This is a genomic window from Halopiger thermotolerans (assembly GCF_054654555.1).
Map to the genome: position 1 here is coordinate 275,864 of NZ_BAAIEU010000004.1, position 223,668 is coordinate 499,531.

Annotated in this window: 219 protein-coding genes, 1 tRNA gene and 1 pseudogene (2 of these 221 only partly in view); 121 read left to right on the forward strand and 100 right to left on the reverse strand. The window is 65.0% G+C overall.

The genetic code is table 11. From position 1 onward, the window contains the following. A protein-coding gene (locus ACYQ26_RS09050; protein WP_459810733.1) for a deoxyribonuclease IV crosses the window boundary here: on the reverse strand, window positions 1-282 show its 5' portion. Its footprint begins 588 nt before the window's first position; only the first 282 of its 870 coding nucleotides appear in the window; its start codon is at window positions 280-282; the stop codon falls past the left edge of the window. Between the two features lie 79 nt (window positions 283-361). Next, entirely contained in the window at window positions 362-1,270 is a 909-nt protein-coding gene (locus tag ACYQ26_RS09055; protein ID WP_459808570.1) for a lipoate--protein ligase family protein, read from the reverse strand. 212 nt (window positions 1,271-1,482) lie between these two features. On the opposite strand from ACYQ26_RS09055, the gene ACYQ26_RS09060 reads away from it, so the two are divergent. After that, window positions 1,483-2,253, forward strand: a complete 771-nt coding sequence (locus ACYQ26_RS09060; RefSeq protein ID WP_459808571.1) for a sugar phosphate isomerase/epimerase family protein — start codon at window positions 1,483-1,485, stop codon at window positions 2,251-2,253. Window positions 2,254-2,295: 42 nt separating this feature from the next. Here the strand turns inward: ACYQ26_RS09060 and ACYQ26_RS09065 are convergent, their stop codons facing one another. The 3 genes from ACYQ26_RS09065 to ACYQ26_RS09075 form a co-directional block, all read right to left on the reverse strand. Then, window positions 2,296-3,357 carry a hypothetical protein gene (locus ACYQ26_RS09065; protein WP_459808572.1) on the reverse strand — a complete coding sequence of 354 codons (1,062 nt, stop codon included), beginning with the start codon at window positions 3,355-3,357 and terminating at the stop codon, window positions 2,296-2,298. Between the two features lie 66 nt (window positions 3,358-3,423). Beyond that, on the reverse strand, window positions 3,424-3,702 hold the full coding sequence (locus ACYQ26_RS09070; RefSeq protein WP_459808573.1) for a hypothetical protein: 279 nt from the start codon (window positions 3,700-3,702) through the stop codon (window positions 3,424-3,426). Continuing rightward, window positions 3,695-4,867, reverse strand: coding sequence for an ABC transporter substrate-binding protein (locus ACYQ26_RS09075; RefSeq protein ID WP_459808574.1), 1,173 nt, complete (start codon window positions 4,865-4,867; stop codon window positions 3,695-3,697). The genes ACYQ26_RS09070 and ACYQ26_RS09075 overlap by 8 nt, the downstream gene beginning before the upstream one ends. 268 nt (window positions 4,868-5,135) lie before the next feature. On the opposite strand from ACYQ26_RS09075, the gene ACYQ26_RS09080 reads away from it, so the two are divergent. From ACYQ26_RS09080 to ACYQ26_RS09090, 3 genes are all read left to right on the forward strand, one after another. Beyond that, on the forward strand, window positions 5,136-6,044 hold the full coding sequence (locus ACYQ26_RS09080) for a serine/threonine-protein kinase RIO2 (RefSeq protein WP_459808575.1): 909 nt from the start codon (window positions 5,136-5,138) through the stop codon (window positions 6,042-6,044). Between the two features lie 616 nt (window positions 6,045-6,660). Beyond that, a complete protein-coding gene (locus ACYQ26_RS09085; RefSeq protein ID WP_459808576.1) occupies window positions 6,661-7,251 on the forward strand; it encodes a 50S ribosomal protein L15e in 591 nt (196 codons plus the stop codon). 131 nt (window positions 7,252-7,382) lie between these two features. Continuing rightward, window positions 7,383-7,817, forward strand: a complete 435-nt coding sequence (locus ACYQ26_RS09090) for a universal stress protein (RefSeq protein ID WP_459808577.1) — start codon at window positions 7,383-7,385, stop codon at window positions 7,815-7,817. 30 nt (window positions 7,818-7,847) lie between these two features. Here the strand turns inward: ACYQ26_RS09090 and ACYQ26_RS09095 are convergent, their stop codons facing one another. Both ACYQ26_RS09095 and ACYQ26_RS09100 read right to left on the reverse strand, forming a co-directional pair. Continuing rightward, window positions 7,848-8,570, reverse strand: a complete 723-nt coding sequence (locus tag ACYQ26_RS09095) for a phosphoribosyltransferase family protein (protein WP_459808578.1) — start codon at window positions 8,568-8,570, stop codon at window positions 7,848-7,850. 86 nt (window positions 8,571-8,656) lie between these two features. After that, window positions 8,657-9,394, reverse strand: a complete 738-nt coding sequence (locus ACYQ26_RS09100) for a helix-turn-helix domain-containing protein (RefSeq protein ID WP_459808579.1) — start codon at window positions 9,392-9,394, stop codon at window positions 8,657-8,659. A gap of 180 nt (window positions 9,395-9,574) precedes the next feature. Here ACYQ26_RS09100 and ACYQ26_RS09105 point away from each other — a divergent pair, with 180 nt between their 5' ends. After that, a complete protein-coding gene (locus ACYQ26_RS09105) occupies window positions 9,575-10,207 on the forward strand; it encodes a methyltransferase family protein (protein WP_459808580.1) in 633 nt (210 codons plus the stop codon). An 11-nt stretch (window positions 10,208-10,218) separates the two neighbouring features. Here ACYQ26_RS09105 and thrS read toward each other — a convergent pair whose 3' ends face one another. Continuing rightward, window positions 10,219-12,168, reverse strand: a complete 1,950-nt coding sequence (gene thrS / locus ACYQ26_RS09110) for a threonine--tRNA ligase (protein ID WP_459808581.1) — start codon at window positions 12,166-12,168, stop codon at window positions 10,219-10,221. 330 nt (window positions 12,169-12,498) lie between these two features. Here thrS and ACYQ26_RS09115 point away from each other — a divergent pair, with 330 nt between their 5' ends. Together ACYQ26_RS09115 and ACYQ26_RS09120 are read left to right on the forward strand one after the other, a co-directional pair. Next, window positions 12,499-13,218 (forward strand): ribulose-1,5-bisphosphate 5-phosphatase, encoded by a 720-nt coding sequence (locus tag ACYQ26_RS09115; RefSeq protein ID WP_459808582.1) that lies wholly within the window; start codon window positions 12,499-12,501, stop codon window positions 13,216-13,218. Next, window positions 13,215-13,874: a ribulose-1-phosphate aldolase gene (locus tag ACYQ26_RS09120; RefSeq protein WP_459808583.1), complete on the forward strand. Its 660-nt coding sequence runs from the start codon at window positions 13,215-13,217 to the stop codon at window positions 13,872-13,874. The genes ACYQ26_RS09115 and ACYQ26_RS09120 overlap by 4 nt, the downstream gene beginning before the upstream one ends. Before the next feature lie 28 nt (window positions 13,875-13,902). On the opposite strand, the gene ACYQ26_RS09125 is transcribed toward ACYQ26_RS09120, so the two are convergent. The 3 genes from ACYQ26_RS09125 to ACYQ26_RS09135 form a co-directional block, all read right to left on the reverse strand. Continuing rightward, the gene (locus ACYQ26_RS09125) at window positions 13,903-14,403 is read right to left on the reverse strand and encodes an NUDIX hydrolase (protein ID WP_459808584.1); all 501 of its coding nucleotides are present in this window, start codon (window positions 14,401-14,403) and stop codon (window positions 13,903-13,905) included. A 40-nt stretch (window positions 14,404-14,443) separates the two neighbouring features. Further along, window positions 14,444-14,977: an orotate phosphoribosyltransferase gene (gene pyrE / locus ACYQ26_RS09130; protein ID WP_459808585.1), complete on the reverse strand. Its 534-nt coding sequence runs from the start codon at window positions 14,975-14,977 to the stop codon at window positions 14,444-14,446. A 73-nt stretch (window positions 14,978-15,050) separates the two neighbouring features. Beyond that, window positions 15,051-15,596: a CDP-2,3-bis-(O-geranylgeranyl)-sn-glycerol synthase gene (locus tag ACYQ26_RS09135; protein WP_459808586.1), complete on the reverse strand. Its 546-nt coding sequence runs from the start codon at window positions 15,594-15,596 to the stop codon at window positions 15,051-15,053. Between the two features lie 193 nt (window positions 15,597-15,789). On the opposite strand from ACYQ26_RS09135, the gene ACYQ26_RS09140 reads away from it, so the two are divergent. Then, on the forward strand, window positions 15,790-16,632 hold the full coding sequence (locus ACYQ26_RS09140; protein ID WP_459808587.1) for a proline dehydrogenase family protein: 843 nt from the start codon (window positions 15,790-15,792) through the stop codon (window positions 16,630-16,632). 39 nt (window positions 16,633-16,671) lie between these two features. Continuing rightward, window positions 16,672-17,367 (forward strand): DUF502 domain-containing protein, encoded by a 696-nt coding sequence (locus tag ACYQ26_RS09145; RefSeq protein ID WP_459808588.1) that lies wholly within the window; start codon window positions 16,672-16,674, stop codon window positions 17,365-17,367. An 8-nt stretch (window positions 17,368-17,375) separates the two neighbouring features. Here ACYQ26_RS09145 and ACYQ26_RS09150 read toward each other — a convergent pair whose 3' ends face one another. The 3 genes from ACYQ26_RS09150 to ACYQ26_RS09160 form a co-directional block, all read right to left on the reverse strand. Beyond that, on the reverse strand, window positions 17,376-17,870 hold the full coding sequence (locus ACYQ26_RS09150; protein ID WP_459808589.1) for a DoxX family protein: 495 nt from the start codon (window positions 17,868-17,870) through the stop codon (window positions 17,376-17,378). Window positions 17,871-18,077: 207 nt separating this feature from the next. Continuing rightward, the gene (locus tag ACYQ26_RS09155; RefSeq protein ID WP_459808590.1) at window positions 18,078-19,007 is read right to left on the reverse strand and encodes a branched-chain amino acid transaminase; all 930 of its coding nucleotides are present in this window, start codon (window positions 19,005-19,007) and stop codon (window positions 18,078-18,080) included. A 168-nt stretch (window positions 19,008-19,175) separates the two neighbouring features. Further along, window positions 19,176-19,709, reverse strand: coding sequence for a winged helix-turn-helix transcriptional regulator (locus tag ACYQ26_RS09160; protein ID WP_459808591.1), 534 nt, complete (start codon window positions 19,707-19,709; stop codon window positions 19,176-19,178). Between the two features lie 260 nt (window positions 19,710-19,969). Here ACYQ26_RS09160 and ACYQ26_RS09165 point away from each other — a divergent pair, with 260 nt between their 5' ends. After that, complete coding sequence (locus tag ACYQ26_RS09165; RefSeq protein ID WP_459808592.1) at window positions 19,970-20,320, forward strand: DUF7471 family protein; 351 nt, start codon at window positions 19,970-19,972, stop codon at window positions 20,318-20,320. A 20-nt stretch (window positions 20,321-20,340) separates the two neighbouring features. Here the strand turns inward: ACYQ26_RS09165 and ribB are convergent, their stop codons facing one another. The 3 genes from ribB to ACYQ26_RS09180 all read right to left on the reverse strand — a co-directional run bounded on the left by ribB (window position 20,341) and on the right by ACYQ26_RS09180 (window position 22,790). Continuing rightward, window positions 20,341-21,090: a 3,4-dihydroxy-2-butanone-4-phosphate synthase gene (ribB, locus tag ACYQ26_RS09170; RefSeq protein WP_459808593.1), complete on the reverse strand. Its 750-nt coding sequence runs from the start codon at window positions 21,088-21,090 to the stop codon at window positions 20,341-20,343. Then, a complete protein-coding gene (locus tag ACYQ26_RS09175; protein WP_459808594.1) occupies window positions 21,087-21,794 on the reverse strand; it encodes a DUF120 domain-containing protein in 708 nt (235 codons plus the stop codon). The genes ribB and ACYQ26_RS09175 overlap by 4 nt, the downstream gene beginning before the upstream one ends. A gap of 180 nt (window positions 21,795-21,974) precedes the next feature. After that, complete coding sequence (locus ACYQ26_RS09180; protein WP_459808595.1) at window positions 21,975-22,790, reverse strand: DICT sensory domain-containing protein; 816 nt, start codon at window positions 22,788-22,790, stop codon at window positions 21,975-21,977. Window positions 22,791-22,917: 127 nt separating this feature from the next. On the opposite strand from ACYQ26_RS09180, the gene ACYQ26_RS09185 reads away from it, so the two are divergent. Together ACYQ26_RS09185 and ACYQ26_RS09190 are read left to right on the forward strand one after the other, a co-directional pair. Beyond that, window positions 22,918-23,736 carry a helix-turn-helix transcriptional regulator gene (locus ACYQ26_RS09185; RefSeq protein ID WP_459808596.1) on the forward strand — a complete coding sequence of 273 codons (819 nt, stop codon included), beginning with the start codon at window positions 22,918-22,920 and terminating at the stop codon, window positions 23,734-23,736. 92 nt (window positions 23,737-23,828) lie between these two features. Then, window positions 23,829-24,185, forward strand: coding sequence for a DUF7344 domain-containing protein (locus ACYQ26_RS09190; RefSeq protein WP_459808597.1), 357 nt, complete (start codon window positions 23,829-23,831; stop codon window positions 24,183-24,185). Between the two features lie 51 nt (window positions 24,186-24,236). On the opposite strand, the gene twy1 is transcribed toward ACYQ26_RS09190, so the two are convergent. Together twy1 and ACYQ26_RS09200 are read right to left on the reverse strand one after the other, a co-directional pair. Next, window positions 24,237-25,292: a 4-demethylwyosine synthase TYW1 gene (twy1, locus tag ACYQ26_RS09195; protein ID WP_459808598.1), complete on the reverse strand. Its 1,056-nt coding sequence runs from the start codon at window positions 25,290-25,292 to the stop codon at window positions 24,237-24,239. A 79-nt stretch (window positions 25,293-25,371) separates the two neighbouring features. Continuing rightward, window positions 25,372-25,764 (reverse strand): hypothetical protein, encoded by a 393-nt coding sequence (locus ACYQ26_RS09200; protein ID WP_459808599.1) that lies wholly within the window; start codon window positions 25,762-25,764, stop codon window positions 25,372-25,374. A gap of 117 nt (window positions 25,765-25,881) precedes the next feature. Here ACYQ26_RS09200 and ACYQ26_RS09205 point away from each other — a divergent pair, with 117 nt between their 5' ends. After that, the gene (locus tag ACYQ26_RS09205) at window positions 25,882-27,075 is read left to right on the forward strand and encodes an iron-containing alcohol dehydrogenase (protein ID WP_459808600.1); all 1,194 of its coding nucleotides are present in this window, start codon (window positions 25,882-25,884) and stop codon (window positions 27,073-27,075) included. A 6-nt stretch (window positions 27,076-27,081) separates the two neighbouring features. Here the strand turns inward: ACYQ26_RS09205 and ACYQ26_RS09210 are convergent, their stop codons facing one another. Further along, window positions 27,082-27,774 (reverse strand): phosphoglycolate phosphatase, encoded by a 693-nt coding sequence (locus tag ACYQ26_RS09210; protein ID WP_459808601.1) that lies wholly within the window; start codon window positions 27,772-27,774, stop codon window positions 27,082-27,084. Between the two features lie 361 nt (window positions 27,775-28,135). On the opposite strand from ACYQ26_RS09210, the gene ACYQ26_RS09215 reads away from it, so the two are divergent. The 5 genes from ACYQ26_RS09215 to ACYQ26_RS09235 are packed head-to-tail and all read left to right on the forward strand — an operon-like array spanning window position 28,136 to window position 33,258. Continuing rightward, window positions 28,136-29,341 carry an ABC transporter substrate-binding protein gene (locus ACYQ26_RS09215; protein WP_459810734.1) on the forward strand — a complete coding sequence of 402 codons (1,206 nt, stop codon included), beginning with the start codon at window positions 28,136-28,138 and terminating at the stop codon, window positions 29,339-29,341. Between the two features lie 2 nt (window positions 29,342-29,343). Further along, window positions 29,344-30,378 carry a carbohydrate ABC transporter permease gene (locus ACYQ26_RS09220; RefSeq protein WP_459808602.1) on the forward strand — a complete coding sequence of 345 codons (1,035 nt, stop codon included), beginning with the start codon at window positions 29,344-29,346 and terminating at the stop codon, window positions 30,376-30,378. Window positions 30,379-30,380: 2 nt separating this feature from the next. Further along, window positions 30,381-31,295, forward strand: coding sequence for a carbohydrate ABC transporter permease (locus ACYQ26_RS09225; protein ID WP_459808603.1), 915 nt, complete (start codon window positions 30,381-30,383; stop codon window positions 31,293-31,295). Beyond that, window positions 31,295-32,491 (forward strand): ABC transporter ATP-binding protein, encoded by a 1,197-nt coding sequence (locus ACYQ26_RS09230; protein ID WP_459808604.1) that lies wholly within the window; start codon window positions 31,295-31,297, stop codon window positions 32,489-32,491. Before ACYQ26_RS09225 ends, ACYQ26_RS09230 begins: the two co-directional genes overlap by 1 nt. Further along, on the forward strand, window positions 32,491-33,258 hold the full coding sequence (locus tag ACYQ26_RS09235) for a glycerophosphodiester phosphodiesterase (protein WP_459808605.1): 768 nt from the start codon (window positions 32,491-32,493) through the stop codon (window positions 33,256-33,258). The genes ACYQ26_RS09230 and ACYQ26_RS09235 overlap by 1 nt, the downstream gene beginning before the upstream one ends. 156 nt (window positions 33,259-33,414) lie before the next feature. Here the strand turns inward: ACYQ26_RS09235 and ACYQ26_RS09240 are convergent, their stop codons facing one another. Then, window positions 33,415-34,488, reverse strand: a complete 1,074-nt coding sequence (locus ACYQ26_RS09240; protein WP_459808606.1) for a DUF7973 family transport facilitator — start codon at window positions 34,486-34,488, stop codon at window positions 33,415-33,417. Then, a complete protein-coding gene (glpK, locus tag ACYQ26_RS09245; RefSeq protein WP_459808607.1) occupies window positions 34,489-36,030 on the reverse strand; it encodes a glycerol kinase GlpK in 1,542 nt (513 codons plus the stop codon). A gap of 298 nt (window positions 36,031-36,328) precedes the next feature. Between glpK and glpA the strand changes: the two genes are divergently transcribed. The 5 genes from glpA to ACYQ26_RS09270 all read left to right on the forward strand — a co-directional run bounded on the left by glpA (window position 36,329) and on the right by ACYQ26_RS09270 (window position 42,488). Further along, a complete protein-coding gene (gene glpA, locus ACYQ26_RS09250; RefSeq protein ID WP_459808608.1) occupies window positions 36,329-38,062 on the forward strand; it encodes an anaerobic glycerol-3-phosphate dehydrogenase subunit GlpA in 1,734 nt (577 codons plus the stop codon). A 1-nt stretch (window position 38,063) separates the two neighbouring features. After that, complete coding sequence (gene glpB / locus ACYQ26_RS09255) at window positions 38,064-39,392, forward strand: glycerol-3-phosphate dehydrogenase subunit GlpB (RefSeq protein ID WP_459808609.1); 1,329 nt, start codon at window positions 38,064-38,066, stop codon at window positions 39,390-39,392. Between the two features lie 124 nt (window positions 39,393-39,516). Then, window positions 39,517-40,863: an anaerobic glycerol-3-phosphate dehydrogenase subunit C gene (locus ACYQ26_RS09260; RefSeq protein ID WP_459808610.1), complete on the forward strand. Its 1,347-nt coding sequence runs from the start codon at window positions 39,517-39,519 to the stop codon at window positions 40,861-40,863. Between the two features lie 4 nt (window positions 40,864-40,867). After that, on the forward strand, window positions 40,868-42,049 hold the full coding sequence (locus ACYQ26_RS09265; protein ID WP_459808611.1) for a Cdc6/Cdc18 family protein: 1,182 nt from the start codon (window positions 40,868-40,870) through the stop codon (window positions 42,047-42,049). A 97-nt stretch (window positions 42,050-42,146) separates the two neighbouring features. Beyond that, window positions 42,147-42,488 carry a hypothetical protein gene (locus ACYQ26_RS09270; RefSeq protein WP_459808612.1) on the forward strand — a complete coding sequence of 114 codons (342 nt, stop codon included), beginning with the start codon at window positions 42,147-42,149 and terminating at the stop codon, window positions 42,486-42,488. A gap of 164 nt (window positions 42,489-42,652) precedes the next feature. Here ACYQ26_RS09270 and ACYQ26_RS09275 read toward each other — a convergent pair whose 3' ends face one another. Next, window positions 42,653-43,825, reverse strand: a complete 1,173-nt coding sequence (locus ACYQ26_RS09275) for an ISH3 family transposase (protein WP_459808613.1) — start codon at window positions 43,823-43,825, stop codon at window positions 42,653-42,655. 129 nt (window positions 43,826-43,954) lie between these two features. Then, window positions 43,955-44,977 (reverse strand): hypothetical protein, encoded by a 1,023-nt coding sequence (locus ACYQ26_RS09280; RefSeq protein WP_459808614.1) that lies wholly within the window; start codon window positions 44,975-44,977, stop codon window positions 43,955-43,957. 261 nt (window positions 44,978-45,238) lie between these two features. On the opposite strand from ACYQ26_RS09280, the gene ACYQ26_RS09285 reads away from it, so the two are divergent. From ACYQ26_RS09285 to ACYQ26_RS09295, 3 genes are all read left to right on the forward strand, one after another. After that, complete coding sequence (locus ACYQ26_RS09285; RefSeq protein WP_459808615.1) at window positions 45,239-45,766, forward strand: hypothetical protein; 528 nt, start codon at window positions 45,239-45,241, stop codon at window positions 45,764-45,766. A gap of 368 nt (window positions 45,767-46,134) precedes the next feature. Then, window positions 46,135-47,262, forward strand: coding sequence for a DUF4330 family protein (locus tag ACYQ26_RS09290; RefSeq protein WP_459808616.1), 1,128 nt, complete (start codon window positions 46,135-46,137; stop codon window positions 47,260-47,262). A gap of 2 nt (window positions 47,263-47,264) precedes the next feature. Then, on the forward strand, window positions 47,265-47,864 hold the full coding sequence (locus tag ACYQ26_RS09295; RefSeq protein WP_459808617.1) for a hypothetical protein: 600 nt from the start codon (window positions 47,265-47,267) through the stop codon (window positions 47,862-47,864). A 504-nt stretch (window positions 47,865-48,368) separates the two neighbouring features. Here the strand turns inward: ACYQ26_RS09295 and ACYQ26_RS09300 are convergent. The 3 genes from ACYQ26_RS09300 to ACYQ26_RS09310 all read right to left on the reverse strand — a co-directional run bounded on the left by ACYQ26_RS09300 (window position 48,369) and on the right by ACYQ26_RS09310 (window position 51,929). After that, window positions 48,369-50,777 (reverse strand): MFS transporter, encoded by a 2,409-nt coding sequence (locus tag ACYQ26_RS09300; RefSeq protein ID WP_459808618.1) that lies wholly within the window; start codon window positions 50,775-50,777, stop codon window positions 48,369-48,371. Window positions 50,778-50,840: 63 nt separating this feature from the next. Beyond that, window positions 50,841-51,680, reverse strand: a complete 840-nt coding sequence (locus ACYQ26_RS09305; protein WP_459808619.1) for an undecaprenyl-diphosphate phosphatase — start codon at window positions 51,678-51,680, stop codon at window positions 50,841-50,843. A 48-nt stretch (window positions 51,681-51,728) separates the two neighbouring features. Further along, window positions 51,729-51,929, reverse strand: coding sequence for a hypothetical protein (locus ACYQ26_RS09310; protein ID WP_459808620.1), 201 nt, complete (start codon window positions 51,927-51,929; stop codon window positions 51,729-51,731). 8 nt (window positions 51,930-51,937) lie between these two features. On the opposite strand from ACYQ26_RS09310, the gene ACYQ26_RS09315 reads away from it, so the two are divergent. Next, window positions 51,938-52,336: a VanZ family protein gene (locus tag ACYQ26_RS09315; protein ID WP_459810735.1), complete on the forward strand. Its 399-nt coding sequence runs from the start codon at window positions 51,938-51,940 to the stop codon at window positions 52,334-52,336. Between the two features lie 439 nt (window positions 52,337-52,775). Here ACYQ26_RS09315 and ACYQ26_RS09320 read toward each other — a convergent pair whose 3' ends face one another. Together ACYQ26_RS09320 and ACYQ26_RS09325 are read right to left on the reverse strand one after the other, a co-directional pair. Further along, complete coding sequence (locus tag ACYQ26_RS09320) at window positions 52,776-55,313, reverse strand: BGTF surface domain-containing protein (RefSeq protein ID WP_459808621.1); 2,538 nt, start codon at window positions 55,311-55,313, stop codon at window positions 52,776-52,778. A gap of 397 nt (window positions 55,314-55,710) precedes the next feature. Beyond that, window positions 55,711-58,641: an oligosaccharyl transferase, archaeosortase A system-associated gene (locus tag ACYQ26_RS09325; RefSeq protein ID WP_459808622.1), complete on the reverse strand. Its 2,931-nt coding sequence runs from the start codon at window positions 58,639-58,641 to the stop codon at window positions 55,711-55,713. A gap of 456 nt (window positions 58,642-59,097) precedes the next feature. Between ACYQ26_RS09325 and ACYQ26_RS09330 the strand changes: the two genes are divergently transcribed. The 8 genes from ACYQ26_RS09330 to aglF (ACYQ26_RS09365) all read left to right on the forward strand — a co-directional run bounded on the left by ACYQ26_RS09330 (window position 59,098) and on the right by aglF (ACYQ26_RS09365) (window position 68,995). Continuing rightward, window positions 59,098-60,111: a glycosyltransferase gene (locus ACYQ26_RS09330; RefSeq protein ID WP_459808623.1), complete on the forward strand. Its 1,014-nt coding sequence runs from the start codon at window positions 59,098-59,100 to the stop codon at window positions 60,109-60,111. A gap of 21 nt (window positions 60,112-60,132) precedes the next feature. Further along, window positions 60,133-61,491: a sulfatase family protein gene (locus ACYQ26_RS09335; RefSeq protein ID WP_459808624.1), complete on the forward strand. Its 1,359-nt coding sequence runs from the start codon at window positions 60,133-60,135 to the stop codon at window positions 61,489-61,491. 7 nt (window positions 61,492-61,498) lie between these two features. Then, a complete protein-coding gene (locus tag ACYQ26_RS09340; RefSeq protein ID WP_459808625.1) occupies window positions 61,499-62,446 on the forward strand; it encodes a glycosyltransferase family 2 protein in 948 nt (315 codons plus the stop codon). 220 nt (window positions 62,447-62,666) lie between these two features. Then, on the forward strand, window positions 62,667-63,746 hold the full coding sequence (locus tag ACYQ26_RS09345; RefSeq protein ID WP_459808626.1) for a PLP-dependent cysteine synthase family protein: 1,080 nt from the start codon (window positions 62,667-62,669) through the stop codon (window positions 63,744-63,746). 96 nt (window positions 63,747-63,842) lie between these two features. Continuing rightward, window positions 63,843-65,726, forward strand: a complete 1,884-nt coding sequence (locus tag ACYQ26_RS09350; RefSeq protein ID WP_459808627.1) for an asparagine synthase-related protein — start codon at window positions 63,843-63,845, stop codon at window positions 65,724-65,726. A 119-nt stretch (window positions 65,727-65,845) separates the two neighbouring features. After that, entirely contained in the window at window positions 65,846-66,712 is an 867-nt protein-coding gene (locus ACYQ26_RS09355) for an FkbM family methyltransferase (protein ID WP_459808628.1), read from the forward strand. A 76-nt stretch (window positions 66,713-66,788) separates the two neighbouring features. After that, a complete protein-coding gene (locus ACYQ26_RS09360) occupies window positions 66,789-68,207 on the forward strand; it encodes an oligosaccharide flippase family protein (protein ID WP_459808629.1) in 1,419 nt (472 codons plus the stop codon). A gap of 56 nt (window positions 68,208-68,263) precedes the next feature. Beyond that, window positions 68,264-68,995 carry a UTP--glucose-1-phosphate uridylyltransferase AglF gene (gene aglF, locus ACYQ26_RS09365; RefSeq protein ID WP_459808630.1) on the forward strand — a complete coding sequence of 244 codons (732 nt, stop codon included), beginning with the start codon at window positions 68,264-68,266 and terminating at the stop codon, window positions 68,993-68,995. A 30-nt stretch (window positions 68,996-69,025) separates the two neighbouring features. On the opposite strand, the gene ACYQ26_RS09370 is transcribed toward aglF (ACYQ26_RS09365), so the two are convergent. Then, entirely contained in the window at window positions 69,026-69,883 is an 858-nt protein-coding gene (locus ACYQ26_RS09370; protein WP_459808631.1) for a TrmB family transcriptional regulator, read from the reverse strand. A gap of 98 nt (window positions 69,884-69,981) precedes the next feature. Between ACYQ26_RS09370 and aglG the strand changes: the two genes are divergently transcribed. The 4 genes from aglG (at window position 69,982) to ACYQ26_RS09390 (ending at window position 74,501) form a co-directional block, all read left to right on the forward strand. Continuing rightward, window positions 69,982-70,902, forward strand: a complete 921-nt coding sequence (gene aglG, locus ACYQ26_RS09375; protein WP_459808632.1) for a glucosyl-dolichyl phosphate glucuronosyltransferase — start codon at window positions 69,982-69,984, stop codon at window positions 70,900-70,902. Between the two features lie 3 nt (window positions 70,903-70,905). After that, the gene (locus ACYQ26_RS09380; RefSeq protein ID WP_459808633.1) at window positions 70,906-72,045 is read left to right on the forward strand and encodes a glycosyltransferase family 4 protein; all 1,140 of its coding nucleotides are present in this window, start codon (window positions 70,906-70,908) and stop codon (window positions 72,043-72,045) included. Window positions 72,046-72,114: 69 nt separating this feature from the next. Then, window positions 72,115-73,092 (forward strand): alkaline phosphatase family protein, encoded by a 978-nt coding sequence (locus tag ACYQ26_RS09385; protein WP_459808634.1) that lies wholly within the window; start codon window positions 72,115-72,117, stop codon window positions 73,090-73,092. Continuing rightward, window positions 73,089-74,501, forward strand: a complete 1,413-nt coding sequence (locus tag ACYQ26_RS09390) for a sulfatase family protein (protein ID WP_459808635.1) — start codon at window positions 73,089-73,091, stop codon at window positions 74,499-74,501. Before ACYQ26_RS09385 ends, ACYQ26_RS09390 begins: the two co-directional genes overlap by 4 nt. A gap of 29 nt (window positions 74,502-74,530) precedes the next feature. On the opposite strand, the gene ACYQ26_RS09395 is transcribed toward ACYQ26_RS09390, so the two are convergent. From ACYQ26_RS09395 to ACYQ26_RS09405, 3 genes are all read right to left on the reverse strand, one after another. After that, window positions 74,531-75,658, reverse strand: a complete 1,128-nt coding sequence (locus ACYQ26_RS09395; protein WP_459808636.1) for a glycosyltransferase family 4 protein — start codon at window positions 75,656-75,658, stop codon at window positions 74,531-74,533. A 47-nt stretch (window positions 75,659-75,705) separates the two neighbouring features. Continuing rightward, a complete protein-coding gene (locus ACYQ26_RS09400; protein WP_459808637.1) occupies window positions 75,706-76,557 on the reverse strand; it encodes a glycosyltransferase in 852 nt (283 codons plus the stop codon). Between the two features lie 302 nt (window positions 76,558-76,859). After that, window positions 76,860-78,332 (reverse strand): sulfatase, encoded by a 1,473-nt coding sequence (locus tag ACYQ26_RS09405; RefSeq protein ID WP_459808638.1) that lies wholly within the window; start codon window positions 78,330-78,332, stop codon window positions 76,860-76,862. A gap of 179 nt (window positions 78,333-78,511) precedes the next feature. Here ACYQ26_RS09405 and ACYQ26_RS09410 point away from each other — a divergent pair, with 179 nt between their 5' ends. Both ACYQ26_RS09410 and ACYQ26_RS09415 read left to right on the forward strand, forming a co-directional pair. Further along, window positions 78,512-79,408, forward strand: coding sequence for an alkaline phosphatase family protein (locus tag ACYQ26_RS09410; protein WP_459808639.1), 897 nt, complete (start codon window positions 78,512-78,514; stop codon window positions 79,406-79,408). 343 nt (window positions 79,409-79,751) lie between these two features. Further along, window positions 79,752-81,185 (forward strand): oligosaccharide flippase family protein, encoded by a 1,434-nt coding sequence (locus ACYQ26_RS09415; protein ID WP_459808640.1) that lies wholly within the window; start codon window positions 79,752-79,754, stop codon window positions 81,183-81,185. A 244-nt stretch (window positions 81,186-81,429) separates the two neighbouring features. Here the strand turns inward: ACYQ26_RS09415 and ACYQ26_RS09420 are convergent, their stop codons facing one another. The 3 genes from ACYQ26_RS09420 to ACYQ26_RS09430 are packed head-to-tail and all read right to left on the reverse strand — an operon-like array spanning window position 81,430 to window position 84,575. Next, window positions 81,430-82,434, reverse strand: coding sequence for an NAD-dependent epimerase/dehydratase family protein (locus tag ACYQ26_RS09420; RefSeq protein WP_459808641.1), 1,005 nt, complete (start codon window positions 82,432-82,434; stop codon window positions 81,430-81,432). 4 nt (window positions 82,435-82,438) lie between these two features. Next, a complete protein-coding gene (locus ACYQ26_RS09425; RefSeq protein WP_459808642.1) occupies window positions 82,439-83,404 on the reverse strand; it encodes an NAD-dependent epimerase/dehydratase family protein in 966 nt (321 codons plus the stop codon). Window position 83,405: 1 nt separating this feature from the next. Further along, window positions 83,406-84,575 (reverse strand): NAD-dependent epimerase/dehydratase family protein, encoded by a 1,170-nt coding sequence (locus ACYQ26_RS09430; protein ID WP_459808643.1) that lies wholly within the window; start codon window positions 84,573-84,575, stop codon window positions 83,406-83,408. A 125-nt stretch (window positions 84,576-84,700) separates the two neighbouring features. Here ACYQ26_RS09430 and ACYQ26_RS09435 point away from each other — a divergent pair, with 125 nt between their 5' ends. Then, complete coding sequence (locus ACYQ26_RS09435) at window positions 84,701-84,829, forward strand: hypothetical protein (protein WP_459808644.1); 129 nt, start codon at window positions 84,701-84,703, stop codon at window positions 84,827-84,829. A 54-nt stretch (window positions 84,830-84,883) separates the two neighbouring features. Here the strand turns inward: ACYQ26_RS09435 and glmS are convergent, their stop codons facing one another. Together glmS and ACYQ26_RS09445 are read right to left on the reverse strand one after the other, a co-directional pair. Next, window positions 84,884-86,689, reverse strand: a complete 1,806-nt coding sequence (gene glmS, locus ACYQ26_RS09440) for a glutamine--fructose-6-phosphate transaminase (isomerizing) (protein ID WP_459808645.1) — start codon at window positions 86,687-86,689, stop codon at window positions 84,884-84,886. A gap of 2 nt (window positions 86,690-86,691) precedes the next feature. Next, complete coding sequence (locus tag ACYQ26_RS09445; RefSeq protein ID WP_459808646.1) at window positions 86,692-87,858, reverse strand: sugar phosphate nucleotidyltransferase; 1,167 nt, start codon at window positions 87,856-87,858, stop codon at window positions 86,692-86,694. Between the two features lie 125 nt (window positions 87,859-87,983). On the opposite strand from ACYQ26_RS09445, the gene aglF (ACYQ26_RS09450) reads away from it, so the two are divergent. Next, window positions 87,984-88,748 (forward strand): UTP--glucose-1-phosphate uridylyltransferase AglF, encoded by a 765-nt coding sequence (gene aglF / locus ACYQ26_RS09450; protein ID WP_459808647.1) that lies wholly within the window; start codon window positions 87,984-87,986, stop codon window positions 88,746-88,748. Between the two features lie 260 nt (window positions 88,749-89,008). Beyond that, the gene (locus ACYQ26_RS09455; RefSeq protein ID WP_459808648.1) at window positions 89,009-89,992 is read left to right on the forward strand and encodes a GDP-mannose 4,6-dehydratase; all 984 of its coding nucleotides are present in this window, start codon (window positions 89,009-89,011) and stop codon (window positions 89,990-89,992) included. Between the two features lie 43 nt (window positions 89,993-90,035). Here ACYQ26_RS09455 and ACYQ26_RS09460 read toward each other — a convergent pair whose 3' ends face one another. Further along, complete coding sequence (locus ACYQ26_RS09460) at window positions 90,036-90,953, reverse strand: NAD-dependent epimerase/dehydratase family protein (protein WP_459808649.1); 918 nt, start codon at window positions 90,951-90,953, stop codon at window positions 90,036-90,038. Window positions 90,954-91,101: 148 nt separating this feature from the next. Here ACYQ26_RS09460 and aglM point away from each other — a divergent pair, with 148 nt between their 5' ends. Continuing rightward, window positions 91,102-92,397 carry a UDP-glucose 6-dehydrogenase AglM gene (aglM, locus tag ACYQ26_RS09465; protein WP_459808650.1) on the forward strand — a complete coding sequence of 432 codons (1,296 nt, stop codon included), beginning with the start codon at window positions 91,102-91,104 and terminating at the stop codon, window positions 92,395-92,397. Between the two features lie 81 nt (window positions 92,398-92,478). Then, on the forward strand, window positions 92,479-93,504 hold the full coding sequence (gene aglJ / locus ACYQ26_RS09470; RefSeq protein WP_459808651.1) for an S-layer glycoprotein N-glycosyltransferase AglJ: 1,026 nt from the start codon (window positions 92,479-92,481) through the stop codon (window positions 93,502-93,504). On the opposite strand, the gene ACYQ26_RS09475 is transcribed toward aglJ, so the two are convergent. Next, window positions 93,505-93,834, reverse strand: a complete 330-nt coding sequence (locus ACYQ26_RS09475) for a DUF5789 family protein (protein ID WP_459808652.1) — start codon at window positions 93,832-93,834, stop codon at window positions 93,505-93,507. 92 nt (window positions 93,835-93,926) lie between these two features. Between ACYQ26_RS09475 and ACYQ26_RS09480 the strand changes: the two genes are divergently transcribed. Continuing rightward, complete coding sequence (locus tag ACYQ26_RS09480; protein ID WP_008894315.1) at window positions 93,927-94,136, forward strand: ribbon-helix-helix domain-containing protein; 210 nt, start codon at window positions 93,927-93,929, stop codon at window positions 94,134-94,136. 306 nt (window positions 94,137-94,442) lie between these two features. On the opposite strand, the gene ACYQ26_RS09485 is transcribed toward ACYQ26_RS09480, so the two are convergent. Both ACYQ26_RS09485 and ACYQ26_RS09490 read right to left on the reverse strand, forming a co-directional pair. Further along, window positions 94,443-94,871 carry a JAB/MPN domain protein-containing protein gene (locus ACYQ26_RS09485; protein WP_459808653.1) on the reverse strand — a complete coding sequence of 143 codons (429 nt, stop codon included), beginning with the start codon at window positions 94,869-94,871 and terminating at the stop codon, window positions 94,443-94,445. A 95-nt stretch (window positions 94,872-94,966) separates the two neighbouring features. Next, the gene (locus ACYQ26_RS09490; protein WP_459808654.1) at window positions 94,967-95,650 is read right to left on the reverse strand and encodes a hypothetical protein; all 684 of its coding nucleotides are present in this window, start codon (window positions 95,648-95,650) and stop codon (window positions 94,967-94,969) included. A gap of 136 nt (window positions 95,651-95,786) precedes the next feature. On the opposite strand from ACYQ26_RS09490, the gene ACYQ26_RS09495 reads away from it, so the two are divergent. Together ACYQ26_RS09495 and ACYQ26_RS09500 are read left to right on the forward strand one after the other, a co-directional pair. Continuing rightward, window positions 95,787-96,515 (forward strand): VOC family protein, encoded by a 729-nt coding sequence (locus tag ACYQ26_RS09495; protein ID WP_459808655.1) that lies wholly within the window; start codon window positions 95,787-95,789, stop codon window positions 96,513-96,515. A gap of 90 nt (window positions 96,516-96,605) precedes the next feature. Then, window positions 96,606-97,103 carry a YciE/YciF ferroxidase family protein gene (locus tag ACYQ26_RS09500; protein ID WP_459808656.1) on the forward strand — a complete coding sequence of 166 codons (498 nt, stop codon included), beginning with the start codon at window positions 96,606-96,608 and terminating at the stop codon, window positions 97,101-97,103. Between the two features lie 87 nt (window positions 97,104-97,190). On the opposite strand, the gene ACYQ26_RS09505 is transcribed toward ACYQ26_RS09500, so the two are convergent. Next, complete coding sequence (locus ACYQ26_RS09505) at window positions 97,191-97,481, reverse strand: DUF5779 family protein (protein WP_459808657.1); 291 nt, start codon at window positions 97,479-97,481, stop codon at window positions 97,191-97,193. Window positions 97,482-97,629: 148 nt separating this feature from the next. After that, the gene (locus tag ACYQ26_RS09510; protein ID WP_459808658.1) at window positions 97,630-98,085 is read right to left on the reverse strand and encodes a ferritin-like domain-containing protein; all 456 of its coding nucleotides are present in this window, start codon (window positions 98,083-98,085) and stop codon (window positions 97,630-97,632) included. Between the two features lie 484 nt (window positions 98,086-98,569). Between ACYQ26_RS09510 and ACYQ26_RS09515 the strand changes: the two genes are divergently transcribed. The 21 genes from ACYQ26_RS09515 (at window position 98,570) to ACYQ26_RS09615 (ending at window position 120,418) form a co-directional block, all read left to right on the forward strand. After that, on the forward strand, window positions 98,570-99,832 hold the full coding sequence (locus ACYQ26_RS09515) for a LeuA family protein (RefSeq protein ID WP_459810736.1): 1,263 nt from the start codon (window positions 98,570-98,572) through the stop codon (window positions 99,830-99,832). Window positions 99,833-100,227: 395 nt separating this feature from the next. Beyond that, window positions 100,228-102,057 carry a biosynthetic-type acetolactate synthase large subunit gene (gene ilvB, locus ACYQ26_RS09520; protein ID WP_459808659.1) on the forward strand — a complete coding sequence of 610 codons (1,830 nt, stop codon included), beginning with the start codon at window positions 100,228-100,230 and terminating at the stop codon, window positions 102,055-102,057. Further along, window positions 102,054-102,740, forward strand: a complete 687-nt coding sequence (gene ilvN / locus ACYQ26_RS09525) for an acetolactate synthase small subunit (protein WP_459808660.1) — start codon at window positions 102,054-102,056, stop codon at window positions 102,738-102,740. The genes ilvB and ilvN overlap by 4 nt, the downstream gene beginning before the upstream one ends. After that, window positions 102,733-103,791 carry a ketol-acid reductoisomerase gene (gene ilvC, locus ACYQ26_RS09530; protein WP_459808661.1) on the forward strand — a complete coding sequence of 353 codons (1,059 nt, stop codon included), beginning with the start codon at window positions 102,733-102,735 and terminating at the stop codon, window positions 103,789-103,791. Before ilvN ends, ilvC begins: the two co-directional genes overlap by 8 nt. Window positions 103,792-103,808: 17 nt before the next feature. Next, complete coding sequence (locus ACYQ26_RS09535; RefSeq protein ID WP_459808662.1) at window positions 103,809-104,096, forward strand: DUF7989 family protein; 288 nt, start codon at window positions 103,809-103,811, stop codon at window positions 104,094-104,096. Further along, window positions 104,093-105,520, forward strand: coding sequence for a 3-isopropylmalate dehydratase large subunit (leuC, locus tag ACYQ26_RS09540; protein ID WP_459808663.1), 1,428 nt, complete (start codon window positions 104,093-104,095; stop codon window positions 105,518-105,520). The genes ACYQ26_RS09535 and leuC overlap by 4 nt, the downstream gene beginning before the upstream one ends. Next, entirely contained in the window at window positions 105,517-106,152 is a 636-nt protein-coding gene (leuD, locus tag ACYQ26_RS09545) for a 3-isopropylmalate dehydratase small subunit (protein WP_459808664.1), read from the forward strand. Before leuC ends, leuD begins: the two co-directional genes overlap by 4 nt. A 163-nt stretch (window positions 106,153-106,315) precedes the next feature. Continuing rightward, window positions 106,316-108,658, forward strand: coding sequence for a S8 family serine peptidase (locus ACYQ26_RS09550; RefSeq protein WP_459808665.1), 2,343 nt, complete (start codon window positions 106,316-106,318; stop codon window positions 108,656-108,658). A gap of 71 nt (window positions 108,659-108,729) precedes the next feature. Then, window positions 108,730-109,710, forward strand: a complete 981-nt coding sequence (locus tag ACYQ26_RS09555) for an isocitrate/isopropylmalate dehydrogenase family protein (RefSeq protein WP_459808666.1) — start codon at window positions 108,730-108,732, stop codon at window positions 109,708-109,710. Between the two features lie 279 nt (window positions 109,711-109,989). After that, window positions 109,990-111,285 (forward strand): ABC transporter substrate-binding protein, encoded by a 1,296-nt coding sequence (locus tag ACYQ26_RS09560; protein ID WP_459808667.1) that lies wholly within the window; start codon window positions 109,990-109,992, stop codon window positions 111,283-111,285. 40 nt (window positions 111,286-111,325) lie between these two features. Beyond that, complete coding sequence (locus ACYQ26_RS09565; protein ID WP_459808668.1) at window positions 111,326-112,255, forward strand: carbohydrate ABC transporter permease; 930 nt, start codon at window positions 111,326-111,328, stop codon at window positions 112,253-112,255. Beyond that, window positions 112,252-113,172, forward strand: a complete 921-nt coding sequence (locus tag ACYQ26_RS09570; protein WP_459808669.1) for a carbohydrate ABC transporter permease — start codon at window positions 112,252-112,254, stop codon at window positions 113,170-113,172. Before ACYQ26_RS09565 ends, ACYQ26_RS09570 begins: the two co-directional genes overlap by 4 nt. Window positions 113,173-113,220: 48 nt before the next feature. Then, the gene (locus ACYQ26_RS09575; RefSeq protein ID WP_459808670.1) at window positions 113,221-114,357 is read left to right on the forward strand and encodes an ABC transporter ATP-binding protein; all 1,137 of its coding nucleotides are present in this window, start codon (window positions 113,221-113,223) and stop codon (window positions 114,355-114,357) included. Next, a complete protein-coding gene (locus ACYQ26_RS09580) occupies window positions 114,354-114,524 on the forward strand; it encodes a hypothetical protein (RefSeq protein WP_459808671.1) in 171 nt (56 codons plus the stop codon). The genes ACYQ26_RS09575 and ACYQ26_RS09580 overlap by 4 nt, the downstream gene beginning before the upstream one ends. Window positions 114,525-114,618: 94 nt before the next feature. After that, window positions 114,619-115,380, forward strand: coding sequence for an HTH-type transcriptional regulator GlpR (gene glpR / locus ACYQ26_RS09585; RefSeq protein ID WP_459808672.1), 762 nt, complete (start codon window positions 114,619-114,621; stop codon window positions 115,378-115,380). Beyond that, a complete protein-coding gene (gene pfkB / locus ACYQ26_RS09590; protein ID WP_459808673.1) occupies window positions 115,377-116,285 on the forward strand; it encodes a 1-phosphofructokinase in 909 nt (302 codons plus the stop codon). Before glpR ends, pfkB begins: the two co-directional genes overlap by 4 nt. 28 nt (window positions 116,286-116,313) lie before the next feature. Beyond that, window positions 116,314-117,423: a PTS fructose transporter subunit IIC gene (locus ACYQ26_RS09595; RefSeq protein ID WP_459808674.1), complete on the forward strand. Its 1,110-nt coding sequence runs from the start codon at window positions 116,314-116,316 to the stop codon at window positions 117,421-117,423. A 25-nt stretch (window positions 117,424-117,448) separates the two neighbouring features. Beyond that, a complete protein-coding gene (locus ACYQ26_RS09600; RefSeq protein WP_459808675.1) occupies window positions 117,449-117,910 on the forward strand; it encodes a PTS sugar transporter subunit IIA in 462 nt (153 codons plus the stop codon). Next, entirely contained in the window at window positions 117,910-118,224 is a 315-nt protein-coding gene (locus ACYQ26_RS09605) for an HPr family phosphocarrier protein (protein WP_459808676.1), read from the forward strand. The genes ACYQ26_RS09600 and ACYQ26_RS09605 overlap by 1 nt, the downstream gene beginning before the upstream one ends. After that, window positions 118,221-119,975: a phosphoenolpyruvate--protein phosphotransferase gene (ptsP, locus tag ACYQ26_RS09610; protein WP_459808677.1), complete on the forward strand. Its 1,755-nt coding sequence runs from the start codon at window positions 118,221-118,223 to the stop codon at window positions 119,973-119,975. Before ACYQ26_RS09605 ends, ptsP begins: the two co-directional genes overlap by 4 nt. After that, window positions 119,972-120,418, forward strand: coding sequence for a PTS fructose transporter subunit IIB (locus tag ACYQ26_RS09615; RefSeq protein ID WP_459808678.1), 447 nt, complete (start codon window positions 119,972-119,974; stop codon window positions 120,416-120,418). Before ptsP ends, ACYQ26_RS09615 begins: the two co-directional genes overlap by 4 nt. A 106-nt stretch (window positions 120,419-120,524) precedes the next feature. Here ACYQ26_RS09615 and dph5 read toward each other — a convergent pair whose 3' ends face one another. The 4 genes from dph5 to ACYQ26_RS09635 all read right to left on the reverse strand — a co-directional run bounded on the left by dph5 (window position 120,525) and on the right by ACYQ26_RS09635 (window position 123,320). Continuing rightward, window positions 120,525-121,298: a diphthine synthase gene (dph5, locus tag ACYQ26_RS09620; protein ID WP_459808679.1), complete on the reverse strand. Its 774-nt coding sequence runs from the start codon at window positions 121,296-121,298 to the stop codon at window positions 120,525-120,527. Between the two features lie 75 nt (window positions 121,299-121,373). After that, entirely contained in the window at window positions 121,374-122,393 is a 1,020-nt protein-coding gene (locus ACYQ26_RS09625; RefSeq protein WP_459808680.1) for a threonine ammonia-lyase, read from the reverse strand. A 60-nt stretch (window positions 122,394-122,453) separates the two neighbouring features. Further along, complete coding sequence (locus ACYQ26_RS09630) at window positions 122,454-122,849, reverse strand: RidA family protein (RefSeq protein ID WP_459808681.1); 396 nt, start codon at window positions 122,847-122,849, stop codon at window positions 122,454-122,456. 48 nt (window positions 122,850-122,897) lie between these two features. Then, window positions 122,898-123,320, reverse strand: coding sequence for a Rieske (2Fe-2S) protein (locus ACYQ26_RS09635; RefSeq protein WP_459808682.1), 423 nt, complete (start codon window positions 123,318-123,320; stop codon window positions 122,898-122,900). A gap of 103 nt (window positions 123,321-123,423) precedes the next feature. Here ACYQ26_RS09635 and ACYQ26_RS09640 point away from each other — a divergent pair, with 103 nt between their 5' ends. Together ACYQ26_RS09640 and ACYQ26_RS09645 are read left to right on the forward strand one after the other, a co-directional pair. Further along, window positions 123,424-124,467 carry a class I SAM-dependent methyltransferase gene (locus ACYQ26_RS09640; RefSeq protein ID WP_459808683.1) on the forward strand — a complete coding sequence of 348 codons (1,044 nt, stop codon included), beginning with the start codon at window positions 123,424-123,426 and terminating at the stop codon, window positions 124,465-124,467. 84 nt (window positions 124,468-124,551) lie between these two features. Next, window positions 124,552-124,625 (forward strand) — tRNA-Thr (locus ACYQ26_RS09645). A gap of 205 nt (window positions 124,626-124,830) precedes the next feature. Here the strand turns inward: ACYQ26_RS09645 and ACYQ26_RS09650 are convergent. The 5 genes from ACYQ26_RS09650 to ACYQ26_RS09670 form a co-directional block, all read right to left on the reverse strand. Continuing rightward, the gene (locus tag ACYQ26_RS09650; RefSeq protein ID WP_459808684.1) at window positions 124,831-127,362 is read right to left on the reverse strand and encodes a BGTF surface domain-containing protein; all 2,532 of its coding nucleotides are present in this window, start codon (window positions 127,360-127,362) and stop codon (window positions 124,831-124,833) included. Window positions 127,363-127,668: 306 nt separating this feature from the next. Next, window positions 127,669-128,295 (reverse strand): hypothetical protein, encoded by a 627-nt coding sequence (locus ACYQ26_RS09655; RefSeq protein WP_459808685.1) that lies wholly within the window; start codon window positions 128,293-128,295, stop codon window positions 127,669-127,671. Window positions 128,296-128,710: 415 nt separating this feature from the next. After that, on the reverse strand, window positions 128,711-129,415 hold the full coding sequence (locus tag ACYQ26_RS09660; protein ID WP_459808686.1) for an energy-coupling factor transporter transmembrane component T family protein: 705 nt from the start codon (window positions 129,413-129,415) through the stop codon (window positions 128,711-128,713). After that, a complete protein-coding gene (locus ACYQ26_RS09665) occupies window positions 129,409-130,137 on the reverse strand; it encodes an energy-coupling factor ABC transporter ATP-binding protein (protein WP_459808687.1) in 729 nt (242 codons plus the stop codon). The genes ACYQ26_RS09660 and ACYQ26_RS09665 overlap by 7 nt, the downstream gene beginning before the upstream one ends. A 52-nt stretch (window positions 130,138-130,189) precedes the next feature. Continuing rightward, window positions 130,190-130,777, reverse strand: coding sequence for a biotin transporter BioY (locus ACYQ26_RS09670; RefSeq protein WP_459808688.1), 588 nt, complete (start codon window positions 130,775-130,777; stop codon window positions 130,190-130,192). 482 nt (window positions 130,778-131,259) lie between these two features. On the opposite strand from ACYQ26_RS09670, the gene ACYQ26_RS09675 reads away from it, so the two are divergent. After that, window positions 131,260-135,855 (forward strand): DUF7282 domain-containing protein, encoded by a 4,596-nt coding sequence (locus tag ACYQ26_RS09675; protein ID WP_459808689.1) that lies wholly within the window; start codon window positions 131,260-131,262, stop codon window positions 135,853-135,855. A gap of 242 nt (window positions 135,856-136,097) precedes the next feature. On the opposite strand, the gene ACYQ26_RS09680 is transcribed toward ACYQ26_RS09675, so the two are convergent. After that, window positions 136,098-136,388, reverse strand: coding sequence for a DUF7545 family protein (locus tag ACYQ26_RS09680; protein ID WP_459808690.1), 291 nt, complete (start codon window positions 136,386-136,388; stop codon window positions 136,098-136,100). A gap of 131 nt (window positions 136,389-136,519) precedes the next feature. Here ACYQ26_RS09680 and ACYQ26_RS09685 point away from each other — a divergent pair, with 131 nt between their 5' ends. Then, window positions 136,520-136,663 carry a DUF7557 family protein gene (locus tag ACYQ26_RS09685; RefSeq protein WP_459808691.1) on the forward strand — a complete coding sequence of 48 codons (144 nt, stop codon included), beginning with the start codon at window positions 136,520-136,522 and terminating at the stop codon, window positions 136,661-136,663. A gap of 68 nt (window positions 136,664-136,731) precedes the next feature. Here the strand turns inward: ACYQ26_RS09685 and ACYQ26_RS09690 are convergent, their stop codons facing one another. The 6 genes from ACYQ26_RS09690 to ACYQ26_RS09715 all read right to left on the reverse strand — a co-directional run bounded on the left by ACYQ26_RS09690 (window position 136,732) and on the right by ACYQ26_RS09715 (window position 141,257). Beyond that, complete coding sequence (locus ACYQ26_RS09690; RefSeq protein WP_459808692.1) at window positions 136,732-137,205, reverse strand: DUF5799 family protein; 474 nt, start codon at window positions 137,203-137,205, stop codon at window positions 136,732-136,734. 174 nt (window positions 137,206-137,379) lie between these two features. After that, the gene (locus ACYQ26_RS09695) at window positions 137,380-137,880 is read right to left on the reverse strand and encodes a gamma carbonic anhydrase family protein (protein ID WP_459808693.1); all 501 of its coding nucleotides are present in this window, start codon (window positions 137,878-137,880) and stop codon (window positions 137,380-137,382) included. A 322-nt stretch (window positions 137,881-138,202) separates the two neighbouring features. Continuing rightward, window positions 138,203-138,496, reverse strand: coding sequence for a DUF3006 family protein (locus ACYQ26_RS09700; protein WP_459810737.1), 294 nt, complete (start codon window positions 138,494-138,496; stop codon window positions 138,203-138,205). Window positions 138,497-138,663: 167 nt separating this feature from the next. Next, window positions 138,664-139,728: a ComEC/Rec2 family competence protein gene (locus ACYQ26_RS09705; RefSeq protein ID WP_459808694.1), complete on the reverse strand. Its 1,065-nt coding sequence runs from the start codon at window positions 139,726-139,728 to the stop codon at window positions 138,664-138,666. A gap of 117 nt (window positions 139,729-139,845) precedes the next feature. After that, window positions 139,846-140,241, reverse strand: coding sequence for an OsmC family protein (locus ACYQ26_RS09710; protein ID WP_459808695.1), 396 nt, complete (start codon window positions 140,239-140,241; stop codon window positions 139,846-139,848). A 287-nt stretch (window positions 140,242-140,528) separates the two neighbouring features. Next, window positions 140,529-141,257, reverse strand: a complete 729-nt coding sequence (locus tag ACYQ26_RS09715; RefSeq protein WP_459808696.1) for a metal-dependent hydrolase — start codon at window positions 141,255-141,257, stop codon at window positions 140,529-140,531. A 448-nt stretch (window positions 141,258-141,705) separates the two neighbouring features. Between ACYQ26_RS09715 and ACYQ26_RS09720 the strand changes: the two genes are divergently transcribed. Both ACYQ26_RS09720 and ACYQ26_RS09725 read left to right on the forward strand, forming a co-directional pair. Next, window positions 141,706-141,969 (forward strand): hypothetical protein, encoded by a 264-nt coding sequence (locus ACYQ26_RS09720; RefSeq protein WP_459808697.1) that lies wholly within the window; start codon window positions 141,706-141,708, stop codon window positions 141,967-141,969. 137 nt (window positions 141,970-142,106) lie between these two features. Next, window positions 142,107-144,284: a DHH family phosphoesterase gene (locus ACYQ26_RS09725; RefSeq protein ID WP_459808698.1), complete on the forward strand. Its 2,178-nt coding sequence runs from the start codon at window positions 142,107-142,109 to the stop codon at window positions 144,282-144,284. Window positions 144,285-144,462: 178 nt separating this feature from the next. Here ACYQ26_RS09725 and mnhG read toward each other — a convergent pair whose 3' ends face one another. The 7 genes from mnhG to mbhE all read right to left on the reverse strand — a co-directional run bounded on the left by mnhG (window position 144,463) and on the right by mbhE (window position 150,880). Next, a complete protein-coding gene (mnhG, locus tag ACYQ26_RS09730; protein WP_459808699.1) occupies window positions 144,463-144,870 on the reverse strand; it encodes a monovalent cation/H(+) antiporter subunit G in 408 nt (135 codons plus the stop codon). Further along, on the reverse strand, window positions 144,867-145,160 hold the full coding sequence (locus ACYQ26_RS09735) for an MrpF/PhaF family protein (protein ID WP_459808700.1): 294 nt from the start codon (window positions 145,158-145,160) through the stop codon (window positions 144,867-144,869). Before ACYQ26_RS09735 ends, mnhG begins: the two co-directional genes overlap by 4 nt. Beyond that, window positions 145,153-145,818, reverse strand: a complete 666-nt coding sequence (locus tag ACYQ26_RS09740) for a Na+/H+ antiporter subunit E (RefSeq protein ID WP_459808701.1) — start codon at window positions 145,816-145,818, stop codon at window positions 145,153-145,155. The genes ACYQ26_RS09735 and ACYQ26_RS09740 overlap by 8 nt, the downstream gene beginning before the upstream one ends. Beyond that, a complete protein-coding gene (locus ACYQ26_RS09745; RefSeq protein ID WP_459810738.1) occupies window positions 145,818-147,422 on the reverse strand; it encodes a complex I subunit 5 family protein in 1,605 nt (534 codons plus the stop codon). Before ACYQ26_RS09745 ends, ACYQ26_RS09740 begins: the two co-directional genes overlap by 1 nt. A gap of 110 nt (window positions 147,423-147,532) precedes the next feature. Beyond that, window positions 147,533-147,895, reverse strand: a complete 363-nt coding sequence (locus ACYQ26_RS09750; RefSeq protein WP_459808702.1) for a sodium:proton antiporter — start codon at window positions 147,893-147,895, stop codon at window positions 147,533-147,535. Then, window positions 147,892-148,356, reverse strand: a complete 465-nt coding sequence (locus ACYQ26_RS09755) for an MnhB domain-containing protein (protein ID WP_459808703.1) — start codon at window positions 148,354-148,356, stop codon at window positions 147,892-147,894. Before ACYQ26_RS09755 ends, ACYQ26_RS09750 begins: the two co-directional genes overlap by 4 nt. Before the next feature lie 85 nt (window positions 148,357-148,441). Continuing rightward, window positions 148,442-150,880 (reverse strand): hydrogen gas-evolving membrane-bound hydrogenase subunit E, encoded by a 2,439-nt coding sequence (gene mbhE / locus ACYQ26_RS09760; protein ID WP_459808704.1) that lies wholly within the window; start codon window positions 150,878-150,880, stop codon window positions 148,442-148,444. A 177-nt stretch (window positions 150,881-151,057) separates the two neighbouring features. Here mbhE and ACYQ26_RS09765 point away from each other — a divergent pair, with 177 nt between their 5' ends. Next, window positions 151,058-152,728: a tRNA uridine(34) 5-carboxymethylaminomethyl modification radical SAM/GNAT enzyme Elp3 gene (locus ACYQ26_RS09765; protein ID WP_459808705.1), complete on the forward strand. Its 1,671-nt coding sequence runs from the start codon at window positions 151,058-151,060 to the stop codon at window positions 152,726-152,728. A gap of 154 nt (window positions 152,729-152,882) precedes the next feature. Here ACYQ26_RS09765 and ACYQ26_RS09770 read toward each other — a convergent pair whose 3' ends face one another. From ACYQ26_RS09770 to ACYQ26_RS09780, 3 genes are all read right to left on the reverse strand, one after another. Continuing rightward, the gene (locus ACYQ26_RS09770; RefSeq protein WP_459808706.1) at window positions 152,883-153,659 is read right to left on the reverse strand and encodes an HpcH/HpaI aldolase family protein; all 777 of its coding nucleotides are present in this window, start codon (window positions 153,657-153,659) and stop codon (window positions 152,883-152,885) included. Between the two features lie 78 nt (window positions 153,660-153,737). After that, window positions 153,738-154,403 (reverse strand): lactate utilization protein, encoded by a 666-nt coding sequence (locus ACYQ26_RS09775; protein ID WP_459808707.1) that lies wholly within the window; start codon window positions 154,401-154,403, stop codon window positions 153,738-153,740. A gap of 68 nt (window positions 154,404-154,471) precedes the next feature. Then, complete coding sequence (locus ACYQ26_RS09780) at window positions 154,472-155,305, reverse strand: ZIP family metal transporter (protein WP_459808708.1); 834 nt, start codon at window positions 155,303-155,305, stop codon at window positions 154,472-154,474. Window positions 155,306-155,432: 127 nt separating this feature from the next. On the opposite strand from ACYQ26_RS09780, the gene ACYQ26_RS09785 reads away from it, so the two are divergent. Beyond that, the gene (locus ACYQ26_RS09785) at window positions 155,433-155,831 is read left to right on the forward strand and encodes a hypothetical protein (protein WP_459808709.1); all 399 of its coding nucleotides are present in this window, start codon (window positions 155,433-155,435) and stop codon (window positions 155,829-155,831) included. Between the two features lie 127 nt (window positions 155,832-155,958). Here ACYQ26_RS09785 and ACYQ26_RS09790 read toward each other — a convergent pair whose 3' ends face one another. After that, a complete protein-coding gene (locus tag ACYQ26_RS09790; RefSeq protein ID WP_459808710.1) occupies window positions 155,959-156,612 on the reverse strand; it encodes a hypothetical protein in 654 nt (217 codons plus the stop codon). Window positions 156,613-156,864: 252 nt separating this feature from the next. Between ACYQ26_RS09790 and rqcH the strand changes: the two genes are divergently transcribed. Further along, window positions 156,865-159,018, forward strand: a complete 2,154-nt coding sequence (gene rqcH / locus ACYQ26_RS09795) for a ribosome rescue protein RqcH (RefSeq protein ID WP_459808711.1) — start codon at window positions 156,865-156,867, stop codon at window positions 159,016-159,018. 129 nt (window positions 159,019-159,147) lie between these two features. Here rqcH and ACYQ26_RS09800 read toward each other — a convergent pair whose 3' ends face one another. Next, window positions 159,148-159,273: a hypothetical protein gene (locus ACYQ26_RS09800; protein WP_459808712.1), complete on the reverse strand. Its 126-nt coding sequence runs from the start codon at window positions 159,271-159,273 to the stop codon at window positions 159,148-159,150. A gap of 336 nt (window positions 159,274-159,609) precedes the next feature. Here ACYQ26_RS09800 and ACYQ26_RS09805 point away from each other — a divergent pair, with 336 nt between their 5' ends. Then, complete coding sequence (locus ACYQ26_RS09805) at window positions 159,610-159,915, forward strand: hypothetical protein (RefSeq protein ID WP_459808713.1); 306 nt, start codon at window positions 159,610-159,612, stop codon at window positions 159,913-159,915. A 107-nt stretch (window positions 159,916-160,022) separates the two neighbouring features. Further along, a complete protein-coding gene (locus ACYQ26_RS09810) occupies window positions 160,023-160,286 on the forward strand; it encodes a hypothetical protein (protein WP_459808714.1) in 264 nt (87 codons plus the stop codon). Between the two features lie 33 nt (window positions 160,287-160,319). On the opposite strand, the gene ACYQ26_RS09815 is transcribed toward ACYQ26_RS09810, so the two are convergent. Both ACYQ26_RS09815 and ACYQ26_RS09820 read right to left on the reverse strand, forming a co-directional pair. Next, window positions 160,320-161,516 carry an MFS transporter gene (locus tag ACYQ26_RS09815; protein ID WP_459808715.1) on the reverse strand — a complete coding sequence of 399 codons (1,197 nt, stop codon included), beginning with the start codon at window positions 161,514-161,516 and terminating at the stop codon, window positions 160,320-160,322. Window positions 161,517-161,751: 235 nt separating this feature from the next. Beyond that, window positions 161,752-162,288, reverse strand: a complete 537-nt coding sequence (locus tag ACYQ26_RS09820) for a hypothetical protein (RefSeq protein WP_459808716.1) — start codon at window positions 162,286-162,288, stop codon at window positions 161,752-161,754. Window positions 162,289-162,427: 139 nt separating this feature from the next. Here ACYQ26_RS09820 and ACYQ26_RS09825 point away from each other — a divergent pair, with 139 nt between their 5' ends. Then, window positions 162,428-163,495 carry an mRNA surveillance protein pelota gene (locus tag ACYQ26_RS09825; RefSeq protein ID WP_459808717.1) on the forward strand — a complete coding sequence of 356 codons (1,068 nt, stop codon included), beginning with the start codon at window positions 162,428-162,430 and terminating at the stop codon, window positions 163,493-163,495. 53 nt (window positions 163,496-163,548) lie between these two features. Next, on the forward strand, window positions 163,549-163,860 hold the full coding sequence (locus ACYQ26_RS09830; RefSeq protein ID WP_459808718.1) for a DUF5658 family protein: 312 nt from the start codon (window positions 163,549-163,551) through the stop codon (window positions 163,858-163,860). Between the two features lie 50 nt (window positions 163,861-163,910). On the opposite strand, the gene ACYQ26_RS09835 is transcribed toward ACYQ26_RS09830, so the two are convergent. The 6 genes from ACYQ26_RS09835 to ACYQ26_RS09860 form a co-directional block, all read right to left on the reverse strand. Further along, a complete protein-coding gene (locus tag ACYQ26_RS09835; protein WP_459808719.1) occupies window positions 163,911-164,678 on the reverse strand; it encodes a TrmB family transcriptional regulator in 768 nt (255 codons plus the stop codon). Continuing rightward, window positions 164,675-167,818 carry an efflux RND transporter permease subunit gene (locus tag ACYQ26_RS09840; RefSeq protein ID WP_459808720.1) on the reverse strand — a complete coding sequence of 1,048 codons (3,144 nt, stop codon included), beginning with the start codon at window positions 167,816-167,818 and terminating at the stop codon, window positions 164,675-164,677. Before ACYQ26_RS09840 ends, ACYQ26_RS09835 begins: the two co-directional genes overlap by 4 nt. A 203-nt stretch (window positions 167,819-168,021) precedes the next feature. Continuing rightward, window positions 168,022-168,756, reverse strand: a complete 735-nt coding sequence (locus tag ACYQ26_RS09845) for an MBL fold metallo-hydrolase (protein WP_459808721.1) — start codon at window positions 168,754-168,756, stop codon at window positions 168,022-168,024. Window positions 168,757-168,849: 93 nt separating this feature from the next. Continuing rightward, a complete protein-coding gene (gene tsaA, locus ACYQ26_RS09850; protein WP_459808722.1) occupies window positions 168,850-169,233 on the reverse strand; it encodes a tRNA (N6-threonylcarbamoyladenosine(37)-N6)-methyltransferase TrmO in 384 nt (127 codons plus the stop codon). Window positions 169,234-169,325: 92 nt separating this feature from the next. Continuing rightward, window positions 169,326-170,081, reverse strand: coding sequence for a bacteriorhodopsin (locus ACYQ26_RS09855; protein ID WP_459808723.1), 756 nt, complete (start codon window positions 170,079-170,081; stop codon window positions 169,326-169,328). Beyond that, window positions 170,078-171,775 carry a methyl-accepting chemotaxis protein gene (locus tag ACYQ26_RS09860; RefSeq protein ID WP_459808724.1) on the reverse strand — a complete coding sequence of 566 codons (1,698 nt, stop codon included), beginning with the start codon at window positions 171,773-171,775 and terminating at the stop codon, window positions 170,078-170,080. Before ACYQ26_RS09860 ends, ACYQ26_RS09855 begins: the two co-directional genes overlap by 4 nt. Window positions 171,776-172,015: 240 nt before the next feature. Between ACYQ26_RS09860 and ACYQ26_RS09865 the strand changes: the two genes are divergently transcribed. Beyond that, complete coding sequence (locus ACYQ26_RS09865) at window positions 172,016-172,279, forward strand: DUF8015 family protein (protein ID WP_459808725.1); 264 nt, start codon at window positions 172,016-172,018, stop codon at window positions 172,277-172,279. 45 nt (window positions 172,280-172,324) lie between these two features. On the opposite strand, the gene ACYQ26_RS09870 is transcribed toward ACYQ26_RS09865, so the two are convergent. Next, window positions 172,325-172,999, reverse strand: a complete 675-nt coding sequence (locus ACYQ26_RS09870; protein ID WP_459808726.1) for a CPBP family intramembrane glutamic endopeptidase — start codon at window positions 172,997-172,999, stop codon at window positions 172,325-172,327. Window positions 173,000-173,159: 160 nt separating this feature from the next. On the opposite strand from ACYQ26_RS09870, the gene ACYQ26_RS09875 reads away from it, so the two are divergent. Then, the gene (locus tag ACYQ26_RS09875; RefSeq protein ID WP_459808727.1) at window positions 173,160-175,937 is read left to right on the forward strand and encodes an ATP-dependent helicase; all 2,778 of its coding nucleotides are present in this window, start codon (window positions 173,160-173,162) and stop codon (window positions 175,935-175,937) included. A gap of 29 nt (window positions 175,938-175,966) precedes the next feature. Here the strand turns inward: ACYQ26_RS09875 and ACYQ26_RS09880 are convergent, their stop codons facing one another. Beyond that, window positions 175,967-176,347, reverse strand: coding sequence for a hypothetical protein (locus ACYQ26_RS09880; RefSeq protein ID WP_459808728.1), 381 nt, complete (start codon window positions 176,345-176,347; stop codon window positions 175,967-175,969). A gap of 215 nt (window positions 176,348-176,562) precedes the next feature. Between ACYQ26_RS09880 and ACYQ26_RS09885 the strand changes: the two genes are divergently transcribed. Next, window positions 176,563-177,549 (forward strand): AIR synthase family protein, encoded by a 987-nt coding sequence (locus ACYQ26_RS09885; RefSeq protein ID WP_459808729.1) that lies wholly within the window; start codon window positions 176,563-176,565, stop codon window positions 177,547-177,549. A gap of 82 nt (window positions 177,550-177,631) precedes the next feature. Next, complete coding sequence (locus ACYQ26_RS09890; RefSeq protein ID WP_459808730.1) at window positions 177,632-177,829, forward strand: hypothetical protein; 198 nt, start codon at window positions 177,632-177,634, stop codon at window positions 177,827-177,829. 289 nt (window positions 177,830-178,118) lie between these two features. Here the strand turns inward: ACYQ26_RS09890 and ACYQ26_RS09895 are convergent, their stop codons facing one another. Further along, on the reverse strand, window positions 178,119-179,015 hold the full coding sequence (locus ACYQ26_RS09895; RefSeq protein WP_459808731.1) for a phosphatase PAP2 family protein: 897 nt from the start codon (window positions 179,013-179,015) through the stop codon (window positions 178,119-178,121). An 86-nt stretch (window positions 179,016-179,101) separates the two neighbouring features. After that, entirely contained in the window at window positions 179,102-181,891 is a 2,790-nt protein-coding gene (locus ACYQ26_RS09900) for an AAA domain-containing protein (RefSeq protein ID WP_459808732.1), read from the reverse strand. Between the two features lie 176 nt (window positions 181,892-182,067). Between ACYQ26_RS09900 and ACYQ26_RS09905 the strand changes: the two genes are divergently transcribed. Then, window positions 182,068-182,619, forward strand: a complete 552-nt coding sequence (locus tag ACYQ26_RS09905) for an SPW repeat protein (protein WP_459808733.1) — start codon at window positions 182,068-182,070, stop codon at window positions 182,617-182,619. A gap of 5 nt (window positions 182,620-182,624) precedes the next feature. Here ACYQ26_RS09905 and ACYQ26_RS09910 read toward each other — a convergent pair whose 3' ends face one another. Continuing rightward, window positions 182,625-182,864 carry a hypothetical protein gene (locus ACYQ26_RS09910; protein WP_459808734.1) on the reverse strand — a complete coding sequence of 80 codons (240 nt, stop codon included), beginning with the start codon at window positions 182,862-182,864 and terminating at the stop codon, window positions 182,625-182,627. A gap of 168 nt (window positions 182,865-183,032) precedes the next feature. Here ACYQ26_RS09910 and ACYQ26_RS09915 point away from each other — a divergent pair, with 168 nt between their 5' ends. The 3 genes and pseudogenes from ACYQ26_RS09915 to ACYQ26_RS09925 all read left to right on the forward strand — a co-directional run. Next, window positions 183,033-183,587, forward strand: coding sequence for a hypothetical protein (locus ACYQ26_RS09915; RefSeq protein WP_459808735.1), 555 nt, complete (start codon window positions 183,033-183,035; stop codon window positions 183,585-183,587). Window positions 183,588-183,736: 149 nt separating this feature from the next. Then, the gene (locus tag ACYQ26_RS09920) at window positions 183,737-184,174 is read left to right on the forward strand and encodes a nuclear transport factor 2 family protein (RefSeq protein ID WP_459808736.1); all 438 of its coding nucleotides are present in this window, start codon (window positions 183,737-183,739) and stop codon (window positions 184,172-184,174) included. 119 nt (window positions 184,175-184,293) lie between these two features. Next, a pseudogene (locus tag ACYQ26_RS09925) lies at window positions 184,294-184,506 on the forward strand (hypothetical protein); the annotation flags it as partial. Window positions 184,507-184,617: 111 nt separating this feature from the next. On the opposite strand, the gene ACYQ26_RS09930 reads toward ACYQ26_RS09925, so the two are convergent. Next, window positions 184,618-185,580 (reverse strand): zinc-dependent metalloprotease, encoded by a 963-nt coding sequence (locus tag ACYQ26_RS09930; RefSeq protein WP_459808737.1) that lies wholly within the window; start codon window positions 185,578-185,580, stop codon window positions 184,618-184,620. Window positions 185,581-185,626: 46 nt separating this feature from the next. Beyond that, window positions 185,627-185,938 (reverse strand): hypothetical protein, encoded by a 312-nt coding sequence (locus tag ACYQ26_RS09935; RefSeq protein ID WP_459808738.1) that lies wholly within the window; start codon window positions 185,936-185,938, stop codon window positions 185,627-185,629. A 114-nt stretch (window positions 185,939-186,052) separates the two neighbouring features. On the opposite strand from ACYQ26_RS09935, the gene ACYQ26_RS09940 reads away from it, so the two are divergent. The 9 genes from ACYQ26_RS09940 to ACYQ26_RS09980 all read left to right on the forward strand — a co-directional run bounded on the left by ACYQ26_RS09940 (window position 186,053) and on the right by ACYQ26_RS09980 (window position 191,744). Continuing rightward, window positions 186,053-186,280 (forward strand): LSM domain-containing protein, encoded by a 228-nt coding sequence (locus tag ACYQ26_RS09940; protein WP_013879980.1) that lies wholly within the window; start codon window positions 186,053-186,055, stop codon window positions 186,278-186,280. Further along, window positions 186,277-186,453 (forward strand): 50S ribosomal protein L37e, encoded by a 177-nt coding sequence (locus tag ACYQ26_RS09945; RefSeq protein ID WP_013879981.1) that lies wholly within the window; start codon window positions 186,277-186,279, stop codon window positions 186,451-186,453. Before ACYQ26_RS09940 ends, ACYQ26_RS09945 begins: the two co-directional genes overlap by 4 nt. Window positions 186,454-186,752: 299 nt before the next feature. After that, the gene (locus tag ACYQ26_RS09950) at window positions 186,753-187,460 is read left to right on the forward strand and encodes a DUF4013 domain-containing protein (protein ID WP_459808739.1); all 708 of its coding nucleotides are present in this window, start codon (window positions 186,753-186,755) and stop codon (window positions 187,458-187,460) included. Between the two features lie 152 nt (window positions 187,461-187,612). Further along, window positions 187,613-188,806, forward strand: coding sequence for a threonine synthase (locus tag ACYQ26_RS09955; protein WP_459810739.1), 1,194 nt, complete (start codon window positions 187,613-187,615; stop codon window positions 188,804-188,806). Window positions 188,807-188,904: 98 nt separating this feature from the next. Continuing rightward, a complete protein-coding gene (locus ACYQ26_RS09960; protein ID WP_459808740.1) occupies window positions 188,905-189,606 on the forward strand; it encodes a phosphoglycerol geranylgeranyltransferase in 702 nt (233 codons plus the stop codon). A gap of 143 nt (window positions 189,607-189,749) precedes the next feature. Continuing rightward, window positions 189,750-190,451, forward strand: coding sequence for a helix-turn-helix domain-containing protein (locus ACYQ26_RS09965; protein WP_459808741.1), 702 nt, complete (start codon window positions 189,750-189,752; stop codon window positions 190,449-190,451). A 78-nt stretch (window positions 190,452-190,529) separates the two neighbouring features. Next, window positions 190,530-191,033 carry an Lrp/AsnC family transcriptional regulator gene (locus tag ACYQ26_RS09970; protein WP_459808742.1) on the forward strand — a complete coding sequence of 168 codons (504 nt, stop codon included), beginning with the start codon at window positions 190,530-190,532 and terminating at the stop codon, window positions 191,031-191,033. A 175-nt stretch (window positions 191,034-191,208) separates the two neighbouring features. Beyond that, window positions 191,209-191,493 carry a HalOD1 output domain-containing protein gene (locus ACYQ26_RS09975; RefSeq protein WP_459808743.1) on the forward strand — a complete coding sequence of 95 codons (285 nt, stop codon included), beginning with the start codon at window positions 191,209-191,211 and terminating at the stop codon, window positions 191,491-191,493. Then, on the forward strand, window positions 191,490-191,744 hold the full coding sequence (locus ACYQ26_RS09980) for a hypothetical protein (protein WP_459808744.1): 255 nt from the start codon (window positions 191,490-191,492) through the stop codon (window positions 191,742-191,744). The genes ACYQ26_RS09975 and ACYQ26_RS09980 overlap by 4 nt, the downstream gene beginning before the upstream one ends. Before the next feature lie 45 nt (window positions 191,745-191,789). Here ACYQ26_RS09980 and ACYQ26_RS09985 read toward each other — a convergent pair whose 3' ends face one another. Together ACYQ26_RS09985 and ACYQ26_RS09990 are read right to left on the reverse strand one after the other, a co-directional pair. Further along, entirely contained in the window at window positions 191,790-192,614 is an 825-nt protein-coding gene (locus tag ACYQ26_RS09985; RefSeq protein WP_459808745.1) for an SIR2 family NAD-dependent protein deacylase, read from the reverse strand. Window positions 192,615-192,689: 75 nt separating this feature from the next. Beyond that, window positions 192,690-193,382, reverse strand: a complete 693-nt coding sequence (locus tag ACYQ26_RS09990; protein WP_459808746.1) for a helix-turn-helix domain-containing protein — start codon at window positions 193,380-193,382, stop codon at window positions 192,690-192,692. Between the two features lie 175 nt (window positions 193,383-193,557). Here ACYQ26_RS09990 and ACYQ26_RS09995 point away from each other — a divergent pair, with 175 nt between their 5' ends. From ACYQ26_RS09995 to ACYQ26_RS10010, 4 genes are all read left to right on the forward strand, one after another. Then, window positions 193,558-194,904 carry a cytochrome P450 gene (locus ACYQ26_RS09995; protein ID WP_459808747.1) on the forward strand — a complete coding sequence of 449 codons (1,347 nt, stop codon included), beginning with the start codon at window positions 193,558-193,560 and terminating at the stop codon, window positions 194,902-194,904. A 98-nt stretch (window positions 194,905-195,002) separates the two neighbouring features. Continuing rightward, window positions 195,003-196,307, forward strand: a complete 1,305-nt coding sequence (gene aspS / locus ACYQ26_RS10000) for an aspartate--tRNA(Asn) ligase (protein WP_459808748.1) — start codon at window positions 195,003-195,005, stop codon at window positions 196,305-196,307. A gap of 185 nt (window positions 196,308-196,492) precedes the next feature. Continuing rightward, the gene (locus ACYQ26_RS10005; protein ID WP_459808749.1) at window positions 196,493-197,728 is read left to right on the forward strand and encodes a cation:proton antiporter; all 1,236 of its coding nucleotides are present in this window, start codon (window positions 196,493-196,495) and stop codon (window positions 197,726-197,728) included. Window positions 197,729-197,800: 72 nt separating this feature from the next. After that, window positions 197,801-198,256, forward strand: a complete 456-nt coding sequence (locus ACYQ26_RS10010) for a universal stress protein (protein WP_459808750.1) — start codon at window positions 197,801-197,803, stop codon at window positions 198,254-198,256. Window positions 198,257-198,302: 46 nt separating this feature from the next. Here ACYQ26_RS10010 and ACYQ26_RS10015 read toward each other — a convergent pair whose 3' ends face one another. Beyond that, entirely contained in the window at window positions 198,303-198,689 is a 387-nt protein-coding gene (locus tag ACYQ26_RS10015; protein ID WP_459808751.1) for a hypothetical protein, read from the reverse strand. Between the two features lie 205 nt (window positions 198,690-198,894). Between ACYQ26_RS10015 and ACYQ26_RS10020 the strand changes: the two genes are divergently transcribed. The 3 genes from ACYQ26_RS10020 (at window position 198,895) to ACYQ26_RS10030 (ending at window position 203,791) form a co-directional block, all read left to right on the forward strand. Then, entirely contained in the window at window positions 198,895-199,728 is an 834-nt protein-coding gene (locus ACYQ26_RS10020) for a pantoate kinase (RefSeq protein ID WP_459808752.1), read from the forward strand. Window positions 199,729-199,985: 257 nt separating this feature from the next. Next, complete coding sequence (locus tag ACYQ26_RS10025) at window positions 199,986-202,943, forward strand: DUF1508 domain-containing protein (RefSeq protein WP_459808753.1); 2,958 nt, start codon at window positions 199,986-199,988, stop codon at window positions 202,941-202,943. A 71-nt stretch (window positions 202,944-203,014) separates the two neighbouring features. Next, window positions 203,015-203,791, forward strand: coding sequence for a 4-phosphopantoate--beta-alanine ligase (locus tag ACYQ26_RS10030; RefSeq protein ID WP_459808754.1), 777 nt, complete (start codon window positions 203,015-203,017; stop codon window positions 203,789-203,791). Window positions 203,792-203,864: 73 nt separating this feature from the next. Here the strand turns inward: ACYQ26_RS10030 and ACYQ26_RS10035 are convergent, their stop codons facing one another. Together ACYQ26_RS10035 and ACYQ26_RS10040 are read right to left on the reverse strand one after the other, a co-directional pair. Next, a complete protein-coding gene (locus ACYQ26_RS10035) occupies window positions 203,865-205,418 on the reverse strand; it encodes a sensor histidine kinase (protein ID WP_459808755.1) in 1,554 nt (517 codons plus the stop codon). Window positions 205,419-205,596: 178 nt separating this feature from the next. Further along, the gene (locus ACYQ26_RS10040) at window positions 205,597-206,241 is read right to left on the reverse strand and encodes a hypothetical protein (RefSeq protein WP_459808756.1); all 645 of its coding nucleotides are present in this window, start codon (window positions 206,239-206,241) and stop codon (window positions 205,597-205,599) included. Window positions 206,242-206,434: 193 nt separating this feature from the next. On the opposite strand from ACYQ26_RS10040, the gene ACYQ26_RS10045 reads away from it, so the two are divergent. After that, window positions 206,435-206,629: a hypothetical protein gene (locus ACYQ26_RS10045; protein ID WP_013880001.1), complete on the forward strand. Its 195-nt coding sequence runs from the start codon at window positions 206,435-206,437 to the stop codon at window positions 206,627-206,629. Window positions 206,630-206,716: 87 nt separating this feature from the next. After that, window positions 206,717-207,712: a tyrosine--tRNA ligase gene (locus ACYQ26_RS10050; protein ID WP_459808757.1), complete on the forward strand. Its 996-nt coding sequence runs from the start codon at window positions 206,717-206,719 to the stop codon at window positions 207,710-207,712. 44 nt (window positions 207,713-207,756) lie between these two features. Here the strand turns inward: ACYQ26_RS10050 and ACYQ26_RS10055 are convergent, their stop codons facing one another. After that, window positions 207,757-207,927 carry a hypothetical protein gene (locus ACYQ26_RS10055; RefSeq protein ID WP_459808758.1) on the reverse strand — a complete coding sequence of 57 codons (171 nt, stop codon included), beginning with the start codon at window positions 207,925-207,927 and terminating at the stop codon, window positions 207,757-207,759. A 194-nt stretch (window positions 207,928-208,121) separates the two neighbouring features. Here ACYQ26_RS10055 and ACYQ26_RS10060 point away from each other — a divergent pair, with 194 nt between their 5' ends. Next, on the forward strand, window positions 208,122-209,063 hold the full coding sequence (locus ACYQ26_RS10060; protein ID WP_459808759.1) for a biotin--[acetyl-CoA-carboxylase] ligase: 942 nt from the start codon (window positions 208,122-208,124) through the stop codon (window positions 209,061-209,063). 82 nt (window positions 209,064-209,145) lie between these two features. Continuing rightward, window positions 209,146-209,355 carry a DUF8066 domain-containing protein gene (locus ACYQ26_RS20470; RefSeq protein WP_487247247.1) on the forward strand — a complete coding sequence of 70 codons (210 nt, stop codon included), beginning with the start codon at window positions 209,146-209,148 and terminating at the stop codon, window positions 209,353-209,355. A 100-nt stretch (window positions 209,356-209,455) separates the two neighbouring features. Here ACYQ26_RS20470 and ACYQ26_RS10065 read toward each other — a convergent pair whose 3' ends face one another. From ACYQ26_RS10065 to ACYQ26_RS10090, 6 genes are all read right to left on the reverse strand, one after another. After that, window positions 209,456-209,932: a universal stress protein gene (locus ACYQ26_RS10065; RefSeq protein ID WP_459808760.1), complete on the reverse strand. Its 477-nt coding sequence runs from the start codon at window positions 209,930-209,932 to the stop codon at window positions 209,456-209,458. A 105-nt stretch (window positions 209,933-210,037) separates the two neighbouring features. Then, entirely contained in the window at window positions 210,038-210,460 is a 423-nt protein-coding gene (locus ACYQ26_RS10070; protein ID WP_459808761.1) for a nucleoside 2-deoxyribosyltransferase, read from the reverse strand. Between the two features lie 26 nt (window positions 210,461-210,486). Continuing rightward, on the reverse strand, window positions 210,487-211,206 hold the full coding sequence (locus ACYQ26_RS10075) for an HD domain-containing protein (RefSeq protein ID WP_459808762.1): 720 nt from the start codon (window positions 211,204-211,206) through the stop codon (window positions 210,487-210,489). A 77-nt stretch (window positions 211,207-211,283) separates the two neighbouring features. Further along, window positions 211,284-212,321, reverse strand: coding sequence for an amidohydrolase family protein (locus tag ACYQ26_RS10080; RefSeq protein ID WP_459808763.1), 1,038 nt, complete (start codon window positions 212,319-212,321; stop codon window positions 211,284-211,286). Between the two features lie 119 nt (window positions 212,322-212,440). Further along, window positions 212,441-213,652, reverse strand: a complete 1,212-nt coding sequence (locus ACYQ26_RS10085; protein ID WP_459808764.1) for an MFS transporter — start codon at window positions 213,650-213,652, stop codon at window positions 212,441-212,443. A gap of 111 nt (window positions 213,653-213,763) precedes the next feature. Continuing rightward, window positions 213,764-216,208 carry a cbb3-type cytochrome c oxidase subunit I gene (locus tag ACYQ26_RS10090; protein ID WP_459808765.1) on the reverse strand — a complete coding sequence of 815 codons (2,445 nt, stop codon included), beginning with the start codon at window positions 216,206-216,208 and terminating at the stop codon, window positions 213,764-213,766. A 260-nt stretch (window positions 216,209-216,468) separates the two neighbouring features. Between ACYQ26_RS10090 and hisC the strand changes: the two genes are divergently transcribed. The 7 genes from hisC to ACYQ26_RS10125 all read left to right on the forward strand — a co-directional run bounded on the left by hisC (window position 216,469) and on the right by ACYQ26_RS10125 (window position 221,443). After that, window positions 216,469-217,638 (forward strand): histidinol-phosphate transaminase, encoded by a 1,170-nt coding sequence (hisC, locus tag ACYQ26_RS10095; protein WP_459808766.1) that lies wholly within the window; start codon window positions 216,469-216,471, stop codon window positions 217,636-217,638. Continuing rightward, window positions 217,635-218,171 carry an adenylate kinase family protein gene (locus ACYQ26_RS10100; RefSeq protein ID WP_459808767.1) on the forward strand — a complete coding sequence of 179 codons (537 nt, stop codon included), beginning with the start codon at window positions 217,635-217,637 and terminating at the stop codon, window positions 218,169-218,171. Before hisC ends, ACYQ26_RS10100 begins: the two co-directional genes overlap by 4 nt. Then, a complete protein-coding gene (locus ACYQ26_RS10105; protein WP_459808768.1) occupies window positions 218,168-218,782 on the forward strand; it encodes a CDP-alcohol phosphatidyltransferase family protein in 615 nt (204 codons plus the stop codon). The genes ACYQ26_RS10100 and ACYQ26_RS10105 overlap by 4 nt, the downstream gene beginning before the upstream one ends. Before the next feature lie 105 nt (window positions 218,783-218,887). Next, on the forward strand, window positions 218,888-219,445 hold the full coding sequence (locus tag ACYQ26_RS10110; protein ID WP_459808769.1) for a multiprotein bridging factor aMBF1: 558 nt from the start codon (window positions 218,888-218,890) through the stop codon (window positions 219,443-219,445). Window positions 219,446-219,566: 121 nt separating this feature from the next. Then, complete coding sequence (tpiA, locus tag ACYQ26_RS10115; RefSeq protein ID WP_459808770.1) at window positions 219,567-220,211, forward strand: triose-phosphate isomerase; 645 nt, start codon at window positions 219,567-219,569, stop codon at window positions 220,209-220,211. 85 nt (window positions 220,212-220,296) lie between these two features. Continuing rightward, window positions 220,297-220,734 (forward strand): DUF8159 domain-containing protein, encoded by a 438-nt coding sequence (locus tag ACYQ26_RS10120; RefSeq protein ID WP_459808771.1) that lies wholly within the window; start codon window positions 220,297-220,299, stop codon window positions 220,732-220,734. A gap of 40 nt (window positions 220,735-220,774) precedes the next feature. Then, a complete protein-coding gene (locus ACYQ26_RS10125; protein WP_459808772.1) occupies window positions 220,775-221,443 on the forward strand; it encodes a toll/interleukin-1 receptor domain-containing protein in 669 nt (222 codons plus the stop codon). Window positions 221,444-221,479: 36 nt separating this feature from the next. Here the strand turns inward: ACYQ26_RS10125 and ACYQ26_RS10130 are convergent, their stop codons facing one another. Beyond that, a complete protein-coding gene (locus ACYQ26_RS10130) occupies window positions 221,480-222,235 on the reverse strand; it encodes a J domain-containing protein (protein ID WP_459808773.1) in 756 nt (251 codons plus the stop codon). Window positions 222,236-222,347: 112 nt separating this feature from the next. On the opposite strand from ACYQ26_RS10130, the gene ACYQ26_RS10135 reads away from it, so the two are divergent. The 3 genes from ACYQ26_RS10135 to ACYQ26_RS10145 all read left to right on the forward strand — a co-directional run. After that, on the forward strand, window positions 222,348-222,809 hold the full coding sequence (locus ACYQ26_RS10135; RefSeq protein ID WP_459808774.1) for a DUF3054 domain-containing protein: 462 nt from the start codon (window positions 222,348-222,350) through the stop codon (window positions 222,807-222,809). A gap of 419 nt (window positions 222,810-223,228) precedes the next feature. Next, window positions 223,229-223,444 carry a DUF8015 family protein gene (locus ACYQ26_RS10140; RefSeq protein ID WP_459808775.1) on the forward strand — a complete coding sequence of 72 codons (216 nt, stop codon included), beginning with the start codon at window positions 223,229-223,231 and terminating at the stop codon, window positions 223,442-223,444. A gap of 143 nt (window positions 223,445-223,587) precedes the next feature. Continuing rightward, window positions 223,588-223,668: the 5' end (the start) of an ornithine cyclodeaminase family protein gene (locus tag ACYQ26_RS10145; protein WP_459808776.1), read on the forward strand. Its footprint extends 918 nt past the window's final position; the window shows 81 of its 999 coding nt (coding positions 1-81); it begins with the start codon at window positions 223,588-223,590; the stop codon falls past the right edge of the window.

Below are 223,668 nucleotides of genomic sequence, written 5' to 3' on the forward strand. Positions count from 1 at the left end.
GCGGAGGTCGTCCTTCGGGGTACAGAGGTTGACCAGGTACGCCGAGTGGATCACCCACGGCCCCTCGAGTTTCTCGTCGCTCTCCTCGCGGAAGCCCGCGGCGGCCTCGTCGCTGATCTCGGGCTGGGCCCAGACCTGCGGCGAGGTGGTGAAGATCTGCCCGCAGTTGCCGCCGAAGGCCCGCTGGCGGTGGACGGCGTTGCGGATGTCGTCGTACGGCGGGGTTTCGTCGTCGGAGGAGACGCGCGACCCGGAGATCGAAACGTGTGCGCCGACCTTCATGGTCATGGATTTCCGTCAGTACCGGTTCGTGATAGGTACTTCGGTACTCCGTACGTCGGGCCGTACCGCCGACTGCGCGCTACCGCCCGCTCGCCTCGAGCACCTCGCGCTCGCGAACCCACGCGTCCGATCCGTACTTCCGCTCGGCGAGGTCGCGGGCGGCCTCGAGTTCGCTGTCGCGCCAGTCGTCCTCGTCGGCGTCGCACCAGTCCCGGAGCGCGTCGCCGACCGTCGCGACCGCCTCCTCGCGGTCGATCTCTCCCGCCTGCTCGCGGATGCTCGTCACGCGCTCGGCGAACGTCGCCGGCTCGAGGTCGGCGTCGAAGGCTCCGACGTGGCGCTCGGGCTCGAGGTCGAAGCTGATCGAGCCGTGCTGGATGACGACGTCGCGCTGGCGGTACTGGGCGTTGCCGCTGATCTTCTTCGGTTCCGCATCCCCGCTCGAGTCGTCGGTCTCGTCCGCGTCCGCGGGTGCGGACGCGGGCGCGACGATGTCGTGGGCCGGATGGATATCCCGGAGGTAACACGAGGGCTGGTAGATCGCCTCCTGTTCGGTCGCCGCGAAGTCGGCGTCGACGCCCAATCGGTCGAACGCCTCGAGGACGGGTTCGCAAAACAGCGCGTAACAGTCCATCAGGTCGCCCGGTACCTCGTCGGCCGGCGCGACGATGGTGTAAGAGATGTCCGCATAGCGGTCGTGGTAGATCCCGCCCCCGCCGGTCTGCCTGCGGGTGACGTCGATCCCCTCGCGCTCGCAGTAGTCCCAGTCGACCGTCTCAGCGTCCTGCCGGTAGCCAAGCGAGAGCGTGCTCGGTTCCCAGGAGTAGGTCCGGACCGTCCGGACGCCGTCCTCTATGGCCGTTTCGGCGGCGACCTCCTCGAGGGCCATCTGGGTGGCGCCGTCGCGGGGCTCGTCGCGGATCAGCCGCCACGCTCGATCCGAGAGGTCCGTGTCGTCGGTGTCCGAACGGGCTGTGGCGTCGCTCATACCCGTGCAGTTGCGCTCGAGGCGGTTAGCACTAGGGATCGGACGTCCGCGACCCGCGGTTCTGAACGCGAACCGAGTTCGCCGACCGCAACCGCCGGCTTGGCAGTTCGATCAGAACGTCGACCGCGCATAAACCCGCATACCGGCCTTGCCACCCTCCCGCCGCCGTCCGCCTCCCGAAGGCTTTTGCACCGCTCGGTTCCACTGGGGCCATGTCACAGCCGTTCGAGCCCGGCGTCCAGAGCGTCGTCTTCGGTGACGATCCCGTCGAAATCGCCCTCGAGCGCCTCGCCGCGTCGCCGACCGAGCTCGCGACGCTCGAGCTCTGGGCCGACCACTTCCCCCCGACCGACGACGCCGACGACCTGGCTGCGCTCCAGCGCCACCTCGAGGACGCTGGCCTCGACGTTCGGGGCTACGGCGTCGTCGACCTCGCCGACACCGGCGAAGCCCGCGAGTACGTCGCGTTCGCGGCCCGGCTGGGCGCCGACTACGTGACGGTCAACTACCCGCCGGACCGCGACGACATCACCGAGGAACTGATCGAACTCGGCGCCGAGTTCGAGGTCGACGTCGCGATCCACAACTACTCGTCGATCCACCACGACGACCTCTCGCGGGTGTTCTCCTCGATCGACGACGTCCGCGCGGTGCTCGAGACCTACGACGACTCGCGGCTGGGCGTCTGCGTCGACACCGGCCACTTCCTCGCGGCGGCGGTCGATCCCGCCGCCGTGATCCCGGCGGTCGGCGACCGGATCGTCGCCGTCCACCTCAAGGACACCTCCGACGCGGAACTCGAGGCGCTCCCGGGCGCCGGCGTCCTCGAACTCGAGCGGATCGTCGGCCTACTCGCCGACCACGCCGACTACGCCGGTCCGCTCCCGCTGCTCATCGAGTACGAACTGCCCGCAGAACGAGCGGTCGAAGCGCTCGCGGACGCCGAACGGAACGTGCGCGAGGCGATCAACGCGCTCGAGTAGCACCGCGAGAACGCCGAGTAGCACCGCGACCGCGGCGTGCGGTCAGTACGGCGCGCCACAGCGCGGACAGATCGGCGGCGCGCCGTCGGGCAGGGCGAGTCCGCAGTGGGGACACTCGCCGTCGTCGTCCGGCGACGACACGGTTGCGGCGATCTCGTCGGTCTCGCTGCGAATCGCGTCGATATCGCCGATCTGGGCGGTCTCGCCCGATCCATCACTCGCCGAACCGGCGTCGGGAACGGCGAGCGCGCGGGCCGCGTACCGAGCGCGGTCGGCGAGAAACGCCGTCTCGGCGTCCTCGAGCACCTCGAACTCCGCCTGGAGCACCGACGCCTCGACGTCACTTTCGCTCTCCGAATCGGCGCCGACTCCGTCCGCGCTGGCCACCAGTCCGAGCGCCTCCGCGGCGCGGCCGCGGACGTAGTCGTCTTCGGTTTCGTCCTCGAGTCGCGCCGCGAGTTCGTCGCTCGCCTCGCCCAGCGCGTCGGGTCGCTCGCAGCCGATCGCGACGAGCGCCGTCGCGAGGTGGTACCGGACGAGGTCGCGCTCGTCGTCGAGGTACTCGGCGAGGGTGTCGACGTGGTGGGCAAGCCGCGTCGGCTCGCCGAGGGCCACGCACGCGAGGGCTTTCGCCAGCTTCGGCCGGACGTCAGGCTCGTCGAACGAGAGACCGATCCGCAGATCAGCGAGGATTTCGGGCGAGGCGACCTCGTCGGGGTGTTCGAGTGCGACGTACCCGAGCGCCTCGGCACAGCGCGCGCGGACGTAGTAGAACTCCGCGTCGTCGGCGAGGCGCTCGCCGAGCGCGGGAACCGCCGCGACGACGGCGTCGGGCTCGTTCTCGGCGACGGCGACGAACAGTTTTGCGGTCGTCAGCCGAACCGCCCGGGCGTCGTCCGCGAGAAACCGCTCGAGCGTCGGGACGAGCGGCCGAACCGTCGCTCCCCCCTCGACGAGGGTGCGGAGGTCCCGAAGCGCCGTCTTCCGCGCTTCGGGGTCGGCGTCGACGAGTCGCTCGAGGCACGTCCGCGCGGCCTCGTGCTCGCGCCGCTCGATGAGGGCCGTCAGCCGATCCGCCGCGGGGACTGCTGTCGAATCGTCCATCGATACCGATCGTGTCTGCGACTTCTGTCGACTAACTAATAAATACTCCGCTCGAGGGCGACGCCCCTACCGTCGCACCCGAACCGGCCGTTCGGCCCGGACGAACGGCTCCGAATCCGCGGACTCCGCGAAGGCGAGAGCGCCAGACGGGCCGGTGCGGACGTCCCACGCCGGGAGTTCGGGGATGCCGTACGCGGCCGGCTCGCGGTAGCGGTGCGCGATCGTCCAGCACCGGGCGCGCATCGACGACTTGCTCGTGGTGGCCTCCGCGGCCGTTTCGGCTGCCGATTCGTCCCCGGCCCCGCGCTCGCTGTCGGCGTCCCGCTCACGCTCGCTCTCACTCATCGTCAAACGCCCCCGTGACGATGTCCGCGACCCGCTGGCGGTCGAACAGCTGTTCGTCGCCGAACTCGTCGGGATAGAGCCCCTGGGCGGCCCGCTCGAGCTGGAACAGGTGGATGATCGGCCCCTGGTACGTGAGCCCGCCGTAGACGATCCGATCGTTCTGAACCGCTTGCAACTCGCTGGCGACCTCGTGATCGCGAAGGTGCGAGGCGATCTCCGACTCGAAGTACTCCTCGGTGATCTCCCCTTGCAGCCTGATCGCGAGGACGTCCGGATCGATCTCGAGCAGGGTCTCGTAGTCGATTTCGCCGCCGCCGGCCTGCGCGTCGGTGACGCCGTGATCGGCGAGCGCGTCGCCGACCGCGAGGTCGCGCCAGTGTTTGGACTGGATGCCGTCGCCGATGCGGTACGGGTAGAACGACTCGGGCGGGACCTCGGCCGGGTACAGGACCGCGACGTCGGGCGTCTCCGCGGGCAATCGCGACCGGACGTCCGACACGACCTCGTCGTGCAGTTCCGCGAAGGCCTCGTAGCGGGCCCGCTCCTGGAACACCTCGGCGACCTTCTCGAAAGCCTCGTACAGGCCGTAGTACCGGTAGTCGTGCCAGTCGTAGACGCGCGTGAAACTCGTGTTGCCGACGAACGGGCCGACCTGCGCGGCGATCTCGTCGACGTCGCGTCGGTCCCACTCGAGGCGGTTGATCATGAAGTTCGGATCGATGAGGTGAACGTCCGCGCCGAGTTCGTAGAACCGTTCTTTCCCGGTGCCGTCCTGCCAGAGTTCGGCGAGTTCGCCCTCGTCGACCGAAACGTCCGGGAGCTCCTCGTAGAGGTGCGTTCCAAACCGTGCCCGGACGCCGATCGCGGCGAGCCCGTCGGCCTGGCCGAGCGCGACGCCCATGTCGGCGTAGTCGCCGGTGTAGGGGACCCACGTCTCCGGGACCTCGTCGAACTCCACGGTCCCGACCGGCTCCATCGTCACCGAGTACGAGCCGTCCGATTCTCCGGCCGACTCGTTCGTCAAGGCGGCCTCGTTCGAGTCGCCGGGCGCGTCCGACCCGTTCCCGCCGGTACAGCCAGCGAGGAGGCTCCCGCCCACGGCCGCGCCGCCGTACTTGATCGCCTCCCGTCGCGTCGGTGCGTCGGTCTGTCTCGCGTCGCGCATGCTCTTTAGGCTCGCCTAAATAACTAAATCGCTTTCGAATGTTAGGCGAACCTAAATCGATACCGACGGCGCGTCTCGAGCGGCTCCGCACCGATCGCAGTGAACCGGTTCGGATCGATTTCGTATATCGGAATTCAGTTTATGCCGTGGCGATCGCCGGATACCGGCCGTCCCAATCGCTCGAAAGCCGTCTCGAACCGACGATCGATCCCGATTGCCTCGAGCGCGCGTCACGACGTTTTTACGTACTCGCCGGCTACCCGACGCTATGGTGCGGAACGTCGCCGGGTTACTCCCGGAACTCGAGGAGGAAGACTTCTATCTCCTGTCGGGGGTCGAGCAGGGGATGCGCTTCTCCGAGTGGGTCCAGCGGGAGAAGCTCCCGGAGTTCGCGAACCTGACCGAAGAGGAGGTCGACTACCGCCTCGAGCGCTGTCTCAAGCGCGGGTTGATCGAGAAAAAGACCATCCAGTACGAGGGATACACCCTCCAGTTCGAAGGGTACGATACGCTCGCGCTGCGGGCGCTCGTCCAGCGCGACACCATCTCCGAGTTCGGCTCCCCCCTCGGCGTCGGCAAGGAGAGCGACGTCTACGAGGTCCGGTCGTACAAGCCGCTCGCGCTGAAGTACCACCGCGAGGGGTACACCAACTTCCGGGAGGTCCACAAGGAACGCGACTACGCGTCCGATCGGGAGCACGTCTCCTGGATGTACACCGCCCGGAAGGCAGCCGAGCGCGAGTCCGACATCCTCGAGGAGCTGTACCCGGACGTCTCGGTGCCGCGGCCGATCGACCAGAACCGCCACGCCATCGTCATGGAGAAGATGGACGGCGTCGAGCTCTCGCGGACGAAACTCGACGACGACCAGGTGCTCGGCGTCCTCGATCTCCTGCTGTCCGAGATCGCGCGCGCACACGAGCACGGCTACGTCCACGCGGACATGAGCGAGTACAACGTCTTCGTCAGCGAGGCGGGCGTGACGATCTTCGACTGGCCCCAGGCCGTCCCGACCGATCACGAAAACGCCGCGGACTTCCTCCGGCGGGACCTCTCGAACGCGATCGGCTACTTCCGGCGCAAGTACCCCCAGCACGTCCCGGACGACCTCGAGGCCGAGGAGATCGCCCGCGCGATCGAAGACGAGGCGTTCGACTCGGTGACGTTTATCGACTAGCGGCCCTCTCGTTTCCGAAGCCGCGGCCAGGTCGCTCGTTCTGCGATCGGCGAATCGAACGTGCAGCGGAATCGCCGACGGTTTTCAGCGATATCGCCGTTCCTGTGGGCGTCCGCTCCAGTTCAATGCGGATCGCCAATTTCCGGTGATAAATCTAATATCGATATACGAAATTGGGGGCGATCGAGTAGCGATCCGAGTCGCCGGATCGACGAGCGACGTTCGCATTCGGCCGATCGCTCGAGAAAAAGCAACGCAAACGGCCTCAAACCGCGTCGCGAAGCGCGCAGACCGATCGTCCGCCCCGACGTACAAAGTATCGCCGGCGACCGTTCGGGGACCATTTTCCACATCTACACACCTATTCACATTGTTTATCTGACCACTCCGGTCGTGCAGTCGGTCGACGCGATGGGATGGGGATACGGAACCACACCCCGTTTCGGCGGTTCGAAGCGCTTATACGGGAACGATGGGTACGTTCGGGCAACTCGCTGGGTCGCGGGCGCCAGCGGGCACCTGTCACGCGGCGTCGCGGTCGACGCGGCGCGGCCACAGGTCGGGATGTGATCTCGAGGATCGAGATTGAACCAGGAAACGCCCGCAGGTGATACGCATGGCACGGAGCTTCTACTCCCACATCAAGGACGCATGGAAGGACCCCGACGACGGCAAGCTCGGGGAGCTGCAGTGGCAGCGAAAGCAGGAGTGGCGCAAGCAGGGCGCCATCGAGCGCATCGAGCGCCCGACCCGCCTCGACAAGGCGCGCGAACTCGGCTACAAGGCCAAGCAGGGCATCGTCGTGGCCCGCGTGTCGGTCCGTAAAGGGACCGCCCGCAAGCGACGCTTCAAGGCCGGTCGCCGATCCAAGCGCCAGGGTGTCAACCGCATCGGGCGGCGCAAGAACATCCAGCGCATCGGCGAGGAGCGCGTCTCCCGGAAGTACCCCAACCTGCGGGTGCTCAACAGCTACTGGGTCGGCGAAGACGGCAGCCAGAAGTGGTTCGAAGTGATCCTCGTGGATCCGAACCACCCGGCGATCGAGAACGACGACGACCTCAACTGGATCTGCGACGACGCCCACCAGAACCGCGCGTTCCGCGGACTGACGAACGCCGGCAAGGACAACCGCGGTCTCAACAACCGCGGCAAGGGCGCCGAGAAGGTCCGTCCGTCCAACACCGGCGGACGAGGCCGCGCGAAGTAACCCGCTTCGCATCGCCGAGCAGTCGGTTTTCGACGCCGCAGTTCACTCTCCGATTTTTCGAGTCGCCGTCACGTTCCCGATCAGTGCCAACTGTGGAAGGAACTTAAGTCCCGACCGGCGTACTGTCGGGCATGCCAAACCGCGTGCTCGTTCCGATCGACGACTCGAAGCAATCGACCGAGGCCCTCGAGTTCGCCTCCACCGAGTACCCGGACGCCGAGATCATCGCCTTGCACGTCCTCGATCCGGGCGATTTCTACGCCGCGACGGGCGTCGAGGGCGGGACGGTGGCCAACTACGACCAACTGCAGGAACACCACGAGGAGCGAGCCGAGACCCTGCTCGAGGAGGCCCGCGAGGAGGCGGCCGAGCATGGCGTCGAGATCGAGACGGACCACGTCGTCGGCGGCGTCTCGCGGTCGATCGTCGATTATGCGGACGAACACGACGTCGACCACATCGTGATCGGCAGCCACGGCCGAACGGGAGCGAGCAGAATTCTCCTCGGTAGCGTCGCAGAGACGGTCGCCCGGCGGTCGCCGGTACCGGTGACGATCGTTCGCTAATCCGATCGGCTGTCTCGAGATCGGACGGCGTTACTCGCGATCCTCGACCGTCGTCAGCGCGCCGACCGGCGCGTCCGTGCGCTCTCGAGCGCGTTCGATGCCGTCGTCGCCGGCCGCGATGAGCGCGAAGACGCCGGCGACGTCGGCCCGTGCGGTCGTCACGATATCGAGCAGGAGCTCCTGGGTCTCGCCCGAGCGGATGAGGTCGTCGACGACGAGCACGGATTCGCCGGAATCGATGGCCGACTCCGGCAGATAGTACGTCAGTTCGATCCCCGACTGGAGCCGCTGGCGGGCCTCGATGAACTCCTCGACGGCGGTTTCCTTGCTCTTTTTCGCATAGGCGCAGCGGACGCCGTAGTAGCTCGCCAGCGACGCCGCGAGCGTGATCCCGTCGGTCGCGGCGGTGAGCACGACGTCCGGCCGGTCGAAGTCGAACCCCTCGGCGACGACGGGCGCGACGAGGTCGAGGAACGGCTGATCGAAGACCGCGGCGGAGTTGTCGACGTACCCCTCCTCGTCGACGCGAATACGCGCGTTGAGCTCGGAAGCGAGCGCTTCCCGGCCGAGATCCTCGACGATCTCGCGGGCCCGGTCGGTGCCGGGGAGAACGTGCCCGTTGACGTACCGGTTAAGATCGCCGGCCGGGAGCCCCGTCGTCTCCGCGAGTTCGTCGTAGGTCCGCGTCTCCTTCAGCATTCGCAACACGTCGACGGCCCGCAACTGGAGGGCTGCCTTCTCTGCTCTGTTCATAGTTTATGTGCACGATCCTGCAACTATGGGGGTTTCGATCGGTACCCGCGTGTGAGATGGTCACATCCGTGTCCTCGCCGAACGTGTTAGCCGCGATCGGAGTCGACGGGTTCGCTCGCTGTGGCGGGGACGTCCGACCCGTCCTCGAGCGGGCCTCGTCCGCGTTGCTGGACGAGTCGGCGCATCACCCGCGCCTGCGCCTTCTGGAGCAGCGTCGCGGCCGTACTCGAGGCGCAGTCCAGCCGCTCGGCGACGGCTTCGACGCCCGCCTCGCGGGGCACCTCGTAGTAGCCGACGTCGACGGCGGCCGCGACGGCCTCGAGTTGCCGTTCGGTGAGATCGCCGGTCAACGGCGCGTGATGGCGATCGTACTCCCCGATCGCCCGGACGGTGACGTCGATCTCGTCGGGAAGCCCCTCGAGCATCGCCTGGAGGTCCTCGCCGGCGCCGACGACGGTCATGTAGAACGCGGCCTCGGAATCGTAGATCACGGGCGGGACGATTACGAGATCGAGCGCGGCGAACGATTGCCGCCAGCGAACGTCCTCCTCGCGGGTCTCCTGACAGACGTAGACGTAGAACGAGTCCTCGTCGATCGGCGTCAGGTCGTACCAGCGGACCGACTCGACGGCCTCGATGGCCTCGACGTACGCTTCCCGGTCGGCCTCGGCGTAGAACAGTTCGTACTCGCGGTCGCCCTCCGGGCCGAGGATGTTCCACGTGCGCAGTTCCTCGTAGCGGACGGCGTCTTCCTCGCGGATGAACCGCTGCATGGGGTGGAGCATCCGATCGGGCTGGCGGAGTCGAACGTCGAGGTACTTCATCGGCAGTGAATCGATGACGGACCGGCTCGCACATAAATTCCCTAGTGTGTCCGTGAGAAGCGACAGATCGATCGCCGGCCGACGTGCGCACATGACGCTCGATAGAACACGGCTCCCGTCAGTCGATCCGATACAGTTGCGGACGCTCGAGTTGCCGACGATGGGGACGGTGGTGCACCGATGACCGACGCGCTGACGAGTGCAGTGTTCGTCGCCGGAGTCGGCCTCGCACTCGCGAACCTCACGGGAATCGTCGCCAGCGCGTTAGGCATGGTCTCGTACTGGCCGCCCGGCGAGCGCAACTGGAGCTACTACGTTCACTGGGGCATCTCGCACTCGCTCAACGTCGTCATGCTCGCGCTCACGTATCTCACCTGGAACAGCCTCGGCCTGCCGCGGGGGCCAACGCTTGCCGTCGGCGCCGCGCTGTTCGTCGCCGGCTACGCCGTCGCCATCGCGGCCGGACTGGACCTCGGCGTCGAGGAGACGAAGGGACTGGCCGGCGACCTACGAACCGGCGGCTGGTACCGCTACTCGAGGAATCCCCAGTACGTCGGCTACGTCGTCGCGACGGTCGGGTTCGCGCTGCTGGCGAACTCCGCGCCCGTGGCCGTCGTCTGCGCGATCTACCTGTTCTGGTGGCTCTCGCTGCCGTTCGCCGAGGAGCCGTGGCTGTGCGAGCGGTACGGCGAGGAGTACGAGCGGTACGCCGAGCGCGTGCCGCGGTTCGTCGGCAGCCGAACGGTTCGCGAACTCGTCGACGGTGAAAGCGAAAGCGACGACGAAACAGAAGAACTGTCTGTCAGCGACTGACGGGGCCGCGGTCAGTCCTGCAGGAAGTCAGGCTGGGTCCGCTGCTCCTCGATTTCGCTCTCGAGGTGCTCCCTGAACTCCTCGATCTCGACGTCGTATTCCTGATCCTCGAAGCGGTCCCGAACCGAGATGTTGCCGGCTTCTTCCTCGTTGTCGCCGACGATGATCTGGTAGGGAACGCGGTCGTCGTGGGCCGCGCGGATCTTGCGCTCGAGCGTGCTGTCGCGGTCGTCGACCTCGACGCGGAAGTCGTCGAACTCGTTGGCGACCTGGTGGGCGTAGCCGAGGTTCTCGTCGGAGATCGGCAGCACGCGGACCTGTTCGGGCGCGAGCCACAGCGGGAAGCGGCCCTCGTAGTGCTCGATGAGCATCATGAAGAACCGCTCATAGCTGCCGTACAGCGCGCGGTGGATCATGACCGGGCGGTGTTCCTCGTTGTCCTCGCCTACGTAGGAGAGGTCGAACCGCTCGGGCATGTTGAAGTCGAGTTGGACCGTCGGGCCGTCCCACGAGCGGCCGATGGCGTCCTCGAACGCGAAGTCGATCTTCGGCCCGTAGAAGGCGCCGTCGCCTTCCTCAACCTCGTACTCGTGGCCGTGATCTTCGAGGACGGACTCGAGTTGCGACTCGGCCTTCTCCCAGATCTCGTCGGAGCCGACCGACTTCTCGGGTCGCGTGGCCAGCGCCATCTCGTACTCGAGGTCGAACGTCTCGAGGACGTCCGTGATCATGTCCATGATCTGTTCGACCTCCTGCTCGATCTGGTCGGGGCGGACGAACAAGTGGCCGTCGTCGATGGTGAACGCCCAGACCCGCGAGAGGCCGGAGAGTTCGCCGCGCTGTTCCTTCCGATAGACCTTGCCGTTCTCGGCGTAGCGGATCGGGAGGTCACGATACGACCAGGACTGGTCCTGGAAGATGGCGGCGTGGCCGGGACAGTTCATCGGCTTCAGGCCGAACTCGTCGTCGCCGACGTCGAAGATGAACATGTCGTCCTGGTAGTTCTCGTAGTGGCCCGACCGGTGCCAGAGATCCGTCTTGAAGACGTGGGGCGTCTCGACGTACTCGTAGCCCGCGTCCTTGTTCAGGTCCTCGACGAAGTCCTCGAGTTCCTTGAGGACGGTCTTGCCGGGCGGATGGTAGAGGGGAAGGCCGGGGCCGGTGACGTCCTGGATCGAGAACAGGTTCATCTCGTTGCCGATCCGGCGGTGGTCGCGCTTCTCGGCCTCCCGTTTACGCTCGAGGAAGTCCTCGAGATCGCTCTCGTCCTCGAAGGCCGTCCCGTAGATGCGGGTCTGCATCTCGTTTTCTTCGTCGCCGCGCCAGTAGGCGCCGGCGATCTCGAGCAGTTTCACGGCGCCGATCTCGCCCGTCGAGTCGACGTGCGGCCCGGCACAGAGGTCCTCCCACTCGCCCTGCGAGTAGAAGGTGACCGTGTCGCCCTCCTCGGCGAACTCCTCGAGCAGTTCGAGCTTGTAAGGCTCGTCCTCGAGGCGCTGTTCGGCCTCCTCGATCGAGACCTCCTCGCGCTCGATCTCGTAGTCCTCCTCGACGATGGACTCCATCTCGGCCTCGAGGTCCTCGAGGTCGTCCTCGTCGACGTCCAGGTTGTCGAAGTCGTAGTAGAAGCCCTCGTCGGTCGGCGGCCCGATCGCGAGTTTGACCTCGTCCTCGTCGTACAGGCGCTCGACGGCCTGGGCGAGACAGTGCGCGGCGGAGTGGCGCATGACGTCGAGATACTCCTCGGACCCATCGGTGACGATCTCGAGTTCGGCGCCGTCGTAGACGGGTTCCTCCTTGGCGACGAGGTCGCCGTCTAACTTGCCGGCGACGGTGTCGCTGCCGAGGCCCGGCCCGATCTCGTAGGCGCAGTCCTCGACGGTCGCGCCGGCGTCGACTTCGAGTTCCGATCCGTCCGGCAGTACGACTGCGATCTGCTCCTGTGAATCTGATTCTGACATGTGTGGGTGTAGCTGTGGCTATGGCTGTAACTGATCCGGGAACTTCTGTGAGAAGTTCGGCGGGTGGTCCGCCCGGGCCGCTCGGCTCTGTCGGTCCTTCGACGGCGACACAGCGAGCGGTAGGTGTGGGTATGGATTAGAAGCGGGCAAACGCCCCTGTAAAGCGGACACCTACCATCGTGGATACGGGTAGTCTCGAGCAGGTTAAAAACGTTGTGATGGGCTGCGAACGCGGCGACGTCGGTCGTGGCGCCGCGTCGCTATCTTGCCCTTCGGGCAGTCGGTACCGAGACCGGTACTCGTTTCTCGCTGCCGTGCAACTGGTAGCGCATGGCAGCCGCCGTGCTCTTCGACCTCGACAATACGCTGTACCCGTACCCGCCGTGTAACCGCGCGGGACAAACCGCCGCGCTCGAGCGGGCCCAGGAGTTGGGGTACGACCTCGATCACGAGTCGTTCACCGAGTTCTACCAGGCGGGCCGCCGCGAGGTGAAACTCGACGCCGGCGGGACCGCCGCCTCCCACGAGCGCTACCTCTACTTCAAGCGCGCCCTCGAGCTCCACACCGGCGAACCGCAACCGGGCGACGCGCTGGCGCTCGGCGACGCCTACTGGAGCGCCTACCTCGAGGAGATGAGCCTCGTCCCGGACGCCAAAGCGACCCTCGAGGAACTGCAGGAGCGAGGCATCGATATCGCGATCACGACCAACCTCACGGCGGCGATTCAGCTCGCGAAACTCGAGGCGCTGGGGCTGACCGACGACGTCGACCTCGTGCTCACGTCCGAGGAGACCGGGCAGGAGAAGCCCGCGTCGGTCATGTTCACGCTGCCGCTCGCACGACTCGACTGCCGAGCGTCGGAGGCGGTGATGGTCGGCGACGACCTCGAGGCCGACATCGTCGGCGCGAACGCGGTCGGCCTCGAGACGGTGCTGTTCGATCCGAGCGAGGAGTCGGACGCGAACGAATCGGCGGAACGCGCTGCCGCGGAACGGGAAGCTGATCACAGCATAGATACTCTCGGAGACCTAACCGATCTAGTATCGTGATCCTCGAGACCGAGCGCCGAGCAGTCGTCGAGCACGCGTCCGAGTTGGCCGACCTCACGCCGGGTCGGACGGGGAACCTGAGCGTTCGCGGTCGCGGCGACGGCACCGACGCCGGACCCGGAGACGCCTTCGCGATCACCCCGACCGGCGTCCCCTACGACGGGTTCGACGCCGAAGACGTGCCGGTCGTCGCCACCGACGGCGAGCGACTGGCCGGGGAGATGGCCCCCAGCAGCGAGGTGCCGATGCACAGCGCCATCTACCGGCGCGAGGACGTCGGCGCGATCGTCCACACCCACTCGCCGTGGGCGACGGCGCTCGCCGTTGCAGATCAGCCGCTGCCGCCGATCCACTACATGATCGTCGCGGTCGGCAAACGGGTTCCGGTCGCCGAGTACGCCCCCTATGGGACCGACGAACTCGCCGAAAACATCGTGACCGCGATGACCGAAGCCGACTCGACGGCCGCGCTCATCGAGAACCACGGCCTCGTCGTCACCGCCCCCGATCTGGAGACCGCCCTCGAGAACACTCACCACGTCGAGAGCCTCGCGCGGCTCTACCTCGAGTCCCGGTCGGCGGGACTGGAACCGCAGCCGCTCTCGGACGACCAACTCGAGACGGTGCTCGAGCAGTTCGAGTCGTACGGGCAGTGAGAGCCGGCGGTAGCGCCGTCCAGGATAGTTATTCTCGGAGGTGCGGTCGAAACAGGTCGCCCTCGTGCAGGTTCGGCGGCAGCGTCTCGAACCACCGTGCCGCCCTGATCTCGTCCCGTTCGACGCCTAACTGCTCGGGGTCGGGAATATCTCCGTCTGCACGGGCCTCGAACACGAGGAACTGCGCCGACAGTCGAGTCTCGCCGTCCGCAGTCTCGCAAACGTACGTCTGATCGATCACGAACAGCGGATCGTCGATCGTCGCCTCGAGCCCCGTCTCCTCGCGCACCTCGCGCCGCGCGGCGTCGGCGGGGGCCTCGCCCGGTTCGACCGCGCCGCCGGGGACGATCCAGCCGTTAGACCAGCGGTTCTTGACGAGGGCGATCCGACCGTCGGAATCGGTGACGCGGGCGGCGGCCGTCAGTCCGGTTCCCTCGACGGTCCACTCCCGAAACGCCCCGAGGTTCGACGGCGAGAGGCTGATCGTCTGCTGCTCTCGCGGCACGTGCGACGGAACGTCGACGGTCATCCTGATCGCTCGAGGGTGAGTAGAAACGATGTCGCTGTGATCAGTCCCGCTCAGCGTCCGCCAGCAGCTCCTCCGCAGTCACCAGCGCCTCCATCTCGACGCCAGCGTCCTCGACGTTCTCGCGGCCGCCTTCCTGCCGGTCGACCACGACCAGCGCGCGCTCGACGGTCGCGCCCGCCTCGCGCAGCGCCTCGATCGCGTCCACGAGGCTCGTCCCGGTCGTCACGATGTCCTCTAAGACGACGACCTCCTCGCCCTCCTCGAGGCGGCCCTCGATCAGGTTGGCCGTGCCGTAGTCCTTGCGCTGCTTGCGCGCGATGACGTAGGGGGCGTCGGCCGCGACGCTCGTGGCCGCTGCAAGGGGAACGGCGCCCAGCGCGACGCCCGCGAGTTTGTCGTCGGGTTCGATCCGCTCGGCGAAGGCCTCGGCGATGGCCTCGAGGCAGGTCGGATCGGTCTCGAAGAGGTACTTGTCGACGTAGTACTCGCTGGTGCCGCCGTGGGAGAGTTCGAACTCGCCGAACTTGACGGCCTCCGCGTCTCGGAGCGCATCGATGAGTTCCTGGTTCGTCATTGCTCGAACGCGCGTGCCCCGACGAAATAAGCGGTGTGGAACCGCGCCGCGGATCGACCTGCCCCGGCTCCGACTACCAGGGTTCGCTCTTCAGGCCGAGCTTGTACGCGATCACGTTCGTCGAGACGTGCAGGATCGGCGTGACCACGACGACGACGAGAATGACGTCCCACGTGAACACGTCGCGGAACCAGTCGGTCGCGAGCAGGGCGGTCAGCGGCAGGGAGACGACCACGAAGTCGAGCTGGTCGAGTCCGGGGAACATCGCACCGCGCTGGCGGCCGGTCCGGCGCTTGAGAAAGGACGCGAGGATGTCGCCGAGCATCGCCCCGGCGGCGAGGCCGAGGGCCGCGAGCGGCTCGAACCCGGGCACGTCGAACCCGAGCGCGTCGCTGACGGCCGGCGCGAGAACGGTCAGCGCGGCCGCCAGCGCGAGCCCCGCGAGAATCCCCGTCGCCGTACCGCGCCAGGTCTTCCCGTCCCCGAGGACCCGCCGGTCGCCCCAGGTGCGGCCGCCGTCGATCGGTCGCCCGCCGCCGGCCAGCACCGCGGCGTTGTTGGGGACGTAGGCCGGCAGCATCGCCCAGAAGGCGACGACGACAGTCTCGAGTAGCGTCATATCCGCGGGGACGAACCCCCGCGTCTTAATCGCCGGTGGTTTCCCGTCGCCGCGGCGGGGCCGATAGCAATGTCGAGTCGCCGGCGAGCGATGAGTCCCGCTCGAGCGCACCGCGGCCGTCGCCCGTACCGGTCCGCTGCACGTACTTTCACGGACACCAAACACCTTACGTCCGGCCGTCGATACCTCGGCTATGATTCCGCCGATCGCGGACCGGTTCGTCGCGGGCGAGTCGCCCGCGGAAGCCCTCGAGCACGTCCGCCGGCTCAACGGCCGCAACGTCAAGGCGATCGTCAACCTGCTGGGCGAACACTACGACGAGCGCCCGCCCGTCCGCTCGGACGCGGCGGAGTACCGGGCGCTGGTCGGCGACATCGCGGGCTCGAACCTCGAGGCCTGCATCTCGGTCAAGCCGACCCAGCTGGGGCTGGGCCTCGGCGAGGACGTGTTCCGCGAGGAGCTCGCCGGCGTCGTCGAGGCGGCGGCCGACCGCGACGTCTTCGTCTGGATCGACATGGAGGATCACGCGACCACCGACGCGACGCTCGACGCCTTCGAGGACCTCGCCCGCGAGTATGACGGCGGTGTGGGGGTCTGTGTCCAGGCGAATCTCAAGCGGACCCGCGACGACGTCGAACGGCTCGCCGACGTCCCCGGAAAGGTCCGCTTCGTCAAGGGCGCCTACGACGAGCCGGCCGATATCGCCTACAAGGACGCCGAGCGGGTCAACCGCGAGTACGAGGCGCTGCTCGAGTACGCCTTCGCACACTACGGCGACGGGCCGACGATCGCGGTCGGGAGCCACGATCCGGCGATGATCGAGCGCGCGATCGCGTTACACGACGAGTACGGCACCGACGTGGAGTTTCAGATGCTCATGGGCGTCCGCGAGGACGCGCAGTACGAGCTCGCTACGGAGTATCCGGTCTGGCAGTACGTGCCCTACGGCCCGCGCTGGAAGTCGTACTTCTACCGGCGCGCGATGGAACGGACGGAGAACCTGCGGTTCGCCCTCCGGGCGGTGCTCGGGCGCTAAAGGGAAGGGCTCATTAGCCCATGGTGAGAGTCACACCACATGGCTTCGTGGAAGCGGGACTTCGCGAGCGGGCTCATCGTCCTCGGCCCGATTCTCGTCACTCTCTACGCCCTCTACTGGCTCTACGGCCTCATAGCCGGCGTCACGCCCGGGATTATACTCAAACCCGAAGCGCTCGAGCCGCTCGGCAACGCGCAAACGCGAGAACAGCTCGCCCAGTTCCTGCGGGTCGTCGTCGCGCTGACCGTCTTTACGATCCTCACCTTTTCCGTCGGCTACCTCATGCGGACCACCGTTGGGAGCCTCGTCGAACGGCTCCTCGACAACGTCGCGAACCGCGTTCCCGTCATCCGCGTCGTCTACAACGCGTCGAAGATGGCCGCCGAAACTGCCTTCGGCGAACAGGAATCCCTCCAGAAGCCGGTCAAACTCGAGGTGTGGGAGGGGCTCCGGATGACGGCGTTCAAGACGGGGAAGGTGACCGACGACGGGCGCGAGATCCTGTTCCTGCCGACGTCGCCGAACATCACGACCGGGTACGTCATCGAGGTGAAGCCCGATCGGATCGACGAACTCGACGAGGACGTCGAAGACGCGCTGACGCGGATCCTGAGCGCCGGGTTCGGCGACGCGGACCGAACCCGGGGGATGGACGCCGGCGTTTCGATCGACGTCGTCGACGAGGCGACGGGCTCGACGAAGAAGAACGCAGAGGCGTCGGACGCCGACGATTAACGACCGCGCTACTGCTCGTCTCGCCGTCGTCCCTGGGTCATGAACGCGAGCGCCGCGCCGAACAGCGCGCCGTTCTTGAGGAAGTGGGTGAGCTCCTGCTGTTTCTCCGTCTCGTCGTCCGCGTTCCAGAAGTCGTGCATCACGGGCGTCGTCCCCGCGAGGAAGCCCGCGATCGCGGCCGCGCCCGCGGCCGGCCGGCGCCACAGCGCCACGCCGAGCCCGCCGGCCAGCAGCGCCGTGCTGATCGCGGGGACCGACCGCTCGGGCGCCGGTGCGTCCTTGGCGTCGGCGTACTGGACCCGCTCCTCTAAGTTCCGGAGGTTGTCCGCCGCGGTGAACGCGAGGATGCCGCCGAAGATGGCACGGCCGAGGCGGAACAGCGGATCGTCGGCGATCGAGTCGGTCTCCCCGCCGGCGCTCGTACCCGGCCGGGAGACGGATTCGGTCTCGGATCGTCCTCGAGAACGCGAGCGCGAGCGCGGTAGCTGGAGTAGTGATCGCATCACTCGAGAGACGACGATCCGACCGGTTAGTTTTCGACGTGGCATTTGCGTGGCGCTCTCCTCCCCGCGTTCGGCGGTGTCGATCCTGACGCCTGGACTCCTCGCGACGGACCCGTCGCGGACACCTCGAGCGAAGGGGAAACGGAAAACGGAGCGATCGGTCGCGATACCGGTAGTCGACGGTGCCGGCGAACAGACGCCGTCAGGTCAGACGTACTCGAACCACTCGTCGTACTCGTCGGTCTTGCGCTCGACGACGTCGAAGAATTTCGACTGGATGTCCTCGGTGACCGGCCCGCGGGAGCCGTCGCCGACGACGACGTTGTCGACCTTCCGGATCGGCGTCACCTCGGCCGCGGAGCCGGTGAAGAACAGCTCGTCGGCCGTGTGGAGTTCGCCCCGCGAGATCGAGACGTTGTCATGGACGGTGTAGCCCAGATCCTCCGCGAGTTCGATCACGGTGTCGCGGGTGATGCCGTCGAGGATCGACTCCGAGAGGCCGGGCGTGTAGATCTCGCCGTCGCGCACGAGAAAGAGGTTCTCGCCGGGGCCTTCGGCGACGTGGCCCTCCTTGTTGAGGACGATCGCCTCGGCGAAGCCGTTGCGGCGGGCCTCCTCGCCCGCGAGCATGCTGTTGACGTACAGCCCCGTCGTCTTGGCGTTGGTCGGGATCTGGCTCGAGGCGTGCTTGCGCCACGAGGAGATCATCACCTCGATCCCTTCCTCCAGGGCTTCCTCGCCGAGGTAGGCGCCCCAGGGCCAGACCGCGATGGCGGTTCGGGTGGGGCAGTCCTTCGGGCTCACGCCCAGCGAGTTGTAGCCGTAGAAGGCGATCGGCCGGATGTAACAGGACTCGAGGTCCTGCCGTTGGATGAGCTCCTTGGTCGCCTCGGTGAGCTCCGCTTTGGTGAAGTCGATGTCCATGTCGTAGGGCTTGGCAGAGTGGAAGAGCCGCTCTAAGTGCTCCTCCCAGCGGAAGATCGCCGGCCCGTTTTCGGTGTCGTAGCAGCGCGCGCCCTCGAAGACCCCGCTCCCGTAGTGGAGGCCGTGGGTGAGCACGTGGACCTGCGCCTCGTCCCAGTCGACGAACTCGCCGTCCATCCAGATCGTATCGACGTCCATCTCGTCGAATCCCATTATCTGGTGTGTTGAAATCCACCGTACTAAGTGTTCGCGATTCGTGGAGCCCGATCTCCACCGTCGGGCGCGACTCGAGGGGGGGAGGGGATGCGCGGATTTCGACTCGAGGACGGAGTCGGGGACGGGGACAGTTGGGGACGGTCGCCGACGAGAACGAGAGCGGGACTACGCCGACTCGGATCCGGACGCGTCCTCGAGTAACTCGTCGACGAGTCGGGTAAACCGGTCGACGAGTCGGTCGGGAACGGTCGGTTCCACCGCCGCGAGCAACTCGCCGGTCCGTTCGGGCGCGGCGAGTTCGAGCGTGACTCGGTTCCGATCGTCGTACCGCTTCTCGACGATACCGTGTTCGACGAGCCGGTCGAGGTGATACTCGAGGGTGCTCCGGGCGATGTCGAGGGCGTCGGCGACCGCCTCGGGAGCGGCCGGTTCCTCGTCGATCAGGTGGACGACGATGTCGCGAGTCGTTTCGCGACGGAACAGCGCCAGCGCGGCGCGCTCCCACTCGTCGTACTCGGGGGGATAGTAGTGGGTGCGGCCGTAGAACTCCTCGCGAACGAGGGCGTCCTCGTCGAGCAGCCGGCGGACGTGGTACTGGATCTGGCCCGGCGCGAACTCCGATTCGCGGACGAGCTCGTTGAAGTGAATGCCGGCGTTCGACTGGACGTGCGCTCGGATCGTACGTCGAGTATCGGTCATGGCAGTGATTGCGGCTCCGATCGGTACTCGCGGCTAGCGATGCCGGACTGATAACGGGTCCCGCCCGTTCCCGGTATTTGAGAACGGGTCGTACGACGGGTCTCGATGGCGGGATCGAACTACGGGAACCGCGGTAATCGAGGCGCAGCCTGCAACTGCAGGCAGCGAGCGGATCCGTGCGTTCCGGGCGACGAGCGGCGCGATTCGGCTACCCGACCGAAGCACATACGTGACTCACCCGCCGATGTAGGATAGCGGCGATGGCCTACACGAATCCGTTCGACGTCGGGTGGCTGGACCCGAAGCTCGCGCCGGTATTACTCGCCATCATCATCTTAGCCGTCGCCGGGACGACGATCCTTTTCGCGTGCGGCGTCATCGCGTACTCGCGGCGCCGATCACGCCGGTACCTGCTGATCACGATCGTTCTGGGCCTGCTCGTCGCGCGGTCGATCACCGGCCTCGGGACCGTGTTCGGAGTCGTGCCGATGACGGTCCACCACCTCGTCGAACACAGCTTCGACTTCACGATCGCCGTGCTCGTTCTCTACGCGGTCTACCGGAGCGGCTCCGACGCCGATCCGACCGGCCTCGAGTCCGAGGGCGACTGATGCCGCCTCGTCGCGGTCGATCAGCCGAGCCGCTCGAGGACGTCCCGCCCCTCGAGGTAGACGAAGTCGTGGCGCTGCGCGTAGGAACGGGCGTCGGCCGGCGAGAGCGCCTCGCCGGTCTCGTCGTCCAGCATCTCGCAGACGACGACCGCCGGTGGGAGGTCGGCGGCGTCAGCGAGGGCGACGCCGAGTTCGGTGTGTCCCTCCCGCTGGGCGAGCAGGTCGGGCGCGGCCTTCAGCAGGTGGACATGGCCGGGGACGCGGAACTCCGCGGCGAAGTCGGTGTCCGTGGGCGCAGCGGCGGCCTCGCCGAGCGCCCGGATCGTCGTCGAGCGGTCGTTGTCGGTGATGCCGGTGTAGGTGTCCCGGTGGTTGACCGTCAGCGAGAACGACGAGCGGTCGTCGTACGCGAGGTCGTGGGAGCCGGCCGCGGGGTGGTCGACCTCCTCGGTGTAGAAGGGGAGATCGAACGCCTCCGCGACCGCGTGGCCCAGGGCGACGCAGACGAGGCCGCCGGCGTCGTTGCGCAGGCGCGCGACGGCCGCGGGCGTGACCGCGTCGGCGTGGTAGATCAGGTCCGTCTCGCCCTCGCGGTCGGCCGCGTCGTGGACGAGGATCGGCTCGCCGGCCCGCAGCGCCTCGAGGGCCTCGTCGACGCCGTCGGCGTCGGCCGTGGCCGCGCTAGCGGTGTCGCCGTCGGCGGTGACGTCGGCGTCCGCGTTCGAGTTCGCGTTCGCGTTCGACCGCGGCCCCGCGTGTCGACCCGTCATTCGCGATCACCCACCGAGACGGTGACGTGATCGCCGTCCTCGAGCCCGAGTTCGTCCCGCAGTTTGTCCGGTGCGATGACCTCGAGCTGGTCCTCGTCGTGGTGGGTGCGCTCGGGGGCGATCGTGTGGGCTCCCTCGTAGGTCTCGCCGTCGCTCGTCTCGATCGTCGCGGGGTAGCAGACGGCAGGGCCGTAGGTCCGGTCGTCGTCCTCCCAGCCGTCGATCGGCACCGGCTCGAGCGAGGAGACGGCGCTGCGCCGGCGGACGCTGTCCTCGCGCAGGTCGACGTTCAGCGTGCCGGGGAACGGCTCGTAGCCTAGCCGCTCCTCGAACTGGCGGCTGTAGCCGGGCAGCGAGATGTAGTGGCGACCCTCGCCCATGCCGCTGGTGACGGTCCCCTCGAGTTCGACCTCGGCGTCCGCCTCGAAGATGCGCCGGTAGTCCTCGTACTCGGCGTGGAGGACGCGCTCGCCGTCCTCGGTGATCGCGACCCACTGGCCGTCGCTGACGGTGTCGCGCTCGAGCAGGGCCGCGCTCTCTAACCGTTGGAGGCGCCGCGAGGCGGTCTGGTTCGACGCGTCGAGCCGATCCGCGAGGCGGGAACAGGAAATCTTGACGTCGCCCTCGAGTCCGCCCTCGAGCGCCAGCAGCTTGAGAACGGCGAGTTCGTCGTGGCCGACGGCGGACTCAGTTGTCAGTGACATAGCTGTACGTTAGCGCCGGCCTCCCAAAAGTATACCGAATATGGAATGCGTAACACAACTGTTACGCTGTTGTCGACGGTTCACTCTCCACTCCGAACCCGCAGGTGGAAAAGCCACCGGTTGTCCCGGCGCTTGCCGGTATCGGTCGGACTCGATTGGGGGTCGTCCAGCCACCCGAACCTACAGTTCGGTCGCCGCGTACGCCTCGAGGGCGGCGACGCGCTCCGGATCGAACGTCCAGAAGCCGTCCCAGATCCGCGGCTCGGTCTCGAGACACAGCAGGGCGGCGGGGTCGGGATCGGTCGCCGGATCGGCGGGATCGTAGACGACGAACCACCCGTTCCGGTACTCCTCGCCCGTTCCGGTATGGATCGTCACGTCCAGTTCGTCGGTCACGCCGCTCTCGTCGGGCGTCCCGTACACGTGAACGTCGACGGCCGCCCGCTCGAGTTCCGCGTAGACCTCCAGCGTGCCGATCTCGTCGTCGAGCCGCGAGAGGTGCTGGAACGCCGCCCGGAGCGTGCCGCTGTCGGCCCGCCAGGCGCGCTGTTCGATGTACCGCGAGAGCAACACGAGGACCAGTTTCTCGTTGTGGGCGAGCGGATACCCCCGCAGGCGCAGGCGGGTGTCCGCGAGGTTCGCGAGGACGTCGGGGAGCTCGATCTCGCCGAGGCCGCGCGCGCCGGTCGTAAAGAGATCGGAGTTGATCGCGAGCAGCGAGTCGTAGAGTTCGTCCATGGCGGAGGCCGCGACCGGCGTGCCGTCCTCGAGGAGCACGACGACGGTGTCGTCCGCGGGAGGCGACCCGGACCCGGACTCGAGACCGAGATCGCGATCGAGGTCGAGCGCCGCTGCCGACTCGCTCGACTCGACCTCGACCGGCGTCTCCGCGAACGTCTCCGCGAGCATTCCCTTGAGCGGCTCGGCCGCGTCGCCGACGACGGCCAGCGCGTGATCGGGGGAGCCGACGTCCTCGAGAAACGAGCGGAGGCTCACTCGCGGTTTGTTTTCCCGTTATTTCCTTAAGTGTTCTCGCCGACCGACGGTTCGGCTTCGGACGGACGCCGATCGGTATAACCGGAGCCAAATCGACTATGGTGCTCGTCTCTAAACGCGGTGGTATATGGGGGACTCGACGGCGCCACGCGACCACATCTCGTTTCTCGTTCGATCGGACGCGCGGATCGACATCCTGACGCGGCTCTTCGAGTCGGGACCGGCGACCCAACGCGAACTGCGGACCGAACTGGACATCTCGCGGTCGACGGTCGCCCGGTCGCTCTCCGCGCTGGACCAGCGCCGCTGGCTCGAGCGCCACGGGGACGACTACCGGCTGACGCCCGTCGGAACGCTCGTCGCCGAGGGGTTTCTGGACTTCGCTGGGAACCTCCGCACGGCCGAGGAGCTCTCGCCGTTCCTCGAGTGGTTTCCGCTCTCGGAGTACGACCTCGAGATCGACCAGCTCGAAGGGGCGGAGATTACCCCCTCGACCCCAGGCGATCCGTACAAACCGGGCCGCACGCAGACGGAGTTCATGCGGTCGACGAGCCGATTTCGAGCGTTCCTCCCGTCGACCGAACTCGAGGGGACCAAGCTCCTCCACGAGCGGGTCACGAACGGCGACCTCGAGGCGGAGGTAATCGTCTCCCCGGAGGTCGAACGGACGATCGAGTCGGCGTCGTTCGCCCCGCTGTACCGCGAGCAGCTCCGGACCGATCGGCTGACGGTCTTCGTGTCGGACGAGCCGCTCCCGTTTTACCTCGGCATCGACGACGAGCGGACGGTTCAGCTCGGCGTGGAGGACGACGAGGGGTTCCCGCGGGCCCTGCTGGAAACGACCGAGCCGTCGGTCGCGGCGTGGGCGACCGAACTGTACCGGGAGCACCGGTCGAACGCTCGCCGCAAACCGTACGCGGCGTTCGAGGACCAGTCCGGTCGGTGACCGGTTATTACCGTCCGTCGTGCACGCCCTGCAACAGTCTCACCGGGTAACATGATAAGGCCCTGCTGTAAACATCGGGCTGTCGATCGATCATGGGGGACGCCAACCGGCTGCGCCGGAACGAACTACACCGGATCGCGGCGAACGAACGCCGGCGGACGATCGTCGCGACGCTCCGCGAGAGGGGGACCGTCACGGTCGACGAACTCGTCGCGACGATCGCCGAGGGGGAATCGCCGACGAATTCCGATTCCGGTCCCGATCCCGGGTCGATCGATCGACGAACCGCGATCGAAGTCGAACTGCTGCACGTGCACGTTCCGATGCTTCGTGCGGCCGGGGTGATCGACTTCGATCCCGCTCAGCGGAACGTCACGCCCTGCGAGCGCCTCGAGCGCGTCGCTGAAGCGCTATTGTCGGCGTTTGAGCCGGCGAATCCGCGACGCTGAGGCAGCCGCGGTCGCTGCACGCGGCGGGCAGGCCGGGCCGATCGGGCTCGATCAGTCTCCCGTCACCGGATCCCGCGCCCAGAAGTCACTGTCTTTCTTCAGCTTGGGCACCCACGTGTCCTCGGTCTTCGCGAGCAAGGCGACGCGCGAGGGCGGGACGCCCTTGAGCTCGTCGAACTCGGGCATGTACTCCTGTACGTCCGCCGCGAACTCGACGACCTCCTCGTGGTCGGGCATCGACGACCGGTCGAGCCGGCCCTGCGAGTGGCCGACGTGCATGTACGCCTTCAGTTCGATGAAGTCGGGGTCGGCCTGCTGGTAGAAGCCGGCGTACCAGTCGGGGTGGTGCATGTTCTCGCCCTTGACCAGCGTCGTTCGCAGGACGGTCCGGGTGTCGTCCTTGTCGGCGAGGACGTCCATCGTCTCGAGCAGGCGCTCCCAGGCGTCGTCCTCGACGGCCTTGACGACCTGATCGAAGGTGTGGCGCTCGGGAGCGTCGACGCTGACGTAGAGTTGGGTGGGATCACAGTCGCGGAGGACGTCGGGGTTCGTGCCGTTCGAGACGAGGAAGGTCGTGATGTCGCGGTCGTGGAAGGCCTCGAGCAGTTCCGGTAGATAGGGATAGAGCGTGGGCTCGCCGTCCAGCGAGATGGCGACGTGGCGCGGTTCCATGGCCTCCTCGAAGCGCTCGCGGGGGACCTCGTCGTTGCCCCCGAAGCCCGAGAGGAGCTTCTTCTGGAGTTCGATCGAGGCGTCGGCGACGGCCTCGGGGTCGTCCCACTCGACGTCGTCGAGTTCGTAGGCGTGACCCTTGTGGTCGCGCCAGCAGAAGACGCAGCGCTCGTTGCACTTGACCACGGGCGTCATCTGGATGCAGCGGTGGGACTCGATGCCGTACCAGACGTTCTTGTAGCACCGGCCCTCCCCGCGCAGGGCGTTGGCCGTCCAGCCGCAGGTCTGGGCGGCGGTGTGGTTCTCGCTGTGGTAGTCCGGGCTCGAGACCTGCGCCGGGCCGCCGTCGCGGTCGCCCTCTGCCCGGCTGGCGTCGTCCCGGTCGGCGTCGGTCCCCGCGCCGGAGCCAGCGGGGGTATCGGCGGAGTCGCTCATGGTAGCGCCGATTGGCCCGGCGACGACAAAAGACGTGTGGTATTGAACATCCGGTTTTCGCCGGCGTCGAGACGCGACGTTACTCGTCGGCCGACGCGGATTCGGGCGCCGACCGCGGGTAGCCGGTGCGGGAGGAGTCGGGCGCCTCGTCCGCTTCACGGCCGTCGCGTCTCCGGACCGGTTCGTGGGGGAGCTGCCCCGGTTCGGCGGGCTCGTCGTCCTCGGTCGTTTCCCCCCGTTCGAACTTGTAGAGCACCGACCCGGTGTTGGCGGTCATGATCACGCCGGGCAGCGGCGCGGACGTAAAGAGGTACATCCCGAGTCCGACGGCGACGGTCCCCGCCACGGTCGTCGCCCACAGCAGCGGTCGGCTCATCTCGATCCGCGCCGCGTCCCAGTAGGTGACCGCGAACAGCGCCACGGTCAACGCGAGCCCGAGGCCGGCGATAAGCGGCGAATCCAGGAGGGCCATACGTACCGGTTCGAGGGCGGCCGCAAAAGCGTTCCGCCGTCCCGCTTGCGCCGCGTTCGACTGCGAATCGCTACCGACAAGCAAAGACTTTTGCTACTAATCGCTATCTATTCCGTCATGTTCGACGGCATCGGATCCATCGACGACGTCAACGGCGTCGGGAGTCCGAACGACGTACGGTACGGCATGGGGGCGGCGGCCGAACTCGAGAGCTACGCCGCCGACCGCGACCTCGAGTCCGCGCTGGTCGTGACCGACGAGGGCGTGCTCGAGGCCGGGGCGGCCGACCCGGTCTTCGAGGCGCTGGATGCCGCGGGACTCGAGGTAGCGACCTACGACGGCGTCACGCCGGAGCCGAAACTCGCGCTCGCCGAGGCGGCGGCCGAGGAGGTCGCGGCGATCGACGCGGACGTCGTGATCGGCGTCGGCGGCGGTTCCAGCATGGACACTGCGAAGCTCGCGTCCGTGCTGGTCGAGCACGACGAGCCGGTCCGCGAACTGCTCGGGATGGGCAACGTCCCCGGCCCGGGCCGCCCCACAGTCTTGCTGCCGACCACCGCCGGTACCGGCAGCGAGGTGACCCACATCGGCGTCTTCGCGGACAAGGAGGACGGCGGAAACAAAAAGGTCGTCTACTCCAAGCACCTGTTCGCGGACCTGGCGCTGATCGATCCCGAACTGACCCGGTCGCTCCCGCCGCAGGTGGCGGCCGCGACCGGGATAGACGCGCTCACCCACGCCGTCGAGAGCTACGTCTCGACGCTGCGGACGCCCTACACCGACGCGCTCGCCCGTCGTGCGATCGAGCTGATCGGCGACAACCTCCGCGAGGCGGTCCACCAGGGCGAGCACAACGACGAGGCCCGCTACGCGATGAGCCTCGCCGCCACGCTGGCCGGACAGGCGTTCGTCAACTCCGGGCTCGGCGCCGTCCACGCGCTCACCTACCCGCTGGGCACCGAATGCGGGCTCGGCCACGGGCTGGCAAACGCCGTCCTCCTGCCCCACGTGATGGAGTACAACGTCCCCGCCGAACCCGACCGGTTCGCCGACATTGCGGGCCTGCTGGGCGTTCCCGAACGCGAGGAGGAGACGACGCTCGAGCGCGCACAGCGCGCCGTCGACGCCGTCAAAGAGCTCAACGACGACATCGGGATTCCGAACCGGATTCGGGAGGTCGGCGACGTCGACGAGTCGCGGTTCGACGCCTTCGCCGACATCGCGCTCGAGCACTCCGAGCACAACATCGAGCGGAACCCACGCCAGATGGAGAAGGAGGATATCGTCGACGTATTCGAGGCGGGGTACTGAGTCCGATCAGTCGGCCTCGCGGGCGCCGCGCACACGCTCGAGGACCGCCAGCGTGCCGTCGGCGTGGACGGCCTCGAGCACCTCGTCGGCCGCCCGCTTGGCTGCCTCGTCGGCGTTCGCGACGGCGAAGCTCCGGCCGGCGACCTCGAAGGTCGAGACGTCGTTGATCGAGTCGCCGACGGCGACCGCCTCGGCAGGGTCGAAGCCGACGTGCTCGGCGATCACCTCGACGCCCTCCCCCTTGTTCGGGTCGGCGTCCTTGACGTGGTAAGCGTAGCCGGTGTCGATCACCTCGAGCCCGTAGTCGGCGGCGATCTCGCGCAGCGGCTCGACGGGCTGCTCGAGATTGACCGCGATCTCGGTTTCGCGCCACCGGTTGACGGTGTCTTCCCTGCCCCAGCCGAGGTCGTAGCCGGCGGCGCGGTACTCCTCGGCGACGGCCTGGGCGGCCTCGCGGTCCGCGGTGAAGAAGACGTCGTCGCCGGTGTAGACGACGCCGCCGTTCTCGGCGACGACGAGTTCCGGGACGCCGGCGAAGTGACAGAGCGCGACGGGGTAGGGGAACGCTTTCCCGGTGGCGATCACAACCGGCGCGTCCCACTCGCGGATCGGATCGAAGACGCGCGGGTCGATGCCCCAGCCCTCGGGGCGGGTCAGCGTTCCGTCGATATCGAGCACCAGCGGCGGATCGGCGGTCATACCCCCACGTGGGGGACCTGTCGCCTAAACGGTTACTTGCGGGGATAGCGGTCGACCGCGTCGAGGCCGTAGCTCAGCGGTGTGTCTATGATCGTCACAGTACGCTCGCGTACCGCTCACACCGATACGTCCCTCCTCGAGTGAATATAGTTAGTTCCTAGTAATGTTCATTACCGCGCTGTCGGACCGAACACCCGTGATCCGAAACTCACGCAGATCGGTGCTTCGACGCGGTGCCGCGGCGCTTGCCGCCGGCGCTGCGACGGCCGGCTGTCTCGGCAGCGTCCTGCCCGGCGGGGAGCAAGCGAACGCCGAACTCGAGTCGACGCCCGACGAGGACGTCGTCACCGTCTGGCACGCGATGGGCGGCAGTAACGGCGAGACGATGCAAACGCTGGGAAGCCAGTTCACCGACGAGACTGGAATCGAAGTCGAGATGGTCTATCAGGGGAGCTACGAGGACACCCTGAACCAGTCGTTCGCGGCGATCGAGGCCGGGACGATGCCGGAGGTCGTCCAGATCGACAGCCTCCACGCCAAGCAGATCCTCGACACCGACGCCTTCCAGTCGGTCGAGGGAATCCTCCCCAACGACTACCCGGTCGACGACTTCCTCGATCCCGTGGCGGACTTCTTCACGATCGACGGCGAGCTCTACTCGCTGCCTTTCAACAACTCGAACGCGATCCTCTACTACAACAAGGACGTCTTCGAGGAGGCCGGCCTCGATCCCGAGTCGCCGCCCGAGACGCTCGAGGAGGTCACGGAGTACTCCCGCGAGATCGTCGACTCGGGCGCGGCCGAGTACGGCATCACCTGGCCGAACCACGTCTGGTTTATCGAGCACTGGTACGCGCTGGCTGGCCAGACGCTCGTCGACAACGAGAACGGCTGGGCGGACGATCCGACCACCGTCCACACAGAGACCGACGTCGGCAAGACCCTCTGGTCGTGGTGGCGTGACATGGCCCGGGAGGACCTCTACACGAACCCCGGGATGGAGGCCTGGGGCGAGGCGACCGACCTCTTCTACGGCCAGAACGTCGGCATGCTCCTTACCTCGACGGCCTCCGTCGCCGGCGCCATCGCCCAGAGCGAGGAGCAGGGCTTCGAACTCGGAACTGGCTTCTACCCGGCCATCGACGGCCGCGAGGGCGTCGTCATCGGCGGCGCATCGCTGTGGGTTCCCGAGGACATGTCCGACCAGCGCGCCGAGGAGGTCGGCCAGTTCCTCGAGTTCATGAGCCGCCCCGAGAACCAGATCACCTGGCACAAGGAGACCGGCTACTACCCGGTCCGGGGCGAGGCCGTCGACCAACTCGAGAGCGACGGCTGGTTCGAGGAGAGCCCTCACCACGGAACGGCCTTCGACCAACTGCTGGCCAGCGAACAGACGACCGCCACCAGGCGCATGCTCGTCGGGCCCGCGCGGCAGGTGGCCGTCCAACTGCAGGAGGGCTCCGTCGAGATCTTCCAGGAACGGACCGGCCTCGAGGAGGGACTCGCGAGCATGAAGGCGTCCATCGAGGACGAGATGGAACGATACGTCCAGACCCGCGACTCGTAACGATGGGGACGCGAGACACGAGAGAAATCTACGGCGGCTCCCTCGGCGTCGGCCGGTTCCTGCGGGAGCGAGGCGTCCGCGGAACGGTCGCGTACCTGCGCGAGCACGGCGTTCGCGGCGCCCTCGCGAACGCCCGCGAGGGCGACCGCTCGCTGCTGGGCGAGCTGTGGGGCATCTCCGTCGCGTACCTCCTGCTGGCGCCGACGCTCGTGGTCTCGGCGGTGTTCCTCTACTACCCGGCGCTCGAGGCGCTGGTGCTGAGCTTCCACCAGACGCTGTTTTTCGGCGGCGAGCGGACGTGGGTCGGCCTCGGCAACTACGAGACGCTGCTGTCCTCCTCGTCGTACCACCGGAGCGTCGCGATCACGGTCGCGTTCGCGGCGGCGGTCGTCGTCGGCGTGATGACGATCTCGCTGATCGTCTCGTTCCTGTTGTACGAGGTCGACTGGGGCCAGTCGGCCTACCTGGTCGCCGCGATCTGGCCCTACGCGCTGCCGCCCGCGGTGGCTGGCATCGTCTTCCTGTTCCTGATCCACCCCTCGATCGGGACGCTGACGGCAGTGCTCGAGGGGACGACCGGGATCGAGGTCGACTGGTTCAGCGACGGTCGGCAGGCGTTCGTCGTCGTCGCGGTCGCAGCGATCTGGAAGCAACTCGGCTACAACGTCATCTTCACCGTCGCGGCGCTGAACAACGTGCCGGAGGCGCTCCGAGAGGCCGCCGAACTCGACGGAATCGGGCGCTGGACCCGGCTGATTCGGGTTTACGTCCCGCTGATCTCGCCGACCCTCATCTTTCTGGTCGTGATGAACACGATCTACGCGTTCTTCGGGACCTTCGCCTTCATCGACCTGATGACCCAGGGCGGCCCCGGCAGCGCGACCAACGTCATGATCTTCGACCTCTACCGCAACGCCTTCGAGTTCAACAACCACGGCCTCGCGTCGGCCCAGTCGGTCGTCCTGTTCGTCGTCGTGAGCGCCCTGATGTACGCGCAGCTTCGCTTCTCGGACGAACGCGTGCACTACGGAGCCTAACCATGTCACGACACTCGAACACGAACGCGAACGCGAGCCCGAGCACGAACGCGTCCACCGGCGGCGAGTCCCGCCGACTCCCGATCGATCTTGAGCGCGGGCTGCCCGCCGTCGACGGCGCAACGTTGCGAGCCCACGCCGGCTTGCTGGTCGCGGTCTCCCTGATGGCGCTGCCGCTGGTGATCGCGGCGCTGATCAGCTTCGGCACGCGGGCGACGTTCACCAGCTTCTCGGAGCTGTCGCTCGAGACGGCGGCGCAGAACTACCGCGACGTGCTGTTCCGGTACGACATGGGCCAGTACATGTTGAACTCGCTGCTCATGTCGGTCATCGTCGTGGTCGGCAAACTGGCCGTTTCATTGCTGGCGGCGCTGGCGATCGTCTACTACCGATTCCCGTTCAAGAACGCGGTCTTCGCGGTCGTCCTGCTGACGCTCATGTTGCCGGTTCCGGTCCGGATCGTCCCGCTGTTCCAGCTTGCGGCCGATCTGGGCTGGGCGAACTCCTTCGCGGCGCTGACGATCCCCTATCTGGCGAGCGCGACGACCGTCTTCCTGCTGCGCCAGCACTTCCTGTCGATTCCGGCCTCGCTCGTCGAGTCGGCGAAACTCGATGGCGTCGGTCCCCTGCGATTCCTCACGTTCGTTCTGATTCCGATGTCGAAGGGCATGATCGCGGGGGTCTCCGTGATCATGTTCATCTACTCGTGGAACCAGTACCTCTGGCCGCTGCTGATCGTCGACGATCAGTCGATGCAGGTCGCACAGGTCGGCATCCGCCTCCTGCAGGGGGTCGTCGAATCCGGCGAGATCGCCTGGCCGCTGCTGATGGCCGGTTCGATCGTCACGCTGGTGCCGCCGCTGGCCGTTCTGATCGTGTTCCGAAAACCGCTGCTCGAGACCTTTGGCGTTCAATAATGGCATCGATCGAACTCACGAACCTGACGAAGCGCTTCGACGACGTCACCGCCGTCGACGGGATCGACCTCGAGGTACGCGACGGGGAGTTCCTCGTCGTCGTCGGTCCCTCCGGCTGCGGCAAGTCGACGACGCTGCGGTGTATCGCTGGCCTCGAGTCGCCGACCGCGGGAACCGTCCGCATCGGCAACGAGGACGTGACTGCCCGCGAACCCCACCACCGGGACATCGCGATGGTGTTCCAGAACTACGCACTGTACCCACACATGACCGCCGAGCGGAACATGACATTCGGGATGCGGTCGGCGACCGACTTCTCGAGCGAGGAGATCGACGAGCGCGTCGCCGAGGCGGCCGCGACGCTCGGCATCGCGGACCTGCTGGACCGGAAGCCGTCGGCGCTGTCCGGCGGGGAACAACAGCGGGTCGCACTCGGTCGCGCCATCGTCCGCGATCCGGCCGTCTTCCTGATGGATGAACCGCTCAGCAATCTCGACGCGAAGCTGCGCGTCGAGATGCGGACCGAACTCTCGCGACTCCACGAGGAACTGGGGACGACGACCGTCTACGTCACCCACGACCAGACCGAGGCCATGACGCTCGGCGACCGCGTCGTCGTCATGAACGACGGCCGGATCCAGCAGGTCGATACGCCCCAACGACTCTACGACTACCCCGAAAACCGGTTCGTCGCCGAGTTCATCGGCGACCCCGCGATGAACATGCTCGAGGTGACCCTCGAGGCGGGACCGTCCGGTCCGATCGTCCGCCACGACGCGTTTACGATCGAGGTTCCGGACGCGCCGGCACTCGAGGGGTTCGAGGGCGACGCTGCGGTCCTCGGTTTCCGGCCGGAGGACGCCTCGGTTGCGGATCGCGGTGCGTCGTCGGCCGGCGGTGCTGGTACTCCGGACCGACGGCAGACGGGACGCGGCGATCCCGAGCGGACGACCGGACCGATCGAGGCGACGATCCGGGTAACCGAACCGCTCGGGGACACGCTGCTGTGTTACTGTCGGGCCGGCGACGACGAGTTCAAGGTCCAGACCGCACCCCGCACCGGCCGCGCTGCGGGCGACACCGTCACGCTGACCCTCGACGCCGATCGGCTCCACCTGTTCGATCCCGAGAGCGGCGACGCGATCTACCACTTCGACTCCGACCGCGAGCGCCGCGCGGCGCCCCCCGAGCCGTAATGGTGCACCGCTCGTACCTGTCTCGCCGGCGGCTGTTGGCCGGCGGTGCCCTCGGAAGCGCGTCGCTGCTGCTCGGCGCCGCCGCTCGCGTCCGCTCGGTCGAGGTCATCGCCCACCGCGGCTTCGCCGCCGAGCGCCCCGAGAACACCCTCGAGGCCGTCCGCTACGCCGCCTCGCAGGCCGACGGAATCGAGGTCGACGTCCGCCGCTGCGGGTCGGGCGAACTCGTCTGCGTCCACGACGAGACGCTCGAGCGGGTCACCGACGGCGCGGTAACCGATGCGGTCGGACGGCTCGACTGGGAGACGCTGCGCAGCGTGTCGATCGGTCCGTCGAGTGCTCGCGTCCCGCGTCTTGCCGAGGTTCTCGAGGCGGTCCCGCCCGACGTACGGCTGAATATCGAACTGAAAGAGCGCGGGCTCGCGCCGGACCTGCTGGGACTCCTCGAGGGCTTCGACGGGACGGCGCTGGTCTCGTCGTTCGACCCGACCGCGTTGTGGCAGGTGCAGTCGCTGACTGATGACGTCGCGCTCGCGTACGTCTTCGGCGACGACCCCGACCGTGGACTCGAGACGGCTGCGGATCTCGAGTGTGCTGCCGTCCACCCCTCCGCAGGACTGTGCCGCGAGACGGATATCGTCGACCGCGCACACGAACGGGGGTTCGCGGTGAACGCGTGGACGGTCGAGTCGGAGCTCGAGGCGACGCGGCTAGCGCTTGCCGGCGTCGACGGCGTTTTCTCGGACGTGTCGCTGCCGGAGCTGTAACGCCGTCACCGTCGCAGCAGTACGATCGATGAGCCGGCGTAAGGTGGGGGCCATGTACCCTCCTTCAGGAGTGTCACTGCGGTTTCTTGTGGAGTTGCACGACCCGCCGCGAGCGTGATCAAAAATGAGTGAATCGGAATGCGGTACCGACGGGGCTTAGAGCCCGAGGTAGCCCGCGTTCGGCAGGAGGCCGATCAGGTACAGCACCCCGATCACGAACATGAACGCCGCGATGGCCATCGCCGGCGGGTCGACGTGGGTCCCGGAGTGGGAGTAGAACACCCGCTGGGAGAGTTCGGCGAGGAGCGCGCTGATCGCGCCGAACACGCCGGCGATGAGCAGGATGATCGGATCGCTGCCGATGACCGACGCCGCGATCACCGCGCCCGTCGAGCCCAGCAGCGTGATGTGGTGAGTGACGGGGATCTTCTCGACGCCGAGGTTGAGGAACAGCAGGCTCATCGCCGAGATCGCGTACCCGAGGAAGATGCTCCCGGTCTCGAGCCAGATGAACCCGCCGAGGAGGCCGCCGACGACGCCGATGGTGGCGACGCCGGACCACTCGTACTGGTGGGGCAGCCACGGCTCGGTCGCCAGCCGGTCGGCCTCCGTGCCGCCGTCGGCCGCCATCCGTTTTTCCTCGCGCTCGAACGGCGTCATGTCGAGGACGCTCGAGCCGCCGACTTTGCCGACGATCGGGTAGCCGAAGACGATCCGAGCGAGGAAGGCCGTCGCGACGACCGACAGCGCGATGTTGTCGGTCGGGAAGCCGATGCCGCTCATCACCTGCGTGATGAGCATCCCGAGCACGCCGAAGATCGCGCCGACCGCGAGGATGTCGGGCTTGGTCCCGAACGCGTACAGGATGTTCTTTCCGAAGTGGTAGTCCCAGCCGTCGGGTTCCATCTCGGGGTACTTCTTCCCGGCATAGGCGGTCGCGGCCACGCCGCCTGCGAAGGCGATGTGGGGACCGGTCACCGCGCCGAACCCGATCGTGCCGGTGATCCCGGTCGCGATGTTACCGGCCTGGAGCCCCTCGACGGTGCCGAGTTCCCCCTCGAGGACGGCCAGGCCTTCCCCGAGGAAGACGACGAAGCCGGTGAAGACGAACGAGGGTAAGGCGCCGAGCGCCGCGCCGAAGGCGCCGCCGGCGAGGGCGGCGATCAGCAGGACGGCGAACGCCTCGAACTCCATGCCGATGACCGGAATCTGGAGCAGCGTCCCGTTCATCTATTCATCACCGTCCCGCGCCCAGTCGCGCGCCCGGTCGACCGCGTCGGCCCAGCGGTCGTACCGCCGGTCGGCGAGGTCGCGGTCCATCTCGGGTTCGAACTCCCGGTCGACGCGCCAGTTGTCCCGCAGTTCCTCGAGGTCGTTCCAGTAGCCGACGGCGAGCCCGGCCGCGTAGGCCGAGCCCAGCGCCGTCGTCTCGTCGACGATCGGCCGGACGATCTCCGAGCCGATGATGTCCGACTGGAGCTGACAGAGGAAGTTGTTCTTGACCGCGCCGCCGTCGACCTTCAGGCTCGTCATCTCGATGCCCGAGTCGGCTACCATCGCCTCGGCGACGTCGCGGGTCTGGTAGGCGATCGACTCGAGCGTCGCGCGGACGAGGTGTTCCTTCCGGGTGCCCCGCGTCATCCCGACGATGGTGCCGCGGGCGCGCTGATCCCAGTGGGGTGCGCCCAGACCCGTGAACGCGGGGACGACGTAGACGCCGTCCGTCGAGTCGACGCTGCGGGCCAGTTCCGCGGTCTCGGAGGGGTCGTCGATCAGGTCGACGTCCTCGAGCCACTCGATGGCCGCGCCGGTGACGAAGATCGACCCCTCGAGGGCGTACTGGACCGGCTCGCCGGAGCGCTGGAAGCCGATCGTCGTGAGGAGGCCGTGGTCGGACGTGACGGCCTCGTCGCCGGTGTTCATCAGGAAGAACGAGCCCGTGCCGTAGGTGTTCTTCGCGTCGCCGGCGTCGAAGCAGGTCTGGCCGAACAGGGCCGCCTGCTGGTCGCCGAGCGCGCCCGCCACTGGGACTTCAGCCTCGAGGAAGCCGTCCGGGTCGGTCGTCCCGTAGGTGTCCTCGTCGCTGGAGGGGCGGACCTCGGGGAGCATCTCGCGGGGGACGCCGAACTCCTCTAAGAGGTCGTCGTCCCACTCGAGGTCGTGGATGTTGTACAGCATCGTCCGCGAGGCGTTGGTGACCTCGGTGATGTGGTTCCCCGTGAGGTTGTAGATCAGCCAAGTGTCGATCGTGCCGAAGAGCACGTCGCCGGACTTCGCGCGGTCCTGGACGTCCTCCGGCCGCGCTCGCTCCATCTTGATCGGATCGCCCTCCTCGAGCAGCCACTCGGCCTTCGTCGCCGCGAAGTAGGCGTCGGGCTCGAGGCCGGTCTTCGAGCGGATCGTCTCGGTCATCCCGTCCTCCTCGAGTTGCTCGACGCGCTCGGTGGTGCGTCGGTCCTGCCAGACGATGGCGTTGTGGACCGGCTTGCCGGTGTCGGCGTCCCACAGCACCGTCGTCTCGCGCTGATTGGTGACGCCGATGGCCTCGAGCTGGTCGGGACTGATCTCCGCCTGACTCAGCGCCCGCGTCGTGACCGTCTTAGTGTTCTCCCAGATCTCCATCGGGTCGTGCTCGACCCAGCCCGGTTCCGGGTAGATCTGTTCGTGCTTTTCGTAGGCGTTGGCGACGACCTGCCCGCGGTGGTCGAAGATGATGAACCGCGTCCCGGTCGTCCCTTGGTCGATCGCGCCGACGTACGTGTTCGCTGTCATGAGAGTATCCCCTGGTTTCACGCGCCGATCTTTATCGACGGTCGCGTGCTATCAGTAAACACATCCGACAATCATTATAAATGTTACTGTAATATGCGGAACTGAATAATTATCGTGGATAATACAGATTCGAATAAATGAGTGATACTGGCCGGATACCGTCAGACAATCGATCATGTTCCGAACTAGTAAGCGTGGGTAGGAGTGGGCTCCAGATTCGAATCGATTATCGTTATGGCTGGTTCGGTATCAGCGATAAAATAATGGTGCGGCGGAATAGTAGACCTATGTGAAGGGAATGGCACGGGACACCGAGGTCCTCGTGATCGGCGGCGGGTCGACCGGCTGCGGCATCGCCCGGGATCTGGCGATGCGCGGCCTCGAGGTCACCCTCGTCGAGCGAGGCAATCTGACGGACGGCACGACCGGCCGAATGCACGGGCTCCTCCACAGCGGCGGTCGGTACGCCGTCTCGGACCAAGCGAGCGCGACCGAGTGCATCGAAGAGAACGAAATCCTGCGCGATATCGCCGGCCACTGCGTCGAGGAGACCGGCGGCCTGTTCGTCCAGCGGCCCGAGGACTCGGACGACTACTTCCGGGAGAAACTCGAGGGCTGTCGCGACTGCGGCATTCCGGCCCGCGTGCTCTCGGCCCGCGAGGCCCGCGAGGTCGAACCGTACCTCGCGGAAGACATCAAGCGCGCGATCGAAGTGCCAGACGGCGCCGTCGATCCGTTCCGGCTCTGCGTCGCCAACGCCGTCGACGCCGAGCGCCACGGCGCGCGCGTCGAGACCCACGCCGAAGTGATCGACCTCCTCCGGGAGGGCGACGACGTCTACGGCGTCGAGGTCCGCCACGACTCCGGGCCGGGCAAACGGACGCACAAGGCGCCCGGCACGACCGAGGAGATCACCGCCGAGTACGTCGTCAACGCCAGCGGCGCGTGGGCGGGCCAGATCGGCGCGATGGCCGACCTCGAGATCGAGGTCCGCCCCTCGAAGGGCGTGATGACCATCATGAACGTCCGGCAGGTCGACACCGTCGTCAACCGCTGTCGGCCGAAGGGCGACGCGGACATCATCGTGCCACACGAGACGACCGCGATCCTCGGCACCACGGACGAGGAAGTTGAGGATCCGGACGACTACCCCGAGGAGCAGTGGGAGGTCGACAAGATGATCGATACGCTGTCGGAACTGGTCCCCATCCTCGAGGAGGCCCGGACGATCCGATCGTTCTGGGGCGTCCGGCCGCTGTACGAGCCGCCGGGGACCGGCACGCAGGACCCGACGGACATCACGCGCGATTTCTTCCTGCTGGACCACGCCGACCGCGACGGGGTGTCGGGCATCTCGAGCATCGTCGGCGGCAAGTTCACGACCTACCGCGCGATGGCCGAGGAGATTTCGAACCACGTCTGCGAGAAGCTGGGCGTAACGGCGTCGTGCGCCACGGCCGAGGAACCCCTGCCCGGCAGCGAGGATCTATCGGTCCTCGAGGAGGGCATGGACGACTTCGGGCTGCGGTCGCCGATCGCCCGCCGCAGCAAGCAGCGGCTGGGGAGTCGCGCGAAGGAGGTCCTCGAGACCGACGCGGCCAACCCTGTGATCTGCCAGTGCGAGGGGGTCACGCGCGCGGAGATTCAGGACGCGATCGAGCAGTCCGGTTCCGATCTGAACGCCGTACGCATCCGGACCCGCGCCTCGATGGGCAACTGCCAGGGCGGCTTCTGCTGTCAGAACATGGCCAACGAGCTTCACCCCGAGTACGACGAGGCGACGGTTCGCGAGGCACTCGACGAGCTCTTTCAGGAGCGCTGGAAGGGCCAGCGCCACGCGCTGTGGGGCGAACAGCTCTCGCAGGCGATGCTCAACTACGCCTTACACGCGACGACGATGAACCGGGACCGCGACCCCGCCGGCGCGTCCGCGTCGGGACCGGAAACAGACGCGGAGGGGCTCGAGTACGCCGCGTTCGACGGCGGGCCGACGGAAACCGAACCGACGCCTCGCGCGGACGGAGGGAACTGAGATGGCGATCGAAGACGACGTCCTCGTGATCGGCGGCGGCATCGCCGGTGCGACCGCCGCGCTGGCCGCCGCCGACGAGGGCCGACGGGTACGGCTCGTCACGCACAAGGAGAGTACGTTACGCCACGCCAGCGGGCTGATCGACATCCTGGGGTATACGCCCGAGGGAGAGGGACCGCTCGCGGAGCCGTTCGACGCCCTCGAGGACCTGCCTGAGGGCCACCCCTATGAGCGGGTCGGCGTCGACGCCGTCCGCGAGGCCCTGTCGTTCTTCGACGACATCGCGGGCGACGCGTACGTGGGCGCCCACACCGACACGAACGCGCTCGTACCGACCCACGGTGGGACGGTCAAGCCGACCGCGCGCTACCCCGTCTCGACGGCCGCCGGACTGGCAAGCGACGACCGAGACGCGCTGCTGGTCGGCTTCGAGACGCTGCCGGACTTCGACGCGCCGCTGGCTGCGCAGCACCTCGAGGCCGCCGGCGTCCCCTTCGCGGCCCGCGGCGCGACGGTGCCGTTCCCGGGCATCGTTCGCGACGACGCGAAGGTGACGCGGTACGCCCACCTGCTCGACCGCGACGAGACCGTCGAGACGGGCGCCGGCGAGACCGGCGCGCGCGAGGCGCTGGCCGCGACCGTCGACGGGCTCCTCGAGGACGAGTCTCGGGTCGGGTTCCCCGCCATCTTGGGCGACGAACACGCCGCCGAGGTACGGGCCGACCTCGTTGACCGGCTCGGCGTCGACGTCTTCGAGGTGCCGATGGGACCGCCGAGCCTTCCCGGACTGCGACTTGAGGATCTGCTGTACGATGCGCTCGATGACCGGGGCGTCCGCGTGACGGCTGGCGTTCCGGTGGTCGACTACGAGACGGCCGGGGAGAGCGGGGGCTCGTCCTCGAGTGCGAGCGCGGACGACGGCGACCGAATCGAGCACGTTATCGTCGACCGCAACGGCACCGAGATCCCCCACCGCGCGGACCAGTACGTCCTCGCGACGGGCGGGCTGGTCGGCAAGGGCATCCGCTCCGAGCGAGAACGGGTGTTCGAGCCGATCTTCGACTGCCACGTTCCCCACGCCGACGACCGCTACGACTGGTTCGTCGACGACGTCTTCGGCGAGCAGCCCTACGCTCGGTTCGGCCTCGCACCGGATCGGGAGCTTCGCCCCCTCGACGCCGACGACGAGCCCGAGTTCGACAACCTGCGTGCCGCCGGCGCCGTGCTGGGCGGCTACGACTTTGCGGCCGAGAAGTCCGGCGCCGGCGTCTCCCTCGCGACGGGCTACGTCGCAGGACGGCGAGCGGCTGCGGAGGTGGACCAGGCGTGACCGCGACGACCCGGCGTTCGACGCCGACGAATCGGGGTACAACCGACGCGATAGCGACCGACGCACGCGACTCGAGCAACGACGCGACGACCGATACCGACGAGCAATTGATTCAGGTGATTCGATGAGCGACGCACAACGACCGACCGACGACCACGTACCGGGCGCAGACGAGGAGGAGTTCGAACCGATTCAGGTCTTCCCCGAAGCGGAGGAGATGGACCTCCGGCCGGGCGCCGACAACTGTTACAAGTGCTCGACCTGCGACACCGAGTGTCCCGTCGCGGAGGTCGACGACGAGTTCCCCGGCCCGAAGTTCCAAGGGCCCGAACAGTGGCGGCTCAAGCGCCAGGAGGACCGCGACATCGACGAGTCGGTGATGAAGTGTTCGAACTGCATGCGCTGCGACGGCGCCTGCCCCTCCGAAGTCCCGCTCTCGCAGATGCACAACACCGCGCGGGCGGAGTACGTCGAACAGAACATGAGCAAATTTTCGCGGGAGTACTGGCGCAACCGAATGCTCGCAAACTACCGCACCCTCGCCCCGCTGGCCGCGATGTTCCCGCGGACGGCCAACTTCGTGACGGGGCTGTCGATCACGAAGTGGCTCGGCGAGAAGGTCATGGGCATCACGAGCGAGCGGGAGTTCCCCGAGTTCGCCACCGAAACGTTCCGCGAGTGGTGGGCGAAACGGGGCGGCGCGCAGGTCGAGAACCCCGACAAGCGCGTCGCGTACTTCCACGGCTGCTACTCGAACTACAACACCCCCGAGGTCGCGAAGGCGCTCGTGCGCGTCTACGAGCACTTCGGCTACGAGATCATGGTCCCCGACCAGCACTGCTCGGGGACGCCGATGTTCGCCAACGGCATGCTCGAGGACGCCCGCCGCGCGGCCGAGACCAACGTCCCCGAACTCGCCGCGGCGATCGACGAGGGCGCCGATATCGTCGCCTCCTGTAGCTCGTGTTCGATGTCGCTGCGCCAGGAATACCCCGAGCTGTTCGACTTCGAGGACACCGAACGCGTCGCAGAGAACACCTGGGACGCCGTCGAGTACCTGCGCGTCCACGAGGACTTGGAGGCCGCGCTCGAGGGGACCGAAGTAGAGGGCTTCGACGACTTTGCCTACCACGCGCCGTGTCACGCCCGCAACCAGGGACTGGACGGCCAGACCGTCGAACTGCTGTCGCTGATCGACGGGATCGAGGCCCACGACGTCGGCGACTCCTGTTCCGGCATCTCCGGCACCTACGGCTGGAAGGAGGAGAACTACGAAACATCCATGAAAATCGGGGAGGAGATGTTCGAGCACATGGACGCCGCCGACGCCGAGCAGGGACTGACGGAGTGTCCGACCTGCTCGATGCAGATGGAACACGGCACCGGCTACGAGATCACCCACACGCTCGAGGTCCTCGAAGCGGCGCTGGTCGGAGCAGGGTCGTCGACCGCGAATACGGCGCGGACGTGATCGCATGAACCTCCGCGAACGCATCGCTCGGCGACGCTCCGCCCACCGGACGCGCGGCCTCGTCGTCGACCGCGACCACCTCAGTCCGACCGTCCACCGACCCGAACCCGTCGGGCGCGGTCCCGTCCTCGAGGAGCTGCTGGACGTCTTCGAGCCGGTCTTCGACGGAACGTTGCCCGACCCGGTCGCGGTGGTCGGGCCCGCCGGCTCGGGAACGTCGGCCGTCGTGACGGCGCTGTTCGACGCGTTGAACGACGGCGTCGGCACGTCGGATCGACCGATCGGAACGACGACCCGCTCGGGCTCTACGGAACCGATCACGCGGTTCGTCTACGTCGACGCTCGCCGCACCGAGAGCGCGTTCGCCTTCTATCGAACCGTCCTCGCGGAGATTTCGGGGGAGTCGGTTCCGGAAAGCGGCGTCGGGACCGACGACCTGCGCGACAGGCTTCGCGACCGGTTCGAGCGACGCGACCGGCGCGCGGTCGTCGCGATCGACCACCACGACGAACCCGAGACGATCGCGCACGACCGGGCGACGGAACTGCTCGAGCCGGTCGCGGACAGCGTGACGACGGTCCCCGTCGGCCAGCGGGCGCCCGACGGCTGGTCGGGATCGACCGTCCGCGTTCCGGCCTACCGCGATCACGAACTCGTCGACGTGCTCACCGACCGCACCTCGACGGGGCTGGCCGCGGGCGCCATCGACCACGAGTACGTTCGGGACGTCGCCGACTGGGCCGACGGCGACGCCCACGACGCGCTGGCGGCGCTGTTCGGCGCCGCGGTGACGGCGAGCGAGGACGACGCCGATCGGATCGCCGGCCGACACGTCCGGCAAGCGATGGCGGCCGTCCCCGAGGACGGCGTTCACGTCGACCGCGCGCTCGCGCTCGCAGACTCACGCCAGCGCGTGTTGGCGCACCTGGTCTCGATCGACGGCCGCGACCGACCGATCCGCGACGCCGCCGAGGAGATCGCCGCGCGGTCGTCGCTGACCGCCGGGACGGTCAAGCGGTTCCTGTACGAACTCGCGGATCGGGGCGTGATCGAACGCGTCCCGCTGGCGGCGACCGACGGCGGGAGCGGCCGCCGGCCGAGCGGCGTCGAACCCCGGTTCCCGCCACTCTTGTTCCGATCGTTGAGCGCCGTCGCCGATGAGACGCTCTCGGAGGGCGGTTCGTGACCGATGCTGCGACGGCGACCCGGAGACCGCCGCGGCGGCGCGACGGTATCCTTTTGACGGTACGCGCGAATAGCGTTCATATCAGCTGCGAGGAATTATGACGATCACCTTCGACGAAACGACGGATCCCGTTGGGCTCGAGATCCACGACGAAATCGAGCAGCGATATCTATCCGTCAAGTCTTCGACGCCCGTCTCGACCGTCGAGAGCGAGACGGAGACGGCGTTCTGTTTTCCCGTCGATCGAACCTGCGCGATCGAGACCGACGAACTCCGGTTCGACCAACACTACGCCGTGACGGTCCACAACAGTACGGGCCAGACCGAGCGAACTGCTACTGGCGGTGAGACGGTCCGACTCGAGGACCGCCTCCAGTTCGTCGGCGTGAGCGCGCCGATCAAGCTCTACTTTCGGTACTTCCCGAACGTCGCTTCGTGAACTGTGCTGAGTCATGGACGAACGGAGTGAATGCCGGTGTGGTAACTGAGTGAACAGGAAGTAGAATCCACGCATGAGGAGAAGTGAAGTAAGAAGGCTGAGATACGCTGTTCTAGGCGAATGCTGTTGCTCACCCGGAGCTTGCCCAAGGCCGCGGGCTGACCTCAGCCCGCGGCCGGCGCGTATGCTTCTGGCACACCTGTTCCGTTCATCTCGATCTCCCAACTCCGCTCTAGCTCTTTCTCTAATGCATGTCTGATCCAGTCAGAGAAGGTCTTGAACGTGAATTCCTCGGGCAGGTCGCGCCCGCCCCGCTGGGGGCGGGCGACGACCGCCCATCGAAGCACAAGCCAGAGGTTCTCCAACAGGAATCCAACCAGGACGAACGCGAAGCGGATGATTGGGTCTTGTGTCGTCGTTACCACTCGTGCTTGGCGAAATACACGGTAGCTCGTTTCGATCGCTGACCGTTTCCGATAGAGTCGTTCGACTTGTTTCGGCGTGCGATCGGCCAGATCGCACGCCACATAGCCTCGAACGACCTCGCCACTTTTCCCGCGATCTCCGGCGTGATATGACACAGCGACCGCGAGCGGGAATTCCAGTTCCCGCTCGCGGCCTTTGTACATCCGATAGGTTGTCATGTACGAGCAGTGCGTATCCAGCTTCTTCCTCATGCGCTTGCCCTTCTTTTGGACGGGAACGACAGTCGCAGCAACCTCCCGTGAGCGGCGCAGAATACGTTCGTTGTAGAAGCCGCGATCAGCCAACAGAAGCTCTATCTCGAAGGGATAGGCCTCGACGCGGTCGAGGACGCGCTCGACCGCGTCGGCCTCTTTCTCATCACTACGGACGTACGTCATCGCCAACGTCACTGGCTTTCCGTTCGAGACGAGATACGCCGTGCAGTACCGGTGGCACGTCGTTGTTCCGTCTTTCGCGTGCATGCGACAGAGTTCACCTTCTTCATCGGCGTACGTTCCGTGGTAGGGGTTATCGACGAAGTCAATGGAGACGATCCTCGACCGATCAGGGTCGAGGATCGTCATCGCTAACTCTCTGAGAAGGCGGTTAGCAACCCGCTCAAGCCACTCCCGGTTGAGCGTATGTAGCCAGTCCATGACAGTATCGTCACAGACAGCGTTGTCGTTGTCCTTGCACGTCTCCCAGATGGACGTCTGATTGACTGCTGCAAGAATGACAACAGCCCAGATATCGCCGGGATCGAGGGGCGAGCCCTCGATCCCTGGCAAGGGGAGCTGGCAGATGACGTCTTCCGCTAAATCTTTCACGTCCGAATCCGAAAGAACACCGTCTGGCTGAGGGATACTGAACACATTCACTCAACCAGACATCTTCCTCATGAGACCAACGCTTTAGCTCCAGCTCTCACACCAGTCGGGAAGTACCGAAGGTTCCGACAGTGGCATAAGTTTGTTGAAAGGCGAGTTCTTCCAGACGAACCACTACGGAATCGGAGCAGCAGTATACTCTTTTGCGATCCCTAACCCGAACCCACACGTACTCAACAGCATCCAGAAGCCAGCAAAGAGGAATGTTGCGGCAGCAGCTATCGGAGCATAGATCAATCCAAATAGTCCACATATCGTCATAAATACGGAGAGGAAATAGGCATCTACACCGCCTCTGAGATAGTCATTTTTCCCGCTAACCGAGAGAGCAATGAATCCACCATCCCCGTTCGAATCCAGTTGGAGAAGCGGATCAATGGTTTCTCCTATTACGTCAATTGAACCTGTTGTCCGTCCGTGATCTGCCGTTGACTGCCCAGAAACTCTTCGACTATACTCATCCCTACTACCAGTAGTCAGACCGTCCAGCCGACTACCGATACTTGACTGTCCAGTTGTTCTATCCACGTTTTCCGCGCCCGCCGCCGTACCACCAGCATTCGCAGACCGTCTGTGACCACCACTCCAAGCAATCGCTGGCCCAAAAGCTGACTCTCGATCGACAGTCGAACGCGAATCCCGATTCGCAGTTGTTGTGGAAAACTCGTCTCTCGAGGCAGTTGTTCCAGATCGGCCACTCCTCACAAACTGATATTGAGAGCAGTGTTTCAAGGGAGAGACCACCTGTGGCAGGTCAGTCGCGTAGATCGGATCCGTCTTGGAATATGGATTAACCAGCCAGATCACCGATTCTCTGCCATCTTTCTCACTTCCGAGCGCACCTCGTTTTTCGAGTCGCCGGACTACTTGACCGATTGAATTTCGGTCGACACTCGTTCCGTACCGAGATTCGAGTTCAGTTATCAATTTTGATGTGGTGATCCCGGACTCAAAAGACCGAGCTTCCACAGCGTCTATGACGTAGAGTACTCTAGTCGCATGCTCAGTCACGTTGAGATGCTGAAAATAGTACGTATCATGCGTCTTGCCCCGCTCAAACGTTTCGTATGCGCTTGCCATCACCACCTTGAGGTGATCAGGGAGATCTGCTGCTTTTTCCGGTAGTCTATCTGACACAGGTGAAGTAACTCACAACCTGTTCGGAAAACAGTTCTGGTTAGAAACAATAATTACCTGAATTGTTTCTCCCATCCTATATATTTGTTCCGCAGTGTTAGGTATTAGTGACTGTAAATAAATCAAATACTAAACTATTCTATACCACTCTATGTCCTTTGGTTATACCATTTCTTATCTAACTACGTACTATTTGATTACTCTACGACTGTAACGCTCCGGTGGTCTGGTGTATTATTCCCCCGTATCGGTGATTGCTGTATGACGACAAGAAACACCAACCGAGTGACGCCGACTATCGTCACATGGAAACAGACACATTCGGACCGGACCGACTTGGAGAGTCCAGTTGTTGAATCTGCAGCAGATCAGTTGCGGGCAAAGAACACAGAGCGTGTCGATACGCATACCGTCACGCTTGCGTCGCGAGATCAGGCCGAACAGCTCTTTGACCAACTCGTTGGCACAGGTGTATTGCGACGCACACGCGTTATCATCAAATACGGCGAGTCACAGAGACAGTATACTCATTTCTCTGTTAGTGACCTGAGTACTGCTCTCGCGTACGAGCATGCAGCAGAGCAATTCCTCGAGGAAGAACTCGAGAAAGACCCAGAGGCAAGACTCTCGTACCGCGAATTGGTCGACCAATTCCAAACCTGGTACGAAAACGCTACGAACGATGATCTGCCATCTATCACGTGGGTCAACCAGGCACTAGTCGCACACGGGGTCGACATCCGGCGTACAGTTGACGGCAAGAGAGTCCACGGTTGGAGTTTCAAATAGACCCAAATAACTGATACGCTAGCCAGTTCTCAAACAGCGACTCATTGACGGGTACGATGAGTCGCCCACCCCACATCGTTATTGGCGTTGGTATAGCGTTCGTACGTTTGTTCGCTTGCGGCGGAAACTACTGCGTCCTCGAGGACCGTAAGCAGCCACGTCGCTGCTACCTTGGCGGTTGCGTGTTGAACATGACGGTCGTGTCAGCGATGACCGGCCCAACCTCATCGATTACAGCGAGAACAGCACGAAAGTTCACGACTTCAGTCGTGGGAGAAGTCAGTCTGCAGAATAGCGCTTTCCGACAGGTCAAAACACCTATGGCCTTTCGAAGGACTCACCATTGGTATGAACACTCCGGGTGAGCTATGGAACTGATCGACGAGAAGGGGAATCTCTTCGGCGTCGTCAACGTCATCGATGCACTTGTTGTTTTGCTCGTTCTTGCCGTCGGGATCGCCGGTATCGCCGTTGTTGGCGTCCTCGGTCCCGATGACAACACGGCAACCAACGAAGACGACAGACCACCGATCGAAACTCGCTACGCGACGATCGACGTCGGCACGCAGTCGTCCTCGGTTGCCGAAGCCATCACCACGGGCGACAATATGACGGGCGACATCGAAGGCGAACGCCTCACGATTACTGACGTGTACGCGGTCCCGACCTCGAGCGAGACGGCCGACGTAACTGTCCGCACTGAGGTCGACGGAACGCAGTACGAGAACGGCACGTTCGCGTTCGGCGGCAGCGAGTTCGCCAGCGGCCACAATATCTCGATCCAAACAGGAGAGTACGACGTAACCGGCTCTATCGAAACCGTCGAAGACACGACCACTGAACTACAGACCAACGAAACCGAGGTCCTGTTCGAACAGACGGTAAACCACGAGACAGCCGAAGCGATCGGAGTTGGCGATGAATCCCAACTTGGCAACGAGACGACCGCGACTATCGACACAGCATCCGTCTACCCCCTTAGTAACGGACAGTATCGCGTTGTCGCCGGGGCAACACTCGAAACCCTCGCAACCGAAGACGATCCGCGGTACGGCTCCGCACTCGTCGAGCCCGAATCGAAGATTGCGTTCTCGACGGGCGAATACAACCTCCGGCCGACGATCCGAGAGGTCGGAACGACGGACGAACCTGGTGAACCCACGACGACGACCGTCGAAATCGATCTCGAGAAACTCGGAGACCGCGAGGCCTCCCAGTTCGAACCCGGCCTAACCGAGACGGCGGGCGGTGATACGTGGGCGACGATTACGAACGTCGACCGCGAACCCGCTTCCGTCATCGTCGAAACCGAGAACGGCGAGCTACACGAACGTCAGCACCCGACCAAATACGACGTAACCCTCACCGTCGAACTGCAGACCCGCGAGACGGATCTCGGGTTGCAGTTCAAAAGCCAGTCCTTCCGGAACGGTGATACCATCTATCTCGACTTCGGCGTCACGACCGTCGAGAAACGCGCGTGGATCGTTGACTAACTATGAGCGATTCGAACGCTAACTCGATACAGCAGACACTCGAAGTCGTCGAACAGCGGCTTCGAACGGGTATCGAACGCTCCCGGCTCGCCAGCATGGCACGGACCCTCGGCCGGTACGTTCGTCACTCGTGGCTGTATCGGTGGCTCACGGCGGAGCCCGAGCCGGAGGTGATCGTCATCGATCTCCGCGAGACCTACACCGTCGGGCCGTTTATCCGCCTGCTCGATCGAATCCTTGAGCATTTCACGCGCGCGACAGCATCCTCAAGGGCAGTCGAACTCGCCAGCCGCGTCGAGAATCGATTTCGAGCCCGCCCGCTTCGGGTACTCGGTACTGCGATCCTCGGTGCAGTCGTCTTTTCCGGACTCGTCTCGCTCCTCTTCGGACAGCTCGGAATGGGCTGGTTCGTTGGTCACGCAGTCCTTATGGGACTATCCGTCCTTGGATTGCGCTCAGAACGGACGCTCGAGGACCTGACCGAAACCAGAGTTTGGGAACTTGTCATAGCCGCCTTCGAACCGCCAGAGCCTCCGACAGAGTCACAGATGGACGATCAATCGGATGGATCTGATGGGAATCCCACTAATAGAACTCGCTGAATACGCCTGGAAGTGCCGGTAATATCCCTCTGTTTGAGTCCTCCACGTTCTGACTGAGGGTGTTAGTATGGAGACCGCAATTCGTGTTTAGGTGTGATGGACGTCGTGAGGGAACTGCTGGCCGAGCGCGTGCATGGTTGATTTTCACACCCCGAGGAACCGGCTTCTTCATCCATGTATTGTCATTCTCTGAGAGCGTCGCTGAGGAGCTCAGTTGTTCCCGAGAGCCAGCACGTTGGAAGCTGCAGCCATTTGGAGAGTAAGGGCAAGTCGCCAGTCGGAAGACCGCTGGAAGGTCGTATGGTGGAACAAGAGTCTTACGAGGCGTTGATCCGGACGACGCTTTCTGGGAGTTCGAACCAGATGCGTCAGGTGAGTCGGATGTCTCCGGAACGTCGATGAGGTCTTGTACAGAGAGGAATCGTTGTGGGCGGTGCAGGTATAACACCAGTCCGGGTTCACTGGTATCTAAAGTCAACCAATTACTGTTAGTCGTGAAGGATTTTAATCCGTGACCGAAACCGAGTGACCGTTTAGAACGTCGTCCTCGGAAACGACCACTGTCTGATTCCCAACTGTGTACTCTCCTGCATACGGGACCGTCACTGTCCCCTGGCCATTGTTCCCGACAGCCACGTTGCGTTCGTAGGTGAACGACTGCTCAGACACTGAAACAGTCGTCTCGAGGGGCACGGACGAACCCGGCTCGCCGGAGACGTTGAGCGTCGCTCCAGGGACGACTGCGAACGCAGCAACGTCGTCGTCGGCGAAAAGCGCCTGATAGTGGGCGATACCATCCGTTTGGTTCCCGGCCGATCCGTATCGCTCGAACAACTGCGCTTGCGTACTGTCGGCCGGCACATCCCGTTCGACGTCAGTGAGAACGACGTAGCCGACACGGCCGTCAAAGCGATCGTACCAGCCGTCGGAATCGGACCCAGTAACGAAATCGACGTAGTTGCTTTGCGCATAGCCGTATCCTCGAGACTCTCCGTTCACGAAGTGATTGTACATTCGGTTGTCGCCCCACTCGCTCAGGACGTAGTTCGACGGATACTCCCGTTCGACCGACTCTGCATGCTCATCGATCGCCTCGAGCGCAGCGACCTGCGAGTCGTCGTAGGCCACGTCCGACGTCAGCCCGGGCACGTAGATCAGACTCACTCCGAACACCAGCAGGAAGATTCCGACAACGTACATAGCCGCGCGCCCGTCGGGAAGCGCAATCGAAGGTTCTGGTCGACCGCCATCCGAAACGACCGACGGTGCGCCCGAACGATCGGTCGGTGACGGCGCGTCGCCGCGGAACGGGACCGGTCGCCGCGCGAGGTCGACCGCGGACAGCACGTATACGAACCCGAGTCCACCGAGAATCGCGAGCGGGATCGCGAGTTGGCTGGCGAAGCGAACCTGAATCCCCGCCAACAGCAGTAGATAGCCGGTGTAGGTCCCCACGAGTAACCATCCAGGTTCGTACCGCCGATAGACGAGCCAGGCTACCCAACCCAGGACCGCCAGCCCGAGGTAGAATCCGACACCGAGTTGGTACAGCGGTCCGAAGAACACGGCGTACTTCGTCGCGAACAGCGACATCGTTTCGCTCGCCCCCTCCCGGAAGAATAGATCGTCGATACGTTGCTGTGCTGCCATCCAATCTTCCGGACGCAACTGACGGAAGGCAAATAGCCCGATAGCAGCGACTGCGCCCTCAGCGGCTACTAGTCCGCCGAGATGTAGCTCCTGCCGACGCCACAGTTCTCCGAGCCCAAACACGACGGTTCCGCCGACCAACACCATTGCAGGCGTGGCCGAGACAAAGGTTTGATGCCATCCCCAGCGGACGTGCAATGCGATCGATATCACGGATCCAAGCGCCAGCCCGGCCAGTACAGGAAGGTTTGCCTGTAGCGACGGGACGTCTTCTCGAGCGTCCATCGCCGCCCGAAGGGCAATATAGCCGGCCAGCGGAAGCAAGAGCAGCGGTGAGCCGCCCCACGCGTGCGTCCCGGCAGCGACCGAGATACCGAAGACGAAGGCAACGATCCACGTCATAGGAGAACGAAGATACTCCGAGACTACACCGCCGGTCTCGAGCCGCTGCTGAAGGTCGACTGCTAGCCGGCCGAGCGTAAGCAGCGTGACGCCGAGCCAGAAGTACTGGTGCAGCTGGTGATCAAGGAATCCCAGTTCGGTGTACACTACGTGAGTGGGCGTGACGGCAAACACGAGCACCGATGCGACTCCGACGCGGACGTCTCGAGTGAGCAGGACGGCGAGCTTGTAGAGCAACGCGCCGAGTGCAACTGACGCAATAACCGGGAGCCAGGCTGCGACCATATCGGCTGCCCACTGATCGCCGCCTAGTAACTCGGCAAGGAACCAGTTGGTCGCATGGGAAGCTGGCCGCGTCCACCCGGTATCCACTAAGACGCCGTAATCAGTCGGTCCGGACGACTCCGCCAGCAGTCGTTCCATCCAGTAGCGGAAGAAATACGGGTCGTTCCCGGGTGAGACGACGTACCCGCGCTGGAAGACGCGGTTATAGACGAGCGTTCGAGCGGCGGCGACGACGGCTAGCGCACCGAGCAGCGCCGACAGCGCCCGCAGGTCGATATCGTACTCGAACGACACCGACCGCTCGTCCGATTCGTCCGTATCGATCTCCTCGCCGGCGAGAACGGACCGGACGACCGTCGCATCTGCAACGCGATACTCACCGTTTCGTTTCTCGACGATTCCACGGGACACCAACTCGCCGAAGGTTCCAGAATCCAAGGCGACGTCGTCGAATGTCCATGTCTCAGCGTCCGCATCGACCTCGAGGACCGCATCGAGCGCCCGTTCTCCGTCCTCGTGGTCTGCGAGGAACGAAGCGGTCGCGTCCGCGACGGCACTCGAGTCGTCGTCAGTCATTGCCCATCAGGTGAGTGTGTGAACTCATCATATTTTCGTTCTAGAGAACTGCCGCCGGCGACGTCAGGCGGTAAGCAGTGCAACCCCGCCACCGCCGACGATTGCTACCCCGCCGAGACCGAAACAGACGATCCAGAACGGGATTCGCTCGACGACGCGCATCAACAACCCGATCGTCGCGTATCCGACGACGGCACTCGTCGCGATCGCCAGCGCGGCAGCGCTCGCGCTCACGCCGGGGATGCCGCCCTCGGTCACAACGGTCAGCACGCCGGCGCCCAGTCCCGCCGGAATCGAGAGCAAAAACGATAGGCGAAACGCGGACGGGGCTCGATAGGACCGAAAGAGCAACACGCTCGTGGTGACACCCGACCGTGAGATCCCAGGCAAGATCGACAACCCCTGGAACGCACCCACGATCACCGCGTCCCGGAGCGTCGGTGTCTCGCGATCCTCGAGGGCGATCGACTCGGATACCAGTTGCAGGATACCGGTCGCGACGAGCAACACGCCGATCGCGGCGATGAACAGTCCACCGCTCAGCTCGCTTACGAAATCCGCAGCTAAGATGTAGAGCGGAATACCGATCAGGCCGGTTGCGAGACAGGCCACGACGACGAACGTCGTCACCGCGTTCGCACCGGTAAACGCCGTCGACGGGCGCCACTCCGGAACGGCCTCGAGACTGTCCCTGATATCGTCGCGATAGTACAGCGCTGACGAAAGCGTCGTCCCGACTTGCAAGAACAGCGCCAACTGGAGCGCCTGATCGGGAGCGGTTCCGACGAGCGTTAAGAATAGAGAGAGATTCCCCTGTGAGGAGACGGGAAGCCACTCGACGATCCCCTGTACGATGCCGGCGAGGACGGCGATGAGAAGGTCCCAGTCAGGTGCTGAGGACACACCTATCGCCTCAACCTGAGCGTCTCGAACGAGTTCATGCATCGTCAATCAAGGAGTAGCCGAGATCGGTCGTCTGCATTTCGTCTCGAGACTCGAAGTAGTGCTATTCTCGGTTGTCAGTTCAGATTCGTCGACTCCCAGCACGCCGATAATGCCAATACTGGAAACGATGCCAGCGAGAAGCACCAAGCCGACGAACGAACGGATACCGTTGACGGCGCCGAAGAATTCCCCTTCGTCGTCGATCACGGACAACGATCACTCCAGAGAGACATACACGAGAGAGTCGGAGCAGACCACATAATCATTATCATCACGGCTATCCCGAGGTCGGCGTCCTCTCACGATCATACGTCCAACACGCATTCGCCTACGCGGTTCTTGCAGTTGGTCTCGCGTACGCACTCGCCGATGTCGAGTCTACCATCGTCTACAAGGCACTGCTGGTCGTCGTTCTCGCGACAAGCTACGGCAGTCTGATGGAATTCGGCCAGCTGTTCCGCCCCGAACGCCCGACCTCTCTCGCAGACGCCACGGTCAACCTTCTTGGTTCGACAGTTGCGCTGGCATGGTACGAATTCGAGCGTCGCGCACGGTTCGTTTCGGTCGACGAGTTTCGCCAACAGATCGAGTCAACCGAATCCGGATACCGTTAACCGACTGCTCCGTCTCCTGCCTTAGGAAGCGAAAGCGGAGCGTCCAAGTTCTAAATTCAGGAGGCCGGAGATGATGAGACGAGCACTCGAGTTGTGGTTGTCGCCGTCTTACTCACAGCTTTGATCGGTCTTCGTATCCACTATGACACACTCTACGAAGGTGAACGACGATGGCTGACCACCTTACTTACGCATGTCCTGATTGCCGACGCCGTCTTCACCGTCGCGAGTGACTCACAGGACGGTGGGCTACCATTGCGATTGCGATGATCGGTCCGCGCTTGCCCAATCTCAATCGTATTGGACTTGTGACCGTGATGGTCGTGACCGCAATGCTGCAGTCACACTCGAGAACAGTACGGCTGTCGCTACTCGAGTAGCGCTCGAAAGAAAAGCGAAATGCGGGAAGGCCGGACGGAAGTCCGGTAGTTAGTTGGCGTTAGTCCTGACGGCGCAGGGCCAGCATGGCGGCTGCGAGCAGAGCGATCGTGGCGACGGCGACGCCGAAGCCGGGCGTACCGTCAGAGCCACTGTCCTCGGAGCCACTGTCCTCGGAGCCGCTGTCCTCAGAGCCGCTGTCAGAGGAACCGCTGTCCTCGGAGCCGCTGTCAGAGGAACCGCTGTCCTCGGAGCCGCTGTCGTCAGTGCCACTGTCGTCTTTCTTCTCTTCGGCGACGGTCAGGGTACCACTGGCGGATTCGTCACCAGCAGTGACGCCCCACTCGATGTCGCCAGCCTCGGAGGTGTTGAAGGAGAAGCTCTCGCTCCACTCTTCACCGGCGCCGAGGGTTGCGTTCTCGTCGGTGACGGTTTCGCCACCGATTTCAACACCGATCGGGACTTCGCCTTCCGTGTCACCGGTGTTGGTGACGGTCACGTCGAGCGTGGCGTCCGCGCCAACCTTGACTTCCTCAGGTGCGGAGGTCTCGAGCGAGAAGTTGGGCTGACCAGCCTCGACGAGAGTAGCCTCGATCTTGTCCTGAAGCGCGTCCTTGTAGTCGCTGAACTCAGTCGAGCGCTCGGCGTGCGTGGCGGTCAGATCGAAGTTGATGCCAGCGTCGTACTCGCTGAAGTCGTAGGTGGCGGTGAACGTGCCGTCCTCAGCGACGATCGCTTCTTCGGAGTCGGTGAAGTTACCCGAGGAGCGAGCGTTCGTGTTGATCTCGCTGCCGGGGGCGACGTTGGTCGTGCCGGTCACTTCAGCGTTCTCCGAGTTGGGGACTTCCTCAGCGCTGCTGTCCCACTCGAGTTCGGGCTCTTCAACGGTGAACGAGTCCTCGATTTCGATCTCTTCGTCCTCACTGTCCACGTAGGGACTGTTTTCGCTGACCGAGTAGGTCAGGTCGTAGGACTCGCCAGCCTCGAGGCCGGCCTTCTCGTAGTTGAGTGCCAGGACGAGGTTACCGTTGTATTCGGAGACGTCAGTGTAAGTGACGTTAGCGTGGATCAGGTGATCGGCATCGGATCCAACCTGATCGGGGTTAGTGCTCCAGACCTGTGCATCGACGTTCGGGCCAGGGTCCTGCTCTTCGACAGTGATGTTAATGCTCTGGTTTCCGAGGTCTTCGCCAACGGAGTCACCGTTGCTCCAGGAATCGACCAGACCGGACTGGTCGAAGCTCTTGAGGTTCAGGAGCAGATGGTCACCGTCAGCGACGACGTCGGAGTTAGTGACCGTCGTGTCATTGAAGTTGTCGAACCCTTCAATGCTGTCGCCAGCAGGTGCGACCTGCGTCGAGACGTCACCGACTGGCGACGGTTCGTTCACGTTGAAGAACGCCGTGTCGGTCACGTCTGCGTCGTTAATGTAGTAGTTGTCCGTGGAGTCGAGCTTGGACGACGTATTGAGATCCGTGCCGGCTTCCATCTCGTACTCGTACGCGCCGAGGGGCTCGTACTGGTCGAGTGCCGAGGCGTTCACGGCCTTGTTGCTCAGCTCAATGTCGTGGTCCTCGTGCTTGGGGTGGAGCGACCACGCGTCCTTAGCACCAGTGTTGTTCGGTGCGTTGGTGTTGAACTGCAGGGTGATCTGGTTGAGATCGTCTTCGTTGATCTCGAACTCGGTTGCCGCTTGGAAGTTGTCATCCTCGACGTCGCCGATCTGGACGGCGCCACTGTCGACGTACTTCGTACTGACAGTGATGTCGATGATTTCACCCTGTTCGCCGTTAGCGTCTCCCTCGAAGGAGACTTCGGCGTCGTCCTGAATGACTTCGATCGTCGCGTTGTCTGCCGCGAGCGAGTCCGTCGTCTCGAAGTCGAACTCGTACTCGCCGGCGTCGATCTCGCTGAAGTCAGCGCCGAACTCGACCGAGTCGTCCGACGGGACGCCCGTGACGTTGAGCGTCACGACGCCGTCGTCTTCGTCAGGGTTCTTGACAGAGTCGATGTTGGAATCAGCATCGCTAAAGATCCCTGCAAGGTCACCGTCGTCAATGCCATCAGCAGAGACGTTCACCCACTGGTTCGCTCGGTCGGATTCGAGCGAGACGTTCACGCTACCTTCCTGGGTAACCGTGGAACTGGTGAACTCGGTGTTGAGATTCTCGGATTCGACCCAGAAGACCTTTTTGTCCCAGCTCGAATTTGCACCAGTTAGGTAGAGGTTGTACGGATTACCCGCTTCGAGCTTAGAGCTGTCAAAGGTAACTTCGTCTGCGTCGTTGTCAACGCGATTTTCGATAACGACGCTGTCGTCCGAATTGTAGGTCGATCCCTGACGGATCTGCAGCGAGGTAAAGGACTTGTCCTCGACCTGCAGCGTCACTTCTTGACCGATCCAGACGTCTTCATTGTTCAGTTCACCAGTGCTACCGTGATTGTACGTCGGTCCTGCGTCGCCGATGCTGTCGGGCTGCGACGGATCGTCGGCAGCACCTGCGCCTGCGAAGGCGACAGACATCGCAACGACGGAGAGGACCATAATCGCTGCCAGGAACACTGCGCGTCCCTTTTTGCGATATGAATTTCCGCTCATGTGTTGTGTTATAGTTGTGTTATCTGCGGTTTGGTTGGTTAGCGCGCGATCAGTGGAAGACGACCATTACCGGCACGTCCGACGCCTCATCGAATGCCGACTCAGCCTTCCGGGTAGGGGTATTCGGAGGAAGATGGGATTCCGTAATAAGCTTTCTGTTTAACAGGTCGTCTCGAGAATGAGTTTCAAGTAGCGATTACAGCGTAGTAAGAGCGTGTTACGCCAGAAATATAGGAAATTCTGAATTAGAACCCAGACAAAATGTTTAATACATAATACAATGGGTGTAATGTAAGGTAGAAGACTCCCGCATATGGTCCCTATACCAGCTGAGACTACGAGTTAGTAGGATACACGTCTGAACGTAAACTCAGGACCAAAAGAGCGGTCAATGACGCTAATTCGAAGATTTAGCGGCAACCGGATCAGGTGAGCTGATTGTATTCGCCGTTTCGTCGTTCATCGTCGTAGTACCGCTTTCTCCACTTCCGTCACTGCCGCTACTCTCATTAGTCGCGCTGTCGTTCTGATTTCCGAAGTCAACTTCTTCGAGATCAACGGAGACCGTGTCTCCCTTAACGACTGCCGACTCGCTAACTTCGGTCTGCCCCTGGTACTCGGTGATACCCATGCCCTGCGAACCAGGGTGTTCGACCGAGACGACGTAGTCGCTAAGCGCTTCGACGCTACTGTTCGTATAGCCGTCTTCGACGCTCAGTTCGTCGTTCGTCGCGTACGGAACGGTCAGTTCGAAGCTCCCGTCGTCGTTGACCGGTGCCTCCTGCTCATAGGTGAACGTCCGACCGGAGTTGGTCTCAAGCTCGACCGCCGCGGTCACAGTCGCGTTATCGACGATGGATTGGTCGTCGACGGTTCCGGTAATCGTCGCCCCCTCGACACGCTCGAAGGTCTTGACGGTCGACTCGAGGTGGGCGTCCCACATCGGAATCCCGAGCGACTGGTAGATCTCGTCGTTCTCGCGCGCTTCTTGGAGATCAGACTGCAACGCCGCTGTCTCGTTCCCCCAATTCGTCGGAATTTCGAACTGATCGCCGACGAACCGGTTGTACTGCGAGAGCTGAAGCGAATAGTGGGGGCCACCTGTATTTCCGAGTCGCATTCCGCCGACGAACGCGTAGTCGTCGTTCTCGTGAACGAGGCGGTAGTGCTCCATGCCGTTTGCGTCCTGGAGGTACAGCGACGCCGTCGTCGTGTTGTAGTAGTTCTCGTTCGGTCCGGCGACCTGTTGTTGCTGACCGCCGGCCTGGTACTCCTTCGTGTCGTAGTAGTGCCCGTAGCCGGGTCCGGTGAAGGCGGTCATCGCGCTGAACTTCCCGCCGGCCATCTGATCGTCAATCATCACGTATCGGACGTCTTCGCCACTGTCGTTGCCGCTGGCAGCCATCTGCTCGAGATGCTCGTTGGACTCGTCATTGGGCGATTCACCCGCGGCGATCGCGTCAAGTACCAACTCAGCTCGCTCCTCGGAGGTCGCCGTCAGGAAGGCTGCCGAGGACGTTGCATGTTGTTGGAATGGATTCGAGTGGGGAATCCGTTCACCCTGGGTCGTGATCAGGTGACCGTAGTCCCACCACGAGATCACGCCGTACGCACCCTCGGGGTAGTTGTAATCACTGTCCTCCGGATACTCGTAGGTGCCGTAGTAGTCGAGTTGGCCAGAGTTATTTGCATCGCCCCAGTTACCTGGCTCGGGCGTATTCCCTTCGAGCCAGTGGTTCGCTTCCTGCCACGTCATCGCGTCGCTGTTCGGTCCAACAGATTCGGCGCTCCCCCACGCGGTTGCCGTTGCGATCGGCGGCAGCAGCGGTGCGAACAGTAGGAGTACGACAATGGCGACGGTCAGAATCTGGTAGGTTTGGAGTTGTCTGACCGACTCGAGGCGCTTCGTGAGATCGAGATCGAAGAGCTGGACGACCTCCGCGACGAATGCAGCGTTCACGACGGCGATCGCGAGCACGAGGTAGTACGAGAACCGGACCTGCGACGCTGCCATACTGATCAAGAACAGCGACCAGACGATAACGAGCGTATGCTCAGCGCGGAATTTGCGACCGAACAACGGCCGAACCGCGAGGAAGACGAGACCGATGAGCATCGTGTAGAAGGCGCTCCCGGCCTCAGAGAAGACGTGATTGAAGTAATTGTCCGGTGGTTGGACCTCCTGAACGGTCAGTGCAGATTCGGAAGCACCGAAGGGAAGGAGCCGTCCTGTGAGGTTTCCAACGAGCGTACTGTAGAGTTCGGGCAGTACGAGCCACATCAATGCCAGCGCACCAGCGCCGATTCCGACGATAGCGACAGGGTAGTATCGGCGATCGATGTTTCGATTGTTCCACTCTCGGGCGAGCCAGGCCATGAAAAGACAACCAACTGCGACCGAGAGAGCAAGAAGGGGTTGAAGGTAGCTGAAATCAGTCGTCCCAAATCCTGGTCGCTCAATCAGTATCGCCGTCACGATCGTAGTTACGCCGAGACTCACTGCACCGACGAACGCGATGTGATCGGGTGATACACCGCGGAGGTAGTCGAGACAGAGTTGCACGGCGAAGAAGGCGCCGAAGATACCGATTAGGACGACACCTGCCGGCCAAACCCACACGTAGAGCGCGAGGGCAAGTCCTGCGAGGGCGCTGTACAAGGCGGGCGTTCGAAGCGCTTGCCAGTCTTTGTCCGCGACTAGTTCGTAGATCGGTTTCTCCCGTTCGCCGACGGTGAGTGCGACCATCATTGCGAGGACTGCGATCGCCATGAAGAGCGCCTCGCCGATATGGTGGTCAAGCTGGCCGACAGTCGACCGCGAGAGGAACTGTCCGCGGGAAAGCGCGAGAATGAGGATCGAGATGATACCACCTAGCGTCCCGCCGAGACGCCGTCCCATGTAGAAGACGGGGATTGCGACGAGCGCCGCCATGATCGGTATCGCGAGCAGCGAAACCGTATACAGCGTCTGGGTGGACGGATCACCGAATCCGACGATCATCGCTGCCGTGACGATGAGCTGGTCGAAGAGCGTCCCGAACTGGCCGACGTATTTCCCTTCTGGGAAGCCGGTCCAGACTTCGTACGGCATCGTATGTGGATAATTTTCTGCGGTCCACTGGATTGCTCGCCAATGATACCACGAGTCGATTCCTGACAGCGCAGGTGTCCCATCGCCGGTGGTGAATCGATCGAACGACTGGGTCCGCAACCAGAACATAAACAGCATCACGGCCCCGATTACGGGAAGGTGATACCAGCTTCGCCACGTCGCGAGGATGGAGGACGTATCGGACTCCTCCTCGACGTGTTCGGTATCCGTGCTCATTAGGTTGCACCAGACCCAAGTCAAAAATAAGCCTTGTCATCTGTTCGCGGTGCCTTCCTATCTCAATAGATTCTCGATAGATAATGGCACTATAACAGGCTGTTTGGCGCCACAAAACTAATACGCTATTTCCAGAACCCCGCTCTAATGGACGTTTCGGCAGGTGATAGTAACGCGTATGATGACTTCTGTGCAATAAGCGTTCTCGAGCAGACGTACAGGGATATTGAGCGCGTCGCCATCGTCGACGGTGAAGTCGTGCATGAGCGAGTACTCGAGCCGGATTCGTGCGAGAAAGTGAGTAAGCATCTCCCTCAAACTTATGATTGATAGATTACATCAACTCGCGAATGCACCTAGTCTCGAGCGAGCGACCCAACGCTCCTCATTATTCGTTTTCGCTGCCGTCGTTGGGTTCGATTACCTGTCCGATTTCGTCCCGTATCGGTTATCTCCATGAGCCCGACAACTGTTCTCTGGCTCACACCCGATAAATCGGCGGATATCAGTGTCGGACGTCGACGTATCGCTTCCCATCTCGGGGATAGCAGTATTGACGTAACGATCCGTGGTACTACGCCGAAGACGGTACTCCAGTCGCTTCGTGACGCCGGTCAGTATGACGTCGTCATAGGAACGACACGAGCTGGCGCCATTGCCGGTACAGCGATCAAACTCGCAATCGGAACCCCGTTGGTCGTCGATCATGTCGATCCAATCCGACAGTTCGAGGAGAACAATCCGCACTGGCTCGCCGAAGTCGTCCGCCAACTCGAGAACGTAGCTTTCCGAATCGCCGATCGCATCCTCTACGTCTATGATGAGGAAGCTCCCCGCGTCGAACGGTTCGGCACCGCAACGAAGACAGCTCTCGGCGTCGACTTCGATCGATTCGCGAATCCCGACCCTGAAATCGTCGAGCGAGCTAAATCGTCACTCGAGAAGGAGGGGGTAACGGAGAACATTGCAATTTACGTCGGCGGACTCGAGCCGATCTACCATATCCGCGAACTGCTCGCTGCGACAACGTGGCTTGACGAGAGTTGGACGCTGCTCGTTCTTGGTACTGGATCGCTCTCGGAGCAAGTCGAACGAGCAGCAGCCGTTCACGATAACATCGTCTACCCGGGTACAGTGCCTCACGAAGATATTCCGGGCTACCTCCACACTGCCGATGTCGGCGTTTGTCTTGTCGACGACCCTCACACATTGAAAATTCTTGAGTACGGTGCGGCTGGACTACCGACGGTACAAGTAAATGGGCGCGCAGAAACGCGGTTCGACGGTCTCGTCGAATTTTGTGAACCAGTGCCGAACAGTATCGCTAGCGCTATCGAACGAGCTACAATGCCCGATTCCACAACGGTGTCATCACAATCGATGGCAATTAAACTCCAGTCGTTCGCACGCGAGTTCGACTGGGCTGAAATCGCCGAGACGTATAAGAATACTATCACAAACGTGAAATAACCCGATGGTGGAGTCGTCGACATGGAGGACGTAGTTCTCGTCACCGTCGACTCGTTGCGCGCAGACCACGTCGGGTGGCACGGCTACGAGCGAGAGACGACGCCGAATCTAGACGCCCTCGCTGATCACAGTCATACCTGTACGAACGCGTTCGCACACGCCTGCAGCACGCGGCCGTCTTTCCCGTCGATCCTCACGTCGTCATATGCCCTCATGTACGGCGGATATGAACGAATCTCGTCCGATCGAACGCTTATTTCGGAAGTCTTCGACAACGCCGACTACCAGACGGCCGGGTTCCACTCGAACCTGTATCTCAGCGCTGACTTCGACTACGACCGCGGATTCGACGAGTTCTACGACTCGAAGACGGATCCGTCAGCGACCGCGCGGCTCCGACAGTTCGTCAAGGACCAACTCGACTCGGATGGACTCCTCTACCAGACGCTCGCTCGAGCATTCGAGACCGCCGAGGAGACCGCTGGCGTGAACATCGGCTCGGCGTACGTCGACGCCGACGAGATTACCGACCACGCACTAAAGTGGGTCCGATCGGTCGAAAATGACGGGCCGCGGTTCCTGTGGGTCCACTACATGGACGTGCACCATCCGTACGTGCCGCCGGAACGCCACCAGCGCGCCTTCCGCGACGATCCGATCGGCGAGCGGCGGGCTATCCAGCTCCGACGGAAGATGATCGAGTCGCCCGAGGAGGTCACCGAGTCTGAGCTCGAGGATATCATCGATCTCTACGACGCGGAGATTCGCTTTACCGACGAGCAGATCGGTCGGCTGATCAATTCCGTTCGTGATGCTTGGGGCGGCGCCACTACGCTCATCACGGCCGACCATGGCGAAGAGTTTCTCGATCACGGACAGTTCAGTCACTACGCGACCTTCTACGACGAAGTCCTCCACGTCCCGCTGCTGTACGACGATGGCTCCGGCGACGGCGGAGAATACGACGACCTCGTCGGGCTTCTCGACGTGGCGCCGACGCTCGTCGAGAGCGCGGGCCTCGAGCAGCCGTCGAACTTCTATGGGGAGCGCTTGCAATCCCTATTCGAGGGTGACGATTGGTCTCGAGAGCACGTCATCGGTGACTGGGAGAACACGAACACAGGTGAGCGACGCTTCTCGTACCGCGATGGGGAGTGGAAGTACATCCGAACGGGGGACGGCGAAGAACTGTACGATCTGACGGCCGATCCCGACGAACGAGAAAGCGTCGTTGACGACGAACCGGAAGCCCTCGAGCACGCGCGAAGCGTCATCGACGACCACCGTCAGGAGATCGCCGCGACCGAGACCGATATCGGCGACGTCCACATGGACGAAACCGTCAAAGAGCGACTGCGAGACCTCGGCTACCAGGAATAACATAACGATGTCTACCCGAACGCCGCTCGTGAGCGTCATCGTCCCGACGTACAACCGGCCCGACCGATTGGTGCGATCACTCGAGAGCATCGCCGAACAGACCTACGACGAACTCGAGATCGTCGTCGTCGACGACTGCTCGGAAACGCCAGCGGCGGAGGCCATCGAGCCGCTGCGCGACGAGTTTCCGTACGAACTCGTCGTCATTAGACACGACGAGAACCAGGGCGCGAATGCGGCCCGGAACACGGGAATCCGCGAGGCGTCGGGCGAGTTCCTCGCTTTCCTCGACGACGACGACGAGTGGGCGCCGTCGAAGGTGCAGCAGCAAGTTGCGACATTTCGACGTGCACCCGACGATGTCGGACTCGTCTACACGGCGCTTCGACTCGTCGACGACGACGGCAAGGTACTCCGCACGACGGATGCGTCCGTCAGCGGTGACGTGACGCAGACGCTTCTCTGTCGGAACGCCATCGGATCCTTCTCTTGCGTGATGGTCCGGGCCGCCGCCGTCGACGAAGCTGGCCTTCTCGACGAGGAGTTCCCGAGCTGGCAGGACTTGGACTGGTATATCCGGCTCTCGGAGGAGTGGCGCGTCGAAGCAATCCCCGAACCGCTGGTCACGAATCACACCGGGGGTCATGATCGGATCACCGACGACCTCGAATCGCTGGTGCAGGAGACGTACCCGCGATTCCTCTGGAAACACCGGCCTCGAGCGGCCTCATATGGACGATTGTTTGAGCGCAAGATGCGGGCGTGGGCCGCGTTCCGCGTCGGCGCGTGGTACGCGCTGCCGGTCGGGCGATACGAGATAGCGCGACGATTCGTTCGGCGGGCGATTGCGCTGTACCCGCTCGAGCCGCAGTTTTACCTCTACGCCGCGCTTGCAGCAGGTGGCGAGCCGGCGAACTCGGCCTTCGAGGCGGTGAAGCGGTCGCTTCTGTACTGACACGCATCGCTGGCGCGATAGCGATTCGACTGTGACTGCGGCTCCCAGGACGGTAGAAACGTCTGCATAACAGTAGCCCCGGAAATACACAGCTAATCAAGAGCATGACTATGCGCCGTGGTCGGCTAAACCGTGGGCGGTGGTATCCCGCTCGTATGCGCGATCGAGATACTGGTCCCTGCACCGTCGCGGTCCGTCGCGTCCTCGAGAGGTGGTGTCCGTGACCGACGATAACGACCGATCGGCCGACGAGAACTCCGTCGCAGACGGCGGCTATCTCGAGCGAGAAGAGCCGAGAGCAGAGACCACAGCATCCCCGTACTCGACGGATGATCCAGTACTCGCTCGGATCGGCGACACGCCGCTCGTGGACTACCCTGAACCGGCCGACGGTGGCGACATCCTCCTCAAACTGGAAGCCGACAACCCGACCAGCTCGATGAAGGACCGCGTCGCGCTCGGGATGATCCGCGAACTCGAGGCGGAAGGGCGACTCGAGGAGGACGACGTCGTGGTGGAAGCGTCTTCGGGGAACACCGCCGGCGCCGTCGCGCTGGTGACGAACCGACTCGACTATGATAGTGTGCTGACGGTCCCCGAGGGAACGAGCGGACAGAAGATCGGCTACGTTCGGGCGTTCGGCAGCGAGATCGTCGAGTGTCCGAACGTCGAGGCCGGCGACGAACGTCACTACCGCTCGACGGCGGAGCGGATCGCCTCGGAACGCGGCGGGGTGTGGCTCGACCAGTACTCGACGCAACTGAATCCAACCGTCCACTACGAGTGGACCGGCCCCGAACTGTGGCGACAGGTGGCGGGCGATCTGACCCACGTCGTCTGTCCGATGGGGACCGGGGGAACCCTCTCTGGAATTGCAAAGTACGTGAAAGAACAGACCGCAGACATCGACATCGTCGGTGTCGACGCCGAGCAGTCGAACATTTCTGCGGCGTTCTACGACAGCGATCCTGGACCGTACGACACCGCCGTCGAAGGACTTGGGAAGGAGCGCGAACTGCCGACCATGTGGTTCGACTACATCGACGATGTACGCAGCGTCGCTGACCAGCGGGCGTTCGAGGAGGCGCGGCGAGCCGCCGCCGAACATGGCGTTCTCGTCGGCGGTTCCTCGGGCGCAGCGATTACCGTCGCTCGAGAGATCGCCGACAATCGGTCGGACGCGCGTATCGCCGTGATCGGTTGCGACGGCGGCGAGCAGTACTTCGATACCGTCTTCGACGAGGAGGCGATGGACGCGGACACGTCACGCGATGTTTCCTCCGCGTCGGACCCCGACTAACCTCGAGCGAGTGCTACAGTTCGAATCCGCTGCACCAGACGATAACCGCCGTCGGTGTTTTTCTCGTTCGACGGGGTACGACGGACCGAGGCTAGTATGGTCGGGATCTGCGGCGTTTTGGGCGACCGGCAGCACGACATCGAGTCGCTCGCCGAGACGATCGAGTGGGGCGACGACGAGGAACCGGCAACTTACCGGGACGATACCGCGCAGGTTCAGCTGTCCGTTCACCGGGAAACCGACGCGGAGCAACCCGCAACAGCCCGATTGGGAGGCCGTGAGCGACTATGCTGGATCTGGGGAGATGTCATCGGCGCCGAGGATTCGACGGGATACGCGCCCAGGCGGGATCGGTCGACCTGCGATGCAGAATACTGCGCGGACTTACTCGAGGAACAGGGTCTGTCGTTCATCGACGGACTCAATAGCGAGTTCGCGGGGCTGGTGATAGATCGCGACCGCACCGAGGCGACGCTGTTTACCGACCGGCTCGGCGCCCGGCCGATTTACTTCACGGAAGCGCTCGAGGGCCGCGTCCTGTTTTCGACGCACCTGAACACGATCGTAGCGCACCCCGAGTTTCGACCGACCGTCGACGATGAACTCATGTCGGAGTTCCTCAAGTTCGAGCGTGCCTTCGGGATCTACACGCCGTTCGAGGACGTCTACCAGCTTCATCCGGGTTCGAAACTCACCGTCGACCTCGAGAACGGAGAAACGTCGCTCAACCGATACTGGCAGCCCCGCTATCGGCCGACGGACAAACCGTACGACGTGTTCGTCGAGGAGTTTTCCTCGATCATGCAACGGTGCGTCGAGGAACGCCGCCGCCCGGAAGACGACGAGGGGGTCTTCATCAGCGGTGGCAGTGACTCACGACTACTCCTATCGCTGTTCGAGGACTGCGACGTGACGGGATACCATCTGAACGACGCGATGAACGACGAGGCCGAGACTGCCCGCGAAGTCTGCGAGACGCTTGGCGTCGAGTTCAGATTCCTTCGGCGCGACTCGGAGTATCTAACGGACGTACTGGAGCGGGTTGGCGAATTCCAGATATTCTCGTCGTTCTTCGATCAGGCCCACTTCGCGGGCTTCGAAGACGAACTCACTGACGAGATCGATGCTGTCTTTTCCGGCCACACGGCGGATACGGTTCTCGAGGGGTTCTACATGCCGACGCGGGACCTCGACGTCCCCAGACTTGGGTGGACGGTTCCGGTCCCGGTTCTCGACCGGATCGCAAGCGTCGAGGAGTACGCCGAGCACATCACTCGGGACTACCAGTACCACCGCGGCCCGTCGGTGAACGCCCAGCCGAAGTGCGTGACCCTCGAGAAGGATCCCGTGGCGGTACTGCGTGAGTACATGTCGGAGTCGGGCGCCGCAATCGACCACCACGGCGTGCGCTATCCGTCGATTGACTCGCTCGTCCACGCCGGCGGTTTCTACCCGATCACGAACAACAAGGCGTATCTCATGTACTACTCCGCGAACCAGATGCTCCCGACGCATTATCCCTACCTCGATAACCGAGTGATCGAGTTCTCGCTGTCCGTTCCGCACCGTCACCACGTCCGCCGAAGCGTTGTCAACCGGGCCGTATCCCGGCGGAGCCGCGACTTGGCGGAGATTCCGAAAGCGGGGATCGGCCTGCCGTTGACCTACCCAAGAACGGTGTACAGCGCCGCACAGCTGTGGCGGAGCTTCAAAAGCAAGCTCGATTCGGACTCCGGATCGAGCGGCGGATCTTGGAGTGATATCGACCACGTCGCTCGAGAAACCGACATCGTCGAGGACCACCTGTTGACGCCCGATAACAAAACGCGGTGCCCGGAGATCGTCGACTGGGAGACGCTCGAGGACCTGTATCGAGCCCACCTCGAGGGCGACAACGAGGCCTTCGAGTTGTTCGGAGCGCTCTCGCTTTGCCACTCGTATCCGGTCGCGAACGATCTCGTACGGGGCGACGATAAATGAGGACTGACTTTTCGTCGACTGGCGCTCGCGGCTCGTCGCGTAACGACTACCGACTGCCATTTGCATCCGTAAAATGCAGTGTCCAGTATAATGGCGGGCTCCGTCGTAGCGACGGCTACATGTGTGCGCTCCACAAGCGAGCGGAAACGCTGCTCTCCTCGCTGTACGCCGGTCCCGTTCGCCGCGTCTCAGAACGGTCTGGACTCCATCCGTTTGTCTTCGGGGTCCACCAGCGAATCCAAACGCTCACGAAGCGTCTCGATCACCGTCTCGCACCGAACCCCTATCCCGTCGAAGTGAACGGCCGAACCGTCCAGTTCGACGTCTCGACGCTCCCCGAGTACAACCGCGTCTCGAGCTTTCTCCAAGAGGAAGCGGTCATTGATGCGATCGTCTCTGAACTCCGGGAAGACGACGTCTACTGGGACGTCGGTGCCAACATCGGTACCCACGCGTTGCTACCGGCGGCGGCACAGCCGGGTGCTCGCGTCATCGCCGTCGAGCCCCACCACCGAAACGTCGCGAAACTGATCCGGAACAAGACGCTCAACGAGTTGGACTCCGTCACGATCCTCCCGATCGCGCTGAGCGACCACACCGGCACGGCGACGCTGCGCGGCGCAGACGATCGGCCCGGCTACGGATCGTTCTCGCTGGGCAACGACTCAGCGGAGACGGTCGCAGACGTTCCCGTGCGGCCGGGCGACGACGTGATCGCGGACGGCGTACCGACACCCTCGGTCGTGAAAATCGACGTTGAAGGCGCCGAACTCGACGTTCTCGATGGGCTGGCCGAGACGCTTTCCGAGAGATCGATACGCACCGTGTTCTGCGAGGTCCACCGCCACGAGGGCGTCGACGAGAGCGAGGTCGTACGGCGACTCGAGAGCTACGGATACGATGTAAGTCGAATCACCGAACGCGGACCCACGGCGTTCCTCAAAGCGGATCGGACAGAATCAAAGGGGTCGATCTCGTTGCTATGATCGAGGCCGAGTTCGGGAATCGACCGGGATCCGAACTCGGAAATCAGTCGGGAGCCGCTCGCCTCGAGACTACAGTATGAAACTCGGCCAGATCTCGTTTGTCACGTTCGCGTCCCAGATTGCGTCGTCCGTGTTCGGCTTCATCGCGACGATATACCTCGCGCGCACCCTCGGACCGGGCGTACTGGGGACGTATTTCCTGGTCGTGGCGGTCGTGGTCTGGCTGAAGGTGATCGCGTTCGGCGGTATCCAGTCGGCGCTGACGAAGCGACTGAGCGAGGGCGACGAACCCGGCGCGTACATCGCCGCTGGAACAGGGCTGTTCCTCGGGATCTACGCGGTGCTGGTCGTCGGCCTATACCTTGCTCGCGATCCGGTCAACGCCTACATTGGCCAGCCCGTCGCGGTACCGATCGCGCTCGTCCTTTTCGCGGCGCTGCTGCTGCTGTTCGTCTCGGCCGCGTTACAGGGCCAACACCGCGTTCACATCTCCGGGGCACTCAGTCCGGTGGACATGCTCTCGCGAAGCGCGCTCCAGATCGGGGCCGCGGTGCTCGGGTTCGGACTGTTCGGGTTGCTCGCCGGCTACGCGGTGGCGAGCGTCATCGCGGGGCTCGTCGGCGCGGTCTTCGTCACCTGGAAGTGGCAGCTCCCAGAGCGGCGCCACCTGTGGAGCGTGTTCGATTACGCCCGCTACTCGTGGCTTGGGCGGCTGAGCTCGCGGACCTTCTCCTCGATGGACACGCTCGTTCTCGGGGTCTTCGTCGCCTCCAACTTCATCGGGGTCTACGAGATCGCTTGGAACCTCGCATCGCTGCTCGCGGTCTTCAGCCTCGCGATCCAGCAGACGGTGTTTCCCGAGATCAGCAGCGTCGCCGAGGACGGCGACCACGAGCGGATCGTTGCGTTGCTCGATGACGCGTTCGCGTACGCCGGCCTCTTCCTCATTCCGGGACTGGTCGGCTGTCTCCTCATCGGCGATTTCGTCCTGCGGGTCTACGGCCCTGAGTTTGACACCGGCCACACTGTGCTCGTGATCCTCGTCGCGGCCCGCCTTGTCTACGCGTACGGCGAGCAGTTCCTCAACGCGCTCAACGGACTCGACAGACCTGACCTCGCCTTCCGGATCAACGGCGTCTTCTTCGTCACCAACGTCGCGCTCAACTTCGCGCTCGTGGCGACTTACGGATGGCAGGGAGCCGCTGTCGCGACGGCGGTTTCCGCACTGGTGACGGTCTCGATTGGCTACAGGGTTCTCTCTCGCTTTATCTCCGTCTCGTTCCCCCTCCGCGAGGTCGCGATGCAGGTGCTTGCGACGGTTCCGATGGCCGTCGTCGTCGGCTCCGGCCGGCTGTACCTCGAGCCGAGCATTCCGGTGACCGTCGGGCTGGTCGGCGTCGGCGCGGGAACGTACTTTGCAGTGTTGTTCCTCGTCTCGGGCCGGTTCCGGACGACCGTCGTTCGCAATCTGCCGGTCGAGTACGGCGGCTCGTAGTCGTCGGCTGCGAACCGACCCCGTGATTCATCGGTCCATCTCTGGTAGAGTGGGGTATGCGCGCTGTCGTTCTCGCCGCCGGCCAAGGCACCCGACTCCGCCCGCTCACTGACGACAAACCGAAGGCGCTCGTCGAAGTCGACGGGACGCCGCTCATCGAAGACGTCTTCGACAACCTGCTCGAGATCGGCGCGACGGAGTTCATCGTCGTCGTCGGCTATCTGAAAGAACAGATCATCGAACGCTACGGAGACGAATACGAGGGCGTACCGATTACCTATGCACACCAGCGCGAACAACTCGGGCTGGCACACGCCATCCTCCAAGCGGAGCCGTTTATCGACGACGATTTCATGCTGATGCTCGGAGACAACGTCTTCCGCGCCAACCTTGGCGACGTGGTCGAGCGACAGCAGGAGGACCGCGCCGATGCCGCGTTCCTCGTCGAGGAAGTCCCCTACGAGGAGGCCTCACGGTATGGCGTCCTCGACACGAACGAGTACGGCGAGATCGTTGAGGTGGTGGAGAAACCGGACGACCCCCCGTCGAATCTCGTCATGACCGGCTTCTACACGTTTTCGCCCGCGATTTTCCACGCCTGTCACCTCGTCCAGCCCAGTGATCGCGGGGAGTACGAACTCCCGGACGCGATCGACCTACTGATCCAGTCCGGCCGGACGATCGACGCTGTCCGCATGGATGGGTGGCGGATCGACGTCGGCTACCCCGACGACCGGGACAAAGCCGAAGGGCGGTTGTCCGCCGAGTCAGAGACGGACGAGGAGTAATTCGGATACGAACGAGGAGTCGCAGAATCGCTACGTCGACGGCCGCGTCTCGTGGCTCTCGTACTCCCAAATGAGATCGAAATACCGCTTCATCCCCGCGACGAACGAACCGTTTTCGGTGATCGCCGCCTGCCGCCGGTGGTTCGGCACGTCGGTCTCCTCGACGAGGAAGATCGCTTTGCCTGAATCGTACTCCATGCTCGGATCGACGAAGGTTCCGCGCCAGGGCAGCCGCTTTTCGCTGAAGCGGTAGTCGATGTCCGGAAAGTCGGCTGCAAGCCGATCGACGATCTCGGCCTGCACCGCGGCCTTCTCCGCCGGTAGATACTGCGGGTCGAGAAAGAGCACCGACACGGAAACGCCGGCCTCGAGCGCGACGGTCACGGCAGGTTCGACATCGTCGAAGTACGCGAAGCTGTTCGTGATGACATAGACGGACTCCTCGGCGTTCCGGTAGAGCTGTCGGGTCTCGGTTTCGCTGGGTTGTCCGACGTCAACCACGTGGAACAGTTCGGATGTCGGCGTCACGTCCTCGTCCGCTCGCTCGTATCGCGGTCCGAACTCTGCTATGAATTCCTCGCGGAGATCTTCGATCTCGGTGCAGTAATCCTCGTACTGTTGGCGGCGATTTTCCTTCGCCCGCTCGAGGATGTCTTCCGGCGATTTCGGCTGGTACTGCTTCGGCCGACCAGGGATCACCTCGATGAAGCCGCGGTCGGCTAGTGAGTCGAGGACGCCGTACACCCGCGCCTGCGGGATATCCGTCGCTTCAGAGATGTCCGGAGCGGTGGTCCGGCCAGCACTTAGCAGGTGCGCGAGCGCCGTCGCCTCGTACTCTTTCAGGTCTAATTCCTGTAATAATTCCGTTGAACCAGTTCGTGAGCCCATTATCGTTAGTTACTCGTGACCATCCGTAAGCATAGTTCTAATCCATCCTTGATTTGCGAACAAGAAAGTTTATTCGAGATACGCCTAATCCCTTGAATATGAAGGTCTCCGTCGTCATCTGCACGTATTCTCCTGATATGTTTGATTCATTTACTGACGCTGTCGGTAGTATTTTCGAGCAAACATACGACGATATCGAACTCGTCCTAATCGTCGATGGAACCCAATCCGTATTCGAGCGGGTTTGTGACGAGTACGGCGATCACTCGAATGTTATTACCCATTGTAATGACGAAAATAGCGGCTTACTAAAGAGCAGAAACCGAGGGGCCGAATTAGCGTCGGGCGATATTATCGCGTTTATGGATGACGATGCCATCGCAGACGAACGATGGATCGAAGAAATCGTTCAGGCGTATGAGGAACGAAACCCGATCGCCGTCGGTGGTCGAATGGAACCGTTATGGGTCGCGGATAAACCGACGATTCTCCCTGAGGAGTTCTACTGGCTCGTCGGTGTGACTCATGAAGGATTCGCCGACGGACCTGGCGAAGTTCGGAATACGTTTGGTTCAAATATCACGTTTCGACGGGAAGTATTTCTCAATCTCGGTGGATTCGATACGGATATCGGCGGCCGCAAGGGAGACAAAAATCTCCAGGGCGGCGAGACAGAACTCTGTGCGAGAATGCGGCAGAGATATGGACAGGGTGTCTGGTACGTTCCAGAGGCGAAGGTTGGTCACAAAGTCTTTGATTACCGGACGGATTTCTACTGGCTGCTGAAGCGAGCATTCTGGCAGGGGTATTCGAAGCGAGCGATGGAGGTCCTCGTGCCGGACTCGAGCGGTGAGGAAGCCGATTTCCTCAGTCAACTGCTGTTCCAATCGGTTCCGCGGAGATTGCAAGCCACAGTGTCCGGGGATACCCGCCGGGAAGCCATACAACTAGTATCACTATTGTTGCTTACTGGGGCCGTCGGACTTGGATACCTCTACGCATTTTCACGGTGGCGATAATTCATGAGTGATAACGTGCCGGACGTTTGCGTCGTCACGCACCCGCTCCGTTCAGCGGGCGAAAATGCGACACGAACACTTCTCGAGATCCTCGATGAGATCACGACTGTCTCACTAATAACCGCCGCTCTTCCTGAGGACTCGACGATTCGTGACCAGCATACTGTTATCGAAGTTTCACAAGAAGGGGCTGGTCAGTCGAATGTCACCGTTGCAGCCTTCCGATTTTTGCGAAATCAGATTCGAATGTGTCGCTCTATTGCCCAACGTGATGAATCAGTTATCCTCTTCTTCGGTGCGACATCGTACGTACTTCCGGTGGTTTTCGCTCGTGCGATCGGAAAAACAGTTATCGTCGAACCACGAGGTGATGTTCCTTTGACGCTCAAATTAAATTGGGAACAGCAATATCCGTCTTCCATCGCGCGGACGCTCGCAGGGCTTGTCTTTGCTTTGGAGTATACTAGCTATAGCATTTCGGATACGATTGTAACTTACACATCCGGAATGGCTCATGAACTCGGTCTTAAACGGTTTGAACATAAATTGTATCCAAACGGTGCACGATACGTTAATACGAATAAGTTCCATCCAATTATTTCATTTAGGGAACGCCCAAATTCAATCGGTTATGTAGGACGACTCGACGAAGAAAAGGGGATCCGGACACTGGCTGAGGTAGCGAAACAACTTCCTGAGGACATCACATTTCGGTTCGTTGGTGATGGACCACTGCGCGATTGGCTTGAAGACGAACTTTCGGCAGAGATTGAACGAGGGAAAGTAATTGTGACTGGTTGGGTTGATCACGATGATGTTCCTCGGGAATTAAATCGAATACGCTTACTTGTGATGCCCTCCCAACCGACTGAGGGGTTGCCGACGACGATCTTGGAAGCGATGGCCTGTGGCACACCAGCATATGCGACCCCGGTATCGGGAGTTCCGGACGTAGCACGGGACGGAGAAACGGGATTTTTGATGTCAGCTATTAACCCAGATTCGATTGCTCAACGAATCGAATCTATCCTTAATCGGCCTGATCTTGAAGCGGTGAGTCACAATGCTCACACATTAATCAAAGATGAATACACGTTTGAAGCGGCAACTGAACGGTATTATACAATCTTGAAATCCGTCTGATGTATCTCAGTAGGTTTCTCTGATCCAATATGAAAGGTCTTAACACCCCTAACACTCATATGGAGTTTGATGACTGTCGTCGTCTTCGGTATAGATGCACTTGATCCTGACCTCGTTGATTCAAACGAACATCCTAATTTGACCTTAGAAGAATATGATAGAATAGACACTATCGAAAGTGCTGCCGGTGAGCCAAGTACACACGAACTCTGGCCAACAATTATCACCGGTCTTGCTCCCGACCAACATGGGCTACAGCTCGACGATGGCGTTGCGTGGGAAAATCCGGCGTTAGATATAGGAAGCTCGATCGCTGACGTCGTTCTACCTGACTCACTCCAAACCAAGATTGGAAGTTGGATTTTGACGAATACTAACGCTGATGCATTCCGGACACCGGCGACATATTACGAGGAAAATGGTCTCTCGACAGTATTTGATTCATACGAATCGAAGGCGATTGGTATCCCGAACTACGTAATTGATCCTGATGAAGAAGATCGGGAACATCAACTGCGACGACGGTTGGGTGATCTCTTCGAGCGCGATCCGGAGGCGACAGGTGGCCATCGGTCGACTGATCCGGAGCAATTTTACGAACTCTGTATGGAAATGTCGATGGTCAGGATAGCCCGCCTTAGGCGGGCACTGCGAAGCCGACAGTACGAGCTCGTCTTCGGGTATACGAGCGGACTAGATTTGATCGGTCACGTCAGTTACGACCAACGGGCACTCCAGCGCCACGCTTACGACGAACTAAACGAGTTTGTTGGAGAGTTGAGTTCAGATCTCCACGCCGGCGATGAACTCCTGCTGATTAGTGATCACGGTCTCCAAGATGGGCTCCACACTGACGAAGCGATGGTAGCGAGCACTGACGAGCAACTCGTGGAACGCATCGACTCCGTTCTGGACGTAAGGGGTGCTATCGAGCAAGAGCTCGATGACGAATCTCATACCGTCAACGGTCGCTCGTTTAGGGGAAGTGACGATCCTTCTCAAACCGACCGCGTACAGAAACAACTAGAGGACCTCGGGTATCTATGAACGAGAACGATAGAACACCGAATATTGTTTGGCTCACTCTCGACAGCGTCAGACAGGATCACACGACAATGGGTGGCTACCATCGGAACACAACACCCAATATTCAGGCAGTTGCAGACGCTGCTGACGGTGTCGCCTTTTCGAATTGTATTGCACACGCTCCTGCGACACGTCCGTCAGGCCCGTCGATCCTGAGTGGAACGTATCCGTCGAGACACGGTACCTACTACGGCGATAAATCCGCTTTCCCAAAGAATCTACCAACTGTTTCTGAACTTCTCTCGAAGGTTGGGTATCGGACTGCCGCGGTGTCCAACAACGGTTTCGTCGGACCAGCGACGGGCGTCGATCGGGGATTTGACGATTTTACACTGCTTGGTTCGTCGCCACTCGAGATCTGGCGTAATGTCGGATCAGTTTCACTCGCAAAGTACCTTCTAAACATTCGCCGTCACTCCGTCGGATTTAGCACGGATTTCCACAGCCATTCCGGTGCGTATCTCGTCAACGAGGTTGCAAAGCGACATATACGTGAGTTTGGAGAAAGCGACAAGCCTGGCTTCCTATATGTTCACTATAACGAGCCTCACCGGGGATACTATCCACCGTTGCCGTATCTAGACACATTCTCGGACGAACTAAATCTGCCGCCGCGAGAAGCAGCGTCGATCTCGATGGATATCCATCATAACCTTCTCGATGTAATTGCGAACGGAATCGATCTTACGGAGGAGGAGATGGCTGCACTGAAAGCCATGTACGACGCAGAAATTGCATATACCGACGACCGAGTTGGGGCCTTACTCGACGTAGTGGAACGTGAACTCGACGATGTTATTATCGTTATCACCTCTGATCACGGTGAACTGTTCGGCGAAGACGACATGCTGGCTCATAAGTACAGTATGCACAATGCTGTACTTGAGGTTCCACTTGTAGTCCGTGGTATTGACGGCTTGTCAGATGACACGCTTGTCCAACACGCTGATATTATCAAGACACTACTCCAGATTGTGGGTGCGGAGACTGGCTCTGTACAAGGAGTAGACTTGCGCGAAAACCACCGAGAGTATGCAATTAGCCAGTACCCAGGTGGTTCGCTCGATCCATTAGTTGAACGGAACCCGGACTTCGATACAAGCCGGTTCCCGACCAAGCCGTATGCAGTAATTCAGGACGGTTCTTACAAGTTCGCTGAATGGCCCGGTAAAGGTAATCTATACGAACTCCCCGATGAAGAGACTAACATTCGTGATACAAAATCGAAACACGCAGCGGAACTAAAATCCGCGCTCTCAGAATGGCTATCTGTAGAGGGAGAACCCGTAACTGCAAATCAAAAAGCAAGAGTGGACGATGAGTTACGTGATCATCTTCGTGATCTCGGTTATCTTGATTCCGAAATATAAATACAAATCACATGGTTAATTTTATGCAGTCAAACGATTTCTCGGTAGATGTCTGTTAGCTGATTAACCGTTTTTTCAACCCGGAATTCTGATGAGTGTGCTAGTGCCGAGTCTGTTAGAGAACCTATGTTATCAATTGCCTCATGGAGGGCATCTGAGAGAGATTCCGTATCTCGCGGCCAAAAGAAAACGGCAGCATCATGAGGTGGATATTCATCCAACCCAGGACTGTCCGTTGTCACAATCGGTGTTCCAGTAGCTAATGCTTCTACTTGTGTATTGGGGCCCATCTCATCAATAGATGGAATTACGAAAAGATCTGCAGACTGGTAGTATTCGGGAAGATTTTCACGTGCCACATACCCTTCGATGGTAACCTGATCAGATATTCCTAAACGCTGAATCAGCTCTCGATCAGGGTTTCCTGTACCGATGATTCGAGCATGAAATTCCCGATCTAACCGAGTCAGAGACCGTAAAAAAACGTCGTACCCTTTATGACTGGATAGGTCACCAACATAAAGAATTTCTGTATCTCCTCCACCTTTGTTTTTGTTTCTTTTCGGAGAAAATATTGGAGATACACCTGGATGGAGAATAGTGATGTTTTCTTTCGATATACCTAATGTAGATAGCATTTCTCGGTGATAGTCACTGAACGATAATATGACATCATAATCGGATATATCGATAAATTGTTTTCGAAGCCAAAATTTTGAAGTTTGTTTGAATCTCGGTATTGAACCAGATATCCAGATATCATCATTACGATTGGGATACCATCCGCCAATATTTGGCCCAATGACGAGTGGAGTTTTCTGGGCCGCCAGTAAAATTGGTGCGAGGAGGAGAGGTTCTGACGCAACAAGATGTATAATGTCTGGTTCCGATCGGTGTAGTTCACGATATATTCGAGGTATGTTAATTATTGATTCAATATTATTCCTCTTTGTAGCCCACAATTCGTTACCGTCACCGAGCACCTCTAAAGGTGATGACGCGAGAGTGTTATCGGGATTTGGACTTATAATTGCATGTACATCAAATTCGAAGTCTGCTAATTCTGTGTCTCGAAGAGTATGAATCCAGTCATGAAAGCGTCCGTAGCGTCCGTCGCACTGACTAGTATAGAACGGAACAACGTAAGAGACCTTCATCACTACTTAAATATGGCTTTTATGATATAAACCATCTTATTTTCTTTTTACTCTATTAAGCGCTGTAGGCGCTCCTCGTGCTCATCGATGATGTCTTCTTTTTTAAATCTCATAGCAGCTTCACGTGCTTGCTGCGATTTCTTAGTATAATAGTCTTCGTCTTGGAGATATTTTTTGATAACCGAAACCCATGCAGTCGTGTTATTATAATCAGACACTACTTCTCCACCTTTGTCAATATAGTCGGGAATCCCACCAAGATCGCTCCCTATGGCTGGAATACCATTTACTGCGGCCTCCGGAATGATTCTTGGTCCACCTTCCTGATATTTTGATGGTACAAGTAATAGTTTCGTATTTTCATAAACTTTCTTCATATCCTTCTCATATCCCAAATACTCTACGTTAGTAAGTTTCCTAATTGCTCTCTTCTTCGAATTCTCATAAAGATCTCCGACGATCTGGAAATTCACATTCGGTAGTTGACGAGAAATATCTAAGAAAATGTCTAGCCCTTTGTTTTTTGTTCTGGGATTTACAAGAGTTACGTTCTTTGGGGACCAATTGTTAACTTCATAATTCGAAAGGTCAACAGGGATATAACTAACAACGGGATCCCGATTAAATGTTTCATACGTTATCGATGCATCAAATTCGTTTATTGCAACGACTTCGTCTGCATTAGTGAAGGCGCACTTATTCATTTCATGAATGGCATAGATAAATGGGTACTGTATCTTCGAATTAAGTGGCATATCAAGGAACCTTGGCGACTTATCGAGACGAGTGGACTTTGAATTGTATCGAACAGCCGCCGGGCCTGTAGTGAGAATGACTGCAGGAACACCGAGTTCAGTAGCCGCTAACGTAGTTGGCGTGACGCAAATATTTGCGGACACAACTACATCGTATTCATTCTTTTTTAAGGCTTGTTTGACTACTCGTCTCCATCGATGATATAAGATCCAATTAAAAAACCACCGACCATTTGTAGTCACTTTAAAGCGGATTCCTTTACTCTCCAGGATACTATCAAAAGATCTGATTGTAGATTTAGTGTCTGGGTTAAGCGGATCCCATTGTGGATGATGAGAAAACTGGAGACAATCAATGTCATGTCCTCGGTTTTTGAGTTCCACAGCTAGCGTTGAGTGTAAATCGTTTCCAGGCTCACTGGTATGTGTGACAGAAAAGAGTATTTTCATATGTATCCAAGACTTTCTAAATCGTCAATCGTCTCTTCAGAGATATCTACTGTCTGGCCTTCACTTGCTGCATTGTTCAAACTATCTATGCGCCGGGAGGCTCGCGACCGAAGAGCATTGATCTCTGTATCAGATATGTCGTCCACAATGGAGCCATTTCTCAAACTCCACGCATGATCCCATCCATTGTTACTCCTACTGTATTTTAGCAGATCTGAATCAGAATTTTCATAATAAGCAACCAGCTCCTGATCGTATTGGTCAAGGTCAACACCGTGCTCTTCTGCACTTTGTCGAGCATTATCCGTAAATCCATACCACTCGCCAATCACCCATTCCGGCTTCGGGGTATCCGGGTATAGCAACCTAGTTTTATCGTTAGCATTGCCAAGTCCAACCTCGTTCCGGATCGTATAGTAAAGATCTTTTAATGACACAAGGTCGTCAACAACTTTACCAGCGTATCTCTTATCTGGGAATCGAATCACAAGCGGAACATGCAAGAGTACTTCGTCAACCCCTTGGGTATGGCCGTACAGAATTCTGTTCCGTCCAGTTTCGGCTACCTCACCAAAGGCTTCACCATGATCACTAGTTATTATTATGATCGTGTCTTCAAGATACCCGTTTCCATCTAAGCGACGGTATATCTCACTAAGCATTGAATCTAGGAATGTAATACAGTCGTCATAGATGTCCTCTATCTTTGATAAGTTTTCTTTAGGCTTATTTCCGGAAAGATATAGCCAAGGAGGAGTCTGTGGAATATCTTTATGACTTTCTCCGGAGTAGTTATTGAAATTTCTTGGGGGACAATACGGCGCATGTGCATCCATTAAGTTTAAAAAACCAAAAAATGGGTCCTCGGTAGCTTCTATCCAATCAAAGAGTGCATCAATGTACTCCGTAGAATCCTCCGTATGAGAAGAAGTCATATTTTGTAGACCAAAATCCTTTGTCTTTTGTGTTATTCCGTTTAGAATGCTCTTTAATGTGCTCTCATGAGTAAGCGACGAACGGATAAATTCTATATACGAACCGGTTCCATGGATCTTCGTAAAAGCGTCAGGATTCATACCGTCAGAAAATAACACGTCTTCTTTATTTGAAAACACGAAGTCAAATCCCTGTGTAAGACCAAACGTTGGTGTACTTAAATATGTGTTCGATGTAAATAATCCAGTTTCATAGCCAGCGGTTGAGAGTTGAGATGCTAGATGTCGGTCAGAGAGACTGAATTTGAGGTTCTGGCTAGTTGTCCCGTGTTCTCTTGGATATAATCCAGTGAAAATGGAGGCGTGTGACGGAAGTGTCCAAGGAGCGGAAGCTCGTGCCTCAGTGAACTGTACCGCCTCCTTTGCAATCTTTGTTAATTCGGGAGTCGTCGTTCGGTGATATCCGTTTAACGAGGTGTTCTGAGAGCGGACCGTATCCCAGACTATAAAAAGAATATTTGGTTTATCAGCCATATATAGAGAGTAATTCTTGAATCAATAAAGGAGTTGTGAATGGGGGTCATTGAATTAGGTGACAATTAAGATGCAAACGTTTAGGTGAACAAAATTTTCATCTCTTGGTAATAATACTCAGACTCGTTATAGGGATTCAACGACATCCATAAATACATCCTACCCTATCCATCAGTAAAATGTCGAACACAGTCTGTGTTCTTGCTCTAGACGCTGCCGACTATGAACTCCTAAAGAAGTTCGATTGTGAGAACGTTCTCCTCGAGAAAAACGGCCCGCTTGAGGTCTTTACACATAATTTTGATGTACCTCAAACAACAGAAGTTTGGCCAACGATTGCAACCGGCCTTAGTCCAGAAGAGCATGGAATGTCGCGGCACGTCCGCCAGTGGGACAATCCTATTCTACAATCGCTTTCACAGATCACTGCAGTCTTACCGAATCAGGTGCGCACTGCCCTCGGTGTTCCGTTTCGTGCATTCGGTGTCGATCGTTCTATTGAACAGACGAGTACGGCAGATCATGTGTTCGATGAAGCGTTCGGTTGGCCAGGTATTACACCTGCAGAACATTTATACGAAGCTTGGCAGTGGTACAGCGAGGCAAGCGATGGTGAACTGACGGTTAGTGAACTGTCTGACCGCCTTCGCGCAAACACAGGGCAAGAGTTCGGGTGGCTTGCGGCTATGAGCCGGAGTGATGCAGCTGTTATCGGCGTCCATTCGCACGTTCTTGACGTAGCAGGTCATCTATTTGCGACGGAACCGGAACGTCTCCAATCAATCTACAACTGGGTCGACGATCTTTTAGGATGGCTTCGGGAATACGTTGATCAACTCGTTGTACTCTCCGACCACGGCATGGAGACGTCAGTAACCGGTGATGATGAGCCCGGGAACCACTCATGGCGGGCAATGGTTGCTACACAGGGTATATCGGGTCCGCTACCGTCATCTGCCTACGATGTCCGAGAATGGTTAGAAGACAATGCCCCAAAGCCAACCGAAAACGATGAATCCGAGATTGAGCTCGGCGAGGTGGAGCAGCATCTCTCTGACCTTGGATACATTGAATAAACAGACAATACCGGAATCAATAGCGGTCCAAGAATATCCAAGTGCCTAGATATCATTATAAATACGGCCAGCTATGAAGCCGATAATATTACCTTTGTTCGCTCTACATTGTCATGGCTGTTACCAGTTCGGTAGACATTCAGGATCTCGAGTATTAGTACGGTCAAACTCAATATCGACGAAGAAAATAAACTAAAGACTCTATGACTTTGATCAAAAGTGGTTATTGCCAACATACATGGTAAAAGAATTGGTGGATTCTATATCAAAGACGCCCTCTATCCCTGACCGACTGATAAAGTTTATAGAGGGCTGTTAGAATAAGAAACGTTATCGACCGAGAATGAGAGCATCATTGACGCGACGAATCTTCCTTTCCTGGGGAGCAAATGTCATTACAACACTTGTCGGGTTCGTAGGGACGATCTATCTCGCTCGAGTCGTCGGGGCAAGCGGGCTTGGAGTATTCGCGCTTGGTATCTCCGTTATGAAGTGGCTTGTCGTCGGCGACATGGGACTCACACAAGCAACCGTCAAACGACTGAGCGAAGGTGAGAACCGATCGAAGATTATCACCGCTTCGTTTCTTCTCCAAGCAACGCTCACACTGCTAATTGTAGGCGGGTTAGTCCTATTCAAAAAGCCGATAAACGAATACATTGGAGGTGAATTTGCACTCGTTATCGCCGGCCTTTTTGCCGTCAACCATCTGATTTCTGGAACAGCGCGTCAAATTCTCCGCGGATATCAGGCTGTCCATACGGCGAATATCCTGACAACGATCGAGCGCGTCCTCCGGACTGTCTTCCAAGTGGCGCTCGTCATGGCCAGCCTCGAGGTCATGGGACTGTTTCTTGGCATGGGAGCCAGCGTCCTGCTCGTTGGGACAGCCGGACTATTCTACGTCTATGTGACGCTCGATATTGAGTTAGCAGTGCCGGATAGAGCCACGATTGTGAGTCTCATCGACTACGCGAAATACTCGGTCCTCGGTGTCGTCAAGTCGCAATCGTTCACTTGGACCGATATTGTAGTCATGGGGTTTTTCGTTGAAAGTGCCGTGGTCGGGATTTACAACGTTTCATGGTCGATTGCAATGGTGTTTCTTATGTTCGGGAACGCAATCACACAGAATCTCTTTCCTGAGATCTCGAGCCTCATGAGTGACGGAAATAACGAACGAACACGGAATCTGATTTCGGAAGGGATGATCTACGCGAGTCTTTTCCCAATTGCTGGCATTGTTGGCGCCCTGATCGTGGGAGACTCAGTGCTTAGTATATATGGCCCTGAATTTACGCAAGGACAATCTGTGCTCGTGATCCTTGGTATCGTTGCACTCTTGCGCAGCTATGAAGGACAGATTCTCGCATTGCTTGATGGGATCGATCGGCCCGACCTCACGTTTAAACTCAACCTGCTATTTACAGTCTCGAATCTCTCTCTAAACGTTTTCCTGGTTCCTCGCTACGGTGCACATGGAGCTGCAATCGCGACAGCGTCGTCGCTCGCACTGATGATTATCTTTGGTTACCGAATCAGCAAACAGTTTATCGAGTGGCAGTTCCCTGTTGTCGAAGTCGGAAAACAGATCGTTGCTGCCGGTGTGATGGGGAGTGTTGTCCTAATCGGGACATCAGTCGTTCCCTCCCAAAGGATTGTCTATCTGCTGCCGTTAATTGCACTCGGCGGAACGACCTATTTCGTCTGTCTATTTGTTCTCTCCCGTGAACTCCGAACGAAATTTCATACAACAGTTATGCAGCAGCTCGTCTAAGCGTCGACTACTATATCGAGGATTTGCTCGATATGTTCCTCGCTGAATACTAGTTCCCTCCGTGATATCGAGCGCCGTTATTCGATCTCCTTCAAAGAAAAATTCCAGCACCGCGTCTTCGCACTCTGTGACATTATTGAGAGGGTCTGCTGGCTCCGCTGACGCGTCCGTTACTTTCGTATTGAGACTTAGTCGCTAGAAAGGAAAATGTTCATTCACGACTCGTAGCAGACCGATGTCTAAACTATTTCTGACGCTGGAGCAACTCTCTAATCGAGTCTTCAATAGCGTGTTTAGGCTCCCACATTAGCTCCTCCTGTGTTTTTGATGTATCGACTGTAAATTCTTCAACCATCGTCTCGCCACTCCGTGGATTCTCGACTACCGTCACTTCAGGATCGGTACCAAGTTCCTCGTCGGCTAATTCCGCAACGGTTTCGGCGACTTCCATCACAGACGGATCTTCGTCGCTGGCAACCTCATAGGATTTTGTACCAGTTTCACCTCGGTCGAGAGCCTCGAGAAGTCGTTCCGCGCTACGGACATAGACTCGAGCTACATCCTTCACATGAATAAAGTTACGTGACTGTGTTCCAGGTTCGTATACCGTCAATGGTTCTGAGGATAAAGCTCGATTGACGAAGAAGTTGATTACTGTTGATTTTGATACTACACTATCACCGATAACGTGTTCTCCGTACAGATTTGACTTTAGGTACAAATGAGCGGGAAATGAGCCGTCAGCAAGTCCTTCGATAGCCTGCTCGCCGAGTAGTTTCGTCTGTCCATACCAGTTGAGTGGATCGCGCGGGAGATCAGCTGTAATAGGGAACGTCTGAGGGTCACCGAGAACAGCCATACTAAACGGGAACACAAGCGCTGCACCGGTCTTTCGACAGAACCAAGCGACATTATTTGTCCCTGTAACGTTCACTTCATAGGCTAAATCGCGATTGGCGTCACAGTCGTCGACACCACTGATCGCTGCGAGGTGAAGCACGACATCTGAACCTTCAAGGATCGTCTCAAGCCGATGCCGATTTCGAATATCTGCGTGAATAATGTCGATACCACTGACAGAAGTGACCTGTCCGCGGTACTGGTTATCGAGTGCGATCAGGTTCCAATCTGGATGTGCCGTTCGTAATTCTTGGAGGACACGGCTTCCGATGTACCCAGCCGCACCGGTAACTGCAATTGTCGGCGTTTCCTCGGCATTGGTGTCTCTCTTTCCGTTTGATTGCATCATGTGTTTATACCTCAGATTTGCTTCGGTCCATGCGTTTAGCTAAATCTCGGACGCCCTCTCTGAGGGTCCACTTCGGTTCGAATCCCGTTTCCGCGAGGCGATCGAAGTTGACGTGGTACGACGGGCCGGGGTGTTGGTCTTCGAGGTACGTGATGTCCAGGTCCCGCTCGAGTTCTGTGCGAACGATTTCGGCGATCTCGGAGATCCGGAAGTTCCCGTCGTTCTGTCCGACGTTGTACACGGTCTGTGGCCACGAGTCCGGATTCAGCGCGGCGTGGGCGTACGCTCGCGCGGCGTCCTCGACGTGGATGAACGGCCGCCAGTTGGTTCCGTCGCCGTAGACCGTCAGCGGCCGATCGGTCAAGCCGCGGAACACGAAGTGGTTCACCACGAGGTTGAACCGGATGCCCGGCGCCCAGCCGTAGTTCGTGCTCATGCGGAGCGCGGTCGCGTCGAACCCGTACTCGTCGGCGGCCTCCCGCAGCAACTGTTCCGACTCGACCTTCGACTCCGCGTAGGGGTTGAGCGGATCCTGTTCGGTCTCCTCGTCGATGTCCGTGCTTGCCGCACGGCCGTAGTTGTTACACGAGGACGCGAAGACGACCGTTTCGACGTCGAACTTGCCGGCCGCGGTGAGGACGTTTTCCGTGCCGTCCCGGTTGACGGCGAAGGTTTCCGATCGGCGATCGTGCGTCGAATCCGCACCGGTGATGGCGGCGAGGTGGACGACGGTGTCGGCGTCCCGCATCGCGTTCTCGACGTCGCCGTACTCGCGGACGTCGCCACGGCGGAACTGCAGCGACTCGTCGATGCAGCCGGCGAGGTTCGCCGGCGAGCCGGCCGTCAACGAATCGAGGACGGTGACCTCGGCGACCCGATCGTCGTCGAGCAGCTGGGGGACGAGTTTGCTCCCGATGTAGCCGCAGCCGCCGGTGACGAGGACGTGCGTACTCGCGTCTGCGTCGGCCATCTCAGTCATCGAGGACGCCCGGAAGGAACCGGTCTTCGTGTGCGGTGATCGTGTCTTCGTAGTCGACGAGCGCCGACAGAATGTCGCGGGTCCCTTCGGCGAAGGTCTGGCGCTGCTCGTCGATCAGCTCCATGTAGCGGTCGTTCTCGATCTCCATCTTGTGCGTCTCGTCCTCCTCGCGCGGGTTTTCGAAGTGTTCGACGTCGACGTCGAGGTCGAACTCGTCGCCGACGTCCGCGATCGTGTTCGCGAGTTCGACGATGCTGATTGCGCGCGTGACCTGGTTGTAGACGACGTGGTCGTCGGGCCGTTCGTCGGGGTCCTCGAGGGCGAGTCGCGCGAGCCCCTCCACCGCGTCCTCGAGCGCGATGAACGGTTTCCGCTGTTCGCCCTTCCCGTAGACGGTCATCGGGTAGCCGGCGACGGCCTGGGCGCAGAAGCGGTGGGCGACGACGCCGAAGTAGTAGTCGAAGTCGAACCGCGTCGCAAGCCGCGGGTCGGCCGCGGTTTCCTCGGTCTCGGTGCCGTACGTGATCGCCGTCCTGACGTCGGAGATCGGGATGTCGAACTGGGTGTGCGCGAGCCGCAGGTTCGCCGCGTCGTGCGATTTCGTCAGGTGGTACCAGCTTCCGGCCATCGCGGGGAACGGAACCTCGTCTTGCTCGCCCTGATTCTCCATCGTCGCCCCGCCTTCCGGAATGGGGAACTCGGGCGCGCCGTAGACGCCGGTCGTCGTCGTCTCGATGAAGTGCGTGTTCTCGAGGCCGCCCTCGTGCAGCCCCCAGAGGAGGTTCCGGGTCGCCTGCATGTTGTTATGCTGCGTGAAGTTCGCCCGTTCCCCGTTTATCTGGGAGTACGGTGCCGACGGCTGCGCCGCGGTGTGGACGATCGTCTCAGGCTCGTGGACGGACAGGATTCGATCGACGAACGACCTGTCGGTCAGATCGCCCTCGACGAACGAGAGGTTGTCCAGTCCGAGCTCCGATTCGGCCACCTCGAGCCGTTCGTCGATCCCGGCGATCGGAACCGCGCTCCTCGAGCCGACGGACTCGACCCATTCTCGCCGACCGAAGTTATCGACGAGTACGACCCGGTCGTCCGTTCGATCGGCGATGCGAAGTGCCGTCGGCCATCCAATGTATCCGTCCGCGCCTGTGACGAGTACGCTCATAGTTACTCAGTATCTGAGTATACTAGGGAGTATTATAGTCCTTCTGCCCTCGCCGTCCGCCCTGCCGACGAACCCACAAGAGTTAATAACAGGTGCCTCAACTAGTTACTCAGAAATTGAGTACCATGACTGCAGACGAGACTGAAGCCGACGGGGACCGGGAACGGGACGACGAACACCTCCGCGACGTCGCCGACGGATGCGGCTGTGCCGAAATCTGGGAACACGCCTCCGAGCAGCGACAGTCGGAGTAACCGGTCACGAACGCTGCGTCGAGACCGGAAGAAATAGTGTTACGGCGCCGACCCCTATTCGACGGTGACGCTTTTCGCCAGGTTCCGTGGCTTGTCTATCGATCTGTTCTGTAGATTCGCCACGTGGTACGCGAACAGCTGTAAGTAGACGTTAGAGACGAGCGGCGTCACCGGACCGAGATTCGGCACGGAAAGGGTCACGTCCAGCGATTTCGCGTCGATCGTGCCGTCGGTGATTCCGATCGCCGGCGCCTCGCGCGTCTGCGCTTCCGCGACGTTGTTCAGCGTCTCCGTCGGTCGAGTTCCCTCCGTCAAGACTGCGATGACTGGCGTCTTTCTGGTTACGAGCGCCAGCGGCCCGTGTTTCAACTCGCCGGCGGCGAACCCTTCGGCGTGATCGTACGCGATCTCTTTCAGCTTTAACGCGCCTTCGAGGGCGACCGGGTAGCCGTACTCGCGGCCGACGAAGAAGTAGGCATCAGCGTCGACGTATTCCTCGGCGGCGTCTCGGACGGTGTCCTCCTCATCGAGGACTTGCTGCACTGCGCCCGGCAGTCCGCGCAGATCCTCGAGGACATCGCGGGCGTCGGCCGCCGACAGTTCGCCCCGTTCTCGGCCGACGAACACCGAAAGCAGCGCCAGCGTCGTCACCTGCGAGGCGAACGTCTTCGTTGCCGCGACGCCGATCTCCGGACCGGCACGGATGAAGAGACTATCGTCGGCTTCCCGCGTGACCGTGCTCCCGAGGGTGTTGGTCACCGCAAGCGTCCGAACGCCCGCGCCGGCCGCACGACGAAGTGCGCTGAGCGTGTCTGCCGTTTCGCCGCTTTGTGTGACGGCGACGCAGAGCGTCCGCCAGGGATCGCGGCCGCCGTCGAAGACGTACTCGCTGGCCAGTTCGGCGGACGCTCGCACGTCGGCAAATTCCTCGAGCAACTCCGCCGCGTACTGAGCGGCGTAGTACGACGTGCCGCAGGCGACGAGCTGGATCTCCTCGAGCGAGTCGAGGAACCCGGTCGGGAACTCGACGTCGAGATCGGCCGTACCGCGGTCGAGGTCGATCCGGCCCGACAGCGCCTGGCGCAACGCGGTGGGCTGTTCGTGGATCTCCTTGAGCATGTAGTGGTCGTACCCGCCCTTCTCCGCCGCATCGGCGTCCCAGTCGACGGTCTCGATTTCCCGGTCGACGACCGCACCGTCCTGGTAGACCGTCACGTCACCGCCCTCGAGGGTCACGACGTCACCGTCCTCCAGATAGGTAACGTCGCGGGTGTGCTCGAGGAACGCCGTCACGTCGCTCGCGAGGAACGAGGCGTCGTCGCCATGGCCGACGACTAGCGGACTCTCGTGGCGCGTGGCGACGATCTGATCGGAGCCGGCCCGTACCGCAGCGATGGCGTAACTCCCCTCCAGTCGCTCGACGACGGACTCGAGGGCGGACTGCAGATCGTGCCCGTCCGCGAGCTCCTGCTCGAGCAGGTGCGGAACGACTTCGGTGTCGGTATCGCTCGAGAACTCGCGTCCGTCCGCGAGCAGTTCCGATTTCAACGCGTCGTAGTTCTCGATGATGCCGTTGTGGACGACGGCGACGTCGCCGGTCGTCCCGGTGTGGGGATGCGCGTTTTCGTCGGTCGGCGGGCCGTGGGTCGACCAGCGCGTGTGGCCGATGCCGCAGGTCGCATCCGCGACGTCGGGAACGGACAGTTCGTCTACCTTCCCGGATTGTTTCGCGATCGTCACCTCGTCGTCGACCAGCGCGATCCCAGCGGAGTCGTATCCGCGGTAATCGAGGTTCTTGAGGCCGCCGTGAACGATCGGGCCTGCCGATTCAGTGCCGACGTAACCGACGATTCCACACATGATTACCCCCTCCTGACGATCGCGTCCGACTCGATTCGCCCGCCGACGGTCGCACCTGGATCGACGACGGCACCGTCGCCGAGAACCGTTCCGGGGTCGAGGACCGTTCCGCCGCCGACGGTCGCGTTGTCGCCGACGACCCCGCCGAGTTCGACGTCCTCGTGTACCTCGTCGCCGACGACGACCGTACTCTCGCCGCCGGCGATCGTCGCGTTCGCGCCGATACGTGCGTTTCCGGCGACGATAGCGTCGCGAACGACCGCCCCCGCCTCGATGACGGCGTCCGAAAAGACGACCGCGTTGGAGACGGTGGCGTTGGCTTCGATCGTCACGTTATCGCCGATCGCGACGCTGCCGCCGATCGTCGCGTTCGTCCCAAGGGAGACGTTCTCGCCGATCGTCGTATCGGTCGCGATCGAACCGTCTAACTCGGCGTCGCTGTCGTCGAACTCGTCGATCACCGCGGCGTTCACGTCGAGTAGATCCCAGAGATACGAGACGTCCTGCCAGACGTCGCGATACCGGACGGCGCGGATCGGCTCGTCCGACGCGATATCCTGGAGCGTCGTCGTGATCGCCATCTCGCCGTGCTCGGTCGGCGTCTCGCGGATGGCGTCGAATATAGCGCCGTCGAACCCGTAGACGCCGGCGTTGATCACTTCGGATTGGACAGGCGCGGTCGGCTTTTCGGTGATGTCGACGATGCGATCGCCCTCAAGTGAGACGACGCCGTAATCGCTCGCGTGGCCCGCTCGCGTTACCGCCATCACGGGGCCGTCGTCGGCGGCGACGATTTCGTCGCGGACGCGTTCGACGACCGACGAGTCGACGATGCGGTCTCCGTTGAGGACGAGAAACGGTCCGTCGACGGCGGGTTCCGCCTGTAAGACCGCGTGGGCCGTTCCGAGTTGCGTTTCCTGGACGACGTACTCGATGTCGATACCCCAGTCGTCGCCGTCGCCGAAGTGATTTCGGATCCGTTCCTCCCGGTAGCCTACGACGAGAACGACTCGATCGATACCGGCCTCCGCGATCGCCGAAATGACGTACTCGAGAATCGGCCTGTTCGCGACGGGAACCATCGGCTTCGGGCGCCGGTTCGTCAGCGGGTCGAGACGGCGCCCCTCGCCGGCCGCCAGAACGACGGCCGGCACGTTCGCTTCGCTCATAGTATCTCTACTCGGAGGAATCCTTGAATACTTGCTGGTTGGTGCATAGAGGTCGGAGTATTGAGCCGTTGCGCGTTGGGGTAATGCCCGAAGACATATACTACTCGGTTGGAAGCTATAGTTATATGCAAGCAGTCGTACTGGCCGCAGGCAAAGGCACCCGCCTCCGGCCGCTCACGGACGATAAACCGAAGGTCCTTGTCGAAGTTGATGGAAAACCGCTCATCGAGGACGTCTTCGACAACTTGATCGAGATCGGTGCGACGGAGTTCGTCGTCGTCGTCGGCTATCAGAAGGAACAGATCATCGAACGCTACGGGGACGAATACGAGGGCGTACCGATCACCTACGCACACCAGCGCGAACAGCTGGGACTTGCTCATGCGATCCTGCAGGCAGAGCCGCACATCGATGATGACTTCATGCTAATGCTCGGAGACAACGTGTTCCGAGCGAATCTCGGCGACGTCATCAACCGCCAGCAGGAGGACCGTGCCGACGCCGCCTTCCTCGTTGAGGAAGTCCCTTACGAAGAAGCTTCGCGGTACGGCGTCCTCGATACGAACGAGTACGGTGAAATCGTCGAAGTGATGGAAAAGCCGGATGATCCACCGTCGAACCTCGTCATGACCGGCTTCTACACGTTCACGCCGGCGATTTTCCACGCCTGTCACCTCGTCCAGCCGAGCGACCGCGGCGAGTACGAACTCCCGGACGCGATCGACCTACTGATCCAGTCTGGCCGGACGATCGACGCGATCCGCATGGACGGGTGGCGGATCGACGTCGGCTATCCCGACGATCGAGACCGTGCAGCGGAACGTCTCCAGAACGACGACTCGCTCACGTCCACAGACGAGCTGGCTGAAGTTACAGCTAATAACGATTGAGAATTACCGGACGCAAGTACCTGTTCTAGTTTCGATAGAGTGTCTGTACTCTCCCGGGGAAACTCTCATCGCTAAACTCCCCCTTCATCACATAGTTGCTCCAGTGGTGGAGTGCTTGTAATGGCTCTCAGCTTTGCTCCTACCCATGTGACACCACGTTTTCACCGCCGACCATTAGTTGCACTTGGTACAGTCTATCCTCCCAATAACAAGAGAAGTGCACCGAAACTAACTAACAACCACGCTGTCTCCTGCCCCGTATGAACGTCCTCGTAACCGGCGGCGCAGGGTTTATCGGCTCCCACATTGCGGAAGGACTCCTCGAGGAGGGCCACACCGTCACGGTACTCGACGTGATGGACCCCTACTACGATACCGGGATCAAGGAACGAAATGTCGAGATCTGTCGTGAGACCGGCGGCGAACAGTTCGAGTTCGTGAACGGATCGATTACCGACGAGGAACTCGTCCGGGACATTATCACGAGTCGCGACATCGAGTACATCTATCATCAGGCGGCCCAGGCAGGCGTTCGGACGAGCGTCGAGGATCCGAAAAAACCTCATGAGATCAATACGACTGGACTACTCAATCTCCTCCTCGCAGCCGCTGATCACGGAGTAAAGCGGTTCGTCAACGCCTCGTCGTCGTCGGTCTACGGAGAGATGGAGTACCTACCGTACGACGAGGATCACCAGAACGTGCCTCAGAGTCCCTACGGCGTGACGAAGCTCGCGGCCGAACACTACTGTCGCGTCTGGACCGACGTCTACGATCTGCCGACGGTCAGCCTCCGCTACTTCACCGTCTACGGACCGCGGATGCGGCCGAACATGGCGATCACGAACTTCACGTCGCGGTGTCTCAACGGCAAGCCGCCGGTAATCTACGGTGACGGTCAGCAGACGCGCGACTTCACCTATATTGACGATATCGTAGATGCAAATCTCACGCTCCTCGAGACGGACGCCGCAGACGGCGAAGCGATGAACATCGGTTCGACTGGGAACATCACGATCGAAGAACTCGCTGAACACATCATCGATGAGACGGATGCCGACGTCGGTCTCGAGTACGACGACGCCAAGGAAGCCGACGCGCGGCACACTCACGCCGACGTGTCGAAGGCGAACGAACTGATCGGCTACGAACCGTCGACGAGCATCCGCGAGGGCGTCTCGCAGTTCGTCGACTGGTATCGGGACAACCGAGAGTGGTACGAACCGCTCGTTCTCAACTCTTAATCCGTCTGCTGTTCTCTTTGAACGTATTTAAGCAGACACTGATTCAGAGGTACGGCTCACAGACTCGCTCTACCCCCTCCTCGAGTTCGACGTCAGGTTCCCAGCCGGTCGCAGCCTGAAGGTTCGACGCATCGGCGCAGGTATCGTGGACGTAGACGTCCTCGGGAATCGGGTTTTCGACGTACTCCGGATCGACATCCGCGCTGAGCGTCTTGTTGAGGAGGTCGACGAGTTCGTTGAACGAGGTTCGATCACCGGTGCCGACGTTGTAGACGCCCTCGAGTTCGTGCTCGGCAGCGAGCTCGAGTGCACGAACGACGTCGGAGACGTGCGTGAAGTCCCGCGTCTGCGTGCCGTCGCCGTAGAGTTTCGGCGACCGTCCGTGGGCGATGTCGTCGGCGAACTGTGCGATCACGTTCGCGTACTCGCCCTTGTGGCCTTCGGCGCCCTCGTATCCCTGGTAGACCGAGAAGAAGCGCATTCCGCATGTGGACACACCGTAGTGGTTCGAGAAGTACTCCGCATAGCGCTCCCGGGCCAGTTTCGAGGCCTCGTAGCCGGTGTTGACCGTCACCGGCACGTCCTCTGGCGTCGGCTCGGTTCTGGTGCCGTAGATCGACGATGTCGACGCGTAGACGACGGTGTCACAGCCGTCCTGTCGTGCCTGGTCGACCGTGTTCACGAAGCCCTCGACGTTCACGCGGGCACCCTGCGCCGGATCTTCCTCGTGCATCGCGTACGACGAGAGCGCAGCTAAATGAAAGACGACATCGACGTCCGTCGGGAGGTCGTCCTCGAGGACGCTGGCCTCGACGAAATCGACGTCGTCGGAGAGGTTGTCGGCCTCGCCGAGATAACAGTCGTCAACGGCGATCACCTCGTTACGGGTCGCCAGCTCGTTCGCGAGATTCGAGCCGATAAACCCCGCGCCGCCCGTGACAAGAATCCGGTAGTTTTCCATGCGACAACATTCACAGAACACCCTCAAAAAGTCGCGGATTCGAGCGCCGACGGCCGCGCAACCCAAGACGCGAGTTGCTCAATCTAAATGCGGATCAACCCATCGCGAACCCGAAAATCACTAACACCAGCCTCGCGTTTCGCCCGCTATGAACGTCTCTATTATCGGCAGCGGCTACGTCGGAACCACCGTCGCCGCCTGCCTCGCCGATCTGGGCCACGAGGTCGTCAACGTCGAAATCGACGAGGACATCGTCGACGCGATCAACGCCGGCGAGGCGCCGATCCACGAGTCGGGCCTCGAGGAGCGGATCGCCGAACACGCCGGATCGGCCCTCCGGGCGACGACGGACTACGACGAGGTCATCGAGACCGACGTGACGCTGCTCTGCCTCCCCACCCCGCAATCCGAAGACGGCAGCCTCGATCTCGCGCCGATGCGCGCCGGCGCGGAGATGCTCGGGGACGCGATCGCCGACAAAGACGACGACCACCTCGTCGTCGTCAAGAGTACGGTCCTGCCGGGAACGACCGAGGAAGTCGTCGCGCCGATCCTCGAGGAGCAATCGGGGACGGCCATCGGCGACGAAATCGACGTCGCGATGAATCCCGAGTTCTTGCGGATGGGGACCGCCGTACAGGACTTCCTCGAGCCGGACAAGGTCGTACTCGGAACTCGCACGGACGCAGCCGCCAAGCAACTTCGCGAACTCTACGCCCCAATCTTAGAAAACGACGACACCCACCTCATCGAAACCGACGTCCGCGAGGCCGAACTGATCAAGTACGCGAACAACGCCTTCCTCGCCTCGAAGGTGTCGCTGGTGAACGACCTCGGCAATATCGCCAAAGAGTACGACGCGGACGCCTACGAGGTCCTCGAGGCGGTCGGCCTCGACGACCGCATCTCGTCACGATTCATGCGCTCGGGGCTGGGCTGGGGCGGCTCGTGTTTCCCCAAGGACGTCGACGCCCTGCGGGCCGGCGCCCGCGAACAGGGATACGAGCCTGAACTGCTCAACGCCGCCGTTGCCGTCAACGACGAGCAGCCGCGGCGGCTGGTCGACCTGCTGGCCGAGCACGTCGACCTTGAGGGCGCGCGGATCGCCGTCCTCGGCCTCTCGTTCAAGCCCGGCACCGACGACATCCGCAAGTCGCGGGCGCTGGACGTCATCGAACACCTCCGCGAGCACGGCGCCGCGGTCGTCGCGTACGATCCCGTCGCGGTGGACAACGTCCGCGAGCAGTACCCCCACCTCGAGATCGAGTACGCCGACTCGGCCACGGGCGCGCTCGAGGGCGCCGACGGGGCGGTCGTCGCAACCGGTTGGCCGGAGTTCGACGACCTCGAGTTCGACGGGATGGCCCGGCGCGTACTGGTCGACGGACGGCGGATCGACGTCGATGAGTCGGAACTCGAAGTGTACGAAGGGCTGACGTGGTAATCTCGAACGAAGTCAGCGACGCTGAACCACCGATACCGTCGATCAGTACTCTTTTGCGCCCCGACGAAAGAGTGACTGCCGATGGAGAACGATGGGACTCGCGCGAGTGCGGCCGAAGACGGTAGCGGTGAGATTACCGTCATGAGCCAATACGAGACGACGCGCGAGATTTCCGCCGAGGAGGTGTGCGTCCTCATCCCGACGTTGAACGAAGCCGCGACGATCGGCGACGTGATCGACGGCTTTCAGGAGCAAGGTTACACGAACGTCGTCGTCGTCGACGGCGGGTCGGACGACGGCACCCAAGAGATCGCTCACGACCACGGCGCACAGGTGCTGGTCCAGTCCGGCGACGGGAAGGGACAGGCGGTCCGAGAGGCCGTCGACTACATCGACGTCCCCTACGTGCTGATGCTGGACGGCGACGGCACGTACGACCCGAACGACGCCGAACAGATGCTCAAGCCGCTCGCACAGGGCTACGAGCACGTGATCGGCAACCGCTTCGCGGACATGGACGACGACGCCATGAAGGCGCTGAACGGGTTCGGAAACCGGCTGATCAACCGGTCGTTCCGTTTAATTCACGGCGCCGACTACGAGGACATCCTCTCGGGCTACCGCGCCTTCACCGTCGATTCCTTCAACCGGCTCTCGCTTGATTCAGACGGCTTTACGATCGAGACGGAACTCGCCGTCGAGTGCGTGAAACACGGGATCGACACGACGGTCGTCCCGATCAGTTACAGCGCCCGGCCCGAGGAGTCGGAGACGAACCTCCACCCGGTCAGGGACGGCGGGACGATCATCCTCGCGCTGTACTCGCTCGCGAAAACAAACAATCCGCTGTTTTATTTCGGCAGCCTCGGCGCGGCCGGCCTCGTTACGGGCGGGCTCATCGCGACGTACGTGCTCTGGGAGTGGATCCAGTACGGGATCGGCCACAACATTCTGGCGCTGGTCTCGGCGGCCGCGATCCTGCTCGGCGTTCAGTTGCTCATGTTCGGCGTCCTCTCGGACATGCTCGTGACGCTCCACCGCGAACAGCGGCGCCGACTCGAGCACATCGCGCGCAATCCGCGCCGCAAGGACCGCGACGACGAGTGATCAGAACGGCAGCATCGATCGAACCTGCTGGAAGACGCCACCCGAGTGCTGTCGTCGATGCTCCTCGAAGGGCTGGTGCAGTTCGTTCAGCAGTTCCTGGCGGGAGCGAAACTCCCGCGTGTTGACTTCTGCGAGCATCTCGCTCAGCGCGACCTCGTCGCCGTGGACGTTGTACGGGATCCGTTCGTGGCCGAGTTCGGCCGCGACGTCGTCTTTCGTCGCCGGGAAGGAGAGGTCGGCGTCTCGCAGTCTGGCGTCGACGGCTGCGATGCCGAATTCGATGCTCTCGGGTTCGTCGTCGTCTCCGCTCGAGGGTGGCCGAACGCCCATACAGTGGTCTAGCGAGGCAGCTTTAAAAATCGCTACGAAGACGCGACGAGACCGGTCGACACGCCTTTGGGGCCGGCGACAGAGATTGGGGTATGACCGAGTACACGACGGTCTCGATCCCGAAGGATCTCGCGGATCGCGTCGAGGAGACGATCGACGGCACGAGCTTCCAGAGCACGAGCGATCTCGTCCGATTTCTGCTGCGCAGCATCGTCATCCAGCACCAGAAGGAAGGCGAACTGACCGAGGCCGAGTTCGAGGAGATCACCGAACAGCTTCGGGGGTTGGGCTACCTCGAGTAACGGCGGACGGTCGGCAGCGTGCGCGTAGCCCAGGCGGTCCGTCCCTGATTCTTAACCCGCTCGAGCCGCTAGTGCCGGGTGGAGGTTCTCGGCATGCCCCACGTACCGAACTTCCCATCGTCGGACGACTCCGAGACGGACGACGACGAACGAGGCCGACGGCGCGATAGCATCATCGGCCGAATCATCGACGACAACGGCTTCCCGACGCCTAATCCGGGCTGAGCGCACCCGGTTCGTTTTTATACTTCTCGACGGCCTCGTGACGGGCCCGATGCCGAGCCGTCGGTCCATCGGCCCGCCGATTTATTCCGACTCCGAGAGCGACTGCGCCGGCGGCCGCGCGTCGACGATCTCGAGCGGTTGGCGCTCGCCCGAGCGATCGAACGCGCCGAAGGAGTCGGAATCGGTACTCCAGGGCGGGACCGCCACGAAGATCACCTCCGCGAGGTCGTCCCGTTTGGTCACCTCGAGTTCGCGGACGGGGTGGGAGACGAACCGGCCCTGCGCCTGGCGGGCGGGCGTGGTGAGGTCGACGCCGAAGACGGCGTTGACCGGGTTGCCGGGGTCGGGAAGGAAGAAGTCCGTAAAGACCGGCGTCTCTGGCGGAACGGCGTCGGCGCCGTCGAGATCGTCCGCCGGCGTAACGGAGACGCCGGTCGTCACGCGATCGGGGTCGGCGTCGCTGGCCAGATCGAGCAGGACGTCGACAAGCGCTCGCGTGATGTAGACCACAGGCGGTGTATGCGCGGGGGGTAGTTAGGTGTATGCCCCGAGAGTGCTATCGCGGATTCGCGTCGCCGGTGCATTCCGACCGCGCTCGGCCCCTCTCAGACGGGGAGGAACTGCCGAACCGTCTTCGCGTAGACCCCCGGCGCCCGCCGGCGGGAGTTCTCGAGCGCGTCCTCGAGGGCCACGTCGGCGTTCGAGAGCACGCCGGCGCCGTGGCCGACGACCACCCGCTCCGGGTCGAACTCGCCGAGGGCCTCGCGGGGCGGGACGAGTCGGCGCATCGGGTGGACGCCCAGTCGTTCGCCGCCGGCGCGGAAGAAGTCGGCCGTCCCGACGGATTCAGGAACGATTAGCGTGTCGTCACGCGGATCGAAGAGCACGACTTCCTGCCAGAAGCGGCTACCGACGATTGGATGCGCCTCGATGCCGGTATCGGACAGTTCGTCGCCGAAGCGGGCGACCGCCGCCTCGAGCTCGCCGGTGACGCCCGAGAACGAATCGTGGAGATAGACCGGGACCTTGTGGCGGTTCGCGACGGCTGCGGCGTCGCGCGTGTGGCGCTCGAGCAGGACGACGACGCCGGCGACGTCGCCGAACTCGGCGAGCAGGTCGTCTATCCCCTCGGCGTCGACGGGGTCGATGACCCAGACGTCGCCGTCGACTTCGATGGCGTGGCTCGCCCGCTGCATCTGCTCGTCGGGATGGGCGATCCAGCCGACGCCGTGATCGTAGCGGTCGATCTCCTCGAAGTCGGTCGCGCGCTCGTCGATGCGGATGCTCATGTGGGCGTCTACGGGCGTCAGTGCCATAAACGGCCCTCACGCTCGCGCGAGTCTCCGCTGGCGCAGTCCCGCGCCGTCGGTCGAGACCTCCTCGATCGGCGACGCTACTATGCGCCCGCCCCGCGTACTGACGGCCATGCTCACCCGGCTCGCCTGGCTCGCGCTCGAGGTGAAGTATCTCGAGCCGGCGCGGCGGTTCTACGCGGAGACGCTCGAGATGGACGTTCGCGACCGTCCGCGGTCTCGGTCGCCCTCGTCGCAGGGGGAGGAACTCGCCCTCGCCGCGGGCGAGACCGACCTCGTCCTGCGCCGACCGACCGGCCTCCCGCGGGGCGGCCTGCACACCCACTTCGCGTTCGCGATTCCGGCCGCCGAGTACGACGACTGGTGGAACCGCCTCTCCGAGCGGTACGACGGCGACCTCGAGGAGACCCAGTTCGGCGCCGCGAAGTCGCTGTACCTGTACGATCCGGACGGCAACTGCGTCGAACTCGGCCAGCGCGACGTCGACGGCCCGGGGATCGACGGGATCTTCGAGGTCGTCCTCGAGGTCGAGTCGCTCGAGCGCGCGGAATCGTTCTACGCCGCGCTGGGCTTCGAGACCGTCGACAGGGGGAGCGAGCGCAGACGAGTGCGGATGAACGGCCCTGAGTCGACGGGGCTGGCCCTCGAGTTGTGGGAGCCGCAGTTAGGGATCGCCGACGCCCGCGGCGGGGTTCACGTCGACCTCGGCTTCGAGGTCGCGGACGATCCGACGCAGGTGCTCGCGGCGATCGGCGACCGCGTCCGGTCGATCGAGCGGGAGACGGACGGACGGGTCGTCGTTTGCGATCCGGACGGTCACTTTCTCACGTTCACGGACTGAGCTAGCGCCGTTCGGCGACCCTCCACGGCCCGCTCAGGTGCAGGGCGCTAGCTTATTGACAGGAGCGCTGTCCGCTCACACGGATCGCCCATGAGCATCGACTCAACCGAAGACCTCTTCGTATCCGGCCTGAAGCACGCGTATTACATGGAACAGCGCCTCGTCGACGCCCTCGACGAACTCGAGAGTTCCTCCTCGAACGAGGAGCTCAAGAGCGGGTTCGCCGAGCACCGCGAGGAAACCCGGACGCACATCGACCGCATCGAGCAGGTGTTCGAACAGCTCGACGCGGACGCCGAAGCGGAGGAAGATCCCGTCGTCGAGGGGATGATCGAGGCCCACGAGGAGTTCATGAATCAGGATCCCAGCGACGAGGCCATCGACCGGTTCAACATCGCCGCGGGGCAGAAGTCCGAACACTACGAGGTCGCCACCTACGGCAACCTCATCCCGATGGCCGACCAGATCGGGATGGACGACGCCGCCGACACGCTCGAGAAGACGCTGCGCGAGGAACAGGACGAACTCGACAGCCTCTCGGAGATGGGCGAGGAGTTCGACTACGGCGAGCTGACCGTCTCGGAGTAGCGGAGTCGCCCCTCGAGTCTCGAAATCGAAATTTCGATCGACCTTTTCTCCCGGAGACCGACGGAACGCTACCGGCGAGCAGACCGATCAGAGCCGATCCGTACTGACGTCGACCCCCGGCGGCGCCACGATCAGAAAGCCCCGGAAGTGAACCAGATTCCCGCCCGCTTCCTTGACGTCGCGGGCGAAGCCCGACGCCAGTTCGTTGACTTCGCCCTCGACGCAGAGGACGAGCACGTTCCCGCTCGAGACGGCCTCGAGCCACTCATCTGCCGGCGTCGTCCCGTCGAGAACGCCGAGTACGATGCTTCCCTCGAGTTCGAGCTCCTCGTCGATGTGTTCCTCGACCGCCCGAAGGTCGAGGTCGAAGTCGCTCATGTGGCCCCCCTCGAAGCGCGACGAGAAAAACGTTCCTCTGTGAGGCGTCGCGCTCGCGGCCGATTCCGCGTTCGAGTCGCGGAGTCGAGACCGGGCGGTGGTCGACGCCGATCCGTCAGGCGCCTGACTCGCCGATTACGCGCCCGCGTCAGTCCATCGGGAACTCCTTCTGGAAGCCGCGGAACTCGGTGCGGTGGGCCTCCTCGTCCGAGAGGATCGTCACCGCGACGTCCTCGGTGACCGGGTCGTTCGCGTCGTCGGCGGCTTCGATGAGCGACCGGTAGGTTTCGATCGCGTCCTCCTCCGCCTGGAGCACGCCGTCGATGACCGACTGCACGTCGGTCGTATCTTCGGGCGGTTGCAGCCCCGACTGCTTCGCCTCGAACTGCTCGGAGCCGGGCGGCGACTCGTCGAGCTGCTTCAGGCGCTCGCCCAGCATCCGCGCGTGGTCGAGTTCCTCCTGAATGTCTTCCTCCAGACTCGCCTTGACCTCCTCGGCGTGAATTCCGTCGAGGACGATCGCGTTCGTCAGGTAGTTCATCACCGTCTCAAGTTCGTCGTTGTACGCCTCCGTCAGGAGGTCGGTGATCTCGTCGGTCGTCATACGGGCCGGCCTACCACGAGCGGACGTAAAATGGTGATACGCGCCTATGCCGTCCCAGGGGCGGGCACCAGATTGGTGCGTGTGGCGTTTCGGTGTCGTCGCCATCCGACCGGATCGCTCCGTGCGTCGCTTCGAATCCGACGAGCGACGAGCGAACGCGCCCTCGATGGACGAACGTCGATATTCCAGAAGTGCGCTAATCGTTTGTCGTATTCGGGCCGGCAGCGCTCGCGGGCGCTGACCGAACGTTCACCGGCAAGTGCGCGAGAGCGCGCTCGAGGTGCGCGAGGGGGCCGAATCGGGCTCGACAACCGAACGACGCAGCAAACCGGCGTCGATCGACTGGTATGATAATAGTCGATATAGGGTGTATTAGGTCGTTGATGTCCTGCGGTTTTCCGCTATCAAATTTTCTGTGTGCCGTGGTAACTCGTCAGATTCGGCACGCTTCAGCGTTAGCTTTATATATCCAGTCCCGCCTCGGATTCTGATACAATGTCTTCACAAGACGGTTCGTCCTCTGACACCAGTCAGGGGGGTCGAGTTCTTCCAGGGCACGTTAGATTCCACTGACGAAATAGAGTCAGCACGTGTCTTCGATACGACCCTCCGGGACGGCGAGCAGTCGCCCGGAACCTCGTTCTCGTACGACGATAAGCGACAGATCGCCTCGATCTTAGACGAGATGGGAACCCACGTCATCGAGGCCGGGTTCCCCGTCAACTCCGACGCGGAGTTCGAGGCCGTTCGCGACATCGCATCCTCGACGTCGACGACCACCTGCGGGTTAGCCCGCGTCGTCGACAAGGACATCGAAGCGGCGCTGGATTCCGGCGTCGAGATGGTGCACACGTTCGTGTCCACCAGCGACGTCCAGATCGAGGATTCGATGCACGCCACGCGGGACGAGGTCGTACAGCGCGCAGTCGAGTCGGTCGAACGCGTCAAAGAGGCGGGCGTGACCTGCATGTTCTCGCCGATGGACGCGACGCGCACCGACGAGGCGTTCCTGATCGACGTGATCGAAGCGGTCACGGAGGCGGGAACCGACTGGATCAACATTCCCGACACCTGCGGCGTCGCGACGCCGAGTCGGTTCAAGGCGATGATCGAGAAGGTCGACGCCCACACCGACGCCCGGATCGACGTCCACACCCACGACGACTTCGGGCTGGCCACCGCGAACGCCTTGGCCGGCATCGAAGCGGGCGCCGATCAGGCGCAGGTGTCGGTCAACTCCATCGGCGAACGCGCCGGTAACGCCGCCTACGAGGAGTTCGTGATGGCCGTCGAATCCCTGTATCAGACCGACACGGGGATCGACACGACGCGCATCACCGAGCTCTCGGAGGTCGTCGCGGAGAAAAGCGACGTCCCGACGCCGGGCAACAAGCCCGTCGTCGGCGACAACGCCTTCTCCCACGAGAGCGGCATCCACGCCGCCGGCGTCATCGAGAACTCCGACACCTTCGAGCCCGGCGTGATGACCCCCGAGATGGTCGGCGCCGAGCGCCGACTGGTCATGGGGAAACACACCGGGACCCACTCCGTCCGCGAGCGCCTCGACGAGCTCGGCTTCGAGCCGACCGACGACGAGGTACGCGCGGTCACCCGACGGGTCAAAGACTACGGTGCCGAGAAGCGCCGGGTCACGGTCAGCGACCTCGAGCGCTTCGCGGAGGAAGCCGGCGTCGACCGCCGGCGAGAGCAGGAGCGCGACGACCAGGAGGAGGAGGTGCGCGCCTGAGGGATGTCCTCCCCGTTTGCCACCGTTCGCGAGCGTCGGCTATACCGCTCGAGCGGCGCGTTTCGGCGATCCTACCGGGACGCGGGCGACTCGAGCGGCTCGTCTCGCGTGCGTCGCCGGAGTCGAACGACTCACAAAGATTATGTAGGTCGAACGGCCTACATTGTCGGTAATGACGAACAGCGCGACGCTGTCGGCTCGCACGGTCGGCATCAGCGCGCTCGCTCCGATTCGTATTGTAGGGGCTGTATAGCCCCACCTCTACTAGTCCGTCGTCACTCCGGTTTCAGGTTCGCACCGTTTTCAGAGCGACCACGCACGCAACAGATGACACCGTACCGTCCACACGGACCCGCAACGACAGCTGCTCGCCGCACCGCGGCGGGGGAGAATCGATGAGCGAACGCGCAACACCGGTCACACCAGCCGACACGGAGGAGGAGGAACAGCCAGACGACCAGATCACGGACAGCGCGGCGCCCGACGCCGCCAAACCCGAGCCCGAGGCCGACTCGACGTCGGAGACGACGCCCGAGCCGGTCACCAACGGCGCCGAGGCCGTCGTCCGCGCGCTGGAGAACGCGGGCGTCGAGTACGCCTTCGGCGTGCAGGGCGGGGCGATCATGCCCGTCTACGACGCCCTTTACGACTCCGAGATCACGCACATCACGATGGCCCACGAGCAGGGCGCGGCCCACGCGGCCGACGCCTACGGCATCGTCTCGGGCAAGCCCGGGATCTGCCTGGCGACCTCGGGCCCAGGCGCGACGAACCTCGTGACGGGCCTGGCCGACGCCGACATGGACTCGGATCCGCTGGTCGCGCTGACCGGTCAGGTTCCGACGGAGTTCGTCGGCAACGACGCGTTCCAGGAGACCGACACGACCGGCGTCACGACGCCGATCACGAAGAACAACACCTTCGCGTCCGAGCCCGACCGCGTCGGCACTGACGTCAGCGAGGCCTTCGCGCTCGCAAGCGAGGGTCGACCGGGGCCGACGCTGGTCGACCTGCCCAAGGACGTCACCAAGTCCGACACCGACGCCGAGCCCGACGCGCCGAAGACGCCCGACACCTACGAGGTCCAGGAACGGGCCGACGAGGAGATCGTCGAAGCCGCGGCCGAACGGATCGAGAACGCCGAGCGGCCGGTCATGCTGCTCGGCGGCGGCGTCATCAAGGGCGAGGCCAGCGAGGCCTGCCGCGAGTTCGCCATCGAGCACGAGATTCCGGTCATCACGACGATGCCCGGCCTCGGCGCGTTCCCCGAGGATCACGAGCTCTCGCTCGAGATGGCGGGGATGCACGGCACCGGCTACGCCAACATGGCGATCACGCACTGCGACACGCTGATCGGCATCGGCACCCGGTTCGACGACCGCCTGACCGGCGGCATCGAGACCTTCGCCCCCGAGGCGGAGGTCATCCACGTCGACATCGACCCCGCCGAGATCTCGAAGAACATCTACGCGGACTATCCGCTGGTCGGCGACGCCGAGACCGTCGTCGAGCAACTGGCCGAGGCGGTCGACGAGTCGCCGCAGGCGAAGAAGTGGCGCGCGCAGTGCCAGCAGTGGAAATCGGAGTACTCGATGGACTACGAGACGCCTGAGGACAAACCCGTCCAGCCGCAGTTCGTCGTCGAGGCCTTGGACGAGGCCACGAGCGACGAGGCCATCGTGACGACCGGCGTCGGCCAGCACCAGATGTGGGCCTGCCAGTACTGGACGTTCACCGAGCCGCGCACGTGGGTCTCGAGCCACGGGCTCGGGACGATGGGCTACGGCCTGCCCGCGGCGATCGGCGCGCGGGTCGCGGCCGACGACGATCAGGAAGTGATCTGCGTCGACGGCGACGGCTCCTTCCTGATGACCCTGCAGGGGCTGTCGGTCGCGGTCCGCGAGAACCTCGACATCACCGTCGCGGTGCTCAACAACGAGTACATCGGGATGGTCCGCCAGTGGCAGGACGCCTTCTTCGACGGGCGCCACTCCGCGTCGGACTACGGCTGGATGCCGGAGTTCGACAAGCTCGCCGAAGCCTTCGGCGCGCAGGGGTACCGCATCGACGACTACGACGAGGTCGCCGACACCATCGAATCGGCCATCGCGTACGACGGGCCCTCGGTCATCGACGTCCACATCGACCCGCAGGCCAACGTCTACCCGATGGTTCCCAGCGGCGGCGACAACGGCCAGTTCGCGCTGACGGAGGACCAGCTATGAGCGGCGACGAGTTCGAACGCGGACTCGAGGGACCGGCACCCGAGGAACGCCCCTCGCCGGAGGGCCGGCGCAACAAGCAAGGGATCCGCATCGACCCCGAGGTCGAGGCGACCCACGAGCCGCGCCGGACCGTCATCTCGGCGCTGGTCGAACACGAGCCCGGCGTGCTCGCGGAGGTCTCGGGGCTGTTCTCGAGGCGGCAGTTCAACATCGAGAGCCTGACCGTCGGGCCGACGAAGGACGACGACTGGGCCCGCATCACGGTCGTCGTCGAGGAACCCGACCCCGGGATCGACCAGATCAAAAAGCAGCTCCGGAAGCTACTGCCGGTCGTCTCCGTTCGGGAGCTCGAGCCCGACGCGATGCAGCGGGAACTGGCGCTCGTGAAGGTCGACGCCCACGATCCCGCAGCGGTCAGCGCCGTCGCGGACATGTACGACGCGACGACGGTCGACTCGAGTCCCGAGACGGCGACCTTCGAGATCACGGGCGCGCGCCAGAAGATCGAGGCCGCGATCGAGACGTTCAGCCAGTTCGGCATCCGGGAGATCTCCCGGACCGGGACGACGGCGCTCGCTCGCGGCACCGACGAGACGGCCGCGCGGGCCGACTCGCGGACAGCGGAATCGACCGCCGACGAGGCGAACCAGCAGACCCAACCGCAGACGACTACCGATGACTGACGAATTCACCACCGAGATTTACTACGACGACGACGCAGACGTATCGACGCTCGAGAACGACACCGTTGCCGTGCTCGGCTACGGTAGCCAGGGCCACGCCCACGCGCAGAACCTCTCGGAGAGCGGCGTGGACGTGGTCGTCGGCCTCCGCGAGGACTCCTCCTCGCGGTCGGCCGCCGAGGCGGACGGGCTCGAGGTCGTGACGCCCGCGGAAGCGGTCGCGCAGGCCTCTTACATCTCCGTGCTCGTGCCCGACACCGTCCAGCCGGCCGTCTACGAGAACGCCATCGAGCCGAACTTAGAGAGCGGCGACACGCTGCAGTTCGCCCACGGGCTGAACATCCACTACAACCAGATCCAGCCCCCCGAGGACGTCGACGTGACGATGGTCGCGCCTAAGAGTCCGGGCCACCTCGTCCGCCGGAACTACGAGAACGACGAGGGGACGCCCGGTCTGCTGGCGGTCTACCAGGACACCACCGGCGGCGCGCAGGACCGCGCGCTGGCGTACGCGAAGGGCATCGGCTGCACCCGCGCCGGTGTCATCGAGACGACGTTCCAGGAGGAGGTCGAATCCGACCTGTTCGGCGAACAGGCCGTCCTCTGTGGCGGCGTCGCCTCCCTGGTCAAACACGGCTACGAGACGCTGGTCGACGCCGGCTACTCGCCCGAGATCGCCTACTTCGAGTGTCTCAACGAACTCAAGCTCATCGTCGACCTGATGTACGAAGGCGGACTCGGCGAGATGTGGGACTCGGTCTCCGACACCGCCGAGTACGGCGGGCTGACCCGCGGCGACGAGATCGTCGACGAGCACGTCCGCGAGAACATGGAGGAGGCCCTCGAGGACGTCCAGAACGGCGAGTTCACCCGCGAGTGGATCCTCGAGAACCAGGCCAACCGACCCACCTACAGCCAGCTCCGCGAGGCCGAGAAGAACCACGAGATCGAGGACGTCGGCGAGCGCCTGCGCGCGCTGTTCGCGTGGGCCGAGGAGGAAAGCGAGACCGAAGACGAGGACGAGTCCGTCCAGGTGCAGGCGGACGACTAACTCGGTGAGATGACACTATGAACGACAACGCAAACGACGCGCAAACGATGGCCGACGTCAGCCATACCCACCCCTACACGGGGGAGACGTCCGGCCGACTGTTCAGCCGCGGCCCGACGGTCGCGGCGGACGGCGGCCGGCCGGCTGACGCCGAGGCCGACGCGACAGACGACCGAACGGACGAGCGAGACGGAGAGACCACGATGGCGGACGTGGACCACACCCCGCCCCACGACGCCGAGGACGCGAACCGCGTCTTCGAACGCGGGAAACGGAAACGAACCCCTGTAGAGGACGAGGAATGAGCGAAGGCACGCTGTACGACAAGGTCTGGGATCGACACAAAGTAACGACGCTGCCGACCGGACAGGACCAGCTGTTCGTCGGCCTCCACCTCATCCACGAGGTGACGAGTCCGCAGGCGTTCGGGATGCTCCGCGAGCGCGACCTCGAGGTCGCCTACCCCGACCTGACCCACGCGACGGTCGACCACATCGTCCCGACGGCCGACCAGTCCCGCCCCTACGAGGAGGACGCGGCCGAGGAGATGATGGCCGAACTCGAGGAGAACGTCCGCGAGGCCGGCATCGAGTTCTCGGACCCGACGACGGGCGATCAGGGGATCGTCCACGTCATCGGACCGGAGCAGGGCCTCACGCAGCCGGGCAAGACGATCGTCTGCGGCGACTCCCACACCTCGACCCACGGCGCGTTCGGCGCGCTCGCGTTCGGGATCGGCACCAGCCAGATCCGGGACGTGCTCGCGACGGGCACCGTCGCCATGGAGAAACAGAAGGTACGGAAGATCCAGGTCGACGGCGAACTCGGCGAGGGCGTCGAGGCCAAGGACGTCATCCTCGAGATCATCCGCCGACTCGGTACGGAGGGCGGCGTCGGCTACGTATACGAGTACGCCGGCGAGGCCATCGAGTCGCTGGGCATGGAGGGTCGGATGTCGATCTGTAACATGTCCATCGAGGGCGGCGCTCGCGCGGGCTACGTCAATCCCGACGAGACCACCTACGAGTGGCTGAAAGAGACGGACTACTTCCAGGAGAACCCCGAGCGCTTCGACGAACTGAAGCCCTACTGGGAGTCCATCCGCTCCGACGAGGACGCCGAGTACGACGACATCGTTCGCATCGACGCGAACGAACTCGAGCCGGTCGTCACCTGGGGCACGACCCCCGGCCAGGGGATCGGCATCACGGATCCGATCCCCGCGCCCGAGGAACTGCCCGAGGAGAAGCAGGACACCGCCCGACGTGCCCAGGAGCACATGCGCGTCGAGCCCGGCGACACGATGGAGGGGTACGACATCGACGTCGCCTTCCTGGGCTCCTGTACGAACGCCCGTCTGCCGGACCTGCGCCGCGCGGCCCGGGTCGTCAAGGGCCGCGAGGTCCACGACGACGTCCGTGCGATGGTCGTGCCCGGCAGCCAGCGCGTCCAGCAGGCCGCCGAGGAGGAAGGCCTGAAGGACATCTTCGAGGAGGCCGGCTTCGAGTGGCGCAACGCCGGCTGCTCGATGTGTCTCGGCATGAACGAGGACCAGCTCGAGGGCGACGAGGCCTGCGCCTCCTCCTCGAACCGGAACTTCATCGGCCGCCAGGGGAGCAAGGACGGGCGCACCGTCCTGATGAACCCGCGGATGGTCGCCGCGGCGGCGATCGAAGGTGAAGTGACCGACGTTCGCGAACTGCCGGAAGCGGAGGTGACCGCGCAATGAGCGACGACGTCGAGATCCCCGAGGTCGACTACGTTTCCGGGTCGGGCATCCCGATCCGCGGGAACGACATCGACACGGACCAGATCATCCCCGCGCGGTTCATGAAGGTCGTCACCTTCGACGGGCTGGGCGAGTTCGCGTTCTTCGACGTCCGGTTCGACGACGACGACAACCCCAAGGACCATCCGATGAACGAGGACCGGTTCCAGGACTCCTCGGTGATGGTCGTCAACAGCAACTTCGGCTGTGGCTCCTCGCGCGAGCACGCGCCCCAGGCCCTGATGCGCTGGGGCATCGACGCGATCATCGGCGAGAGCTTCGCCGAGATCTTCGCGGGCAACTGTCTGGCCCTCGGTATTCCGACCGTCACGGCCGACAGCGAGACGATCCGGGAACTGCAGGACTGGGTCGACGAGCACCCCGACGAGGAGATCGAGATCGACGTCGAAGCCGAGGAGGTCACTTACGGCGGGCAGACCATCGACGTGACCGTCGACGAGGCCCAGCGCAAGGCCCTAGTCGAGGGCGTCTGGGACACGACGGCGCTGATGAAGTCCAACGCCGGCGAAGTCCGCAAGAAGGCCGAGGAACTGCCGTACGTCGAGGACGCGGCGATTCCCGAAGCCGAATAGCCGGATACTCGTTTTCAGCGGTTCGACTCGAGTCGGCGATCGACGATTCCTTCCGCCACCGTTTTCACTCTGAGCGACCGGTCCCCGTTCCGTCGTCGACGTAATAGTACGGTGTTCAGTTCGACGGCTACGTTTAACCGCCCAGACTGTCTCCGTCCGGATAATGTCTCGAGTACCGACGGGTCGGGTACTGTTGATGACGCTCGTCGCACTTGCGTTGTTCGTCGCGGTCGCGCCTGGAACGGTGCTGACCACCGGTGCGGCCGCCGACTCTCTATCTGCCGATTCCGTCGATCCGGGGGCCGATACCGCGGCGCCGATCGACGGCGAACTCGAGGCCGCGACCGGCACCGTGACAGTTCTCGTTCGATTCCCAGCGTTCAACGCGACCGACTCGCTCGAGGCGGACGCCGACACGTCCATCGCCGCGCGGCAGGCCCACGCCGAGGTGACCCAGCGGCCCCTCGAGCGGTACGCGAACGTGACCGACGGCGTCACGCTCGAGCGGTCCTTCTGGATTGCGAACGCCGCCCTCGTGACGGTCGATACTGAGCGCGCGTCGCTGACGGCCCTCGCGCGACTCGAGGGTGTGACGCGGATCGAGGCGAACAGCGTCGTCTCGAGTTCCGCGGTGGCTGGTCCACCGGCGTCGAGCGCGGACGGTCCGACGGCGACGCAGGCCGAACTGGCGGCCGCTGGAACGTCCTCGAGCCGGAAGTACACCGAGGGCCTCGAGAAGATCCGCGCGCCCGAAGCCTGGGACGCGTTCCAAACCAGGGGTGAGGGCGTCAGAGTTGCCGTACTCGACTCCGGCGTCGACGGCGATCACCCGGACATCGAGGTCGCGGAGTGGAAGGACTTCGACGAGAACCCCTCGCCCGAACCGATCGACTACGACGGCCACGGGACGCTGGTCTCCGGCGTCGTCGGCGGCGGGAACGCCAGCGGGACCCACATCGGCGTCGCGCCCGACGCGACGCTGCTCCACGGCGCCGTCATGACGGAGTGCGAGGGGCGGAAGCGCTGCGGCGGGCGCTCCTCGACGATCCTGGCCGGAATGGAGTGGGCGCTCGAGGAGGACGCCGACGTTATCAGTCTGAGTCTGGGGTGGGACGGCCACACCAGCGCCTCCGTCGACGCAATCGAGAACGCCCGCGAGGCCGGCACGGTCGTCGTCGGCGCGGTCGGCAACGGCGGCGAGGGGACGTCGCTGTCGCCGGGCAACGCCTACGACGTGATCAGCGTCGGCGCAGTCGATCGGTCGAACGACGTACCCGCGTTCTCCGGCGGCGAGGAGATCGACACCGCCGACGAGTGGCGCGGCGACGCGCCCGCTCGCTGGCCGGACTCGTACGTCGTTCCCGACGTCGTCGCGCCCGGCACGGGCGTTCGGAGCGCGGAGCCAGGCGGTGGCTATCGAACCAGTGCGGGGACCAGTCTGACCGCGCCACACGTCGCCGGTACGGTCGCGCTCATGCAGTCCGCGACCGCCGAGGATCTCACGCCCGACGAGATCAGGCGCGCGCTCGAGGAGACGGCCTGGAAACCGGACGAGAAGGACGTTCCGTCGGAAAAAGATACCCGCTACGGGGACGGGATCGTCGACGCCTACGCGGGGATCGACGCGGTCGGTCAGTACGCGACGCTCTCGGGGACGGTGACGGACGCCGAAACCGGTGCCCCGATCGCGAACGCGACCGTCGAAGTCGTCGCCGACGGCGAGAGCCGCGAGACGACCACCGACTCGGACGGCCGGTACGAGATCCCCGGCCTGGCCGGCGATCGGGAATACGCCGTCGTCGTCGAGCGCGACGGGTACGACGCGGTCACCGAGACCCGGACCGTACCCGCCGACGAAACGACGACGGTCGACGTCGCGCTCGCCGGCAGCGGGACGATCGAGGTCGACGTGACGGACGCCCACTTCGGCGACGGGATCGGCGAGGCGACCGTCACGGCGAACGGGTCGCCGTCGACGGGAACCTACGCCGGAACGCACGTCGGCGACGGCACGTACCGCCTCGAGAACGTGCCGACGCGGGGTGAGTACGCGCTCCGGGTCAGTGTGGCGGGATACGTCGACACCGAGCAAACGGTTTCGTTCGCAGGCACCGACCGACTCGAGGAGTCGGTGACCCTCCGCGGGGACGCCGCGCTCGCGGTCACCGTCCGGACGGAAGACGGGGAGCCGATCGGCAACGCGACGGTGACGGTCGAACGCGACGACGGTGCCGCGTTCGACGCAGACGCGACGACCAGCAAGAACGGGACGCTCGAGGTCGTCATTCCCGGAACGGGCGCGTCGTACACCGTCGAAGCCGCCGCATCGGCGTTCGAGTCGAACGCCGTCGAGACTGGTCCCGTCGCGAGCGCCGAGACCGCGAGCGTGACGGTCTCGCTCTCGGCGCCGGTCCCGATTCCCGTGACCGGCACCATTGCCGCGCTGTTCGCGCTGTGTGCTGTCCTCGGCGGCGTCGTCGCGTGGCGGCGCGTTCGCGAGCCGTGAGGGTCGCGACCGATCCCGTCCGATCTCAGTGTATCGATACCCTCTTTTCCCCCGCCGCGAGACGTTGTGGCATGACTCACGAAATCGCCGTCATTCCTGGCGACGGAATCGGACAGGAAGTCATCCCCGCAGCCGTCGAGGTCCTCGAGGCGCTCGAGGTCGACTTCGAGTTCGTCGAGGCCGAGGCCGGCGACGCGGTCGCGGCGGAGACCGGCGAGGCGCTGCCCCAGGAGACCTACGACCTCGCGGCGTCGGCCGACGCGACGCTGTTCGGCGCGGCCGGCGAGACCGCGGCCGACGTCATCCTGCCGCTGCGCGACGCGGTCGACTCGTTCGTCAACATCCGGCCCGCGAAGGCCTACCCCGGCGTCGACGCCGTCCGCCCCGAGACCGACCTCGTCTTCCTCCGGGAGAATACCGAGGGCGTCTACTCGGGGATCGAGGACCGCCTGACGCAGGACGTCTCGACGCTCACTCGCGTGATCACCGAATCCGCCTCGGAGCAACTCGGGGAGTTCGCCTGCGAGTACGTCGCGGACAACGACTACGACGGGTTCACGATCGCGCACAAGGCCAACGTCATGCGCGAGACCGACGGGCTGTTCCGAGACACGATCAAGCGCGTCGCCGACGAGAACGGCGTCGAAACCGACGAGGTACTGATGGACGCCTTCGCGACGCACGTCTGCCTCGACCCCGAGCAGTTCGACGTCATCGTCTGTCCGAACCTCGCAGGCGACGTGCTCTCGGATCTGGCCGCGGGGCTGGTCGGCGGCCTCGGCCTCCTGCCGAGCGCGAACGTCGGCCCCGAGCGCGCGCTGTTCGAACCCGTCCACGGTACCGCGCCCGACATCGCCGGCGAGGGCGTCGCGAACCCGGCCGCGACGATCATCTCCGCCGCAATGTTGCTCGAGTACCTCGGCTACGACGAGGAGGGACAGGCGGTCCACGAGGCCGTCGAGGCGACGCTCGAGGACGGCCCGCGCACGCCGGATCTGGGCGGCGACGCCTCGACCGAGGACGTGACGGACGCGATCATCGAGCGACTGTAGCGGCTCTTTCGTTTTTGACTGCGAGTGATTGTTCGTGTCGGGCGAGCTTTGCCGGTGGTAGCTATCCCTGCCGAGCGCGTTCCGTCGTTCCACACCGATATTGGCGTATAGGTCCTCTGTTCTGGTTATTTTCTCCCAATTCACGCTGAGCCACCAGTGCTTACATGTAAATATATTATCATCATGACTGCGCCCCTGGCTATTAATTACGCTCATATATAGTAGATCACAAACGAAATTACGCAAACTTTATTATTAATCACTTTGATGTGGGGGAGTATGCCACGCAAACGGCAGTCACGGCGAACGGTTATCAAAACGAGTGGCGCACTCGGCGCCGCCGGCATCGTTGGGCTCGCTGGCTGTACCGGCAACTCGGATGGGGGCAACGGCAACAGCAGCGGAAGCGGGACCAGCGACGGCGAGATGGCCGACGAGATCACGTTCTACAACGCGGGGAGCCTCGAGTTCGACCCCGGGACCGAGGACAATATTCGACGGTTCGAGGAGGAGACCGGCATTACGGTCAACGTCAACGAGGTTCCGTGGGCGAACCTGAAAACCAGCCTGACGACGATCTTCAACAGCCAGAGTCCGAAGGTCGACGCGTTCAACGGCCCGACCTGGTGGCTCGCCGACTTCGTCAACGCCGGTTGGCTCGAGCCGCTCGATCTCTCGGACGACCACATGAGCAAGTTCCCGGGCAGTCTCGTCGACCTCGTCAGCTTCGACGGCGACCCGTACATGGCGCCCGAGTTCGGGAAGTGGGGCACGTACCTCTACGACACGGAGGTCGTCGAGACGCCGCCGGACACGTGGGACGAAATCCTCGAGCGGGGGCCCGAACTGAGCAGCGACGGTCGGTCCGGGTTCGGCCTCACGTGGGCCGACAAGTCCGTGTTCACGTTCAAGCAGCTGCTCTACCAGGCCGGCGGCTCGCTGTTCAACGAGAACAACGAGCCGGTGTTCGCGGGCGACGAAGGCCAGCAGGTCATGGAGTTCATCACCCAGCTCCGCGACGAGGACATCATCCCCGACGGCATCTCGAGCATGGGCGAAGGCGCGGTCGGCGACGCGTTCATCGCCGGCGAGTTCGCTACCGTCGAATCGTGGACGCCGCTCGGCTCGCGCGCGATCGACGAGTGGGGCGAAGAGCGCGTCGGCAGTGCGCGACCGCCGGCAGGACCGAGCGGCCGCGCGACCTTCCAGGACACCAACGGGATCAGCATCTCCGCGTTCTCCGAGAAGAAGGCCGCAGCCCAGCGGTTCGCCGAGTTCATGACGACTCGAGAGTCCTGTAAGAACAACATGCTCGTCGAGGGGAACCCCTGCGTCGTCCCCGACGTCTACGAGGACGACGAGGTCCAGGAGCAGTACCCCTCGTGGCTCCTCGAGGACATGAAGTACAACCTCGAGCACGCGATGAGCGAGACCTACATCCAGCAGCCGCAGGTCGACGACTACATCGACGAACAGATCACGCCGGCGCTGCTCGGCGAGAAGGATCCGCAGACGGCGCTCGAGGACGCACAGGCGAACGTTACGCGTCTCTATCAGGACATCGGGCTCCTGTAAGTGGCCGTACAGCTATCGACTATCCCCTTACATATCATATATGGAGACGTCAGAAAAATCGTTACGTCGAACGCTTGACCGACTGTTCATCCCACTGACGGTCGGCCCGACGCTGATCTGGATCGCGGCGATCATCGTCTACCCGACCGCTCGGCTCCTGTGGTCGAGTCTCTTCTGGGAGAACCCGCTCACCCGGGAGACCGAGTTCGTGGGGCTCCGGAATTTCCGGCGTATCCTCCTCAACCCCGGCGGAACGCTGGAGGTACTCAACCCGAACTTCGTCGCGTTCACGAAGAACACGCTCGTCTACGTCGGGTTCAGCGTCACCCTTTCGTTCCTGCTCGGCCTCGGGATCGCGATCCTGTTGAACAAGGACCTCAAGGGTCGAGGCTGGTTCCGGACGGCCGTCATCGTCCCGTGGATCCTCCCGTACGTGATGAGCGGCCTCATGTGGCGCTGGATGTTCGAGGCGCAAAACGGCGCGATAAACGGGTTGCTCGTCCAGTCGGGCCTGCTTTCGGAGAAGATCGCCTTCCTTTCGGACGGCACGCTCGCGATGATGGCGCTGATCATCGCCGACATCTGGGTGTTCACGCCGTTTATCGTAATCATCCTGCTCGCAGGCCTCCAGAACGTCCCGGAGCAGCTGTACGACGCCGCTGAAGTAGACGGCGCGAGTCGCTGGTCGCGCTTCTGGAACGTGACGTATCCGTTCCTGAAGCCGTCGATCCTGGTCGCGCTGACGATCCGCATCATCTTCGACATCAGGGCGCTGGACCTGGTGTGGGTGATGACCCAGGGCGGCCCCGGGAAGGCGACTGAGGTGTGGGCCTCCTGGCTCTACCGCACGTCCATGCAGTTCCAGCGAACCGGCGAAGGTGCCGCGCTGGGCGTCATCATGCTCGCGGTTACGTTCGCCATCGTCGCGATCCTGTACACGATCTTCGGAGGGACACCGTACGACTCATGAGCACGAAAGATTCACACGTCAATCGATTCGCCGAACGCCTCGGCCTCAACGCGGACGACGCGTGGCCGAGCGTCGTCAGGGAACGCCTGGTCGCGTACGGGCTCTTGCTCCTGTACGTGATCGTCATCTGGTTCCCGATATACTACATCTTCATCACGAGCCTGAAGACCCAGAGCGAGGTCCTCTCGATCCCGATTACGTTCTTCCCGCACGATCCGACGGTCCAGAACTACATCGACATCTTCCGGAATCGGCCGTTCGAGACGTACACGCTCAACAGCCTGATCGTCGCGTCGACGACGACGCTGATCTGCGTCACGCTGGGGACGATGACCGGGTACACGTTCTCCCGGTACGACTTCCTGGGGAACAAGGCGCTGTTGCTCTCGATCGTGGCGGCGCGGATGATCCCGCCGATCGCGCTCATCGTGCCGTTCTTCCAGATCATGTCGAGTCCGCCGCTAATCGGCGGGTTGACCGGAAACCTCACCGACACGCGAGTGGCGCTGATCCTGACGTACACGTTCTTCAATCTGCCGTTCGCGGTCTGGATCATGAAGAACTACTTCGACGGGGTGCCGGAGTCGCTCGACGAACAGGCAAAGGTCGACGGCTGTTCCACCTGGGAGGCGTTCGTGAAGATCGTCCTGCCGGTCGCCAAGCCCGGTATCGCGGCGACGGCGATCCTCGCGTTCATCTTCTCGTGGAACGAGTTCATCTTCGCGCTGGTGCTCACCCGGAGCGAAGCCTCACAGACGCTCCCGATCGCCGTCTCGCTGTTCGTCGCCGACGACTTCATCGACTGGTCACACCTCGCCGCTGGCGGCATGATCGCCGCGCTGCCCGGCATTCTGTTCGGGCTGTTCTTCCAGCGGTATATCGTGAGCGGTCTCACGCAGGGGGCGGTGAAAGAATGAGTTCAAAATCAATGCAACGACGACACACTATCTACGGCGGTGGTATCGATGGCTAAAGTACGACTCGACGACCTCGTCAAGCGGTTCGACGACATCGTCGCCGTCGACGGGGTCTCCCTCGAGATTCCCGACGAGAGCTTCACCGTGTTGGTCGGCCCGTCGGGCTGTGGCAAAACGACGACGCTGCGGCTGATCGCCGGCCTCGAGCGCGCCAGCGAGGGGACGATCAGGATCGGCGACGAGGTCGTCAACGACCAGCGCGCCTACGAGCGCGACATCGCGATGGTGTTCCAGAACTACGCGCTCTACCCGCACAAAACCGTCCGCGGGAACATGCGCTTCGGGCTGGAACAGCAGGGCGCTGACGAGGAGACGATTCAAGAGCGCGTCGAAGACGCCGCGAGTCTCCTCCAGATCGACGAACTGCTGGATCGGAAGCCGGCCGAACTCTCGGGCGGCCAGCAACAGCGGGTCGCGCTCGGTCGCGCCATCGTCCGGAACCCGGACGTCTTCCTGATGGACGAACCGCTGTCGAACCTGGACGCGAAACTGCGCGTCCAGATGCGCGCCGAGTTGAACAAGCTCCACGACAAGCTCTCGACGACGACAGTCTACGTCACCCACGACCAGGTCGAGGCGATGACGCTCGGCGACCAGATCGCCGTCATGAACGACGGGAAGGTCCAGCAGGTCGGGCCGCCGACGTTCGTCTACTCCAACCCGCGAAACATGTTCGTCGCGGATTTCCTGGGTTCGCCGAGCATGAACTTTCTCGAGGGAACGGTCCGCCGGACCGACGACGGCTACGCGATCGATCTCGGCGCGTTCGAACACGAGGTGCCCGACGAGTTCGAGTGGGCGCTCGAGGGGTCGGTCGGCGACGAGGTCGTCCTCGGCGTCCGTCCGGAAGACGTGACGCTGCGGCCGGACGGACTCCCGGCGACGGTCAACGTCGTCGAGCCGCAGGGCGAAAAGACGGTTCTCGAGCTCGGGCTGGGCAACGAGACGACGATGAAGGCGTCGGTCGAGCCCGGCGGCCCGATCGAGGTCGACGACCGCGTCAGCGTCGAGTTCGATCGACGCTCGCTGCATTACTTCGATGCAGCCTCCGGAGAGTCGCTCACGTTCGAGCGGGCCGAAAGCGAAGCGACCGCCGAATCCGCCGAAGAGGAGCAAGTCGCGTGACGACGATCGACACCGAATCCATCGCGGAGCTCGTTCCGTTAGTGATCGGTGTTGCGCTCGTCGGAGCTGCGGTGTACAACTACCTTCGGGGAGTCTACGGCGCCGCGTTCGTCACCGGTATCGGGGCGATGGTCACGCTGGCGCTCGCGATTCTCTCCGCTCGATAGCCCCAGTCGGCAGCAATAAACGTAATCGATCACAAACAAATAAGGTCACGGGCTGAACAATAGTCGATAAACGGATATCTCTCCCCGCCGAGTCATGCTACCCAAACAACGGAAACGCGAAATCGTCGACGTCGTCTCGGAAGAGAACGGACAGACCGTCACCGAACTCGCCGAGGAACTCGGCGTCTCCGAGGCGACGATCCGCCGCGACCTCCAGGACCTCGAGGACGAGGGGCTGATCGAACGCTCGCACGGCGGCGCGATTCCCGCCTCGAGCGTCGCCGAGGAACGAACGTACAGCCAGAAACAGGTCCAAAACCTCGAGGCGAAGCAGGCGATCGGAACGCGTGCAGCCGAGGAGATCCGGAGGGGGCAGGTTGTCTTCTTCGATTCCGGGACGACGACGATGGAAGTCGCCAAGGCGGCACCCGACACCGAGTTCATCGCCGCGACGAACTCGCCGCTGATCGCGATGGAACTCGGCGAACGGGGCGACGTCAAACTCACCGGCGGCACGCTTCGCGAGCAGACCTGGGCGCTCGTGGGGCCGACCGGCGAGGAGTTCCTCGAGCGGACGAACTTCGACGTCGTCTTCCTCGGGACGAACGCCATCCATCCGGAGGCCGGGTTGACGACGCCGAACGAGGACGAAGCGCGGATGAAGTCGCTGATGGTGGAGAAGTCCCAGCGGGTCGTGCTCGTCTCCGACGGCTCGAAACTCGACCAGCGGAGTTTCGTCAACTTCGCCGACCTCGAGGATGTCGACGTGTTCGTGACCGAAACGACCCTGACTGACGACCAGCGCGAGCCGTTCGAGGCCGCCGGCGTCGACGTCGTCGACGGGGTGAGAGAGTGATCCTCACCGTCACGCTAAATCCGGCGGTCGATCACACGATCACCGTCGAGGGGGACCTCGAGCCCGACGTGGTCAAACGGGCGAGCATGTCCCAGTACGACCCCGGCGGAAAGGGGATCAACGTCTCGAAGTACCTTGCCGGACTCGGCGTCGAGTCGACCGCGACCGGCTTGATGGGCGGGTTTCTCGGCTCGTACATCGAAGATCAACTCTCCCGCCAGAAGATTCCGAACGACTTCGTCGAGATGGGGGGTTGTACGCGTCTCAACACGACGATCCTCACCGACGACGAGGAGTACAAGGTCAACCAGTCGGGACACAACGTCAAGAAGGAAACCGTCCGCGAGGTGGTCAACAAGGTTCGCGAACACGATCCGGAGATGGTCGTCATCGCCGGCAGCCTCCCGCCGAACCTGGGGCCGGCGACGATCGACCGCATCGCTCGCGCCGGGTCGTGGCGCACCGTCGTCGACGTCCAGGGCGACCTGTTGAAGGGACTCCAGAGCGACTACTTCCTCTGTAAACCCAACCGCCGCGAACTCGGAACCGCGACCGGGATGCCGGTCCACACCGACGAGGAGTGCGTCGAAGCGGCCGAGGCGCTCCGCGAGGAGGGGTTCGAACACGTCGTCGCGTCGCTGGGGGACGACGGCGCCCTGCTGGCCTCGCCCGAGGGCGTATACCGGGCGGACGCTCGAGACGTCGAGGTCGTCGACACCGTCGGGGCGGGCGACGCCCTGCTCGCGGGCATCCTGTCGACGTTCGCGCGCGGGCAGTCCGGCACCGCCGCGCTCCGAATGGGCGTCACGGTCGCCGCGGAAGTCGTGTCGGTGCCGGGCACGACCGTCCCGGAGATGTCCGGCCTCCGCTCGGATTCGACCGACGTCCCGCTGTTCACGAGGTGATCGGTTCGGCGACTCCAACGCTGTGCCAATGACCGTCACGTCTACACTCTCCGACCACCTCGCGTCCGTTCGACGCGATCTCATGACCGGCGTGAGCTTCATGGTTCCGTTCGTCACCGTCGGCGGCGTCTTCCTCGCCGTCGCTCGTCTCGTCGGCGAGACAGGGGCGCTCGAGCAACCCGGCACGCTCGCGTGGTTTCTCGCGGCGATCGGCCGGGCGAGCTTCGAGTTCGCCGTTCCGGTTTTCGGCGCGTACGTCGCCTACGCGATCGCCGATCGGCCGGGTCTCGCACCGGGATTCGTTCTCACTGCGCTCGTCCAGCAGGGAGCGATCGTCGAGCAAGCGGGACTGATCGTGGGCATCGAGACGGGACAGACGGGGGCCGGCTACCTCGGCGCGCTCGGCGTCGGACTCCTCGCGGGGGGAACCGTCGCCTGGATCGACGATCGCGACGTGCCGAACGCCGTCGAGCCGCTCGTTCCCGTCTTCCTCGTTCCGGTCCTCGTCACCGGGCTGCTGGCGCCCGTCGCGCTTTTCGCTCTCGCGCCGCCGTCCGCGCTCGCGCTCGAGTGGCTGATCGAGATCGTCCGCGACGCGGTCGGCCTCGAAGCGCTCGCGCTCGGCGCCGTGCTGGGCGGGATGGTCGCGATCGACAGCGGCGGTCCCGTCAATAAAATCGCGTACGTTTTCGGCGTGATCCTGCTCCCGGAGCAGATCTACGCGCCGATGGCCGCGGTGATGATCGCGGGAATGGTGCCGCCGCTCGGTCTCGCGCTCTCGAACGTCGTCGCGCCGCAGAAGTACCCCGATGACCGCTATTCGAAGGCGAAGGCTGCGGTACCGATGGGACTGTCATTCATCACGGAAGGCGCCATCCCGTACGTCACCGCTGACCCTCAACGGGTGGTGCCCGGCGTCGTCTGCGGGAGCGCGGCCGCGGCCGCGCTCGCGCTGTGGCTCGGCGTGACGATGCCCGCGCCCCACGGCGGCATCCTCGTCGTGATTCTCAGTAACAGTCCGGCGCTGTTCCTGGCCTGTCTCGCGTTCGGAACGGTCCTCACGGCCACAATCGTAACGGTGCTCAAACCGGACTACGTCGATGACGCCGCAGTCGCGACCGCACGGAAGAACGACTAAACATCATTAACGGTATACTACGTCTATGGACGACGAGATCGACGCCGTACTCGCGCCGGAGTTGATCACGCTCCGGGAGCCGCCGACGGACAAGGGCGGGTGTATCGAGTACCTCCTCGATCGCGCCGTCGACGCGGGCCGCGTGACGGACCGCGACGAAGCCCTCGAGGCGATTCGCTCTCACGAGGCGGAGATGGGCGCTGGGGTGGGGAAGGGGATCGGCCTCTTCCACGCGAAGACCGACGCCGTCGACCGACCGACGATCGCGTTCGCTCGCTCGAGCGAGGGGGTCGACGTCGAGACGACCGACGGGGAGTCGGCGACCTTACTGTTTCTGTTGCTCGCGCCGACGGGGGCGACCGACGAGCACCTCGAGATACTCAGTTCGCTGTCCCGCGCGCTCATGCACGAGGAGGTACGAGCGGCGTTGCGAGAGGCGGACTCGGAAGCTGTCGCCCGACGGACGCTCGCGGGGGCGATCGCGTGATGGACGGAGATCGCGTCGGAGAACGAGTGCGGGCGCGAACCGTCACCGTCGCAACGGACGAGGGCCTCCACGCCCGTCCGGCCGCGAACGTCGTCGAGACCGTTGAACAGTTCGACGCCGAGGTCCGGATCGCGCCTGCCGGCGACGCCGACAACGACAACCGTAACGGCGACCGCGACGACGATCCAGTCGCGGCGACGAGCGTCCTCGCGGTCACGAGCCTCGGCGTCGCGAGCGGCGACGACGTTCGACTCGTCGCGACGGGCGACGACGCGACGGCGGCGCTCGATGCGCTCGAGGAGCTACTATCATGACCGAAAACGAGCCGCCGAGCCGGCGAATCGAGGGGATAGGAGTCACCGGGCTCGCGAACGTCGGGACCGCGGAGTGGTACGATCCCGGAACCGACGCCGAACTCGAGGCCCGAGCGTCGGCGTCCGCCGCGACCGACCCGGCGGTCGAGCGCAACCGATTCGACGACGCACGGGAGCAGGCTCGCGACGAACTCGAGCGCGAACGCGATCGGGCGGCCGAACGCGTCGGCGAGGAGGAAGCGGCGGTGTTCGACGTCCACGAGCGACTTCTCGACGATCCGCAGCTCGTCGACGGCATCGAGGCGGCGATCGCGGACGGGTGTTCGGCGGAACGGGCGGTCCAGCGGTCGTTCGCGGACCCGATCGAACGGTTTGCGAACATGGAGGGGCGGACGGGCGAGCGCGCCGACGACCTGCGCGACGTTCGGGATCGGCTCCTGCGGCTCCTGATCGGCGACGACCGTCTCGACCTGACCGGCGTGCCCGAGGGGACCGTCCTCCTCGCCGATCGGCTGACGCCCAGCGACGCGGCGCGGCTCGATCCCGAGCGCGTCGCGGGCTTCGCAACCGTCGAAGGAGGCCGAACCTCCCACGCGGCGATTTTCGCCCGCTCGCTGGGGATTCCCGCCGTCGTCGGCGCCGGCGACGCGCTCGAGGCGATCGACGACGATCGAACCGTTCTCGTGGACGGCGACGACGGTGCCGTGATCGTCGATCCCGACGACAGGCGACGCGAGCGAACGACGGGCGGCCGAGACCTCGAGGTTCGCGAGGCCCCCGTCTCGACGGCGGACGGGAAGTCGATCGAGGTCGCCGCCAACGTCTGTACGCCCGCCGATCTCGAGGACGCCGTCCGACGAGGGGCCGACGGGATCGGCCTGTTCAGAACCGAGTTCCTCTTTCTCGATCGCGAGGCGCCGCCGAGCGAGGACGAGCAGTACGAGGCCTACCGAAAGGCGCTCGAGGCGTTCCCCGACGAGCGGGTCGTCGTCCGGACGCTCGACGTCGGCGGCGACAAGTCGCTCCCGTACGTCGACGCCCGCGAGTCGGACAACCCGTTCCTCGGGGAGCGCGGCATCCGCCGCTCGCTCGGGCCCGACGCCGGCCTCTTCGAGACGCAGCTTCGAGCCCTCCTCCGGGCGGCGCCCGCCGGACCCGGGACGCTTTCCGTGATGTTCCCGATGGTCGCGACCGTACCGGAACTCGAGGCGGCCTTGGCCGCGGTCGAGTCCGTCGCGGACGAGCTCGAGACAGCGGGTGTCGACCACGAACTCCCCGAACTCGGCGTCATGATCGAGACGCCGAGCGCGGCGCTCTCCGCGGCCGATCTCGCCGAGCGAGTGGAGTTCCTTAGCATCGGGACGAACGATCTCACCCAGTACGTGATGGCGGCCGCTCGAGAGCACGATCGGGTCGGTGATCTCCACGATCCCCGCGAACCCGCCGTTCTCAGGGCGATCGAGCGGACGGTCGAAGCGGGACACGGCGCCGGCGTCCGAGTCGCGATGTGCGGCGAAATGGCGGGCGACCCCGAGTTGACGGAGTTGCTCGTCGGGCTCGGACTCGACGAACTGAGCATGAGCGCGGCCACGATTCCAACGGTAAAGGAAACCATATCCGAAATCGACGCGACGGAGGCGGCGTCGCTGGCGGATCGAGCGACGAGCGCGACTACGGTCGAGGCCGTCTGCAGTCAATTGGTGGCGGACGACGCCGGCGACGAGCGCAATGGGGGTGAGACGAATCGATGAAATTCGTCGCAGTAACCTCCTGTCCGACGGGGATCGCACACAGCCAGATGGCGGCCGAGAATCTGGAGCGGGTCGCGACGGCGAACGGCCACGAGATTCTCGTCGAAGTCCGGGGTGCAATGGGACGGGAAAACGAACTCTCGAGCGACGACATCGAGACGGCGGACGCGGTCATCGTCGCCGCGGAGACGGCCGTCGACCGCGACCGGTTCGCGGGCGAGGGGACGCCCGTCGTCGACGCGCCGGTCAAAGCGGCCGTCACCGACGCGGAGACACTCCTCGAGCGGGCCATCGAAGCGGCGCGCGACAATGGGGCGGTCGCTGAACCAGACGTATCGCCGGATAGCCGCCGAGAACCGGCGGGCGACTCCGCGGAGACTGCCGACGATCAACCCGAGCAATCGCGGGGACTGGTCGCGCGCCTCAAGCACTTTTTCTCTTGAGTGTCCGTCGCGAGAACCGACATCGTCATCTCTCTGGTAAACCACGCCTCCGCTACTCCGTTTGCGGCGCTCGGCACGGACGGCGACTGCGCGAAACCCGAAACGCTCAGGCGATATCGAGTTGCTCCCGGTCCGCGCCGGCGAGTTCGACCAGCGCGTCGGCCTCGAGGAGGTGGCACTCCCCGGGAATCACGAGCAGGTGCAGCGGATCGCCGAACTCCCGGTCGGCGAGGTCGGTCATCGTGCCGGCCTCGACGAGCGGATCCGGACTGCCGGCGCGGGCGACGACGACGCCGACGAGATCGGGGTACTCCTCGGCGAGCAGTTCGGCGCCCCTATCTGCGGTCATGTACTCCTCGCGCTCGGCCTTGATGTCGAGGTAGACGACGGTATGCAGGCCGTCTTCGCGGTTCTCGTCGATCGTCTCCGTCACGCTCGCGGGGAGGCCGTCCGCGCCGTGGGCGTAGGGGAACGGCAGCGTCGTCGCCTTTCCGAACCGGTAGTTCTGCAGTCCCGTCAGCGAACTGGTCGCCGTCTGGGCCGTGACGCCGTGGATCACTCGCGTCTCGATGCCGCGGTCGTGGGCCCGGAGCCGAAGGTCGACGTGGGTCGTCGAGATCATCGTGTCGCCGGCCGTCAGGAAGGCCACGTCCTCGTCTTCGGCGGCCGCGAGGATGTCGTCGGGCTCCTGCTCGACGCCGGCGCGGTCCCGGACTTCGATCTCGACGTTGTGGTAGGCCTCGAGGTCGTCGATCGTCGTCCCAATGAGTTTGCTGGTGTAGAACTCAGCGTAGGCGCGGTCGGCGTTCCGGAGCGCCTCCTGGCCCTCGACGGTGATCGAGCGCTCGTCGTAGAGGCCGAGGCCGATGAAGGTGAGCATGGCCGGTCGTAGTCGCAGGCGCCGTTATAAGGTTTCGAGTCCCCGCGATCGGACGGTCACACGCCAGGGGACCAGCTACTCGTCGAGCATCGACCGAAGCTTCTCGAGATCGACGTTCCGACCCGAGACCGGGAGGACGACGGTCTTCCCGGCAAGCTCGTCGCGACGCTCCAGCGCGGCCGCGACCCCGGTCGCACTCGCGGCTTCCATCAGCACGTGCTCTGCCTCGAGCATGCGCCGAACGCCGTTCCGAAGAGCCTCGTCCTCGACGAGGACGAACTCGTCCAGTCGCTCGCGGAGCAGTTCGACGGTCAGCGCGAACGGCACTCGGGTCGCGATCCCCTCCGCAATCGTGTCCATCCGCTCGTGGGACTCGAGGGTGCCTTCGCTCCACGCGCGGTACATCGCCGGCGCGGCGGCCGACTGCACGCCGATCACGTCCGCACCCGCGAGTTCGCCGACCGTCAGGCAGTAGCCCGCGGCGCTGCTGCCCCCGCCAACCGGTGCGAAGAGGACGTCTACGTCGGGCCGTTCGTCGAGGATTTCCAGCCCCGCAGTCCCGACACCCGCGATCAGCGCGGGCTCGTTCGCCGAGTGGACGTACCGATACCCGTCCTCGATCGCGAGCCGCTCGGCGCGTTCGCGCGCCTCGTCGAAATCGGCGCCGTAGTGCTCGATCCGCGCACCGAGACGTTCCATGGCGCGGACCTTGCCCGGGTTCGCGTCTTCGGGGACGCAGATCACGACGGGGACGTCGAACTCCCGGCCGGCGTACGCGATCGACTGGCCGTGATTGCCGGTGCTGGCGGCCACGAGTCCCGGGTCGCGAAACTCCTCGTCGAGTCCCGCGACGAGATTGATTCCGCCGCGAACCTTGAACGCGCCGGTCGGGAGCGTATCCTCCCGCTTGAGGTAGACGTCGGCCTCGAGTTCCGCGGACAGCCACTCGCAGCGGACCAGCGGCGTCGTCGGCAGGTACGCCGAGACGGTCGACTGGGCGCGGTAGACGTCGGCCGCCGTCGGCGGCTCGAGGTCGTGGTACGGAAAGACGGTCGTTTCGTCGGGCGACTCCACCGGGTCATAGTTCGCGACCATACCGAACGTTGTGGTCCCGCACCACCTTAGTATTCCAACAGGAGAGGATCCTCGATACCATCAGCTGTCCTCGCCGCCGATCGCGATCGCTTCGATCTCCACGCAGTGGGTGGGATCGACGAGCCGCCGGACTTCGACCATGCTGGTCGCGGGGCGCACGTCGTCGAATACCTCGCCGTGTGCCCGTCCGATCGCTTCCCAGTCGTCGATATCGGTGACGTACAGTCGCGTTCGGACGACGTCCTCGAGGCTTGCGCCCGCCTCCTCGAGCGCATCCTCGACGATCTCGAGCGCGTGTTTCGTCTGGGCGTACGGATCGTCGGGCGCGACGACCGTGCCGTCATCGCGAGTGGCGGTCGTCCCCGAGACGTGAACGTGCGAACCAGCGCGGACGGCCCGCGAGTAGCCGACGGTCGATTTCCACTCGGTACCGCTCGAGACGGTGTAGCGGTCCATACGAACAGTGGAGACCGAGCCGGAACAAATATGATTTGTATGATAAAATCAGAAACCGATGTGAGATGTCGAGGACGGCCCATCGTCACCGTCCTCGCTCTCGTTCTCGTCGATGCCACCCTCGCCGACGAACGACAGGTCGTCGTCGGTGAGCACGACGCGGCCGTCGTCGCGCACCGAGACCTCGACCGACGGGAGCGTCGTGTCGGCCGCCTCGCCGTTGTCGCAGTAGCCCGAACAGGTGTCGAACATCGACCCGTGGCGGGGACAAACGATCTGCCCCTTCCGGATCGGCGCCCCGCGACCCGTATCGAACCGCTGGGCTTCGTGCGTGCAGCGGTTGATCCATCCTTCGACGCCGTCGTCGCAGGGAACGAGGATCGCCTCCTCGAGTTCGCCGTACTCATCTCGGACCGTGAACAGCCACGAGCTCTCCTCGTGGACCGTTTCCACGGTCGTGAGCTGCTTCATGGGCCGGCTACGGTCGGCGGCCTGAAAATCGTTACTCGGTCGATTCGCTCGCAGGCGTCCGGGAAAACGTCAGCGTTACGGCACCGCGTCGGCGAGTACCGGTATGGACGTACCCTGCGTCCGCGTCCCCCGCGAGGAGGGCGAGGCCACGCGAAGCCGGCTCGCGGACGCGGACCTGATCGACGACGGCTACGAGATCACAGTCGAGGACGGCAGTCTCTACATTCCGGTTACCGACTCCGAGGCGGTCCCCGACGACCTCGAGGTCGTCCGCCGGAGCGCCGACGAACGCGAGACGCAGACGACGCCCGCCGACCTGCTCGGCTTCGATCCCTCCTACGAGCGGCTCGGGAAGGCCGTGTTGCTCGACGAGGACGACGGCGACCGCGCCCGTGAGATCGCTGACGCCGTCCTCGAGTCCGACCTCCCGGTCGAGACGGTGCTGAACAAGGCCTCGAAGGTCAAAGGCGAGACGCGGGTCCGCGACTGGGAGCTGCTGACCGGCGCAGACACCGAGGTCGTCCACCGGGAGTATGGCTGCGAGTTCGCGCTGGACGTAGCCGAGGTGTACTTCTCGCCGCGGCTCGCGACCGAGCGCCACCGCGTCGCCCAACAGGTCGAGTCCGGCGAGCGGGCGTTCGACATGTTCGCCGGCGTCGGCCCGTTCGTCGTTCCCTTCGCGAAACGCGGTGCCGAGTGCGTCGGCGTCGACATCAACCCGGACGCGATCGCGTACCTCCGGGAGAACGCGCGCCGAAACGGCGTCGAAGACCGCGTGACGGCGATCTGTGCGGACGTTCGGACGCTCGTCTCGACTCGAGCGGATGCCGACGAGGACACCACTCAGGTACGCGATACCAAAGGTCCCGACTACGAAAACTGGGCCGACCGCATCGTCATGAACCTCCCTCACAGCGCCGATGAGTTCCTCGAGACCGCCGTCGCCATCGCCGGCGACGACTGCGTCGTCCACTACTACGACATCCAGCACGAGGACGACCCCTTCGGGCCGGGCGAGCGCGCGATCCGCGCGGTCGCCGAACCCGAGTACGACGTGTCCGTCGAGACCCGACGCACCGTTCGCTCGTACGCCCCCCACGAACTGAACGTCTGTCTCGACGTGCGACTCGAGCGGTCGTCCGCCTGAGGATCGGATCACGTAACATCGTCACACGTCCGAATCGATTCGCAACCCTTATGCCTGCTATCGCTCGTACGACTATGTGCGAGCGCCGGTGTAGCTCAGACTGGCAGAGCGAATCCTTCGTAAGGATTAGGTCGAGGGTTCAAATCCCTCCACCGGCTTAGATTTTCACGTTCCTGCTTTCACGACTAGCGGATAGTTTCTACCGGCTCTGCTACTAGTATCCGCACTTGCCAGATTAGATAGTGAGTAGAGTATTCGCTCGACTGTAACGAGAAAGTAGCACAGCACTGCCGTTACTGAGTATACTGCTTGAAAGAAAACGAAATGCGGGAAGACCGGACGAAGTCCGGTAGTTAGCTGACGTTAGTCCTGCTGGCGCAGGGCCAACATGGCGGCTGCGAGCAGGGCGATCGTCGCGACAGCGACGCCGAAGCCGGGCGTGGGGCTTCCACTGTCACTGGACTCGTTACCACCGTCGTCGGTGGAACCGTCACCGCCGCTACCATCGGAGCCGTCACCGCCGCTACCATCGGAGCCGTCACCGCCGCTACTATCGGAACCGTTACCGTCCTCAGACGGCTGTTCGACGACGGTCAGGGTACCGGTAGCGTTGTCGTCACCAGCAGTGACACCCCAGCTGATCTCGCCAGCCGACGAGGTGTCGAACTCGTAGCTGTTGGTCCACTCCTGACCGGGCTCGAGCGTGACGTTCTCGCTGGCGACGGGTTCGTCAGCGATGTCGACGCCGATCTCGACGTCGTCAGCCGCGCCGCCGTTGTTGGAGACGGTCACGTCGAGCGTGGCGTCCTCACCGACGGTGACCTCTTCGGGTGCGTCGGTGTCGAGCTGGATCAGCGGTTCTGCAGCGTCGGCGAGCGTCGACTCGATTTCGTCCTCGAGGTTGCTCTTGTAGTTGTTGTCGAACTCGTTCTGGTCAGCGTGCGTTGCCTTGAGATCGAACGTGATTCCGGCGTCGTACTCGCTGAAGTCGTAGGTGGCAGTGAACGTGCCGTCCTCAGCGACGACCGCTTCTTCGGAGTCGGTGAAGTTACCCGAGGAGCGAGCGCTCGTGTCGATCTCGCTGCCGGGGGCGACGTTGGTATCGCCGGTCACTTCAGCGTTCTCCGAGTTGGGGACTTCCTCAGCGCTGTCGTCCCACTCGAGTTCGGGCTCCTCGAGGGTGAACGAGTCTTCGATCTCGACTTCCTCGTCCTCGTTGTCCACGTACGGACTGTTCTCGCTGACCGAGTAGGTCAGGTCGTAGGACTCGCCAGCGTCGAGTTCTTCGTTGGCGTCCTCGTATTCGATGATCAGTGGGAGGTTACCGTTGTACTCCTTCGTATCCGTGTAGGGGACAGTGACGGAGATGTTGTGGTAGTCGTCGCCTTCCTCCGCGACCTGGTCGGGGTTAGTCGACCAGACCTGGGCATCGACGTTCGGGCCGGGGTCCTGCTCTTCGATCGTAATGTTGATACTTCGGTCACCGAGGTCATCACCGACGGAGTCACCGTTGCTCCAGGAATCGACCAGACCGGACTGGCCGAAGTTCTCGAGGTTCAGGAGCAAGTGGTCACCGTCAGCGACAACGTCGGAGTCAGTGATCGTCGTCTCGTTGAAGTTCTCGTACCCGTTCAGGTCGTCCCCAGCGGGTGCGACCTGCGTCGAGACGCTACCGACGGATTCCGGTTCGTCCACGTTGAAGAACGCGGTGTCCGTGACTTCGTCGTCATTGATCTTGTACGCGTCGAGAGCACCGGACGTGTTCAGGCTCGTGCCGGCTTGCATCTCGTACTCGTAGTCACCGAGCGGCGCGTTGTCGGCAAGCGTCGAAGCGTTCACGTCCTGATTGTCCAGTTCGATGTCGTGGTCCTCGTGCTTGGGATGGAGCGACCACACATCGTCGGCAGAGGTGTTTTTCGGTGCGTTGGTGTTGAACTGCAGGGTGATCTGGTTGAGATCGTCTTCGTTGATCTCGAACTCAGTCGCAGCCTGGAAGTTATAGTTGTCCATGTCACCGATCTGGACGGCACCACTGTCGACGTACTCCGTGTTGACGGTGATGTCGATGATATCGCCCTGATCGCCGTTGGCGTCTTCCTCGAAGGAGACCTCAGCATCGTCCTCGACGACTTCGATCGTCGCGTTGTCCGCCGCGAGCGAGTCCGTCGTCTCGAAGTCGAACTCGTACTCGCCGGAGTCAATCTCGCCGAAGTTAGCACCGAATTCGACGTCGTCACGGTCTCCTTCAGAATCGGTAACATCAGTCACGTTCAGCGTGACGAGGTCTTCGTCTTCATCAGGGGTGACGTCCTGGATGGGGCCTCCCTCACTGAAGATGCTATCGAGTTCGTCCGCGTCGAGCCCGTCAGCGGTGACGTTCACGTACTGGTTGGTACGGGACGACTCGAGCGAGACGTTCACGCTTCCTTCTTGAGTAACCGTGGAGCTAGTGAACTCGGTCTCGAGGTTCTCCGACTCAAGCCAGAAGACGGTTTTGTCCCACTTCGAACTCCCACCGGTCAGGTTGAGATTGTACGCGTTGCCCTCCTCGAGTTCGGAGCTATCGAAGGTCACCTCGTTTTCGCTGTTGTCGACCCGATTTTCGAGGACGACGTCGTCCTCCTCATCGTAGGTCGAACTCTGTCGAATCTGCAGCGAGGTGAATTCCTTGTCTTCCTCGAGTTTGAGTGTCACTTCCTGGCCGATCCAGACGTCTTCGTTGTTCAAGTCGCTTCGATCGTTGTACGTCGGTCCAGCGTCGCCGATGCTGTCAGGCTGCGACGGATCTGCAGCCCCCGCGCCTGCAAAGGCGACGGACATCGCGACGACAGACAGGACCATCATCGCTGTCAGGAACACTGCACGTCCCTTCTCGCGATATGAATTTCCGCTCATATGTTGTGTTATAGTTGTGTTGTCTGCGGTTGCGTTAGTTAGCGGGCGATCAGTGGAAGGCGACCGTCGACATCTTCGCGACGACTCGGCCACGAACCTACCAGCCTCCCGGGTAGGGGTATCAGATCATCATTCGAGTTGAGTAATAAGTTTTGTGTGTTGACTATTTCGGAGAACAATTTTTGCTGATGATGTTATCATAGTAAAGTATAGCCCATAGTGCGCGTCAGTACTTCGTTGCGACCCATTACGTCACGGCTGCGGTCGTCAGGTGAACCTCTTATAGTGCGCCGTGGAACGGTTCGGCTACGAGCGCTTTCGCACTGCTAGCGCTCCGTCGATGATAACCGGTTCACAGTCGAACGGGCCGGCGACACGGTAGTACTCGAGAACGTTCGTCTCGCTCCCCTCGATCGCGTCGTGGCTCTCGAGGTCCGCCTCCGTAATCGCGGTCCCGAAATCACGATACACCGACTCGAGGGAGTCCGCTTTTGCGACGGCGGCGGTCGACGCCGGTCGATATCGGTCGTTCGGATACGATTCGAAGTGCTCACGGTCGATCACCCATTCGATACCCTCGCGCCGACGTTCGTACACGATATTCCGATACTTCCGGAGTTCGCGTTCGCCCAGAAAATGCAGGATCCAGTCGTACACCTCGCGCGGGACCGCACGCTGGACCGGATCGGGGTGGGAGAAGTCGATTGCCTCCAACTGCGCTCGATTCTCCTCGACGAATTTCTTTGCAGCCGCTCGTTCGTCACCGTCTAGATAGTAGACGGTGGTAAACTGACCGTCGTAAGCCGGCGGGACATCGCTGCGGCGATTTACACGGAGGTATCGGACCTGCATCCGTTCTTCCAGTGAGAGGGCGTTTCGATTGATGCCGGTCTGCGGGGACTCGGTGAGGCGATCGTATTGTTCGGTCGCCACGCAATACTGTTGCCCAGACAATAATATTAGTCTTCCTACTTTATTGAAGTAATAATTACGAGCTGCTCAGTCGCTATATCCCTCGCTCGGCGACGGGAACACTATCGGAAAACTACGAGTAACTGCGCTCCGGACATCACGAGAGAGAATCCTTCGAGGAGCGTCAGACGAGCGTCTGCCGAAGTATTATTAGTCATCACCGATATCGATTAGGTGCCCATCCAGACGTGTTCCGTCTGGAGGCATCCCCCATCCGCTTGTCACTCCATCCCCCCATCTCGACTGGCAGTTCGCGGCTGGGGTCGCGGGAAGCGAGAGCGTTCGACTCTCGCGTTCCCCTCCCCTCTCCCCCCACTCGTGCTTTCGATTTACGACGATTCGAGACGTCGAGTGACGACCGCGACGAGCCCACAAGCTACAGGAACGCCGTCAGTCCGAGCGCGACTGCGATCCCCAGCGCGACCGCGTCGACGCGTCCGAACGACAGCGGCGGCAGCGTCGGATTCCACGAGAAACACCGCGCCTGCAGCGCGAGCGCGAGTCGATCGGCTCGATCGAACGCCCGGGAGAACCCCAGCAGGGCGAGCGTGCTCGCGCGATCGACGGCGCCGCGTTCGGTGCCGAGTCGGGCGGCCATCGCGTCGCGGATCGTGCGGATATCTCCCTTGAGGACGGGCAGAAAGCGGAAGACGAGCGCGATGCCGATCCCCAGCAACTGGCCGGCTTTGCCCGGAATCGTCCGCTGGATGGCGGCGCGGGAGTCCCGGACCGGTGTCGAGCGAACGTAGGCGGCGCTGACCAGCAGGATCAACACGACGCGATAGCTCGCTCGAGCCGACGCGAGGCCGCTCCCCACGTCGATCCACGGCGACCCGAACGTCAGCGCCGCCAGCGGCGGCGCGATCGAGAGGACGACGAACGCGAACCGGTACTCGTACAGCGTTCGCCCGAGCGGCACCCGCGCCGCGGCGAGGACGAGCGCGGTCACGGCAGAGAGCGCGAGCAGGGCGCGCACGCCGGTGTGTGCCAGCGCGGTCGCGGCGAACCCGATCTGGACCGCGAGCTTCGAGCGCGGATCGAGTTGGTGGGCCAGCGTGTCGTCGGGTTCGTAGGTCAACATCGGTCGGTCGCAGGACGGGACGCTTCCGGAACGCGAACCTCGAGCCCCGCGAGTTGCTCGACCGCTCGCTCGGGCGCGTCGTCGACGACGACCCGTCCGTCACGCATGGCGACGAGACGATCCGCGAGTTCGAGGACGTCCCGGAGGTCGTGGGTCGCGAGTACGACGCCGGTGCCGTCGGCCGACAGCGACGCGAGTCGCTCGAGCACCGATCGGCGGGCAGGGTCATCGAGACCGGTAAACGGTTCGTCGAGGACGAGGTAGGCGGGGTCCATCGCGAGTGCGCCTGCAATCGCGACGCGGGCCTGTTCGCCGCCCGAGAGCGCGTCGATCCGCTCGTCCTCGCGGCCGGCCATGTTCACGGCCGCGAGCGCGTCGGTGACCCGACGGTCGATCTCGGCGCGCTCGAGGCCGAGGTTCTCGGGGCCGAAGGCGACGTCGGCGCCGACCGTCCCGGCGACGAACTGGTCCCGCGGGTGCTGGAAGACCATGCCGACCCGCGAGCGGGCGGCGACGAGGTCGTCGCCGACGGGCGTGCCGTCGACCAGCACGGTTCCCGAATCGGGCTCGAGGAGGCCGTTACAGTGGCGCAGCAGCGTCGTCTTCCCGCTGCCGTTCGCCCCCGCGAGGACGACGAACTCGCCGTCCGCGATCGACAGCGACAGGTCCTTGAGGACGGGGACGTCCTCGAAGGCGTACGAGACGTTGCGGAATTCGATCATCGCGTGTGCTCACGTGCAGGTACAGATGCGGCCTCGAGTCGGTCGCGTGGGGTCACGAGCGCACCGATACGATTCGGCCGCTCTTGACGATGGCGATCGCGGCGGCCATCTTCAGGATTTCGCCGGGAACGAACGGGAGCGCGCCGACGGAGATCGCCTCCCAGAGGTTCATGTCCAGGAGCCAGGCCATGTAGCCGACGCCCATGCCGTAGATGAGCACCGTTCCGGCGACGAGCGCCGCGACGACGAGCGGCAGGGGTTGCGCCGCGGGATCGCGCAAGTCCGTGCCGCGGTGGACGATCAGTCCGATCAGTCCGGCGGCGATCGGGTACGACCAGAGGTAGCCGGCAGAGTCCCCAACGAGGGCGCCGAGGCCGCCGTTCATACCGGCAAAGACGGGGAGGCCGACTGCACCGGCGGCGAGATACAGTACCAGCGAGAAGGTCCCCCAGATCGGTCCGAGGACGAGGCCGGCCAGGAAGACGAACAGTACCTGTAACGTGATCGGTACCGGTGAAATCGGAATCGGGATCGTCACCGGCACGGACGCCCCGATCAGCGCGGCGATCAGGGCCGCCCGGGCGAACTGGCGGACGACGTTTCCGCTGACGCGGTCGACCGACTGTCGTTCGGTTGCCATACCGAACCGTGTCTCGTAAACCAAGATCAAAACTTCGGTTTTCGAGATCGGTCGTCGGTCGCGTCGTCCTCGAGCGGACTCCGGGCGCTCGCATTCCTGAACGGAATCAACCCGGTGGAAACGACGTGTTCCTCTCCGGTTTCGCGACGGTTCGGAAAGCCGAGACGGATTCGGAACGGGGCCGTCGGCACGTCGGCCGCTCGCGTACAGCCGTCTGAGGAGTCGCGACGAAGTAATCGCGTCTTGTCTCTGCTGGCCAACTGAAACGGACGGCGCGCTTATGCGCCGATTCGGTCGGGTGGTGCGAAACGAATGCGATCCGGTAGTACGCGGTACGGACGGCGACGGCATCGCAGGGCGAGAGCGGAGCAGCCCGACCGCGGCGGTACGAGGCGGCGAGTTCCGATCGGTCGGTCGGAACCGTCGTCGCGACGCGCGCGCGGGCGAGCTACGAGAGCGAGGTGCAACGCCGGTGATCCGCAGTGACGCGCGTCCGCCTCGGACTCGTTGTAGTCGCGCTCGCGGCCGGAGCCGTGCTCGCCGGCGCGGTCGCGTTGCCGTCGCTCGGCGTCGGGCTCGGTCCGTTCGACGGGGACAGCGCCGGAGCCGCGGACGGCGACACCGTCTTCGAGGACGGCGCGCAGGCGCAGTTCCAGGACGCACTCGCCCAGGACGACCCCGCGAGCAATGACGGTACGAACGCGACGGGAACGGAATCGGGGGCAACGGACGGCGGGGCCGATATCCTGACGCTCGAGTCGCCGGTAGCGTTACAACCGCAGGCCGAAAGCGAAGGCGGGGACGAGAGCGACGAGGCCGCGGCCTCGAGCACACAGGCGACCGCTCAGCAGACCACGGGCGGAACGCAGGCCGACGAGGACCCGGTCGAAGCCGGCGTCGAGGAAGGGATCGAACTCGCACAGTCCCAGGGCATCAACGTAACGCAGGAACAGCGCGCGGCCGCGATCGACGGGGCGCGCCAAGCCGCCGCCCAGCACCAGGCGGCCGACGCCGAGCAAGTGCAGGCGGCGACGGCGGGTGCGGTCCACGGCTCGCTGCTGCAGGAACAGGCGGTCAACGCCACGCAGATCCAGTACGCGGTCGGCGGGGCGACTGAGGGCGCGCTCGCCCAGCACCAGACGGTCAACGCGACCCAGTTGCAGAGCGCGACCTGGGGCGCGACCCACGGGGCGCTCGCCCAGAAACAGCGCGTGACCGTCGAGCAGCTCCAGACCGCGACCTACGGCGCTGCCGCGGGCGCCGCCAGCGAGGCCGGCGACGCGGGCGTCGGCAGCGTCCCGAAGATCCAGGAAGCGGCTCAAGGTGCGGCCTACGGCGTCTTGGAGCAGTACCAGAAGGTCACCGTCGAGCAGCGCCAGCGGATCACGCTCGAGCACGTCCAGCACGCCGCGGCGGGGGCGTCGGCCGGCGCGCTCGAGGGGAGCACCCGGAGCGTCCTCGAGCAAGAGCAGCGCGTCGAGGTCGAACAGCGCCAGCGCGTCGACGTCAAACAGGTCCAGAAGGCCGCGATCGGGGCCGCGAAGGGCGCGCTCGAGCAGCGCCAAGAGGTCTCGGTCGAGCAGACCCAGGCGGCCGCTCGCGGCGCGGGCAAGGGGCCGCTGAAGCAGATCCAGTCCGTCAGCGTCGAGCAGGTCCAGCGCATCTCGACCACGCAGATTCAGGAGGCGGCTTTCGGCGCGTCGAAGGGTGCGATCGAGCAGAGCCAGGAGGCCAGCGTCGAGCAGATCCAGGCTGCGGCGGACGGCGCCTCGCAGGGGACGTTGCTGCAGCGCCAGGAGGTGTCGATCGCGCAGATCCAGTACGCGGCCGCCGGCGCCTCCAAGGGCGCCGTCCAGTCGGCGGTCCAGCACCAGGTCGTCGACGTCGAGCAGATCCAGGCCGCCGCCCGCGGCGCGGGCGAGGGGACGGTGACCCAACAGCAGATCGTCGACGCCGCGCAGGTTCAGACGCTCGCGGAGGGCGGCTCGAGCGGCGCGCTCTCGCAGTCCCAGAGCGCGAGCGTCGAGCAGATCCAGACCGCGGCGCGAAGCGCCTGCGAGCAGACCGCACAGGTCGTCCAGTACCAGCGGATCAGCGTCATGCAGCTGCAGACGCTGACCCAGGAGACGGCGGCGGATGCGACCCAGTACGCCGTCAGCGAAGGAGTCACCGACGCGACGGAGATCGTCCAGTACGTCGAGGTAACCGTCGTCCAGCGGATCGAGCGAGTCGACGAACTCGAGGGGACGGCGTCGATCGAGTTCGCAGACCAGGAAAGCGACGGCGAGACCGTCGTCGTCGACAGCGTCGATCTCTCGGAGGGCGGCTTCGTCGCGGTCTACGAGGACGTCGCGGTCGACGCCGACCCGGACGCCGTCGTCGGCGTCTCCGACTACCTCGAGCCCGGCGAGCACGACGACGTCGAGATCGACCTCGAGGAGCCGATCGAGGAGAGTCAGGCGCTCGTCGCGATCGCCCACCACGATACGAACGACAACGAGGCGTTCGACTACGTGGAATCCGACGGCGCCGAGGACGAGCCCTACGCCACCGCGGGCGGCGGCCTGGTGATCGACGGCGCGTTCGTCACGGTCGCCGAGGACGTCGAGCGCGAGGCTACTCTCAATGTGAGCGACCAGACGGGTGACGGCGAGACGCTCGTCGTCGACGAGGCCAACGCGACCGTCGATTACGCCGTCACCGCCGAGTACGACGGCGAGCGGGTCGACAGCGAGTCGTTCGCCGCTGGCCAGTCCGTCGAGGACCTCGAACTCGACCTCGAGCCGCCGCTCGAGGAAAATACGACCGTCAACGTGTCTGTGCGCGCGCTCGAGGACGACGAAGCACTCACGAACGAGTCGATCGAGTACACGGTGGCGACTGAACCGCCTGCGCCCGAACCCGAGGCCACGCTCAACGTGAGCGATCAGGGGGGCGACGGTGAGACCTTACTGGTCGACGAGGCGAACGCGTCGGTCGAGTACATCTTGAGCGCCGAGTACGACGGCGAACGCGTCGACAGCGAGCCCTTTGACGCTGGCGAGGCCGTCGAAAACGAATCGATCGACCTCGAGCCGCCGCTCGAGAACGACACGACGGTCGACGTCTCGGTTCGCGACGCCGCCACGGACGAGGTGCTGGCGAACGACTCCATCGAGTACTCGGTCGCGGATGAGACGCCCACACCCGAACCCGAGCCGGAACCGGAAGCGACGCTCAACGTAAGCGATCAGACCGGGACTGGCGAGGCCCTCGTCGTCGAGGAGGCCAACGCCTCTGTCGACTACGCGCTCACCGTCACCGACGAGACCGGCGAGCGACGCGCCGTGAGCGACACGTTCACGGCCGGTCGGTCGGTCGAGAACGCGTCGCTCGCCCTCGAGCCACCGCTGGAGTCGAACGCGACGCTCGAGGTGGCGGTCGTCGCAGCCGACGGCGACGGCGCGGTCAACGAGACCGCCGTCCCGCTCGCGAACGAGACGATCGAGTACACCGTCGACCAGTCGCCCGAATTCGGCGTCGAGTTCGTCAACTGCTCGCGCGCCGAAGTGACGGGCTCGTTCGAAGAGGGCGACACGGTCATCGTGGCCACCGGCTTCTACGAGTCCGGCGGCTTCGGAAACACGATGGGCGAGTACGCGTTAAGCGTCGGCGAGAACATCGAGGGGCCGGTCGAAGGGACGGTCGTCTTCGAGACCGGCGACGAGTTCGGCGTCACCGAGACCGAGGACGGCGCGTACGTCGAGGTTCCCCAGGGCCAGTTCGGCTCGGCGATCACCGGCATCGTCTCACCGGACGCGATCCCCGGCTCGATCGACTACCCGAACCCCAACGCCAGCGAGTGCCTCGAGCAGGTTCGGCCCGAGCAGCCCGAAATCGGCGTCGAGGAGGCGACGCCGACGGACGACGGCGACGCCATCGAGGTCACCTTCGGCTACGAGAATCCCAACGACGCGCCGCTGTTCGTCGACAGCGCGTTCGTCGAGGGGACGACTGACGCCGACCCGCCGGAAGAACTCGAGCCCGGCGCGGGCGAGTTCACCGTCGAGTGGACGCCCGCAAGCGACGACGAGCGGCTGGTCTGGGAGGTCGATATGAGCCGCTACGACTACGAGGAGGTGCTGACCGCCGAAACGGCGCCCGCCGGCGAGATCGCGCCGACCGAGCCCGCCGCGTACGCGGTTTCGATCGTCGGAACGAACGCGCCGGTCGAGCAGGGCGACCCGCTCGAGATCGACGCGGAAATCCAAAACGTCGGCGGCGAGGCCGGCGAGCAGCCGATCGCGCTCGCCGTCGGCGGCGCTGAAACCGACGCCGTCTCGGTCGCGCTCGAGCCCGGCCAGTCGGAGACCGTGACGCTGACTGCCGACACGTCGACGCTGGAGCCCGGCGAGTACCCTGTCACCGTCTCGAGCGAGAACGAGACGGTCGAAACGACTGCGACGATCGAGCCGGCCGGCGATCCCGCCGAGTTCGCCGTGACCGACGTCTCGACGGACGCGACCGATCCGGCGCCGGGCGATCCGGTCACGGTGACCGCGACGATCACGAACGTCGGCGATCTCGAGGGGACGCAGACGGTGACCTACAGCGTCGACGGTCAACCGGCCGGGGAGACGACGGTCACGCTCGCCGGCGGCGAGTCGGCGGCCGTCTCGTTCGAGACGACGGTCCCGGAGGGCGAATCGACGCACACGTTCGAAACCGAGGACGACGCGGCCTCGGTGACGATCGAGGCGGCCGCCGCGCCCGATCCGGGCGACGGTGCCGATGCTGGTGCTGGTGGCGGTGCCGATGCCGGTGCCGGGGCCGGCACCGATGCGGACGGACCGCCGGGGACGCCCCAGGTCGGACCGCCCGACCAGTCGCCGCAGGGAGCGCCCGAACCGCCGGCCGAGTCGCCGACGCAGCCACCGGCCGACGAACCGGCAGAGCCCGGCTCCGAGTCGCCCGACCAGCCGACCGAATCCGGCCCGTCGGCGGCCCCGAACGGGTCAGCTGGCGCATCCGAGCAATCCGGCGGCTCGCAGCCCCCCGCGGGATCGACCGCCGGCGAGTCGGGGATAACGGTAGTCTGACGGAGCGACGCACACGACCGAGGTCGCAGACGCGTCGAACCGCCGCACGACCGTCGATAGCGGGCGGTCGATGCGGCGCTCGAGCAGAAAGCGTCGTGCACGGGAGATCAGTAGGTTAGGGTCGATCGCTCGGCTACTGGCCGCTGCAATCGTCGGTGCTCGAGAGTCGAGGCGCTCGAGGGGCGGGTCAGAAGACCGACTCGTCTACGGGATCACAGCGATCGACCGAGAATCGGCCGCGATCAGTGCTGGTGGCCGGTCGCTTCGCCGAAGGTGACGCCGAACCGCTCCTCGAAGAGGTCCATGACGCGCTCCTCCTGGGCCTCGAGGTCCTCGTCCGCGCCCTCGCCGTGGTGGACCATGTGGTGGGCGCGGCTGGCGAGGGACAGCAGGACGATGTCGCCGACCGTCTCGGCGGAGGTCTGGTCGCCTTCCGCGACGAGGTCCACGAGGCCGGCGGGGACCGTCACGTCGTCTGTCGATTCGTCGTCGGCCGTGATCGAGAGCGTAATCGTCTCCACGTCGTCGGACATATCCCTACGGTCGGGAAGCGCCCCTAAAGGTGCTGTGGCTTGTAACGACGGCGACCAAAATACGGAGGTATCGGTGGCGGCCGATCGGCGCCGCCGTGGCGCTTTTGCTGATCGGCGTCGAAGTTTCACGTATGCCCAGCGTGGAACTTGACGAGGAGACGATCGAGCGGCTCGACGAACTGCGCGTCGACGACGAGTCCTACGACGAGCTGATCACCGAGCTCATCAACATCTACGAGACCAGCGAGTACACGCTCTTTCGCGCCGGCGACTGACGGTGCCGTCGGCCGTCGCTGCGTACCGACCGGCCGACGCGTCCGTCTCGCCGGCCGGACTGCCCGCCTCAGTTCTCCGCGGCGACTTCTCGAACCGAATCCCACTTGCCGTTCGACTCGAGTTTCGACTGGAGTTCGTCGGCGTACTCCTGCGTGAGTCGTTCGGCCGCCTCGAGTTTCGCATCGTGTCCGCTTCCGCCCCCGCCGAGACCGAGCGCGCCCTTGATCGAGTCGACGAGGCCGCCGCCCGAACCCCCCGCGTTGCCGGCGTCGGCACCGCTGCCGCCGCCCGGACCGCCCATCGCGCCCATGCCAGACTGGACGTTCTCGAGTTCGGGCATGATCTGGTCGAGTTTGTCGGTGTTCGCGACGATCCGGGCGCGCTCGGGATCGTCGGCGTGCTCGATCTCGAGTTCGGTCGCGGTCATGATCAGGCTCCACTGCTGGTTCGAGAACTGCGACTCCGCGATCCGCGAGGAGAACTCCTGATCGAGAGTCATCCGCGCCCCGACGATCCGGTCGGTCCAGTCGCTGTCGCTCATGGCCGGCGATTGGCGCGGTGCGCGTATCAGCGTTTCCCTCAGGGTCCGCCGATAGCGAGAGAACGGCCCCGAACGCGAGCACGAGCCTCGCGGCTGCGGTTATGCGGTCGGTCGCTCGGTCACCCGGTCACCGATCACGCGATCACTCGATCGATCCGCCCTCGTCGCGCCCCGTCAGTCCAGCCGTTCGGACGACTCGGCATGACGCCTCGCGAGGTCGACGTACCGATCGGCAGTCGCCTCGAGGTGCGGATCGTCGACCTCGGCCTTCGGTTCCGCCGGCGATCCGGCGACGAGCGTCGCGGGTGGGACCTCGGTGCCCTCGGTGACGACGCTGCCGGCGGCGACGACGGCACCCTCACCGATCCGGGCGCCGTCGAGGACGGTCGCGTTCATCCCGACCAGCGCGCGCTCGCCGACCGCGGCGTCGTGGACGATCGCGCTGTGGCCGACGGTCGCGTACGGCTCGAGTTCGGCGTCCTCGTGGAGAACGGCGTTGTCCTGAACGTTAGCACCCTCGCCGACCACGATCTGCCCGTGGTCGCCCCGGAGGGTCGTGTTCGGCCAGACGCTGGCGTCGGCCTCGACGATCACGTCGCCGATGACGACGGCGGTTTCGTCGACGTAGGCGGTGTCGGCGATCTGCGGCGTCGTTCCGTCGAACGAACGGAGCATGTCTCGTCTCCCCGTGGTTCGGGAACGACCTTGAATCTGTGCGCCACGCTCCGGTTCGACCCGCCGATCGCACGGACCGCGGTCGGTCGCCGACCGTCCCGCGTCCCGACTCGTCCACCAACGTGATTTGGCATTACGGCTAAGATCGATCCGCCGAAATAAACGACCGCAGCGGGCGTTCTGGCTTCCCCCGGCCACGTTCCGCTGAGTGTCATCCCACCACCTCACCCCATCTACCCAACCGGTGAACAGGGGTCGAGTCGAACCCCCCTTCGTCCTCCCCTGTTGCCCCACACCCTTCTCCCCCGTACTTCCGAGTTCGTCACTCCTCCGAGAGCCGTTCGGAGAGTCGATCGAACCGGTCCTGCGCCCGTTCTCGACGGTTCCGCTCCGTCTCCGGATCGTGGGTCACCGCGAGCAGCGTACCGGCTTCACCGTCGCCGGCGCCCTCGCCTTCACCTTCGTCCGCGATCTCGACCTCGAGCACGGCGCCCTCGTGCGCTCCGTCCGCCGGAAGTCGGTCGACGGGGATCGTCCGTTCGTCGACGACGTCTCCGTCGTCCTCGAGCAGGAGGACGGCCAGTTCCTCGCGTTCGGGCCGCGGTTCGTCGGCGATTTCGTCGTCCGTGTTCCCGCCTGCTTCTGTCCCCGCTTCCGTCCCGTCGACGTCGGTTCCGTCCCCGCTTCCATCCCCTCGATCCTCGGTCGCGCCTTCGAGGTCGCGCTCACGCCCGCGCTCGGCCTCGACGATTCGATCGAGGACGGCGGTGTATCTGGTTCCCATTAGCCCACGGTACGCGCAGGAACCACATCAATCGCGGGTGAGGGGCGGCCGGGGTCGATCAACGCGTCCGCGTCGCCGCCGTCGTCGCTGCCGCGTTTCCGCTCGAGCAGTTCGGCCGCGTCGGTCGGCCCGTCGCGTTCGGTCGTCACCGACACCGTTTCGCCGCCGTCGTCGACCGTGAACACGACGTCGCCGTGCACGCCGGTCCAGTAGGTCTCGATACCGCGCTCGGCGAGGCTCTCGAGCACCTCGTCGTGGGGATGGCCGTACTGCGACTCGAGCGCGCTCGAGATGACGGCGACGTCGGGATCGACGGCGTCTAAGAAGGGGTCGCTCGAGGAGGTCGACGAGCCGTGGTGGCCCGCCTGATAGGCGTCGGCCGCGAGGGCGTCGCCGTACGCGTCGAGCAACCGTCGCTCCGTCGTCCGTTCGATGTCGCCCGTCGTGAGGTAGGTAAATTCCCCGTACTCGAGCGAGAGGACGACGCTGTTCTCGTCGACGCCGTCGCTATGGCGTTCTTCGGGCGGGTTCAGGACGGTCGCCTCGAGGGTCGCGTTACTTCCATCGGGACTCTCGAGCGGCAACTGATCGCCCGCGACGACCCGGAACAGGTCGACGTCGTATTCTTCGATTGCGTCGAGGTAGTTTTCGTAGGTGGCCGTCGTGTGTGCGACGCCAGAGTCGTAGACCGCGCCGACGCCCTCGCCCTGTTCCTCGAAGTGCTCGATGACCGCCGGGTGGCCGCCGATGTGGTCCGCGTGGCCGTGGGTCGCGATCAGCTGATCGATGCGCTCGATCCCCTGCGCCTCGAGGTAGTCGATGACTTCCTGACCGTCGTCGCGCCAGTCGCCCGTATCGATCAGGATCGTCTCGTTGGCCGGCGTGACGATCAGCGTCGAGTCGGCCTGGCCGACGTCGATGTGGTGGATCTCGAGGTCGCCCGCGGCGTCGACGGTGGCGGCGTCCGAACCGGAATCGGCGGACGTACCGGGATCGACGCCGCCGGCACAGCCCGCGAGAACGACTGCGAGTCCGACGGCGACGACGATGGAAGAACGTTGCACGTTCCCCACGACGCCCTCGCGGGATATGGTGGTTCGGAGCGATCGGCTTTCCGACCGGTAGTCCCGTTGAGACGTCTCGGTGCGAAAAGAGCCGCAGTCGGTCGGCAGGGCGTCAGGTTAGACGGCGCCGCCCTCGAAGCTCGTCTCCGCGTGGAGCTCGTCCTTCAGGGCGTCGTGGACCTTGCAGAGTTCGAACGCGCGCTCGATGATCTCCTCGCCCGTCTCGTCGTCGACGTCGGCCTCGACGCGGACGTCGAACTCGATCGACTCGAGTTTGTCGTCGTCGTTTAGCTCGCCGGTGATGTCGATCTCGATCTGGCCGAGGTCGTCGGCGCCGCGCTGCTGCCCGCCGACCCGGAGCGCGGGGACGTAACAGGAGCCATAGGCGGCCAGCAGGCTCTCGAGCGTGTCGGGCGCGTCCTCGCCGTTGGCGTCGATCGTCGTCTCGAAGTCGCGGATCTCGTTCGTCGCGCTGTATCCCTCCTCGGATACCGTGGTGACTTGCTTCGCCATAGCAGGCGGAACGTCCACGGGCGGCGCTGTAAACGTTTGGTGGCGACGCACCGTCACCGGCGGCGATACCGCTACCTCGCGGTTGGAGCGAGCGCTCCGGTCGGTCGGTACCTCGAGCGGTCGAGCGAAAACCGATCGAGCTACGGGACGAGGCGGACCGCGGACTCGCAGACCTGCGAACCCGCGCCCACTCGAGTCAACGAATCCGCGAACCCGAAGGGCGATTCGAACCGTCGGCGCTTCCGGACGGGGTCGGGTCCGGAGCCGGGCCTGGGACTGACGCCGAATCAGGACTCGAGTTCGAACGGCTCGTCGGCCTCGAGGACCTGCACCTCGGCGTCGCTGCCGGCCGCCTTGACCTCGCGCTCGAAGTCCGCCGGATCCTGCTCGATCGGCGGGAAGGTGTCGTAGTGCTGGGGCAGCGCGTAGTCGACGTCGAGCCAGTCGACGGCGATGGCGGCCTGCTGGGGCCCCATCGTGAAGTGGTCGCCGATCGGCACGGCGGCGGCGTCGGGCTCCAAGTACGGACCGATGACGTCGCGCATCTCGGTCATCAGCGCGGTGTCGCCGGCGTCGTAGAAGGTCGTCGACTCCTCGTCGGCGATCTGCGTGGGCTTGGTGTCCGAGATGACGAAGCCGGTCGGCATGCCGGCGTCGATGTCGTACTCGGTCATGATCCCGTTGGTGTGGTCGGCACGGTGCATCGTGACGTAGGCGTCGCCGCACTCGACGGTGCCGCCGATGTTCATCCCCATCCCGCCGACGGCGTCCTCGAAGCCGAACTCGTCCTCACAGTAGGAGACGAGTTCCGGCGTCGCGACCAGTGTCGCGTCCGAGAACTCCCCGGCGTGGGAGATGTGGTCGGCGTGGCCGTGGGTCAACAGCACGTAATCGGGCGTCTCGACGTCCGACGGCTCGAGATCCGTCTTCGGGTTGTCGAAGAACGGGTCGATCAACAGCTCGGTGTCGCCAACGGTGACGTGCCACGTCGAGTGGCCGTGCCAGGTGAGTTCCATAGCGTTCGAACGTTGACCCGAAACGGACTTAAAACTGGGTGCGAGGGCAGCGATTTCCGCGGGAACGGGCGGCGAAACGGTACCGAGCCGCAGGGGTGCCCCGTCCCGATTTCGAGATCGACGTAACTAATTTTCTCACCTCAATTATCGTATAAAACGTACACGATCACCACCATTTATGGATCGCCCATCGCAACGGTAGCAAGCCGCACGCGTACCGACACACCGCGCATGCGGCCGGTCGCAGTTCGCGCTTGCGATCGCTCGAGCGGCGACGAGAGTCAGGAGCAGTCACGCTCGTCGGACGTCGTTTCAGGGGGCTCGAACGCGACGACGATATCCGGGCCGCTCGACCGACACGACACGGCGGTCCGCTCCCGACATCGGCACCGACGCGCCGGGACCGACGATGCCGTGTCGTTTTTTACGTCGAACACGTACGCCGGGTATGCTCGCGCTGACGCTCGAGGACTTCATGGTAGAGCTCAACGAGGGATCGATCAAAAACGTCGGCCCGAAGAACAAGTCGGCGACGGTCAAGCTGTTCGACGTCGAGTCCGCCGAGGCCCGGGAGTTCGGCGACAAGCGCGTCAAACTCGTCTTCGAGGACGAGGACGAAAACGAGATCCAGGTGTCGCTGTTCCCCGAGCAGGTCCGCGAACTCGCCGACGGCATCGCCGAACTCGAGGAGGAGTCGCCGGCGTTCGACTGACGACGGCGGGAGACCGCCGGTCGGGACGGGACCCGAACGGATCGTCCGCAATCAGCGGCCGCCACCCGCGACGTGTCGGCCGACCGACGGACGCATTTCGACAACCGTTTTAGGGCGAACCTGCTTGATCCGAATAGATGGGTAACTGTATCATCTGCGGCACATCCGTCGACGGGAAGATCTGCGAGAGCCACGAGGAGGACGCGGTCTTCGAGTTCCGCGGCTCCTCGCCCTCGCAGCTCACCCCCGGTCGCTACTACCGGGGCACCGTCGACGGCTACGCCGACTTCGGCGTCTTCGTCGACGTCGGAGATCACGTCACCGGCCTGTTGCACAGAAGCGAACTCGACCAACGCCTCGAGAGCCTCGACTGGGAACCGGGCGACGAAGTCTACGTCCAAGTGCTCGACGTACGGGACAACGGCAACGTCGACCTCGGCTGGTCGATCCGCCAGCGCGAACGCGAGTTCCGCGGCAAGCTGATCGACACGGGCGACTCGGAGGTCCTCCCCGAGGAGTTCGACGACGGGACCGAGGAGTCGGGCGCGTCCGAGTCGGACGAATCCGACGAATCAGACGATCAGTCCCAGGCTCAGTCGCAGGCCCAGGAAAGCGACGCCGAACAGCCGTCGCCGGACGTCGAGGCCGGCGAGCTCCAGGCGGCCGCCGACGACACCGGTCCGGCCGACGAACAGCCCGCGACCGCGAGCGCGACCGCCGCCGGCGGCACCGTCGCGGCCGAGTCCGCGACCGCCTCGACGGCGGCCACCGACGACGCGGCCGACGCCGAACCGACCGCCGAGGACGCGCCGCTCAAGCGGACGACGATCGACGCCATCGACAACCAGGTCGGTAGCGTCGTCCACCTCGAGGGCGAGATCACCGGCATCCGCCAGACCAGCGGCCCGACGGTGTTCGAACTGCGCGATGAGACCGGCACCGTCGAGTGCGCCGCCTTCGAGGAGGCCGGCGTCCGCGCGTACCCCGCCGTCGAGATCGACGATGTCGTCGCCCTCGAGGGCGAGGTCGAGCGCCACCACGGCGACCTCCAGATCGAAACCGAGTCCCTCGAGGTCCTCGACGGCGAAGACCGCGAGGCCGTCGTCGACCGCCTCGAAAGCGCCATCGAGCGCGAGGCGCGACCGACCGAGATCGAGTTCCTCGCGGACCACGACGCGGTCACCGCCGTCGAGGACGAACTGCTCGACGCCGCGACCGCCGTCCGCCGCGCGGTCATGGAGGCGCGACCGATCGTCGTCCGCCACGGCGCGACCGCCGACGGCTACGTCGCCGGCGCCGCCATCGAACGCGCCGTGCTCCCGCTGATCCGCGAGAAGCACACCCGCGAGGACGCGGAGTACCACTACTTCGAGCGCCGACCGCTCGACGGCCGCGTCTACGGCATGGACGCCGCCACCGACGACGTCACCTCGATGCTCGAGGCCCGCGACCGCCACGGCGAGCAGCTGCCGCTGATCGTGCTCGTCGACGCCGGCGCGACCGAGGAGTCGGTCGACGGCTACGAGTTGCTCGACCTCTACGACGCCGAGGCGCTCGTCATCGACGACAGCCGTGCCGACGCCGAGATCGCCGACGCCGTCTCGGTCGCCGCGGCCCCCTCGCTGGCGGGTGCGGACGTCTCGGACGTCACCTCGACGGCGCTGGCCGCGAACGTCGCCGCCCACGTCAACGGCGACGTCCGCGACGACCTCCGGCACCTGCCCGCGGTCAGCTACTGGGAGAACGCGCCCGAGGCCTACCTCGAGCTCGCGACCGAGGCCGGCTACGACGAGACCGCCCTCTCGGAGCGCCGGGAAGCCGTCGCGCTCGAGGCCTACTACCAGTCCTACAAGGACAAGCGCGAGCTCGTCGCCGACCTCCTGTTCGACGACGACGGCGACCTCGCGGCCCACGTCTCCGAGCAGTTCCGCGCGAAGCTCGACACCGAACTCGAGACGGCCCGTGAGAACCTCACGACGGAGGAAGTCGACGGGATCACGGTCGCCGTCCTCGACACGTCGGCCTTCACCCACCGCTACAACTTCCCGACGACGACGATGCTGCTGGACGAACTGCACCGTCGCCAGCGCGACGAGGGGCCGTTCGTGACGCTGGGCGTCGGCGACGACGAACTGCACGTCCGCGCGACCGAGTCGCTGAACGTCCGCGACCTCGGCGCCGCCATCGAGGCGGCCGCGCCCGAGGCGGGCGTCCGCGTCGTCGGCGGCGAGGACGGTCACATCGAGTTCCTGCCCGGCGAACGGGCCGCCGTCCGCGACGCCGCGCTCGAGGCGCTCGACGAGACGCTCGCGTAACTCGCGCTCTTCTCCGTCGTCCGTGCTCGTCCGATAGCGATGGCGCTGCGATTCGTACGGCTGCGTCTTCGCGCTCGAGGGGCCTTCGCGGCCCGTACGGCTACGTCTCCGCGCTCGAGGTGCTGCGAGGAGGGGAGTCCGTGCGGAGCAAGCGGGATCGAACCGCGACCGGAATCGCTCAGTCGTCGTCGGTCGCTTCCGATCCGGTTCCGGTCCCGGTCCCAGTGCCGGTTTCGGATCGGGACTCGGAGCGCTCGCCGCGCTCGACGGCCGACGGGTCCGGCCAGGTGACGGTCCCGAGGAACGGGATGCCGATCCGCTCGGCCGCGCGGGCGATCATGTGCGCGCCGGTCGGGACGGTCAAAAAGAGGAAGGCGATGCCCAGCAGCGCGGTCAGGCCGTCGCCGCCGGGGCCGAACTCGACGAAGCCGGCCAGGAAGATCGCGGCGGTGCCGAGCGTCGTGGGCTTGCTCGTGGCGTGCATCCGGTTGTAGACGTTTGGCAGGCGCAGCAGGCCGATCGTCCCGACGGTCAGGAAGAAGACCCCGACGACGACGAGCGCGAGGATGACGACATCGTGGATCATTCGATCACCTCCCCTTCCGTGACGAACTTGGCGACCGCGACGGTCGCGATGAAGCCGATGATCGCGAGGACGAGGCTCACCGTGAGAAAGAGCCCCCGCTCGGTCTGCAGCGCGAACAGCACCGCGATCGCGACGACGTTCGTCGCGATGGCGTCCAGCGCGACGACCCGATCCGGATTCGTCGGCCCGCGGATCACGCGGTAGCTACAGAGGACACAGAGCGCGCTCACGATCACGACGGCCGCGCGGATCGCCGTCTCGAGCACCGCCGGATCGGTGGCTTCACTCATCGTCGACACCTCGCCGTTCGCGATCCGCGGGTTTGTCGGTTTCACTCCCGGCCGCGTTTCGGCCCCGGCCCTCCTCCGCACCGTCCCCGCCGTGGTGCCGTTCCCCGCCGGAGACGACGATTTCCGGCGGCGCGTCTTCGGGCGAGGCCGCCTCGTCGAACATCTCGAGGGCGTAGTCCTCCCAGGTGCGGATCGGGGCGGCGATCGCCGCGGGGTCGCGGCCGTCGACGGCGTGAACGTAAAGCGCGTTCGTCTCCGCGTCGTAGTCCAGCGTGACGGTGCCGGGCGTGATCGTGACGCTGTTGGCCAGCAGCGTGATCGCGACGTCGGTCTCGGCCCGCAGCGGCACCAGGATCACCTCGGGCTCGATCGGCATCCCCGGCGCGAGCACCCGGTAGACCATGTCCACGTTCGCCCGGACGATCTCCCAGGCGAACGCCGCGAGGTAGAGCCCGGCGTACGGCAGTGCGCGCACGCCTCGGCCGAGATCGATCCGCTCGGCGTACAGCCGGCGGAAGACGAACGCGATCGGCAGGCCGACGACCAGCCCCTCGAGGAACTGCCCGAGCAGGGACAGCGGCTCGAGGCCGATCCCGCGGACGAAGATCCACAGGACGGCGAAGCCGGCGCCGGCGACGGGCCAGGTTTTGACCTTCATCAGTGGTCACCTCCCGCTCCGTCGGCGGTCTCGAGTTCGCTCGCGTCGGCCGGATCGACGGCGTCGACGTACGCGTCGGCGTCGACCGCGGCGTCGGCGGCCGCCTCGGCGAACTCGTAGACGGGCTGGAAGCCGACGCCGACCAGCACGATCGCCGCGGCGAGGGCGACGAGGACGGCCAGTTGGACGGGGTCCGGCGTCGCGTCCTCGACCGGCGGCGTTCGGCTCCCCCAGAAGCTCCGGTTCCACACCCGCGTGGCGTACGCGATGGTCAGTAGCGATCCGACCAACAGGAGGACGATCACGGACGCCGTCTTCGCTCGAGCGGCCGCGTCGAAGACGAGGAACTTCCCGAAGAAGCCCGACAGCGGCGGGATGCCCACGAGCGAGAGCGAGGCGACGAAGAAGGGGATCGCGAGCGTCGGCGAGCGGCCCGCCAGCCCGCCGAGGTCGGCCAGTCGGCTCGTGCCGGCCGCCGAGCGGATCGTTCCGACCGCGAGGAAGAGCAGCCCCTTCGCCAGCGTGTGGTTGAGCGCGTACACCAGCGCGGCGACGAGCGCGAGGTGGCGCAATTCCCCGCTCGCGGTCGCCGCGATCGCGACCGGGATCGCGATGAACCCGACCTGGCCGATGCTCGAGTAGGCGAGCACGCCCTCGATCGAGTCGCGGCCGACGGCGCCGACGCCGCCGACGAGGATGCTGGCGGTCGCCATGACGAACAGGGCGGCGCCGACGAAGACCAGCGGCGAGTCGCCGGCGATGCCGACGCCGGTCCCCGGAACCGTGAGGTCGACGGCGATCGGCGCGCCGGCGAACACCGTAAAGGAGAGGCGGATGATCGCGTAGATGCCGACCTTCTTGGTCGCGCCGGCCAGCAGCGCGCTGATCTGTGGCGGCGCGGCGCGGTAGGCCGTCGGAATCCAGAACTGGAAGGGGACGAGGCCCGCCTTGATGGCGAACACCGACAACAGGAGGGCGTAGAGCCCGAGGGCCGCCTCCGGTTCGATGCCGAAGGCGGCGGGGTCGGCCAGCCGCCTCGAGAGGTCGGCCATGTTGAGCGTGCCGGTCACGGCGTAGATGCCGCCGACGCCGAGCAGGAAGACGGCGCTGGCCAGCAGGTTCAACGAGACGTACCAGAACGCGGCGCGGGTGTGCTGGGGGCCGCCGTAGTAGGCGACGAAGACGTAACTCGCCATCAGCATCACCTCGAACCAGACGAACAGGTTGAACAGGTCCCCGGTGAGGAAGGCGCCGGTGACGCCCAGCGCCAGGAAGTGAAAGATCGGGAAGTAGTAGCTCCGGCGGTCGATCTCGGGGAGCATCCGCGTCGAGAAGACGAGCGACGCGATCCCGAGGACGGCGACCATCGTCAGCATGAACGCCGAGAGGCCGTCGACGACCAGCGTGATGCCGACGGGGGCCACCCAGTCGCCGACCTGGTAGGTCGCGATCCCGGGCGCGTCCGGCGCGAGGACGACGTACCAGTCGATCGCCGCGACGACGACGGCGTAGGCCGCCCCGCCCGCGAGGCTGACGCCGATCCGGACGCGGGGCCAGCGGCCGAACAGCAAGCTGGCGACGGCCGCCACGAGGACGACCAGCATCGGTGCGATAACCAGTTGCGACTCGGCGCCGTTGGGCGCCGCCGCGAGTGGCAGCGCCGGTACTGTGGCCGTCGCGTTCGCGTTCGCCGCGTGGGACAGTGCAGACAGCGTCATTCGCGATCACCCAGTTCGGAGACGTCGAGCGTGTCGTGTTCCTCGTAGACCCGGTAGGAAAGCACCAAGGCGAAGGCGGTCATGCCGAAGCCGATCACGATCGCCGTCAGCACGAGCGCCTGCACGAGCGGGTCCGCGACGCCGACCGGGACGTGGACCTCATGGCCGTGGCCCTCGAGGACCGGCACGGTCCCGGCGGTCCCCTCCGCGATGCCGCCCATCGCGAGCAGGTAGACGTTCGCGGCCTGGCTGATGATCGCCAGCCCCCAAACGACCCGGATCAGGTCCCGCCGGAGCAGCAGGAAGGTCCCGAGCGCGAACAGGGCGCCGATCACCGCCGCGAGGACGACGGCCGTCATTCGGCTCCCACCACCGAGAGGATCGTGAGCAGGCCGCCGACGACCACGCAGTAGACGCCGAAGTCGAACGCCAGCGCGCTGGCCACCTCGACGGTGCCGTAGATCGGCACGTCCTCGAACACCCAGTAGGTCTGGGAGAGGAAGGGCAGATCGAACAGCAGCGGCACGAAGCCGCTGGCGACGGCGATCGCGAGGCCGTACTCGAAGATCCGGCGGTAGGCCACGACGACCCGGTCCCGCGAGGGTTCCTTGCCGGGTTCGACGTCGCGCCCGAGCACGCCGCGCTCCAAGAAGTCCAGCCCGAAGGCCAGGTAGAGCACGGCGAAGGCCGTCACCGTGAGCACGCCGCCGATGAAGCCGCCGCCGGGGAGGTTGTGCCCCTCGACGAACAGTGCGACCGCGACGACCAGGATGATCGGGACGATCGCCCGCGCGGTCGTGCGCATGATGACGGTGGTCATCGGTTTTCACCTCCGATTTCGGTTTTTCGGGGCGGTCCGTGCCGGTTGGAGGCCCCGTCTCGAGTCGATCGGTGTCGGTTCCGTCTCATTCGTCGTCACCTCGAGCGTAGGCGGCGGTGTCGGTGGTACTCGTCCCGTCGGTCCCGTCGGCTCCGGTTTCGTCGGAACCGCTAGCGGCACCGCCGGAACGCATGACGATCAGCGTCAGGATCGAAATCGCGGCCAGCGAGACCACGACGAGTTCGCCGAGCGTGTCGAAGCCGCGGAAGTCCACGAGGGTGACGTTGACGATGTTGGTGCCGCCGCCCCGCGGGACGGCCCACTCGGCGTAGGTCTCCGCGATGACCGTGTTGCCCTCGGGGCGAGCGTCGGTCGCGACCAGCACCGTGACGAACGCGGTGGCGCCGACGGCGACGGAGACGACGGCGTCGCGGGCGTACTCGCCGAGGCCGACCTCGTAGTACTCGGGAATCTCCTCGATCACGAGCAGGAAGATCAGCAGGACGAGCGTCTCGACGACCAGCTGGGTCAGCGCGAGGTCCGGCGCGCTGCCGAGGATGTAGAAGATCGCGACCATGAAGCCGAGAATCGAGAGCGTGAGCACGCCCGCGACGTGAGAGTCGGACGTGACGACCGCGAGCCCGGCGGCGACCGCGACGAGCAGCACGAGCGCGACCGCCGGCGGCGCGTCCGGGCCGATTCCCGTGGCGGCGATGGCGTCCGTCGCGGCGAAGCCGGCCAGCGCGAGCGCGGCGGTGCCGAGGAGCGTCCACGTCGCGTAGGTCCGCAACAGGCCGTTGTGGACCCGCGAGCCGAGCCACGCGCCCGCGCCGGTGAGGTTGCCGACGACGGCGTCGTACCACCAGTTCGCGCTCGTCGGCGGCGCGGACCGCGGAATCGCGCGGATGCCCTCGTGGAGCCGGTCGTAGAAGGGGAACGCGAGCACGCCGGTGGCGATGGTGACGGCACTCATCGCGGCCGCGGGTGAGTACGAGGTCGGAATGCCGACGTGCATCTCGTGGGGATCGACGGCCGTCGCGTCGACGCCCGACTGGACGATCGCGTCGACCGCGAGCTGGGGGCGGACGCTGACGACGGCCGCCAGCAGGGCCAGCACGGCCGGCGAGGCGAGCAGCGTGACGCGGGGCCGATCGACGTGCCCGAGCGCGTCCGGCCGCTCGCCGACGAACAGCGAGAGGAACTTCAGCGAGTAGAGCACGGTGAAGACGCTCCCGAAGACGGCGACGGCGGGGTAGAGCCAGCCCAGCATCCCGATGTCGTGGTAGTGGCTCGCCTCGACGGCCGCCTCGAACAGCAGTTCCTTCGAGTAGAAGCCGTTGAAGGGCGGGATACCGGCCATCGAGAGCGCGACGACGACCGTCATCGCCGCGGTGATCGGCAGGTCCCGCCGGAGGCCGCTCAGGTTCGCTATCTCCCGCGTGCCGGCCTCGTGGGCGATTATCCCGGCGATCAGGAACAGCGCGGCCTTGAACAGCGCGTGGTTCAGCAGGTGGAAGACGCCGGCCTCGGCGCCGTAGACCGAGGTGAAGCCGAAGCCGGCGATCATCAGCCCGAGGTGGCTCGCGGTCGAGTACGCGAGCAGTTCCTTGACGTCCGTCGACGCGACGGCCGCGACAGCGCAGACGGTCATCGTCGTCAGGCCGAGCGTCGCGAACAGCAACAGCCACTCCTCGCCGACGAGCAGCGGCCGGACGCGGCCGATGAAGTAGACCCCGACCTTCACCATCGTCGCGGAGTGGAGGAACGCCGAGACCGGCGTCGGGGCCGCCATCGCGTTCGGCAGCCAGAAGTGGACCGGCACCTGCGCGGACTTGGTCCCCGCGCCGACCGCCAGCAGGAGGAGGACGGGGACGAACAGCCCGCGTTCGCGGAGTCCTTCCTGCATGGCGTCGGGGTTCTCGAGCATCGCGACGAGGTCGAACGTCGCCGACGGGCCGACGGCGTCACCGGCGACGATCGACAGCATGAGGAGGCCGACCAGCAGGAAGAGGCCGCCGCCGACGGTGATGAACATCGCCATCCGGGCGGCGTACTTGGAGGACTCATCCTCGGTGTAGTGGCCGATCAGGACGAACGAGCAGAGGCTCGTGAGTTCCCAGAAGAGGAAGATCGCGACGAGGTCGGCCGCCAGCGCGACGCCGATGATCGATCCCATGAAGGCGAGCAGGGCGGCGTAGAAGCGCGTCAGTTCGGACTCGCCGTGCATGTACGCCGGCGAGTACAGAAAGATGAGGGTCCCGATGCCGCTCGCGAGCAGGGCGAAGAGGAGCGCCCAGCCGTCGACGTAGAACCGCATCGCGATCTCGAGCGACGGGATCCAGGCGACGTCGACGGCGCCCTCGGTGCCGTACTGCGAGGCGAGCAGGCCGAAACACGTCAGCGCGACGGCGGCGCCCGCGTAGCCGACGTACTCGCCGAGGAATCGGTGAAGGAGGGGCGCCAGCCCCGCGGCTGCGAACGGCAGCGCGACCGCCAGGAGCACGAACGAGAACTCGGGGGGCACGTCTGCTATTGTACACACAGGCCTAATTTAACGGTTCGGCACGAATACGCGACGGCGAGAATCGACGGGCCGGACGCGGACGCTCCCGGGCCGCATTCATCGCGGCGCCGACCGGCCGCTCGAGGCCCAGTCGCGACTCCGACACGCTTATTCGCCGCGACCGACCAGAATCGTGTAGTGAGTACCGAGACGCCCGATTCCGACGATCCTACGGAAACCGAAGCCTTCCGGCAGGTCTGCGAGACGCTAGTCGACCGGATCCTCGCGGGCGAGATCGAGCGCGACGAGGTCGAGAAGGCCAAGCTCGAGGCCTGCTCGGAGCACTCGGCGCCCAAGGTGCCGAAAAACTCCGAGCTGCTCGACTACGCGCCCCAGGAGCACCGCGAGGACCTCGAGGCGGTGCTCCAGCGCAAGCCGGTCCGCACCGCATCGGGAGTCTCGCCGGTCGCGATCATGACTTCGCCCGAGCGCTGCCCGCACGGGAAGTGTCTCTACTGTCCCGGCGGCCCCGACTCGGAGTTTTCCTCCTCCCAGAGCTACACGGGCGAGGAACCCGCCGCGGCCCGCGGCGTCCAGAACGATTACGATCCCTACGGGCAGGTGACGCTGCGCCTCGAGCAGCTGCGCGAGATCGGCCACCCCGTCGACAAGGTCGAACTCATCCTGATGGGCGGCACCATGACCGCCCGCTCCCACGACTACCAGGAGTGGTTCGTCAAGCGCGCCCTCGAGGCGATGAACGACTACGACGTCGACAAGGAACCCGAACCGGCCGAGGGCGAGAGCTTCGCCCAGGACCCCGAGGAGTACGAGTTCAAGTACCTCGAGGACGTGATCGCGGAAAACGAGACCGCGGACGTCCGCAACATCGGGACCACCTTCGAGACCAAGCCCGACTGGTGCGACCCCGAGCAGATCGACCGGATGCTCGATCTCGGCGGGACGAAAGTCGAGGTCGGCGTCCAGACCACCTACGAGCGGGTCAACCGGGAGATGCACCGCGGCCACGGCGTCCAGGAGTCGATGGACGCCAACCAGCGGCTGCGCGACTCGGCCTTTAAGGTCGGCTTCCACATGATGCCCGGCCAGCCCGGGATGAGCAAGGAGATGTGTCTCGAGGACTTCCGGCGCATCTTCGAGGAGGAGGCGTGGAAGCCCGATTATTTGAAAATCTACCCGATGCTGATCGTCCGCGACACGGCGACCTACGACTGGTGGCACCGCGGCGAGTTCGAGCCGCTGGGCAACGACGAGGCCGCCGAACTGATCGCGGAGATCAAGGACATGATCCCCCGATACACGCGCCTCCAACGCGTCCAGCGGGACATCCCCGCGGACTTCATCGACGCTGGCGTCTGGAAGTCCAACCTCCGGCAACTGGCCCGCCAGCGCATGGAGGAGCACGGCTGGTCGTGCGACTGCATCCGCTGTCGCGAGGTCGGCATGAACGACGAGGAACCCGAGGACGTCGAACTCGACGTGATGACCTACGACGCCTGCGGCGGCACGGAACACTTCATCTCCTTCGAGGACTTCGACAAGGACCTCCTGATCGGCTTCTGCCGGCTGCGGTTCCCGTCGGATCCGGTCCGTCCGGAACTCGAGAACGCCGCCCTGGTCCGCGAACTCCACGTCTACGGCAGCGAAGTGACCATGGGCGAAGAGGGCGAGACGGACCAGCACCAGCACAAGGGCTACGGCCGCCGACTGATGGAGAAGGCCGAGGAACTCGCCGCCGACGCCGGCTACGACAAGGTCAGCGTCATCTCCGGGATCGGGGCCCGCGAGTACTACCGCGAGAAGCTGGGGTACCATCAGGACGGACCGTACGTCAGCAAGCGGCTCTGACGGTCGGGACGCCGTTTTTCGCACCTACCGCAGTCGCTACCGCTCCGACGGATCCTTCTCGTACGCTTGCAGTCGCTCGTACTCGTCGTCCGTGATCGGCAGAACAGTGCCATGCTTGAACCCGTACGGGAACGAGACCTCGAGGGTAGACGGGTTACGAACGGTCGGCTGCGTCCTCGAACGCCGCCTTCGCGCGCCGGCCGCCGCGCTGTAGGTAGTCGATGTCGACGCCGGCCAGCACGAAGTCGAAGCCGCGGTCGACCCACCGCTCGATCTCGTCCTCCTCGAACGCGAGCGTCGCGACCGGTTTGTCGACCGCGTGGCCCGCCTCGAGCACGCGGTCGACGGCCTCGAGGAACTCGTCGCTGTCCGTCTCGCCGAATAGATCGAGCGCGGCCGAGAGATCAGCCGGGCCGACGAACAGCCCGTCGAGGCCGTCGACGGCGGCGATCTCCTCGACGTTTTCGAAGCCGGATTCGGTCTCGATCTGGGCGAGCGCGAGGGTCTCGTCGTTGGCCCGCTCGAGGTGTTCGGGGAAGGCCTCGCCGTACTCGGTGCCGCGGCCGTAGCCGACGCCGCGGACGCCCTCGGGCGGATAGCGGGTCGCTTCGACGAGGTTTCGGGCGTCCTCGGCCGAATCGATCATCGGCGCCATCACGCCGTCGACGCCGGCGTCGAGGGTGCGCTTGATCTCGGTCGGATCGTTCTCCGAGAGGCGGACGATCGTTCCGGGATCGGTCGCCGCGTCCGCGGCGTCGACCGCTCGGGCCATCGCCGTCACCGTCTCGATCGAGTTCGTCGAGTGCTCGGCGTCGATCATCACCGCGTCGAACGCGAGCTGGGCGCTGATCTCGGCGATCGCCGGATCGCTCAGAGCGACCCACGTGCCGACGAGCGACTCCCGATCGCGGAGCTTCGAGACGAACGTCATGCCGAAGCGTTGGCCGATCGGCGAGAAAAGGCCACCGGTGGCGGAAACGCAGGCGGGCGACGGTCGAGTCCGAGCGCGTCAGAAGCCGAGGTCGTCGTCGATCAACACCAGCTGCGTGCGGTCGTCGACCTGCTCGTGCTCGAGCGAGACCAGTTTGCCGATGACGCTGCCCTGCCCATAAACCTCCTGCGCGCGGGCATCCTCGAGCGGGAGCGCGTACTCGCGGACGCGTTCGACGGCGGCCGCCCAGTCGGACTCGATCTTGTTCGTCCCGGCGACGAGGACGAGCGACTCGGCGCCGAACGGCCAGGCGCCGACGGCGTTGCCCAGCGCGTTCGCGCCGAGGATCTCGCCGCTCTCGGCGATGGCGTTCGCGCCGTCGAAGAAGACGTCGGCGGTGGTCGCCTCCCGGCGACGGGCGGACCGTTCCTCGTCGTCCTCGATCTCCGCGAGCGCGTTCCCGACGTAGTCGAAGCCGTCGGCGTCCTCGAGGACGTCGGTGAAGCCGATCTCCTCGAGGGTCGTCGAGTGGCCGTCCATCACCTCGGCGCCGTCGGGGATCTGGTCGACGAGGTGCTCCCGGGCCGCGTCGCCGTCGTCGAAGACGTGGACCTCGACGTTTCGCTCCTCGACGTTCGAGACGACGGTCTCGAGGGTCTCCTCGTCCGGCCGGTCGTCGAAGCGGTCGGGATCGACCTCGAGGTCGTCGACGAAGTCGTCCTTCGTGTAGTAGTCGGGTGCCATCTTCGTCGCGAGGGATTCGCCGTCCAGGCGAATCAACGACGGGCCTGAATACGTCTGTGACGCACCGCTCAGACCGCCAGCACGGTGTCGACGATCAGCATCAGGGCGAAGCCGACGACGAACGCCGCGGTCGCGGTGTCGGCGTAGCCGTGGCCGTGGCTCGAGGGGACCAACTCGCGGAAGACGACGGCGATCATCGCCCCGGCAGCGAAGCCGGCCGCGACGGGGAACAGGTCGGCGACGAGCGCGACCAAGAGGAAGCCGACGGCCGCGGCGATCGGCTCCGGAACGCCGCCCGACAGCGTCGTGTACAGCAGCGTCCGCGGGCCGGAGACGCCCGCCCGGACCGCGGGGACGGCCATCGCGAACCCGTCGGGAACGTTCTGGACGGCGATCGCGGTCGCGATCGCGAGCCCGAGCGCCGCCTCGCCGCTGGCGAAGGCGATGCCGACGGCCAACCCCTCGGGGACGTTGTGAATCGTGATCGATCCGCCCACGAGCGCGGCCCGGCGGAGGTCGTCGCCGAGTCCGTCGTCGGTCGGTCCCGTTTCGACGCGCTCGGCGAGCGTCGGCAGGTCGCCGGCCGGATCGCTCACCGCCGTCCCCTCGACCCGCTCGCCGGTAAAATGGACGTGAATGTGGGGCAGGAGGGCGTTGCTCGCGAGCAGGAAGCCGCCGCCGGCGACGACGCCCGCGACGACCTCGAGCGGCGAGCCGAGCTCGAGCCCTGGGAGCACGAGCGCGAAGACGGCCGCGCCGATCATGATTCCCGAGGCGAGGCCGAGCGAGCCGTCGTAGACGCGGTGACTGATCCGATCGGTGAGCAACAGCGGGAGCGCGCCGATCCCGGTCGTGCAGCCGGCGATCGTCGCGACGACGAGGACCTCCTCGAGCGACGACATATTGTTCCGTTCGGAGCCGACGAACAAACGTCTGCCGGCTCTCGGCAGTCGTTTCGACCGCTGTGCGCCGGTCGAAAATATTATCGAGGGCGAAATAGTTTAGCCGGGCCGTGCGAAAGCGAGGGCAATGTCGTCCGTACGCTTCGAGAACGGGAAGCGAGTCATCCGGAACTGGGACCGGGTATTCGAGGCCGTGTCCGCCGAGCCGCGGCGCCAAATCATCGTCTCTCTGTCGGACGTTTCGCCGGACGGATCGGTGCCGCTGCCGGAGCGCGCGATCAACCCGAACGCCCCCGCCGATCCGGAACCCTTGCGGCGCGACCTGTTCCACCGGCACCTGCCGCTGTTAGCGGACTACGAGTTCGTCGAGTGGGAGGCCGAGCCGCTCGTCGCGAGTCGCGGCCCCCGGTTCGCGGAGGTCGCGGCCGTGTTCGAAGCGCTCCAGTCGTCCGCCGTAGCGCTTCCCGACTCGCTGGTGATCGGCTGTCAGCGACTCGAGCAAGAACGGCAGTTCGACGATCGGTAGTGATCGGCCGCAGTTCGGGCCGGTTGGCGGTCGCCCGCGGCTCGGAGCAGTTCGCCGAGTCCCCTCCCCGACCGCGAACGCGGCTCGATCGGGCGTACGGAGACGGAAACGGAAACCGGGGCGACGCTCAGTCGATCGTCAACTCGAGTTCCAGCAGCCCCAGATACGAATCGGCGTTGCCGCTGGTGCGGAACTCGGTCGGCGTCGAGTCGACGAACCGGTAGAATTCGTTCTGCGTGGACGGGACGGCGGTGGTACCGTCCTCGCGGCGGAGGTACGCGGGCGCGTTGGTCTGGCGGAGCTTCTCGGCACGCTCGGTCCAGTCCTCGGGGCCGTAGAGGAAGACGCCGAACGAGAACCGGCCTGCGGTCAGCGCGTCGTGTTTCGTCTCGAACTGGTCGGCTTCTTCGATGCGGTACTCCTCGTCGCTCACCCAGGCGAGCGCCGCCACGCCCTGGGTCATGAGGAGGTAGAAGTCCCACGAGACCGTCGCGTCGAAGACGGCCCACGCGTTCCGCGGGCCGACGGTATCGACCTCGAGGCTGAACGCGGGCCGGCCCCGCGAGCCGGTCGGCTCGTGGACGAAGGTGGCGTCGTAGCCGGGGACGCGGATCCCGCGGTCGTGGTAGACGATCCCCTCGGGCTCGACGGGGAACGGGTTCTCCGCGGCGAGTTCGTCGACGAACTCGAGGACGCGAACGCCGCCCTCCGCCTCGAGGCGCTCGAGGAACGACGGGAGCCGGTGGACCTCGGCCCAGGGACGCTGGTTCGGCGCGCTCATCGTCTAGCGACCTCCGCGGGCGGGAGCGGCGGTTCGAGCGGCGGGCGACGTCCGGACTCGCGTCGGCGGAACGCTCGTCTCGGCGACGATCGTGTGCATAGTTGTCCGAAACGGTCGGATTCGGATTAGGCTTTCTGACCTCGGGCCGCCGGCACCTACTGACTCGGCCGCGATTCCGTCCGGCCGGTTCGGCGCCGTCGACCCGGGACGCAGAGCGACACGCCTTTTTGACCGCGCCGGGCAGTTGAGAGTATGGACCAGAAGCGGGAGCTTACGAGCGTCGACCTCGCCGCCCTCGTCGAGGAACTCGGCGCGTACGAGGGCGCGAAGGTCGACAAGGCCTACCTCTACGGCGACGATCTCGTCCGGCTGAAGATGCGGGACTTCGATCGCGGCCGCACCGAACTCGTCTTCGAAGTCGGCGAGGTCAAGCGGGCCCACACGGTCGCCCCCGAGCGGGTGCCCGACGCCCCCGGCCGGCCGCCCCAGTTCGCGATGATGCTGCGCAACCGGCTGTCGGGCGCGGACTTCGCCGGCGTCGAGCAGTACGAGTTCGACCGCATCCTCGAGTTCACCTTCGAGCGCGACGACGGCACCACCCGGATCATCGTCGAACTGTTCGGCCAGGGCAACGTCGCCGTCACCGACGGCGAGTACGAGGTGATCGACTGCCTCGAGACCGTCCGCCTGAAATCGCGAACGGTCGTCCCGGGCTCGCGCTACGAGTTCCCCGACACGCGGACGAACCCCCTGACCATCTCGCGGGAGGCCTTCTACCGGGAGATGGACGACTCCGACACGGACGTCGTCCGGACGCTGGCGACGCAACTGAACTTCGGCGGCCTCTACGCCGAGGAACTCTGCACCCGCGCCGGCGTCGAGAAGGCGATGGACATCGACGAGGCCGACGAGGACGTCTACGACCGCGTCTACGAGGCGATCGAGCGGCTCGCGCTCGACATCCGGAACGGGAACTTCGATCCGCGACTCTACCTCGAGCGCGAGGACGGCGACGGGGACGACGAAACCGACACCGACGACGCCGCCGAGCGCGTCGTCGACGTCACCCCCTTCCCGCTCGAGGAACACGAAGCCGAAGGGCTGGCCGGCGAGGCCTACGATTCGTTCCTGACCGCGCTGGACGACTACTTCTTCCGGCTGGAACTCGAGGACGAGGAGGAGCCGGACCCCACCGAACAGCGGCCCGACTTCGAGGAGGAGATCGCCAAACACGAGCGGATCATCGAGCAGCAAGAGCAGGCGATCGAAGGGTTCGAGCGCGAAGCCGAGCAACTCCGCGAGAAGGCCGAACTGCTCTACGCCGAGTACGGCCTGATCGACGACATCCTCTCGACGGTGCGGAGCGCCCGCGACCAGGATCGCCCCTGGGACGAGATCGAGGAGCGCTTCGAGGAGGGGAAGGAACGCGGCATCGAGGCCGCCGAGGCGGTCGTCGGCATCGACGGCAGCGAGGGGATCGTCACCGTCGAGGTCGACGGCGAGCGGATCGACCTCGAGGCTCGGCAGGGCGTCGAGCAGAACGCCGACCGGCTCTACACCGAGGCCAAGCGCGTCGAGGAGAAGAAAGAGGGCGCGCTCGCGGCCATCGAGGACACCCGCGAGGACTTGGAGGAAGTCAAACGCCGCCGCGAGCGGTGGGAGGCCGAAGACGAGGCGGACGAGGACGACGAAGACGAGGAAAGCGAGGAGAAAGACTGGCTCTCGATGCCCTCGGTGCCGATCCGCGAGAACGAGCCGTGGTACGACCGGTTCCGCTGGTTCCACACCAGCGACGACTACCTCGTGATCGGCGGGCGCAACGCCGACCAGAACGAGGAGATCGTCAAGAAGTACCTCGAGCCCGGTGACAAGGTCCTGCACACGCAGGCCCACGGTGGCCCCGTCACCGTGCTGAAGGCGACCGATCCGAGCGAGTCGTCCTCGTCCGATATCGAATTGCCCGAGTCGAGCATCGAGGAGGCCGCCCAGTTCGCCGTCTCCTACTCGTCGGTCTGGAAGGACGGCCGCTACGCCGGCGACGTCTACGCCGTCGACTCCGATCAGGTCACGAAGACCCCCGAGAGCGGCGAGTACTTGGAGAAGGGCGGGTTCGCGATCCGCGGCGACCGGACCTACTACGACGACACGCCGGTCGGCGTCGCCGTCGGCATCCAGTGTGAACCCTACACCCGTGTCATCGGCGGCCCGCCGTCGGCCATCGAGGGGCAGGCCGAGACGACGATCGAGCTCGAGCCCGGCCGGTACGCCCAGGCCGACGCGGCAAAGCGGATGTACCGCCAGTTCCGCGAGCGGTTCGAGGACGAGTCGTTCGTCCGCAAGATCGCGAGCCCGGACCGCATCCAGCACTTCATGCCGCCGGGCGGAAGTCGGATCGCGGAGGACTAGCGCCGTCTCGCCGGCGGAGAACGGACGCGGCCGTTCGATTTTAGAACGCGAGCGTCAAGAGGTAGATCGCCGGTCAAAAGCGGTACAGCTGGGGGTGCAGCGCTGGGGAGTCGTCCGCGTCGGTCCGCGTCAGTCCGCGCTCTGTCGCGGCACGTAACTGCAGTTCGTACAGCCCCAGGCGCCGTCGGTAAAGGAGAGCGTACCGGCACACTCGGGGCACTCGAACGCGTCAGTGGGCTGGTTCTGGATTGCCATCACCGGATCGAAGCGAGTCAGCACTGAAGAGCCTTATTATGATATCGCTCATAGAATATTAGGTGATATAGACGGGCGTGAGAGCGCCTCTCTCTCACTATTTGTGATTCGATATCCGAAACCGGTCCGCTTCGACTACCAACGTCCACGCCCGAGGGACTGTCCGCGTGAGACACATACTTCGGGGTCGCGGCTTTCCGAACCGTCTTTCCTCTCGGCCGGGACGCGCGATCGCTCGAGCGGCCGGTGCTCGCGGCCCCTTCGACCACCGATTTGCTTCGGGACAAGTCTCATTACGGCGTAGCCGATACCGCGGGTGTGAGTCTTTTGAGCACCGTGAGCACCGCGCCGATCGGACGCATCGAACCGGCGACGATCCCGCTGCAGTCCGCCGATACGACGGTCGGGATCGCCGCCGCCATCGTCCTCGCGCTGACCGTGTTCGTCGGGGTCATGGTCTACCTCGCGTTCGGCCCGCACAACACCGTGCTGCAGGACGACGAGACGCCGATCGGTCGAGTGACCGCCAGCAAACCTGATACCGCGGAATCCGACGCGGAAGCGGTGCAGGGGCAGCCGGCCGACGGAACGACCGAAGAGGACGCCACGGGCGGCGAGAGCGACGGGGCCTCGAGCACGTAGTCGGCGCGGCTCTCTTGGCCGCAGTTCGGCCTCGAGCACGTAGCGACGAATCGGAACCCGGCAGCCCCATGGCCAGCGTACACGGGCGCCGACGGTGACCGTCCGGTATGCCGGAACTCGGAACCGCGACGATCGTCTACGAAACGTCGGACGGCGACGTCGAGGCGGTCGACGTCGACAACGACCACATCGCCTACTTTCAGGACCACTGGCTGTTCGCCTACGACGTCGACGACGAGGGCAACGACATCGTTCGGCGGGTGCCGCACAACCGCGTCTACTACGTCGAACGCTCCGTCGAGGAACTCGAGGACACGTTCGATACGGCCGTCGACAAGGCCAAGGATAAACTCGAGAAGATTCGAGACTAACGGCTTCTCCGACGCTATCGATTCGCTCGAGCGTCAGGCGTAGCCGCCCCGCGGCAGTCGGCCGTTGCGCGCGAGGACGGCCATGGCGACGACGATCAGGGCGACGAAGACGGCGTAGCTGCGGAAGACGGTCGTGTAGCCCAGGCCCGCCTGCGCGAACGTGCCGACGGCGACGCTGCCGGTCGCCTGGATGAGCATCATGGTCGCGCTGAAGCCCGCGTAGGCGCTGGCGCGGTTCTCGTCGGGCAGCGAGTCGAGCAGGTAGGCGTCGGCGACCGGAAAGAGACAGTGGATGATCAGCCCCATCGCGACCGTGACGGCGGCGATCGCGAGCACGCCCTCGACGACCGTAACGGCGAGGAGACAGGCGACGAAGCCGGTGAGCGTCGCGAGCAGGACCGGGAGGTAGGAGAACCGGTCGGCGAGGCGGCCGGCGACGACGAACGACGGCACGCCGGCGGCGAAAAGCACCGTCAGCAGGGTCGTGCCGGTCTCCGAGGGGATCCCCTTCGCGGCGTCGAGGTACGTGACGTAGAAGTTGAACACGCCCTGCCAGACGAAGCCGGTGAAGCCGACGAAGACGATGCCGACGGCGACCAGCCGCCACTGGGCGCGGATCGCGGCGAGGAAGTCCCGATCCTCGGCGCCGGCGTTGGGCATCTCGGTGCGCCTGACGGCGAGCAGAAAACCCGCCGTGAGGACGAACGCGAGGACGGCGAGCGCCCCGAAGACGAGCCGCCACGAGCCGCGGACGATCGCGAGCGAGACCAGGATCGGCGCCGTGACGGCGGCGATCTGGGAGAACATCCCCCGGATGCCGACCGCGAGGCCGACCCGCTCGGGGAACAGTTCGCTCACGAGCGGGTTCGCGGCGATGAAGAAGACGCCCGTCGCGAGGCCGACGAGAAAAGCGCCCGCGATGGTGAACCAGATGCCGGGCGAGAGCGCGGTCAGCGCGGACGTGGCGCCGAGAAAGAGGCCCATTCCGAGGAGGGCGCGGTGCCGGCTCACCCGCGTGAGGAGATACCCCGTCGGCAACCGAGAGAGGGCGCTGCCGACCCAGACGGCCGTCGCCGCCAGTCCCGCCGTCGCCGGGTTGATCCCGGACCGGATGAAGAAATCGACCAGTGGCGCGAACGCGATCCGGCCGGTGTTGACCAGAAAGGAGAACAGACAGATGGTGCCGAACACGCCGACCCGGCCCGACGGTCGCGGGAGCCTCGAGTCCATCATCGGCGAATCGATCCGAGGTCCAGGTGAGTCGTCGATTGCTGCGACTGCGCCGCTCGAGAGACGCCGACTACCGGCACCGCACGTATCGGACCCATTCGTCGAGACACGACTACGGGTCGCGACGGTACGGATTTGAACCTCTCGATTTCTTATATTCGGTCGGGTTGCACTGGAGCAAATCGATGGTGAGGGAAAACAGGAAGTGATGCGAGGGATGCGAGCGCTCGCCGGCTCACGGCGGCCCGTCGACGGGACCGCCGTCGTTGGCGGCCTCGCTCGAGGACTGGACCTGGTTGTCCGCGATGCGGTCGCGCCACCCCTGCTGGTCCGCGTCGTAGGACGCGCCGAGGGCGATCAGGAAGCCGGTGATCGCGGTGACGAGCGCGATGCTGCCGACGGCGACGACGGCGACCGGGAGGAGCGAACCGTCCAGAACCTGCGCGGAGGTCAGCAGCGCCACGGCCGTCACGGTCGCGATGAGTGCGAGGAGACGGCCGAACCGGCCGCTGTCACCGCCCGTGTCCCACAGCTCGTTCAGAACACCCTCGTACTCGGTGTCTTTGCCGACGTTCCCGAGCGAGTGGACCGAGTGGGCGACCCACAGGCCGGCGGTGAAGTTCAGGAGGGCGACGAATGAGACGACGCCGAGTTGCCCCTCGAGGAGCAACCCCGCTAACACCGCGTTCACGAGCGCCAGCACCATCAGTGCGTGGGTGACGATCGATCGAGTACCGAAGTCTTCCAGGAGCGTTACGTGCGCGATCTTCATGGTAGATATTGGCACCCAAGCAGGATAGGAAGCGTCCCTAACAGTGGCAACTCCGGCCGCGCCGACGCCGAAAACGGCGAGCACGGCACCCGCTCGAGGGATCGCAGCCCACTTACCCCCGCCGCGAGAAGCCACGGGCATGCAGATCAAAGACCGGGAGCAGGTTGAGGGCGGGCGCGAGCGGGTGACGGTCGTCCCCGAGAGCGTCGACGACCTGTGGCACCTCCAGTACGTCTTAGAGCCCGGCGACCGCGTCGCTGGCGATACGACCCGGCGCATCCAGCGCAACGACGACCAGATGCGGGACACGGGCGGCGAGCGCGAGCACATGTGGGTCGCCATCGCCGTCGACGACATCGAGTTCCACAAGTTCGCGAACCGTCTCCGCGTGGGCGGCGAGATCGTCGCCTGCTCGCGGGAGGATCAGCTCGGCTTCCACCACACGCTGAACGTCGAGGAGCGCGACGAACTCTCCATCGAGAAGCGGTTCAAGCCGGACCAGGAGGCCCGCCTTGAGGAGGCCGAAGAAGCGACGGAGAACCCGGACGTGGCCATCGCGACCGTCGAGGAGGGCCAGGCCCACGTTCACACGGTCGCCCAGTACGGCACCGAGGAGCGGGCAACGATCACCGGCCCCACCGGGAAGGGCGAGTACGCCCGCGAGCGCTCGGAACTGTTCGCGGAACTCGCGGCCGTCCTCAAGCGCCAAGACGCCGACGCGATCATCCTCGCCGGTCCCGGCTTCACGAAGCAGGACGCCTACAAGTACATCGAGGACAACGAACCCGAGGTCGCCGAGAAGATCACGATGGTCGACACGGCCGCCGTCGGCGACCGGGGCGTCCACGAGGTGCTGAAGCGCGGCGCCGTCGCGGACGTCCAGCAGGAGACCCGCATCGAGAGCGAGGCCGAGTACATCGACGAACTCACCGAGCGCATCGCCCAGGGCGCGAAGGCGGCCTACGGTCCCGACGAAGTGCAGAAGGCCGCCGACTACGGCGCGATCGATCGGCTCCTGATTCTGGACGATCGACTCCGGAAGGAGCGCGGCCCCGAGGGCGAGTGGGACGTCGACGTCGACGAACTCGTCCGCACGACCGAGCAGAAAGGCGGCGAAGTGACCGTCTTCTCGAGCGAGTTCCCGCCGGGCCAGCAGCTCTCGAACCTGGGCGGGATCGCGGCGCTGCTTCGGTATCGACTCGAGTGAGACGGCGCCGAAACGCATAGAACGCTGCGCGGTCTCCGTCGGAACGTCCGCCCGTGACTCCCCTCGCGTTCTCGCTGTGGCTGCTCGCGGTTCTGGTCTACGGCGTCGGCGATCTGGTCACGACGGTCGTCGGCACCCGAACGGACGGCATCGTGGAGGGGCAGCCGCTCACTCGAGCGATCTTCGGTGAGCGGCCGTCGGCGCTGCGATTTGGACTGTTCAAGGTGGGCGTCCTGCTCGCGTTTTACGGCGGTTCCCTGCTGCTCCCGGACGACCGGTTTCGCGCGCTCGTTCCGGCGGCGATTCTCGGCGTCGGCATCGGCGTCGTCGTCCACAACGTCCGGACGATTCGCAACGTTCGCTGACCGCCACCACGGGGCTGGCGGGTCGCCGGCGACCAGCGAGCCGCGTCACGTCAGGCCTGCCGCACGTCCGCCTCGAGGTTCGCCTCGATGAGCTGAATCAGCACGGACGCGAACAGCGATCCGGAACTCCAGATCGCCGTCTCGCATCCGTCGTCGTCGATCACGCTCAGCAGGATGCTGTCGTCGTCGACGAGGACGATCCGCCCCGAGCGCTGGTCGTCCGCCCGGTGCACGAACGGCGATTCGACCGCGACGTCCTCGAGCGAGTCGAACGCCGCCTGCACCTCGTCGATCCGGCTCACCGTCACTACCGTCGCGCCGGCGGCCGCTCGCTCCTCGAGCGTCCGCCCGAGCTCGTCGGTCACGAGTTCCGGGAGCCGCGTGCCGAAGACGATCCGCTCCTCGGCCCCCGAACAGAGGTCGACGACGCGGTCGTCGATCCGGTCGCGGCCGCGGACCGTCCAGATGTCCTCCTGGGTCTCCTCGCCGGCGGCCTCGTCCCGGACCGACTCGACGTACGCGAACGCCCGCTCCTGCTCGCGCTCGAACCGGTCGCGCAGCGTCTCGCGCGCCTCGTCGACGCTGACCGGCCGGTAGCGGATCGGGTTCGACCGCTGGACCTCGAGCAGCCCCCACTCCTCGAGGCCGTCGGCGACGCTGTAGACCTGCGACCGCGGGACGTCGGTGACGTCGGCGACGTCGCGGGCGGTCCCCGCGCCCAGCCGGTGGAGCGCGATGAACACCTTGGCCTCGTAGCTGGTCAGCCCGAGGTGCTCGAAGGCTTCGACCGCCGCGGTTTCGTCCCGAGCGTCGGTCACTCGTCGTCACCCCCGCGGCCGTCGCCGTTCCGGCTCCCGGTTCCGTCGTCGGCCGTCGACGCGGGCGTGCCGCCGTCGCTGGCCGCCGGCGCCGGCCCGCTCGCGCCCGACCGATCGAACGACACGTCGGGCCCGAAGTACCGCGTCCACAGCACCAGCAGCGACGGCAGGACGATCACGCTGGCGAGGAACGCGTACGTGATCGTCAGCGCCGTGATGATGCCGAACTGCTGGAGCGCCGGCAGGATCGCAAAGGCGAGCACGCCGAAGCCGCCGACGGTCGTCGCCGCGCTGCCGAGCAGGGCGCCGCCGGTCCCCGTAACCGTGGTCAGAAGCGCCGACCAGACGTTGCCCTGCCGCTCCAACTCGAGCATGTAGCGGTCGCTGACGTGGATGCTGTAGGCCACGCCGAGCCCGATGGTGAGGCTCGTGATCATTCCCGTCAGCACGTTGAAGGGCATGCCGATGAGGTACATCGTCCCGAGGATCCAGCTGACGGTGAATGCGACCGGCAGCAGGGTCACGGCCCCCAGCGACGCGCTGTTGCCCGTCAGCCAGTAGGCGACCGTGAGGAAGGCGAACACGGCCACGAGCGTGATCAGCAGGCTCTCGAGGACGGTGGCGAGGAGGTCCTGTTCGACGATGTGGCTGACGATCGGATCGCCGGTCGCGATAGCGGTCCAGCGGCCGTCCGCGCCGTCCTCGATCGTCCCGGCGATCTCGCGCATCTCGTCGGTCGTGTCGTCGGCGCTCGCGTCGCCCCGGATGCCGATGACCAGCCGCGCGGCGTCGTACTCGCCGTCGTCGGTCCGCGAGAGGACCTGGCTGGCGGCGTCCTCGTCGACCTCGAACAGTTGGTCGTACAGCGCTGTGACGTTCTCGTCGGGCACCCCGTCGCCGTCGGTGTCGGCCGCGGTGAACGACTCGTTGAACGACTCGTTCTGCGCGGCGACTCGCTCCATCGTCGACAGCGGATCCCGCACGTCCGCCTCGCCGGTCGCCAGCTCGTAGGCGACGTCGCCGTCCGCGGCCTCCTCGCGGGCCGCGTCGATCCGCTCGAGGAGCGCGGGATCGGCGACTGCGCCGTCGACGAGGATCTGGGCCTGACTGTCGGCCCGCTGGAAGCGCTCGTTGACGAAGTCCATGCTCGCCTTGGCCCGGTACTCGCCGGGGCTCAGCCCGCCGGGCAGCCGTTCGGTCCAGGCCGGCGGATCCTCCGCGAGGAAGTCCTCCTGCTCGAAGCTGGTGTCGACCTGCGTCGCGCCGTAGACGCCGCCGGCCGACAGCAGCAGGACGGCCACGAGCAGGACGGCTGGCGCCTTCCGGGCGGCGGTCGAGCCGATCGTCAGGAGGTCGCTGAACCGGCCGCCGCCGGTCCCGAACGCGCGCTTGCGCCGATCGTACCCGCGGGCCTCGAGGACGGCGTCGAGTTCGACCTTGGCGGCGGGGATCATCGCGCCGAAGACGATCAGCGCGGCGACGATGCCGACGGAGCTGACGATCCCGAACTCGCGGATGGGGCCGATCGGGCTGACGAGGTTCGAGAGGAAGCCGATGACGGTCGTCGCGGTCACCCAGACGAGGGCGACGCCGACGCCGGCGAGGGCGGTCGTCATGGAGCCACGGACGCCGTTGGCGTTGGCGTTGGCGCTGGCGCCGGCAGTCCCGGCGGACGCTCGCTGTTCTCGGTGCCGCATGAAGACGTGAATCGCGTAGTCGATCGAGAGCCCGATCAGCAGGACCGGTACCGCGACGAACATCTGGTTGAACGCGATCCCGGCCCAGCCCATGAAGCCGAACGTCCAGACGAGGACGGCGGCGATCCCGACCACGCCGAGGACGATGTCGAGCAGATCCCGGTAGGCGACCAGCAGGGCGACCACGACGAACAGCAGGGCGAGCGGTCCGACGATGGCCAAACTGTCGCCCATCGAGCGGTCGATCTCGTCGGTGACGATCCCGCCGCCGAAGACGACGTAGTCGCCGTCCTGGGCGTTCGCGAGCTCGCGGATCTCGAGCTGGCTCTCGACGATGCGATCGCTGAGCGCACCCATCCCCTCCGCGCCCGCCGCGCCGCCGCCGGCGGTCGACTGGGTGATCGACGTCAGCCGGGCCTCGGCCTCGGTGCTGCCCGGCTCGTACTCGCTGGGCATTAGCCCGATCGCGAAGTTCTCCTCGCCGTCGCCGGAGAGCGTCCGTTCGACGGTGTCGTTGAACTCCTCGCCGTCGAGGTCCTCGAGCGCCTCGATCTGCTCGTCGAGCGGCGGCCGCTGGCCGCCCTCCTCGAGGGCCGCCCACTCCGCCTCGAGTTGCGCGGCGTCCTCCTCGAGAGCCGCGTACTCGTCCTCGAGGATGCCCATCGTGGCGCCGGCGTAGACGTCCTCGCGCTGCTGCCGGAGCTCCCGATACTCGGGCATCGACTCCGGATCGTCGGTCTCCTGCTCGATCTCGAACAGCCGGGATTCGATCTCGCGGAGCTGCTGGACGTACTCCTCGTACTCGGCGGTCTCCTCGTCGTCGAGGCCCCGCGTCGCGTTCTCCACGACGGCCGCGAACGCGTCCTCGCCGGGCCGCTGCTGGTACTCGGGGTCGCTCTCGTTGTAAGTGGCCTCGATCCGCTCGCGTTCGCGTTGCAGCGCGACCGTCTCGTTGAGCCCGGCCTCGAGTCGCTCGTGCGTCGCGTTCAGTTCCGCGCTCCGTCGCTCGAGTGCGGCGCTGCGGTTCTCGAGTTCGGCGACCCGCTCGTCGGTGATCGCCGCGATGGCGACCAGGTTCTCGACGCCGGTGATCGGATCCTCGTCGACGAGCGTCTCGTTGATGGACTCGTCGTTCCGAATCGCCCGCTGGAGCTCCAGCGAGTCGATCAACGACTCCTTCGAGAGGACGTTCTCGCCGCTCCGGTCAGCCCGCGCGATCAGCTGGACGGTCGTCGTGTTCTCCCGCCGGTCGCTCGTGAAGTTCCCCTCGATGCGCTCCAGAGCCTGGGCCTCGGCGGACTCGCTCTCGAACTGATCGAGCGAGGAGTCCTGATCGACCATCGGCATGCCCGCGCCGACGAGCGCCGTCGTCACCAACAGGACGACGAGTACGATCCGCGAGGAAGACGTGACGGCGCCGGCGATTCGGTCCGGCAGACTCATGCGATCGCCTCCGTCGTCGGGCCGTCGCGGTGGAGAAGCATGCTGTTGTTACGATCCTACAAACTCGACTGCGTATATATGTTAGGTTTATTATGTTTTAGTGAACGTCGTCGCCGGTGAGATGTTCTCGGGGGAGACGCCCCTACCGGCCCGATCGCTCCGACTCGAGGAGGGTCCGCTCCGAGGACGAACTCGAAAGCTGATCAGTCGATACTGACCGTCGTGAGATCTTCGGCGAACCGCACGTCGCCGTCGTAGCGGGCGCCGATCGACGCGAGCATCTCCTCGTGGCGGCCGTCGGTGTGGGGATAGCAGTGGGTGAGGTAAACTCGGCCGATGTCGCGACCCGAGAGGGCCCGCCCGAGCGTTTCCGGCGTCGGATGGTTCGAGACGTCGACGTCGTCGGGGAACGAGCAGTCGTGGGCCAGGATCGCCGATCCCTCGGCGAAGTTCGTCAGGCCCGCGAAGGCCTCGGTGTCGCCGCTGTAGGTGAACCGGTCGTCGAAGCGGTAGGCCAGACAGGGCAGGGAGTGGCGCGTCTCGTAGGCCGAGACGTCGAAGCCGGCGACGGTAAACTCGCCCGCGTGGACCTCTCGAACCCGCAGGTCGATCCGTCCCTCGAGGTAGTCGTAGATCGATAGCAGGTCGTCGACCAGCGCCTTCGTTCCCTGCGGGCCGACGATCTCGAGGTGCTCCTCGCCGGCCAGCCAGCGGGCCTTCACCAGCGGCAGGAGGTCGCTGACGTGATCGAGGTGGTGGTGGGTCAGCAGGACCGTCGAGACGTTCTCGTAGCCGACGCCGGACTGCTGGAGGCGGTGGAGGACGCCGGAGCCGCAGTCGACCAGCAGCGTTCGGCCGTCGTCCTGCACGAGAATACCGGTCTGGAACCGCTCGCCGGTCGGCATCGCGCTTCCAGTCCCGAGAAAGGTGACGCGCATGCGAGAGCGTGTGCCCGGCCCGGGCAAAAGGATTGCGCTGGGCCTAATCGGCCGTGACGTCGGTTTTGGGCCGTCCCGAGCCGGAATCCCGAATCACTCGAGCGGCGCCTTCAGATCGAGCACCGGCGATCCGTCGACCATGTCGACGCCGCTCACGGTCACCTGCGGCGGCTCGACCGCGAGCACCGAACAGGTGGTGACGCAGATCGGATTCGGCCGCTGCGGCGCTCGCGTCGCGAAGACGCCCCGATCGCCGTCGCGAAGGCGCAGGGTCGACCGGTCCGCGCGGTCGGCGTGCCAGACGATGTCGACTCGTTCCCTCGCCGCGAGGCCCTCGAGGGCGCGTTCGTACGCCGGCGAGATGACGACCTCGCCCTCGCGATCGGTCTCGAGGCCCTGCCTGGGCGCCTCAGCGCGCGTCTCGAAGGGCGTTCGGACGACGCCGATCGGCTCGCACTCGAGCGCTGGCGCTGCCATCGGCGACTGGTCGACGAGAAACGAGGTGACGATTGGGCCGAACGTGATCGGGTCGGCAGTCGCATCGGGGTCGCGTTGCGGTCGCGTCGCCGTTACGACGTCGACGTCGACGTCGACGCCGCCGCGGCGGCGTCGTCAGTCGGTTCCGCGTCAGCGAACGGGGCGCCGTCCCCGTCCACGTACTCCGCCTCGAGCGCGGCGCCGGCGTTGAGCGCGATCAGGCCGAACCCGACCTTGGTGAGCAGATCGAGGTAGGTCGTGAGCATGACGTCGACCGAGAGGGTCAACAGGCCGAAGCCGGCGGTACCGAGCAGCCAGATCACCGGATAGACGGACCAGAGGATGACGGTGAGGTTCCGAAGACCGGTGAACAGCGACCGGATGGCGTCGGCCTGTTCGTTCGCGCGGGCGGTCATCGGCTGCAGGATCAGGTACAGCAGCCCGACGTACGCGACCGCGGCGACGCCGAACAGCGCGAACCGGACAGGCCCGGTCAGCAGCGCCCCGGCGAAGCCGCCGGCCATGACGAGCGTATTGACGCCGACGACGAGGCCGAGCCGTCCCCGATCGACGTCGGCGAGCCAGCCCAGATAGAGCAGCAACAGCGGCGTCGTCAGGATCCAGTCGACGTACCGCGGCGCGAAGACCGTCCGGCCGTCGACCGCGAGCCAGCCGTAGCCCATCGCCATCGTCGCGTAGGCGACCGTCGCGATCAGGCTGATCGCGCCGAGCACCGTGTAGTACCGCCGGGACTCGGCGGCCGCGGACTGTCTGCCCCAGGCGAACGCGACGGTCCCCACGGCCATTCCGACGGCGCCGAGCCAGAAGACGAGCGTCGGCTCGATCATGCGCCCTCACCCGGATTCGGGGCCGCACCGACGCCGGCACCGCGACCGGTTCCGGAACCGACGCCGGCGTTCGCCTTCGCGCTCGAGATGCGCGTATCCTGCAGCAGCTCGAGCAGCGTCTCGGCGCCGTCCGAGAGGTCCTCGACCCGGCCGAAGACCTCGCGGGCGGAGGCCGACTGCGATTGGGCCGCGTTCGCGACGTCGTTGGCTTCCGCGGCGGTCGTCTCGGAGATTTCCGCGACGTCGTCGATCATGCTCGCGACCTGCTCGGTCGACTCGGCCTGCGTGTCCGTCGACTCGTTGATCTGCTGGATGCCGGTGTTGGCCTCCTCGACGGACTCGACGATCACCTCGAGCGAGTCGACCGTCTCCTCGACGGTCTCGACGCCGGTGGAGATCCGGTCGCTCGTCTCCCGGATGTCCTCGACGGTCGTCTGGGTCTGTCCCTGGATCCGCTCGATGGAATTTTCGATCTCCGTCGTCGCCTCCTTGGTCTCCTCGGCGAGGCTCTTGACCTCGCTCGCGACGACGGCGAACCCGTCGCCGTCGCCGTTCGCGTGGGCCGCCTCGATCGAGGCGTTGAGCGCGAGCAGGTTCGTCTGCTCGGCGATGTCCGCGATGATCTCGGTGATCTCGCCGACCTCCTGGATCTCCTCGTGGAGCCGTTCGATCGCCGCGACCGAGGCGTCGGTCTGGGCCTCGACCTCGTTCATCTCCGCGATCGCCGCCTCGGCGGTCTCGAGCCCGTTCTCGCTCGCCTGGGCGGCCTCGTGGGAGGTCGCGGCGACCTGGGCGGCGCTGGCGGCCATCTCCTCGGTCGTCGCGGAGATGTCGTCCATCTCCGCCGCGATCTCCCGCATCTTCTCGGTCTGGCTGTCGGCGCCCTCCGAAATCTCCGCGATGGTGTCGCTGACGTCCTCGCTGGCGTCCATCACGGACTCGGCGTTCGCGCGGACGTCCTGACTCGCGTCGGAGACGTCCGTCGCGAAGCCCTGAATGCGGCCGACCAGCGCCTCGATCCCGTCCATCATCTCGTTGAACGAGGTCGCGATCGACTCCATCGCCTCGGTCTCGCCGTCGGCCTCGACCTCGAGACGCTGGGTCAGATCGCCGTCGGCGCAGCGGGCCATCACCTCGCCGAAGCGCTCGGCCTCGGCCTCGAGGTCGGCGTTGACCTCGGCGACCCGTTCGCGCTCGCGTTCGGCCGCAGCCCGCGCCTCCTCGGCTTCCTCGCGGGCCTGCTCGGCACGTTCGCGCTCGCGCTCGGCTTCTTCCTTGGCGGCTTCGGTCTCCTCGAGCGACTCCCGCAGCGAGGTGCGCATCTCGTCGAACGACTCGTAGAGGTCGCCGATCTCGTCCTCCCGCCGCGTCGAGAGGTCGACGTCGAGTTCGCCTTCCCCCATGCGCGTTGCGCGGGCGGACAGCGAGGACAGCGCCGCCGCCGTGTTCCCCCCGACTGTCGCCGCGACGAGACCGAGATTGATCACCGTCAGGACGAGCAGCCCGAGGATCCCCGAGGTCGCGGCCTCGCCGACCGCGGCCGCGTCGCCGGCCTCGAGCGCCGCCGTCACCTCGAGGTACGCCGCCCCGCCGAAGGCGAACGTGACCCCGATCACCAGCGCGAAGATCGCGCCGAGTTTCGCCGTGTAACTCCGGCGAGCGCGGGCCGGAACTAACGTCTGTGCTACATTCATAAGCTACCCTGACGGTCACGCTGGGTTAAGGGTGGTGGCCACGCTGTTGGGGCGAAAGACGGTCGAGATAGTGCTTTCGGCCGCCGCCGACCGAGCAGCTTCGACGACCGACGCCGAAACGGACGAGAGCGGAATCGCGACGGCGTGCTATCCGACCGACCGATTCGGGCTAGTTCCCGCCGCGTCGGAATCGACGAGGGTGTCGCAAGGCCGGACGACGAACTCTCACACAGAAGGCCAGTGTTTCCCCCGAATCCGCACCTCGAGTACTACGACAAGCTGCTGGTCGCCATCGTCGGGAGCCTCGCGCTCGGGGTGGCGATCGGGCTCGCGACGTCGGTCGCCGTCCTGACCGGCCTCGCCGGCGGCGCCGCGCTCGCGACGGTGTTCGTCTACGACGCGATCGTTCGGAACCCGCCGATCCCGACGGCGTCGGCCCGGGCGAAAGCCGCTGCGGTCGTCTGGCACGTCTTCCTCGTCGCGACGATCGGCGCCGCCATCTGAGCGACGGCCCTTCGCTGTTGCTTCCGACGCGATGATGCCCGGTCATCACGCGAAGAACGCGCCGAGAACCGGGAGGAGCCAGACGAGCACGTGCGCACCGACGACCGGAACCAGCGTGCGACGGCTGAGGTAGACGACGACGAAGATCGCGGTGACCGCGGCGACCTGCAGCAGGTTCCCGAGTGGCCAAGCGACCGCGTGGGCGAGCGTGAACACAAGCCACGTGAGGCCGCCGGCAACGAGCGGACTGCCGGAGTATTCGAGGAGCCGTTCGATCGCGTACCCCCGGTACAGGATCTCCTCGACGACGCCGGCCGTGACCGCCGCCGCGAGCGCGACCGGGAGACTCGGTAGCTCCGCGATGCCGCCCGCACCGGACTCGACCGGCAGTCCGAGCGCCGCCACGAGCGGCCCGGTGGCGATAAAGATCGCCAGCGCGCCCGCGGCCGCCGCGACCAGGTAGCCGAGGTCGATCCACGCCGGCCGTCGGAAGCCGATCGACGACGGGGAACGCCCTTCGACGCCGACCGTGACCGCGACGACCGCGATCGCGACGAGCCACTGGAGCGCGAGCGATACCGGTTGCGACAGCTCGAGCGCCGACGCCGCGAACGCGAGCGCGGGAAGCGCGACCAGCGCGATCACGAGCGTCACGCCGGTGACCGGCGGGATCGCCTCGAGTCCCGGCGGCGACCGCGTTTCGGTCGTCGGTCGTCCCATGGTCGTCGGTCTCCACGCAGCGCCATAAACCTTAATCGAGTGTCATTTTGGCGACGGACCTAAACTCGGTGACGGCGGCCCGGCGATCCGCGAACGCGGCAGTTTCACTTTCGCTCCGCTGGCCAAACCCTCTTACATACCCGTCCCCGAGACGACGGCAATGAGCGGGATCGAAGACCTCGAGTTGCCCGTCGCCGACGCCGACCTCCCATTCGATCCGGACGAGACGACGGTCGAGGACGGGGACGTCTTCGCGTCGCTCGAACCGGCGGTCCAGGAGTGGTGGCTCGAGGAGTTCGGGGAGTTCGTCCCCGAGAACGAGGGCTTTTTCACGCCGCCCCAGCGGGGTGCGATCCCGAAGATCCACGAGGGACAGAACACGCTGATCTGCGCGCCGACCGGGTCGGGGAAGACGCTCGCGAGCTTCACGTCGATTATAAATTACCTGTACACGGAAGATCGGGCGAGCAAAGACGGCCTCGAGAACTCGGTCTACTGTCTGTACGTCTCGCCGCTGAAGTCGCTGGCCAACGACATCCACCGGAATCTCGAGGTGCCCCTCGAGGGGATCGAATCGGTCGTCGCCGACCGGGACGACGACCGGGAGATGGGCGAGATCCGCCACGCCATCCGCCACGGCGACACCGACTCGAGCGAGCGCCAGAAGATGCTCGAGGAGACGCCCCACATTCTGAACACGACGCCCGAGACGCTCGCCATCCTCCTCAATTCGCCCAAGTTCCGCGAGAAACTGCGGACCGTCGAATACGTCATCGTCGACGAGATCCACTCGCTGGCCGCCGGCAAGCGCGGGACCCACCTCTCGGTGAGCCTGGAGCGCCTCGAGGCGATGGTCGACCACGACATCACGCGGATCGGCTGCTCGGCGACGATCGAACCGCTATCGCAGGTCGCAGAGTTCCTCGTGGGCCGAGAGGAACCCGGCGGTCCGTCCCGCGACTACGACATCGTCGACGCCCGCTTCGCCCGCGAGTTCGACATCGAACTCGAGTGTCCGACCGACGACCTGATCAACACGCCCCGCGAGGTCGTTCAGGACCGGTTTTATCGGATGCTCCACGAGCACGTTCAGGAGCACACGAACACCCTCGTGTTCACCAATACGAGATCCGGCGCCGAACGCGTCCTCCACAACCTCCGCGAGCGGTTCGACGACTACGACGAGGCGAATTCGGGCTGTCACCACGGGAGCCTCTCGAAGGACGTCCGCCACGATATCGAGCAACGGCTGAAAGACGGTAGCCTCGACGTCGTCACCTCCTCGACCTCGCTGGAACTGGGGATCGACATGCCCCACGTCGACCTCGTGGTGCAGGTCGGCTCGCCCAAGTCCGTCGCCGCCCTGCTCCAGCGGATCGGCCGGGCCGGCCACCGCGTCGGCCAGACCGTCACCGGCCGCGTCATCGCCCTGGATCGGGACGAACTCCTCGAGTGCGCCGTGATGCTCAAGAAGGCCGAGGAGGGATTTGTCGACTCGGTTTCGATCCCCGAGAACGCCCAGGACGTGGCGGCCCAGCACGTCTACGGGATGGCCATCGCCGAGATCCGCCCCGAATCGGCGGTGACGGGGATTCTGCGGCGCGCCTACCCCTACCGCAACTACAGCGACGAGGAGTGGGAATCGCTCGCGCGCTACCTCACCGCCGAGTACGCCGGCCTCGAGGACAAGAACGTCTATGCGAAGATCTGGCGCGACGAGAACGACCCGCCCAGCGGCGAGCACCACTACGAGGAGTTCGAGGTCGGCGAGCCGCTGATCGGCAAGCGCGGCCGGCTCGCGCGAGTGATCTACATGACGAACATCGGGACCATCCCCGACTCCTTCACCTGCGACGTCTACACCCGCGCGAGCGACGAGTGGGTCGGCCAACTCGACGAGAACTACCTCGACACCCTGGAGAAGGGCGACGTCTTCGTGCTCGGCGGCGACCACTTCGAGTACCGCTACCGCCGGGGCTCGAAGGTCTACGTCGACCGCACGAGCGCCCGGCCGACCGTGCCGTCGTGGTACTCTGAACGGCTGCCGCTGTCGTACGACCTCGGCCGCGAGATTCTCGACTTTCAGGGCGAACTGCTCGAGCACTACGAGGAAGGGGGTCCGCCGCGGGTCCGCGCGTGGCTGCGCGAGTTCCCCTTAGACGACGACAGCGTCCGGGCGATCGCCCGGCTGTTCGACTACCAGATCCGCTACGCGGGCGAAGAAAGCGTCAGCACGCCAGATCGGCTCTCGATCGAGGTCGAGCGCGACCGCGACGAGTACGAGCGCCACTACTACGTCCACTCCAATTACGGCCGGAAGTTCAACGACGGCCTCTCGCGGCTGCTCGCGTATCGGTGCGCGCAGGAGGCGACGGCCAACGTCCGCGTCGCCGTCGCGGACAACGGGTTCGTCCTCTCGATGCCGCTGAACCGGAAGGTCGACCTCGAGGGCATCTTCGAGGACTTAGAGCCCGAGCAGGTGCGCGACGATCTGCGGGCCGCCCTCTCCGGGACGGACCTGCTCCAGCGGTACTTCCGGATCAACGCCACCCGCTCGCTGATGATCCTCAAACGCTACAAGGGCTACGAGAAGTCCGCGAGCGAACAGCAGGTCTCCAGCGAGATGCTGCTGGGCTTCGCCGAGGACCTCGAGAACTTCGCGGTGATCGAGGAGACCTACCGCGAGATCTTGGAGGACAAACTCAACGTCGAGGAGATCGAGGCCGTCGTCGAGGGGATTTCAGAGGGCGAAATCGAGGTCGAACGTCACCTCGTGGACTCGCCGACGCCGCGGGCGTTCGGCCTCGCGACCCTGTCGGCCAGCGACGTCGTGCTCGCCGAGGACGAAAGCGCCGCCCTGCAGGCGTTCCACGAGCACGTCTTAGAGGAAATCGGCGAGGAGTCGCTGCAGGGGCTGGCGCCGGAGACGTCGGAGTAGGGTGCACTCGAGCCGTAGTGGGGTGGCGGTCAATCGGGCGACTCTGTATCCAAATACGCGTCGTAGGTGGATTCGACCACGTCCGGAACGCGATAGCTCCGGTGTTCCGCGATCGCCGTCGCAAGAAGGAACAGCGTCAGCATCGTCGCGCCGACGGTCTTCGAATCGGTCGGGTCCATCCGATCGAGCGTCCGATGGAACCAGAACAGATCAGTCCACAGCGACGTTTGATGGATGGTGTGGAGTTGCTGCTTCGCGATCGGACTCACCCAGTGAAAGTCGGGGAGCATGGCCCACCCGCCGCCGAGCAGGAGGACCGTGCGCGGATATCGGACGGACGGAACCAGAAACGCGATCAGCAGCGTCGTCATCGCGGCGCCGAACGCGAAGTGGGCGATCGCCATCGACATACGCCGAAATGTGTCAACGGCGACGAAAGCCTTTCGCTCGTCGCGCCTCTACGCGGCGGTATCGATTTGTGATTGTGGCTCAGTAGCCGTTCTACGGCCCCACTCCTCGAGAGCAGGACCGATGGCGATAACACATTCCGACTCGTCGGTCGTCGACGGCGCGAGGCCGGGACGAACCCCGAACCTACAAACCCCCGATCGTTCCACTTCCCCCTATGCCCGGGAAGGTACCACCGGACGAGTTGCTCGCGCACGTGTTCGATCGGACGGGCAGGCCTGACACCGACGAGACGATCCTGCAGGGGCCGGCCTACGGCGAGGACGCCGCCGCCATCGACTGGCCGGGCGGCGACCTCGTCGTCAGTTCGGATCCGATCTCGCTGGCCGCGTCGGAGGTCGGTACCCTCGGCGTCTACGTCGCCTGCAACGACGTCGCCGCCTCGGGCGCCGATCCGCGCTGGCTGACCGTCGTCGTCATGCTTCCCGACGAGGAGACGCCCCTCGAGGCGATCACCGACGACCTGAACGCCGCCGCCGACGCGGTCGGCGCGTCGATCGTCGGCGGTCACTCCGAGTACGTCGACCAGCTCGAGCGGCCGCTGCTTTCGCTGACCGCGATGGGCGCGACGGAGTCGTTCGTCCCGACCGGCGGTGCCGAACCCGGCGACCGAATTATCCTCACGAAGGCCGCGGGAATCGAGGGGACGGCCATCCTCGCGGCCGACTTCGCCGACGAGTTCGACGTCGACGACGAGACTCGAGAGCGGGCCGAAGCCTTCCTCGAGGAGATCAGCGTCGTCCCCGACGCCCGCGTCGTCCGCGAGTACGCGACCGCGATGCACGACCCCACCGAGGGCGGCGTCGCGGCCGGCCTGCTCGAACTCGCCCGCGCTTCGGACGTGCGACTCGAGGTCGACCGCGACGCCGTCCCGATCCGCGAGGAGACCGCGCGGCTCTGTGACGCCGCCGGCGTCGACCCGCTGCGGATCTTCGGTTCCGGCGCGCTGCTCGCGACGGTGCCGCGCGACGCGGTCGAGGACTGCCTCGCGGCGCTTTCGGACGCGGGGCTCGAGGCCGCCGAGATCGGCGTCGCGACGGCGGGCGGCTCGGGGCTGCTCGTCGACGGCGAGCCGATCTCGGAGCCGATCGAGGACGATCTCTATCCGCTGTGGGAGGCGGCCGACGCGGACGAGGGCGAGTGATCGGTTCGTCCGACGGCGGACCGCAGTGGACGCCCGAATTCGCGTGCCCCGAACTTATTGACGAGGATCGCCACCCGCACACATGGCAACGATCGCCTACGAGGGGCCGGACGGACTCGCGGAGGAAACGGTCGACGCCGACCACATCACCGACTCCGGCAAGGTACAGGGGGTCCGCGTGCGCCTCGCGGACGAGGGGTTCCTCCACCTGCCATACACCCGCCTCTACTGGATTCGAATGAGCGAGGACGAGGGCCGGGCGGACTACTCGTCGGCGTAGCGACGCGCCGCCCGGTCCCCTCGGTTCGCGTTTCGCCCTCGGACGCTCGGTTATCGCCTGTACGCGCCGGTTCGGCGCGCGAACAGCTGAATCGGCTGTGGCAGTTCGGTTACCCGTCGCCGGTCGTCGGCATCGATCGCGTTCTCGGCGCCGATCGACCGTCCCGGCCGCGGTCGACGAAAGTACAACTCGATCGGATGCGCTGGCTCCCCACCACTCATGTTGATCGTAATGACCGTTCCTTACTCACCGCCAAAACTGTTGTGGCCCTAACACGACGCGTCCGCGTTCAGCGGTCGAATACCCCGCTCGCGAGGCCGACTCGCCGACATCCGTCGAGACAGCGGGCGACGGCGATCGGCGCGACGAAGATCCAGCCGACCAGCAGCGCGTACACCCCCGCGAGCACCGGTGCGACCGCCGTCGCGGACTCGAGCAGTCGGATCGCGACGACGCCACCGCCACCGGCGCCGACCAGCAGCGCGGCCTCGAGCCGCGAGCGGAGCGGCGGAACGCCGCGATCGCCGCCGTCGACGTCGACGCCGATGCCGACACCGACGGTCCCGAGGAGCCCTCCGGCCGAGCCGCCGAGCGCGAGCAACGCGTCGCCGGTCGTCCCGGTGACGGCGAGGGCCGGCAGCGAGAGGGCGAGCGCGATCGCGAACCCGCGTCTCGGGTCGCCGCGGGTGAGGCGGTTCATCGCGGGCAGGAAGGCGAGCCCGAGCGCCGCGCCGGCGATCACGTCGCCGAGGTAGTGGACGCCGAGGACGACCCGCGAGAGCGAGACGGCGACGACGACGGCGACGACCGCCGCGGCGGCCCGCGGGTCGCGCGTTCTGTCGAACGCCGAGAGGAGGCCGCCGTAGATCGCGACCGCGGCGAACGCGTGGCCGCTCGGGAAGCCGTAGCCGTCCGCCTCCGATTCGGCGCCCGGCAACACGACCGCGTCGGGCGGACGCGGCAGCCCGATGATCGTCTTGAGCGCCACGAGGAGGGCGAGGCCGGCGAACGCGTAGCTGACGACCAGCGCGGTTTGCCGACGGTTTCGACTCGAGAGCCAGAACAGCAGCGCGAGGACCATCATCGCTCCCGTCGACCCGCCGAGTTCGGTGACCGCGAGCGCGAGGTCGGCGTACTCGGCGGGAAACAGCTCTCGAATCGCGGCGCTTTGTGCCTCGAGTCGCATGCGTCTCGGTTCGGCGTCGCCGTTCGGTCCACGTAAACGTTCACATCGCGGACCAGTCTCGGCGGAGAACAGTCGGGCCGCCGAACTTACCGTCGCGCCCACTCGAGCATCCGCTCGTAGACAGGGTCGATCGCGAGCGCGTTCGCGTCGCCGACGAGCACGAGCGCCCGCTTGGGCCGCGTGAGCGCGACGTTGATCCGCCGGTAGTCCTCGAAGATCGGTCCCTCGAGCGACCCCGTCGCGGTGAAGGAGACGATGATCACCTCCTGGCTCGAGCCCTGGAAGCGGTCGACGGTGTCGACGGCGACGTCGTCGGGGACGTGTGCCGAAATCTCAGACACTTGCGCCCGGAACGGGGCGATGACGCCGATCTCGGACCGCTCGAGGCCGGCCGCCTCGTAGGCCTCGATCAACTCGGCGATGCGGGCGGCCTCCTCGCTGTCGGTGTACCGGCCCCCGTCGCCCTCGACGTCGACGAACGAGACGGGATCCTGCAGGTACTCGGGCAGGTCGGCGCGCGCGACGCCCTCGAGGTCGTCCAGCGTCCGGGCCGCGACTTCGGGTTCGGCGGGCCGGAGTTTTCCGTCGTAGAACTCCCGCGAGGCGAACGCCTGAATGCGCTGGTTCATCCGGTACTGCCGGTCGAGCATCACGCCGGCCTCGGGGTGGAGGTCGACGAGCCGTTCGAACAGTGACTCCGAGAGGTCGTTTTCGGCCCGCACGACGGGCGGCAGCTGCTCGTGGTCCCCCACGAGGACGAACCGGTCAGCGAGGTTGATCGCCGCGCAGGTGCCGGGTTCGGTGAGTTGGGCGGCCTCGTCGACCAGCGCGACGTCGAACGACTGCTCCTTCATAATGCGGGAGCCGCAGGTCGCTGTCGTCGCCGCGACCACCTGCGCGTTCTGCAACTCCGCGAGCCGCTCCTCGGGGTCGCCGGCCCGCTCGAGGCGGTACGGTTCCATGTCGTCGCGGACGCCGCTCTCGGAGCCGACGCGGACGATTCGGTCTTCGTCGATGACGCCCTCGAGTTGCTCGAGCAGCGCCTCGAGAGCGTTGTCGACCGCGCGGTTCGTGAAGGCCGACAGCAGGACGCGCTCGCCGCGCTCGACCATCGCGCGGATGGCCCGGGCGATAGTGTATGTTTTCCCGGTGCCGGGCGGACCGTGGATCAGGGCACAATCCTTGGCGCCGACGGCCTTCGTCACGGCCTCGTTCTGGCGCTCGTTGTTGTCGATAAAGGTCTCTTCGAGGTCCTCGAACTCGGGGTCGGCACGGCCGAACAGGATGTCCTTCCGCCGCTCGTCGCCCTTCAGGAGCGCGTCGTGCAGGGCGGCGAGCAGTCGATCCGTGGTGAGTTCGGAGGGGTAGACGTCCAGCCGCGTGACCTCGACGGGTTCGTCGGCAGTGAGGACGATTTCGTCGTCTAACCGCTCGATACGGGCGAGTTCGGACTGGCCGCGGACCGGATGGCCGTCGCTGGCCAGCACGAGGTCGCCCTCCCGGAGCTTCGAGGTCGCCCCGCCCTCGCGGCGCGCGCGGAGTTCCCAGCGCCCGCCCTCGAGCGGCCGCTTCTCGACGAACTCGAGGTCGATGAGCGCGCGGTCGTCGTCGGCTCGCTGCTGGGCGGTCTGCTCCCAGAGCTTGGCGTACTCGCGGTGGACCTCGCGGCGTTCCTCCTCGATCGCCCGGTAGAAGCGCTCGAAGTACTCGAGTTCCTCGTCGGGCAGCGCCTGGCCGATCTGGCCGGCCTTCGACTCCTGATCGAGGCGGCCGGAGACGACCATGCAGGTGTCCTGCTCGAAGCAATACTCGCACTTGGCCGACCCCTCGTAGCCGGTCGGAACGTCGCCGCTCATCTCCATCGCGGCGATCTCGTTGCGCAGCCGGACGACGAACTTCAACAGGCCGTCGCCCATCGAGAAGTCCTTCGCGGGGGTGAGGTCGCCGGTCTCCTCGTTGCGGTCCAGCGCGGAGTTCTTGGTGTACAGCAAGGTGCCGGTGTCGACGTCGCCGCCGTGCTCCTCGAGCAGGAGGGCGTAGCAGGCGGCCTGCACCTTGTCCTTGAACCGCGGTTCCTTCTTCAGGTTCTTCCCGGTCTTGAGTTCGACCGGCGCGCCACGGCGGATAGCGTCGGCGCGGCCGCGGATGCCGAAGGTCTCGCTGATGAGCAGTTGTTCGGATCGCCAGCTATCGTCTTCCGTGAGGCGACCCTGCTCGAGCCACCCCTCGATCGCCGCGGCGTTCTCGCGGACGTCCTCGGCGACCGAGTCGGGGGATTCACCTAGGAGTCCGAGCTCGAGGCCGTGTTCGTCGACGCGGGCGTCGATGGATTCCTCGAGGTCCCGGCCGCGCAGGAGGTCGCCGAAGACCTCGTGGACGATGGTCCCCTTGACGACGGGGTAGTTCAGCGGGACGCCGGAGAGCTTGTTCAGGTAGTAGAGACGGGGACACTCCACCCAGTTGCGGATCGACGTTACGTTCACCAGAAACGAGGGCTCGACGACGACGTAGGAGTCGCCGGTCGTCGAGTACTGCGTCTCGCCCTTGTACTCGTCTTCCTCGGCGTTCGTGACGAGCAGTTCCATGCCCGGCTCGAGGAGTTCGGCCGATTCGGTCCATTTGTTCCAGAGCGTCACCGTCGTGGGTTCGTGGTCAGGGTCGGGGTCAAGGTCGGGGCCGGATTCGGAACCAGCGTCACCGTCGCCGTCGCCGTCGACGGCGGCCGCGAGCGGCTCGCTCTCGGGGCCGCCGTCGGGCGCGGCCGCCGCGTCGATCGCCGTCACCTGCAGCGGCACTTCCGCCAGATCGGTCTCGCCGTAGCTCGTCGACACCGACCGCACCTCGACCTCACCCGCGACGGTTCCGCGTACGTGCACGGCTATGCATCACGGGCCGAGCCGGCAAAAACGCTATCGGTCGCGGCTCGAGTCGGCGGTCGGTCGAGGAAAGCAGTCGTATACCGAGTAACAGCTGATTACTTCCGGTCCCGATCCGCGGTCGGTCGAAACGGTCGCCGCCGCTTTTGGCCCCGTGACGGCAACCGCCGCTCGGGATGAGCGACTCGAACGACGACCGGCGGACGGGATCCGAACCGGACGCGAATGCCCCGGACGGGCCGAAAAACCGTAGGGAGGAGGCGTCGGCCGACATCGACTCCGGAACCGGCGTCGGCGACGACGTCGTCGACCGCGATCCCCGCGACGAGTCGACCCGGATCGTCACCGAGGACCGACGCCGCAACACGCCGCTGGTCAGCGCGATCGTCGCCGCGCTCGGCGCGTGGGCGGCCCTCTCGGTGCTGCTATTCGAGGCCAGCCAGGCCGCCACGTGGAACAACCTCCTGGTCGGGATCGCCGTCGTCGCCGCGGCCGGCTACAACTACTACCGGCTACACAACGACATCCCGCTCAGCGCCGGCGTCGCGTCGCTGGTGGCGATTCTGGGCATCTGGCTGATCATCTCCGCGGCGCTGCTCGAGATGGCCGGCGCCCTGTTCTGGAGCACGCTCGTGACGGGACTGCTCGTCGCCGGACTGGCGGGGTACAACGCATACGAGGCCCGCGAGGCGAGAACGGTCGCGACGGAGCCCGAAACCGGCACCTGACGGACCTACAGATCCGACTCGAGCCGCTTGAGCCGATACTCGGCGGCGTGGTGTCGGAGCGCGACGACCCCAAAGCCGAGCATAACCGCGGTAAAGCCGATCGCCACGAGCGGTGATACGCCGTTGACGTAACTGTTCAGTAACTGTCCGAGCGCCAGCGCCACCGGGGCGAGGGTGAGCAGACAACTGGTGACCGGGGTGGCGCGAAACAGTTCGACGAGGGGTGGTGAGTCGCGGACGGACATGGGAAAGCGACGGTTACGTGTTGTGTCGGGTCCGCCGTCGTATTCCTTTTGGTTCGATTCGGCCTAAATTTTCTCGAGAAACGGACTGTCAGCGATTCCTGCCGGTCGGCGCGGGCGTCGTTCGTCGCAACCGATACGTTCTTTCCGACCGCAATCTAACCACAACCCATGCGGATTCGCGAGTGGCAGGACATACTCGAGGACGTCACCGAGCGGGACGTCGATCCGGACGACTGGCGCGCGGTCGCCGGCGACCGCGCCGGCGGCGTCGGCGAAGACATGTACCTCGCGCATCCCCGCGCCGGCGTCTTCTTCCTGAAGACCTACGCCAAGAACCCCTACGAGGTCCGCGGCGTCGGCACCCAGGTCGCGCGCAACCTGGACGACGAGATCGGCTCGTTCCTCCCCGACGAGGACGAGGCCGGCGGCCGCTTCGCGGTCCAGTCCCCGCCCGAGGACGAGGACCACGCCGAGACGCTCTCGCAGCGCCTCGAGACGGTCCTCGAGACCCACGCGGACGCCCCCACGCGGCCGCAGGACCTGTTCGACGACGTCATGGAGGCCATCGAGAGCCCGGCGTTCGGCCCGATGGAGTACGACCAGTACGACCGGCCCGAGGAACTCGAGGACCTCGCGGATCGATTCGAGGAGGCCGACGAACTGCTGAACGCGGAACTCGAGGACCTCATCGAGACCGACGAAGTCGACCGCGGCTTCATGTAGACCGAACTTTTTGCGCCTCGAGGTCGCTCCTCACCGATTGTCTGCTCACGGTCGCAAACCGACCGTTCGCACGGCTCGCCAGACCTGCGGTCCTGCGCCTGCGACTGCGTCCGATGATTCTATAGGAGCGGCCGCCCAGGCATACGGCAATGAGTACCGGCGCCGCTGACGTCGTCCGCGACTACTACGACGCGCTCCGGGAGGGCGATCCCCTCGAGCCGTACTTCCACGCTGCCGACGCGACGGTCAAGTTCGGAATCAGCGAGGCGCTGTTCGGATACGACGCGGTCGCCGACGCGTTGCGAACCCAGACCGAGACGACCGACGAGTGGTCGGTTCAGAGCCGTCACCTGACGGTCGACGAGCGCGAGTCGTTCGCCACGTTCGCCGACGAAGTGACGATGGCGTGGACGGACGCCGAAAGCGGCGACCGGCGCCGGTTCGATTCGCGCTGGAGCGGGACGCTGGTGCCGGCGGCTACCGCAGATATAGACACAGACACAGACGCGGTCGCCGGCGACCGCCACGCGACGATGCCCGACTGGCTGTTCACGTCGATGCACGTCAGCGCACCGCACGATCTCTGACCATGAGCGGGGACCGCAATCGAAACCGCGATCGGCGACGCGACCGCGACTCGAGCGGCGCGAACGAATCGAACCGCGCGCGTGACTCGAACCGCCGTCCGCGACGGCGGGATCGGCGCGGACGACGGGGGACCCGCGAGCAGGCGGAGCGAAGCGTCGACGTCGCGGGTCGGCGGCGGCTCGGCGTCGCGTTCGTTCTGCTGGTCGGTCTCTCCGGGGCGACGATGGCGCTCCAGGGGGGTGCGTCGCCCGCCGCGATCGGTGCGGTGACGGCGGGTAGCCTCCTTGCCGGCGGTGCGCTGCTGTGGTACCTGTACTGGATCGTCAGCTAGACAACTCGAGCGATTCGAGGCCGTCCCGCGAGGGTCAGCGCCCGAGCCGCGGCTCGGACGTCGAGTATTCGAATCGCGAGAATCGATCGGGTGCGACGGTGCGAAGCGGCGTTACCGCTCGACGCGTCGCAGCCACAACTCCGGCGAGTCCAGTTCGTCGTGATCGGGCAGGTACTCCGGCCCCTCCCAGACCAGCGCGGCCGTCTCGAGGTCGCGCGTCGAGACGACGTACTCGAAGAAGTCCTTGCCGCGCTCGTACTGGCGGCGCTTGAGGCCGAGCCCGAGCAGCCGGCGGAACAGCTGCTGGAGCGGACCCCGGCCCTGCCGGCGCTCGTCCAGTTTCCGGCGCAGGTCCTCGTACTCGTCGTCGAAGGCGTGGTCCATCAGCAGTTCGGCGTACCCCTCGACGACGGTCATCGCCGCGTCGAGGTCGCGGAACGCCTTGCGGTCGAACGAGCCCTGCGAGAGCGTCGCGATGCCCTCCTCCATGCGCTGCTCGAGGTGCTCGGAGAGCCACGGGGCGGCGCCGAACTCCGCGGCGTGGGTCACCTCGTGGAAGGCGATCCAGCGGCGGAACCGGTCGGCGTCGACCTCGAGCGCCGCGGCCGCGTTGAGGATGTTCGGCCGGACGAAGTACAGCGCGTGCTCGTCGTCGGGCGTGTCCGCGAGCAGGAGCGGGTCGTACTGGCCGAGGACGTTCCGCCCGAGGAACGAGAGCATGACGGTCATCGTCCCCGTGTTGATCGTGCGAGCGATCCCGGGGAACGCGGCGGTGTTGGCGTGGTTCTCGAGCGTGCTCATGACGCGCTCGAAGGTCGCGACGTTGGCGTCGATCCAGTGGTGGCGGTTCTGGATCTCGACGGTCTCGGGGACGTCGAACTCCAGCCCCGACACCGACCGGACGCCGGCACGGGCGTCGCGAACGTCGCGCGCGTACGCCTCGCGCTCGCCGGGCTCGAGGTCGATCGAGCCGGGATCGGTGGCGGCCTTGGCGGCCTCGGCGGCCGATCGCCAGTCGATCGCATCGTCACCGGACGCCCCGGCAACGGCCCGGGCGCTGCGATAGAGATTCACGAATACCGGTACGACGAGGGGACGCAAAAGCGTTCTGTCGATCCGGTCAGTTGACGATCACGTCGGGCTGTTCCTCCTCCTCGAACTCCTCTTCGTCGTCGCTGCGGTAGCGCTTGACCGCGATCCCGGCGGCGACCAGCAGCGCCAGCGCGAGCAGCGCGCCGACGGCGCTGCGCCCGCCGGAGTCCTCGTCCGCGTCGTCCTCGTCCTCGGTCTCGATCTCGGTTTCGCCCTCGAGTTCGACTTCGTCGGCGGATTCGCTCGCGCCGAACGGCAGTACCTCGCTGATCGTCCGCGGCCCGAACTGCGGATTACCGTCCAGATGCAACTCGACGAGAGTGAATTTCTTGTCTCCCATGTCCGGGTGGTCAACGAGTGTCCACTTAGCCGTTTGGTTGGTTCGCACCGCAGGCCGATCGCTTAGCCTCTCGGGACCGGTACGATTAAGTGTCCGTCACCTGCCCTCTTTCGTATGAGTGGACGACCGCTGGACATCCTCGAGGCGTCGCTGGGCGAACGCGTCACGGTTCGGCTCAAGAGCGGCGACGAGTACGTCGGCGAACTCACGGGCTACGACCAGCATATGAATCTCGTGTTAGAGGATGCGACGATTCCCGTCGGTGGAACTGTAGAGGAGGAGGAGCCGGTCGAAGACACAACCATTATACGCGGCGATAACGTCGTTTCGATCACTCCATGACTGGTGCAGGAACCCCGAGCCAAGGAAAGAAGAACAAGACGACCCACGTCAAGTGTCGTCGCTGCGGAGAGAAGTCCTACCACGTGAAGAAGAAGGAATGCTCGTCGTGCGGCTTCGGCAAGTCCGCCAAGCGCCGCGACTACGAGTGGCAGTCGAAGGCCGGCGACAACTAAGCTGACCGTTCTGCGACACTGCACTGCTTTCGTGCGTCTCCCCATCTCCGTATAGCGCTGCCGTTCTCGAGCGCCGCGGCTGTCCGGATCGGTCGGATCGATGGCCGAGCGGCGAGCGCACCTTCTCCGCAGCGCACTACCGGACAGAGTTCTGTCAGTAATTCCGCTCGGCAGTCCTCTACCGCCGATAGTGCGCTTCGAAATGCCGGAAATACAGCCTATAGAATCCTTATATAGTTGTCGGTCGTATAATATAGCACGGAGACCGCGAGCGACTGCGGGCGGTCGAGGTGACACTCATGCTAACCGAATCGATAGGATACCTGAAGCGCAGCGACGAGATGTGGAAGACCAGCGTTATCGGCGGGCTCATGCTCCTGTTGGGCTTCCTTCTGGTCCCCCTGTTCCTCGTGTGGGGGTACGTCGTCCGCGTCCTCGAGCGAACGAGCCGCGGCGACGACGAGGCGCCCCGGTTCGAGGACTGGGGCGGGATGCTGATCGACGGCGCGAAGGCGTCGGTCATCCTCCTCGCCTACTCGCTCGTGCCGATCGTCGTCGGTACCGTGCTGGTCGGCATCGCAACGCTCGTCGCCGGCGGTTCCGTCGACTCGATCGGCGCGGCCGCCGCGGCCGTCACCGGGCTGGTCACGTTCGCGACCGTCCTCGTCGTCGCCTACGCCGTGCCGGCGGCGATCACGAACTTCGCCGTTGAAGGTCGGCTCGCGGCGGGATTCGACGTCGGGGCCGTCCGTCCGATTCTCGCGAGCGGCACCTACGCCGTCGCGTGGCTGCTCGCGCTCGGCATCGTTATCGCCGGCTCGATCGTGACCGGCGCGCTCAACGAGATCCCGTTCGTCGGCGTCGTGCTCGGCGCGATCGTCGGGTTCTACGCGCTGGTCGCGGCCTACCACGCGATCGGACACGCCTGGTTCGACCTCCATTCCGTCCCCCTCGAGGAGATGGGCAACGACGAGGGCGAGGCGTCGGCCAAGCGACCGGCGATCTGATCGCCGCAGTACGACGTGGTCGTGCGGCTCGACCGTGAGCGCGAGACTCGTTTTTTCGGTACTCGATACGCGACTCCGGTATCCGGTCTCGGGCCCGTACGCGAAGCGATGGACAGCCATTAGTCCCGGGCCGCGAACACTCGGGTATGGACCTGACGACGACGGACGCCTTCGACGGCCTCGAGTGCGTCGACTGCGGCGCGACCTTCGACGCCGCCGAGGCGACCCACGAGTGCCCGGACTGCGGCGGGGTGCTCGATCCGACCTACGACTACGACGCGATCGATCTCGACCGCGCAACCCTCGAGTCCCGGCCGTTCGACTCGATGTGGCGCTACGAGGAGCTGCTGCCGTTCGCCCGCGAGTCCGCCGTCACGATGGACGAGGGCGGGACGGCGCTGGTAGAGTGTCCCAATCTGGCCGACGAACTCGGCGTCGAGCGCGTCCTGATCAAGGACGAGGGCCGGAATCCGACGGGGACCTTCAAGGACCGCGGCCAGACCGTCGCCGTGACGGCCGCGACCCAGCACGGCGCGAGCGACGTCGTCCTCGCCTCCGCCGGAAACGCGGGGCAGGCCGCCGCGGCCTACGCCGGCCGCGCGGGACTGGAGTCGCACGTCTACCTGCCCTCGCGCTCGGGCTTTACGAACAAGGCGATGGTCAACGTCCACGGCGGCGACATGAACGTCGTCGGCGGCCGGATCGGCGACGCCGTCGCGGCCTACGAGGAGGCCCGCGCGGAGCACGAGGACTGGTACCCGCTCCAGACGTTCGCCACGCCCTACCGCCACGAGGGCAAGAAGACGATGCTCTACGAGATCGTCGAGCAACTCGACTGGGACGTTCCGGACGCGATCTGTTACCCGACCGGCGGCGGCGTCGGCCTCGTCGGGATGTACAAGGCCGCCACCGAGTTCCAGAAACTCGGCCTGATCGACGACCTGCCGGCGCTGTACGCCGCGCAGGCCTCGGGCTGCGCGCCGATCGTCGAGGCCTACGAGGACGGCCGGGACGAACACGAACCGGTCGAGCATCCCGACACCATCTGCGGCGGCCTCGAGATCCCCGATCCCGGCGCGAGTCGGTGGGTCCTCGAGGCGATCCGCGAGACCGACGGCGGCGCGGTCGCGACGGACGATCCGGACATTCTCGAGGCCGGCGTGCAGGTCGCGAAGCAAGAGGGACTCGAGATGGTGCCCAGCGCCGCGGCAGCCGCGAGCGGCGCCTGGGAACTGGCCGAGCGCGGCGAGTTCGACGGCGACGAAACGATCGTCATCCTCAACACGGGCTCGGGGAACAAGGAGGCCGACGTGCTGCGCAGCCACCTGATGGGACAGGGCGTCTGAGGCCGGCAGCGCCGTCGCAGCGTCGACTGGACTGCCCACGAACCCGACGCGACGCCCGTTTCGTAGCGTTTTTGCCGGTTGTCCGGAAACGGAGCGGTATGACTGCGCCCTGGGCCGACTGGGACCACATTCTGAAGATCGATCCGGACAAAGACCTTCCTGACGGCGTCACCTACGGCGACCTCTGTGCCACCGGGACCGACGCCATCGAGGTCGGCGGCACCATGGGGATCACCGAGGAGAACATGGCCGACGTCATCGCGGCCTGTGCCGAGCACGACGTCCCGCTCTACCAGGAGCCCTCGAGTCCGGACGTCGTCATCGAGGACGACGCGCTGGACGGCTACCTCATTCCGACCGTCTTCAACGCCGGCTCGCCGTTCTGGATCACCGGGGCGCACAAGGAGTGGGTCCGCCTCGACCGGGACCTCGACTGGGAACGGACCTCGACGGAGGCCTACATCGTGATGAACCCCGAGGCCGACGTGGCGACCTACACCGAAGCCGACTGCAACTTAGACGCCGACGAGGTCGCCGCCTACGCGACCGTCGCCGAGCGCATGTTCGGTCAGGAGATCGTCTACCTCGAGTACTCCGGCACGCTCGGCGACGAGGAGATCGTCGAAGCGGCGAGCGAGGCGGCCGACGACGCGACGCTGTTCTACGGCGGCGGCATCCACGACTACGACTCCGCGTACTCGATGGCCCAGTACGCCGACGTCATCGTCGTCGGCGACCTGGCCCACGACGAGGGCGTCGAGGCAGTTCGCCAGACGGTCGAGGCCGCGTCGGACGCCTGACTCGCAGCGACTCGTTTTCCGGTCGTTTTGTCGGCAACATTCGCGAGTCGAACGGCGCGTCGCTACCGCTATTAGCCGTTTGTGGCCGCGAACCGTACCGTTGGCCTAAACGGTTTTACGCCCGCGTCGAATTATCGTCGGGCATGAGTGTCCGCGTGGCGTTCGAAGCGGCGTCGCCGAAGTTCTTTCTCGGGCCGACGCTCGAGGCGATGCCGTCGCTCGACGTGGACCTCGAGCGCCAGTACGCGCTCGATCCGGCTCGACCGGTCGCCTTCTGCCGAATGGCGTGTCCCGATCTCGACCGCCTCGAGCGCACGCTGGCGGCCGACGGGACGGTCGCGGCCTTCGACCGCCTCGATCGAACGACCGACTGGGCGCGCTTTCGGATCACGCGCAGCGAGCCCAGGAGCGGGGACGGGGGCGGAGGCGAGTCCGGTTCCGAATCTGAATCCGAATCCGACGTCGTCGGCGCGTATCGCCGCTGGGTCTCGGTCGGCGGCGAACTGCTCGCGTGTCGGGGAACGGACGGCCGGTGGGAGATCGAAATGCGGTTTCCCGATCGGGCGGCGTTCAACAGCTACCACGACTTTCTCGTGACCCGCGGCGTCGAGTTCGAACTCCACCGGCTCGCGGACGGTGCGAACGTCCGATCCGACGACGGGGTCATCACCGATTCCCAGCGGGAGGCCCTCGAGATCGCCTTCGAGCGCGGCTTCTTCGAGGTGCCCCGCGAGACGGGACTGACGACGGTCGCCGAGACGCTCGAGATCTCCGAACAGGCCGTCAGCGAACGGCTTCGCCGGGGACAGGCGCGGCTGATCGAGGAGTGCGTCGTCACGGACTGACCCGGCCGCGGGCCGCCCGACCGCTCGGCGAGCACAGGCAACACCGGGGCTCATCCGTCGAGCGCTCGTACGGACGGTATGGACCTCGACGCGACCGATCGGGCGATCCTCCACCTGCTGCAGCGGGAGAGTCAGAACCGCCTCACCCACGACGAGGTTGCCGAGCGGGTCGGCGTCTCCTCGAGCACCGTGAGCAATCGCCTGCGGGACCTCAAAGAGCGGGGGATCCTGCGGGAGCACCGACCGGTGATCGACTACGAACGGGCGGGCGTTCCACACCACCTCCTGTTTATCTGTACGGCGGCCATCGCCGATCGCGGGACGATCTGCGAACAGACCATCGAGATCTCGGGCGTCGTCAACGTGCGCGAACTCCTGACCGGAACCCGGAACCTGCACGTCGAGGTCATCGCGATGGAATCGGCGGAGATCGAACGGATCGCCGAGGAACTGGACTCGCTGGGCCTCGAGATCGAGGGGTCGGAGATACTTCGCAACGAGCATTCCCGGCCGTTCGACGGGTTCGGACGCGAGGAACTCGAGGGCGAATCGGATTCGGACTCCGAGACGGAGCAGCCGTAGACGTCGGACGCGAGATCGCACCCGCGGTCGGTCCGAGCCGGGATCGGCGTCGATCCGCCCGCTCGGAATCGACCACTTTCATTCATGGCCAGCAGCCAGAATCGATCTTTTCTGCTGGTGTTTACCGACGATACTGTTCGTCATTCTTATACTGAGGGCGCTCCTGACACTGGTGATGGCAACACAGTCCTCCCGGTCCGACGGCGACGAGCCGCTGTCGGTCAGGGTCGCTCGCGAGATCGCGGCCCACGACGGCGTCGATCCGACGGCGCTGTCGCCGCCGCTGTACCACAGCCTCGATATGGCTGCGTTAGACGCCCTCTTCGAACCGAAGCGGCGTGGAGGGTCCCGACACGGCCACATCACGTTCGCCTACAACGAAAAACGGGTAACCGTCCACGACGACGGCGAGATAACGGTCGAGCAGTCCGGCACTGATCCGGAGGCCGACTCCCGATGAAATTCTGCCACACCTGCGACTGGTTCGTCGACGAAACGGACGGTGCAACCGAACGGGACCGATCGCGGCTCGCGCTCGAGCACTTCGTGGAAACGGGCCACTCGATCGACTCGAGCGAGTCCGTCGGCCGACCGATGCCCCCGTCGATCTGCGAGGAGTTGCTGATTCGGGACTTGCTGGACGTGGACGCGGATCTAGAAATGAGTACCGGTACGGCAGGAACGGGGACCGGAACGGGCTCGGGCGCATAGCTCGCCCAGTCCCGATCCCAGTCCGAACGCCGAGCGGCGGGGGATTCAGCGGTTCTTCTCGACGAGAGTTCGCAGCCGCGGAAGCGCCTCGGTGACGTCCTCCCGACACACGACGTCGGCGACGCCGTCGACCGGCGTCGACTCGAGGTTGACGACGCCGAGGGTCGCGCCCGAGGACGCCGCCGTTTTCGGGAGCGACGCGGCGGGTTCGACGACCAGCGAGGAGCCGATCGCGAGGAAGACGTCGCTCTCGCGGGCCAGCGACCGCGAGCGCTGCACGACGGCGCCGGGCAGTTGCTCGCCGAACAGGATGACGTCGGGCTTGTAGATCCCGCCGCAGTCGCAGGTCGGCGGCAGCTCGCCGTCGACGGCGCGGTCGAAGACCGGCCCGGCGTCGGTCCGCGCGCCGCAGTCGGTACAGCGGACGCGACGCGCGTTGCCGTGAAGCTCGAGGAGCGTCGGTTCGGCGGCGGTGGCGTCGTCGCGATCCGCGTTCGCGGCGTCGGCCGCCTCACCGTGTAAGCCGTCCGTATTCTGCGTGAGGATCGCCTCGAGGTGCCCGTCTCGCCCCAGTTCGGCCAGCGCCTCGTGGGCGGCGTTGGGCTCGTACGCCTCGCCGAACAGCTCCCGCTGGAGGTCGACGCGGTCGTCCCAAAAGCCCGCGGGATCGCGCCGGAACCGGCCGTACGTGAACTGTCCTTCGTCGAAATGCTCCCAGACGCCGTCGTCGCCGCGGAAGGTGGGCACGCCCGACGGCGCGGAGATGCCGGCGCCGGTCAGCGCGACGGTCGTCTCGGCGCGTCGGATCTCGTCGGCGAGGTGCTCGAGGTCGCTATCGGCGTCGCGCTCGCGGTCGTCCGTCTCGGCCATATCGGATCGTCGGTCGTAGCGGACTAAAGCGGTCAGGTCGTCGCCTCGCGTCGGCGCCACCGCACGCGCCGGCCGCTACCGCGTCGACGACGCGGACGCGTAGGCCGCCGCTAACTTCGCCTCGATCCGCTGGAGGTGTTCGCCGACCGTCCCCGCCGCGAGATCGAGTTTCGCGGCGAGTTCGCGGTGGGTCGTCTCCCGGGGAATCTCGTAGTAGCCCTCCTCGAGCGCGAGGTCGAACAGCTCCCGCTGGCGGTCGGTCAGCGTCGACGCGACCCCGCCGGAATCGGGCTCGTACTCGCCCATCCGGCGCAGATCGAGGTCGATCCCCTCGGGGAGGGCCGCGGCCGCCCGCTGGATCGAGCGGCTGGTGCCGACCGCCGTGACCTCGAGGCCGCGGGTGCCGGCCGCGTCGGTCGCGTCGCCCGCGTCGACGTACGTCATCGGCCAGTCGAGGACGAGTTCGTGCTCGTCGAGGATCGCGAGCAGGTCGTCGACCGGACCGACGGTGCGACACTGCACGTAGGCGACGCCGCGGCCGCGGTCGCCGGTGACGTCGTACTCGAGGGCGTCCGGCGACTCGTCGAGGAGGTCTCGCGCGCGCTCGAGGTCGCCCCGGAGCGCGAGCAGTTCGACGTAGCGGTCGTCGCCGACGGCGTTCAGGTGGCGGATCGCCTCGATCGAGACCGCGTCGCTGCGGGCGAAGGCGTCGTCGACGGCGTTGAGCCGGCCGTCGGCCCACCGGAGGACGACGGTGGCGTACCTCATCGTCGGCCTCCCGCCCTGCGAACGGTCGACGCGAGTCTCGAGCGCGCGAGTCGATTTGCCGCCGGTCGATCGCGGCGTTCCAGACCGATCATACCGGCCCTACTGACCGGTCTCTTAAATACACCTAGCATGCTCGGGTATAGACGAACGGATTCGGGGATCGTTTTATCGGGTGATGAGCAGCGACGTTCCCGCGATCAGCGACGAGCGCCCGCCGGGGCCCGACGGACTGCCGATCGTCGGCAACCAGTTGGCCTTTCTCCGCGATCCGTACGGGTTCATGACCCGGACGGCCCGCGAGTACGGCGACATCGCCGCCTGGGACGACCCCAACGGGCCGGTCTACCAGCTCAACCACCCCGAGTACATCGAACAGGTGCTCGTCCAGAACAACGAGAACTACGTGAAGGGCGATCGGTTCCAGCAGACCCTCGGGCCGATCACCGGCAACGGCATTCTGAACAGCGAGGGCGCCGTCTGGCGGCGCAACCGCCACCTGATCCAGCCCGCGTTCCATCCGAACCGGATTCGGGAGTACGCGACGATGATGACGGAGTTTACCGACGAGGCGCTCGCGGACTGGGCCGACGGCCAGACCCGGCTCGTCCACGAGGACATGATGGAGCTGACGCTGCGGATCGTCGCCCGGGCGCTGTTCGGCGCGGACATCGACGAGCACGTCGACGCGGTCGGCTCGGCCCTCGAGGAGTTCATGGAGGCGACCGAGAACCTCGCGCACTTCGTCCTTCCGCCGGGGATCCCGACGCCGGCGCGGCGACGGATCAAGCGCGCCCGCGAGAACCTCGACGAGGTCGTCTACCAGTTGATCGAGGAGCGGCGCGCGAACCCCACGGACCGCGACGTCATCTCGAAGCTGCTCGAGGTGACCGACGAGGAGGGCGAGGCGATGTCGACCGAGCAGATCCGCGACGAGGTGGTGACGCTCCTGCTGGCCGGCCACGAGACGACGGCGCTGTCGCTGACGCTGACCTTCTACCTGCTGGCGAAGAATCCGACCGTCGAGGAGCGGCTGGTCGACGAACTCGAGGCCGTCCTCGGCGGCGACGCGCCGACGATGGACGACCTGTCGGAGCTGACCTACACCGAGAAGGTGGTCAAGGAGTCGATGCGGCTCTACCCGCCGGTGCCGGGGATCATCCGCGAGGCGGTCAAACCCGACGTCGTCGGGGGCTACGAGATTCCCGCGGGCGCGTCGATTCGGATGCACCAGTGGGTCGTCCACCGCGACCCGCGCTGGTACGACGACCCGCTCGCGTTCCGCCCCGGGCGGTGGACCGACGAGATGGAGTCCGACCTCCCGAAGCTGGCGTACTTCCCGTTCGCGGCCGGGCCGCGGCGCTGCATCGGCGACCGGTTCGCGATGCTCGAGGCGCGGCTCATCCTCGCGATGGTGTATCGGGACTACCACCTCGAGCTCGAGCCCGGTACCGATCTTGACCTGCGGGCGACGATCACCGCGCGGCCGAAACACGAGATTCCGATGACGGTCCGCGAGCGGTAGCTCGCGAACGAGCGCGATTCGGTTGCGGTTCGCAACCGTCGACGCGGTGGCGGCCGCGAACGATTGCGCTTAAGTTGCGCCTGCGTGAATCGGAGTGTATGCAGGACAGAACCTACACTGCCGACGCCGAGCCGGGCGACGAGGTCACCGTCGCCGGATGGGTCCACGAGATCCGCGACCTCGGCGGGATCGCCTTTCTGATTCTCCGCGACACCACGGGCAAGATCCAGATCAAGTTCGAGAAGGAAGAGATGGACGACGAGCTCGTCGAGACCGGGCTCGACGTCTCCCGCGAGAGCGTCATCAAGGTCTCCGGCGCCGTCGAGGAGGAGCCGCGCGCGCCGACGGGCGTCGAGGTCACGCCCGAGTCGCTCGAGGTCGTCGCGCCGGCCGACCCCGAACTGCCGCTGGACCCGTCGGGGAAGGTCGACGCCGACCTCTCGACGCGACTGGATAACCGCACGCTCGACCTCCGGAAACCGGAGGTCCAGTCGATCTTCGAGATCCGCTCTGGCGTCCTGAACGCGGTCCGCGACCAGTTCCGCGAGTTCGACTGCACGGAGATCAACACGCCGAAGATCGTCGCGACCGGGACCGAGGGCGGCACGGAGCTGTTCCCAATCACCTACTTCGGCGAGGAGGCGTTCATGAACCAGTCCCCGCAGCTGTTCAAGCAGCTCATTGCGGGCTCGAACGTCGAGCGCGTCTTCGAGATCGGCCCGATCTTCCGCGCCGAGGAGCACAACACGCCGCGCCACCTCAACGAGGCGACCTCGATCGACTTCGAGGGTGCGTTCTGCGACCACGAGGACGCCATGGACGTCGCCGAAGGCATCGTCAAGGCCGCCTACGAAGCCGTCGAGGAGAACTTCGGCGATGAACTCGAGGCGATCGGCATCGCCGACGAGTTCGAGGTGCCGGAGGGCGACTTCCCTCGCATCAGCTACGAGGAGGCCATCGAGCGCATCAACGCGACGGGCGAACTCGACGAGCAGCTCGTCTGGGGCGACGACCTGCCGACCGAGGCCGAAAAGGCCCTCGGCCAGGACGTCGGCGGCCACTACTTCATCACCGACTGGCCAAGCGAGATCAAGCCGTTCTACATCAAGGACCACGACGACGACCCCGAGCTCTCGACCGGCTTCGACCTCATGCACCCGCGCATGGAACTGGTCTCGGGCGGCCAGCGCGAACACCGCCACGAGAAGCTCATCGAGGGCTTCGAACAGCAAGGACTTGACCCCGACCAGTTCGAGTACTACACGAAGATGTTCAAGTACGGCATGCCGCCCCACGCCGGCTTCGGCCTCGGCGGCGAGCGCCTGCTGATGACGCTGCTGGACCTCGAGAACATCCGCGAGGCCGTGCTGTTCCCGCGAGACCGACAGCGGCTGAGCCCGTAGGGCTCGCCGTGACCCGTCGAGCGGGTGCTCGGTAGACGAGCTGCGCGAGTCTACCGGTGTTCCCGCGAGATCGTCAGCGTCTGTCGCCGTAAAGCGGCGACGCAACCGTCGGCCGGGAGCCGGAGACTCGAGCGGTGGGAATTGCAACCCGAGCGTATTTTTCGCGGCTCGTCCGAGACGCGACCGTGTCCCTCTACGAGACCGCGCTGGTGATCGTCGGCGTCGCCGTGCTCGGCACGGTCGCGCTTCCGCGACTGCTCGATAACCGGCCGGTCTCGTTTCCGATCGTCTACGTCGCCTTCGGGATCGTCGTCTTCTCGCTGCCGCTGGAGTTGCCCGCGCCCGACCCGCTCGTGTACGGCACCGCTACGGAGCGGCTGACCGAAATCGGGGTCATCGTGGCGCTGATGGGGGCCGGGCTGAAGATCGACCGACCGCCGGGTATCAAACGCTGGCAGACGACGTGGCGCCTGCTTGGGATCACGATGCCGCTGACGATCGCCGCCGCGGCGGCGCTTGGCTGGTGGGTCGTCGGCCTGTCGATCCCGACGGCGATGCTGCTCGGCGCGGTCGTCGCGCCGACGGATCCGGTGCTGGCCGCCGACGTGCAGGTCGATCCGCCACAGAAAGGCGAGAGCGACGAGGTCCGCTTTGCGCTCACTTCCGAAGCCGGGCTCAACGACGGTCTCGCGTTTCCGTTTACGTACCTCGCGATCGCGATGGCGACGGCCGGCGTCGCGCCCGAGAACTGGTTCCTCGAGTGGCTGGCGGTCGAGGTCGGCTACAAGATCGTCGTCGGGGTCGCCGTCGGATGGCTGTTCGGCTACGCCTTGGCGAAGTTCGTCTTCCAGTACCCCGCGAGCACCCGACTCGCCAAGGCGATGGGCGGGGCCGAGGCGCTCGCGGCGACGTTGATCGCCTACGGGCTGACGGAGTTAGTGGGCGGCTACGGGTTCATCGCCGTCTTCGTCGCCGCCGTCGCTATCCGTGGGTTCGAGCGCGAACACGAGTACCATCAGCAACTCCACGATTTCTCCGAAGTCGTCGAGCGGCTCGTCGTCGCCGTGTTGCTCGTGCTGTTCGGCGGCGCGATCGCGACGGGACTGTTCGCGCTGCTCACCTGGCGGGCCGCGCTCGTCGCCGTCGCGCTGGTGCTGGTCGTTCGGCCGCTCGCGGGGGTGCTCGGCCTCGTCGGGTATCCGCCGGAGCGAAACGCCATCGCCTTCTTCGGTATCCGCGGGATCGGCTCGTTCTATTACCTCGCCTACGCCGCGAACAACGCCGGATTCGACGGACTGAGGGCGGTCTGGGCGATCGTCGGCGTCGCCGTGCTCGTTTCGATCGTCGTCCACGGCATCACCGCCGCGTCGGTGATGTCAGAGCTCCGTCGGATCGCGACCACGCCGGAGGCGACGGACTGAACCGCCCGCGGGGTCGCGAGTTTCGTGTGACGGCCCAACCCCTACGGGGGCGCTCCCCCTACGGTCGGCCGAATGTACGACGAGATTCTCGTTCCGATCGACGGAAGCCCCGGCGCCGAATCGGCGATCGAGCACGCCCTCCACATCGCCCGGCAGAACGACGCGACCCTCCACCCGCTATACGTCATCAACCCCGCCGACATGGGCGATCTCGGCGACGAGCCGGCCGAGATCCGCGCTCAGTGCAGCGAGGTGACCCAGCCCGTCATCGAGGCGGCCCGCGAGGCGGGACTAAAGGCCGAACAGCACGTGCTCGAGGGGACGCCGAACGAACGGATCGTTGAGTACGCCGCCGACGCGCCGATCGATCTCATCGTGATGGGAACCCACGGCAAGAGCGGGCTGAGCCGCGTCCTGCTCGGGAGCACGGCGGAGAAGGTGGTTCGGAACGCGCCGGTGCCGGTGTTGACGATCCGGAGCGGGGTCGACTCCGGGGCCGAGGTCGGCGACGAGAGCAAGGCGGCGTAGACGGCGACGTCTTGACGCGAGACCGTCGCGAACCGACGATCGGCCGTCAGCGACAGTACGACCAGTCGCGGGGCGCTCGCTGCGAGTCCGATTGCTCCGCGGACGACCGCGATCCAATCGCCGTCGGCGGCTCGTCCGGCAGGCACGTCTCGCTGCAGTAGTGGGCCTCGAGCGTCGCCGTTTCCGTCTCGACGACCCAGCTGAGGCGGCGCTCGCGCGGGCCGATCGTCGCGTCGCAGGTTCGACACTGGTCCGCGGCCGCAGCGAGTTCGAGCGGGCCGTCGGCGGTCTCGTCGTCGCCGTCGCTCGCGTCGACGGCACCGCGGCGCTCGAATTGATCGGTACGCGCCGCGGACCCGCCGGCGTCGCTCCGGAGGGAGGACGAGGACGATGTCGAGGTCGACGTGGAGGTGGAATCTGTCTTGCGGGTCACACTCGTCGTTCACCGAACGAACACAAATACCGTGCCGTGATATTCACTCGCTGATGACGTTCAGGGATCGGGACAGACCGTCGCTGAGCCCCGTCCTCGACTCGAGCGGCGGATGCGATGAACGCGGTGAACGCGATGAACGCGACGGCCGCGACGGACGCGAAAAATCTTCAACGTTATACCGCTCGGACCGAAATCACGGGTAATGCGCGACGAGGCGACGGCGTTCGTACCGGGCCACATCACCGGCTTCTTCAGCGCCCATCCGGACGAGGACCCGACGAAGGCCGGCTCGAGAGGCGCCGGCCTGACGCTCACCGACGGCGTCGAGGTGACCGTCGAACCCGCGGCGGAATCGGAACCGACGGTCGTCCTCGACGGCGAGGAGATCGCGGTCGAACCCGTGACCACCGTCCTCGAGACGCTCGACGCACCAGCCCGCGTCGAGGCAACCTCGGACCTGCCGCTGGGCGCCGGCTTCGGCGTCTCCGGGGCGCTGGCGCTGGGAACCGCGCTCGCGGCGAACCGCGTCTTCGACCGGAAACTCTCGATGAACGAACTCGTGACGATCGCTCACGGCGCCGAAGTGCAGGCGGGCACCGGACTGGGCGACGTGGTTGCCCAGGCCCGCGGCGGCGTCCCGATCCGGCTCGAGCCGGGCGGTCCGCAGGACAACAAACTCGACTCGATTCCCGCCCGCGCTCGAGTCGAGTACGTCTCCTTCGGCGAACTGTCGACGGCCGACGTCCTCTCGGGCGATACCGAGCAGTTGACCGAGGCCGGCACGGAGGCGCTGTCGCGGGTGGTCGAGGAGCCGACCCTGCTGTCTTTCATGTACGCGTCGCGGCTGTTCGCGCGCGAGGCCGGACTGCTGACCGAGCGCGTGAGCGAGACGATCGGCGACGTGGCGGCCGTCGACGGCCAGGCGTCGATGGCCATGCTCGGCGAGACCGTCTTCGCGCTCGGAACCGGGCTCTCCGACGCTGGGTACGACCCGTCGGTCTGTGCGACCCATCCGGCGGGCGCGATGCTGAAGTAGCCGCCCCACCTATCGGCGATCGATCGCAGCGGCCGCGCTCCGTTCGTCGATTTCGACCGTCCACTGACCGAACCTCGAGACCGCCCATCAGTTCTGTCGGCACTCCGTTACGTCTTCGCGACCCAATTATCAAATCTGGAAATTTGGCAGACTAACGCGTTCTCGAGGGCGAACGTGTGCAGGAATATCCATAAGAGATCGTATAGATGGCCGAAGCTTTATTATAGTACATTCGAGTTATGTACTCGAATTTACGAATGTCATTCAGCAGCGAACTTCACCGGAGCCTGTTTCGGCTGTACGAACACTACGTCGGGGAACCGGATTCGGGAAAGGACGTCTACGGCTACTGGCTGTTCATTCTCGGATACATCATCGGGGCGGCCGGCGTCGTGGCGTTCGTCTTCGGTTACGCCGGCAGCTTCGGCGAAGAACGGATAATCAGGATTTCGGGCGTCGCGGCGTCGGCGGGGCTGGCGATCTGTCTGTTCGGGATCGGACTCATGTTGCCGGTGCGCAGACGCGGCATTCAGGCCAGCGTTGTCGGACTGATCGTCGCGCTCGCCGGCGTCGCGGCGTTCGGCGTCGTCTACCCCGATAACTGGCGCCACCTCGGAATGGGACTCGACGTCGAGGTGATCAGCGTCTACACGACGGGCATCGCGATCATCACCGGCGTGACGGCGCTCGTGCCCGTCCTCACCGGGCAGAAGGGGCTGTTCGTCGAGGAGGAAGGGACGACCGAGGACCCGCCGATCCTCACCGGCGACGCGCTCGAGGACGCGCAGTTCGCCGTCTTCCGCGACGAGCAGGGCGATTGGAAGTGGAACGTCCTGCACCGGGAAGCGCTGGCGACGAGCGAGGGCAGCGCCGCGACGCGACCGGACGCGCGGGAAGGGATCGAACGCGTCAAGTCACAGATCAGCTCCGCGGGACTGTTGGAGCTGACGACGTCCGCGTTCCGGCTCTACGAGGACCGCGACGGCACCTGGCAGTGGACCCTCGCGCGCGAGGACGGCAGCGTCGTGGGGACCTGCGACCGCGAGTTCGACGACCGCGACGGCGCCGAGGAGTCCGTCAGCTTCCTGAAGGACCGCGGGCCCGACGCGGACGTCATCGAGATCGAGGGGGCCGCGTTCACCTACACCGAGGAGCGGGACCGCTGGTACTGGCAACTGGTCGACGACGAGCACGCGGTGCTGGCGACGAGCGACCGCGGCCACGACGATCAGGAACGCGCCGAGGAAGCGGCCCGCACGTTCGCCGAACGATTCGAACAGGCGCGCGTGCTGGACGTCGAACACTTCGGCGTCGAACTCCGCGAGGCCGAGACCGGCGACGGCTGGACGTGGCGCTTCGTCGACGCGACGGACACGGTCATCGCGACCGCGGGAGACGTCTACGAGACGCGCCGGCGGGCCGAGGAGGCCGCCGAAACGCTGCTCGGCGAGTTCGGTTCCGCGTCCGTCACCGTCGCCGGCGACCCCACCTACGAACGGTACGCGTCGGACGACGAGTGGCAGTGGCGGCTCGTCGACGACGCCGAGCACGTCGTCGCCCGCGGTCCCGAAAGTCACGCCGACCACGAGGAAACGACCCGTGAGACCGAACAGTTCGCCGAGAACGCTCGCGACGCCGACGTCGTCGAGATCGACGACGCGGCCTACGAAGTGTATCCCGCCGCTGCGCCGCCGACGACCCCGTCGTCGTCCGACGGCGACGATCTGCCGGTCCTCGAGGAGCCGACGGCCGCGGACGGCGGGACGACCGTGGAGGGAGCCGACCCCGATTCCGACGCTGACGGCGCCCCGAGGCAGGACTGGCACTGGCGTCTCGTCACCGACGACCGCGAGGTCGTCGCCGCGAGCACCGAACCCCACGCCAGCGCCGAGACCGCGTCCGCCGCGATCGAACGGGTCCGCGAACAGGCCAGCGAGGCCGACCTCATCGAGTTCGATGAGGCGGCCTTCCAGGTCTACGAGGCCGACTCCGGCGAGTGGCGCTGGCGGCTGATCGACGAGGACGGCAACGTCCTCGCGGACAGCGGCGAGGAGCACGCGAGCCGCAGCGAGGCCGCCGAGGCGATGATGACGCTGAAGGAGCAGGCCCCTGATGCCGAACTGCTCGAGATCGAGACCGCTGCCTTCGAACTGTTCGTCAACGAGGACGACGAGTGGGGCTGGCGGCTGATCGATGAGGCCGGCAAACTCGTCGCCGAGGATCCCGCGACGCACCCGACCCGGGACGCCGCGCGCGACGCGATGAACCGCCTGCTCGAGCACCTCGAGTCCGAGGTGCGGACGATGGACGACGCGATCTTCCAGCCCTACGCCGACGAGGAGTGGCACTGGCGGTTCGTGCTGCCCTCGGGCGAGACGGTCGCGGTCGACGCCGACGGCGCGGCGACGCGGGACGAACTCCGCGATCGGCTGGGGACGGTCCGCGAGGCCGCGGCGTCGGCCCAGCGCTGTACGATCGGCGACGTGACGGTCCAGCTCTACGACGCCGGCACCGACGACTGGAGCTGGCGGCTGCTCGACTCCGACCGCGAGGAACTGGCCGACGCGACGGTGACCTACGGGAGCCGGGAGGCCGCCCTCGATCGCGTCTCCGAACTGACGGACCGCGCGGACGAGGCGCCGATCTTCGCGATCGAGGACGCGGTGATCCGCGTCCAGCGCGACGCCGGCGACGAGGCGGCCAGTGGCGCCGAAACGGACGCCTGGCGCTGGGACCTCGTCGATGCGGACCGAGAGGTCCTCGCGAACGCGGCCGACGCCGCGTCGACGAAAGACGAGCTGCTGGCGACGATCGACGAGGTCAAAGGGCTTGCGCCGATGGCCGGCCGGGTCGACTTCGACGTCGCCTCGTTCGAACTCGTCGCCGACGAGGACGACCGCTGGTCCTGGCGGCTGCTCGACGAGGACGGTCGCCCGGTCGCGACCGGCACCGAGACCTACGAGTCCAACGAGGCGGCCCGCGAGGGACTCGAGCAGGTACGGGACCTGATCGAGGCCGCGAGCATCCTCGAGATCGACAGCGTCTCCTTCGAGCTACACCGGGACGAGGACGGCTGGGTCTGGCGGCTGGTCGACGAGTACGGCTCGCGGATGGCCGAGAGCACGCGGACCTACGAGAGCCGGACGGCGGCCCGCGAGGCGATGAACGACGTGAAGTCCCACGCGCCGGACGGGTGGATCACCTTCACGGAGTAAGCGAGGATTCGAATCGGGACGAAGACGGGCAATCAGTCGACTTTTTTAGCAGCCGACCCGAGACACCGGCCGTGAGCGACTACGACACCGTCTCGGCCGACGTCGACCACGAGGAGGAGATCCCGGAGGACCACCCGCGGTACCAGGACCTGCTCACCCGCCACCGGATCGAAAAGGGCGTCGAGAAAGGAATCACGCACCTCCAGGGGATGCACGCCGAGGGACGGGGCAGCGCGTTCGATTACCTGCTCGGCGAGGAGACGATTCCGAGCGCCGACGACGCCGAACGCGCCGCCGCCGCGCACCTGCTGCTGGCCGACCGGCCCGTGCTCTCGATCAACGGCAACGTCGCCGCCCTCGTGCCCGGCGAGATGGTCGAACTCGCCGACGCCACCGGCGCCGACCTCGAGGTCAACCTCTTTAACCGCACCGAGGAGCGCCTCGAGGCCATCGCCGACCACCTGCGCGAGCACGGCGCGGAGGACGTGAAGGGCCTCGAGGCCGACGCGCGCATTCCGAACCTCGACCACCAGCGCGCGAAGGTCGACGCCGAGGGCATCTACGCGGCCGACGTGGTGCTCGTGCCGCTCGAGGACGGCGACCGAGCGGAGGCCCTGGAGGCGATGGGCAAGACCGAGATCGTGATCGACCTCAACCCGCTCTCGCGCTCGCCGCAGGTCGCCGAGGTCCCGATCGTCGACAACATCATCCGCGCGGTGCCGAACATGACCGCACACGCGCGGGACCTCGCGGACGCCGACGAGGACGAACTGCGAGCGATCGTCGAGGGGTTCGATCGAGAGGCGGCGCTCGAGGCGGCCGAGAAGCGGATTCGAAACGGGCTGTGAATCGGCTGCGACCGCAACGACAGCTGAGGGTTCGATTCTGGGAACAGTGAGGCGAGCACTCAGTACGGACACCCTACGTAGCGGAATCAGTCACTGTCGGGAGTGTGAACGAGAACGTCGATCCGTCACCCGGTTCGGAATCGACCCATATCTCCCCATCGTGACGCTCGACGATACGTTCACAGACCGCAAGGCCAATTCCTGTGCCTGCATAGTCTCCGTCTCCGTGTAGCCCCTCGAAGACCTCGAATATCTGTTCTTGGTCGTCGGGATCGATGCCGATTCCGTGGTCAGTGACGGAGACGACCCACGCTTCGCCGTTCCGTTCGGCAGAGACCCGTACCTGCGGCGCCTCCTCCCCACTATACTTGATCGCGTTAGACAACAGATTTTGGAACAGTTGGCGCAACTGGTCTGCATCCCCTTTCACGCGAGGGAGCCGGTCGACGGTTATTTCGGCCCCGCTCTCTTCGATCTGTACCCGTAAGTCTTCACGGACGTCGTCGAAAACGGTCTCAAGATCGACCGGTTCGAACTCGCCGCCCATCGTTTCGATCCGGGAATACTGGAGCAGTCCGTCGATCATCGAGCGCATGCGCTCGGCCCCGTCCAGCGCGTACTCGAAGAGTTCCTCGCCTTCCTCGTCGAGTTCGTCTCCATATCGGCGTTCGATGAGCTGGAGGTAGGTCGAAACCATCCGCAGCGGTTCCTGCAAGTCGTGGGAGGCGGCGTAGGCGAATTGCTCTAAGCGCTCGTTCGATTCCTCGAGGTCGGCGACTAACTGTTCGAGTTTCTCCTCGTACTGCTTGCGCTCGGTGATGTCCTGGGACATCACTAAAATGGCGTACACGTCACCGTCGTCGTCGGTTAGCGGGTGCGTACGAAACTCGAATACGCGTCCTTGCATCGTCAACTCGAACGAGGTCGGCTCGCCGGCGAGCGTCGTGCGACAGTTCGATTCGATCGTTTCCAGAACTTCGCCCGAGTACACGTCTTGTAATCGTTCGTTCTGGATATCCGTGGCGTCGAAATCGAGGGGTTCGAAGCCCTGCCCTGCGACGATCGTATGGCGTAACTCGTCGTCCAAAAGCGCGACCGCACCGTTCGGGAAGTTCTCCGCGAGCGTTCGGTATCGTTGCTCGGATTCTTCGAGTCGGGCTACCGTTTCCTCGAGTTCCGTCTGTGTCTCCCGTAACTCCTTGTTCCGCTGTTTGAGGGTAAATGTCCGCGTTTTGGCCCGTGCATCATGCCTTCCCGCACCGACGCCGGCGACGGCAGCGAGCGCCGGCAGGATGAGGAAGTTGTGGGCTGGATCGTTCAGATCGGCAACGAGTGCAATGAAGACGAGGATGGCGACCATCACTCCGACCGCGCGGAAACACCAACTGGCGACGCTATCGAAGAATTTGGGCCGAATATCGGTCTGTGGCAGACGATAGCCGACATAGAAGAGCGTGATTCCAGCCCCGCCGATCAGGATCGAAACGATCAGTTCCTCCTCGAGTGGGGTCGGTCTCGAGAGACTCACAAACGGCCACAGAACACTCAGTACGATATACACGCTCCCGAGGCCCAAGATGGTGCGCCGCCCGCCGATATTCGAACGAACGCTAGTCACGGGCTTCATCGCTCGTCGGAAATAGCGCCAGTCAGTTATGGTTGCTGAACGACCTTCTCAGGGGTTATCACGCCGACACGTTCGGATCGAAACGAACTCGTTTCGCACTTCATTCCGTAAATACAGGGACTGTGATAGCTACGAGTTCCGCTCGAGTAACGCCGCCGGCACCTCGAGCGAGTCGCCGCTATCGCTCGACGATCGACGCGGAGATGTCGTCGTTCCCGGTTCGGTCGGTCTCTGGCGGGACGTCCTCGACGTGGGGCACTCGATCTTCGACCGCCGCGATGGCGTCCTCGAGCCAGTAGTACGACAGCGAGAGCCGCTCGCTGGCCCGCCGAGAGAACGAACTGTCGATCTCGTAGGGGACCTCGATGTCCACGAGTTCGTCGCCGCCGTAGCTGGTGAGCCAGCGGCGGATCAGTTCGACACCGAGATCGGCGTCGTATCCGCGAGTGACGTAGTGTTTGTAGGGGTGGCGGATCCACGAGCACTCCCAGTGGGCGTAGACGTCGACGCCGGTGTCGTCCTCGAGGGCGTGGAGCACGACGTGTAACTGGCCGTCGGCCAGCGGCGACGGCCGCCACACCCACGATCCTTCGGAGGTGTTGCCGTCGATCCGTACCTTGAGGGAGGCGATCGGATTGTGTGAAAAGCCCAGTGCCTTGAGGTACTCCTCGAGGCGCGACTCCGAACAGTAGGCGGTCAGCGCGTACTCGTCGGCCGTGGTGTGGCTGACGGCGTAGCCGCCGAACGAGCCCCGAAGGAAGTAGTGCAGCTGCGGGAGGAGGCGGCGCCGGACGGCGTTGATCGCATCCTCGGAGTAAGGCATACGGCCCACTGTAGGCGGGCTGGGCGGATGAGTGTTGGGCAGGCGAGGGTCGCTCGCGGTCGTTTAGAGCGTTCGTGTCAGATCTCGACCGACGGCGTAGACGGATACGAGGCCGGCGACCGTCGGCGTCCCGTTCCGGCGCCGCAGGAGCGACGTGGCAACAGTTATTCATATTCGAACCGAAGGACGAACGATGCCATCGCTCGAGCCACCGTGTCTGCGATCGGAGCACGCGTCGAAGGGAGCGGCCAAGGGAGCGAAAGTCGGCGGCAAGGTCGGCGGGCTCGCCGGGCCGGCCGGCGGCGCAGTCGGCGCCGGCGTCGGGGCGGCGACCGGCTACCTCGCGGGGACGGCCCGCGATCGGGTCGACTCGCTGACGCCGTTCTGACGTGCTGCGATCGACCGCTGCGACCGTTCGGGACCTGCCGCCGTTCAAGAAGGCATAAATCCGTCCGCTGATTCCACTCTGACAGCAATGGATACATACGACCTGATCACCCGCAACGCCGAGGAGGTCGTGACCGACGAGGAGGTGCGCGACCTCGCCGACGACCCCGAGGGCAAGCGCGCCTACGTCGGCTACGAGCCCTCCGGCGTGCTCCACCTGGGACACCTGCTGACGGCGAACAAGCTCATCGACCTCCAGGAGGCCGGCATGGAGGTCGTCGTCCTGCTCGCGGACGTCCACGCCTACTTAAACGGGAAGGGCACCTTCGAGGAGATCCGGGACACCGCCGAGCAGATGAAAGCCCAGTTCATCGCCTACGGGCTCGAGGAGGACCAGACGGAGTTCATCTACGGCTCGGAGTTCCAGCTCGACGAGGAGTACGTGCTCGACCTGCACGAACTCGAGGTGTCGACGACGCTCAACCGCGCCCAGCGCGCGATGGCCGAGATCCAGGGCGGCGAGACGGCGAAGGTGAGCCACGTCGTCTACCCGCTGATGCAGACGCTGGACATCGAGTACCTCGACCTCGATCTGGCCGTCGGCGGGCTCGACCAGCGCAAGGTCCACATGCTCGCCCGCGAGGAACTGCCCGAACTCGGCTACGACGTCCGCCCCGCCCTGCACACGCCCATCGTCGCCGACCTCACCAGCGGCGAGGGGAAGATGTCCTCGAGCGAGGGCGTGACCATCTCGATGGAAGACTCGACCGAGGAGCTCGAGGAGAAGGTCAACTCGGCGTACTGTCCGCCGACCCGCGATCCGGAGCCGGACGAGGACGGCAACGAGCGCGAGAATCCCGTCCTCGAACTGTTCGAGTACCACGTCTTCCCCCGCTTCGAGGAGATCACCGTCGAGCGCCCCGAGAAGTACGGCGGCGACCTCACGTACGAGACCTACGAGTCGCTGGCCGAGGACCTCGAGTCGGGCGAGCTCCACCCCGCCGACGCCAAGAGCACGCTCGCGACCTATCTCGACGAGCTGATCGCGCCGGGCCGCGAGAAGCTGCGCGAGCTTCGAGCGTAGGCCGGCCGTAGCTCTGGTTCGAGCCGCGCCGGAGAAAAAGACCGTCAGAACTCGACCGCGCCGATCCACTGTTCGTCGCCGCAGCGCCGGCACTCGAAGGTCGTCTCGTACTCCCGGCACGGTTCGTGGATCCCCCGACCGCAGGTTTCGCAGTACTGGAGTTCGTGCTTCTCGATGCGTCCGCCGCAGGTCGTACAGATCGTTCCGAGTTTCATTGGTGTGTCACCCCATGGCACCCTCCCCGATCGAAACTCCGGGAACCGCCGGCAAAAGTGTACGGATCGGCCAGTTGGAGAACCGGTCGCCGCGTCGATCGGTCGGCTCGACCGATCGGACCCGCGCCGGACTCGAGCCCGACGGCCGCCGGTGATCCCGCCGATTCAAGTGCACGCGCTCCCCTGTCGATCCTATGAACGAGACGCGACGCGCCATTCTCGAGGCGATCGCGGACGGCCCCGTCTCGGGACCCGACCTCGCCGAGTCGCTCGAAATCTCGCGGGCGGCCGTCTGGAAGCACGTCGACGAGTTGCGCGAGGCCGGCTTCGAGATCGAGAGCGGCCCCGCCGGCTACGAACTCCTTGAGGTCCCCGAGTTCGGCGGCGAGGCGGTCGAGTACGGCCTCGAGGCGCCGTTTTCGGTCGAGTACCACGACGCGATCGGGAGCACGAACGACCGCGCGCGGGACTTAGCCGTCGAGGGCGCCGCGGATGTCGTCGTCCTCGCGGACGAGCAGACCGGGGGACGGGGCCGCCTCGAGCGCGAGTGGGCGGCGCCGTCGGGCGGCGTCTGGGCGAGTATCGTCGATCGGCCGACGATCGCGCCGTCGCGGGCGCCGCTGTACACGCTCGCGGCGTCGGTGGCGACGGCGCGGGCGGCCCGCGAGGCGGGCGTCGACGCCCGGATCAAGTGGCCCAACGACGTGGTCGTCCCGGTCGGCGAGGCCGGCGAGTACCGCAAACTCGCCGGGATCCTGACCGAGATGGAGGGCGAGACCGACCGCGTTGAGTGGCTCGTCGTCGGAATCGGCGTCAACGCGAACATCGACGCCGACGCGCTGCCCGAGGGCGCGACCAGCGTTCGCGACGAGGCGGGCGACGTGAACCGTCGGCGGTTCGTCCAGCGACTGCTCGAGGAGTTCGACGACTTCCGAACCGATCTCGAGGCGGTCGTCCCCGCCTGGCGCGACCTCGCGTTGACGCTGGGTCAGCGCGTGCGCGTCGACCGGCCGGCCGGCGAGGTCGTCGGCGACGCCGTCGACGTCACCGAGACGGGGGCGCTCGTGCTCGAGACCGACGACGGCGAGCGCGCGACGGTTTCGGCGGGCGACTGCGAACACTTGCGTCCGGTCTAATCGCCGTCGGCAGTGCGGTTTCGCTGTTCCGAGCGACGAACAAAACAAAAAACACTTCCGCTATTACTGTAGCATTTGTAATATGTCTCGAGGGCCGCCGCAGAACGAACTCCCCACACCGGTCGCTGCCGGGGTAGCTATTCTCTGCTTTGTCATCCTCGCGTACGCTCTCCTCACGGCGAACATCCTCCTTGGCGTACTCCTCGCAGTTGGAATCGGAGGTGGGGTGTACGTGTTCCACCTGCTCCATCGACTGGTTACTGCCGTCGAAGAAATAGCGTACAAATTGTAGGTGGCACCGTCCGCCTCAGCTAGTAGCTACCCGTTCAACTACCAGGAGCCGTAATTCTCGTTCCGACCCGATTCCGTCGGCCGGCGCGGCCTGAAGCGGCTTACTCGACGGCGACTCGCGGCTCCTGTTCCGCGTCTTCCGAAACGTCCAGTCCGACCTGCACCGTCAGCACCGGCACCTCGCAGCGCCGGACGACCCGCTCGGTGACGCTGCCGAGCAGGAGCCGATCGATGCCGCCGCGGCCGTGGGTCCCCATCACGACGAGGTCGCACTCGCCCGAGCAGGCCTCCTGCACGATGACGCGGCTGGGCGATCCCTCGAGGACCTTCGTTTCCACGTCGATGTCCTCGGGCGCGAGTTCCTCGACGCGCTCGACGGCCGACCGGCCCTCCTCGCGGAGCGCGTCGCTGATCCCCTCCCACGCGGTCTCCATCGGCAGCCCCCCGTAGCCCGCCGCGTTGACGACGTAGACCGCACGGATCGTCGCGTCGTGTGCTCGCGCGAGGTCGAACGCGTACTCGAGGGCGCGCTCGACCTCCGGCGATCCGTCGGTCGGAACGAGAATGCAATCGTACATGATATATGATAACGATTCGCACTCTATCTATAATAACGTTGTCGTGGACCTGACGGAACGTCAGTCGAGGTGACAGGACCGGGGCCGGGCGGCGCCGAGCGAGAATCACTCCCGCCGCGCGAGGAACGCCTCGAGCGCGTCCGCGACGTCGGCCGGCTGGTGATACTCGAGGAGTTCGACGGCGTCGTTGCCGCGGATCATCGCCGACAGGTCGTGCTCCGCGTCGGGTCGGTAGAGACAGCATACGGGTTTCTCCCACTCGACCGCGCGGCCGATCTCGTAACCGACGCCGAGGCTCGGCGTAGTGACCTCGGCGACGACGGCGTCGGCCCGCCGGAGCCAGGCGACGTCCTGCTCGTGGATCTCGCCATCAGTGAGTCCCGACGCCTCCTCTTTCGCCTCGACGTTTTCCGTCCCGACGTGCTCGGTGAGGACCGTCCCGTGGCGCTCGAGGATCTCGATGAGGTCGGCGTACAGATCGACGTCGTCGCGTCCGCCGCGGATGGAGCCGCTGAAGAAGATGTCCATATGCCGGCGTCCGTACTCGAGCGGTATTACTGTGCCCGACTCGAACTGCGACTCACCGCTTCGCTCCCCTCGGACCCCTCGAGTTCCCGCGCGAACTGTGCGAAGAACTCCTCCATGAACTGCCACCGGGACTCGCCGGTGTGGCGACCGGGCGACGTGTACAGTGCGTCCAGTCGCTCTCGCGCCCACTCCCGAAGGAGCGTAACGTCGGGTCGATCGGACGATCCCGCGTCGGCCACTGCGGTCGCTGCGGCGTCGACATCATCGATCACCGCGTAGGGGTCGCCCGTTCGGCCCGACCGTTCGCCGACGATACAGGCCAGCCGAACGAGTCCGCGCGCCCCGGTGGCGTCCAGTTTATCCGCGTCGAAGAGTAGTTTCGCCTCGAGCGTCTCCGGCTCCGGAGACGAATCTCGGATGCTATGAGCACGGATGCAGCGTTCGACGGCTGCGATCCGGTCTGCCGACGCGGCCTCGACCTCGCGCTCGAGCAGCGCTTTCGCCTCCGTGGCACCCCATGCGGCGTGGTCGTCGATCTCGCCGGATCGCTCGAGCGGCCGACCGACATCGTGGAACCACGCGGCGGCGGCGAGCACGTCCCGATCGACGGACTGCTCGCACTCGTCGGCCAGTCGCAACGCCACGTCGTGGACGCGTCTGGCGTGGAACCGATCGTGCGCCGGGAGCGCGTCCGCGTAGTAAGGCAGTGCCAGCGTTTTGGCGCGGGATCCCAACTTCTGGGTCATGAAGGGATAATAACAGTTCTGTCGGATAGGTGCTGCGACCTTGCTATCCGGTGGTGAGACTGGAAGTCGAACAGCCGCTACTGCGACCCGGGCTCGAGCACGACCTCGCGCACGTCGTCGACGCCGGCCCGGCGGACGACCGCCCGGACGGGGTCGCGCGCCCCCGCGAGGTTGTTCGTGTCGCCGTCCAGCACCAGCAGGCGCGCCTCCTTCCCCGGCTCGAGCACGCCGTATTCGAGATCGGCGATTTCGGCGCCGTTGACGGTGGCCATCCGCAGGATCTCGTCGGCGGTGAGATCCGAGAGCTTCGCGAGGAACTCCATCTCGCGGAACATCGACGGCGAGTTGAGCATCACGTTGTCGGTGCCGAGCGCGAGGGTCGTCCGCTCGTTGAGTTCCGAGTAGGGTGAAAGGCCGACGTCGGTGACGAGGTTCGAACGCGGACAGACGACGATCGGCACCGGATCGTCCTCAAGCCGCTCGAGGTGGTCCGGCTGGGGGTGGACCATGTGGACGAGGAAGTCCGGCTCGAGGTCCAGCGCGGGAGTGATGTCGCTCTCGTCGACCTCGCCGGCGTGGATGCCGAAGGGTTTGCCCGCCTGGCGGGTGGCGGCGCGCTCCTCGTCGAAGGTGTCGTCGTTGGCGCCGCTAGCGCCGAAGCCGTCGCCGGCTTCCATCGCCTCGACGGAGCCGCGGGCGAACGACAACGCGTCGATCGCGAGGCCGTCCTGGGCCGCCTCGAGCATCTCGACGCCCTCGACGTCGCCCTCGCGGAAGTCGAGACAGGCCGCGGTGCCGCTCCGTTGCATGAACTGCAGCGAGGTCCGCATCGCGGAGACCAGTTCCTCGCGCGAGGCGTCCCGCAGCAGGCGGTGCTTGAGGCCGTCCGGCGGCGCGACCAGTTCCTCGAGGGAGAGGCCCCGGCCGGCCTCCTTCGCGATCGAGTCCCCGATGTGGGTGTGGGCGTTGATGAACGCCGGGAGGATAATGTCGGCGCTGTCGACCGATTCCTCCTCGATGGCCTCGATGCGACCGTCTTCGTCGACGACCAGACGGCCCTCGACAGGCTCGAACTCCTCGCCGCGGAGGATCGTCCCGGTGTACTCCGTCGTCATACGCGAGTGTTCGGGGGCAGTCCCTTCAACGGTTCGGGGTCGGACGCGGCTCGGAGCCGGACTCGAGAGCCAAGGACGACCGGCGTTTTAACTCTGAACGACGGGGGTCGGTCGCTCGACTACGAATCGAGCGCCCGCAGCGCGGTTCCGGCCAGCACGACGACGAGCGCACCGCCCGCGAGGATCGCGAGCCCAGGGACGAAGGAACCGGTCACGTCCCGGAGCGTCCCGACGAGCACCGGGCCGAGGAAGCCGCCGATCTCGCCGACCGCGAAGATGAAGCTCACGGCGGTGCCGGTCAGCCGCGGGCCGATCCCCTCGAGGTCGGGCGGAATCGCGCGGACGAGCGGCGAGATGCCGCCGATACCGACGCCGGTCGCGACGATGCCGGCGACCGCCAGCGCGCCCGTGACGCCGACGATCACGCCCCCGACGCCGAGGCCGGCGAGGGCGCCGCAGCCGATCAGCGCGAGCCGGCGCGCGCCAAACCGATCGGCGAGTTCGGGGACCGACAGGATTCCGACGACGGAGGCGCCGACGTAGAGGCTGGTCGCCCGGCCCGCCGGTCCCGCCGGGAGGCCCCGCGACTCGAGGATCGTCGGGAGCCAGCCCTGCATCCCGTGGGTGAGCAGCAGGTACATCGTCCCGATGACCACGACCAGCTGGAGTTCCCGGTGGGTGAGCACCAGCCGGAGGTCGTCGGCGATCGACTCGAGGGCGACGGACTCGTCGGCCGCGGCGTCGTCGAGCCCGGTCCGGCGGACGAGGGCGAGCCAGGCCAGCCCGTAGCAGACCGCGACGACGCCGCTCCAGTAAAACAGCGGACGCCAGCCGCCGAGCGCGGGCCCGACGATCGGCCGGCCGACGCCGAAGGCGAGCGCGGAGCCGGTCGAGGCGCCGACGAGGTAGACGGCCGACGGGCGGCCGGTCTTCGCGGGCGGAAACAGGACCGAGACGAGCTTCGGGAGGCCGAAGGTGATCGTCGTCGCGCCGACGCCGATCAGGACGGTACAGGCCAACAGCGCGGGGAAGTCGGGCGCGAGGCTCCGGCCGATCTGTCCCGTTCCGTAGACCAGCACGCCGGCGCCGATGATCCGCCCGGGGCCGATCCGATCCACCGCGAGGCCCGACGCGAGCGCCAGCGGGATGTAGGTCAGCGGCACCGCGCCCGTCAGGACGCCGGCCTGGGTTCCCGTCAACCCCACCTCGGCGATGATCGTCGAGAGGTAGGCCGGCAGCGAGAACCAGACGAACATGAGCAGGAGGTAGCTCAGCGTCCCGGCGACGACGAGGGCGTACGCGCGACGGGGCGACCGGATTCGGCGTTCCATGCGACCTCAGCCGACGGGTACGCCGCTCGAGGGAGAAAACGGACGCGATGCGGCAACGTCGTCCGATAGTGGAGTGCGACAGCAAAAGAACGGGGCAGGGCCGCCTCGTCGCTACATCAGGTAGAACAGCGGGAACAGGAACACCCACACGATGTCGACGAAGTGCCAGTAGAGCCCGAAGAACTCCACCGGCCGGTGGTCCTCAAGGTAGGCGTCGACCGCCGCGACGCGGTAGAGCATGAAGCCGGCGATGAACAGGCCGAGGATCACGTGCAGGGCGTGCAGGCCGGTCGTCACGAAGTAGACCGAGTCGTGGAGGTTGGTGAACCAGTAGATCCCGTGGGAGAACTCATAGGTCCACTCCCAGGCTTTCACGCCGAGGAACGTGAGCCCGAGCAGCAGCGTCGCCCCGAGCGACGCGAGGAGGCCGCGTTTGTTCTCGCGTTCGGCCATGACGAGCGCGAGCACGACCGTGAAACTCGAGGTCAGCAGCACGTAGGTGTTGATGAGACCGACCGTCGAGGACGGCGGGATTATCTCCCAGTTCTGCCAGCCGGTGTGGAGCCGCAGGAAGACGAACGCGCCGATGACGCCGCCGAAGACGACCACGTCCGACGCGAGGAAGAACCAGACGCCGAGTTTCGTCGTCCCGACGCCGCCGAACGGCCACCGTTCGGCGATCGCCATCTCGGGCGCGTGGAACTGCTCGCGTCCGTACTCGAACAGCGTGTAGCCGAGGATCCCGACGCCGAGGAGCGCGGTCAGCGGATAGACGATGGTCGGTTCGCCGGTGCCCCCTGGAATAGTTGCCCCTCGCGCTTGGGCGAAACTGACGAGGTACGGGGTGACTCCGGACAGTCCGAAAAAGAAGACGAACATGCCGATCCCGATGCCGAACGGCCAGATGCTCGCGTGGTCGGCGTGCTGCTCCTGCTCGATGTCAGCGGTCACCACGCCGCCGTCTGCGGCCGCGTCGTCGACGAACTCGAGGCGGCCGCTGGCGTACGACGGCCGGTCGGGCCAGTTCTCGAGCGGCGGGGGCGAGGAGGTCGCCCACTCGGCCGTTCGGGAGAACTTCCAGGGGTTGTCGGGCGCGTCGGGGCCCGAGAGCCAGCTCTTCGCGAACGTGTAGAAGATCAGCACCCACGCGAGGGCGAGGACGAACGAGCCGACCGTCGCCATCTGGTGGTAGAGCTCGAACCCGTCGGGGTAGTTGAAGACGCGGCGGGGCGTCTCCCAGGCGAGGAACATCGGGAAGTACAGCAGGTTAAAGCCGATGAAGTAGACGGCGAAGCTGAGTTTCCCCAGCGTCTCGGAGTACATCTTCCCGGTCATCTTGGGCCACCAGTAGAAGAGACCGCCGACCAGGGCGGTGACGCCCGACACCATCACGTAGTGGAAGTGGGCGACGACCCAGTAGGTGCCGCGGAACTCGTAGTCGAGCACGACCGCTCCGAGGAAGACTCCGGTGATGCCACCGAGGATGAAGAGGACCAGCGCCCCCATCGAGTAGAGGAACGGCGTCGTGAACCGGACCCGTCCCTTGACCATCGTGTAGATCAGCGAGAAGACCATCAGGTCGAACGGCAGCGAGATCCCGATCGTCGTCGCCATGTAGAGCGTCTTGATCTCGAGGTTGAGAGGGGCCAGGAACATGTGGTGCATCCAGACGAGGAACGACTGGACGGCCACCAGCACCATCGCGATGATGACCCACTTGCGGCCGACGAGTCGCCGGCCCGTGAACGTCTGGAACGTCTCGAACATGATCCCGAGCGCGGGGAAGAAGACGATGTACACCTCCGGGTGGCCGAAGAACCAGAACAGGTGCGCCCACAGGAGACTCGAGCCCTGCTCGGTGGCCATGTACTGGGTGAGAAAGAGTCGGTCGCTTATCTGGAGCAGCAGGGCCGCGAGCAGCGCTGCGAAGGCAAAGAGCATCATCCAGACGGTCAGCAGCCACGTCCAGGTGAACAGTGGCATGTTCCAGAGACCGAGTCCTTCTGCGCGCGAGCGGTGGATCGTCGTGAGGAAGTTCACCGTCCCGATGGTGATCGAGAAGACGAACAGGATCAGCGCGAGGATGGCCGCGTTACCGCCGGTCGCGGCCTCCATCGCCGTCGTGTACATCGGCACGTTCAGCGGCGCGTACATCGTCCAGCCGCCGGCGAACGTGTGACCCTGGAAGAACGAGACGGCGAACAGGATCCCGGAGAACAGGTAGAACCAGTAGCTCATCGCGTTCAGCCGCGGGAACGCGAGGTCTTTCGCCCCGATCTGCAGCGGGACGAAGTAGTTCGCAAAGCCGGTCGCGACCGGCGAGAGGAACCAGAACACCATCAGCAACCCGTGGCTCGTCACGGCCTGGTTGTACTCGGTCCCATCGAGGAAGCCGAGGCCGCCGGATTCCCAGAGTTGGACGCGGAACAGCAGCGCCATGACACCGCCGAACAACAGGAAAAACAGCGCGGTCGCGATGTAGAGGATGCCGACGTCCTTGTGGTTGGTCGTGACTAGCCACCGCTTGATCGTCGTACGTGGGGGAAGTTCGCTCATCTGTCGATTCTGATCGGCGTCTCGGGTTTCGGTTCGCGGGGTCGTTCGCTCGTCGATCGGTGCGAGGGCCGAGCGACTCGCGGCCGATGTCCGGCGGAGTCGCTCGAGCGGAACGGCATCACCGAGTGTTCTCACCGCTGCGGGTATCAATGTGTCCAGCGCACATGCAAGGCACCGAAGGCCGCGGCCGGGAGAACGACGCGACGGCGGCGTCGGGACAGGTAAGCACGCTTAAGAGCCGCGACGGACTGGGTTGGCGTATGCAACCGCGCGACCTGTCCGATCACGTCGCATACGAGGCGGGTCGAGGCATCGAGGAGGTCGCCCGGGAACTCGACCGGGACCCCTCGGAGTTCGTCAAACTCGCCTCGAACGAGAACCCGCACGGGCCCTCCCCGGCGGCCGCCGTGGCCGTCCGCGAGGCCGCCTCGAGCGTGAGTTCCTACCCGAAAGCCGCCCACGCAGACCTCACGGAAGCGGTCGCCGAGCGATGGGACGTCGCCGACGAGCAGGTCTGGCTCGCCAACGGCGGCGACGGGGCGCTCGACTACCTCCACCGGGCGATGATCGAGCCCGATGACACCGTCCTCGTTCCCTCGCCCGGCTTCGCCTACTACGGGATGAGCGCCCGGTACCACCACGGGGACGTCCGCGAGTACGAACTCTCGAAGGCCGACGACTTCGCACAGGACGCGGAGACGGTTCTCGAGGCCTACGACGGCGATCGGATCGTCTTTCTCACCAGCCCGCACAACCCGACCGGCTCGACGATCCCGCTCGAGGAGGTCGAGCGGCTCGCCGAGGCGACCGACGACGAGACCCTGATCGTCGTCGACGAGGCCTACGGCGAGTTCGCCGACCGGGACAGCGCCATCGCGCTGCTCGAGGGCCGGGACGGGTTCGACGCCCGCGACGACGTCGCCGTCCTGCGGACGTTCTCGAAGGCCTACGGGCTGGCCGGCGTGCGACTCGGCTACGCCGTCGTCCCCGACGAGTGGGCCGACGCCTACGCCCGCGTGAACACCCCCTTCGCCGCCAGCGAGATCGCCTGCCGCGCCGGGCTGGCCGCCATCGACGACGAGGAGCACGTCGAGCGCACCGTCGAGACGGCCCGCGACTCCCGCGCGTACATGCGCGAGCACATCGACGCCCACGTCTGGGAGAGCGAGGGTAACTTCGTCCTCGTCGACGTCGACGACGCTTCCGCGGTCGCCGAGGAGATGCAACGGCGCGGCGTCATCGTCCGGGACTGCTCGAGCTTCGGCCTCCCGGGCTGTATCCGGATCACCTGCGGTACCGAGGACGAGACCGAGCGGGCCGTCGAGACGCTCAACGAGGTGCTCGCGGACGTGGACGTCGACACGGACGCCGACCGCGGCGGCGAGTCCGAAACCGACGCGAGCACCGAAGCGGAGGTGCCCGACACGTGAGAGTCGCCGTCACCGGCACACCGGGAACCGGCAAGACGACCGCGACGGACCTGCTCGAGTCCCGACTCGCCGAGGACGACTCGCTGCCCGACCTCGAGGTGATCCACCTCAACCGCGTGCTTGAGGACGAGGAGCTGTACACCGAGGTCGACGCCGATCGCGAAAGCAAGATCGCCGATCTGGACGCGCTCGCCGACTGGCTCGAGGGCCGCGACGAGGCCGTGATCGAATCGCACCTCGCCCACCACTTCGAAGCCGACCGCGTGGTCGTCCTACGGTGCGCGCCGGGGACGCTCGAGGAGCGCCTGCTCGAGCGCGGCGAAACCGAGGCCAAGGCCCGCGAGAACGCCGAGAGCGAGGCGCTCGACGTCATCCTCTCGGAGGCCGTCGATCGGCACGGCCTCGAGTCGGTCTACGAGATCGACACGACCGACCGCGATCCGGCGGGCGTCGCGGACGCGCTCGAGGCGGTCGTCACGGGGGACCGGGAGCCCAGCGCCGGCGAGGTCGACTTCGTGGGGTATCTCGGATGACGCTCGATCAGCTCCGGCCGTACGTCTCGCGGTTTCTGGACCCGTTCGTGCGGGGCTTCGACCGCCTCGGGTTGACGCCCGACGGGGTGAGCGTCATCGCGTTCGGGATGGCGGTGCTTGCCGCCGTCGCCTTCCTGCTGGGCGGACGCGCGTCGCCGATCTGGTACGTCGTCGCGGCGGTGCTGGTCTTCCTGAACGGCTGGCTGGACATCGTCGACGGCGCGCTCGCCCGCGAGCAGGAGCGCGCCTCCGCGGCGGGCGACCTGCTGGATCACGTCCTCGATCGCTACGCCGACATCGTCGTCATCGCCGGCCTCGCCGCGGGCATCGAAAACTACCTGCTCGGCTTCCTCGCAGTCACCGGGGTCGTGATGACCTCGTATCTGGGAACGCAGGCGCAGGCGGTCGGTCTCGACCGGGTCTACGGCGGCCTCGTCGGCCGCGCCGACCGGCTGGCGATCATCGGTGCCGTCGGCTTCCTCGCCTATCCGCTGTCCGACGCGGACCCCGGCGGGCTCACGATCGTCGGCTGGCTGCTGGTCTTCCTCGCGGTCGTCGGCCACGTGACCGCGCTCCAGCGGTTCGCCTACTCCTGGTCGGCGCTGGACTGAGCCCGCGCCGGAGTCGCGATCGCGGCCGGCTCGACGGCGAGCCGTCGTTTTTTCGACCCGGGGAACGCCGCATGCTTTATAGCTCGCCGGGATATAGCTACTATCATGGTTCAGTGCGAGATGTGTGGCGCCGAGACGTCGTCTCCGAAGACCATCAAAGTCGAGGGCGCGAAGCTCGACGTGTGCGCCGACTGCACCGACTTCGGCACTGAAGTCAGGCAGACCTCGAGCTCCGGCTCGTCGACGAAGTACTCGACCGGCTCGAGTTCCTCCTCGTCGGGCGGCTCCGGTTCCTCGTCGAGCGGTGGCTCCAGCGGTTCCACCTCGAGTACGAGCGCCGGCTCCTCGAGTCAGCGCCGGTCGGACATGTTCGACGACATGGACGAGCTCGCGACCGACTACGACGAGCGCGTCCGCAAGGCCCGCGAGCAGAAGGGACTCAGCCAGTCCGACCTCGCGAACGAGCTCAACGAGAAGGCGAGCCTCATCCGCAAGATCGAGCGCGGCGACACCCTCCCGAGCGACCGCGTCCAGTCGAAGCTCGAGCGGTTCCTCGACATCGACCTGAGCGCCGAGGGCAGTTCCGGCGACGACTCGGAGTGGTCGGGCGGCTCCTCGTCGGGCAGTTACACGCTCGGCGACGTCGTCAAGCGGAAGGACTGAGGTCCGCCCGAGGAGCGACCCGAGCTGTCGGACCCCGTCTCGACTCGCGGTTCACCGCCGATCCGCGCCCGGACAGTGACGACTCGCAAGCTATTTCTTGCCAGCGACTGCCGTTGCAGATATGTTCGTTCTCGTCAACCTGAAGACCTACCCCTGCGACCCGCTCGAGGTCGCGGAGGCGGTCCGCGACGTCGACGACGCAACCGACGCGCGAATCGCGGTCGCGCCGCAGGCGGCGCACTTAGAGCGCGTCGCCGAGACGGGCGTCGAGACGTGGGCCCAGCACGTCGATCCGATCGACTACGGCAGCAACACCGGCCACACGCTGGCGGAGACGGTCGCCGAGGCCGGCGCCGACGGCACCCTGATCAATCACTCCGAGCGGCGGCTGAAACTCGCCGACATCGACGGCGCGGTGCGGGCCGCCGAGCGGGCCGACCTCGAGACGATCGTCTGCGCGAACAACCCCGCACAGATCGGCGCGGCCGCGGCGCTCGGCCCGGACGCGGTCGCCGTCGAGCCGCCGGAACTCATCGGGACCGGGACGCCGGTCAGTCAGGCAGACCCCGACGTCGTCGAGGACGCCGTCGACGCCGCGGCGAACGTCGACGACGACGTGGACGTTCTCTGCGGCGCCGGGATCAGCACCGGCGACGACGTCGTCGCCGCAGGCGACCTCGGCGCCGAGGGCGTCCTGCTGGCCAGCGGCGTCGCGAAGGCCGACGATCCGCGGGCGGCGCTCGAGGACCTCGTCGAACCGCTCTGAGCGGCGGCCCCCGATCCCGGCCCCGTCGGCTTCCCACGAGGTGTGGTAACCGATCACTTTTCCCCCCGCTCGTCGAACTACCGCTATGACCGAGTCCGAATCCGACTCCGAGTCCGACGAGCGGCCGGTTGGGGTAGCGCTCGAGAACCGACTGATGAGCCACGGGATCTACGTGAACGAGGTAGCACGGCTCGCGGACGAGGCGGACGAACACGAACAGGACCCGGACGACGAGCCGATCGCCGCCCGAGACGGCACCGACGTTCGCCTCGAGTACGAGACCGTCGCCGAGGTCGACGTCGTCACGAGCGACGAGGTCGGCGCCGTCGTCCGCACCCTGCTCGCGATCGCCGACGAGCGCGAGTGGACGCCCGGCCGGCTCGAGGTCACGTCGCTGACGACCGACGGCGACCTGCGGGGCCGCTGGCGCGTCGAGGCCGAGTGGTTCGACCGCCTCGGCGACGACCTCTCGGAACTCGAGTTCTCCGAGCGGGTCCTCGAGACGATCGAGCGACCCCGCTGAATGGATAGCTTAATGAGACGTCCGGCGCGTGTCGGGGACGATGGCCCGAGAACAGCTGTACGTCTCGCACGCGCCAGCCGATCTCGAACTCGTCCGAGAGCTGTTCTCGACGGTCGAGAACTTCCCGATCGGGGTTCACGTCGCCGCTGAGGAGGCCGACTCCGGACGCGCCCGGACGCGGCTGGCGGGACGGATCGCGAACAGCGACCTCGTCGTCGCGGTCCTGACCGAGCGATCGGCGACCGATCGGTGGGTCAACCAGGAGATCGGCTACGCGCGGGCGAAGGGGATCCCGGTGTTGCCCCTGTACGACCGCGAGGCGCACCGCGGCGGGTACATCGGCGACGTCGAGGGCGTGACGATCGATCGCGGCGATCTGCCCGCCACCGTCTACGAGCTACTCTGTCAGCTCCGTCGCGAACTCTCGCCGCTGGGCGCGCTGTCGGTGCCGAATTGGTACGTTCGGTTTCCGTGCACGGTCCCCGACTGCGACCAACCGGTGACACTCGAGATCGAGCAGGAGCAGTCGAAACTCTGGAAGCTCCACCGGCGCGGCCGCCGGCTGTCGGCGGACTGCGAGGGGTGCGGCTCGCGCTACTACTTCGATCCGGGGACGATCGGATTCGTCGGGCGTGGCGACCCCGACTCTACCTCCACGTCCGGGTCCGAAGCCGACGCTCCGTCGCGGTCGTCGGAGCGACGCCGGTAACTCGCGCGACTCGCGGCGAGAAGATAGACGGAGCCGCTAGCGGTCGGTCGCATCGCGTCGAAGTCGTTCGTAGGCGTCCGTCACGAGCTGAAACGCCGACCGGCTTCCGCTCTTTCGGTCCGGGTGGGCGCGCTTGACCTGCCGGTGGTACGCGTCCCGAATCTCGGTGAGGCCGGCGTCGGGGTCGACACCGAGCACCTCTCGCGCTCGCGACGCGCGCATTTCGACGTCTTTGACGATGCCGTCGGCCTCCGCGTCCTCCTTGCAGGATCGACACAGTCGCTCGGTCCGCCCGTCGACGGTCGTCACGCGAAAGGGTTCCGTCTCGATCGGGTCGGTACACTGGCTACAGCGAGTCGGTTCGTCGTCGCCGTCGTCGATCCGTCCGCCGTCGGCCTCGGCCTCTGTGTCGGTGCCGGTGTCGGCGGCGGCAGCACCGGGGGCGTCGTCGTCGGGACCACCGTCGTCACCGGTCGCCGGCCCTGCCGTCTCGGAACCGCTCGAGGGCGCTTCGGCCGCACACGACGGACAACAGGCGACGACGGTGCCGTCGGACAGCCGAACCTCCTCGAGTTCGGCCTCGAGGAAACTCCCGCGACAGCCGTCGCAGGCGGCGCGGCGCTGGTCGAGCGTCGCTTCGCCGTCGGCGGTCGCGTCGGTCACCGCTCGAGCGTGGGGCGCACACTGCGGACAGCAGGTCACCGCCTCGCCGTTCGGCATCGCGACCGTCGTCGCCTCCTCGGACGGTATCGTGCGACCGCATCCGTCGCAGCCAGTTTCACCCGCGGCCATCGGGCGCGTAATTTGGACGGTCCCGTCTTAGTTCTGCCGCTGTCATGTTGCTCGCGATGGACGGGCGATCGGCGGGTGAACCCTCGCAACGCGCCGGAACCGGGACACCAATATGGACGCGGTCCCGATCACCGATATGGACACGGGAGTGCGAGCGGAGGGCGCGCGCGGCACCGCCGATCGGACGACGCTGCTGCTGGCCGTCGGCGACGTCGTCGTTCTCGCCGGACTGGTGCTCGTCGGCCAGCTCAGCCACGGCGTCACGCCGATCGAACGGCCCGTCGCGGCCCTCGAGACGGTCGCGCCGTTCGTCCTCGGTTGGGTGATCGTCGCGGCGATCGCCGGACTCTACACGAGCGCGAGCGACGTCGCAACCTCCGTCCCGCGAACGGCCCGCACCACGGCAGTCATCTGGATCGCGGCGGCGAACGTGGGCTTTATCCTGCGAAACGGACTCTTCGGCGAGAGTACGCGGTGGCCGTTCCCGCTGGTGATGACCGGGTTCGGCTTGCTCGTTCTCGTCGGCTGGCGGGTCGCCTACGCCGTTTTCGCCGGCTCGAGCGGCCGATCGTAAGCGGCCACCGGCATCGGGATCGATTCCGCGACCGCCGCGCCGATCGCGTCCGGCCGTGATTTTCACTTTTCGGACAAACGAGGGACCTGTCAGTTCTCGTAGCGTCCTCGGCATCGGACTGTAATCTCTCGGCCCCTCCACCATTAACAATCGTTATTAAATTCTCGAGATTGTATCGTCAGGATCTTCCGTCGAGCCGGCTTCCATCGTGCGATTTCGGACGCCTGTAGCGTTTCAAAACCCGGACACGATATACAGGCGTTCGTTTTTGCTGTAAAATCCAGCGGGCCTCCGTCACTCTATAACCAGCTCATAAGTTATGAGAATCCAGTGGGTAGAGTACTGGTTAGAAACGAATCTGGTATCGGCCGATTATGGGAAACACTTATATGCCTATTTCTCATACTATAGGATAGATTATGACTGGATACTACGACATTGTTCTTGGCCTCATCCCAGTCGCACTGCTCGGTATCACCGCCGCCCTCACGCTCGTGGGACTCTCGTTTACGGCGGCAGTGCCGATCGGCGCGTTCGTCTCGATGGGGATTATCGGCCACGCAATGTTCGTCAACACGCCGGCCGACGGCGCAGATGAGGCCCAGTCGGCACGTCCGCCGCTCAACGCGGACTAACGGATCCAGTCACGTTTTCGCTCTCTCGTTTTCCACATCGTTTCGTTCCCGTTCGTTCCCGCACGTTCTCGCGTCGTTGACCCCAGCCGTCCCGTTGGCCGGTGTCGCCAGCTTTTCCCTGATCGCGTCCGTTGGTTCCGTCGATGACCGACGCGCTGTTTCTCACCAGTAGCGACGTCTCGGACCTCGCGACGCCGGCCGACTACGTCGACGCCGTCCGCGAC

Excerpts from the sequence above, each read along its gene's own strand:
- ACYQ26_RS09135 (WP_459808586.1), bottom strand. The coding sequence starts at position 15,596 with ATGACGCTACTCGAGACTGTCGTCGTCGCCTTCTGGGCGATGCTGCCG.
- ACYQ26_RS09625 (WP_459808680.1), bottom strand. The coding sequence starts at position 122,393 with ATGGTCGCGAACTATGACCCGGTGGAGTCGCCCGACGAAACGACCGTC.
- ACYQ26_RS09240 (WP_459808606.1), bottom strand. The coding sequence starts at position 34,488 with ATGAACGGGACGCTGCTCCAGATTCCGGTCATCGGCATGGAGTTCGAG.
- ACYQ26_RS09715 (WP_459808696.1), bottom strand. The coding sequence starts at position 141,257 with ATGGAACTCACCTGGCACGGCCACTCGACGTGGCACGTCACCGTTGGC.
- ACYQ26_RS09385 (WP_459808634.1), top strand. The coding sequence starts at position 72,115 with ATGACTGTCGTCGTCTTCGGTATAGATGCACTTGATCCTGACCTCGTT.
- ACYQ26_RS09165 (WP_459808592.1), top strand. The coding sequence starts at position 19,970 with ATGGCCTACACGAATCCGTTCGACGTCGGGTGGCTGGACCCGAAGCTC.
- ACYQ26_RS09200 (WP_459808599.1), bottom strand. The coding sequence starts at position 25,764 with ATGGCCCTCCTGGATTCGCCGCTTATCGCCGGCCTCGGGCTCGCGTTG.
- ACYQ26_RS10010 (WP_459808750.1), top strand. The coding sequence starts at position 197,801 with ATGTACGACGAGATTCTCGTTCCGATCGACGGAAGCCCCGGCGCCGAA.
- ACYQ26_RS09105 (WP_459808580.1), top strand. The coding sequence starts at position 9,575 with ATGACCGACGCGCTGACGAGTGCAGTGTTCGTCGCCGGAGTCGGCCTC.
- ACYQ26_RS09090 (WP_459808577.1), top strand. The coding sequence starts at position 7,383 with ATGCCAAACCGCGTGCTCGTTCCGATCGACGACTCGAAGCAATCGACC.
- glmS (WP_459808645.1), bottom strand. The coding sequence starts at position 86,689 with ATGTGTGGAATCGTCGGTTACGTCGGCACTGAATCGGCAGGCCCGATC.
- ACYQ26_RS10045 (WP_013880001.1), top strand. The coding sequence starts at position 206,435 with ATGCCATCGCTCGAGCCACCGTGTCTGCGATCGGAGCACGCGTCGAAG.
- ACYQ26_RS09790 (WP_459808710.1), bottom strand. The coding sequence starts at position 156,612 with ATGAGCGCGCCGAACCAGCGTCCCTGGGCCGAGGTCCACCGGCTCCCG.
- ACYQ26_RS09800 (WP_459808712.1), bottom strand. The coding sequence starts at position 159,273 with ATGGCAATCCAGAACCAGCCCACTGACGCGTTCGAGTGCCCCGAGTGT.
- ACYQ26_RS09495 (WP_459808655.1), top strand. The coding sequence starts at position 95,787 with ATGCTCACCCGGCTCGCCTGGCTCGCGCTCGAGGTGAAGTATCTCGAG.
- ACYQ26_RS09480 (WP_008894315.1), top strand. The coding sequence starts at position 93,927 with ATGACCGAGTACACGACGGTCTCGATCCCGAAGGATCTCGCGGATCGC.
- ACYQ26_RS09290 (WP_459808616.1), top strand. The coding sequence starts at position 46,135 with ATGGAACTGATCGACGAGAAGGGGAATCTCTTCGGCGTCGTCAACGTC.
- ACYQ26_RS09820 (WP_459808716.1), bottom strand. The coding sequence starts at position 162,288 with ATGAAGATCGCGCACGTAACGCTCCTGGAAGACTTCGGTACTCGATCG.
- glpB (WP_459808609.1), top strand. The coding sequence starts at position 38,064 with ATGGCGATCGAAGACGACGTCCTCGTGATCGGCGGCGGCATCGCCGGT.
- ACYQ26_RS09145 (WP_459808588.1), top strand. The coding sequence starts at position 16,672 with ATGGCTTCGTGGAAGCGGGACTTCGCGAGCGGGCTCATCGTCCTCGGC.
- ACYQ26_RS10130 (WP_459808773.1), bottom strand. The coding sequence starts at position 222,235 with ATGGCCGCGGGTGAAACTGGCTGCGACGGATGCGGTCGCACGATACCG.
- aspS (WP_459808748.1), top strand. The coding sequence starts at position 195,003 with ATGCAGGACAGAACCTACACTGCCGACGCCGAGCCGGGCGACGAGGTC.
- ACYQ26_RS09935 (WP_459808738.1), bottom strand. The coding sequence starts at position 185,938 with ATGGGAGACAAGAAATTCACTCTCGTCGAGTTGCATCTGGACGGTAAT.
- ACYQ26_RS09215 (WP_459810734.1), top strand. The coding sequence starts at position 28,136 with ATGGGCGGCAGTAACGGCGAGACGATGCAAACGCTGGGAAGCCAGTTC.
- ACYQ26_RS09600 (WP_459808675.1), top strand. The coding sequence starts at position 117,449 with ATGGACGACGAGATCGACGCCGTACTCGCGCCGGAGTTGATCACGCTC.
- ACYQ26_RS09205 (WP_459808600.1), top strand. The coding sequence starts at position 25,882 with ATGTTCGACGGCATCGGATCCATCGACGACGTCAACGGCGTCGGGAGT.
- ACYQ26_RS09680 (WP_459808690.1), bottom strand. The coding sequence starts at position 136,388 with ATGTCCGACGACGTGGAGACGATTACGCTCTCGATCACGGCCGACGAC.
- ACYQ26_RS09880 (WP_459808728.1), bottom strand. The coding sequence starts at position 176,347 with ATGTCGATGGCGATCGCCCACTTCGCGTTCGGCGCCGCGATGACGACG.
- ACYQ26_RS09870 (WP_459808726.1), bottom strand. The coding sequence starts at position 172,999 with ATGGGACGACCGACGACCGAAACGCGGTCGCCGCCGGGACTCGAGGCG.
- ACYQ26_RS09745 (WP_459810738.1), bottom strand. The coding sequence starts at position 147,422 with ATGCTGGTCGTCCTCGTGGCGGCCGTCGCCAGCTTGCTGTTCGGCCGC.
- ACYQ26_RS09985 (WP_459808745.1), bottom strand. The coding sequence starts at position 192,614 with ATGGCCGAGACGGACGACCGCGAGCGCGACGCCGATAGCGACCTCGAG.
- ACYQ26_RS09735 (WP_459808700.1), bottom strand. The coding sequence starts at position 145,160 with ATGAGTGAAGCCACCGATCCGGCGGTGCTCGAGACGGCGATCCGCGCG.
- ACYQ26_RS09390 (WP_459808635.1), top strand. The coding sequence starts at position 73,089 with ATGAACGAGAACGATAGAACACCGAATATTGTTTGGCTCACTCTCGAC.
- aglG (WP_459808632.1), top strand. The coding sequence starts at position 69,982 with ATGAAGGTCTCCGTCGTCATCTGCACGTATTCTCCTGATATGTTTGAT.
- ACYQ26_RS10070 (WP_459808761.1), bottom strand. The coding sequence starts at position 210,460 with ATGGACATCTTCTTCAGCGGCTCCATCCGCGGCGGACGCGACGACGTC.
- ACYQ26_RS09810 (WP_459808714.1), top strand. The coding sequence starts at position 160,023 with ATGCCGGAACTCGGAACCGCGACGATCGTCTACGAAACGTCGGACGGC.
- ACYQ26_RS09080 (WP_459808575.1), top strand. The coding sequence starts at position 5,136 with ATGGTGCGGAACGTCGCCGGGTTACTCCCGGAACTCGAGGAGGAAGAC.
- ACYQ26_RS09430 (WP_459808643.1), bottom strand. The coding sequence starts at position 84,575 with ATGAGCGTACTCGTCACAGGCGCGGACGGATACATTGGATGGCCGACG.
- ACYQ26_RS09325 (WP_459808622.1), bottom strand. The coding sequence starts at position 58,641 with ATGAGCACGGATACCGAACACGTCGAGGAGGAGTCCGATACGTCCTCC.
- ribB (WP_459808593.1), bottom strand. The coding sequence starts at position 21,090 with ATGACGGGTCGACACGCGGGGCCGCGGTCGAACGCGAACGCGAACTCG.
- ACYQ26_RS09340 (WP_459808625.1), top strand. The coding sequence starts at position 61,499 with ATGTCTACCCGAACGCCGCTCGTGAGCGTCATCGTCCCGACGTACAAC.
- leuC (WP_459808663.1), top strand. The coding sequence starts at position 104,093 with ATGAGCGAAGGCACGCTGTACGACAAGGTCTGGGATCGACACAAAGTA.
- ACYQ26_RS09355 (WP_459808628.1), top strand. The coding sequence starts at position 65,846 with ATGTGTGCGCTCCACAAGCGAGCGGAAACGCTGCTCTCCTCGCTGTAC.
- ACYQ26_RS09415 (WP_459808640.1), top strand. The coding sequence starts at position 79,752 with ATGAGAGCATCATTGACGCGACGAATCTTCCTTTCCTGGGGAGCAAAT.
- ACYQ26_RS09060 (WP_459808571.1), top strand. The coding sequence starts at position 1,483 with ATGTCACAGCCGTTCGAGCCCGGCGTCCAGAGCGTCGTCTTCGGTGAC.
- ACYQ26_RS09690 (WP_459808692.1), bottom strand. The coding sequence starts at position 137,205 with ATGAGCGACAGCGACTGGACCGACCGGATCGTCGGGGCGCGGATGACT.
- ACYQ26_RS09910 (WP_459808734.1), bottom strand. The coding sequence starts at position 182,864 with ATGTCCGTCCGCGACTCACCACCCCTCGTCGAACTGTTTCGCGCCACC.
- ACYQ26_RS09990 (WP_459808746.1), bottom strand. The coding sequence starts at position 193,382 with ATGAGGTACGCCACCGTCGTCCTCCGGTGGGCCGACGGCCGGCTCAAC.
- ACYQ26_RS09235 (WP_459808605.1), top strand. The coding sequence starts at position 32,491 with ATGGTGCACCGCTCGTACCTGTCTCGCCGGCGGCTGTTGGCCGGCGGT.
- glpR (WP_459808672.1), top strand. The coding sequence starts at position 114,619 with ATGCTACCCAAACAACGGAAACGCGAAATCGTCGACGTCGTCTCGGAA.
- ACYQ26_RS09890 (WP_459808730.1), top strand. The coding sequence starts at position 177,632 with ATGGCAACGATCGCCTACGAGGGGCCGGACGGACTCGCGGAGGAAACG.
- glpA (WP_459808608.1), top strand. The coding sequence starts at position 36,329 with ATGGCACGGGACACCGAGGTCCTCGTGATCGGCGGCGGGTCGACCGGC.
- ACYQ26_RS09510 (WP_459808658.1), bottom strand. The coding sequence starts at position 98,085 with ATGACGACCGACGAGATCACCGACCTCCTGACGGAGGCGTACAACGAC.
- ACYQ26_RS09295 (WP_459808617.1), top strand. The coding sequence starts at position 47,265 with ATGAGCGATTCGAACGCTAACTCGATACAGCAGACACTCGAAGTCGTC.
- ACYQ26_RS09380 (WP_459808633.1), top strand. The coding sequence starts at position 70,906 with ATGAGTGATAACGTGCCGGACGTTTGCGTCGTCACGCACCCGCTCCGT.
- glpK (WP_459808607.1), bottom strand. The coding sequence starts at position 36,030 with ATGACAGCGAACACGTACGTCGGCGCGATCGACCAAGGGACGACCGGG.
- ACYQ26_RS10075 (WP_459808762.1), bottom strand. The coding sequence starts at position 211,206 with ATGACCCAGAAGTTGGGATCCCGCGCCAAAACGCTGGCACTGCCTTAC.
- ACYQ26_RS09285 (WP_459808615.1), top strand. The coding sequence starts at position 45,239 with ATGACGACAAGAAACACCAACCGAGTGACGCCGACTATCGTCACATGG.
- ilvC (WP_459808661.1), top strand. The coding sequence starts at position 102,733 with ATGACTGACGAATTCACCACCGAGATTTACTACGACGACGACGCAGAC.
- ACYQ26_RS09605 (WP_459808676.1), top strand. The coding sequence starts at position 117,910 with ATGGACGGAGATCGCGTCGGAGAACGAGTGCGGGCGCGAACCGTCACC.
- ACYQ26_RS10080 (WP_459808763.1), bottom strand. The coding sequence starts at position 212,321 with ATGACGACGGAGTACACCGGGACGATCCTCCGCGGCGAGGAGTTCGAG.
- dph5 (WP_459808679.1), bottom strand. The coding sequence starts at position 121,298 with ATGCTCACCTTCATCGGCCTCGGCCTCTACGACGAGCGCTCGATCACC.
- ACYQ26_RS09940 (WP_013879980.1), top strand. The coding sequence starts at position 186,053 with ATGAGTGGACGACCGCTGGACATCCTCGAGGCGTCGCTGGGCGAACGC.
- ACYQ26_RS10105 (WP_459808768.1), top strand. The coding sequence starts at position 218,168 with ATGACGCTCGATCAGCTCCGGCCGTACGTCTCGCGGTTTCTGGACCCG.
- ACYQ26_RS09405 (WP_459808638.1), bottom strand. The coding sequence starts at position 78,332 with ATGGCTGATAAACCAAATATTCTTTTTATAGTCTGGGATACGGTCCGC.
- ACYQ26_RS09885 (WP_459808729.1), top strand. The coding sequence starts at position 176,563 with ATGCCCGGGAAGGTACCACCGGACGAGTTGCTCGCGCACGTGTTCGAT.
- ACYQ26_RS10120 (WP_459808771.1), top strand. The coding sequence starts at position 220,297 with ATGACCGAGTCCGAATCCGACTCCGAGTCCGACGAGCGGCCGGTTGGG.
- ACYQ26_RS09225 (WP_459808603.1), top strand. The coding sequence starts at position 30,381 with ATGTCACGACACTCGAACACGAACGCGAACGCGAGCCCGAGCACGAAC.
- ACYQ26_RS09505 (WP_459808657.1), bottom strand. The coding sequence starts at position 97,481 with ATGAGCGACTTCGACCTCGACCTTCGGGCGGTCGAGGAACACATCGAC.
- ACYQ26_RS09895 (WP_459808731.1), bottom strand. The coding sequence starts at position 179,015 with ATGCGACTCGAGGCACAAAGCGCCGCGATTCGAGAGCTGTTTCCCGCC.
- ACYQ26_RS09660 (WP_459808686.1), bottom strand. The coding sequence starts at position 129,415 with ATGTTGACCTACGAACCCGACGACACGCTGGCCCACCAACTCGATCCG.
- ACYQ26_RS09425 (WP_459808642.1), bottom strand. The coding sequence starts at position 83,404 with ATGGCCGACGCAGACGCGAGTACGCACGTCCTCGTCACCGGCGGCTGC.
- ilvB (WP_459808659.1), top strand. The coding sequence starts at position 100,228 with ATGAGCGAACGCGCAACACCGGTCACACCAGCCGACACGGAGGAGGAG.
- ACYQ26_RS09815 (WP_459808715.1), bottom strand. The coding sequence starts at position 161,516 with ATGGACTCGAGGCTCCCGCGACCGTCGGGCCGGGTCGGCGTGTTCGGC.
- ACYQ26_RS09840 (WP_459808720.1), bottom strand. The coding sequence starts at position 167,818 with ATGAGTCTGCCGGACCGAATCGCCGGCGCCGTCACGTCTTCCTCGCGG.
- ACYQ26_RS10125 (WP_459808772.1), top strand. The coding sequence starts at position 220,775 with ATGGCCCGAGAACAGCTGTACGTCTCGCACGCGCCAGCCGATCTCGAA.
- ACYQ26_RS09055 (WP_459808570.1), bottom strand. The coding sequence starts at position 1,270 with ATGAGCGACGCCACAGCCCGTTCGGACACCGACGACACGGACCTCTCG.
- ACYQ26_RS09575 (WP_459808670.1), top strand. The coding sequence starts at position 113,221 with ATGGCTAAAGTACGACTCGACGACCTCGTCAAGCGGTTCGACGACATC.
- ACYQ26_RS09570 (WP_459808669.1), top strand. The coding sequence starts at position 112,252 with ATGAGCACGAAAGATTCACACGTCAATCGATTCGCCGAACGCCTCGGC.
- ACYQ26_RS09490 (WP_459808654.1), bottom strand. The coding sequence starts at position 95,650 with ATGAGCATCCGCATCGACGAGCGCGCGACCGACTTCGAGGAGATCGAC.
- twy1 (WP_459808598.1), bottom strand. The coding sequence starts at position 25,292 with ATGAGCGACTCCGCCGATACCCCCGCTGGCTCCGGCGCGGGGACCGAC.
- ACYQ26_RS09155 (WP_459808590.1), bottom strand. The coding sequence starts at position 19,007 with ATGGGATTCGACGAGATGGACGTCGATACGATCTGGATGGACGGCGAG.
- ACYQ26_RS09560 (WP_459808667.1), top strand. The coding sequence starts at position 109,990 with ATGCCACGCAAACGGCAGTCACGGCGAACGGTTATCAAAACGAGTGGC.
- ACYQ26_RS09555 (WP_459808666.1), top strand. The coding sequence starts at position 108,730 with ATGACTCACGAAATCGCCGTCATTCCTGGCGACGGAATCGGACAGGAA.
- ACYQ26_RS09075 (WP_459808574.1), bottom strand. The coding sequence starts at position 4,867 with ATGCGCGACGCGAGACAGACCGACGCACCGACGCGACGGGAGGCGATC.
- ACYQ26_RS10135 (WP_459808774.1), top strand. The coding sequence starts at position 222,348 with ATGGACGCGGTCCCGATCACCGATATGGACACGGGAGTGCGAGCGGAG.
- ilvN (WP_459808660.1), top strand. The coding sequence starts at position 102,054 with ATGAGCGGCGACGAGTTCGAACGCGGACTCGAGGGACCGGCACCCGAG.
- ACYQ26_RS09445 (WP_459808646.1), bottom strand. The coding sequence starts at position 87,858 with ATGAGCGAAGCGAACGTGCCGGCCGTCGTTCTGGCGGCCGGCGAGGGG.
- ACYQ26_RS09095 (WP_459808578.1), bottom strand. The coding sequence starts at position 8,570 with ATGAACAGAGCAGAGAAGGCAGCCCTCCAGTTGCGGGCCGTCGACGTG.
- ACYQ26_RS09370 (WP_459808631.1), bottom strand. The coding sequence starts at position 69,883 with ATGGGCTCACGAACTGGTTCAACGGAATTATTACAGGAATTAGACCTG.
- ACYQ26_RS09550 (WP_459808665.1), top strand. The coding sequence starts at position 106,316 with ATGTCTCGAGTACCGACGGGTCGGGTACTGTTGATGACGCTCGTCGCA.
- ACYQ26_RS09670 (WP_459808688.1), bottom strand. The coding sequence starts at position 130,777 with ATGGCAACCGAACGACAGTCGGTCGACCGCGTCAGCGGAAACGTCGTC.
- ACYQ26_RS09500 (WP_459808656.1), top strand. The coding sequence starts at position 96,606 with ATGAGCATCGACTCAACCGAAGACCTCTTCGTATCCGGCCTGAAGCAC.
- ACYQ26_RS10060 (WP_459808759.1), top strand. The coding sequence starts at position 208,122 with ATGAACGAGACGCGACGCGCCATTCTCGAGGCGATCGCGGACGGCCCC.
- aglM (WP_459808650.1), top strand. The coding sequence starts at position 91,102 with ATGAACGTCTCTATTATCGGCAGCGGCTACGTCGGAACCACCGTCGCC.
- ACYQ26_RS09970 (WP_459808742.1), top strand. The coding sequence starts at position 190,530 with ATGGACCTCGACGCGACCGATCGGGCGATCCTCCACCTGCTGCAGCGG.
- ACYQ26_RS09740 (WP_459808701.1), bottom strand. The coding sequence starts at position 145,818 with ATGAAGGTCAAAACCTGGCCCGTCGCCGGCGCCGGCTTCGCCGTCCTG.
- aglF (WP_459808647.1), top strand. The coding sequence starts at position 87,984 with ATGCAAGCAGTCGTACTGGCCGCAGGCAAAGGCACCCGCCTCCGGCCG.
- aglJ (WP_459808651.1), top strand. The coding sequence starts at position 92,479 with ATGGAGAACGATGGGACTCGCGCGAGTGCGGCCGAAGACGGTAGCGGT.
- ACYQ26_RS09475 (WP_459808652.1), bottom strand. The coding sequence starts at position 93,834 with ATGGGCGTTCGGCCACCCTCGAGCGGAGACGACGACGAACCCGAGAGC.
- ACYQ26_RS09630 (WP_459808681.1), bottom strand. The coding sequence starts at position 122,849 with ATGGACCGCTACACCGTCTCGAGCGGTACCGAGTGGAAATCGACCGTC.
- ACYQ26_RS09330 (WP_459808623.1), top strand. The coding sequence starts at position 59,098 with ATGAGCCCGACAACTGTTCTCTGGCTCACACCCGATAAATCGGCGGAT.
- ACYQ26_RS10065 (WP_459808760.1), bottom strand. The coding sequence starts at position 209,932 with ATGTACGATTGCATTCTCGTTCCGACCGACGGATCGCCGGAGGTCGAG.
- aglF (WP_459808630.1), top strand. The coding sequence starts at position 68,264 with ATGCGCGCTGTCGTTCTCGCCGCCGGCCAAGGCACCCGACTCCGCCCG.
- ACYQ26_RS09960 (WP_459808740.1), top strand. The coding sequence starts at position 188,905 with ATGACTGCGCCCTGGGCCGACTGGGACCACATTCTGAAGATCGATCCG.
- ACYQ26_RS09190 (WP_459808597.1), top strand. The coding sequence starts at position 23,829 with ATGGGGGACGCCAACCGGCTGCGCCGGAACGAACTACACCGGATCGCG.
- ACYQ26_RS10040 (WP_459808756.1), bottom strand. The coding sequence starts at position 206,241 with ATGCCTTACTCCGAGGATGCGATCAACGCCGTCCGGCGCCGCCTCCTC.
- ACYQ26_RS09755 (WP_459808703.1), bottom strand. The coding sequence starts at position 148,356 with ATGACCACCGTCATCATGCGCACGACCGCGCGGGCGATCGTCCCGATC.
- tpiA (WP_459808770.1), top strand. The coding sequence starts at position 219,567 with ATGTTCGTTCTCGTCAACCTGAAGACCTACCCCTGCGACCCGCTCGAG.
- ACYQ26_RS09150 (WP_459808589.1), bottom strand. The coding sequence starts at position 17,870 with ATGCGATCACTACTCCAGCTACCGCGCTCGCGCTCGCGTTCTCGAGGA.
- ptsP (WP_459808677.1), top strand. The coding sequence starts at position 118,221 with ATGACCGAAAACGAGCCGCCGAGCCGGCGAATCGAGGGGATAGGAGTC.
- ACYQ26_RS09210 (WP_459808601.1), bottom strand. The coding sequence starts at position 27,774 with ATGACCGCCGATCCGCCGCTGGTGCTCGATATCGACGGAACGCTGACC.
- ACYQ26_RS10090 (WP_459808765.1), bottom strand. The coding sequence starts at position 216,208 with ATGAGCGAACTTCCCCCACGTACGACGATCAAGCGGTGGCTAGTCACG.
- ACYQ26_RS09565 (WP_459808668.1), top strand. The coding sequence starts at position 111,326 with ATGGAGACGTCAGAAAAATCGTTACGTCGAACGCTTGACCGACTGTTC.
- pyrE (WP_459808585.1), bottom strand. The coding sequence starts at position 14,977 with ATGACGAACCAGGAACTCATCGATGCGCTCCGAGACGCGGAGGCCGTC.
- ACYQ26_RS09945 (WP_013879981.1), top strand. The coding sequence starts at position 186,277 with ATGACTGGTGCAGGAACCCCGAGCCAAGGAAAGAAGAACAAGACGACC.
- ACYQ26_RS09995 (WP_459808747.1), top strand. The coding sequence starts at position 193,558 with ATGAGCAGCGACGTTCCCGCGATCAGCGACGAGCGCCCGCCGGGGCCC.
- ACYQ26_RS09455 (WP_459808648.1), top strand. The coding sequence starts at position 89,009 with ATGAACGTCCTCGTAACCGGCGGCGCAGGGTTTATCGGCTCCCACATT.
- ACYQ26_RS09825 (WP_459808717.1), top strand. The coding sequence starts at position 162,428 with ATGCAGATCAAAGACCGGGAGCAGGTTGAGGGCGGGCGCGAGCGGGTG.
- ACYQ26_RS09065 (WP_459808572.1), bottom strand. The coding sequence starts at position 3,357 with ATGGACGATTCGACAGCAGTCCCCGCGGCGGATCGGCTGACGGCCCTC.
- ACYQ26_RS09780 (WP_459808708.1), bottom strand. The coding sequence starts at position 155,305 with ATGTCGTCGCTCGAGGAGGTCCTCGTCGTCGCGACGATCGCCGGCTGC.
- ACYQ26_RS09115 (WP_459808582.1), top strand. The coding sequence starts at position 12,499 with ATGGCAGCCGCCGTGCTCTTCGACCTCGACAATACGCTGTACCCGTAC.
- ACYQ26_RS09855 (WP_459808723.1), bottom strand. The coding sequence starts at position 170,081 with ATGATCGAGCCGACGCTCGTCTTCTGGCTCGGCGCCGTCGGAATGGCC.
- ACYQ26_RS09950 (WP_459808739.1), top strand. The coding sequence starts at position 186,753 with ATGCTAACCGAATCGATAGGATACCTGAAGCGCAGCGACGAGATGTGG.
- ACYQ26_RS09335 (WP_459808624.1), top strand. The coding sequence starts at position 60,133 with ATGGAGGACGTAGTTCTCGTCACCGTCGACTCGTTGCGCGCAGACCAC.
- ACYQ26_RS10050 (WP_459808757.1), top strand. The coding sequence starts at position 206,717 with ATGGATACATACGACCTGATCACCCGCAACGCCGAGGAGGTCGTGACC.
- ACYQ26_RS09695 (WP_459808693.1), bottom strand. The coding sequence starts at position 137,880 with ATGCTCCGTTCGTTCGACGGAACGACGCCGCAGATCGCCGACACCGCC.
- ACYQ26_RS09420 (WP_459808641.1), bottom strand. The coding sequence starts at position 82,434 with ATGATGCAATCAAACGGAAAGAGAGACACCAATGCCGAGGAAACGCCG.
- ACYQ26_RS09650 (WP_459808684.1), bottom strand. The coding sequence starts at position 127,362 with ATGAGCGGAAATTCATATCGCGAGAAGGGACGTGCAGTGTTCCTGACA.
- ACYQ26_RS09230 (WP_459808604.1), top strand. The coding sequence starts at position 31,295 with ATGGCATCGATCGAACTCACGAACCTGACGAAGCGCTTCGACGACGTC.
- ACYQ26_RS10020 (WP_459808752.1), top strand. The coding sequence starts at position 198,895 with ATGCGCGACGAGGCGACGGCGTTCGTACCGGGCCACATCACCGGCTTC.
- ACYQ26_RS09260 (WP_459808610.1), top strand. The coding sequence starts at position 39,517 with ATGAGCGACGCACAACGACCGACCGACGACCACGTACCGGGCGCAGAC.
- rqcH (WP_459808711.1), top strand. The coding sequence starts at position 156,865 with ATGGACCAGAAGCGGGAGCTTACGAGCGTCGACCTCGCCGCCCTCGTC.
- ACYQ26_RS09320 (WP_459808621.1), bottom strand. The coding sequence starts at position 55,313 with ATGAGCGGAAATTCATATCGCAAAAAGGGACGCGCAGTGTTCCTGGCA.
- ACYQ26_RS09125 (WP_459808584.1), bottom strand. The coding sequence starts at position 14,403 with ATGACCGTCGACGTTCCGTCGCACGTGCCGCGAGAGCAGCAGACGATC.
- ACYQ26_RS09785 (WP_459808709.1), top strand. The coding sequence starts at position 155,433 with ATGTCGTCCGTACGCTTCGAGAACGGGAAGCGAGTCATCCGGAACTGG.
- ACYQ26_RS09725 (WP_459808698.1), top strand. The coding sequence starts at position 142,107 with ATGGGTAACTGTATCATCTGCGGCACATCCGTCGACGGGAAGATCTGC.
- ACYQ26_RS09185 (WP_459808596.1), top strand. The coding sequence starts at position 22,918 with ATGGGGGACTCGACGGCGCCACGCGACCACATCTCGTTTCTCGTTCGA.
- ACYQ26_RS09750 (WP_459808702.1), bottom strand. The coding sequence starts at position 147,895 with ATGACGGCCGTCGTCCTCGCGGCGGTGATCGGCGCCCTGTTCGCGCTC.
- ACYQ26_RS09535 (WP_459808662.1), top strand. The coding sequence starts at position 103,809 with ATGAACGACAACGCAAACGACGCGCAAACGATGGCCGACGTCAGCCAT.
- ACYQ26_RS10055 (WP_459808758.1), bottom strand. The coding sequence starts at position 207,927 with ATGAAACTCGGAACGATCTGTACGACCTGCGGCGGACGCATCGAGAAG.
- ACYQ26_RS09975 (WP_459808743.1), top strand. The coding sequence starts at position 191,209 with ATGGCAACACAGTCCTCCCGGTCCGACGGCGACGAGCCGCTGTCGGTC.
- ACYQ26_RS09860 (WP_459808724.1), bottom strand. The coding sequence starts at position 171,775 with ATGAATGTAGCACAGACGTTAGTTCCGGCCCGCGCTCGCCGGAGTTAC.
- ACYQ26_RS09395 (WP_459808636.1), bottom strand. The coding sequence starts at position 75,658 with ATGAAGGTCTCTTACGTTGTTCCGTTCTATACTAGTCAGTGCGACGGA.
- thrS (WP_459808581.1), bottom strand. The coding sequence starts at position 12,168 with ATGTCAGAATCAGATTCACAGGAGCAGATCGCAGTCGTACTGCCGGAC.
- ACYQ26_RS09265 (WP_459808611.1), top strand. The coding sequence starts at position 40,868 with ATGAACCTCCGCGAACGCATCGCTCGGCGACGCTCCGCCCACCGGACG.
- ACYQ26_RS09460 (WP_459808649.1), bottom strand. The coding sequence starts at position 90,953 with ATGGAAAACTACCGGATTCTTGTCACGGGCGGCGCGGGGTTTATCGGC.
- ACYQ26_RS10140 (WP_459808775.1), top strand. The coding sequence starts at position 223,229 with ATGACTGGATACTACGACATTGTTCTTGGCCTCATCCCAGTCGCACTG.
- ACYQ26_RS09300 (WP_459808618.1), bottom strand. The coding sequence starts at position 50,777 with ATGACTGACGACGACTCGAGTGCCGTCGCGGACGCGACCGCTTCGTTC.
- ACYQ26_RS09965 (WP_459808741.1), top strand. The coding sequence starts at position 189,750 with ATGAGTGTCCGCGTGGCGTTCGAAGCGGCGTCGCCGAAGTTCTTTCTC.
- ACYQ26_RS10110 (WP_459808769.1), top strand. The coding sequence starts at position 218,888 with ATGGTTCAGTGCGAGATGTGTGGCGCCGAGACGTCGTCTCCGAAGACC.
- ACYQ26_RS09905 (WP_459808733.1), top strand. The coding sequence starts at position 182,068 with ATGAGCGACTCGAACGACGACCGGCGGACGGGATCCGAACCGGACGCG.
- leuD (WP_459808664.1), top strand. The coding sequence starts at position 105,517 with ATGAGCGACGACGTCGAGATCCCCGAGGTCGACTACGTTTCCGGGTCG.
- ACYQ26_RS09845 (WP_459808721.1), bottom strand. The coding sequence starts at position 168,756 with ATGCGCGTCACCTTTCTCGGGACTGGAAGCGCGATGCCGACCGGCGAG.
- ACYQ26_RS09920 (WP_459808736.1), top strand. The coding sequence starts at position 183,737 with ATGAGTACCGGCGCCGCTGACGTCGTCCGCGACTACTACGACGCGCTC.
- ACYQ26_RS10035 (WP_459808755.1), bottom strand. The coding sequence starts at position 205,418 with ATGAAGCCCGTGACTAGCGTTCGTTCGAATATCGGCGGGCGGCGCACC.
- ACYQ26_RS09360 (WP_459808629.1), top strand. The coding sequence starts at position 66,789 with ATGAAACTCGGCCAGATCTCGTTTGTCACGTTCGCGTCCCAGATTGCG.
- ACYQ26_RS09775 (WP_459808707.1), bottom strand. The coding sequence starts at position 154,403 with ATGGCACCCGACTACTACACGAAGGACGACTTCGTCGACGACCTCGAG.
- ACYQ26_RS09175 (WP_459808594.1), bottom strand. The coding sequence starts at position 21,794 with ATGTCACTGACAACTGAGTCCGCCGTCGGCCACGACGAACTCGCCGTT.
- ACYQ26_RS09915 (WP_459808735.1), top strand. The coding sequence starts at position 183,033 with ATGCGGATTCGCGAGTGGCAGGACATACTCGAGGACGTCACCGAGCGG.
- ACYQ26_RS10025 (WP_459808753.1), top strand. The coding sequence starts at position 199,986 with ATGTCATTCAGCAGCGAACTTCACCGGAGCCTGTTTCGGCTGTACGAA.
- ACYQ26_RS09435 (WP_459808644.1), top strand. The coding sequence starts at position 84,701 with ATGACTGCAGACGAGACTGAAGCCGACGGGGACCGGGAACGGGACGAC.
- ACYQ26_RS09710 (WP_459808695.1), bottom strand. The coding sequence starts at position 140,241 with ATGGCGAAGCAAGTCACCACGGTATCCGAGGAGGGATACAGCGCGACG.
- tsaA (WP_459808722.1), bottom strand. The coding sequence starts at position 169,233 with ATGGCAGCGCCAGCGCTCGAGTGCGAGCCGATCGGCGTCGTCCGAACG.
- ACYQ26_RS09070 (WP_459808573.1), bottom strand. The coding sequence starts at position 3,702 with ATGAGTGAGAGCGAGCGTGAGCGGGACGCCGACAGCGAGCGCGGGGCC.
- ACYQ26_RS20470 (WP_487247247.1), top strand. The coding sequence starts at position 209,146 with ATGTCTCGAGGGCCGCCGCAGAACGAACTCCCCACACCGGTCGCTGCC.
- ACYQ26_RS09270 (WP_459808612.1), top strand. The coding sequence starts at position 42,147 with ATGACGATCACCTTCGACGAAACGACGGATCCCGTTGGGCTCGAGATC.
- ACYQ26_RS09875 (WP_459808727.1), top strand. The coding sequence starts at position 173,160 with ATGAGCGGGATCGAAGACCTCGAGTTGCCCGTCGCCGACGCCGACCTC.
- ACYQ26_RS09720 (WP_459808697.1), top strand. The coding sequence starts at position 141,706 with ATGCTCGCGCTGACGCTCGAGGACTTCATGGTAGAGCTCAACGAGGGA.
- ACYQ26_RS09640 (WP_459808683.1), top strand. The coding sequence starts at position 123,424 with ATGGACGTACCCTGCGTCCGCGTCCCCCGCGAGGAGGGCGAGGCCACG.
- ACYQ26_RS09770 (WP_459808706.1), bottom strand. The coding sequence starts at position 153,659 with ATGACGTTCGTCTCGAAGCTCCGCGATCGGGAGTCGCTCGTCGGCACG.
- ACYQ26_RS09220 (WP_459808602.1), top strand. The coding sequence starts at position 29,344 with ATGGGGACGCGAGACACGAGAGAAATCTACGGCGGCTCCCTCGGCGTC.
- ACYQ26_RS09140 (WP_459808587.1), top strand. The coding sequence starts at position 15,790 with ATGATTCCGCCGATCGCGGACCGGTTCGTCGCGGGCGAGTCGCCCGCG.
- ACYQ26_RS09615 (WP_459808678.1), top strand. The coding sequence starts at position 119,972 with ATGAAATTCGTCGCAGTAACCTCCTGTCCGACGGGGATCGCACACAGC.
- ACYQ26_RS09100 (WP_459808579.1), bottom strand. The coding sequence starts at position 9,394 with ATGAAGTACCTCGACGTTCGACTCCGCCAGCCCGATCGGATGCTCCAC.
- ACYQ26_RS10085 (WP_459808764.1), bottom strand. The coding sequence starts at position 213,652 with ATGGAACGCCGAATCCGGTCGCCCCGTCGCGCGTACGCCCTCGTCGTC.
- ACYQ26_RS09685 (WP_459808691.1), top strand. The coding sequence starts at position 136,520 with ATGCCCAGCGTGGAACTTGACGAGGAGACGATCGAGCGGCTCGACGAA.
- ACYQ26_RS09665 (WP_459808687.1), bottom strand. The coding sequence starts at position 130,137 with ATGATCGAATTCCGCAACGTCTCGTACGCCTTCGAGGACGTCCCCGTC.
- ACYQ26_RS09980 (WP_459808744.1), top strand. The coding sequence starts at position 191,490 with ATGAAATTCTGCCACACCTGCGACTGGTTCGTCGACGAAACGGACGGT.
- ACYQ26_RS09410 (WP_459808639.1), top strand. The coding sequence starts at position 78,512 with ATGTCGAACACAGTCTGTGTTCTTGCTCTAGACGCTGCCGACTATGAA.
- ACYQ26_RS09085 (WP_459808576.1), top strand. The coding sequence starts at position 6,661 with ATGGCACGGAGCTTCTACTCCCACATCAAGGACGCATGGAAGGACCCC.
- ACYQ26_RS09160 (WP_459808591.1), bottom strand. The coding sequence starts at position 19,709 with ATGACCGATACTCGACGTACGATCCGAGCGCACGTCCAGTCGAACGCC.
- ACYQ26_RS09635 (WP_459808682.1), bottom strand. The coding sequence starts at position 123,320 with ATGAAGCAGCTCACGACCGTGGAAACGGTCCACGAGGAGAGCTCGTGG.
- hisC (WP_459808766.1), top strand. The coding sequence starts at position 216,469 with ATGCAACCGCGCGACCTGTCCGATCACGTCGCATACGAGGCGGGTCGA.
- mnhG (WP_459808699.1), bottom strand. The coding sequence starts at position 144,870 with ATGATCCACGATGTCGTCATCCTCGCGCTCGTCGTCGTCGGGGTCTTC.
- ACYQ26_RS09350 (WP_459808627.1), top strand. The coding sequence starts at position 63,843 with ATGGTCGGGATCTGCGGCGTTTTGGGCGACCGGCAGCACGACATCGAG.
- ACYQ26_RS09595 (WP_459808674.1), top strand. The coding sequence starts at position 116,314 with ATGACCGTCACGTCTACACTCTCCGACCACCTCGCGTCCGTTCGACGC.